General features: G+C 56.5%; 218 protein-coding genes, 2 tRNA genes and 1 pseudogene (2 of these 221 running past the window's edge). 111 read left to right on the forward strand and 110 right to left on the reverse strand.

Features of this window, described 5'->3' with window-relative positions; all coding sequences use genetic code 11:
- Positions 1-393, forward strand: partial view of an NADH-quinone oxidoreductase subunit L gene (locus ACZ5Q2_RS13250; protein WP_432210003.1) — the final stretch only. The gene continues 1,215 nt to the left of window position 1, outside the view; the window shows 393 of its 1,608 coding nt (coding positions 1,216-1,608); the start codon falls outside the window, past its left edge; its stop codon occupies positions 391-393.
- Positions 393-2,786 (forward strand): YbcC family protein, encoded by a 2,394-nt coding sequence (locus ACZ5Q2_RS13255; RefSeq protein ID WP_061333388.1) that lies wholly within the window; start codon positions 393-395, stop codon positions 2,784-2,786. Before ACZ5Q2_RS13250 ends, ACZ5Q2_RS13255 begins: the two co-directional genes overlap by 1 nt.
- Positions 2,787-2,789: 3 nt before the next feature.
- On the opposite strand, the gene ACZ5Q2_RS13260 is transcribed toward ACZ5Q2_RS13255, so the two are convergent.
- From ACZ5Q2_RS13260 to ACZ5Q2_RS13285, 6 genes are all read right to left on the reverse strand, one after another.
- Positions 2,790-3,911, reverse strand: a complete 1,122-nt coding sequence (locus ACZ5Q2_RS13260; protein ID WP_432210002.1) for a sulfate/molybdate ABC transporter ATP-binding protein — start codon at positions 3,909-3,911, stop codon at positions 2,790-2,792.
- A gap of 1 nt (position 3,912) precedes the next feature.
- On the reverse strand, positions 3,913-4,770 hold the full coding sequence (gene cysW / locus ACZ5Q2_RS13265; protein WP_061333386.1) for a sulfate ABC transporter permease subunit CysW: 858 nt from the start codon (positions 4,768-4,770) through the stop codon (positions 3,913-3,915).
- A complete protein-coding gene (cysT, locus tag ACZ5Q2_RS13270; protein WP_058091040.1) occupies positions 4,771-5,643 on the reverse strand; it encodes a sulfate/thiosulfate ABC transporter permease CysT in 873 nt (290 codons plus the stop codon).
- Positions 5,644-5,652: 9 nt separating this feature from the next.
- Complete coding sequence (gene cysP, locus ACZ5Q2_RS13275) at positions 5,653-6,657, reverse strand: thiosulfate ABC transporter substrate-binding protein CysP (RefSeq protein ID WP_230714714.1); 1,005 nt, start codon at positions 6,655-6,657, stop codon at positions 5,653-5,655.
- Positions 6,658-6,779: 122 nt separating this feature from the next.
- Positions 6,780-7,748, reverse strand: a complete 969-nt coding sequence (locus ACZ5Q2_RS13280; protein WP_152438209.1) for a beta-ketoacyl-ACP synthase III — start codon at positions 7,746-7,748, stop codon at positions 6,780-6,782.
- A 131-nt stretch (positions 7,749-7,879) separates the two neighbouring features.
- Complete coding sequence (locus ACZ5Q2_RS13285) at positions 7,880-8,935, reverse strand: NAD(P)-dependent alcohol dehydrogenase (RefSeq protein WP_432210001.1); 1,056 nt, start codon at positions 8,933-8,935, stop codon at positions 7,880-7,882.
- Between the two features lie 177 nt (positions 8,936-9,112).
- Here ACZ5Q2_RS13285 and ACZ5Q2_RS13290 point away from each other — a divergent pair, with 177 nt between their 5' ends.
- Positions 9,113-9,814, forward strand: a complete 702-nt coding sequence (locus ACZ5Q2_RS13290) for a hypothetical protein (RefSeq protein WP_432210000.1) — start codon at positions 9,113-9,115, stop codon at positions 9,812-9,814.
- Here the strand turns inward: ACZ5Q2_RS13290 and ACZ5Q2_RS13295 are convergent.
- Positions 9,811-10,092 (reverse strand): YebG family protein, encoded by a 282-nt coding sequence (locus tag ACZ5Q2_RS13295; RefSeq protein ID WP_061333413.1) that lies wholly within the window; start codon positions 10,090-10,092, stop codon positions 9,811-9,813. The genes ACZ5Q2_RS13290 and ACZ5Q2_RS13295 overlap by 4 nt on opposite strands.
- A 154-nt stretch (positions 10,093-10,246) precedes the next feature.
- Between ACZ5Q2_RS13295 and ACZ5Q2_RS13300 the strand changes: the two genes are divergently transcribed.
- Together ACZ5Q2_RS13300 and ACZ5Q2_RS13305 are read left to right on the forward strand one after the other, a co-directional pair.
- Positions 10,247-11,710, forward strand: coding sequence for a malate:quinone oxidoreductase (locus ACZ5Q2_RS13300; RefSeq protein WP_342630483.1), 1,464 nt, complete (start codon positions 10,247-10,249; stop codon positions 11,708-11,710).
- A gap of 21 nt (positions 11,711-11,731) precedes the next feature.
- The gene (locus ACZ5Q2_RS13305) at positions 11,732-12,193 is read left to right on the forward strand and encodes a methyltransferase family protein (protein WP_156471777.1); all 462 of its coding nucleotides are present in this window, start codon (positions 11,732-11,734) and stop codon (positions 12,191-12,193) included.
- 10 nt (positions 12,194-12,203) lie between these two features.
- Here the strand turns inward: ACZ5Q2_RS13305 and ACZ5Q2_RS13310 are convergent, their stop codons facing one another.
- Positions 12,204-13,118, reverse strand: coding sequence for a pirin family protein (locus tag ACZ5Q2_RS13310; RefSeq protein WP_342630482.1), 915 nt, complete (start codon positions 13,116-13,118; stop codon positions 12,204-12,206).
- A gap of 97 nt (positions 13,119-13,215) precedes the next feature.
- Here ACZ5Q2_RS13310 and ACZ5Q2_RS13315 point away from each other — a divergent pair, with 97 nt between their 5' ends.
- A complete protein-coding gene (locus ACZ5Q2_RS13315) occupies positions 13,216-14,931 on the forward strand; it encodes a protein adenylyltransferase SelO (protein ID WP_342630481.1) in 1,716 nt (571 codons plus the stop codon).
- Positions 14,932-15,020: 89 nt separating this feature from the next.
- Here ACZ5Q2_RS13315 and ACZ5Q2_RS13320 read toward each other — a convergent pair whose 3' ends face one another.
- Positions 15,021-15,368, reverse strand: a complete 348-nt coding sequence (locus tag ACZ5Q2_RS13320; protein ID WP_432209999.1) for a hypothetical protein — start codon at positions 15,366-15,368, stop codon at positions 15,021-15,023.
- A gap of 146 nt (positions 15,369-15,514) precedes the next feature.
- Here ACZ5Q2_RS13320 and ACZ5Q2_RS13325 point away from each other — a divergent pair, with 146 nt between their 5' ends.
- From ACZ5Q2_RS13325 to ACZ5Q2_RS13420, 20 genes are all read left to right on the forward strand, one after another.
- Positions 15,515-15,847 (forward strand): hypothetical protein, encoded by a 333-nt coding sequence (locus ACZ5Q2_RS13325; protein ID WP_432209998.1) that lies wholly within the window; start codon positions 15,515-15,517, stop codon positions 15,845-15,847.
- A gap of 3 nt (positions 15,848-15,850) precedes the next feature.
- Positions 15,851-16,195, forward strand: a complete 345-nt coding sequence (locus tag ACZ5Q2_RS13330; RefSeq protein WP_432209997.1) for a hypothetical protein — start codon at positions 15,851-15,853, stop codon at positions 16,193-16,195.
- Positions 16,196-16,279: 84 nt separating this feature from the next.
- Positions 16,280-18,187, forward strand: coding sequence for a replication endonuclease (locus ACZ5Q2_RS13335; RefSeq protein WP_432209996.1), 1,908 nt, complete (start codon positions 16,280-16,282; stop codon positions 18,185-18,187).
- Positions 18,184-18,387, forward strand: a complete 204-nt coding sequence (locus ACZ5Q2_RS13340; protein WP_432209995.1) for a hypothetical protein — start codon at positions 18,184-18,186, stop codon at positions 18,385-18,387. The genes ACZ5Q2_RS13335 and ACZ5Q2_RS13340 overlap by 4 nt, the downstream gene beginning before the upstream one ends.
- Positions 18,384-18,569 carry a hypothetical protein gene (locus ACZ5Q2_RS13345; protein WP_432209994.1) on the forward strand — a complete coding sequence of 62 codons (186 nt, stop codon included), beginning with the start codon at positions 18,384-18,386 and terminating at the stop codon, positions 18,567-18,569. Before ACZ5Q2_RS13340 ends, ACZ5Q2_RS13345 begins: the two co-directional genes overlap by 4 nt.
- Positions 18,562-18,846, forward strand: coding sequence for a hypothetical protein (locus ACZ5Q2_RS13350; protein WP_432209993.1), 285 nt, complete (start codon positions 18,562-18,564; stop codon positions 18,844-18,846). Before ACZ5Q2_RS13345 ends, ACZ5Q2_RS13350 begins: the two co-directional genes overlap by 8 nt.
- Positions 18,843-19,259: a hypothetical protein gene (locus ACZ5Q2_RS13355; RefSeq protein ID WP_432209992.1), complete on the forward strand. Its 417-nt coding sequence runs from the start codon at positions 18,843-18,845 to the stop codon at positions 19,257-19,259. The genes ACZ5Q2_RS13350 and ACZ5Q2_RS13355 overlap by 4 nt, the downstream gene beginning before the upstream one ends.
- A complete protein-coding gene (locus ACZ5Q2_RS13360; RefSeq protein WP_432209991.1) occupies positions 19,249-19,929 on the forward strand; it encodes a hypothetical protein in 681 nt (226 codons plus the stop codon). The genes ACZ5Q2_RS13355 and ACZ5Q2_RS13360 overlap by 11 nt, the downstream gene beginning before the upstream one ends.
- A 327-nt stretch (positions 19,930-20,256) precedes the next feature.
- Positions 20,257-21,090 carry a major capsid protein P2 gene (locus ACZ5Q2_RS13365; RefSeq protein ID WP_432209990.1) on the forward strand — a complete coding sequence of 278 codons (834 nt, stop codon included), beginning with the start codon at positions 20,257-20,259 and terminating at the stop codon, positions 21,088-21,090.
- Positions 21,091-21,102: 12 nt separating this feature from the next.
- The gene (locus ACZ5Q2_RS13370) at positions 21,103-21,393 is read left to right on the forward strand and encodes a hypothetical protein (protein ID WP_432209989.1); all 291 of its coding nucleotides are present in this window, start codon (positions 21,103-21,105) and stop codon (positions 21,391-21,393) included.
- A gap of 9 nt (positions 21,394-21,402) precedes the next feature.
- A complete protein-coding gene (locus ACZ5Q2_RS13375) occupies positions 21,403-21,621 on the forward strand; it encodes a hypothetical protein (protein WP_432209988.1) in 219 nt (72 codons plus the stop codon).
- Complete coding sequence (locus ACZ5Q2_RS13380; RefSeq protein ID WP_432209987.1) at positions 21,618-21,998, forward strand: hypothetical protein; 381 nt, start codon at positions 21,618-21,620, stop codon at positions 21,996-21,998. Before ACZ5Q2_RS13375 ends, ACZ5Q2_RS13380 begins: the two co-directional genes overlap by 4 nt.
- A complete protein-coding gene (locus ACZ5Q2_RS13385) occupies positions 21,988-22,485 on the forward strand; it encodes a hypothetical protein (protein ID WP_432209986.1) in 498 nt (165 codons plus the stop codon). The genes ACZ5Q2_RS13380 and ACZ5Q2_RS13385 overlap by 11 nt, the downstream gene beginning before the upstream one ends.
- A gap of 2 nt (positions 22,486-22,487) precedes the next feature.
- Entirely contained in the window at positions 22,488-23,957 is a 1,470-nt protein-coding gene (locus tag ACZ5Q2_RS13390) for a hypothetical protein (RefSeq protein ID WP_432209985.1), read from the forward strand.
- Positions 23,954-24,370, forward strand: coding sequence for a hypothetical protein (locus ACZ5Q2_RS13395; protein WP_432209984.1), 417 nt, complete (start codon positions 23,954-23,956; stop codon positions 24,368-24,370). Before ACZ5Q2_RS13390 ends, ACZ5Q2_RS13395 begins: the two co-directional genes overlap by 4 nt.
- Before the next feature lie 2 nt (positions 24,371-24,372).
- On the forward strand, positions 24,373-24,912 hold the full coding sequence (locus ACZ5Q2_RS13400; RefSeq protein ID WP_432209983.1) for a lytic transglycosylase domain-containing protein: 540 nt from the start codon (positions 24,373-24,375) through the stop codon (positions 24,910-24,912).
- On the forward strand, positions 24,909-25,142 hold the full coding sequence (locus ACZ5Q2_RS13405) for a hypothetical protein (RefSeq protein ID WP_432209982.1): 234 nt from the start codon (positions 24,909-24,911) through the stop codon (positions 25,140-25,142). The genes ACZ5Q2_RS13400 and ACZ5Q2_RS13405 overlap by 4 nt, the downstream gene beginning before the upstream one ends.
- On the forward strand, positions 25,139-25,345 hold the full coding sequence (locus ACZ5Q2_RS13410) for a hypothetical protein (protein WP_432209981.1): 207 nt from the start codon (positions 25,139-25,141) through the stop codon (positions 25,343-25,345). The genes ACZ5Q2_RS13405 and ACZ5Q2_RS13410 overlap by 4 nt, the downstream gene beginning before the upstream one ends.
- A 2-nt stretch (positions 25,346-25,347) precedes the next feature.
- Positions 25,348-25,548 carry a hypothetical protein gene (locus ACZ5Q2_RS13415; protein WP_432209980.1) on the forward strand — a complete coding sequence of 67 codons (201 nt, stop codon included), beginning with the start codon at positions 25,348-25,350 and terminating at the stop codon, positions 25,546-25,548.
- Complete coding sequence (locus tag ACZ5Q2_RS13420; RefSeq protein ID WP_432209979.1) at positions 25,545-25,694, forward strand: hypothetical protein; 150 nt, start codon at positions 25,545-25,547, stop codon at positions 25,692-25,694. The genes ACZ5Q2_RS13415 and ACZ5Q2_RS13420 overlap by 4 nt, the downstream gene beginning before the upstream one ends.
- A 1-nt stretch (position 25,695) precedes the next feature.
- Here ACZ5Q2_RS13420 and ACZ5Q2_RS13425 read toward each other — a convergent pair whose 3' ends face one another.
- Positions 25,696-26,187 carry a DUF3653 domain-containing protein gene (locus ACZ5Q2_RS13425; RefSeq protein WP_432209978.1) on the reverse strand — a complete coding sequence of 164 codons (492 nt, stop codon included), beginning with the start codon at positions 26,185-26,187 and terminating at the stop codon, positions 25,696-25,698.
- Between the two features lie 353 nt (positions 26,188-26,540).
- On the opposite strand from ACZ5Q2_RS13425, the gene ACZ5Q2_RS13430 reads away from it, so the two are divergent.
- The 10 genes from ACZ5Q2_RS13430 (at position 26,541) to ACZ5Q2_RS13475 (ending at position 40,827) form a co-directional block, all read left to right on the forward strand.
- The gene (locus tag ACZ5Q2_RS13430; protein WP_064227910.1) at positions 26,541-27,932 is read left to right on the forward strand and encodes a tyrosine-type recombinase/integrase; all 1,392 of its coding nucleotides are present in this window, start codon (positions 26,541-26,543) and stop codon (positions 27,930-27,932) included.
- A gap of 21 nt (positions 27,933-27,953) precedes the next feature.
- Positions 27,954-29,615 carry a site-specific integrase gene (locus ACZ5Q2_RS13435; protein WP_432209977.1) on the forward strand — a complete coding sequence of 554 codons (1,662 nt, stop codon included), beginning with the start codon at positions 27,954-27,956 and terminating at the stop codon, positions 29,613-29,615.
- The gene (locus ACZ5Q2_RS13440; RefSeq protein ID WP_064227908.1) at positions 29,612-32,047 is read left to right on the forward strand and encodes a hypothetical protein; all 2,436 of its coding nucleotides are present in this window, start codon (positions 29,612-29,614) and stop codon (positions 32,045-32,047) included. Before ACZ5Q2_RS13435 ends, ACZ5Q2_RS13440 begins: the two co-directional genes overlap by 4 nt.
- Complete coding sequence (locus ACZ5Q2_RS13445) at positions 32,031-32,489, forward strand: hypothetical protein (RefSeq protein WP_064227907.1); 459 nt, start codon at positions 32,031-32,033, stop codon at positions 32,487-32,489. The genes ACZ5Q2_RS13440 and ACZ5Q2_RS13445 overlap by 17 nt, the downstream gene beginning before the upstream one ends.
- A gap of 100 nt (positions 32,490-32,589) precedes the next feature.
- A complete protein-coding gene (locus tag ACZ5Q2_RS13450; protein ID WP_064227906.1) occupies positions 32,590-33,222 on the forward strand; it encodes a restriction endonuclease subunit S in 633 nt (210 codons plus the stop codon).
- Complete coding sequence (locus ACZ5Q2_RS13455; protein ID WP_064227905.1) at positions 33,215-34,732, forward strand: type I restriction-modification system subunit M; 1,518 nt, start codon at positions 33,215-33,217, stop codon at positions 34,730-34,732. The genes ACZ5Q2_RS13450 and ACZ5Q2_RS13455 overlap by 8 nt, the downstream gene beginning before the upstream one ends.
- The gene (locus ACZ5Q2_RS13460; protein ID WP_464597163.1) at positions 34,722-35,960 is read left to right on the forward strand and encodes a restriction endonuclease subunit S; all 1,239 of its coding nucleotides are present in this window, start codon (positions 34,722-34,724) and stop codon (positions 35,958-35,960) included. Before ACZ5Q2_RS13455 ends, ACZ5Q2_RS13460 begins: the two co-directional genes overlap by 11 nt.
- Complete coding sequence (locus ACZ5Q2_RS13465) at positions 35,957-37,987, forward strand: type I restriction endonuclease subunit R (RefSeq protein ID WP_432209975.1); 2,031 nt, start codon at positions 35,957-35,959, stop codon at positions 37,985-37,987. Before ACZ5Q2_RS13460 ends, ACZ5Q2_RS13465 begins: the two co-directional genes overlap by 4 nt.
- Positions 37,987-39,312: an IS1182 family transposase gene (locus ACZ5Q2_RS13470; protein WP_230716015.1), complete on the forward strand. Its 1,326-nt coding sequence runs from the start codon at positions 37,987-37,989 to the stop codon at positions 39,310-39,312. The genes ACZ5Q2_RS13465 and ACZ5Q2_RS13470 overlap by 1 nt, the downstream gene beginning before the upstream one ends.
- A 162-nt stretch (positions 39,313-39,474) precedes the next feature.
- Complete coding sequence (locus ACZ5Q2_RS13475) at positions 39,475-40,827, forward strand: type I restriction enzyme subunit R domain-containing protein (protein ID WP_432209974.1); 1,353 nt, start codon at positions 39,475-39,477, stop codon at positions 40,825-40,827.
- A gap of 274 nt (positions 40,828-41,101) precedes the next feature.
- On the opposite strand, the gene istB is transcribed toward ACZ5Q2_RS13475, so the two are convergent.
- Complete coding sequence (gene istB, locus ACZ5Q2_RS13480; protein WP_061332066.1) at positions 41,102-41,857, reverse strand: IS21-like element ISSpu5 family helper ATPase IstB; 756 nt, start codon at positions 41,855-41,857, stop codon at positions 41,102-41,104.
- Between the two features lie 12 nt (positions 41,858-41,869).
- Positions 41,870-43,411, reverse strand: coding sequence for an IS21 family transposase (istA, locus tag ACZ5Q2_RS13485; RefSeq protein ID WP_230716000.1), 1,542 nt, complete (start codon positions 43,409-43,411; stop codon positions 41,870-41,872).
- 64 nt (positions 43,412-43,475) lie between these two features.
- On the opposite strand from istA, the gene ACZ5Q2_RS13490 reads away from it, so the two are divergent.
- Positions 43,476-44,207, forward strand: coding sequence for a M48 family metallopeptidase (locus tag ACZ5Q2_RS13490; RefSeq protein WP_432209973.1), 732 nt, complete (start codon positions 43,476-43,478; stop codon positions 44,205-44,207).
- Positions 44,208-44,242: 35 nt separating this feature from the next.
- On the opposite strand, the gene ACZ5Q2_RS13495 is transcribed toward ACZ5Q2_RS13490, so the two are convergent.
- The 3 genes from ACZ5Q2_RS13495 to parS form a co-directional block, all read right to left on the reverse strand.
- Positions 44,243-44,524, reverse strand: a complete 282-nt coding sequence (locus ACZ5Q2_RS13495; protein ID WP_064230354.1) for a type II toxin-antitoxin system TacA family antitoxin — start codon at positions 44,522-44,524, stop codon at positions 44,243-44,245.
- A 470-nt stretch (positions 44,525-44,994) separates the two neighbouring features.
- Complete coding sequence (locus ACZ5Q2_RS13500) at positions 44,995-45,462, reverse strand: RES family NAD+ phosphorylase (protein WP_064230355.1); 468 nt, start codon at positions 45,460-45,462, stop codon at positions 44,995-44,997.
- Positions 45,459-45,962, reverse strand: coding sequence for a type II RES/Xre toxin-antitoxin system antitoxin (gene parS / locus ACZ5Q2_RS13505; RefSeq protein WP_064230356.1), 504 nt, complete (start codon positions 45,960-45,962; stop codon positions 45,459-45,461). Before parS ends, ACZ5Q2_RS13500 begins: the two co-directional genes overlap by 4 nt.
- Before the next feature lie 535 nt (positions 45,963-46,497).
- Between parS and ACZ5Q2_RS13510 the strand changes: the two genes are divergently transcribed.
- Positions 46,498-47,724, forward strand: a complete 1,227-nt coding sequence (locus ACZ5Q2_RS13510; protein ID WP_064230357.1) for an amidohydrolase family protein — start codon at positions 46,498-46,500, stop codon at positions 47,722-47,724.
- Positions 47,725-47,765: 41 nt separating this feature from the next.
- On the opposite strand, the gene ACZ5Q2_RS13515 is transcribed toward ACZ5Q2_RS13510, so the two are convergent.
- The 4 genes from ACZ5Q2_RS13515 to ACZ5Q2_RS13530 all read right to left on the reverse strand — a co-directional run bounded on the left by ACZ5Q2_RS13515 (position 47,766) and on the right by ACZ5Q2_RS13530 (position 51,980).
- Complete coding sequence (locus ACZ5Q2_RS13515; protein ID WP_064230358.1) at positions 47,766-48,179, reverse strand: DUF3830 family protein; 414 nt, start codon at positions 48,177-48,179, stop codon at positions 47,766-47,768.
- A 116-nt stretch (positions 48,180-48,295) separates the two neighbouring features.
- The gene (gene hydA / locus ACZ5Q2_RS13520) at positions 48,296-49,753 is read right to left on the reverse strand and encodes a dihydropyrimidinase (protein ID WP_064230359.1); all 1,458 of its coding nucleotides are present in this window, start codon (positions 49,751-49,753) and stop codon (positions 48,296-48,298) included.
- On the reverse strand, positions 49,753-50,409 hold the full coding sequence (locus ACZ5Q2_RS13525; RefSeq protein ID WP_367184211.1) for a maleate cis-trans isomerase family protein: 657 nt from the start codon (positions 50,407-50,409) through the stop codon (positions 49,753-49,755). Before ACZ5Q2_RS13525 ends, hydA begins: the two co-directional genes overlap by 1 nt.
- Positions 50,410-50,477: 68 nt before the next feature.
- On the reverse strand, positions 50,478-51,980 hold the full coding sequence (locus tag ACZ5Q2_RS13530; protein ID WP_064230361.1) for an amidase: 1,503 nt from the start codon (positions 51,978-51,980) through the stop codon (positions 50,478-50,480).
- Positions 51,981-52,202: 222 nt separating this feature from the next.
- Here ACZ5Q2_RS13530 and ACZ5Q2_RS13535 point away from each other — a divergent pair, with 222 nt between their 5' ends.
- Positions 52,203-52,880, forward strand: coding sequence for a GntR family transcriptional regulator (locus ACZ5Q2_RS13535; protein ID WP_296625682.1), 678 nt, complete (start codon positions 52,203-52,205; stop codon positions 52,878-52,880).
- Between the two features lie 20 nt (positions 52,881-52,900).
- On the opposite strand, the gene ACZ5Q2_RS13540 is transcribed toward ACZ5Q2_RS13535, so the two are convergent.
- Together ACZ5Q2_RS13540 and ACZ5Q2_RS13545 are read right to left on the reverse strand one after the other, a co-directional pair.
- Entirely contained in the window at positions 52,901-54,169 is a 1,269-nt protein-coding gene (locus ACZ5Q2_RS13540; RefSeq protein ID WP_064230362.1) for an allantoate amidohydrolase, read from the reverse strand.
- A gap of 25 nt (positions 54,170-54,194) precedes the next feature.
- A complete protein-coding gene (locus tag ACZ5Q2_RS13545; protein ID WP_064230363.1) occupies positions 54,195-54,953 on the reverse strand; it encodes an aspartate/glutamate racemase family protein in 759 nt (252 codons plus the stop codon).
- Between the two features lie 543 nt (positions 54,954-55,496).
- Here ACZ5Q2_RS13545 and ACZ5Q2_RS13550 point away from each other — a divergent pair.
- The 4 genes from ACZ5Q2_RS13550 (at position 55,497) to ACZ5Q2_RS13565 (ending at position 60,042) form a co-directional block, all read left to right on the forward strand.
- Positions 55,497-56,558: an ABC transporter substrate-binding protein gene (locus ACZ5Q2_RS13550; RefSeq protein ID WP_201257905.1), complete on the forward strand. Its 1,062-nt coding sequence runs from the start codon at positions 55,497-55,499 to the stop codon at positions 56,556-56,558.
- A gap of 125 nt (positions 56,559-56,683) precedes the next feature.
- Positions 56,684-57,493 carry an ABC transporter ATP-binding protein gene (locus ACZ5Q2_RS13555; protein WP_064230365.1) on the forward strand — a complete coding sequence of 270 codons (810 nt, stop codon included), beginning with the start codon at positions 56,684-56,686 and terminating at the stop codon, positions 57,491-57,493.
- Positions 57,494-57,519: 26 nt separating this feature from the next.
- A complete protein-coding gene (locus ACZ5Q2_RS13560) occupies positions 57,520-58,422 on the forward strand; it encodes an ABC transporter permease (RefSeq protein WP_064230366.1) in 903 nt (300 codons plus the stop codon).
- Positions 58,423-58,503: 81 nt separating this feature from the next.
- Positions 58,504-60,042, forward strand: a complete 1,539-nt coding sequence (locus tag ACZ5Q2_RS13565; protein WP_064230367.1) for an amidohydrolase family protein — start codon at positions 58,504-58,506, stop codon at positions 60,040-60,042.
- Positions 60,043-60,102: 60 nt separating this feature from the next.
- Here the strand turns inward: ACZ5Q2_RS13565 and ACZ5Q2_RS13570 are convergent, their stop codons facing one another.
- The 12 genes from ACZ5Q2_RS13570 to ACZ5Q2_RS13625 form a co-directional block, all read right to left on the reverse strand.
- Positions 60,103-61,620, reverse strand: coding sequence for an amidohydrolase family protein (locus tag ACZ5Q2_RS13570; RefSeq protein WP_064230368.1), 1,518 nt, complete (start codon positions 61,618-61,620; stop codon positions 60,103-60,105).
- 33 nt (positions 61,621-61,653) lie between these two features.
- Positions 61,654-62,460, reverse strand: coding sequence for an ABC transporter permease (locus tag ACZ5Q2_RS13575; protein WP_432209972.1), 807 nt, complete (start codon positions 62,458-62,460; stop codon positions 61,654-61,656).
- Positions 62,461-62,545: 85 nt separating this feature from the next.
- Positions 62,546-63,445 carry an ABC transporter permease gene (locus ACZ5Q2_RS13580; RefSeq protein WP_432209971.1) on the reverse strand — a complete coding sequence of 300 codons (900 nt, stop codon included), beginning with the start codon at positions 63,443-63,445 and terminating at the stop codon, positions 62,546-62,548.
- Between the two features lie 128 nt (positions 63,446-63,573).
- Positions 63,574-65,208, reverse strand: a complete 1,635-nt coding sequence (locus tag ACZ5Q2_RS13585; RefSeq protein WP_064230371.1) for an ABC transporter substrate-binding protein — start codon at positions 65,206-65,208, stop codon at positions 63,574-63,576.
- On the reverse strand, positions 65,190-66,233 hold the full coding sequence (locus tag ACZ5Q2_RS13590) for an ATP-binding cassette domain-containing protein (RefSeq protein ID WP_064230372.1): 1,044 nt from the start codon (positions 66,231-66,233) through the stop codon (positions 65,190-65,192). The genes ACZ5Q2_RS13585 and ACZ5Q2_RS13590 overlap by 19 nt, the downstream gene beginning before the upstream one ends.
- A complete protein-coding gene (locus ACZ5Q2_RS13595; RefSeq protein WP_064230373.1) occupies positions 66,230-67,261 on the reverse strand; it encodes an ABC transporter ATP-binding protein in 1,032 nt (343 codons plus the stop codon). The genes ACZ5Q2_RS13590 and ACZ5Q2_RS13595 overlap by 4 nt, the downstream gene beginning before the upstream one ends.
- A 255-nt stretch (positions 67,262-67,516) precedes the next feature.
- Entirely contained in the window at positions 67,517-68,905 is a 1,389-nt protein-coding gene (locus tag ACZ5Q2_RS13600) for an amidase (protein WP_082905210.1), read from the reverse strand.
- 6 nt (positions 68,906-68,911) lie between these two features.
- Entirely contained in the window at positions 68,912-69,646 is a 735-nt protein-coding gene (locus ACZ5Q2_RS13605) for an aspartate/glutamate racemase family protein (protein ID WP_201257907.1), read from the reverse strand.
- Positions 69,647-69,670: 24 nt separating this feature from the next.
- The gene (locus tag ACZ5Q2_RS13610) at positions 69,671-70,180 is read right to left on the reverse strand and encodes a nucleoside deaminase (RefSeq protein ID WP_082905211.1); all 510 of its coding nucleotides are present in this window, start codon (positions 70,178-70,180) and stop codon (positions 69,671-69,673) included.
- A 136-nt stretch (positions 70,181-70,316) separates the two neighbouring features.
- Positions 70,317-71,279 (reverse strand): allantoinase PuuE, encoded by a 963-nt coding sequence (puuE, locus tag ACZ5Q2_RS13615; protein WP_064230504.1) that lies wholly within the window; start codon positions 71,277-71,279, stop codon positions 70,317-70,319.
- Positions 71,280-72,097: 818 nt separating this feature from the next.
- Entirely contained in the window at positions 72,098-72,922 is an 825-nt protein-coding gene (locus ACZ5Q2_RS13620; RefSeq protein ID WP_342632485.1) for a MipA/OmpV family protein, read from the reverse strand.
- 151 nt (positions 72,923-73,073) lie between these two features.
- A complete protein-coding gene (locus tag ACZ5Q2_RS13625; protein ID WP_342632484.1) occupies positions 73,074-73,613 on the reverse strand; it encodes a porin family protein in 540 nt (179 codons plus the stop codon).
- Between the two features lie 258 nt (positions 73,614-73,871).
- Here ACZ5Q2_RS13625 and ACZ5Q2_RS13630 point away from each other — a divergent pair, with 258 nt between their 5' ends.
- A complete protein-coding gene (locus ACZ5Q2_RS13630) occupies positions 73,872-75,290 on the forward strand; it encodes a TrkH family potassium uptake protein (RefSeq protein ID WP_342632483.1) in 1,419 nt (472 codons plus the stop codon).
- A 6-nt stretch (positions 75,291-75,296) separates the two neighbouring features.
- Here ACZ5Q2_RS13630 and glgP (ACZ5Q2_RS13635) read toward each other — a convergent pair whose 3' ends face one another.
- The 6 genes from glgP (ACZ5Q2_RS13635) to glgC all read right to left on the reverse strand — a co-directional run bounded on the left by glgP (ACZ5Q2_RS13635) (position 75,297) and on the right by glgC (position 83,555).
- Positions 75,297-77,801, reverse strand: a complete 2,505-nt coding sequence (gene glgP, locus ACZ5Q2_RS13635) for an alpha-glucan family phosphorylase (RefSeq protein WP_342632482.1) — start codon at positions 77,799-77,801, stop codon at positions 75,297-75,299.
- A gap of 15 nt (positions 77,802-77,816) precedes the next feature.
- The gene (locus ACZ5Q2_RS13640) at positions 77,817-78,587 is read right to left on the reverse strand and encodes an SDR family NAD(P)-dependent oxidoreductase (RefSeq protein ID WP_342632481.1); all 771 of its coding nucleotides are present in this window, start codon (positions 78,585-78,587) and stop codon (positions 77,817-77,819) included.
- A 49-nt stretch (positions 78,588-78,636) separates the two neighbouring features.
- Complete coding sequence (locus tag ACZ5Q2_RS13645) at positions 78,637-78,978, reverse strand: PilZ domain-containing protein (RefSeq protein ID WP_061332924.1); 342 nt, start codon at positions 78,976-78,978, stop codon at positions 78,637-78,639.
- A gap of 122 nt (positions 78,979-79,100) precedes the next feature.
- Positions 79,101-80,576: a 4-alpha-glucanotransferase gene (gene malQ / locus ACZ5Q2_RS13650; RefSeq protein WP_432209970.1), complete on the reverse strand. Its 1,476-nt coding sequence runs from the start codon at positions 80,574-80,576 to the stop codon at positions 79,101-79,103.
- On the reverse strand, positions 80,573-82,300 hold the full coding sequence (locus ACZ5Q2_RS13655; protein WP_432209969.1) for a glycoside hydrolase: 1,728 nt from the start codon (positions 82,298-82,300) through the stop codon (positions 80,573-80,575). Before ACZ5Q2_RS13655 ends, malQ begins: the two co-directional genes overlap by 4 nt.
- Positions 82,290-83,555, reverse strand: a complete 1,266-nt coding sequence (gene glgC / locus ACZ5Q2_RS13660) for a glucose-1-phosphate adenylyltransferase (protein ID WP_432209968.1) — start codon at positions 83,553-83,555, stop codon at positions 82,290-82,292. Before glgC ends, ACZ5Q2_RS13655 begins: the two co-directional genes overlap by 11 nt.
- A 205-nt stretch (positions 83,556-83,760) precedes the next feature.
- On the opposite strand from glgC, the gene glgB reads away from it, so the two are divergent.
- Genes glgB through glgP (ACZ5Q2_RS13675) form a run of 3 tightly spaced genes read left to right on the forward strand, consistent with a single transcriptional unit; the run spans position 83,761 to position 89,699 of the window.
- Complete coding sequence (gene glgB, locus ACZ5Q2_RS13665; RefSeq protein WP_432209967.1) at positions 83,761-85,650, forward strand: 1,4-alpha-glucan branching protein GlgB; 1,890 nt, start codon at positions 83,761-83,763, stop codon at positions 85,648-85,650.
- Complete coding sequence (gene glgA / locus ACZ5Q2_RS13670) at positions 85,647-87,113, forward strand: glycogen synthase GlgA (protein WP_432209966.1); 1,467 nt, start codon at positions 85,647-85,649, stop codon at positions 87,111-87,113. The genes glgB and glgA overlap by 4 nt, the downstream gene beginning before the upstream one ends.
- A gap of 33 nt (positions 87,114-87,146) precedes the next feature.
- Positions 87,147-89,699 (forward strand): alpha-glucan family phosphorylase, encoded by a 2,553-nt coding sequence (gene glgP / locus ACZ5Q2_RS13675; protein ID WP_432209965.1) that lies wholly within the window; start codon positions 87,147-87,149, stop codon positions 89,697-89,699.
- A gap of 1 nt (position 89,700) precedes the next feature.
- Here glgP (ACZ5Q2_RS13675) and ACZ5Q2_RS13680 read toward each other — a convergent pair whose 3' ends face one another.
- The gene (locus tag ACZ5Q2_RS13680) at positions 89,701-90,906 is read right to left on the reverse strand and encodes a 1-acyl-sn-glycerol-3-phosphate acyltransferase (protein WP_061332918.1); all 1,206 of its coding nucleotides are present in this window, start codon (positions 90,904-90,906) and stop codon (positions 89,701-89,703) included.
- Positions 90,907-91,076: 170 nt separating this feature from the next.
- Here ACZ5Q2_RS13680 and recQ point away from each other — a divergent pair, with 170 nt between their 5' ends.
- Positions 91,077-92,948 carry a DNA helicase RecQ gene (gene recQ / locus ACZ5Q2_RS13685; RefSeq protein WP_432209964.1) on the forward strand — a complete coding sequence of 624 codons (1,872 nt, stop codon included), beginning with the start codon at positions 91,077-91,079 and terminating at the stop codon, positions 92,946-92,948.
- Here recQ and ACZ5Q2_RS13690 read toward each other — a convergent pair.
- The gene (locus ACZ5Q2_RS13690) at positions 92,939-93,493 is read right to left on the reverse strand and encodes a PaaI family thioesterase (protein WP_061332915.1); all 555 of its coding nucleotides are present in this window, start codon (positions 93,491-93,493) and stop codon (positions 92,939-92,941) included. The two genes, recQ and ACZ5Q2_RS13690, sit on opposite strands and share 10 nt — an antisense overlap.
- A 230-nt stretch (positions 93,494-93,723) precedes the next feature.
- On the opposite strand from ACZ5Q2_RS13690, the gene ACZ5Q2_RS13695 reads away from it, so the two are divergent.
- Positions 93,724-94,575, forward strand: coding sequence for a type 2 periplasmic-binding domain-containing protein (locus ACZ5Q2_RS13695; RefSeq protein WP_138437442.1), 852 nt, complete (start codon positions 93,724-93,726; stop codon positions 94,573-94,575).
- A gap of 38 nt (positions 94,576-94,613) precedes the next feature.
- Here the strand turns inward: ACZ5Q2_RS13695 and ACZ5Q2_RS13700 are convergent, their stop codons facing one another.
- Positions 94,614-96,440: a methyl-accepting chemotaxis protein gene (locus tag ACZ5Q2_RS13700; protein ID WP_230715320.1), complete on the reverse strand. Its 1,827-nt coding sequence runs from the start codon at positions 96,438-96,440 to the stop codon at positions 94,614-94,616.
- A 221-nt stretch (positions 96,441-96,661) separates the two neighbouring features.
- Between ACZ5Q2_RS13700 and ACZ5Q2_RS13705 the strand changes: the two genes are divergently transcribed.
- The 4 genes from ACZ5Q2_RS13705 (at position 96,662) to selD (ending at position 101,726) form a co-directional block, all read left to right on the forward strand.
- Positions 96,662-98,182, forward strand: coding sequence for a bifunctional GNAT family N-acetyltransferase/carbon-nitrogen hydrolase family protein (locus ACZ5Q2_RS13705; protein WP_061332912.1), 1,521 nt, complete (start codon positions 96,662-96,664; stop codon positions 98,180-98,182).
- A gap of 159 nt (positions 98,183-98,341) precedes the next feature.
- Positions 98,342-98,740, forward strand: a complete 399-nt coding sequence (locus tag ACZ5Q2_RS13710) for a hypothetical protein (RefSeq protein ID WP_061332911.1) — start codon at positions 98,342-98,344, stop codon at positions 98,738-98,740.
- 44 nt (positions 98,741-98,784) lie between these two features.
- The gene (locus tag ACZ5Q2_RS13715) at positions 98,785-99,450 is read left to right on the forward strand and encodes a helix-hairpin-helix domain-containing protein (protein WP_061332910.1); all 666 of its coding nucleotides are present in this window, start codon (positions 98,785-98,787) and stop codon (positions 99,448-99,450) included.
- Entirely contained in the window at positions 99,450-101,726 is a 2,277-nt protein-coding gene (selD, locus tag ACZ5Q2_RS13720; RefSeq protein WP_230715322.1) for a selenide, water dikinase SelD, read from the forward strand. The genes ACZ5Q2_RS13715 and selD overlap by 1 nt, the downstream gene beginning before the upstream one ends.
- Here selD and senB read toward each other — a convergent pair.
- Positions 101,710-102,690 (reverse strand): selenoneine biosynthesis selenosugar synthase SenB, encoded by a 981-nt coding sequence (gene senB / locus ACZ5Q2_RS13725; protein ID WP_061332908.1) that lies wholly within the window; start codon positions 102,688-102,690, stop codon positions 101,710-101,712. The two genes, selD and senB, sit on opposite strands and share 17 nt — an antisense overlap.
- Positions 102,691-102,845: 155 nt before the next feature.
- Here senB and ACZ5Q2_RS13730 point away from each other — a divergent pair, with 155 nt between their 5' ends.
- The 4 genes from ACZ5Q2_RS13730 (at position 102,846) to ACZ5Q2_RS13745 (ending at position 106,600) form a co-directional block, all read left to right on the forward strand.
- Positions 102,846-103,715: a putative selenate ABC transporter substrate-binding protein gene (locus ACZ5Q2_RS13730; protein WP_061332907.1), complete on the forward strand. Its 870-nt coding sequence runs from the start codon at positions 102,846-102,848 to the stop codon at positions 103,713-103,715.
- The gene (locus ACZ5Q2_RS13735) at positions 103,715-104,365 is read left to right on the forward strand and encodes an ATP-binding cassette domain-containing protein (RefSeq protein ID WP_061332906.1); all 651 of its coding nucleotides are present in this window, start codon (positions 103,715-103,717) and stop codon (positions 104,363-104,365) included. Before ACZ5Q2_RS13730 ends, ACZ5Q2_RS13735 begins: the two co-directional genes overlap by 1 nt.
- 19 nt (positions 104,366-104,384) lie before the next feature.
- Entirely contained in the window at positions 104,385-105,851 is a 1,467-nt protein-coding gene (locus ACZ5Q2_RS13740; protein ID WP_061332905.1) for a PhnE/PtxC family ABC transporter permease, read from the forward strand.
- A gap of 215 nt (positions 105,852-106,066) precedes the next feature.
- The gene (locus ACZ5Q2_RS13745) at positions 106,067-106,600 is read left to right on the forward strand and encodes a hypothetical protein (RefSeq protein WP_227510218.1); all 534 of its coding nucleotides are present in this window, start codon (positions 106,067-106,069) and stop codon (positions 106,598-106,600) included.
- Here ACZ5Q2_RS13745 and ACZ5Q2_RS13750 read toward each other — a convergent pair.
- Both ACZ5Q2_RS13750 and ACZ5Q2_RS13755 read right to left on the reverse strand, forming a co-directional pair.
- Entirely contained in the window at positions 106,593-106,889 is a 297-nt protein-coding gene (locus ACZ5Q2_RS13750; RefSeq protein ID WP_061332903.1) for a hypothetical protein, read from the reverse strand. The genes ACZ5Q2_RS13745 and ACZ5Q2_RS13750 overlap by 8 nt on opposite strands.
- Before the next feature lie 40 nt (positions 106,890-106,929).
- Positions 106,930-107,364 (reverse strand): hypothetical protein, encoded by a 435-nt coding sequence (locus tag ACZ5Q2_RS13755; RefSeq protein WP_227510217.1) that lies wholly within the window; start codon positions 107,362-107,364, stop codon positions 106,930-106,932.
- Between the two features lie 149 nt (positions 107,365-107,513).
- Here ACZ5Q2_RS13755 and ACZ5Q2_RS13760 point away from each other — a divergent pair, with 149 nt between their 5' ends.
- Genes ACZ5Q2_RS13760 through ACZ5Q2_RS13770 form a run of 3 tightly spaced genes read left to right on the forward strand, consistent with a single transcriptional unit; the run spans position 107,514 to position 109,711 of the window.
- Positions 107,514-108,434 carry an ABC transporter ATP-binding protein gene (locus ACZ5Q2_RS13760; RefSeq protein WP_061332901.1) on the forward strand — a complete coding sequence of 307 codons (921 nt, stop codon included), beginning with the start codon at positions 107,514-107,516 and terminating at the stop codon, positions 108,432-108,434.
- A gap of 24 nt (positions 108,435-108,458) precedes the next feature.
- Positions 108,459-109,220 (forward strand): ABC transporter permease, encoded by a 762-nt coding sequence (locus ACZ5Q2_RS13765; RefSeq protein ID WP_061332900.1) that lies wholly within the window; start codon positions 108,459-108,461, stop codon positions 109,218-109,220.
- Complete coding sequence (locus ACZ5Q2_RS13770) at positions 109,217-109,711, forward strand: DUF192 domain-containing protein (RefSeq protein ID WP_061332899.1); 495 nt, start codon at positions 109,217-109,219, stop codon at positions 109,709-109,711. The genes ACZ5Q2_RS13765 and ACZ5Q2_RS13770 overlap by 4 nt, the downstream gene beginning before the upstream one ends.
- An 11-nt stretch (positions 109,712-109,722) precedes the next feature.
- On the opposite strand, the gene ACZ5Q2_RS13775 is transcribed toward ACZ5Q2_RS13770, so the two are convergent.
- Positions 109,723-110,514, reverse strand: coding sequence for an enoyl-CoA hydratase (locus tag ACZ5Q2_RS13775; RefSeq protein ID WP_061332898.1), 792 nt, complete (start codon positions 110,512-110,514; stop codon positions 109,723-109,725).
- A 137-nt stretch (positions 110,515-110,651) separates the two neighbouring features.
- On the opposite strand from ACZ5Q2_RS13775, the gene ACZ5Q2_RS13780 reads away from it, so the two are divergent.
- Complete coding sequence (locus ACZ5Q2_RS13780) at positions 110,652-110,834, forward strand: hypothetical protein (protein ID WP_432209963.1); 183 nt, start codon at positions 110,652-110,654, stop codon at positions 110,832-110,834.
- Positions 110,835-110,839: 5 nt separating this feature from the next.
- Positions 110,840-110,953 (forward strand): annotated as a pseudogene (locus tag ACZ5Q2_RS13785) (PEP-CTERM sorting domain-containing protein); the annotation flags it as partial.
- A gap of 89 nt (positions 110,954-111,042) precedes the next feature.
- Here ACZ5Q2_RS13785 and ACZ5Q2_RS13790 read toward each other — a convergent pair.
- Together ACZ5Q2_RS13790 and ACZ5Q2_RS13795 are read right to left on the reverse strand one after the other, a co-directional pair.
- Positions 111,043-111,129: transfer RNA gene (locus ACZ5Q2_RS13790), tRNA-Leu, on the reverse strand.
- A gap of 107 nt (positions 111,130-111,236) precedes the next feature.
- Positions 111,237-111,860: a class I SAM-dependent methyltransferase gene (locus ACZ5Q2_RS13795; protein ID WP_432209962.1), complete on the reverse strand. Its 624-nt coding sequence runs from the start codon at positions 111,858-111,860 to the stop codon at positions 111,237-111,239.
- Between the two features lie 181 nt (positions 111,861-112,041).
- Between ACZ5Q2_RS13795 and ACZ5Q2_RS13800 the strand changes: the two genes are divergently transcribed.
- From ACZ5Q2_RS13800 to cydC, 4 genes are read left to right on the forward strand one after another with little or no spacing between them, the layout of a single operon-like run.
- A complete protein-coding gene (locus tag ACZ5Q2_RS13800; protein ID WP_061332894.1) occupies positions 112,042-113,481 on the forward strand; it encodes a cytochrome ubiquinol oxidase subunit I in 1,440 nt (479 codons plus the stop codon).
- Positions 113,482-113,483: 2 nt separating this feature from the next.
- Entirely contained in the window at positions 113,484-114,485 is a 1,002-nt protein-coding gene (gene cydB / locus ACZ5Q2_RS13805; protein ID WP_058089798.1) for a cytochrome d ubiquinol oxidase subunit II, read from the forward strand.
- Entirely contained in the window at positions 114,486-116,159 is a 1,674-nt protein-coding gene (gene cydD, locus ACZ5Q2_RS13810) for a thiol reductant ABC exporter subunit CydD (RefSeq protein ID WP_061332893.1), read from the forward strand.
- Positions 116,134-117,780, forward strand: a complete 1,647-nt coding sequence (gene cydC / locus ACZ5Q2_RS13815; protein WP_227510215.1) for a thiol reductant ABC exporter subunit CydC — start codon at positions 116,134-116,136, stop codon at positions 117,778-117,780. Before cydD ends, cydC begins: the two co-directional genes overlap by 26 nt.
- 3 nt (positions 117,781-117,783) lie before the next feature.
- On the opposite strand, the gene ACZ5Q2_RS13820 is transcribed toward cydC, so the two are convergent.
- Together ACZ5Q2_RS13820 and ACZ5Q2_RS13825 are read right to left on the reverse strand one after the other, a co-directional pair.
- Positions 117,784-119,025, reverse strand: a complete 1,242-nt coding sequence (locus tag ACZ5Q2_RS13820) for a saccharopine dehydrogenase family protein (protein WP_061332891.1) — start codon at positions 119,023-119,025, stop codon at positions 117,784-117,786.
- Positions 119,026-119,068: 43 nt separating this feature from the next.
- Positions 119,069-119,482: a hypothetical protein gene (locus ACZ5Q2_RS13825; RefSeq protein ID WP_061332890.1), complete on the reverse strand. Its 414-nt coding sequence runs from the start codon at positions 119,480-119,482 to the stop codon at positions 119,069-119,071.
- Between the two features lie 158 nt (positions 119,483-119,640).
- Here ACZ5Q2_RS13825 and ACZ5Q2_RS13830 point away from each other — a divergent pair, with 158 nt between their 5' ends.
- Both ACZ5Q2_RS13830 and ACZ5Q2_RS13835 read left to right on the forward strand, forming a co-directional pair.
- Positions 119,641-119,970 (forward strand): hypothetical protein, encoded by a 330-nt coding sequence (locus ACZ5Q2_RS13830; RefSeq protein WP_058089793.1) that lies wholly within the window; start codon positions 119,641-119,643, stop codon positions 119,968-119,970.
- A gap of 11 nt (positions 119,971-119,981) precedes the next feature.
- Entirely contained in the window at positions 119,982-120,437 is a 456-nt protein-coding gene (locus ACZ5Q2_RS13835) for a hypothetical protein (RefSeq protein ID WP_061332889.1), read from the forward strand.
- Between the two features lie 30 nt (positions 120,438-120,467).
- Here ACZ5Q2_RS13835 and ACZ5Q2_RS13840 read toward each other — a convergent pair whose 3' ends face one another.
- Complete coding sequence (locus ACZ5Q2_RS13840) at positions 120,468-121,409, reverse strand: electron transfer flavoprotein subunit alpha/FixB family protein (protein WP_061332888.1); 942 nt, start codon at positions 121,407-121,409, stop codon at positions 120,468-120,470.
- On the reverse strand, positions 121,410-122,159 hold the full coding sequence (locus ACZ5Q2_RS13845; protein WP_061332887.1) for an electron transfer flavoprotein subunit beta/FixA family protein: 750 nt from the start codon (positions 122,157-122,159) through the stop codon (positions 121,410-121,412).
- Positions 122,160-122,585: 426 nt separating this feature from the next.
- Here ACZ5Q2_RS13845 and ACZ5Q2_RS13850 point away from each other — a divergent pair, with 426 nt between their 5' ends.
- Positions 122,586-124,238: an electron transfer flavoprotein-ubiquinone oxidoreductase gene (locus ACZ5Q2_RS13850; protein WP_432209961.1), complete on the forward strand. Its 1,653-nt coding sequence runs from the start codon at positions 122,586-122,588 to the stop codon at positions 124,236-124,238.
- 123 nt (positions 124,239-124,361) lie between these two features.
- Here the strand turns inward: ACZ5Q2_RS13850 and ACZ5Q2_RS13855 are convergent, their stop codons facing one another.
- From ACZ5Q2_RS13855 to ACZ5Q2_RS13885, 7 genes are all read right to left on the reverse strand, one after another.
- Positions 124,362-124,823, reverse strand: a complete 462-nt coding sequence (locus ACZ5Q2_RS13855; protein ID WP_432209960.1) for an FKBP-type peptidyl-prolyl cis-trans isomerase — start codon at positions 124,821-124,823, stop codon at positions 124,362-124,364.
- Positions 124,824-125,024: 201 nt separating this feature from the next.
- Positions 125,025-125,591 carry a DUF1285 domain-containing protein gene (locus ACZ5Q2_RS13860; protein ID WP_432209959.1) on the reverse strand — a complete coding sequence of 189 codons (567 nt, stop codon included), beginning with the start codon at positions 125,589-125,591 and terminating at the stop codon, positions 125,025-125,027.
- A 17-nt stretch (positions 125,592-125,608) separates the two neighbouring features.
- Positions 125,609-126,505 carry a radical SAM protein gene (locus tag ACZ5Q2_RS13865; protein ID WP_432209958.1) on the reverse strand — a complete coding sequence of 299 codons (897 nt, stop codon included), beginning with the start codon at positions 126,503-126,505 and terminating at the stop codon, positions 125,609-125,611.
- A 42-nt stretch (positions 126,506-126,547) separates the two neighbouring features.
- Positions 126,548-126,997: a SixA phosphatase family protein gene (locus ACZ5Q2_RS13870; protein WP_431475060.1), complete on the reverse strand. Its 450-nt coding sequence runs from the start codon at positions 126,995-126,997 to the stop codon at positions 126,548-126,550.
- Between the two features lie 26 nt (positions 126,998-127,023).
- On the reverse strand, positions 127,024-128,085 hold the full coding sequence (locus ACZ5Q2_RS13875; RefSeq protein ID WP_319634753.1) for an NAD(P)H-dependent glycerol-3-phosphate dehydrogenase: 1,062 nt from the start codon (positions 128,083-128,085) through the stop codon (positions 127,024-127,026).
- 54 nt (positions 128,086-128,139) lie between these two features.
- Positions 128,140-128,631, reverse strand: coding sequence for an STAS domain-containing protein (locus ACZ5Q2_RS13880; RefSeq protein WP_058089783.1), 492 nt, complete (start codon positions 128,629-128,631; stop codon positions 128,140-128,142).
- 13 nt (positions 128,632-128,644) lie between these two features.
- Positions 128,645-129,853: a PP2C family protein-serine/threonine phosphatase gene (locus ACZ5Q2_RS13885; RefSeq protein WP_432209957.1), complete on the reverse strand. Its 1,209-nt coding sequence runs from the start codon at positions 129,851-129,853 to the stop codon at positions 128,645-128,647.
- Between the two features lie 114 nt (positions 129,854-129,967).
- Here ACZ5Q2_RS13885 and ACZ5Q2_RS13890 point away from each other — a divergent pair, with 114 nt between their 5' ends.
- Positions 129,968-131,452 carry an HD domain-containing protein gene (locus tag ACZ5Q2_RS13890; RefSeq protein ID WP_432209956.1) on the forward strand — a complete coding sequence of 495 codons (1,485 nt, stop codon included), beginning with the start codon at positions 129,968-129,970 and terminating at the stop codon, positions 131,450-131,452.
- A 9-nt stretch (positions 131,453-131,461) separates the two neighbouring features.
- On the opposite strand, the gene ACZ5Q2_RS13895 is transcribed toward ACZ5Q2_RS13890, so the two are convergent.
- A complete protein-coding gene (locus ACZ5Q2_RS13895) occupies positions 131,462-132,472 on the reverse strand; it encodes an NAD(P)/FAD-dependent oxidoreductase (protein ID WP_432209955.1) in 1,011 nt (336 codons plus the stop codon).
- Between the two features lie 8 nt (positions 132,473-132,480).
- On the opposite strand from ACZ5Q2_RS13895, the gene ACZ5Q2_RS13900 reads away from it, so the two are divergent.
- The 10 genes from ACZ5Q2_RS13900 to ACZ5Q2_RS13945 all read left to right on the forward strand — a co-directional run bounded on the left by ACZ5Q2_RS13900 (position 132,481) and on the right by ACZ5Q2_RS13945 (position 140,925).
- Positions 132,481-133,437 (forward strand): acyl-CoA desaturase, encoded by a 957-nt coding sequence (locus ACZ5Q2_RS13900; RefSeq protein ID WP_432209954.1) that lies wholly within the window; start codon positions 132,481-132,483, stop codon positions 133,435-133,437.
- On the forward strand, positions 133,434-133,901 hold the full coding sequence (locus ACZ5Q2_RS13905) for a nuclear transport factor 2 family protein (protein ID WP_432209953.1): 468 nt from the start codon (positions 133,434-133,436) through the stop codon (positions 133,899-133,901). Before ACZ5Q2_RS13900 ends, ACZ5Q2_RS13905 begins: the two co-directional genes overlap by 4 nt.
- A complete protein-coding gene (locus ACZ5Q2_RS13910; protein WP_432209952.1) occupies positions 133,898-134,680 on the forward strand; it encodes an SDR family NAD(P)-dependent oxidoreductase in 783 nt (260 codons plus the stop codon). Before ACZ5Q2_RS13905 ends, ACZ5Q2_RS13910 begins: the two co-directional genes overlap by 4 nt.
- A gap of 26 nt (positions 134,681-134,706) precedes the next feature.
- Complete coding sequence (locus tag ACZ5Q2_RS13915) at positions 134,707-135,972, forward strand: NAD(P)/FAD-dependent oxidoreductase (protein ID WP_432209951.1); 1,266 nt, start codon at positions 134,707-134,709, stop codon at positions 135,970-135,972.
- Between the two features lie 2 nt (positions 135,973-135,974).
- Complete coding sequence (locus tag ACZ5Q2_RS13920; RefSeq protein ID WP_061332875.1) at positions 135,975-136,874, forward strand: DUF1365 domain-containing protein; 900 nt, start codon at positions 135,975-135,977, stop codon at positions 136,872-136,874.
- Positions 136,862-138,130 (forward strand): SAM-dependent methyltransferase, encoded by a 1,269-nt coding sequence (locus tag ACZ5Q2_RS13925; protein WP_061332874.1) that lies wholly within the window; start codon positions 136,862-136,864, stop codon positions 138,128-138,130. The genes ACZ5Q2_RS13920 and ACZ5Q2_RS13925 overlap by 13 nt, the downstream gene beginning before the upstream one ends.
- Positions 138,127-138,651, forward strand: coding sequence for a DUF2878 domain-containing protein (locus ACZ5Q2_RS13930; RefSeq protein WP_061332873.1), 525 nt, complete (start codon positions 138,127-138,129; stop codon positions 138,649-138,651). Before ACZ5Q2_RS13925 ends, ACZ5Q2_RS13930 begins: the two co-directional genes overlap by 4 nt.
- Positions 138,648-139,385: a hypothetical protein gene (locus ACZ5Q2_RS13935; protein WP_061332872.1), complete on the forward strand. Its 738-nt coding sequence runs from the start codon at positions 138,648-138,650 to the stop codon at positions 139,383-139,385. Before ACZ5Q2_RS13930 ends, ACZ5Q2_RS13935 begins: the two co-directional genes overlap by 4 nt.
- A gap of 79 nt (positions 139,386-139,464) precedes the next feature.
- On the forward strand, positions 139,465-140,277 hold the full coding sequence (gene xthA, locus ACZ5Q2_RS13940) for an exodeoxyribonuclease III (RefSeq protein ID WP_061332871.1): 813 nt from the start codon (positions 139,465-139,467) through the stop codon (positions 140,275-140,277).
- Positions 140,278-140,295: 18 nt separating this feature from the next.
- Positions 140,296-140,925: a TetR/AcrR family transcriptional regulator gene (locus ACZ5Q2_RS13945; RefSeq protein WP_061332869.1), complete on the forward strand. Its 630-nt coding sequence runs from the start codon at positions 140,296-140,298 to the stop codon at positions 140,923-140,925.
- Positions 140,926-140,928: 3 nt separating this feature from the next.
- On the opposite strand, the gene ACZ5Q2_RS13950 is transcribed toward ACZ5Q2_RS13945, so the two are convergent.
- Positions 140,929-141,348 carry a phasin family protein gene (locus ACZ5Q2_RS13950; RefSeq protein ID WP_061332867.1) on the reverse strand — a complete coding sequence of 140 codons (420 nt, stop codon included), beginning with the start codon at positions 141,346-141,348 and terminating at the stop codon, positions 140,929-140,931.
- Between the two features lie 352 nt (positions 141,349-141,700).
- Between ACZ5Q2_RS13950 and ACZ5Q2_RS13955 the strand changes: the two genes are divergently transcribed.
- The 8 genes from ACZ5Q2_RS13955 to ACZ5Q2_RS13990 all read left to right on the forward strand — a co-directional run bounded on the left by ACZ5Q2_RS13955 (position 141,701) and on the right by ACZ5Q2_RS13990 (position 146,811).
- Positions 141,701-142,138, forward strand: coding sequence for a YeeE/YedE family protein (locus ACZ5Q2_RS13955; protein ID WP_061332865.1), 438 nt, complete (start codon positions 141,701-141,703; stop codon positions 142,136-142,138).
- Between the two features lie 4 nt (positions 142,139-142,142).
- Positions 142,143-142,580, forward strand: a complete 438-nt coding sequence (locus ACZ5Q2_RS13960) for a YeeE/YedE family protein (RefSeq protein ID WP_061332863.1) — start codon at positions 142,143-142,145, stop codon at positions 142,578-142,580.
- A gap of 90 nt (positions 142,581-142,670) precedes the next feature.
- Positions 142,671-143,099, forward strand: coding sequence for a protein tyrosine phosphatase family protein (locus tag ACZ5Q2_RS13965; RefSeq protein WP_061332861.1), 429 nt, complete (start codon positions 142,671-142,673; stop codon positions 143,097-143,099).
- Positions 143,100-143,122: 23 nt separating this feature from the next.
- Positions 143,123-144,235, forward strand: a complete 1,113-nt coding sequence (gene hemH / locus ACZ5Q2_RS13970) for a ferrochelatase (protein WP_061332859.1) — start codon at positions 143,123-143,125, stop codon at positions 144,233-144,235.
- Between the two features lie 15 nt (positions 144,236-144,250).
- Positions 144,251-144,991, forward strand: a complete 741-nt coding sequence (locus tag ACZ5Q2_RS13975) for a 5-oxoprolinase subunit PxpA (RefSeq protein ID WP_061332857.1) — start codon at positions 144,251-144,253, stop codon at positions 144,989-144,991.
- Positions 144,988-145,671 carry a 5-oxoprolinase subunit PxpB gene (gene pxpB, locus ACZ5Q2_RS13980; RefSeq protein WP_061332855.1) on the forward strand — a complete coding sequence of 228 codons (684 nt, stop codon included), beginning with the start codon at positions 144,988-144,990 and terminating at the stop codon, positions 145,669-145,671. Before ACZ5Q2_RS13975 ends, pxpB begins: the two co-directional genes overlap by 4 nt.
- A complete protein-coding gene (locus ACZ5Q2_RS13985; RefSeq protein ID WP_061332853.1) occupies positions 145,668-146,621 on the forward strand; it encodes a 5-oxoprolinase subunit C family protein in 954 nt (317 codons plus the stop codon). The genes pxpB and ACZ5Q2_RS13985 overlap by 4 nt, the downstream gene beginning before the upstream one ends.
- Entirely contained in the window at positions 146,608-146,811 is a 204-nt protein-coding gene (locus ACZ5Q2_RS13990; RefSeq protein WP_061332851.1) for a hypothetical protein, read from the forward strand. The genes ACZ5Q2_RS13985 and ACZ5Q2_RS13990 overlap by 14 nt, the downstream gene beginning before the upstream one ends.
- A 134-nt stretch (positions 146,812-146,945) precedes the next feature.
- Here ACZ5Q2_RS13990 and ACZ5Q2_RS13995 read toward each other — a convergent pair.
- Positions 146,946-147,036, reverse strand: a tRNA-Ser gene (locus ACZ5Q2_RS13995).
- Between the two features lie 259 nt (positions 147,037-147,295).
- Between ACZ5Q2_RS13995 and ACZ5Q2_RS14000 the strand changes: the two genes are divergently transcribed.
- The 5 genes from ACZ5Q2_RS14000 to ACZ5Q2_RS14020 all read left to right on the forward strand — a co-directional run bounded on the left by ACZ5Q2_RS14000 (position 147,296) and on the right by ACZ5Q2_RS14020 (position 149,487).
- A complete protein-coding gene (locus ACZ5Q2_RS14000) occupies positions 147,296-147,997 on the forward strand; it encodes a Bax inhibitor-1/YccA family protein (RefSeq protein WP_058089752.1) in 702 nt (233 codons plus the stop codon).
- A 101-nt stretch (positions 147,998-148,098) separates the two neighbouring features.
- The gene (gene tusD, locus ACZ5Q2_RS14005) at positions 148,099-148,509 is read left to right on the forward strand and encodes a sulfurtransferase complex subunit TusD (RefSeq protein ID WP_061332849.1); all 411 of its coding nucleotides are present in this window, start codon (positions 148,099-148,101) and stop codon (positions 148,507-148,509) included.
- 1 nt (position 148,510) lies between these two features.
- Complete coding sequence (locus tag ACZ5Q2_RS14010) at positions 148,511-148,861, forward strand: DsrE family protein (protein ID WP_061332847.1); 351 nt, start codon at positions 148,511-148,513, stop codon at positions 148,859-148,861.
- A 10-nt stretch (positions 148,862-148,871) separates the two neighbouring features.
- On the forward strand, positions 148,872-149,162 hold the full coding sequence (gene tusB / locus ACZ5Q2_RS14015; protein WP_061332845.1) for a sulfurtransferase complex subunit TusB: 291 nt from the start codon (positions 148,872-148,874) through the stop codon (positions 149,160-149,162).
- A gap of 4 nt (positions 149,163-149,166) precedes the next feature.
- Positions 149,167-149,487: a TusE/DsrC/DsvC family sulfur relay protein gene (locus ACZ5Q2_RS14020; RefSeq protein ID WP_061332843.1), complete on the forward strand. Its 321-nt coding sequence runs from the start codon at positions 149,167-149,169 to the stop codon at positions 149,485-149,487.
- Here the strand turns inward: ACZ5Q2_RS14020 and ACZ5Q2_RS14025 are convergent, their stop codons facing one another.
- From ACZ5Q2_RS14025 to nfuA, 3 genes are all read right to left on the reverse strand, one after another.
- Positions 149,488-149,856, reverse strand: a complete 369-nt coding sequence (locus ACZ5Q2_RS14025; RefSeq protein WP_061332841.1) for a hypothetical protein — start codon at positions 149,854-149,856, stop codon at positions 149,488-149,490.
- 15 nt (positions 149,857-149,871) lie between these two features.
- Positions 149,872-151,086 (reverse strand): DUF445 domain-containing protein, encoded by a 1,215-nt coding sequence (locus tag ACZ5Q2_RS14030; RefSeq protein WP_197463851.1) that lies wholly within the window; start codon positions 151,084-151,086, stop codon positions 149,872-149,874.
- A 207-nt stretch (positions 151,087-151,293) separates the two neighbouring features.
- Entirely contained in the window at positions 151,294-151,881 is a 588-nt protein-coding gene (nfuA, locus tag ACZ5Q2_RS14035; RefSeq protein ID WP_058089746.1) for a Fe-S biogenesis protein NfuA, read from the reverse strand.
- Positions 151,882-152,122: 241 nt separating this feature from the next.
- On the opposite strand from nfuA, the gene metH reads away from it, so the two are divergent.
- Positions 152,123-155,821, forward strand: a complete 3,699-nt coding sequence (gene metH, locus ACZ5Q2_RS14040) for a methionine synthase (protein ID WP_061332839.1) — start codon at positions 152,123-152,125, stop codon at positions 155,819-155,821.
- 14 nt (positions 155,822-155,835) lie between these two features.
- Positions 155,836-156,075 (forward strand): DUF2970 domain-containing protein, encoded by a 240-nt coding sequence (locus ACZ5Q2_RS14045; protein ID WP_354443495.1) that lies wholly within the window; start codon positions 155,836-155,838, stop codon positions 156,073-156,075.
- 165 nt (positions 156,076-156,240) lie between these two features.
- Here ACZ5Q2_RS14045 and ACZ5Q2_RS14050 read toward each other — a convergent pair whose 3' ends face one another.
- On the reverse strand, positions 156,241-157,446 hold the full coding sequence (locus ACZ5Q2_RS14050) for an ISL3 family transposase (RefSeq protein ID WP_011785425.1): 1,206 nt from the start codon (positions 157,444-157,446) through the stop codon (positions 156,241-156,243).
- A 311-nt stretch (positions 157,447-157,757) separates the two neighbouring features.
- Here ACZ5Q2_RS14050 and ACZ5Q2_RS14055 point away from each other — a divergent pair, with 311 nt between their 5' ends.
- A complete protein-coding gene (locus tag ACZ5Q2_RS14055) occupies positions 157,758-159,410 on the forward strand; it encodes a nitrite/sulfite reductase (RefSeq protein ID WP_061332837.1) in 1,653 nt (550 codons plus the stop codon).
- Entirely contained in the window at positions 159,403-159,909 is a 507-nt protein-coding gene (locus ACZ5Q2_RS14060; protein WP_061332835.1) for a DUF934 domain-containing protein, read from the forward strand. The genes ACZ5Q2_RS14055 and ACZ5Q2_RS14060 overlap by 8 nt, the downstream gene beginning before the upstream one ends.
- Before the next feature lie 50 nt (positions 159,910-159,959).
- Here ACZ5Q2_RS14060 and sohB read toward each other — a convergent pair whose 3' ends face one another.
- Positions 159,960-161,021 (reverse strand): protease SohB, encoded by a 1,062-nt coding sequence (gene sohB / locus ACZ5Q2_RS14065; RefSeq protein WP_061332833.1) that lies wholly within the window; start codon positions 161,019-161,021, stop codon positions 159,960-159,962.
- 229 nt (positions 161,022-161,250) lie between these two features.
- Here sohB and ACZ5Q2_RS14070 point away from each other — a divergent pair, with 229 nt between their 5' ends.
- Positions 161,251-161,565, forward strand: coding sequence for an SCP2 sterol-binding domain-containing protein (locus tag ACZ5Q2_RS14070; protein WP_061332831.1), 315 nt, complete (start codon positions 161,251-161,253; stop codon positions 161,563-161,565).
- A gap of 79 nt (positions 161,566-161,644) precedes the next feature.
- On the opposite strand, the gene ACZ5Q2_RS14075 is transcribed toward ACZ5Q2_RS14070, so the two are convergent.
- From ACZ5Q2_RS14075 to ACZ5Q2_RS14090, 4 genes are all read right to left on the reverse strand, one after another.
- Positions 161,645-163,351, reverse strand: coding sequence for a hypothetical protein (locus tag ACZ5Q2_RS14075; protein ID WP_061332828.1), 1,707 nt, complete (start codon positions 163,349-163,351; stop codon positions 161,645-161,647).
- A 210-nt stretch (positions 163,352-163,561) separates the two neighbouring features.
- Complete coding sequence (gene dnaQ, locus ACZ5Q2_RS14080; RefSeq protein ID WP_061332826.1) at positions 163,562-164,272, reverse strand: DNA polymerase III subunit epsilon; 711 nt, start codon at positions 164,270-164,272, stop codon at positions 163,562-163,564.
- 46 nt (positions 164,273-164,318) lie between these two features.
- The gene (gene rnhA / locus ACZ5Q2_RS14085) at positions 164,319-164,762 is read right to left on the reverse strand and encodes a ribonuclease HI (RefSeq protein WP_061332824.1); all 444 of its coding nucleotides are present in this window, start codon (positions 164,760-164,762) and stop codon (positions 164,319-164,321) included.
- Between the two features lie 16 nt (positions 164,763-164,778).
- Positions 164,779-165,582, reverse strand: a complete 804-nt coding sequence (locus ACZ5Q2_RS14090; RefSeq protein WP_061332822.1) for a class I SAM-dependent methyltransferase — start codon at positions 165,580-165,582, stop codon at positions 164,779-164,781.
- Between the two features lie 112 nt (positions 165,583-165,694).
- Between ACZ5Q2_RS14090 and gloB the strand changes: the two genes are divergently transcribed.
- The 7 genes from gloB to ACZ5Q2_RS14125 all read left to right on the forward strand — a co-directional run bounded on the left by gloB (position 165,695) and on the right by ACZ5Q2_RS14125 (position 174,854).
- On the forward strand, positions 165,695-166,489 hold the full coding sequence (gene gloB, locus ACZ5Q2_RS14095) for a hydroxyacylglutathione hydrolase (protein ID WP_061332820.1): 795 nt from the start codon (positions 165,695-165,697) through the stop codon (positions 166,487-166,489).
- Positions 166,490-166,652: 163 nt separating this feature from the next.
- Positions 166,653-168,395, forward strand: coding sequence for a LysM peptidoglycan-binding domain-containing protein (locus ACZ5Q2_RS14100; protein ID WP_061332818.1), 1,743 nt, complete (start codon positions 166,653-166,655; stop codon positions 168,393-168,395).
- Positions 168,396-168,407: 12 nt separating this feature from the next.
- Entirely contained in the window at positions 168,408-170,243 is a 1,836-nt protein-coding gene (locus tag ACZ5Q2_RS14105; RefSeq protein WP_230713922.1) for an extracellular solute-binding protein, read from the forward strand.
- A 46-nt stretch (positions 170,244-170,289) separates the two neighbouring features.
- Positions 170,290-171,375: a microcin C ABC transporter permease YejB gene (locus tag ACZ5Q2_RS14110; RefSeq protein WP_061331160.1), complete on the forward strand. Its 1,086-nt coding sequence runs from the start codon at positions 170,290-170,292 to the stop codon at positions 171,373-171,375.
- 2 nt (positions 171,376-171,377) lie between these two features.
- Positions 171,378-172,400: an ABC transporter permease gene (locus ACZ5Q2_RS14115; protein ID WP_061331159.1), complete on the forward strand. Its 1,023-nt coding sequence runs from the start codon at positions 171,378-171,380 to the stop codon at positions 172,398-172,400.
- Position 172,401: 1 nt separating this feature from the next.
- On the forward strand, positions 172,402-174,000 hold the full coding sequence (locus ACZ5Q2_RS14120; RefSeq protein ID WP_061331158.1) for an ABC transporter ATP-binding protein: 1,599 nt from the start codon (positions 172,402-172,404) through the stop codon (positions 173,998-174,000).
- 68 nt (positions 174,001-174,068) lie between these two features.
- Complete coding sequence (locus ACZ5Q2_RS14125; RefSeq protein ID WP_061331157.1) at positions 174,069-174,854, forward strand: enoyl-ACP reductase FabI; 786 nt, start codon at positions 174,069-174,071, stop codon at positions 174,852-174,854.
- Between the two features lie 52 nt (positions 174,855-174,906).
- Here ACZ5Q2_RS14125 and ACZ5Q2_RS14130 read toward each other — a convergent pair whose 3' ends face one another.
- Positions 174,907-175,311: a PilZ domain-containing protein gene (locus tag ACZ5Q2_RS14130; protein WP_061331156.1), complete on the reverse strand. Its 405-nt coding sequence runs from the start codon at positions 175,309-175,311 to the stop codon at positions 174,907-174,909.
- A 9-nt stretch (positions 175,312-175,320) separates the two neighbouring features.
- Entirely contained in the window at positions 175,321-177,057 is a 1,737-nt protein-coding gene (locus ACZ5Q2_RS14135; RefSeq protein WP_227510075.1) for a DUF1631 family protein, read from the reverse strand.
- Positions 177,058-177,324: 267 nt separating this feature from the next.
- On the opposite strand from ACZ5Q2_RS14135, the gene ACZ5Q2_RS14140 reads away from it, so the two are divergent.
- Positions 177,325-178,398: a 3-deoxy-7-phosphoheptulonate synthase gene (locus ACZ5Q2_RS14140; protein ID WP_061331154.1), complete on the forward strand. Its 1,074-nt coding sequence runs from the start codon at positions 177,325-177,327 to the stop codon at positions 178,396-178,398.
- A gap of 84 nt (positions 178,399-178,482) precedes the next feature.
- On the opposite strand, the gene cobA is transcribed toward ACZ5Q2_RS14140, so the two are convergent.
- The 20 genes from cobA to leuC form a co-directional block, all read right to left on the reverse strand.
- Positions 178,483-179,334, reverse strand: coding sequence for a uroporphyrinogen-III C-methyltransferase (gene cobA, locus ACZ5Q2_RS14145; RefSeq protein WP_061331153.1), 852 nt, complete (start codon positions 179,332-179,334; stop codon positions 178,483-178,485).
- The gene (gene serS / locus ACZ5Q2_RS14150; RefSeq protein WP_061331152.1) at positions 179,331-180,605 is read right to left on the reverse strand and encodes a serine--tRNA ligase; all 1,275 of its coding nucleotides are present in this window, start codon (positions 180,603-180,605) and stop codon (positions 179,331-179,333) included. The genes cobA and serS overlap by 4 nt, the downstream gene beginning before the upstream one ends.
- Before the next feature lie 120 nt (positions 180,606-180,725).
- Positions 180,726-182,060, reverse strand: coding sequence for a replication-associated recombination protein A (locus tag ACZ5Q2_RS14155; RefSeq protein ID WP_061331151.1), 1,335 nt, complete (start codon positions 182,058-182,060; stop codon positions 180,726-180,728).
- Positions 182,060-182,713, reverse strand: a complete 654-nt coding sequence (lolA, locus tag ACZ5Q2_RS14160) for an outer membrane lipoprotein periplasmic chaperone LolA (RefSeq protein ID WP_061331150.1) — start codon at positions 182,711-182,713, stop codon at positions 182,060-182,062. The genes ACZ5Q2_RS14155 and lolA overlap by 1 nt, the downstream gene beginning before the upstream one ends.
- Before the next feature lie 13 nt (positions 182,714-182,726).
- Positions 182,727-185,312 carry a DNA translocase FtsK gene (locus tag ACZ5Q2_RS14165; RefSeq protein WP_061331149.1) on the reverse strand — a complete coding sequence of 862 codons (2,586 nt, stop codon included), beginning with the start codon at positions 185,310-185,312 and terminating at the stop codon, positions 182,727-182,729.
- Between the two features lie 23 nt (positions 185,313-185,335).
- Positions 185,336-186,559, reverse strand: coding sequence for an O-succinylhomoserine sulfhydrylase (locus tag ACZ5Q2_RS14170; RefSeq protein ID WP_061331148.1), 1,224 nt, complete (start codon positions 186,557-186,559; stop codon positions 185,336-185,338).
- 29 nt (positions 186,560-186,588) lie between these two features.
- A complete protein-coding gene (gene purF, locus ACZ5Q2_RS14175; RefSeq protein ID WP_061331147.1) occupies positions 186,589-188,112 on the reverse strand; it encodes an amidophosphoribosyltransferase in 1,524 nt (507 codons plus the stop codon).
- Positions 188,113-188,146: 34 nt separating this feature from the next.
- On the reverse strand, positions 188,147-188,716 hold the full coding sequence (locus tag ACZ5Q2_RS14180; RefSeq protein WP_061331146.1) for a CvpA family protein: 570 nt from the start codon (positions 188,714-188,716) through the stop codon (positions 188,147-188,149).
- Between the two features lie 92 nt (positions 188,717-188,808).
- A complete protein-coding gene (locus ACZ5Q2_RS14185) occupies positions 188,809-189,489 on the reverse strand; it encodes an SPOR domain-containing protein (protein WP_061331145.1) in 681 nt (226 codons plus the stop codon).
- Between the two features lie 92 nt (positions 189,490-189,581).
- Positions 189,582-190,880, reverse strand: coding sequence for a bifunctional tetrahydrofolate synthase/dihydrofolate synthase (gene folC / locus ACZ5Q2_RS14190; RefSeq protein WP_061331144.1), 1,299 nt, complete (start codon positions 190,878-190,880; stop codon positions 189,582-189,584).
- Complete coding sequence (gene accD, locus ACZ5Q2_RS14195; RefSeq protein ID WP_432209950.1) at positions 190,861-191,790, reverse strand: acetyl-CoA carboxylase, carboxyltransferase subunit beta; 930 nt, start codon at positions 191,788-191,790, stop codon at positions 190,861-190,863. Before accD ends, folC begins: the two co-directional genes overlap by 20 nt.
- Before the next feature lie 38 nt (positions 191,791-191,828).
- Positions 191,829-192,641 carry a tryptophan synthase subunit alpha gene (trpA, locus tag ACZ5Q2_RS14200; protein ID WP_072677375.1) on the reverse strand — a complete coding sequence of 271 codons (813 nt, stop codon included), beginning with the start codon at positions 192,639-192,641 and terminating at the stop codon, positions 191,829-191,831.
- A 17-nt stretch (positions 192,642-192,658) separates the two neighbouring features.
- A complete protein-coding gene (gene trpB, locus ACZ5Q2_RS14205) occupies positions 192,659-193,867 on the reverse strand; it encodes a tryptophan synthase subunit beta (RefSeq protein WP_432210709.1) in 1,209 nt (402 codons plus the stop codon).
- Positions 193,860-194,489: a phosphoribosylanthranilate isomerase gene (locus ACZ5Q2_RS14210; protein ID WP_061331143.1), complete on the reverse strand. Its 630-nt coding sequence runs from the start codon at positions 194,487-194,489 to the stop codon at positions 193,860-193,862. Before ACZ5Q2_RS14210 ends, trpB begins: the two co-directional genes overlap by 8 nt.
- On the reverse strand, positions 194,486-195,394 hold the full coding sequence (gene truA / locus ACZ5Q2_RS14215) for a tRNA pseudouridine(38-40) synthase TruA (protein ID WP_061331142.1): 909 nt from the start codon (positions 195,392-195,394) through the stop codon (positions 194,486-194,488). Before truA ends, ACZ5Q2_RS14210 begins: the two co-directional genes overlap by 4 nt.
- Before the next feature lie 88 nt (positions 195,395-195,482).
- The gene (locus tag ACZ5Q2_RS14220; protein ID WP_230713924.1) at positions 195,483-198,548 is read right to left on the reverse strand and encodes a FimV/HubP family polar landmark protein; all 3,066 of its coding nucleotides are present in this window, start codon (positions 198,546-198,548) and stop codon (positions 195,483-195,485) included.
- Between the two features lie 313 nt (positions 198,549-198,861).
- Positions 198,862-199,977, reverse strand: coding sequence for an aspartate-semialdehyde dehydrogenase (gene asd, locus ACZ5Q2_RS14225; RefSeq protein WP_061331140.1), 1,116 nt, complete (start codon positions 199,975-199,977; stop codon positions 198,862-198,864).
- A 126-nt stretch (positions 199,978-200,103) separates the two neighbouring features.
- Complete coding sequence (gene leuB / locus ACZ5Q2_RS14230; protein WP_061331139.1) at positions 200,104-201,177, reverse strand: 3-isopropylmalate dehydrogenase; 1,074 nt, start codon at positions 201,175-201,177, stop codon at positions 200,104-200,106.
- 17 nt (positions 201,178-201,194) lie between these two features.
- Positions 201,195-201,842 carry a 3-isopropylmalate dehydratase small subunit gene (leuD, locus tag ACZ5Q2_RS14235; protein WP_061331138.1) on the reverse strand — a complete coding sequence of 216 codons (648 nt, stop codon included), beginning with the start codon at positions 201,840-201,842 and terminating at the stop codon, positions 201,195-201,197.
- A 17-nt stretch (positions 201,843-201,859) separates the two neighbouring features.
- A complete protein-coding gene (gene leuC, locus ACZ5Q2_RS14240; RefSeq protein ID WP_061331137.1) occupies positions 201,860-203,278 on the reverse strand; it encodes a 3-isopropylmalate dehydratase large subunit in 1,419 nt (472 codons plus the stop codon).
- A gap of 487 nt (positions 203,279-203,765) precedes the next feature.
- Between leuC and ACZ5Q2_RS14245 the strand changes: the two genes are divergently transcribed.
- Positions 203,766-204,641 (forward strand): LysR family transcriptional regulator, encoded by an 876-nt coding sequence (locus ACZ5Q2_RS14245; protein ID WP_061331135.1) that lies wholly within the window; start codon positions 203,766-203,768, stop codon positions 204,639-204,641.
- Here the strand turns inward: ACZ5Q2_RS14245 and ACZ5Q2_RS14250 are convergent, their stop codons facing one another.
- The 10 genes from ACZ5Q2_RS14250 to ACZ5Q2_RS14295 form a co-directional block, all read right to left on the reverse strand.
- Positions 204,642-205,742 (reverse strand): MFS transporter, encoded by a 1,101-nt coding sequence (locus ACZ5Q2_RS14250; protein WP_432209949.1) that lies wholly within the window; start codon positions 205,740-205,742, stop codon positions 204,642-204,644.
- A 75-nt stretch (positions 205,743-205,817) separates the two neighbouring features.
- Positions 205,818-206,912, reverse strand: a complete 1,095-nt coding sequence (gene aroC / locus ACZ5Q2_RS14255) for a chorismate synthase (RefSeq protein WP_061331133.1) — start codon at positions 206,910-206,912, stop codon at positions 205,818-205,820.
- 35 nt (positions 206,913-206,947) lie between these two features.
- Entirely contained in the window at positions 206,948-207,853 is a 906-nt protein-coding gene (gene prmB / locus ACZ5Q2_RS14260) for a 50S ribosomal protein L3 N(5)-glutamine methyltransferase (protein ID WP_432209948.1), read from the reverse strand.
- Positions 207,854-207,931: 78 nt separating this feature from the next.
- Positions 207,932-209,158 carry a patatin-like phospholipase family protein gene (locus ACZ5Q2_RS14265; RefSeq protein WP_061331131.1) on the reverse strand — a complete coding sequence of 409 codons (1,227 nt, stop codon included), beginning with the start codon at positions 209,156-209,158 and terminating at the stop codon, positions 207,932-207,934.
- Between the two features lie 4 nt (positions 209,159-209,162).
- The gene (locus ACZ5Q2_RS14270) at positions 209,163-210,074 is read right to left on the reverse strand and encodes a DUF4892 domain-containing protein (protein ID WP_082780498.1); all 912 of its coding nucleotides are present in this window, start codon (positions 210,072-210,074) and stop codon (positions 209,163-209,165) included.
- Complete coding sequence (locus ACZ5Q2_RS14275; RefSeq protein WP_061331130.1) at positions 210,067-210,987, reverse strand: alpha/beta fold hydrolase; 921 nt, start codon at positions 210,985-210,987, stop codon at positions 210,067-210,069. Before ACZ5Q2_RS14275 ends, ACZ5Q2_RS14270 begins: the two co-directional genes overlap by 8 nt.
- Before the next feature lie 12 nt (positions 210,988-210,999).
- Positions 211,000-211,350 (reverse strand): PilZ domain-containing protein, encoded by a 351-nt coding sequence (locus ACZ5Q2_RS14280; RefSeq protein ID WP_058089697.1) that lies wholly within the window; start codon positions 211,348-211,350, stop codon positions 211,000-211,002.
- Positions 211,351-211,456: 106 nt separating this feature from the next.
- Complete coding sequence (gene holB, locus ACZ5Q2_RS14285) at positions 211,457-212,488, reverse strand: DNA polymerase III subunit delta' (RefSeq protein ID WP_061331129.1); 1,032 nt, start codon at positions 212,486-212,488, stop codon at positions 211,457-211,459.
- Positions 212,481-214,571, reverse strand: coding sequence for a transglutaminase TgpA family protein (locus ACZ5Q2_RS14290; protein WP_061331128.1), 2,091 nt, complete (start codon positions 214,569-214,571; stop codon positions 212,481-212,483). The genes holB and ACZ5Q2_RS14290 overlap by 8 nt, the downstream gene beginning before the upstream one ends.
- Entirely contained in the window at positions 214,568-215,599 is a 1,032-nt protein-coding gene (locus ACZ5Q2_RS14295; protein WP_227510074.1) for a DUF58 domain-containing protein, read from the reverse strand. The genes ACZ5Q2_RS14290 and ACZ5Q2_RS14295 overlap by 4 nt, the downstream gene beginning before the upstream one ends.
- 231 nt (positions 215,600-215,830) lie before the next feature.
- Between ACZ5Q2_RS14295 and ACZ5Q2_RS14300 the strand changes: the two genes are divergently transcribed.
- Entirely contained in the window at positions 215,831-216,445 is a 615-nt protein-coding gene (locus ACZ5Q2_RS14300) for a hypothetical protein (RefSeq protein WP_061331127.1), read from the forward strand.
- Between the two features lie 140 nt (positions 216,446-216,585).
- Here the strand turns inward: ACZ5Q2_RS14300 and ACZ5Q2_RS14305 are convergent, their stop codons facing one another.
- Both ACZ5Q2_RS14305 and ACZ5Q2_RS14310 read right to left on the reverse strand, forming a co-directional pair.
- Positions 216,586-217,380, reverse strand: a complete 795-nt coding sequence (locus tag ACZ5Q2_RS14305) for a DUF6160 family protein (protein ID WP_061331126.1) — start codon at positions 217,378-217,380, stop codon at positions 216,586-216,588.
- Between the two features lie 170 nt (positions 217,381-217,550).
- Entirely contained in the window at positions 217,551-218,129 is a 579-nt protein-coding gene (locus tag ACZ5Q2_RS14310; protein WP_061331125.1) for a hypothetical protein, read from the reverse strand.
- Positions 218,130-218,302: 173 nt separating this feature from the next.
- Between ACZ5Q2_RS14310 and pabB the strand changes: the two genes are divergently transcribed.
- Entirely contained in the window at positions 218,303-219,664 is a 1,362-nt protein-coding gene (gene pabB / locus ACZ5Q2_RS14315) for an aminodeoxychorismate synthase component I (RefSeq protein WP_061331124.1), read from the forward strand.
- A 46-nt stretch (positions 219,665-219,710) separates the two neighbouring features.
- On the opposite strand, the gene thrH is transcribed toward pabB, so the two are convergent.
- On the reverse strand, positions 219,711-220,325 hold the full coding sequence (gene thrH, locus ACZ5Q2_RS14320) for a bifunctional phosphoserine phosphatase/homoserine phosphotransferase ThrH (protein ID WP_061331123.1): 615 nt from the start codon (positions 220,323-220,325) through the stop codon (positions 219,711-219,713).
- A 245-nt stretch (positions 220,326-220,570) separates the two neighbouring features.
- Here thrH and ACZ5Q2_RS14325 point away from each other — a divergent pair, with 245 nt between their 5' ends.
- The gene (locus tag ACZ5Q2_RS14325) at positions 220,571-221,296 is read left to right on the forward strand and encodes a phosphoadenylyl-sulfate reductase (protein ID WP_061331122.1); all 726 of its coding nucleotides are present in this window, start codon (positions 220,571-220,573) and stop codon (positions 221,294-221,296) included.
- A 69-nt stretch (positions 221,297-221,365) separates the two neighbouring features.
- Here the strand turns inward: ACZ5Q2_RS14325 and cysB are convergent, their stop codons facing one another.
- The gene (cysB, locus tag ACZ5Q2_RS14330) at positions 221,366-222,343 is read right to left on the reverse strand and encodes an HTH-type transcriptional regulator CysB (protein ID WP_230713942.1); all 978 of its coding nucleotides are present in this window, start codon (positions 222,341-222,343) and stop codon (positions 221,366-221,368) included.
- 214 nt (positions 222,344-222,557) lie between these two features.
- Between cysB and ACZ5Q2_RS14335 the strand changes: the two genes are divergently transcribed.
- The gene (locus ACZ5Q2_RS14335) at positions 222,558-225,281 is read left to right on the forward strand and encodes a winged helix-turn-helix domain-containing protein (protein ID WP_432209947.1); all 2,724 of its coding nucleotides are present in this window, start codon (positions 222,558-222,560) and stop codon (positions 225,279-225,281) included.
- Between the two features lie 247 nt (positions 225,282-225,528).
- On the opposite strand, the gene dinG is transcribed toward ACZ5Q2_RS14335, so the two are convergent.
- The 3 genes in view from dinG to ACZ5Q2_RS14350 are tightly spaced (at most 3 nt apart) and all read right to left on the reverse strand, a layout consistent with a single transcriptional unit that may run on beyond the window.
- The gene (dinG, locus tag ACZ5Q2_RS14340; protein ID WP_230713944.1) at positions 225,529-227,709 is read right to left on the reverse strand and encodes an ATP-dependent DNA helicase DinG; all 2,181 of its coding nucleotides are present in this window, start codon (positions 227,707-227,709) and stop codon (positions 225,529-225,531) included.
- On the reverse strand, positions 227,709-228,422 hold the full coding sequence (locus ACZ5Q2_RS14345) for a general secretion pathway protein GspB (protein WP_230713945.1): 714 nt from the start codon (positions 228,420-228,422) through the stop codon (positions 227,709-227,711). The genes dinG and ACZ5Q2_RS14345 overlap by 1 nt, the downstream gene beginning before the upstream one ends.
- 3 nt (positions 228,423-228,425) lie before the next feature.
- Positions 228,426-228,881, reverse strand: the 3' portion of a protein-coding gene (locus ACZ5Q2_RS14350; protein WP_432209946.1) for an ExeA family protein. The gene runs 1,242 nt beyond the window's last position; 456 of the gene's 1,698 nt are visible here — the last part of the coding sequence; its start codon lies off the right edge, out of view; it ends in the stop codon at positions 228,426-228,428.

A 228,881-nucleotide genomic window follows, 5' to 3' on the forward strand; every position in this document is an offset into this window, starting at 1 on the left:
GCAGTTGCCGCGTCGGTTCTCGGACTTCCATCGGGTAGCACGGCCCGTGCCCGGGTATTGGTTGTCGTCATGGCGATCAGTCTGGTACCGCTATATGGTCTTCTCCACCTGGTACTGGGGCCTTCGGTTGCGGGCGCAGATAATTTTGTGCTCTGGCCGGCGGCCAATGTGGTGGCCTGGGTAATGCTGGGGCTTCTGGCCGGGATGTCACTACTTGTGCTTTTCCGGCCGGATTGGGCTTGGTTGCAGCGGTTGAACCTGCCGCTCAGCCAGGGCCTGTATCTTGATCAACCGTTCGAACGGGTTACCCGACGGTGGGCCAGGCAATGGCTCCAGGGGGGCACGGAAAAGACGAAAAAAGCCCGTTACGTTCTGTCATCGGGAGAATCTTAATGAATTCCACCTTACGCGTGCCGGATGTTGATCAGAACCAGGCTGTTGATCAGGTCGCTATGGCCTGTGAACGGATTGCCCCTAGCTGGCCTCTGGATCGGTGGATAGCGGTGAATCCCTGGTGGGGCCACAGGCATCAAGGTATCGAGGAAGCCGCCATCGAACTGGTTTCCCGCAGGGGGCAGGGCATGTTAATGGCGCCGGAATTCTATCTGGAGGCCTGGCACGGGGGCCGTATCCGAGAGGGCGACCTGATAGCTGCAGCCAGGGCGCAGGGGGTAGACAGGCCGACGCAATTATTGCTTGAACAGTTGTCCCGGTTACGACCACGTGATGTGAAACCGGGGCTGGCGCTGTCACACGTTAAGCCATCGAGTGACGGTGATGTGCTATCACAGACTATGCAGTTTCTCGGGCTGCTCTGTGGTCGCTATTTTGATCATCGGCAGGGACAATGGCTGACGAATACCAAGGGTACCGACCTGTATCGCTACTGGTTATCCATGGCCGGACCCCGGGGCCTGGCTTCAAAAGCGCTGGCAGCGCAACTTCCGGATGATTGGCAGAGTGCTGCAGATTTTCTTGCTCAAGCTTTGCCCTATACTCCAGATCAGTTCACGGCGGCGGGACATTCATTGCTGCTGCATCTGCCGGGCTGGGCGTCATGGTGCCGCGGCGAAGATTGGCGAGCGTCCCTCGACGGCCAGCCATCCCACCTCTGCCACCAGTTAGCTACGGTATTACTGGCTTGCGAGTGGATGGCTGCGTCTGCGCTACCGGCCGATGAGCGGGCTAAATGGCAACAGGCGGTCTCTGGTGGGCAGCTGGCGAGGCACGCTCACGGTGATGATGCACTGATGTGGGTTTGGCATCGCGCCTATGAAATGGCATGGCAGCGCAAGTTCAGGGACTGCTTGCGGTGCCCGGAGGAACAACCCGAAGAATTGGCAAGCAGAATCCCTGAAGTCCAGGCGGCGTTCTGCATTGATGTCCGTTCAGAGGTGTTGAGGCGGCACCTGGAAAGCGCTTCGGCAAAAATAGACACTCTTGGTGTTGCCGGGTTTTTTGGGCTGCCCGTGATGCATCAAAAACTTGGCCCGTCAGACGATGAAGCCCGGTTGCCGGGTTTGCTGGCGCCGGCTTATCGTTATGTTGATACCCTTGGCAGTCTTTCGGCAGACCTGGAGCGCAACAAGCGGCTGGACGGGCGGGAACAGGTACGGGAAACGGTTCGACATGCGAAATACGGTAGCCTCTCAACCTTTACGTTGGTGGAAACCACCGGACTGGCGTGGGCATGGAAGTTGGTTCGGGACGGCTTACATAAGAACCGAAAAACCAGGGTGGCGACGCCCGAAGGCCGCCTGTTCCACCGCTATGGCGGAGATCCCTTATCGGATCCAGAGCGGGTTAACCTTGCCGAGGGGCTGCTGAGATCCATGTCGTTGACCGGCAATTTTGCACCATTGCTGGTGTTTGTTGGCCATGGAGCTCATACCGATAACAATCCGAATCAGGCCGGGCTTGCCTGCGGAGCCTGCGGCGGTAAAAACGGCGACGTTAATGCCAGCATTGCCGCACAGTTGCTTAATGACCGCAGTGTGCGCGTCGGGCTGGCGGAGCGGGGCATTGTCTTGCCGGAAAGCACTCTGGTTGTGGCTGCGGAGCACTGCACGGTGACGGATCAGGTACGCCTTCTGGGGGGAACGGCCATACCCGCCAGCCATCAAAGGATTGCCAGTGAACTATTGCAGTGCTTTGAAAGCGCTTCGGTGGCCACACGCCGTGAGCGGGCAGGAACGCTCGGATTGAATGGTCACTCCGATGAGGGCCTCCTGAAAGAACTCAACAAGCGCACCCAAAACTGGGCGGAGGTCAGGCCTGAATGGGGGCTGGCAAACAATGCCGCCATGATTATTGCGCCCCGGCACCGCAGCCGTTCAATCAATCTTGCCGGCCGATGTTTCCTTCACGAATACAGGCCAGAGCTGGATGATACAGGTTCAGTGTTGTCTGCGCTGATGTCGGCCCCGATGGTGGTGGCAAACTGGATCAACCTGCAGTATTTCGGATCGGTTACCCAGCCGTCGCTCTACGGCGCGGGCAACAAACTGCTGCATTCGGTCGTGGGAGGCAATATTGGGGTAGTCGAGGGCAACGGCACCGATCTTCGCATCGGATTACCCTGGCAATCCGTTCACGATGGTGAACGTTTGCGCCATGAACCTATACGGTTGACCGTGGTGATCGACGCGCCAGCAGAGCGAATTGAGCAAGTACTGCAGGCTCAGGACGACGTCAGAGCCCTGGTTGAAAACCGGTGGCTCTGGCTATGGCGGATGGATGACAGCGGCCTGGAGCAGTATTCCGAAGGCCGCTGGGTGGCGGCCTGAGGATTACATATTACTGGCGTTAGCCGCTGTGGTATAAGCCCAGTCGACGGATCGTGGCGGGGCACTATCGGCAACGAACAGGTGGCCGATGTCTGGCACCGCGTACCACAGTTCACCCCGGCTTGGGTTGTGGCGGGCGAATTCGTTGTGGCTCATGCCAACTTCCCAGATCTCGTCACTGTTCCAGCCCACCGGCACAAGCTCTATCCGCACTTCCGAGCCAATCAGACTGATGGCTTCGATACGCAGCGGTAAACGGGCGTGAATCGCTGGCGCCCGGGCAAGGTGGACCTCATGGGGGCGCAAGTACAGCTGGGCTTCCTGGTCAGACTTCTGCCCGGGCAGAGACACCCAGGCATCCCCCTGAACCAGCTTATGATTTTTCACGACGCCGGAGATCACATTGACATGGCCCAGGAAGTCGAACACAAACCGGCTTTCGGGCCGTGCATACAGATCGGTAGGTTCGTTGACCTGTTCCACCTGTCCCTGGCTCATGACCACCACCTGATCGGACAGCTCCAGGGCTTCTTCCTGGTCGTGGGTGACAAAGATGCTGGTGAAATGAAACTCGTCATGCAGCGCCCGTAACCAGCGACGCAGGTCTTTGCGCACTTTCGCATCAAGCGCGCCAAAGGGCTCGTCCAGCAGCAGTATACGGGGCTGAGTGGCCAGGGCCCTGGCCAGGGCGACCCGTTGCTTCTGGCCACCGGACAATTGCGCCGGATATCGGTCGGCCAGTTGCGGCAACTGGATCATCTCCAGCAGTTTGGCCACCCGCTGACGTATTTCGGATTTTGTCGGCCGCTGTTTGCGGGGCAGGGACTCCAGGCCGAATGCAATATTCTCTGCCACGGTAAGGTGACGGAACAGGGCGTAGTGCTGAAACACGAAGCCAATATTACGATCCCGAACGTGTAGGTTGCTGACGTCATCGCCGCCAAACAGGATTCGGCCGGAGTCCGAAGATTCAAGCCCGGCAATAATCCGCAGCAGCGTGGTTTTGCCCGAGCCGGACGGCCCCAGAAGCGCGGTCAGTTTACCTTCAGGAATCTCCAGCGAAACGTCTTTCAGCGCCTGGAAACGGCCGAAGGTTTTGGAAATCTGGTCGATAGTGATGCTCATATCAGACACCTCCTTTCTCGGGCGTCAGGATCGTTGGGCGGGATTGGCGCCACTCTACAAAGGCTTTAACGACTAACGTCAGGATGGCAATGGTTGCCAGCAGGGCGGCACTGGCGAAGGCGCCTACCACGTTATAATCTTGATAAAGCAGTTCAACATGAAGCGGCAAGGTATTGGTTTCACCCCGAATATTGCCTGAAACAACAGACACAGCACCGAATTCACCCACGGCGCGGGCATTGGTCAGTACTACGCCGTAGATCAGCGCCCACTTGATGTTAGGCAGGGTAATCTTCCGGAAAATACGCCAGCCAGAAGCGCCCAGAACCACGCCGGCTTCTTCTTCCTCACTGCCTTGCTGTTGCATCAGCGGGATGAGCTCGCGGGCAACGAACGGGCAGGTGACAAATACGGTGACCATGACAATGCCCGGCCAGGCAAACATCAACTGGACATCGTGGGTGGCCAGCCAGCCGCCGAGCCAACCGTTCCGGCCGTAAAGCAACAGATACAGCAAGCCGGCGATTACCGGTGAAACGGCAAAGGGAATATCGATCAGGGTCACCAGCAGTTTCCGGCCTGGAAACCGGAACCGGGTAACGGCCCAGGCGAGGGCAGTACCGAAGATGAGATTGAGTGGCACCGTCAGTGCTGCAACCAGCAGGGTCAGGCCGATGGCGTGCAGGGTGAACTGGTCCAGCACGTTACCGGTAAAGGTGCTCCAGCCGGCACTCAGGGCCTGGAAGAAAATGACCACCACCGGAATCACCAGTAGAACAAGCGACACCAGAACCGCAGTACCAATGAGCAGGCGGCGCACCCAGGGTTGATCGCCGACGCGATGATGTTCAGCTGCCATCTATCGGCCCTCCAGGCGGCGCAGGTATCGGCCCTGCCAGAGGTTGATGGCAAATAGCAGTACCAGTGAAGCCAACAGAACAACCGAGGCAATGGCACTGGCCGCAGCATAGTCGTACTCCTGCAACCGGATAAATACCATCAGGCTGGTGACTTCGCTGACGTAGGGGGTATTGCCGGCAATGAATATGATGGCGCCAAATTCACCCAGGCTGCGGGTGAAGGAAAGCGCAATGCCGGTGACCAGTGCAGGCCACAACGACGGAAAGATGACCTTGCGGAACACCCGGCCGTCGGAGGCACCGAGGCTGACCGCGGCTTCCTCATCCGCCGGTGACAATTCCTCCAGCACAGGCTGGACAGTGCGCACCACAAAGGGAATGCTGGTGAAAGCCATGGCAACAACGATACCCAACGGGGTGAACGCCACTTCAATGCCCAGTTTGGCCAGCCATTGGCCGTACCAGCCGTTTTGGGCAAACAGGGTAGCCAGGGTGATGCCGGCAACCGCGGTGGGTAATGCGAACGGAAGGTCTACAAAGGCATCCAGGATACGCTTGCCAGGGAAGTCATAACGTACCAGAACCCAGGCCAATAGAAGGCCAAAGACACCGTTAAACAGCGATGCGGCCAGGGCAGTCCATAACGTCACCTTGTAGGATTCAACCACCCGGGGATCGGTGATCGTGAACCAGAACTGATCCCAGGTCATGCCGGATGTTTCCACCACCAGGCCAGATAACGGGAGCAATAAAACCAGGCTGACGAAAAACAGCGAAATGCCGAGGCTCAAACCGAACCCCGGCAATACCCGTTTGCTACGACCTGAAAAGCGCCGCGCTGGGGCGGCGCTCACTTGAGCGGGAGCAGACATCTCAGCCTCTTACCGACGCCGTTGTAACTGGTCGAGTTTGCCACCGCTGCTGAAATGCTTGCTCATGGCGTTTTCCCAGCCGCCAGCAATCTCATCGATGGATTTCAACTTCAGCTCACGGAAACGGTCTGCGTTTTCCTCGATAACCTTTTGGTTATGGACCCGGTAGTTGAACCCGGCCAGCAAGCGCTGGGAATCTTCAGAATACAGATGGCTCAGGTACTCTTTTGCCAGTTTTTCAGTCCCGTTCTGGCGGGTGTAATCATCAATCCAGGTCACAGGAAACTCGGCAAGGAAACTGACCTTGGGGGTGACTACTTCATATTCGCCGTTCTCGAAACGATCGGCGATGTTCAGGACCTCGGATTCGAAGGTCAGCAGCGCATCGCCAATGCCGCGTTCAACAAAGGTGGTGGTGGCGCCACGGCCGCCGCTGTCGAAGACTCTAACCTGGCCAAGCATACTGGCCAGGAACTGGTCAATCTTTGCTTCGTCGTCACCGAAGGCATCCTGGGCGTATCCCAGTGCGGCCAGATAGGTGTAACGGCCATTGCCGGAGGTTTTCGGATTAGGCATGACCAGGGCAACATCTTCGCGAACCAGGTCATCCCAGTTCTGGATATTCTTCGGGTTGTCCTTGCGCACCAGGAACGCCATGGTGGAGTAGTAGGGGGAGCTGTTGTTTGGCAAACGCTCTGCCCAGTTTTCCGGGATCAGTTGACCGCGTTCGTGCAGGATGTCGATATCGGTAACCTGGTTAAAGGTGGCTACGTCTGCCTTGAGGCCCTGGATAATGGCTTGTGCCTGGCGTGAGGAGCCAGCGTGGGACTGGCGAATGTTGACCGTTTCACCGGTTTTTTCCTGCCAGTGTTTCTGGAACTCCACGTTGTAGGCCGCGAACAGTTCCCGGGCGATATCGTAGGAGGTGTTGAGAAGCTCTCTGTCAGCGGCCAGTGCAGGCTGGGCGGAAAGCAGGGCGGCGCCCAGTGCAAATCCTTTAAACAGTTGTTTCATCAGACGCTCCTCAGAACCGGAAATAGTGAATCTGAGAAGCAATCTAACAAAGTTTTTTAAGAACCAAAAATACTAAAAGAAAATAATAATAGCGCTTTCGGGAATGAGAGCACCGTGCCTGATCAGTATTTCAGCAATGCGGAGCCCCAGGTGAACCCTCCGCCGAAGGCCTCCAGCAGAACGGTTTCACCCCGTTTGATACGTCCATCCCGAACGGCCTCATCCAGCGCCAGGGGAATGGACGCTGCGGAGGTGTTGCCATGGCGATTAACAGTCACCACAACCTGGTCCATGGACATATCCAGTTTGCGGGCCGTGGCGGCAATAATACGCAGGTTTGCCTGATGTGGTACCAGCCAGTCGATGTCGGATTTTCGCATCTGATTGGCCTGCAGGGTTTCATCGACAATCTGCCCAAGGGTGTTTACGGCAACCTTGAACACCTCGTTACCTTTCATTTCTACAAACGCATTGCCTGCCTTGATGGCATCGAAGTGGTTAGATACGCCGCAAGGAACGTGTAGCAGATCCTCGTAGCGGCCATCGGCGTGGAGGTGAGTGGACAAAATTCCGGTTTCTTCGTTGGCCTCAAGAATTACCGCACCGGCACCATCACCGAACAGGATGCAGGTGCCCCGGTCTTCCCAATTGATGATTCTGGAGAACACCTCAGCGCCAATGACCAGTGCCTTCTTGCTGGTGCCGGTTTTTATGAATTTCTCAGCGGTTGCCAGGGCATAGACAAAACCGCTGCATACCGCCTGGATATCAAAGGCCGGGCAACCCTGAATACCCAGCCTGGCCTGGAGAATACAGGCACAGCTCGGAAAAACCTTATCCGGGGTGGTGGTGGCAAAAACAATAAGGTCAATATCCGTTACCTCAATGCCGGCGGCTTCGATGGCCCGCAGTGCGGCTTGCTCTGCCAGATCCACAGTGGACTGGCCGGGCAGGGCGATGTGACGTTGTTCAATGCCGGTGCGTTCGCGAATCCATTGATCAGAGGTGTCCACCTTCTGCTCCAGGTCGCGATTGGTAACGATGTTGTCCGGCAGGTAGGAGCCGGTTCCGGCAATGCGAGCAAAAGTCATGCGCTGTGTCCAGGGTCGATTACGATAACAATAGACCCATGCTAACCCTTTGCAACCGGAATGGTTATTAGCGGATTGTCAAAGACCACCCGGGCGACACAATGCCACCCCGGGGTGTTAACGGATGGTAATCAGCCTTGCTTGAGCGTGTCCATATCGATCACGAAGCGGTACTTCACATCGCTCTTTTTCAGTCGCTCGTAGGCGTCATTGATGTTGCGGATGTCCAGCATTTCAACGTCACAGGTAATGTTGTGGTCCGCGCAGAAATCCAGCATTTCCTGGGTCTCCGGCATACCGCCGATCAGCGAACCGGCAACCACCCGCCGCTTGGTTACCAACAGTCCCGCCTGGAGTGCGGGCTCCACAGGCGTCAGCAGCCCTACCAGAATATGGGTGCCATCGTATTTCAGACATTTCAGGTAAGGGTTGAGATCGTGGGCCACGGGAATGGTGTCGAGCAGGAAGTCGAAGGAATCCGCAGCGGCCTTCATCTGGGCCTTATCTGTGGAAATGATGACGTGATCAGCACCCTGCTTCTTCGCCTCCGCCACTTTGCTTTCTGAACGGGTGAAGATGGTGACTTCCGCCCCCATGGCCTTGGCCAGCTTCACACCCATGTGGCCCAGGCCACCCATACCAAGAACGCCCACTTTATGGCCCTTGCCAACTTTGAAGTGCTTAAGCGGGGAGTAAGTGGTGATACCGGCACACAGGAGCGGTGCAGCGCTGGCCGGGTCCAGGTTTTCCGGCACGCGTACCACGAAACGATCGCTTACCACGATGTTCTCGGAATAACCGCCATGGGTGACGGTGCCATCGTGGCGATCCAGGCTTCCATACGTCATGGTGGAGCCTTCTATACAGTATTGTTCCAGCCCGGAATCGCAGGCGGAACATGTACGACAGCTATCAACCATACAGCCTACGCCCACCAGATCACCGGGTTGGTAACGGGTAACATCCCGGCCCACGGCAGTGACACGGCCAATGATCTCGTGACCAGGAACAACGGGATACTGAGAGCCGCCCCAGTCGTTCTCGACGGTATGCAGGTCACTGTGGCAAACGCCGCAGTAATCAATCTCAATGGCGACGTCGTCTGGTCTAAGCTCGCGCCGGTCAAAGGAGTAGGGCGCCAGGCCGGACGTTGGGCTTGTGGCAGCGTATGCGCGGGTATTTGCCATTAGAAACTCCTTGCTGAATGGTATTCCGGGTTACGGGTGTTGTTACGTTACCATCGATTTTCAGACCAGTGTACGAACAAATATTTCAATAAAAGAGCCATTTTCCCACCGGGCTCACGTTTACCCGGCGGTTAAATCATTAACGTACACGATTTACTTTATGGTGAGAGGGGCTTCATGTCAGTGCGGTTGCAGGGTGCCAGTCAGTCGATCATTGTTATGGGCGTTGTCGCTCTCTGGTTTCTCTCATTTACACCGGCTCATGGCATGGCCTCGGCACAACAGGCCCGCGTTCATCAGCTGGAAGCCGGGTTCCGTGACGCCGCCCAGCACGACAAGGTATGGACCAACACCTGGGCTGGCATTTACGGCGGCGCAGCCGTGGCTTATGGCGCGGTTTCCCGAAATGCATCAGATGCGGATGACCGGTTTGATGCCCGGGTGTCTGCCGTCAAATCGGTATTGGCGCTGGGCAATCTCTACCTGAACCCCCAACCCCATCGCCCTGCGTTAAAAAAGTATAGAGCGGCTGCGGCGTCAGCCTCTGATGACGCCGAGCACTTGAAACTGGCAGAAGCGCTGAGGGAAGAGCTGGCCCGACAGGAGCATGGCCGGCAAGGCCTGAATGCCAGAATGCTGCCGTTTGCGGTGAATCTGGCAGCAGGTCTAACCATTGGCGTGATTGATGACCGCCCGGAAGACGGTGCCATTAACTTTGCCGTAGGCATGTTGGTTAACGAAGTTGCTATACGCACCCAGCCTGACTCCATGGCGGGGTACGGCAAACCAGTGACAGTAAACATTGGTCCGCAGCCGTTGGAAGTCGCCTACCAGTGGATTGTCACACCGGCCAGTGTTGGCCTGGGCATTCGTTTCTAGTCAGCCGGAGTCTCGGCTTCAGCCAGGATCTCCGGCTTCTTCAGTGCCTTCTGGAACAGATCCTTGTTCTCGGCAATCAGCAAGGCGCATTGCTCCGCCAGTTGCTCAGGCATGTCAGGGATCTTCTTCTCAAACCAGAGCTGGATGTTCTCCGAGAGCTCCAGCATTTTATCGCGGGCATCAGCTTCGGCTTTGGAAGTGAAAAGCATCGAGTCGGGATTCTTGAGTGCCATTTCGAGTCCGTCGCGGTCTGAGTAGAACAAAGATTGAACAGCCATTAAGAAGATTCCTCGCTGTTTATGGATGACTGTATAAATATACAGCCCCATAGTAGCCTATTCTTATCTCGTTATCGAGCCTTCTGGAATTATGTTAGGTTCTGGGAAGATATTTCAGTTAAAGACACTCAAACGGACACTGGCGGCTATCTCTATGAAAGTAACCATCATCGGCGCAGGCATTATGGGGACGACGTTTGCCATCCTGGTAAAGGAACTGGCCCCGGAACTGGATGTAACTATTTTGGAGCGCCTGGAGCGGGCGGGTGCCGGTAACTCCTGGGCATTCAATAATGCCGGCACCGGTCACGAAGCCAACTGTGAGCTTAACTACACGCCGGTGGACGAAGAGGTAATTTCCGTTGAGAAGGCCCTGAAAATTCACGCCCAGTTTAACGTTGCCAAACAGTTCTGGGCCTACCTGGTCGATAAAGGCGCTATTAAAGAACCGACCAGCTTCATCAACCAGACCAAGCATTGCACCATCGTATCTGAATCCTCCATCGAGGAGTTGAAACTGCGATTCAAAGAAATGTCGGCCCATCATTTCTTCGAGCATATGCGGTACTCCGAAGACTTCGATGAAATTAAAAGCTGGATTCCCTTCACCATGGAAGGCCGCGCACGCGATGAGAAAATGGCCGCTACCGTTATCGAAACCGGCACAGACGTCAACTTTGGCGCCTTGACTGAGCTAATGGCTGAGTACGCTGTGAATCACCTGGGTGTAAAGATCGAATATGGCGTGCATGTTAAGCGAGTGCATCGCAGCCCGGCAGGGAGCTGGCTGGTGGAAACCCAAACCCGGGGCGCGCCACTACAATACCGCGCTGACGTTCTGTTTGTCGGTGCCGGTGGCGGAGCCTTCCCGATTCTGAAGAAAAGCCACCTGCCGTTCGCCCGCCGGTTTACAGGGTTTCCCGTAGGCGGGCGATTTCTGCAAGCCAGGATCACCCCGGAACAGGCGGATCAATACCGGGCCAAAACCTATGGCAAAGCTGAGGTCGGGGCCCCGCCGATGTCGGTTCCGCATCTGGATTTACGGGTGGCCGACGGCCAGCACTACCTTTTGTTCGGCCCGTTTGCCTCGTTTAAACCCGTCCTGGAGAAAGGCAGGGGCTTTGTCGATTACCTCCGGGCCATGCGGCTGCATGACATTCCAGGGCTGCTGAATGTCGCCCTTGAGCACTTCCCGCTAGTGAAATATCTGATCTCCGAAACCTTCAAAGGCGACAAAAGCATGCTGGAGGCCCTCGACAAGTTTGCCCCAGGCCTGAGCAGGAAGTTTGACTGGAAACCGATAGAGGCCGGGCAGCGGGTTCAGATCATCAAGGACGGCGACCTTCAGATGGGTACAGAGATTATCGTGTCTTCCGATAAAACCTACGGCACCATTCTGGGGGCATCCCCAGGCGCTTCAGTATCACCGGAGGCGATGCTTCGGGCGCTTGAGCAGTTAATGCCAGGTATCGTTGACAACGAAGACGCCAAAACGAAACTGAAAGCCATGTTTCCGGAGGATAATCTGGACACGCTGATCAACAACCCGGAACGATATCGGGAAGTGCGGGATGCTGCCAACAAATCCCTTGGCATCACATCAAAACTGTCCGGTTAAAAAGTTGGAAAGGAACGACAAGTGAAAGCGCTCGAGCTAAAGGTTCCACCGGTTATCCTGACGCTACTCTTCGGGGCTGCCATGTGGGCAGTTTCCCGGGTGCTGCCTTCCGGGTACTTCGCGTTTCCAGGAAAGGTTCTGCTGTTTGCCGTTGTTTTGATTGCCGGTATTGTCATCGCACTAATGGGCGTTCTCGCTTTCAGGCGCGCCGGTACCACGGTAGACCCACGTACGCCCCACAAGACGAACAGCCTGGTGGTCAATGGCGTGTATCGCCATACCAGAAACCCCATGTATGTGGGGTTCCTGATGATTCTGGCAGCCTGGTGGTTATATCTCGGCAGCGTATTCGCTGCGTTATTGCTTCCGCTCTATGTACTGTATATGAACCGTTTCCAGATCAAGCCTGAAGAGCGTCATATGCGGGACCTGTTCGGAGACCAGTTCAATCAGTACGCGGAGAGGGTTCGGCGCTGGTTGTAAGAGCCTCCTGTTAGCCCGGAAGAGGGATATACTCATCCTCATCGCCAGGAACGGAGGGAAATCGGCTGTTTTCCCAATCACGTTTAGCCTCTTCAATTCTTTCCTTGCGACTGGAAACGAAGTTCCATTCGATAAACCGTTTACCAAGGGGCTCGCCACCAATCACTGCGAGCCGCGTTTCTTCCAAGGCTTCAACGGTGACGCCTTGCTGCTCTGACAGAACGGCCATGGAGAACTCGGGAATCTCCGTTCCGCCTGCCAGGAGCCGACCCTTCGCCACATAGAGACCGCGTTCCTGGGCGTCCGGCAAGGTAAGCTTTTGGCCAGGCTTCAGCCAGGCCTCTATATACAGGGTGTCGGCAAACACCTTCACCGGTGAGGTCTCACCGTAGGCAGTCCCCATCATCACACGAACTGGCACATCACCTACCGACACGGAGGGCACGGTGCTCTCCGGGTAGTGGTAAAAGGCGGGATCGGTTTCTTCTTCCGCCTCAGGCAACGCCAGCCACAGCTGCAAGCCATGGAGTGTGTGATCAGTTGCGGTAATCTCCGGGCGTTCCCGTTCCGAATGCACAATACCATGCCCGGCCACCATCAGATTGATATCGCCCGGGCGGATGGGTTGCAGGCTCCCGAGGGAATCGCGATGCAGTATTTCGCCTTCAAACAGGTAAGTGACCGTAGCGATACCAATATGCGGGTGAGGGCGTACATTGATACCATCCCCCGCAGGAAAATGCGCAGGGCCCATGTGATCAAAGAAAATCCAGGGCCCGATCATCTTTTGCCCCACCACCGGAAGTACCCGCCGCACTGAAAAGCCGCCGAGGTCTCGTTCACGAGGTTGCAGGAGTTGAACCAGAGCGCCGCATTCTTTGGTGATTGGGCAGTCGAATTCGGTTTCTGACGAGGGATTGCTCATGCGGTCTCCAGAGCAGACGAAGAGGCAGGTTGATTGCTCGTAGATTGGTTGCAGGTTAGGGTGTTGTCAAATGAAGATCCCCACACGAGAGTCCACTATGCTGAAACGACCTCCCGGCAACCCGGCCCCCGTGATCACGTCCCTAAACGATCTCGCAGCAATGGCGGACTATTCGCTCATGAACACCCTCAACTGCGATCCTGAGGGAAGAGCAAACGGTGCAGACCATGCGCCCCGGCAGGTGTTTTCAGGACACTATGTTCCGGTCAGCCCCACGCCCATTGAACATCCCGAATACGTGGCGCATGGCAAAAGTCTTTTTCGCGAACTGGGCATCGCCGACACTCTGGCGCAGTCAGAAGACTTTGTGCGGATGTTTTCCGGCGACTTAACGCAGGTTCCAGAGCCGATGCGCAACGTCGGTTGGGCGTGTGGCTACGCACTTTCTATCTATGGCACCGAGTTCTACCAGCAATGCCCGTTCCAGACTGGCAACGGATACGGCGACGGACGCGCCATTTCCGTGCTTGAGGCCGTCATCAACGGCCAGCGCTGGGAAATGCAGCTCAAAGGGGGAGGGCGCACACCCTACTGCCGTGGCGCAGACGGCCGGGCCGTTCTTCGCTCCAGCGTTCGTGAGTTCCTGGCTCAGGAACACATGCACGCGCTGGGTGTGCCCTCATCACGGTCTTTGAGTCTGTACGTGTCCAAAACCGAGAAAGTTCGGCGCCCTTGGTATTCAGAGGGCTCGGGCTCGATTGACCCGGACGTGCTTGTATCCGAGCCCGTTGCGATCTCCACCCGCGTTGCACCGTCGTTTATCCGGGTAGGGCAACTCGAACTCTTCGGGCGCCGGGCCCGTAAGAACGAACACCCTAAGGCCATGGAAGAACTCGAAAAGATCGTCTTGCACCTGATCGATCGTGAGTACGATGGCCTTATCGACCAGACATTATCCACCGCCGAAAAAGTCGTGTTGCTTGCCCGTGAGTTCCGCAGCCGCCTGACGTCGCTGGTGGCGAACTGGATTCGCGTTGGCTACTGCCAGGGCAACTTCAACAGCGACAACTGTGCAGCCGGCGGATTCACCCTCGACTATGGTCCGTTTGGATTCATCGATCTATTCAACCCGCAATACCAGCCTTGGACCGGCGGCGGGCAGCACTTTTCGTTCCTCAACCAACCAGCGGCGGCAGAGCGCAGTTTTCATTCGTTCTGCACGGCGTTGCGGCCGTTATTAGAGGCGCATCCGGATTGCTTGCAGCAACTCGACAAAATCCAAAGCGATTTTCCGCTGGTCATGCAGGCAGAAATAGAAAAGATGTGGGCCGCCAAACTTGGGCTGGATGCGTTCGACGAGGGCTTGTTCCGGGAGCTTGCAACCTTGATGGTGCACACGCCCGTCGATTACACCATGTTCTTCCGTGAGCTTTCAGCAGTGCCTGACGATGTCGAATCACTTCAGAAAAGCTTCTACAGAAATCTGGCGGGTGCTACGAACCCGGAGGGTCTGGAACAACGCTGGTCAACATGGCTCGCAAACTGGAAATCGCTCACTGGGTCTGTTGACCGTGAGGTGCTTTCCCGCCAGATGAAACTCGTCAACCCGAAGTACAGTTTGCGGGAGTGGTTCGTTGTGCCTGCCTATCAGCAAGCGGCAGAGGGAAATTACGAGTTGCTGCGAGATTTGCAGGAAGTGATGACACGGCCATACGCAGAGCAGTCGACGGATGTTGAGGACAAATACTACCGTCTGAAGCCGTCGGAGCTATTCGCGGTTGGTGGATGGTCACACTATAGCTGCTCGTCGTGATGGGGCCCGGTATCGCCATTTAGATGGTTGTCGATAGTGTGCAAATGAACCAGAACCACCACATCAAACTGCGCATAATGTATAGGTCGTTAAAGGGTTGTGTAACCCGAAACCATCGGGGCCAAAAAAAAGAAAAGGGCAGGCAAAACAAGGACTAAGGCCGTTCCGGTACGTTTCAAAACCTCTTCGTAATAGTTTCTCGTTGCGCGACTCTTTGCCTTCTCCAAGTGTAGTTCTGTGATCACTTCCACGGCATCAAGCCCGCACAGGTCAGCCAGGCGCGCCGCCGCTTCATCACCTAAACCGACTTTGCCATTACTCCAACGGCTTACACATGCCTTTGAAACCTGCAATAGCTGGGCAATCCGGTAATCAGAGCAGCCGTTGTACTTGGCCCGGAGAATATCCAGGTATTTCTTAGTGGCCGAAGTTTCCATTTGTCCTCCAGATTCGCGTTACGCGACTAATAACGAAATGTAGACCCTTTGCAACAGATCGGAAAGGTTAACTAGTATGTGACCCAGGGTTACCGGATGGTTAACCGGAGACCCGTTAACGAAAAATCACCGAAGGGGAAACCGTTATGGAAATTCAAGAAATGTCATTCTGGGAACTGGCGCTTGAAGCAATCGACGCAGAGCAGCGAATTATGGAAGCGGAAGCCGAGCTTGCCGAGATGCAGGAAAAGGCAAAGCCGGTAGCCGAAGCGCTGAATGAATTGATTGCCAAGGGTATCGAGTGCGGAGAGATCGAGCCGGGCCGCTACCAGTGGGGTAACGATTTCCTGTACCTGCACGAGAATGGCACGTTTTCAGTTCAGTCCATGCCAAGGGGCCGGACCGTATCAGAGTTGCCCGGTTATAAGGCATGGTCTGACAAGATTGACCGCAAGAAAAAACAAGACGTTGAGGGCTGAACCATGGAAATGCACCCAGTCCAAACCATCACCGAAATGGCCCTATTGCGGGCCGATTTTTACCGCAGCAAAACCGCCGCCGAACTCCGCCAGGATATGCGCGAATGGGTACGCCAAGGGGTAGACCCGAAAGAAATCACGTTTTGGGAAACCCGGTCAGGCCGCTTCCGGCTGATCGTTTGCGACGTTGCCGGGATTGGCCGCGCCAATGCGGGCCGCGCCTGGGCACACATGACCGAAGACACCCGCCAATCAATCCGCGTTGCCCTCCGGGAACTCAAAACCGTAATAGCCGATGGCATGAACTGGCGGCGGCTGGAAGTACAGACCCGGCGGGGAGTGGCGTGAAGAAACGGCACCGCGAAAACATGGCCCTGTTCGGGGCCATTTTTTTGTTCATCTATGTTTCAGGATTGTCAGGGGAAATAGAGCATGGGGCAGGCGCTACAGTGGCACGGGCTGAACTCGCAGGAATGGGCACAAATTGCGCCGATAGACCGGCACGAAGTGGCCCGGCTATGCCGCAAGCATGGCGAAATGGGAAAGCCACTGGCACAGGATTACATGCGGGCCGCTCGTCGTGAAACGTTCTCCAGCGCCGGGGCCGCGCTGGATCGTTTGCGCCTGCTCTCCGGGGAACTGGAATTGGGCAAAACCGGCTTAACCGTCACCGTGCACGATGGCGAGTTGAAACGATGGTGCGAACGTCACGCCGATGAAATCGCCGGCAGTTGCGACGACTGGACGCGCCGGGCCGGGGTGGTGGAAGCATGGCGGTATGCACAAAAGCGGGTAGAAGAGTGCGGGCTCACGTTCCCGGATGGCGACATGCCAAAAAACCCGACCAAGCAGGATTACGCCACCGTATTGGCCCGCGTGTTTGATGCCAAATGGTGGCGGCTCCAGGTGCGCAAGTTGCAGGCCCGGAAAATTGAGGCCGTGGCCCGTGAGATCCAGTTGGTACACAAAAACGCCGGCATTTACGCCAGCCATGCCACCGTGAACCGCCGCAGGGCCCAGAAGGCCCGCAACCGGGAAGCGTTAACGAACATGGAAGCCGTTAACGATGCCGGCGAGGCAATCAACCTGCTGGAACTGGCAAAAAGCAGCGTAGCCAACCCCGTTAACAGGCGGGCGGAACTCATGGTACGCATTAAGGGATTTGAGCAGTGCGCCGAAGCCGCCGGGCATGTGGGGCTTTTCCTGACCCTGACCGCGCCGAGCAAATATCACCGCATGACCTACATCAAAAAGCTGGGCACCGCCTACCCGAACAAGAAATACCAGGGCTATACACCGCGCCAGGCACAGGGCTATTTCTGCGAGGTGTGGTCACAAATCCGGGCCAAGTTATGGCGCGAGGGTATCCGGCCGTATGGCTTTCGAGTGGCGGAACCGCATCACGACGGCACGCCACACTGGCACCTGTTGCTGTTCGTTGATCCGAAAAAGGCCGGGCAGCTTGAAGCCATCGTTAGGGACTACGGGCTGAAGGAAGACGGGGAAGAGTTCGGGGCCAAACAGCGCCGCGTAACCACCGTTCGCATTGATCCAGACAAGGGCAGCGCCGCCGGCTACATAGCCAAGTACATCTCAAAGAATATAGACGGTCACGCCATGGATGAAGACCTATACGGCAACCCGGCGGAAGACTCCGCCGCACGAATCGACGCATGGGCCGCCGCCTGGGGGATTCGCCAGTTTCAACAAATCGGGGGCGCGTCCGTCACGGTATGGCGCGAACTCCGCCGCCTGCAATTCGATCTTGAAGCCGCACACACCCACGGCATGGACAACCTGGCCGACGAAGACCGGGCCAAGGTGCTGCAAGCGTGGTTTGCGGCAGACTCCGCCGATTGGGCTGCATACACCATGTTACAGGGCGGTATGACCGTTCGCCGGGATGAACAGCTAATCCGCACACAGTACGAGGATGATGGGCTAGGCCAGTATTACCAGCCGGTCAAGCGCCTGACCGGCATCATTGCCGGGGCCGTGCAATCCATCGTAACCCGCGTAACCCGTTGGACGATCCAGCGGGCCGGCACCGCCGCCAAACTGGCGGGCCACTTCGAAGACGGAACAGAACTAACCCGCTCCGAAAAACGGGCGGAATCGCTGCAAGCATGGCAAGAGCAGTTTGGGCCCCGTACTGGTTGTACCTGGGGGCACGAAGGGGAGCCGGAGCGGCCCGCGCCGTTCTCCGGTTTGCCGTTGAAGGCGGCATTTGCCGCCGCTTGGACTCGTGGCAATAACTGTACGGGGGCGAAGCCGCCGGGCGGTTATTGGCCTGCAACGCGCCCGCCAGGGGGCGGCGCATCAATGGGGGTAACTGGATGACGCGGGCGAAGATCACAAAAACGCCGGATTGGGTGAAGGCCAGGAACGGCGGGAATCACCAGTGGTGTCTTTTCGTGCCGAATGCGAACCGGGGCGACCATCACCCGGCCTATTTGGTGGCGCAAGTGTCGAACGATCTGGAAGGGCTGAAAGCCTGGGCGGAATTTTGCGGATATTTGGATGTAGAGGTTGAAAAATGAAAGAGCTATTTGAAGACGTGGTAAGGGAAATTAAGGCGCTGAAAAAGGCGCCCATGTTACTGAAGGCCCAGATTGCCGAAAAAACGGTGATCAAAGCCGCTCAGACCATGGAAAGCATGATTGAAGAAATCGACACCTTGAAAGCCAGGGTGAAGGAACTGGAAGGGGGCGACCGTGGCTAATCCAACCATTGGCAGCATCAGATGCCCGCTGGGTGACGGTTGCACCGGGGAGGTGCGCCAATACGCCCGGGGCAAACGAAAATATTACTGGGTATGTGATCACGGCATGATCACGCCAAACCTACCGGCGGGGCAGGCATTCATCGAAAAGCACATGAAAGCCATTGAGGGCCAGCCAGAGAACACGCCAGCGCCGGAACAACCAGCGCCGGAAACCAAGCCGAAGGCCAAAAAGAAAAGCCTTCTGTCCGCATTGTGGGAGGACGACGACGAATGAACGAGGAAAACCAGAACCAGGGCGAAACCGGGGCCGCGATTGACTCCGAGGAAATCGCCAAGATATCGGCAGAGCTGGAAGCGGAACAGGCCGAAGAACAGGCCGGCGAACTCATGGAACAGCGCGAAGGCCCGGGCACGGCTGAAATGCTGTTCCCGCTGGTGTCGTTTGGCTGTGACCTTGCGTGCCCAAACTACCAGATTCAAAAACCCGAAAAGCAGGCTTTGGCCGAAAGCTATGGCGAACTGGTGGATAAATACTTCCCGGAGGGAATCGGGGCGTGGGGCGTGGAGCTGAACGCGCTGTTGGTCACCGCCGCCATTTTCGGGCCACGGGTAGCCAAAGGCATCCCGGCACGGGAACCGAAGGAAAAGCAACCGGAACAGGGGGAGACGGTAGCCGATGAGGATTGATACCACGCTGAAAGCGGCAATTCAGGTGGTGTGCGGTTCGTCGGGCTCAGGTAAAAGCGTAACGATAAAAAAGCGGTTGCAGAAAGAAAAGCGCTTAATCATCTGGGATGTCGACGACGAGTACACCGGGGAAATGGGCATACCGGGCTGTCAACGATTTACGTGTTTGCGGCAACTGGCTGACCGGCTTAGAACGGCAAAGGCGGGAAAATTTGCCTATGTCGGCAAGCCTTCCGATTTCAACAATTGGTGCCGGCTCGTTTTCGCCTGGGGATACTGTGCGGCGGTTGCCGAGGAAACCGCCGGGGTAACGTCACCAGCGAAGGCGCCGGAGGGGTGGCACACTCTGGTAAGCCGTGGCCGGAAAAGGGGGATAAAACCGTTGGTAGGGGTAACCCAGCGCCCGGCGGAATCCGATAAAACAATCATGGGTAACTGTTCATCCATTCAGTGCGGTCTGTTAACCAGGGCGAAAGACAGAAAATACATGGCGGATGAATTAGATATCCCCGTGGAATACATAACGCGATTGGGGGAAGAAGAATACATAAGGCTAGAAGTCAGAAAAAAAGCCTATTTCCACGGGAAAATCACCACGCCCCCGGAGGGAACCCCGAACCCGTTAACGAAAGTCAGAATCAAAGAAACGCCGTTAACGATTGAGCGATAAAAAAACGGTGGTGCAACCTGTTTTTGCCGTATAGGTTTCAGGTTGCACAACCATTAACCACGGGGGAGCCATGACGGCGAAACACTTGATCTTTGGGGTGGTCGTTTCCGCGCTTGGCGTAGTCGTGGGCGAGTATCTGAAACGGGAGATTTTCCAGAATGAAGCCTAACAAAACTGTACTGAAAGCCGTGGGTTATTCCCTGCTGGCGATGATGATCGTTCACCGCGTGGCCGCAGCCGCTCCGGTCAAAAAGATCATTTACGGCAACTGATTGGCAATTTGACCAATCAGTGACCTGAAACGAACAACGCAAAAAGGGCAGAACCATGGCGAAAACGCCTTACAGAATCCCGATGCGCATCACCTCCGGTAACGGTGTGGCCGCTGGCAATACCACTACCTACGATATGCCCATCGGTTACAAGTATCTGAATTTCGATCTGGTGATTGGCGGCACGATTGACCGTAATAAGCTGGTTATCCGCCACCGGGTAAACGGTGAGGTTATCCAGGAATACACCGCCGCAGACCGGGACGCAATGAACCAACACGACATGATCCCGGCGGAATCCGGCGTGCTGTTCATCCCGCTGAACACCGAAAACATGAAAACCCGCGACGGCGAGGAAATGACCGGTATCAACACCGGTTCCCGCGACCAGAACGGGCGCTACATCAGCAAGTACACCGTTGAAATCGACGTTCCCGCAGACGCCACCAATCCGGCGCTCGATCTGTTCGCGGACGTGGATGAAGCCGCGCCGGGTGGCCCTGGCCTGATTCCGCGCCTGTTGAAGTTCCCCTATGACCTGAATGCCGGTGAGCGTCAGATTCGCGACCTCCCGAAAGGCGGGGTGAAGTTCGCACGGGTGCGCCGCATGTTCGTGAAGGCGGCCACGGCCAACATCGGACTTCTGAAAGTGGAACTCGATCAGAAGAAACACTTTGAGCGCACCGACGCGGTAAACCGAGCCGCTCAGGCCCGCGCCCGCCGTAACCCGCAAACCGGCTGGTATGTGATCGACCGCACCGAAAAGGGCTACGCGGGCGACCCGTTCCCCCTGACCGGCGTGAGTGATTTCGCGCTGATCATGGAAGTCGGCACCACCCAAGCGAACTGCCCGATTTACGTCGATTACGTGGGCGGCCTGGGCAACTAATAGGGGGAATCCATGGAAGAGCTCGACCTTTCATGGGCTGACCTTGGGGGCACCCTTTCCGGCGCCATGAATACGGTAGTGAATGGCTGGGCCGAAGGCACCGCCAACAAGCTACGCGGTTCAGACGGCGGAAAGGCTCAGCCAACCACGGCAGACCAGTACGATAGAACCGTTGTCACGCCAACGGACGGCAGCGCCCAGCGCGTGGCCAATGAAATCAGCGGCACCCTTGGGGATGCGAAATGGTGGGTAATCGGTGCGTTCGCCCTCGGGGTGGCCGCGTTCGTTTACTCCCGAAGCTAAGGGGGCGCGATGATTCCAGGTATCGGGGGTGTATCAACCGGCGGCGGCGGGCTGCAATACTCCGGCGGGACGCAGGCCAGCGAGGCAGGCGGCGACCAGTACGGCGGCGGTGGGCACATTTTCAACTTCGGGCCACCACCGCAAACGGGGCTTTCCGGCATCAACGTCAATCAGATTGCCCTGTATGGCGTGGCCGCGCTGGTGTTGTGGGTGGCGCTCAAACGATGACCTTTGAGCAAGTGCCATGGTCAGACACCGCCGGGCAAGCCTTGCGCAACGCCGCCGGGAGCCCGGCGGTTTTGTGTCAGGCCGAAGCCGAGGTAAGGGCGGGCCGGGCGCAACTGTGGCAACACCGAACGCCAGGGCATAAACGGCCATACACCTATGTGGTCACACGGGTAGAGCGGGACGAAAGCGGGGGCCGGGAGTTGGTGGTGTGGCTGGGTGAGGGCACCCACACGCGCACCGTGATCAAGTGGGCAACCGCCCTGGCCAAAGCCAACGGCATGACCGCCAGGGCGCACATTACAGATAACCGGCTTTGCCGAATCTTTCAGCGGCTGGGCTGGCACGAAACAGAGCGGGTAGTTTGTTATGGGCGGTAGCTCCAAAAGCAAAAGCAGCAATACCAGCGAAGAGTACATCTTCAATAACGCCGATTACGCCGGGGGCGGGGGCGAATCCGCCGCACTGGCCGGAAACATCAACCTCGCCCGCTCTGAGTTGAGCCTGGGCGACGTGACCTTGACCGACGCCGGGGCCATCGCCGCCGGGGCTGATATCGCCAAAGCCGGCATTGCAAAAACGGGTGAAAGCTACAAGGCGCTATTGGAAACCTCGGAAAATCTCGTGGGCGACGGCTATGACGCGCTGCTAGGGACACAGGAATTTGCCAAGGATTCACTGGCCCGCGCCGTGAACTTTGCATCCAGTGCGAACCAGGGCATTAGCGAACAGCTCGACCGGGTTTTGAGCTACGCGAACAGCTCGACCCGCTCAGATACCTCGCAAGCCTTCGAAAACATCACAAAGTGGGGCCTGATCGCCTCCGGCACCGTCGCGGCGGTGTGGCTGCTGAATCGTAAGGGGTAAGCATGGCAGGCGATACCAAAGCATTTACCATTCCCGCCGGTGGAACCTATCCCATCAACGGCAACGGGGAAACCTACATTTTCTGCCAGTTCGCGGATCGGCCAATCAAGGTAAAGATTGCCGGTAAAACCGTGACCATGAGGGCCGGCGGGTATCAGGAATTTGAACCGCTGACCGGGCCGAATGCCCGTGTGGAGTTCGAAAACACCGACCCGGACAACCCGGCGGCGGTGATCTTCATCCTGGGAACTGGAACCTATGATGAAAAAATCATTCGCGGTGAAGTAAGCATAACGCCGGTTTTAAAAAATGCCGATGGCACCACCAAAACAGATACCCGGTACACACTGGAAGTGGACCTAGTGCCAACGAAATTAACTACCGTAACCTATCAGGCCGATGATGTGATCGATTCGGTCGACTTGCGGCCGCTGGTCGAGGCTGATGGCGAGTTTTTCCAGGGGGTTTACGATGGCCATGTTTTCAAGGTGGGCGAAAACATCGCGGTGGCTGTGACCAACAACGCGGCCAACGATGGCGAGGTGTTGATTTTTGGCAAGAACATGAACCTGATTACAACGGTGAATCTGGCGCTGGATTATCAGCGAACTGACAGCGCTTGGCATCCGAAATTAGGCTATTTGACGGTCCGAGATGATGCCAACACCGAAATAAAAAAGGCCAATTCTGACCAGAGCTTCACCACCATTTTCACGGCGGATTACACCATTACGTCGTTTTGTTGGGTGGAGAAAACCAACAACTTTTTGCTGTATTACGAAAGACAGGGACTGGTTGAAGAATACAACGATGGCTTTGGTCTGGTGCGTTCGTTTTCGGTTGTGCCGGTAACCGGGGAAAACAGTTGTATCCGGTATAACAAGGATCGGGATTCAATCTGGTTTAAATATGGGAACGTCAGCAGCTTGCAAGAATTGGACTATGACAGCCTGGCCGAAATCACCAACCGAGAGTTTCCGGACCTGCCCAACATCAAAAGTTTCTGCCCGGTGAACAATTTGCTGTTTGCCGCCACGGAATCACTCGCTCCGAACGGATACCAGGCCAGGACGCTGTATAAGCAAGCCCTAGTCGATTTTTCAACCAAGCCCGTGTTCAAGGCCGTTCGCGCCGGATGCGGGGTGGTAGACGGTCTTTATGTGAGTCAGGGAACAGCGCAAGTGTTTGCGGCCTTGGAAGTCACTGAGCTGCAAACCGGCATCAAAGTATCCGGAGAACTGGTTAGGGCGGCATTAGAGTGGTATTTCAGGCGAAAGATGGGAAATCAATACTTGGATCACGTCTACGCGGTGGACTTTTCCAGGGATGAAAACGGGCTGAACTTCAAGCCGGTATCCACCGGAAACGAAACCTTTAAGCGGGCCAACGTGGCCGACGATTTCGCCACCCTATTACCGGGGCGGGTCGTAATCACCATTGATAACGAATTGCCTGTGGAGGGCGCTCTGTGAGTATTTTAGCCGGGAAAACGCAACTGAATTTTGAACCAAAAATGCCGGTCGCATTGGACACGGTGGCGACAACAAGCACGCCGGACGCCATGGCAACGGAAATCGGGCCGCTCGTGGCTCTGAACTACAGGCCGGCGCGTTTCCAGTTTCTGGGCCGGCTGGATGCGCAAGCCACCCAAGGGGAGGCCGTCGTAAAGCTGACCGCCGGATCGACAATTGTCTATTCGCAAACCATTGCGCTGAACGGCGTTACTCAGTTTTCAAACGATGTCGGCGTGGACCTGTCAGGTGTGAACGGTGAAACCGTTCTCAAAACTGAAGTAGAGGTAACCAGTGCAGCCAATGCAGGCAGAACACTGCAGCTAGATAGCCGGGTAGAGATTTCGGTTCCCGGTATCTCTACGGGATGCTAACCATGGGCGCCCTCATCGGCATAGCCGCCGGGGCGCTACTGCTGGCAGTCGTTTTCAGGGGTAACGCCATGACCAATACAACGGACGGACGCGGCACCAATACACCAGGGCGCAACCCGCGTCCCGGCTGGCAACCGCCGGAGCGGGCCGCGCCGTATCTCGACATAATCCGGGAAACGGAAGAGGCCGAAGGGCTCCCGTTCAACCTGCTGGCCCGCGTGCTGTATCAGGAATCCCGGTACAGGCCGGACATCATCGACGGTCGCACCGTGTCCAGTGCCGGAGCGCAAGGCATTGCGCAGATTGTCCCGCGCTGGCATCCGAACGTAGACCCGTTGGACCCGGTGGCGGCGATTCGCTACGCCGGTGGCTATCTGAGGGATCTGTATTCCATGTTTGGCAATTGGGAACAGGCGTTAGCCGCGTACAACTGGGGGCCAGGGAATCTTTCGAAAGTGAAGAATGACCCGAACTGGCTAGCCAGGGCGCCACTGGAAACCCGCAACTACGTAACGCAGATCGGGGGCGATGTTCTCGCATGAGTTTCACCAACAAACAGCTAATTGGCATCGGTATCGTGGGGTTTCTGACCCTGTGGTATCTGAAAAATAAAACCGTCGAAACGGTGAAAGATGTCGGCAACGCCGTGAACCCGGTAAACCCGGATAACGTCATCAACAGATGGTTTAACGAGGCGTACCAGGGCGTGACCGGCTCCAAAGGCACATTGGGCACAGACCTGGCCGACTACTTCCACGGAGTAGACGGATGAGAAAAGCTATTCCGCTCGGCCTGCTGGGCTTCATCGTCGGCGCTGTGGCCGGGCTGGCGTGGGGCCGCAAGGCCAAAAGCAACATAGGCGAGGCCGTGAGCACGGACATTTCCGGCGGGGTGGTCACCGTGCAATTTGACGCCAAACAAGCGGCCAAATCCGGGCTGGCCGATGAACTGCAAGACTGGGTGAACAGGTGGTAAGCGTGGGTGAAGTAGAAACGCTGGGATTAATTGCCGCCGGGGGTGGCTTGGGTGGCTTCGGGGGCGCGTGGGCGGCCATCAAAGTGCACATTCATTACATCAATCAGCATCAGGAACGGCAAGATCAGGACATTGCCAGAGTAGAGGCAAAGGCCGATCTGGCGCACGATCGTATAGACCGACTGCAAGGGGCGAAAGTATGAAGTGGCTGAAAAACCTGTGGGGCTCAAGCGCCCGCAAATACATTATCATTGGCCTGCTGGCCGCAACCGGTGTCGGCGCTCCGGTGGCGGTCTCCGTGGGCACCGCAGTAGACCAGGGCATCACCGAACTGGAAACCGCCGAATAACTCAGGGAATGTCTGAACGATTCGCCCGGCTCAGGTCGGGTTTTTTTGTGCCCGGAAACCGCACCACATTGCCCGGCAGTCTGTTGGCCTGTAAATACTGCACCGCTTCACGGAGTTGCCGGTTTTCCACCGTCAGGCGCGCCACATCCCGCTGTAATTCGCCGTTCAGTTGCTTCAGGTAGGTCAGGCCCAGCAATTCACCCGCGCAAAACGTCCAGCCATTGGGGGCCGTGAGGCGCCCGGTTTCATCCACATGCCAGCCTTGCCATGCCTCATGGGGTATCAGGCCCAGGGCTCGGGAGTACAGAACCGCACGGGTGCGGGCGTCGATCTGCTGCGTCCCGGCAATCCATTTGTAGACCGTTTTCACCGACACCCCGGCCAGTTCCGCCGCCAGTTTGGGCGGCAGATACCGGACGTGACGGCCGTATTCGACCCGCAGGCATCGCTGGCCGGGCCGGTAGGTGTAACTTTTCTTAGACGGAGTTTTCATAACAGGGAACCACAAAAGTTTCCCGCCGTTATTAAAAGTGGTCATTATTTCGTCCATTTCCTTTTGAAGTCTAAAGAAACCCGGAGACTACCGGGCGGACGAATAAACAATCACTTACAGGCGGGCGGGTGTGTCAAAGTTGGTAAAATCCGCCCCGTTCTTGATGTTGGACACTGCGCGTAATGTATATTATGTTAAAGGGACTGTGGTGTAGCTTTTTGTTCATGAGATTTTGAGTAGTTACGGCCAAATCCACTAACTGTGCGCTCTCCTGCAAATATCACCAAAAATTCTCCTTTTTTCTTACACGCGGTCTTATAGTCGGTTCATACCCACCCATGGACAGTGTGGAAATGAGTGTCAAGGAACGGTTCCAGCTCAAGAAATTTTCCTATCATGGTCAACTTTCGGTCGTCGTAATTGATTCCGGTTCAGACCTGCCCGCGTTATTGCCTCTTCTGTACTTACACAGCTGGGGGCTTTCGAAAGCGATCAATACCGTTAAACAGCACCTGGTCTCTGTTTGCCAGTGGTACAACTATTGGCACGAGAAACATCAAAAGTCGTTCGATGAGGCTATTTTCGATAATAACCTGACTAGAATTCGAGAGCTCGTTCCGCTCCTGGCTCTGGACTCAGCTTTGATTGATTATTCCGGCTTCGCCACTTACGTCGATTCAGGAAGAAACCAAGTAGATGCCAACTGGAACGAAGATCTCCCGCCCGAGCCTGCCATCGCTGATGCTACTCGCGATGTGCGGCTTGGCTGCGTGACACAGTTTTTGCTGTTTCTTGCAAGACGGTATGTTTCCTCTCGATATACACAGCTTAATTCGAGAGAACAAAGGACAACCCTCGACAGCTACCGTTTTCGGCTACACGCCACCCGCCGCGAGGCATGCGGTCGACTTAACACCCGAAGCGGGAAACCGTTTTCTAAACAGGCTCAGGGCCAGCTAGTAGCGAGAGAGCGCAGTTTAACTACTGAAGAAGTCCTCGCGATTACTTCCTGCTCGCGCCCGTCGACTTCAAGAACTTTAAATGCATTGAATCCCTGGCAAAAACACGTGGATAGGTCTCAGGTCGCTGCAGTGCAAATCCGCAATCACCTGATGATCAGACTTTTACTTCACTACGGACTTCGACTCGGCGAGTTGTTGTTGCTTCGCGTAAAGAGCCTCGTTCCATACTCTTCTGGCACTGGACATGCTGTAGCAATCACCAATTATGAGGGTTCTGCCGATCCAAGAACCGTCGCGCCAAAGCTCAAAAACGCTTGGTCAGAGCGGCTTATACAACTAGCACCGGAGGACGTGAAACTTTGGGAGCTTTACGTTGACCATCTCAGAGGTGGACCCACCCACCCGTTTTTATTGGTCAACACTAGGAAAAGTCGCAACCCTCTATCATTACGCACCGCGCAGGACGTAGTTGACGCTCTGTATTGTTCAGTAAAGCAACACTTCCCTCACCTGTGCTGCGCTGAGCTGGGAGGAACCTTGGTTACGCTCCACCCTCACATGTTTCGGTTCACGTGGGCAACGGATACCTTTGAGGCCTTGGTCGAACGGGACGGATGCGATTTTGAGTTGGCCAAGGATCGACTTCGCCAGCTAGGCGGATGGAGCGAACAAAGCCCGATGCCACAAAAGTACGCTGCGAGGTATATCGCTAAGAGCGCAAATTTGGCAAATGTCCGACGCGTCAGGGCGCAACGCAAGATATACAAACCGGAACAATTCTAAAAAGCGGGAGGCCGCGTGCCGATGAATTCAAATGGATCAACACTCAAGGACGAGAGCTTTTCCGATGCGCGCTCCTCACTGTGTGCGCGATTGGGTACCGGAACATCAGATAGTTTGTTTACGGATGAACTTATGAAAGCGCTGCGGGAGCGGCCAACGCGACGATTCATTAACCTTTACACGTCTGATCCAAATGACACTCAACAGATTGATGCAGGTACGTTGGATTGGACGATCATTTCATCAGGAAAGAAATATCATCTTAACTTCAGTGAATTAGGAAAGAACTCTGCGGCGCTGTCATATTCGATCAACCGGGAATATTCAGCAAAGCCTCTTCGAGATGAAGAGTTAGGTCGACTGGGTCAATTTTTACACTGGGCCACGTCGCATTTGCTTTCCTCTTATTCGGCCGGCTACACATACGAGCTGTTCTACACGCATAAAACGTTTTTCTCAGGGCTTGAATCATTCACCGCAAAAAGCTGTATTGAACGACTCTTCAACTTTGAAAATAGACCAGGCTATTTCCCTTGGAAAAGAATAATTGGCCTCTGCTGTGAGTTTTCGTTGCCGGGTTTCAGTGTCGATGACTTGATTGATCTTGAGTCAATGGCGCCTCCTTTCACCAGGGACCTTTGGCAGTCCTATTACGACCTTGAGATCAAACTAAAACCTGCTGTCCTGCGCTTCCTTGAGATGGGGATTGGCAGGGATATTGGAAAGATTCAGTCGCTTACAACCGAGGACCTTCGGGGCTTTTCCATAACAATCCTCTGCCTTGAGAGCGGCATGCGCCCTGCTCAGCTATTCAAATTGAAAGAAGAAGACTTCAAGAACCGGCACAATCGCTATTTCTCCATCAGCATACCGCCTGCCAAACAGGCCAAGCGGGTCGACAAGGCTCCATTTGAACTGGATTTGAGCCCGGAAGCCGGCACCATCATCCAGGCTTTGATAGATCGATGTCGGCCGGATCTGGCAAACGGCCAGCTGCTGCGGTTCCCCGATGGATCCCTTGCGATGGCCAAAAGCTTTGACAAGGCTCTGAATTCTCGATTAAGAGCCTGGGCCGCCCGCAATTTCGTCGGCCCAATGCCAGAAACCGCCGAGCTCAAGGATTTCCTACGCCACCTCCCTCACCTGACTGCCTATGATTTCCGGCACCATGTTGGCCATAGCCTGGCGATGTCTGGTGCATCGGCCGATCAGATTGCCCGAGTACTTGGCCACAGCAGCACCGTGGCGGCCGGTCACTATATCGCCGCAACGCCGGAATTGGCGGTGATCAAACAAAAAGCTCTTGGTGAAAACGCGGCCTACCAGGAAATGATGGGGATGATCCTCACCGGTGAAATCGGCGAGGAATCAGATTGGCGCGGCCGGAAAGTCGCGGGCATGGTCGATAACCGTTTGTTTACAGGCATTGGTGGATGCAGTTCCAGCTCCTGCGATTTTGAGCCGGTCCGGAGTTGTTATGGCTGCAGCGACTTCAATCCCTTCCTGGATGGAGACCACGCCGGCGTCAGGGACGCGTTAAAGGCCGAGGCTGCGAGTCAGCTTGCGATTTCAGACGCCGCCGGCCAAACCCACCGAAATCCTGCCGTTCTGCAGCTCGAGGGCGTGATTGCCGAGGTTCAGGTAGTGATTAACCACTGCAAGAATCGGAAGGGCTGCCAGTGAAGCAGGTTATCGAGAATCTTCAGCGCTTCATCCAGGCCCGTCGGGACTATTATGAGGCCGAGATCGAGCCTGTAACTCAGCAACCCTGGAGTGCGACGACCTGGGGTAATCAAAGCACCGGTTGGCTATCCATTCGAGCGGGAAAAAGCTCAATGGCTCACACCGAAATTTCCCGCATGAAGGGATTTGAGAGCCAGGTGATCGCCGACTGGGATTATGTCGATTTCATCAAGGCAGTTGTGGTGCACCAGTATGAGAAAGCCCCGGCCAATAGAAAGCCTTCACCCCAGAGCCTACTGCTCACCCACCTGACTCTGAAACGCATTTATGCTGGCCTCAGAGCGACTCGCCAGCAGACCAATCCAATCTACATCGACACATCGGTCTTCCAGTACATCGACGAAACGCTCGTCTCTGTGGGCTACAAGAACGTCTTCGATGCCATGACGAACGCGAATACCGTCCAGCGGCTGCTGATCCTGGAAGGCCTGACGTTGACGGCGCCACAGTACGAGCACAAACACACAGCGGATAACAAAAAGAACCGAGGTACAGTCGCACGGAAAGCGGTAGAGGAAGGTGTGGTTGATGACCGGTCCAGAGATGACGACGAACAAAGGCTGATCACGTTCGCCGCTCTAAAAGGCTTTGCCGCGATCACGACCAGCCCTCGCCACTATTGGGAAGAGCTGGGTTGCCGGGTGGTAGACCTCCTATTCTGCACCGGTCTGCGAGGCGATGAAGTGCTTTTCCTCCCACGAGATTGCTGGGTTACCCGCCCTTTGCAGAGCAAAGAGACCGGGATGCCAATAATTGCAGTAGACGGCTCACCAATGGAGCAGTACGGAATCCGCTATTACGCCGAGAAGCATGCCGAAAACCGCATTCACTGGTTCGAAAGCAATGCCGCGCCAATTGCCAGGCGGGCTTATCTTCGAATTCTCGAACTGACGAACCCGTTTCATCAGCACGCTCGGTGGATCGTTGAATCTGGCGGAAAGCACATCCTGAACTGGAATGAATCCACCGTTACCGAGTCGGACCTGATCAACCACATCATCGAAAGTAACGTTCGATACACCGAGACGAAAGATGAGCGCCCTCTCTACCAGCGCCTCCAAAATGGCGTTCGCAGTTGGGTTAAAGCCAGAAAGCTCTCGCCTATTGGATTTCAGACCAAACCCGGGGTTGCCAGGGGTAAGGTTCAAGAGCCCATATACAGTTTTGCCGATGTCGAGGAAGTGGTGCGATCGTATCTGCCGGATCCGGCAAACCCGATTAATTACGAATTCCTGGTCGGCCAACGCCGCGTCACAATGCGGATAGACGAACTGCTTATAGTCGGCCCCAGCAGTCCTCTCGGCCTGGCCCGGGGTGCTCGAGTGTTGCCCGCCGTGCAGCCGATGAAACTCGTCGACCTGAACGCCTTTATCGGCGGCAACGCAGCCAATAAAAGTGTTTTCGATGTTCGGGAGTACACAGAGGAAAACGGTGGCCGTATCGAGTGGAAGTCCCACCATCCGCGCCACAACCTGAACACGTTTTTAGCGTTAGCCGGTGTGTCAGAGCATCTGCAGGCCATGATCATGGGCAGGATGGACATCACTCAGAACCGCTATTATCAACACCTCACGGAAAACGAGCGCCAGTCTGCCCAAAATCGGTTGATCGAATACCGAAAAACTCCCCTGCCAAGCACCAACCAACATGGCGATGCCGCGCCTGAGGGTACCGCAAGTTCTGTCTCTGCCCTGGCTGAACTCGGCGACACACTGCTCACCGAACTGGTACAGGACCTCGGCATTGCTAAGGCCGCCCCGCAGCATCTCGAGCGCCCCCTACGCCAGGCGTTTCACGCCTTCGACACCGAAGAGCAAACACTGAACTTTGTTTCCACGGCCCTGGATGCGGGCGTTCTGGTCGGCGAGTTACAAAACGACTACAACCTTACTAAAACCCAGGAAGGTCCCGAGCATGCACAAACCTTCATTGAAACCCACGGCCGGGATTTTCACCTGGTGGTGAACGGCGCCTGCACCCGCAACCTGGCACTCCATGGATGCCCCAAGAAGCTCAAATGCCTCCAGGGCGGCGGTTGTGGCAATCTCCTGGCAACCGGCCGACCGGGCGAACTGGAGGGGCTGGAGCGCAACTACACGAACATGGCAGCGCATCTGGAGCAGCTTGAACGGCACCGAGCAAACGACCCCGCTTATGAAGAGGCACTTCAGGAAAGCCGTGAGATGACGAGCCAAATGAAAATTACCGTCGAGCGTGCCCGAGAAGCCCGCGACAAGAACCTCGTCTTGCAGGTGTTCCCCTCGGGATTACTCCACAACGTATCTCGCCCGGAAACCCTGGCAGACCGCTTTGCGGCTGCCCTGCCCGACTCGAATCAGCCTCAGGAGGAAAGCCATGGCGCTGCAAGGTGAAAAGCTGACCAAGGCCATCGAGCACGAATTGATGCTGATGTTGGCGTCCGGCTACGAAGAGGCGCCAATCACACCGGCGGCCCTCCACAAAAGACTTGTTTCTAAGACCATTATCAAAGGCAAACTCAGCTCATTGAGCAGCCGCCGGCCCCTAATTGATCGTTACGCCAACCTGCAGATGGAGCGTGCCGGCATAAAAAGCGCACGTGACAAAAACAGCGCAAAGCACGGACGAACCCGGGCCGGCTATAAACAACGTTACGTGGAAAGTCAGCTTGAAATAAGAGCTTTGAAGGGGAAGTTGGATGGGAACATCTCGACGATCATTGACCTGGTACGGCACATTGAGTCGACCTCCCCTGTTCCCGTAGAGAAGCTTTTGGCGCCGCACCTGCTTGAAGCCTATGTCGCGCGTAAAGGAGTTAGCTCAAAAGAAGATTAAATTCCGAACTGGGAGCAGGATCGGACAACGAAATGCATCTTGCCAAATGATGCAACAGTAACTACGCTGCCTATATTAAATGCATCATTGAGCATACTGCATGGAACGCGCACGAAAAGGGTCGCTCCTGTTACGAGATTTGGCCTCCATCCAGCCCGGGTACCCGTTTCGCGGCAAACTTCCCTTGCAGGAGCGCGGAAACACCTTCGTCGTGCAGTATCGGCACCTTGTTTTGGGCCAGCCGCTGACAGACAAGCTGGGTGTAACCTTGGATCGGGTTACCCTGCCCGGACGAAAGCGACCGGATTACCTCTGGCCGGGCGACATCATTTTTATGGCAAAAGGCACCCGGAACGACGCTGCCCTGGTCGCCGAGCTCCCCCATAACACCGTCTGCACCCCAAATTTCTATCATATCCGGCTCAAGCCTGATGCCTACAACCTGATGCCGGAATTTCTAGCGTGGCAGCTAAACCACGTGGATGCCCAGCGATACTTTGCCGCGTGTTCCCAGGGCTCCGTGGCGCCGAGCATCACCAAATCTCAGTTGGGCAGCCTACCCATCGTGGTGCCACCTATCGAGCGGCAGAAGCGGATGGTGAAACTGGCCGATGCCGCCACCCGTGAAGTGCAGCTCTACCAACAGTTAATCGAAAACCGGCAACGCATGGTTGATGCTGTCGGCCAACAAATACTTCGTCCTGATACGACCACAGAGACCCGATATGAGTAACGATGCCATCAAGCAGGATCAGATCAACAAAGCGGTATGGAATGCCTGCGATACCTTCCGGGGCACCGTAGACCCAAGCATCTACAAGGACTACGTGTTAACGATGCTGTTCGTGAAATACCTATCCGACGTCTGGCAGGACCATTACGACAGCTACAAAAAGGAATATGGCGACTCCCCCGAACTCATTCAGGAATTGATGAAAAACGAGCGTTTCGTCCTGCCTGGAGACGCTGGCTTCTACGCGCTCTATGAAAAGCGCCACGAGCCAGGCAACGGAGAGCGAATCGATAAGGCCCTACATGCCATTGAAGACGCCAACATCGTTAAGCTGGCTGACGTATTCCAGGACATCAGCTTCAACTCCAACAAACTGGGCGACGAAAAACACAAACAGGATATCCTCAGGCACCTGCTGGAAGACTTCGCCCGGCCAGAGCTCAACCTACGCCCCAGCCGAATCGGGAAGCTGGATGTCATAGGCAACGCCTACGAATACCTGATCAAGAACTTTGCAGCCACCTCCGGCAAAAAGGCCGGTGAGTTCTATACCCCGCCGGAAGTCTCAGAGCTGATGGCGGAGATCGTCGAACCGAAGGAAGGCGACGAGATTTGCGACCCGGCCTGCGGTTCCGCCTCCCTTTTGCTCAAATGCGCCAACCAGATCCGCAAGGGCAACGACGGCTCCAAGAACTTCGCCTTGTTCGGTCAGGAGGCCATCGGCAGCACCTGGGCCCTGGCCAAGATGAATATGTTTTTGCATGGCATCGACAACCACAAACTTGAATGGGGCGACACAATCAGAAACCCCAAGCTGCTCGATGAGAATGGCGGCCTGAAACACTTCGACATCGTGGTGGCCAATCCTCCGTTCTCACTGGAGAAGTGGGGCTTCGAGGGCGCGGACAGCGATCCCTACGCCCGATTCCGACGCGGCGTACCGCCAAAGTCCAAGGGCGACTACGCCTTCATCCTGCACATGATCGAGACCCTGAAGCCGAAGACCGGCCGCATGGCCGTGGTCGTACCCCACGGCGTCCTGTTTCGGGGTTCAGCGGAAGGCAAAATCCGTCAGAAGCTGATCGAGGAGAACCTGCTGGATGCCGTGATTGGCCTGCCCGAGAAGCTGTTCTACGGCACTGGTATCCCGGCGGCCGTTCTGGTGTTCCGCAAGGATAAAACCGACAACAACGTGCTGTTCATTGACGCGAGCCGCGAGTTCAAGGCTGGCAAGAACCAGAACCAGTTGTCCGATGAGAACATCGCCAAGGTGGTCGACACCTACAAGCAGCGCGACACCCGGGACAAGTATTCCTACGCGGCCACCCACGAGGAAATCCAAGAAAACGATTTCAACCTCAACATTCCCCGCTACGTGGACACATTTGAGGAAGAGGAAGAGATCGACCTCATGGCCGTGCAAGCGGAGCGGAAAGAGATCGAGGCTGAGATCGCCAGACTGAACGAGCAGATGGACGGGTATTTGCAGGAGCTGGGTTATGGTGTGTGAATCAATGCCCGGCAGTCCTTTCTCAGATGTCGTTCCTCGCGACTGGGCAATTACAGAAGCCGATTCGGTAAGCCTTAAAGTATCTAAAGGGACCACACCTCCCAAAACGGAAGTATCAGAGAATGGCGGAATCCCATTCTTGAGGGTTAATAACTTGTCTTTTTATGGCAGTCTTCAAAAAGACTCTGATTTCATCTACGTATCAAAAGCAGCTCACGAAAAGTTTCTGGCTAGGTCGAAGGCGTATCCCGGCGATATTTTGATGAACATCGTTGGTCCCCCGCTTGGGAAAACTGCGTTGTTGGATGAGTCATGGCCAGAATACAACATGAATCAGGCGATCGTTTTTTATCGGTTAGATACGCAACATGTCGTGCCTGAATACTTTTTAGCCTTCTTAAACAGCCATAACGCTCAGAATTGGTTGCAGTCCAGGTCAAAGAAAACCTCGGGGCAGCAGAATTTAACGATTGAACTGTGCAAAAAACTGCCACTGCCCTTGCCTTCTATCCCAGAACAAAAAAAGATCGCCCAGATCCTCTCCACCTGGGATCAGGCCATCACCGCCACCGAGCGCCTGCTTGAGAACAGCCAGCAGCGGAAGAAAGGGTTGATGCAGCAGTTGCTGACCGGGCAGAAGCGGTTGCCGGGGTTTGAGGGGGAGTGGGAAGAGTTCCTGATTGCAGAATTAGAGGATAAGGGATGGTTGAAACTTGGACGAGGCAAGGTCATATCAAAAAAGGACATTGAGAATAAGCCGGGGCAATATCCAATCTATTCATCGTCAGTTAAGAATGATGGATTGATGGGGGCCTATGGTGAATTCATGTTTGATGAGGAGCTAATTTCTTGGTCTGTTGACGGTGGGGGGAACTTTTTCTACCGACCGAAACATAAGTTTTCAGTGACAAATGTTTCTGGTTATATGCGACTCGACATTGATCGCCTATCGTACAAGTTCCTGGCAGAGCAGTTGGCATATCTCCATGAGCGTCAGGCGTTTAACTATCAGACTAAGGCACATCCCAGCGTCATTCGGAAGCTGTACAGAGTAAAAATTCCGAGTCTCCGTGAGCAACAAAAAATTGCCCAAGTGCTCGCTGTTACTGATGCTGAAGTCGCCGCTAATCAAGTGCGACTAGAATGCTTAAAAGAAGAAAAGAAAGCCCTGATGCATCAGCTCCTGACCGGCAAGCGTCGGGTGCAGGTGGAAACGGAGGCCGCATGAACACCACCCCTCAAGGGAATGAGCAGCATTCCAGCCACATTCCGGCCCTGGCCACTTTGATCAACCTGGGCTGGGCATTTTTGCCGGCGACGGAGTGCATGGCGCTGCGAGGCAGCCAGCGGGAAGTGGTGATGAAGCCGGTGCTGGAGCGGGTGTTGCGCCAGCGCAAGTTCGAGTTCAAGGGGCAGTGGTACCCGTTGTCCGAGCAAGCCGTGGATCAGGTGATTCGGGAGATTACGACACCCTCCATGGCCCAGGGCCTTCTAGACGCCAACCAGTCCGTATACGACATGCTGACCCTCGGCGTCACCGTGACCGAGTTTATCGGTGGCAAGAAGGCCCAGCCCACGATCCATCTGATCGACTGGGAGAACCCGGACAACAACGAGTTCCATGTCACCGAAGAGATGGAGGTGCGGTCCACCCAAGGCACCCACACCCGCCGGCCGGATGTGGTGGCATTCGTCAATGGTATTCCTCTGGCGGTGATCGAGGCCAAGAAAGCGGCCTCCGGCAACCCCAACAAGAACATGGTTGAGGAAGGCATCAGCCAGCACCTGCGCAACCAGAAGAACGACGAAGTGCCGTACCTCTACGCCTTCGCCCAGCTGCTGTTTGCGATCAGTCGCAACGACGGGCGGTACGGCACTACGCACACCCCGCTGAAGTTCTGGTCAATGTGGACGGACGAGGAGTTCGATGATCGGTACGTACAGAACATCAAGAACCGTACGCTATCCGTTTCCGACAAGGACGCTCTGTTCAAGGATAAAGCTCCGAAAATCCGAGCCTACTTCGAGCAGCTCTGGTCACAGTCCGTCATGCCTACGGAACAAGATCGGCTTCTGGTAGGCCTGCTCGATCGGTACCGGTTTCTTGAGTTTCTACGGTTTTTCATCTTGTTTGATCGTAAGGTCGGGAAGATAGTGGCCCGATACCCGCAGGCCTTCGGGATAAAAGCACTTCTGGAGCGCATTTCGGCCTTCAAACCCTCGGGCGAACGCAAAGGTGGCGTGCTCTGGCACACCACCGGCTCCGGTAAGTCGTTCACCATGGTCTACCTGTGTCGGGCCCTTCTGCTCAGCGACGCCCTGAAGAACTGCCGGATTATCGTAGTCACCGACCGCGTGGATCTGGAAAAACAGCTCTCCAAGACGTTCCTGACCGGCGGAGCTTTTGGTACTGAAATCTCGGGCAAGAAAAGCGGCGATTCTCTCGCGAAAACACGCTCAGGCAAGGATCTGGCCAAGCGAATCGGCCAGGGAAACGAGCGGATCATCTTCACCATCATCAACAAGTTTGCCTCGGCGGCGAAGCAGCCAGAGTGCTACAACCCGTCTGAAAACATCATTGTGATTGTCGACGAGGGCCACCGTAGCCAGGGCGGCGAGAACCATCAACGGATGCGCCAGGCCCTGCCCAAAGCCTCGTTCATCGCGTTCACAGGTACGCCACTGCTTAAAGACGAGAAAAGTGAGACCGCGGAACGATTCGGCGCCATTATTCACGCCTACACTATGAAGCGCGCAGTCGATGACGGCACCATCACTCCCCTGCTCTATGAGGAGCGAAAGCCGCTGCTGGATGTGAACCAGAAGGCAGTTGATACCTGGTTCGAGAAAGTCACTGCAGCGCTTTCAGACAACCAGAAATCAGACCTGAAGCGCAAATACACCCAGCAGGGCCAGATCTATACCGCCCAGGATCGCATCAAGCTCAACGCCTTCGATATCAGCGTGCACTTCAGCGAGAACTTTAAGAAAGCGCAGCTTGAGTTGAAAGGTCAGCTCGCGACAGACAGCAAACTGAGCGCCATCCGGTACAAACAACATCTCGACAGTCTGGGCCTGGTCACAAGCGCTATCGTGATCTCACCGCCGGATACCCGGGAAGGCCACACCGACGTGGACGAGACCAATCTGCCCCTGGTGCAGGATTGGTGGAAGAAGAACGTGCTAGGAGTCTGCGCGGCAGAAGCTCGTTTCTGGCATAATAAACCGAAAATTTTTCGGCAACAGGACGTCTGATGGGAACCACTTTCCGCCCGTACTCGCCCGACCAGGAATTGCTCCTTCCCCCAAGCCTGAACGAGTGGCTGCCTGATGGCCACCTGGCCTATTTTGTCAGTGATGTTGTCGAGGAGCTGGATTTGAGTGCGTTTTACGCCCGCTACGAAGGCAACGGTCGGCGTAACTCGCCGTTCGATCCGCGGATGATGCTGAAGGTTCTTATTTACGCCTACGCCACCGGCGTATTCTCCTCACGCAAGATTGCCCGGAAGTTGGAGGAAGACGTCGCCTTTCGGGTTCTGGCTGCGGGTAATTTTCCCAAGCACCGCACGATCTGTGATTTCCGCAAACACCATCTGGTCGCCTTCAAGGCCATCTTCATTCAAGTCGTACGGATTGCCCGGGAGGCGGAGCTGATCACGCTGGGAACACTGGCGATTGATGGCACAAAGATTCGGGCTAATGCCAGTAAGCACAAGGCCATGAGCTATGGCCGCATGGGCGAGGAAGAAGATCGTTTATCGAAAGAGATCGATGGGCTATGTCGTCAGGCCCGTCGAACGGATGAGTCGGAAGATCGGCAGTTCGGCCCGGATCAGCGGGGTGATGAGCTACCTGAGGAGTTGCAGTACCGACAGGCGCGACTGGACAAGATCCGCGCTGCCAAGGAGAAATTGGAAGCGGATCAGAAAGCGCGGGATACAGCCAAAGGCCGGCACCCGGACGATGATCGCCGCCCACCCCGCGGTGGCCGGAACTTCAAGCGAGATTACGGGGTGCCGGACGACAAAGATCAAAGCAACTTTACCGACCCGCAAAGCCGGATTATGAAAACGGCGGATGGGTTCCAGCAATGCTACAACGGCCAGTTGGCCGTGGATGGTGAATTCCAACTGATTGTCGCTAATCATCTGGGCAGCAATGCCAGTGATCAGGGTCGCCTGATACCGCTACTGGATGACGTGAAAGACATCCTGAAAACCTATCCGCAACAATGCCTGGCCGATGCCGGTTACCGTAAAGAAGACGACTTACAGTCCCTGGAGGACAAAAGGATCGACGGTTATGTCTCGCTGCGTCGGGAAGGGAAAAAGAGCGCAGAGATAGACGCGAGCGGTTATCCCGCCACGTCACGGATGGCCGAGAAGCTGGCCACCGCGACGGGGCGATCGGTTTACGCCCGGCGCAAGTATCTGGTTGAGGCGGTTAATGGCTGGATCAAGCATATTCTGGGCTTCCGGCAGTTCAGCCTGAGGGGGCTTAATGCCGTGCAAGGCGAATGGGATCTGGTCTGCCTGTCGCTTAACCTCAGGCGGATGAGTTCGCTGATGAGGCTGACATAGGCGATCTGAGGCGGCGTGCTGGGCCGTGCTGAGTGGTCGGGCTACGGTTGTGAACTTGCCTATAACCGTCTTGATTGCCTAGACAGAAAATCGTGACTCTATCCGGTTGGATACTGCGCCTATACTCTCGGGCACAACCGTGATTCGGCGCGGCGGAGGCACTTGCTCAAAACACTTCTGCCGCGCAGACTCCTAGGAGATCCTCAGGACTACGAGAAGGCGGTTATTGAGGATTTTGGTACTGATGGGCCGCCTGACATCCTGATCGTCGTGGACAAGCTTCTGACCGGGTTTGATGAGCCAAGGAACACGGTTCTCTACATCGACAAGCAGCTTAAAGGGCACAATCTTATCCAGGCCATCGCCAGGGTGAACCGTCTGCACCCTCAGAAGCCATTCGGCTACTTGATCGACTACCGTGGCATTCTCAAAGAGCTGGATACCGCCATCCGCGACTATCAGAACTTCGAGGACCAGACCCAGGGTGGCTTTGCCATCGAGGATATCGAAGGCCTATACGCCAATGTCGATACCGAATACAAGAAACTTCCTGCGTTGCACGAAAAGCTGTGGAGCTTTTTCACCTACATCGACAACAAGCTAGATCAGGAGCAATATCGGCAAGTCTTCATGCCCAAATATGAATCCGACGCCGAGGGTATGGAGGTTGATGTTCGTCAGGCGCTGCGGGAAGACTTCTACGAAGCGGTGACTGATTTCGGCATGTGTTTGAAGACTGCCCTATCAACCCAGAGCTTTTTTGACGACCGGGCCTTCACAGAGGCGGATATTCGGCGCTACAAGCAGGATCTGAGATGGTTCTCTGAGTTGCGGAAGACGATTCGGCTGGATGCACAGGAGGCCGTCGATTACTCGGCCTATGAAGGGCAGATACGCGATCTAATCGACCGCTATGTGACCGGTATCGACGTCAAAAAAGGCGACGAGCCGGTGGTTATCGAGTCCATTGGTGAGACCAATCCCGATTACTGGTCCGATGACAAAGCCCGGAACGAAACCGACAAGATCAAAACGCGCACTAAAAAGACCATTGAGGAGCGCCTGGGCGACGACCCTTACGCCCAGAAAGTTTTCTCTGCCCTGCTGAAGGAGGCCATCGAGAAAGCGGAGGCCATGTTCGACTACAAAGCCCAGTTCCGCATGTTCAGCGACCTGGAGAAGATGGTGGAAGAGCGCGATGTCCCTGATCTTCCCGTCAGCGGCTTTGATGGAAACAAGCACGCCCAAGCCTACTACGGTGCCTTCAAGCTGGTATTGGGGAAGGAGTTCGATGCTCTGGAGACGGAAAAAGGTGACCAGTTGATTGAGGAGGCGTTCGAGATCGACAAGGTCGTGAATCGTGCTGTAGCCGAAAACTCCCTGAACCCGGTCGGTATCGAACAAGACGTTCGCAAAAACCTCCTGCCCCGCCTGTTTTGCCTGGTGGGCCTCGACAAGGCCAAAGCAGTGCTCGATGAAGTGGTGCAGATTCTACGTAATGCAGTGGCCAAGTGACGACGACTGTCGAGCCAGTCCAACACGAGCAGCCAACGGAGCACCGGGCCCGCTATGGCGACCGGGAGTTTCGCTACCACCTCTGCCACGTGCCAGGTCATCAGCGTCGATCCATACGGGTGCACGTTCATCCGAATGGGACAGTTCAGGTGGATGCCCCGGAGGACGCTTGCGTAAACCGCTGAAGGTTGCCACCCATTCCATGTGAAGCCTGCCACCCGGACCGGAGCAAGGCTGCCACCCATCGGAGCGTAGCGACGCGGGGTTTCTCTTCTTACTCCGAAGTCTCGGTGGCCGTCAACTTTGCCTGTTGTTTTCGCATGGATTCGCCCCGCAGGTTGATCTTGTAGGCGTTGTGTACGAGCCGATCCAGAATGGCGTCTGCCAGAGTGGCGTCACCGATTACGCCATGCCATTCCTCGATGGGTAATTGGCTAGTGGCAATGGTGGAGCGCCTGCCATGCCGGTCTTCCAGCACCTCCAGCAAGTCTCGCCGATTCTCGGCGCTCAGTTTCATCAGCCCCCAGTCATCCAGGATCAGCACGTCGACCTTGGCCAGATTCGTCAGGAGTTTTGAGTATTGGCCATCGCCTTTGGCAATGGTCAGCTCCCGTAGCAGTCGGGTCAGGCGGACGTACTGGGCGGTGTAACCCTCCCGGCAGGCCTTATGTGCCAGAGCACAGGCCAGCCAGGTTTTCCCGACCCCGGTGGGACCGGTGATGAGCACATTCAGGTGTTCCTTCACCCATTGGCAACCGGCCAGCGACTGGACCAGTCCTTTATCTAGGCCGCGTGAATAGCGGTAATCCAGGTCTTCGAGGATGGCATTGTGCCGCAGCTTAGCCCGGCGCAACCGGCTGGTCATGCGCCGGTTATCTCGCTCGGTCATTTCCCGGTCGACCAGCAGCCCGAGGCGTTCCTCGAAGCTCAGATCGGTGATGTCGGGGGTGGCCGACTGATCCGCCAGGGCGGCGGCCATGCCGGTCAGTTTGAGGGCGTGGAGCTTGTCCAGTGTGGGATGTTTCAGCATGTCAGAGATCCTTCAGTGGTAGTAGGCGGGGCCACGGATGTTGTCGTGGGTATCGGGCAAGGCCAGTTCCTGTTGCTCTTCCAGAGGCTGCTGATCCAGACGGTGTTTGAGGATGGATTCAATGCTCTTGTAGCGGCAGCTTCCCAGCATCAGGGCTCGCTGGCAGGCGGCCTCCAGCCGCGACTCGCCGTAGCTCTGCCCCAACCGGAGAATGCCCAGACAGGAGCGGTACGCCTGCTGAGGGTGTTTGCGGGCACCCAGAGCGGTGCGGATAAGCTTCTCCGTCGCCGGTCCGGTCTTGGCCGCCCAGGCGATGAGCCGTTCCGGCGACCACTCGCCAGCCTGGCGATGGGATTCGGGCATGTGCGCGGCGATGGTGGTGTGCCGTCCCTTCTGGTCTGAGCGCCGGTGGCTGGCGATCCGGTTGCCCCGGTAAAAGCATTCGATGGTGTTGTTGGTGATGCGAACCTCCACCTCTTTCTTGATCAGGGTGTAGGGCACTGAGTAATAGTGACCGTCGATGGCTACGTGGTAGTCGATATGCACCCGAGCCTTCTTCCACTCTGCGTAGACATACGGTTCTGCCGGCAACGGCTGTAGAACCGGTTTATCCAGCTGTTCGAAGTGGTCGCGCCGGCAGCCGGGCAACTTGCGGAAGGGGCGGCTGTTGAGCCGCTCCAGCAGTTCACGGATGGTGGCGTTGAGTTGCCCCAGGGAGAAGTGCTGGCGATGGCGCAACGCCGCCAGGATCCAGCGCTCGACGATCAATACACCGCCTTCTACCTTAGCCTTATCACGGGGCTTGCGAACTCTTGTCGGGACAACGGCCACGCCATAATGGGTGGCCATGTCCTGATAGGTTGGGTTGAGATCCGGCTCGTAGCGATGGGCCTTGCTGACGCCGGAGCGGAGGTTGTCCGGAACCACCAGTTCCGGCACTCCGCCCAGGAACTCGAAGGTCCGGATGTGGGAGCCGACCCAGTCCGGCAATGTCTGGCTCCAGGTGGCTTCGGCGTAGGTGTAATTGGATGCACCCATCACCGCGACAAAGACTTGTGCCTCGTGGATCTCTCCGGTGGTGCGGTCAATGACGGGCACGGTCTGGCCGGCATAGTCCACGAATAGCTTCTCACCGGCCCGATGGTCCTGGCGCATCACCAGGTCCAGCTTGCCCCGCCAGGCCCGGTAGTGCTCGCAGAACCAGCTGTACTGATAACCGTCCGGGTTGGCTTGCCGGTACTCCTGCCAGAGCAGGAACAGGGTGACGTTCTTGCCCGTGAGTTCGTCACGGATGTGTTGCCAGTCGGGTATACCTCTGGCCTGTGCTGGCAGGTCCGGTGGCGGCGGGAACAGCAACCGCTCCAGGTGGGCCTCATCCAGATCCGCTGGCAACGGCCAGCTCAGACCGGCCTCAACCGTGCGGCGCAGGTAGTCGCTTACGGTGGGGCGGCTAACGCCACAGGACGCCGCAATCTGGCGGTTGCTCAGCCCTCGCTCCCACTTGAGGCGAAGGACTTCTTTGATTTTACGCATGGATAACCTCTTCGCTGGCATCTGGCCCATCTCCGGATGAAAAGGGTCAGAGTACCGTTAAGTTATCCCGCGCCGGACGATTTTGATGGAGCTTCAGGCAGTCTGCTGGGGTGGCAGCTTTGCCGTGGAATTAGTGGCAGCTTTCGCGTGGAATGGGTGGCAGACTTCGTCTGGAATCAGTGGCAACCTTGGTCTGGAATACGCAGACGCTCCCCTTTCCGAAATCAAAGCTGCCGTTCAGCGTCGGGCCCGCTGGGTTATGAAGCACCTGGATGACATCAGGCAGCGCCATCGCGACGTGATGCCGCGGCAGTGGGTCAGTGGAGAAAGCGTGCTGTATCTAGGGCGCCGTTACGTGCTCAAAACTATCCAGGACCCTGAGCAACGCAAAGTAACCTGCAAACTCATCGGTGGACAGTTGCGAGTGCGAGGCAAGGATCTCATCCCAGAACGTACACAGGCGGCCGTCCAGCAATGGTATCGGGATCGGGCTTCAGATGTCTTTCAGCGTAGGCTAGATCTGATGGTAGACACCCTACCCTGGCTTAAAACGCCGCCTGAGTGGCGCATGGTAGCAATGCAGACACAATGGGGAAGCTGTGCGGCCAGCGGCGCCGTTCTGCTGAACCCTCATCTGGTCAAAGCGCCGACCCGGGCGATTGATTACGTTTTGCTCCACGAGCTGTGCCACCTTGTAGAGCACAATCACAGCCCCCGGTTTTACAATCTCCTGGACCGGTTTATGCCGGATTGGCGTTCGGTTAAGGAGCGGTTGGATGGGCAGGCTGAAGTGATCCTCAGAGGATCAGTAACCTAAGTCATTTTCTGCCGTTACGTCACGGTCTTGGCGGCTCACGTCGATTTAGCTTTTTCGGCTCTCCGGCGCTCAATCGCTTTCGTTAAGGCGCTGTTCGGGGGCCCCGGCTGTTCACAATCGGCGATGAAAGCGTGGAAAGATTCACTGTCCAGGGTGATGGTTTCGGCAGACTCCAGAATTCGCGAGGCTTTCTCCACCGCGGCTTGCAGGGCAAATTCAGACAACGATTCAAACCCTGCCGATGTCGAGGCGCGTCGAAGGAGTTGCTCGTTTTCGGGGGACAATTTTAATGACAGTTCGGTGTCTCTCGGTGGCATGAATCATCCTCCGGGCGAAATATCCTCATAGCTAAACACACCGCACGTGGCAGCGGTACCTATCTTTCGCAATCCTGTTAAAAAGCAACCAAATAGCGGTCGAGCAACATCGTCTCAACGATGAACGTAAACCTGCAGATGTCGGGCGTAGTCACTCTCTCAGTGCCCACGCAATCGCCACCTTCATCGGTCGGCCCCGGTTTAAGAAATACCAACGGCAACCAGATGACGGCCATAACTCTGAGATAAGCCGCCCGTCAGCGGCGCCCGATGGAGCCCAAAAAACCAACTTGAGCAACTAACTAACAAATTAACTAACTAAGTTTGATCGCCGAGTACGCCTGCCAGGCCCCCGCGCCAAAAAGACCGTATGGTTTGGTGCTTTTTATGGCACCTTTGAATATTTGGACTACTTCTGAAGATTTCATAATTGTTTACAGCGAATTTTTGGACGATGCGCGAACAACGCTTCAGGAATCAGTGCGCAGGCGATTATCAAATCGGAATGTTATTTCAACGGCCGCTTCGATAACTGCTTCTGCATCAGGGTGTTCCGGATTTAAAAGGAGGTTATATTCTTGTGGGACAACACACGAACGGACCGCCAATGCGAGCGCTTCGCCGTCGATAAGGAAATCAGTTCCGATCTCTTGAGTGCCTGCCGACACTCTTGTTCCGTTCCAGTCTTTTGGGTAAGCGTCATCGGCCAGGACCATAAGTTGGCTGTCTGGGACTTCGACTTGAAACAGTAGATAGTCCTGGAGGCTGTCTTCTTCACCCAGGTTGACCAGAATTTCTAGTTGGGCAAGGGCAATGCTCTCCGATAGATATACCGCTGAGTGATTGGGCAGATTCCAGCGCCCCCCATATTGGCGCGCACCAAACCCGGAAAACGCGGTGTCCTTGTGCTTTCGTTTTGTGATCCGGTACGCCTTCATGCGTACACGCCGTGCTCAAGCTGGCCGATAAGGTCCCGTACCATGCGAATACCAGCCTCGGTATCCAGCAGATCTATTGGGCTCTGGTGCTCCAGGGCTCGCGCCGGACGCTTCAGCCAACGTTGTGCCTTCTCCCTGTCACCTTCAAACAGTTCCACGGCATCACGCATCACCAGGTGCAAAGTAGCTACCCGATCCAGTTCTGCTTTGTTCACGGTGCCGTCTTCACGCCGGCGCACCAGGGTGCGCGGAGAAATGCCCAGCAGCGTGCACAAAACAGTGTCGTCGATGTCGTACAAGGCCTTCAGGGCATCCAGTTCCCGGGCCTTTCCTCCTCGACGGATCTTCTTCACGCCCTGGACACCGGAAAATAGGTACTTTCCAGTGACGGCTGACCGAGTTTTCTCCGCACCACGCCCCGCGTAGACGCCTCGAACGTTCGCCTTACCAGGCCCAAAATGCCCTTTAGGGCTCTGCTTTTTCTCTGTGATTGCTGACATAAAACCTCCTGCCATTTGGCAAGATTAGTTTACCACAATGGCGTACGAATTCCTTGCAGTCGTATCTAACTCTTTGTGACGCCACGGCGACGAACAAAGCCGGTCCCTTTTTATCGTTGTTTCTGCGTTTCGAGTTTTCGCAACTCTGCACCTTGCTTCAAGAGAGAACAAGGCGATGACGACTTTGCCGGTCTTTGAAGCCTTCGGATACTGGACAACCCACTCTGAGAGGGGGGGCGTCAGTGTGTGGGTCAAAATAAATGGCCATTGACACCCTCAGGGGGAGCATTAATGGTGTCCTGAGCTCGAACTGAAGAGTAGGCGATTCGAAGCCCATTCGAACAACGCTAGCCGGGAACACGACAGAACGGACAGGTCGCAAAGCGAACGTTCAGATCAAAGGCCGAAGGGCTCGCTTTGAGGGTCCAAATTTCGACTAGTTGGTAAAGAAATTGCTAGGTATAAAAGCATAGAGAAGGTAACTCCCCCTTAACGACCCAGAGCTTGAAGCCGCACACTCAGGAGAAAGCGCCGCATGACATCAATTCTATTCAAGAACCTGAGACTGCCGGATCAACCGGCAGTCATTACTGAATTGAGAGTGGAGCATGGAAAATTTGTTGAATCCTTCACGGACGAAGCAGCTCTGCAGAGTGAAGTCGACCTCGGCGGCCATCTTGTTCTGCCGGGGCTGATCGAGACTCATATTCACCTCGATAAAGCCTGCATCATGAACCGATGTGAACTCAAAGAGGGCACACTCGCTGAAGCGATAGCCAAGACCAGCGCAGCGAAGGCTGACTTTACCGAGGCGGACGTCTATCGTCGTGGCGCAGCTCTGTTGGAAAAAGCCATCACTCAGGGCACGACTCATATGCGCACGCATGTAGAGCTTGACCCTGGCATAGGTCTGACTGGGTTTCGGGCAATCCAGCGGCTTCAGCAGGACTATGCCTGGGCTCTGGGACTTGAGATCTGCGTATTCCCGCAGGAAGGTTTGCTCAACAATCCTGGCACCGAGGCGCTTCTGTGCGAGGCCCTTGAGACAGGCGCCACCGTCCTGGGAGGCTGCCCTTACATGGACAATGACCCTGCAGCACAAATCCGGCGACTATTCGAACTGGCGGAACGATACGACTGCGACCTGGATCTGCACCTCGATTTTGATCTGAATCCAGACGGCATGACGATCCCGGAAGTCATCCGCTGTACCAAAGAGTTTGGATGGCAAAACCGGGTGACGATTGGCCATGTCACCAAACTGTCTGCCCTGCCGCCGGAAGTGTTTGAAGAAATCGCCGGAGCGCTTGCGGAGGCCGGCGTTCAGGTCACAGCATTACCCTCCACCGACCTGTTTCTGAACGGGCGGGACACCACCCATAACGTGCCCAGAGGAGTGGCCCCACTGCCGCGCCTTCACGACTGTGGGGTAACCTGTTCATTGTCGACGAATAACGTTGGCAATCCTTTTACACCGTTTGGCGATGCGTCGCTCATTCGCCAGGCTAATCTGTTGGCTAACGTCTGCCATCAGGGCACACCCACTGAACTGGCACGATGCCTTGCGTGGATTTCGGAAGAATCTGCCCGACTGCTACGCCTGGAGAACTACGGTCTGGCTCCGGGATGTCATGCGGATTTCATCGTACTGGATGCGGACACACCGTCAGCGGTGATTGCCGAGTTGGGAAAGCCGCTGATGGCGTTCAAAAAGGGCCGACAGAGCTTTGAGCGCGTGCCCGCATCGTTGTTGAGTCCCTGACTTCCCCAACATCAAGAGTTCTCAGTCAGGGATGATCGCGATCAATCGAGAGTCTCGAAGACGATATCCTGCGCCCCCTCCCACAGCACCTTGTTGCCAAGGGTGCGCAACTGTTCCTTGCCCTCGATGATCGTCAGGAAATGGTTACCAGCCAGAGGTCCCATCTTGCTGGCAAAGCTACAACTACCATAGGCCATGATAATCTCAGTCTCGCTGTACCCGCCTGGATAGAACAGGATGTCTCCTACCGACGGGTAGCAGGTGTGATTTTCGAATCCTACGCCAAGCTTGAATTCACCCAGAGGAATCCAGCACCCCTCGCCACTCCACCTTACGTGGATCAGTTTCTGTCTGTAGGGAAGCAGTCGGAGGAAGGCGGCGACGGTTTCAGGTGCGTCAGGATTCGTCTCAGCAATAAAGTGAAACTGGCCAGCGGTAATGGCGATCTGAGTCATGGTGATAAAGTCTCCGTTTACTTGTTGTGGCACACGACCCCAGCAATTCACCCTGAAAACCGGTGGACAGCGCCCTGTCAATCAGGACGACTTTGCTGCGGGGCCTATAAAAAAGCTTAAAGGACGTCTAGCCAGGGAGTGGGTCGGCCGAAACTGGGTTTTGGTTTGGCTGGTTTCGGTCGGTCGCAACGCTGGAACGCACCGAATCCCTTGCCGCCGATGAATTCACCATCACGATAGACAGTCACGCCACGGCACATGGTCAGCGCTGGCCATGCATGAATTCGCCGACCTTCGTAGGGCGTGTAGTCAACGTTATGGTGCAGGCGGTCGTTGCTGATCGTCGTATCCAGATTTGTATCCCAGATCACAATATCGGCATCTGCACCGATACAGATTGTGCCTTTGCGCGGGTTAAGCCCGTAGATTCTGGCGGGTTCAGTTGCGGTCACCGACACGAACTTGTTGATATCGATGCGCCCCGTTAAAACGCCTTCTGAGAATAGCAACGCCAGGCGCGTTTCGATGCCGGGGATGCCGTTGGGGACATGGGTGAAGTTGCCATGCTTACCGCCAACTTTCTTGCCCTCTGGGTCATCGTACCTGAACGGGGCATGATCGGATGAGAATACCTGAAACGTTCCGTTGGCCACTCCGTCCCAAATCGCCTGTTGGCTTGCAGCATCGCGGGGCGGCGGGCTACAAATGCACTTGGCACCCTCGAATCCTGGCTGGTCAAGGTCGGCTGCTGTCAAGAACAGGTATTGTGGACAGGTTTCGCCGTACACACTCAGGCCGCGACTTTGCGCATCGCGGATCTGGGCAGTGGCCTCTTCGCTGGACACATGGACGATCAGCACCGGTGTGTCGAGAAACTCGCCGAGCGAGATGGCCCTGTGCGTGGCTTCACGCTCGACCACGATAGGTCGGGATAAGCCATGAAAAGACGGTGCAGTGTGGCCTTTTTCCAGCATGCGTTCGGTGAGCCAGGCAATGCAATCGGTGTTTTCAGCATGGATCATGGTCATACCACCTTCACGCCGAGCGACCGAGAGCACGTCAAGAATTTCGCGATCATTCAGCTTCAAATCGTCGTACGTCATGTACACCTTCAATGAGGTGTAGCCGCGCTCAATCATCAGCGGCAGCTCGCGTTCAACCACATCGGTGGTCGGGTCGGCCACAATCAGATGAAATGCATAATCAATACAGGCTTCGCCGTCGGAAACCGCGTGGTAATCAGCCACTGACTGCTCGAGCGTCGCACCCTTCTTTTGCAGCGCGAATGGCATGACAGTCGTCGTACCGCCACAAGCGGCTGATCGCGTGCCGGTGAAGAAGTCATCGGCGAAAACCGAGCCGTCATCAGTCGGTTGCGCCAGATGGCAGTGGGCATCAACGCCGCCAGGTAAGACCCAGCGGCCAGCGGCATCAATTTCTTCTTTGCCAGCCGGCAACTGCTGCGCCAACGCGGTAATACGGCCATCCCGGATGCCAATGTCCGCGTCGAAAATGTCAGTGGCCGTGGCAATGTGTGCATTACGGATAACCAGATCAAATTCAGTGTTTTCCATCAGAAATTCTCCTTGAAGATCGAGCCCCAGCCGCTGAGGCGCGAAGTGTCCACACCTGCAAGCTGCAGCGACTTCCAAACAACGGTGGACACGGTGTCGTAAATTGGAATACCCAGCTCTTCCTCCAGCTCGGCGGCCAGAGGGGCTCCACACAAATTTGTGCAAAAAATTGTGATGGCCTGCGGTTTGGAGGCTGCAACCTCACGAACCATCTTGCGGATGTCGTCGGGGGGAATGTGTGCGAAAGTGAAATTTTCTTGTATATCGAGGTGACGTTCGGCGACGCAGTCGAAACCGGCTTGACGGTAATTAGCCGTAATGCGTGCTTGTACGTCATAGCGATAAGGCGTCACCAGGCCAAACCGTGTGATGCCTCTGCGCCTGAAGATCTCGTTGAGTGCCAGCACGGATGTACAGGCTTTAATGCCTGTGTTGGCTTCGATGGCTTCGCACAGTCGTTCATCTGCATCGAATCCAAGCCAGCCGGCGGAGGTACCATTCCAGGCAATGGAGTGAGGCCTACAGTCAGCCAGCAGGCTTGCCGCTTTCAGGATCGCCGACGGGTCAAACTGGGCGAGCGCACCATCGGAGATTGCAATTTCAGTGACGGGGAATCGCGCAAAATGTGCGGTGCATTCAGACAGCTCCTGGAGCATGGCTGACGTCACTGGCTCTAAAACCGTGTTGGAAGACGGGGTCAGCATTCCGAGGCGTATGTTTGGGTTCATCGATCCTGCTCAAGTAGATTGGAGTGCATTAAAGGGGCTTTGAAGGCATGGCTCAGTATCTGTTCGATCTTGGCACCGAGCTGTAACACTCTTAGGTCAGCGTAACGCGGACCAGCGATCTGCAAAGCCACTGGCAAACCTTGTGCGCCGAACCCGCAAGGAATCGACACAGCAGGCACATCACAAAGATTGAACAGTGGCGTGAAAACCGCGTGGGTTCGCGGACCCGCTTTCCGGCCGCCAATGGTGCTGGGTGCAAGGGCGTTGCAAGACCAAGGTTCGACCGGAACCGTGGGACACAGAAGTAAATCGTAGCGCTCGAAAAAAGCGGTCATCTGCTCGCGAGCGCGATGGCGGCGGAAGGTCATGTCGGTCAGCTCCGCCGCTGTTATCTCACACCCGTTCTCAATCTGGCTTGCGATGACAGGGTCAAACTGACTGGGATCTGTATGCCACTGTGTACCAAACAGTTGCGCCAGTTCTGCGTGCTGGCGAACCGCGTATGGGTAATGAATGACGTCGTCGCTCCAATGCGGGCTGGCATCTTCAATCGTCAATCCAGCTTGGCGCAGCTGGTCGATCGCCCGATGCATTTCTTCGGCCACATCCTGATCGACCGCCAGGTCGCAACCCAGGTCTGGAGACCAGGCTATGCGCAGGCCCTGGTTCAGAGTAGAAGTCACGGCGCCGACAAAAGCAGACGGTGCGGTCATCTCTCTTGGCAGGGGGTGCGACAGCGGATCCCGCACATCGTAGCCGGCAAGTACATCCATCATGAGCGCACAATCGCGCATATTCCTGCTAAGGGTACCGATCGACCCCATGTCCCGGCACGGCTCATCAAAGCCCCAGGGATTGGGAATCAGACCAGAGGTGCATTTGAATCCGACCAATCCGGTATGGGCTGCGGGCCGCCGCACTGAGCCTCCGGCGTCTGTACCCAGTGCAATAGGGCTGAAGCCGGCAGCAACCGATGCCGCCGCGCCGCCGGAGGAACCACCCGGGGTTCGGTCTAGCAGCCACGGATTGCGCGTGATTCCATGGAGCGGATTGGTGGTAATACCTTTGCAAGCGAACTCAGAGCAATTGGTGATACCAATACATATAGCGCCAGCTGCTTTCAGTCGAGCCGTACTCCATGAATCTCTTGGGGCGATAAAATCAGCGAAGAGTTTTGATCCGTAGGTGGCCGGGCGCGACTTAACCCACAGATTGTCCTTGACCGTAAACGGAACCCCGAGGAGAGGCCGGTCACTGCCGGCCGCCGCTAGACGATCTGCTTGTTTGGCCTGGGCAATCGCACCATCGGAATCAATGTCCACCATTGCGCCAAGCTGAGAATCGATAGTGGACATTCTCTTTAACAGATACTCGACCAGTTCGACTGCACGAAGCGCTCCGGAGCGAACCCTGCGAGATATTTCGTGCGCGGAGAGTGTGTGCCATTCCTGCGAAGACACGTCCAAGGCCTGCCCTTTTCCATGACCGGAAAGATCCATTCAGACCGTCTCCCCGTTTAATGGTGAGAACAGTGCCTGCTGAAAAGGCGACAATAAGATTTGCGCGATCTGCCTCGTTTTTGTATAAGATGCGCGACAAAACTGTAGATGATTTTTAATTGCACTCAGAGTGAGAGAAGCTTGAGCAAGCCAAGGAAAACAAAGGCCGTCGCAACTGGAAGCGCTTCGAAACAAAGTCAGGTGGCTCCGGCATCCCAGACATTGGGATCCAAACGATTGCTGACCAGTGAGCAGTGCTATCAGAGAATTCGACAGGCGATTCTGGAGCATCGCCTGACGCCGGGTACCCGGCTTGTGGAGGAGCGACTGGTTGCTCTGTCTGGCATCAGCCGAACCAAGATTCGGCCGGTGCTCGCGCGATTGGCCCACGAAAAATTGGTCGAGCTGATACCGAACAGAGGCGCATTCATCGCCAGCCCGTCGGTAGAAGAGGCCCGCGAGGTGTTTTTCACACGTCACCTTATTGAGCCAGCGGTCGTGACCATGTTGTGCGAAAACGCCAACAGCCGTGACATCAGCAAACTCAAGCGCCATGTCGCCAGAGAAGCACAGGCACGCCGTGAAAACGACCGCGTGGCCATCATCCGTTTGTCCGGAGAGTTTCACGTTCTTTTGGCGGAACTGGCTGGAAATACCATACTGGTTCGCATGATGCACGATTTGACAGCGCAAACCTGTCTCGTGATTACACTGTATGATCGCCCGAACACTCCGGCCTGCCAGCATCATCATCACGGCGATATCATCGAGGCAATCGAGGCCAGGGATGCAGAACTGGCAAAGCAGCGCCTGATCGCTCACCTGAGAGAAGTGGAGAGCACGCTGCGCCTGGAAATTGACGACGAACAGGAAGTCGATCTGTCGGACATTTTCGCATGAACACCGTTTGCCAGCCCCGCTCATACGGGCTCCGTCGCTGAAAAGTTCTCGACAAAGTCTGCAAACACCTGAGAGGCAAGAGCGGCATCTTCAGCCGACATGGTCTCGCCAGGATTGTGGCTGATACCGCCGTTGCCGCAACGCACGAACAGCATTGCCATTGGCGCAATGTCAGCGATAATCATTCCGTCATGACCTGCGCCTGAAGGGAGTCTTCGCGGAGTACAGCCATGTCGCTCCATGGACTCCTCCAAGCTCTGTTGCAACCAGCTGGCGCATGCGACACTGGCAGCTTCGTAGGTTTTCTCGAGGCTCTTGCGGATCCCGCGGCGGGTGCAGATACTGTCAATTTCAGCCTGAATGTCGTCGACTGCCGACCTGCGAATCGAGTCCTCACCAGCCCTGATATCGATCGACATCACCGCATGACCCGGAATGACGTTCCCGGCACCGTTGGGCACATTGAACTGCCCTACGGTACCTACCAATCCTGGCGACTCATTGCAGCGTTTTTCAATGTAAAGCGCGATCTCGGCACCGGCCATCACCGTATCATTCCGGGAGGCCATCGGAACCGTCCCGGCATGTCCGGCCACGCCTTGCAGCTCCAGCATGAAACGGCTTGAACCAGAAATTGCAGTGACAACACCAAGCCCTCGGTTTTCTTCCAACAAAACCGGGCCCTGCTCAATGTGAACCTCGAGGTAAGCGGCAATATCGCCCTTTGACATCGCTGCGGCGTCGAGCTGTGTCGGGTCCAGGCCCGCACTGATCATCGCTTCGCGCATTGTGACGCCCTGATCATCCACATTTTCCAGTACGCTCTTGTCAAAGCTGCCCGCAATGGCCCGGCTGCCGAGAAGCGGCGCCTTGAAACGAACGCCTTCCTCTTCGCAAAACGCGACGACTTCGATCGGAAACGGGAAGCGCTTGCCCTGACGATTCCATTCAGCGACGCAGGCGATGGGTAACAGAATGCCCAAGGGGCCATCGTACTTCCCGCCATCGCGAACAGTATCGAAGTGCGAGCCCGTCATAAGGATGGCACTGCCCGGGTCGGTGCCCTCATAGCGCCCAATCACATTACCGACAGCGTCTTCCCGTACCGCCATGCCTGCTTCGCTCATCCATGACGCAATCTGACTCGCGGCACCCCGGTGGGCCGCCGTCATATAGGTGCGCGTCATTTCGCCTTCCTGCTCGGTGTGCGAAGCCAGCGTTTCGATACGGGTCATTATTTCATGGCCCAGCACGCTGTAATTGCGAGTATCCCTATCAGTTTTCGTCATAGTTGCCTTCTTTATGGTGGCGCCATCAGGATTGCTGACCAGCTGGATGTGAAAACAGATCGGCCAGGACCGGATCAATATGATCCAGTCTCGCGGGTGCCGGGGTGGCGTAACTGCCGGCCTGGGGCTTGGGAAAATTCAGTCTCACCAACGACTCCAACATCCCCACACCACATGCAATCCCGTCAATCACAGGGACAGGGATGTCAGGTTGAATCTGTCTATGCAGTCCAACCAACGCTGCGCCGGCCAGTACCAGCGAGTCGCAGCGCTCCTCACTCACCAATGCCTGCGAAGCGTTTCGAATCAGCTCCAGAGAACTGTCAGGATCTGCATAGAGGGCAGCAGCAGAGGAGCCGACCACGCGCATACCAGCCAGGCGCGGCTCAAACCCACAGCCAACGATGCGTTCGCGGTAAAAAGCGGCGTTCCGCGCACCCGGCAACACGACACCAAAGCGTGACCCAACCATCGTTGCGACATGACATGCCGCCTCTGTCATGCCAACAACCGGCACCGACAATAGTTCTCTTAGCGCGGCCACAGCGGTGTCGTATGAAATGCCCACCAACACTGCGTCATAGGGCTCTTTGACGGCCGCGATTGCCTCCAGCATTGCGTGGGCCGCGACTACTTCTGCCGAGCGACTGGCAATAACCTCAGCGCCACGTGTGCACTTTGCAGCGAAAACGACGGTGTCTGGCGCCGCGTTACGCTGGGCTTCAGCAAGCAGCGCCTGGGTAATGCTCTCGCTGGTATTACCGTTTATGAGAAGAACACGCATAAAAAAGTATCCGCCAGTGTTGGCCAAGTTTTTATGAGCAACAGACAGCAATTTAGGTGCCAGCATTATTTTGTATACAATTTTAATCTCGAAATGCGTCGAACCGACGGACTTTGCTCAGAGATTAGAGGCATCGGGGTAGGACGTTACGGCCCAGAGAATTGAAAAGCGCTCCATAAGTGCACGCTCCGCCTAAAACTTGCCTCCATACGGTGCAGAATTCTCGTCTTTTATTTTCTGAAGATGATTCATAATTGCGTACAATCCAATTATCTATTGAGCGCAATTATACAGTTCAAAGGCCTTCAACACTGGAATCCGCTTTGCCAATGCTAACCGGACAGACGTCTGCAGAACGCTTTTGGCAGTCGCTGGCACAGAGCTTGCTGATCTGGAAACCATCGGTCGCACTTGAGTACTCCGATTGCGGAAGAACCCATTCTGTGTTCGTGAGAGATGTTGACCGTCCCCCTTAAAGCCCAGCGCTTTTTTCATTGTTTTAAACGGTTGGAGTTCTCTATGTGTGAAAGGAATGGAAATTACATGCAGGACGTCGAAGAATTAATTTCGAAGTCGCGTCGTAACTTTTTAAAAGGAAGCGCTGCAGCGGGCGCTGCGGCACTGTTGCCAATGGGGCTTGCCTCTGCGCTCAACCCGACGGCGGCCTGGGCTTCAGACGCCACAGTTGTCAAAGCAACCCATGGCACCGGGTTTTGTAACCTTGGGCTGTTCCTGGTTAAGGAACGCAATCTGGCCAAAGGCGACGGGGTAGAACTCGATTTCGTCGTGACACCTTCTAACGCGGACATTGTGACGCTGTTTGGTGCAGGCCTGGTCGACATGTCAATGATTCCTTACTCGCAGTTCATCACCCTGTATGACGCAGGCGCACCGGTGAAGATCGTCGCTGGAGGCGGCGTTGAGGGATGCATGATCATCGTCAAGGAAGGCATCAAGAGTGCGGATGATCTGAGAGGCAAGACACTGGGAACCTTCCAGGCCGACACTCTGGAAGTACTTCCGTACGATTACCTCAAGCAGAACGGCATGAACTTCAAGGATGTTGAGGTTCGTCATTTTAATACCTCCCCTGAAATGGCTCAGGCGTTTATAAGCGGCGCGATTGATTCGATGTGCCACATTGAGCCCTATGCGTCCCAGTCACTCGCCTCGCGCGAAGGCGCTACCGTGCTGTCAGACGGCATTGATCTTTACGGTGAAGGCTACTCGGATTGCGTCCTGGCGGTACGGAAGCCACTGCTGGAGAAAAATCCAGACGCGATCAAAGCCACCATCAAGGCCATGCTCCTGGCACAAAGTCAGGCGGAGTCCGACCCTGAGGCTGCACTACAAGACACTGTCGGCAAGTACTACAAAACGTCGATGGAAGCTTCGCGCAAAGCCAGTAACAAGCAACCAGTCAAGATTGACCAGCGAAACCAGACGAGTTTCATTCTGGATCGCAGCCAGTCCCTGAAGGAGCTGGGCTACATCAAGAAGTTGCCTGGCAGAGATGCGATCGACTGGAGTCTGCTTGAGCAGGTCATCGCTGAGAACCAGGAGCTCTATAACAGCTTGAAACTGAAGTCAGCTGGTATTGCCTGATCGCCAGGCGACTGGGTCGGCCAGGCGTAATGCGGCGCCAGCGGTAACCGTTGGTGCTGTGTTATGCAGACCGTCTTTTGGGTAATAACGCGCGAATCAAACAGACATAGATCAGGGATATTTTTATGGCCGTACCCGCCGTTTCTTGCAAGAAGGTTTCGAAGGTCTGGAAGCCCGACGGGCCCGCGCCTGTTGTGGCGATAGATGAATTGTCCTTTGAGGTTGCCCGCGGTGAATTTGTTGTTTTGCTGGGGCCTTCAGGCTGCGGAAAAAGCACATTGCTCTACATGATTGCGGGCCTTGAATCGACGACTTCGGGAACGATTGAATGCGACAAATTGCCAGTGGAAGGCCCGAGTTCCGATCGAGGAATGATTTTTCAGGAAGCATCACTCTTTCCGTGGCTGACCCTTGCTGACAATGTGACTTTCGGTCTCGGCCTGCGTGGCGAGGGACCTGACACCCGGCGAAAAATCGCCAGTAAAATCATGAAGAAAGTCGGCCTCGGCGATGTGCTCGATAAGCGTCCTGATGAACTCTCTGGCGGTATGCGGCAGCGAGTTGCGGTGGCCCGTGCGCTTGCTATGCAGCCGAAGGTTCTAATGATGGATGAGCCATTTGCCGCCCTGGACGTTCAGACAAGAGCCAAGATGCAGAACTTCCTGCTTCAGATCTGGCGTGATAGCTCGGCCTCCATCCTTCTCGTGACCCACTCGATTGATGAGGCCATCTCATTGGCCGATCGCATCATCGTATTCACGTCACGCCCCGGCCGTGTCAAGAAAGACATCAGGGTTGATATTGAAAGACCTCGCAGTACGCGCGATCCCGCTTTTCACGCCTTGCAGGATGAGCTATCCGAACTGTTGGCGGATGAGGTTGATCGCTCCTTTGCTGACCAGCAGCGAAGTGTCATTGGCAGCCACTCTTCGTGAGTCGGCCAAAAAACAACGAGGCTACTGTGAAAAGCACGAACGAACTTACCGCCAACGTCTCCGACGTAACACCCAAACCCAAAAAAGTGGCGACGGGTCTGTCCGGCAAAACGAAGTATCGATTGGAAACCGCATTCTGGTGGATTCTGTCGATTAGCATTTTTGTGGGTATCTGGGAATTATGCTGGTACGTCGGCTGGGCAGACCCTTTGCTGATGCCGCCGCCGCATATTTTCTTGTCAGATCTACCAGAAACATTCAAGTTTTTTGATCGTGGCAACATCATTGGCAGTGATCAGACCGGTGCCAGTTTACTCGGTGTCTTATCGGTGCTTCTCTGGACGACGATGCGGGTCGTCGCTGGGCTCGGAATCGGCTTCTTGCTCGGCGTGGCTACCGGGCTGCTCAGTCGCTATAACCGATTATTCGGTAATTTGTCTCTGCCATTAGTCACCTTGTTGGCGCCAATCTCTCCGGTTGCCTGGCTGCCCGTTGCCATCTTCCTGTTCGGAATCGGCAACACGCCTGCGATTTTTATGGTTTTCGTTGCCGTGTATTTCATTATCACACTGGCAACGTTGAACCAGATTGATAACGTGCCGGTCAGCTATATTCACGTCGCCCGGATCATGGGTGCCACCAGACGACAAATCTATACCCGTGTCATCCTGCCATCCATCCTGCCCGGCCTGTTTATGACTCTACGCCTGAACCTGTTCGCCGCATGGATGGTGGTGCTCATCGCCGAGGCTGTCGGTGTCGGCAGCGGACTTGGGCAGATCGTGATGTTGGCGCGCAATACGTTCAACTCATCTCTGGTCTTCTTCAGCATGACTCTGATTGGCCTGCTTGGATTCATGTTGGACCAGTTGCTGCGCATCGTGCAGAAGCGACTGCTGTGGTGGCTGGATCAGGAAGGGCAGAAGTAAGCATGAGGGCCGTCTATGCGAAACAAACACGGCCACAAACTTTTATAGATTTGCATCTCCATCGTTCAGGAACAAAGACCCATGACAGAATCAATCTTCAAGGCAAAATGGATCGTCCGCGGTGCCATTGATCGTGAAAACGCCGACATACTGAAAAACGGCGCGCTCTTCCAGCGTGACGGTGTCATCGTCGACATTGGTCCGCTCGCAGACATCGAAGCAAAATACCCGAATGTCGATGTCATTGGATCGGACGACCAGATCATTCTGCCGGGTTTCGTTAACGCTCATCATCACGTCGGAATGACACCTCTGCAACTTGGCTCACCCGATCACCCTCTTGAATTATGGTTTGCCAGCCGAATGTCAGCCCGCGATCTCGATCGTTATCTGGATACTTTATATTCGTCTTTTGAAATGATCGCATCTGGCATTACCACGGTTCAGCATATTCATGGCTGGATGCAGGGCCCGCTGGAGAGGATTAACAATAACGCGTCGCAAGTACTTCAGGCGTATCGCGACGTTGGTATGCGCGCCTCCTATTGTTACGCCGTGCGTGAGCAGAATCGCCTCGTCTACGAAGCCGACGAAGCGTTTGTTGCTCGGCTTCCCTCTGACTTGCAAGCGCCGATTGCTGCACACCTGAAAAGCCAGGCGATCCCTTTTGAAGACAATCTGTCTCTGTACGACAACCTTGTTGCGGAAAACGAGGGCCAGTCACGGACCCGGATTCAGCTGGCGCCGGCTAACCTGCACTGGTGTACTGACCATGGTTTGACTGAGCTTGAAAAACGTTCTCTTAGAGACAACGCGCCGATGCATATGCACCTTCTGGAAACGGCTTATCAAAAAGAATACGCACGTCGTCGTACGGGTACCACTGCGGTCAAGCACCTGGAGAAACTTGGCATTCTCAGTTCACGCCTGACGCTGGGGCATGGCGTCTGGCTCACAGAGGAAGATATAGAGATTGCAGCAAGCCACGGTACCTGCATTTGCCACAACTGCAGTTCCAACTTCCGTTTGCGTAGTGGCGTCGCACCGCTCAACGTTTTCGAGAAGCACGGTATGACGGTCGGTATCGGACTGGATGAGGCCGGGATCAACGATGACCGCGACATGCTCCAGGAAATGCGCCTGGTTCTACGCGCGCACCGTGTTCCAGGGATGGACGACGTCGTGCCGACTGGACCGCAGGTATTGCGCATGGCATCCGAACACGGTGCGATGACAACCCCCTTCGGTAAAGACATTGGCCGCCTGGATGTGGGTCGTATGGCGGACCTGGTTATGATCAATCATCGCAAGGCCTTGTGGCCATATCAGGACGATCAGATCCCCATCCTCGATTCGATTATGCAACGCGCCAAGACAGAGTCGGTCGACAAGACCGTGGTTGGCGGCGAGGTCATTTATGAAAATGGTCGATTCACCCGTGTTGATCGCGATCAGGTTCTCAACGAAATCGCTGAGCGTCTGTCGAAACCCCGCACGGCGGACGAGGAAAAACGAATCCACTTGGCCAAAGCCGTTTTCCCCCATGTGAAGAAGTTCTATGACGGTTATCTGGATGGCCAAAAGCGCGAGCCTTTTTACTCGCCCTCTTCCAGCATCTGAACAGCAATGCCGACTTCATTGGCCCATGAGGTCGGCACATTCACTAAAGACGTGGAGCGGTCACGGCGTCATCGGCCCCGCCCAGCGGTTCATTCCAACGTCTTTCTGGCTGGTCTTAAGGTACATTTCACGATAATAGGGCGCGAGACGATCCGCCGATTCGGTCATCAGGTCCAACTGGGCAGATAGCCGATCCGTGTACCCGCGCACCTTCTTTCGAAGAGCGGCCTCGTCCACCGTCAGAACTTCGCCGTCTTCGACCACTATGCGACCGTCGACGATCGTCATTTTCAAAGACCCGCCATTTTCGCAGAAGACAAGCGCACGCTTGAGATTGTGCAAGGGCGTGAACGGAAGAGTATCCAGATCAACCAGCAGCATATCAGCCCGGTAACCTTCCTTGAGCATGCCTACGCGATTCTGAAGCCCCATGGTACGAGCGCCTCCCCGGGTCAGCATGTCGAGGATCTCATTTTCATGAGGCCAGTTCTGGTATTCGGCATCAGCGATTTTATGGACCAGCCCTGCGGTTTTGCCGACCGTCCAGAGGTTGCAGCCGTCATCAACGGGGACTTCATCGATGCCCAGACCAATATTGATCCCGGCGTTCTTCAATCGACGGAATGGCATGACGCCGCTACCAATTTTCAGATTCGAAATAGGATTATGGATCACCGAACACCCGGACTCCGCCATGGCTTTGATATCTGCGTCGTCAACCCAGACGGAATGAATCACCACTGCCCTGTCCGTTAGCACGCCCTGATCCTTCACGTACTGAATAAAGGACTTTCCATGCATTTCCTCACCCAGAACACGCTGTAATTTGGTTTCGAGAATATGCATCTTGTACGGAATATTATGTTTTTCGCTCAGGTCGTTGAGCGCACGGAGACAATCGGGCGTCACACGCTGAGGCGCGGAACAGGACACAGAACACCGGATGCGGCCGTTCGCCGTGTCATGCCAATGCTCGATAAAGCGCTCGTAGTAACCGATAAGCTCGTCAGTTGTGAGCAGCGGCACCTCTTCCATCTCCGTGCGGATATCGTCCGGCAGGAGATCGTATAGGAAGGGGTACTTTTCATATTCCCGGACATTCACCTGACAAAGCGTCACCGACGCACGAATACCGGCATCGGTGTAGGCATTCATCACTGCGTTTACTTCTTCATCCGTCGGCACGGGGACAAAGAAACAATCATCGTGGTTTGTGGTGACGCCCTGCTTCAGAAGCTCGACGGCACCCAGCATGGTACGTGTATAGGCGAACTCACGATCCACCGTTTGACGCTGAAGCGGCGGCACCTCATAAAGCATGTAAAGCTCCAGAGGCGCATCCACAAGGGCCCCCTTGAGAAAATTCACGGGTGAGTGGAAATGCGCATTAATCAGTCCCGGCATGACCAGCTTGCCTTCACCGTCAACAACTCTGGCGCTACCGGTTTCAATGCCCGCCGCAACATCCGGCCCCATCTTCTTGATCACACCATCAGCAATCAGAACGTCGGCACGCTCATACTCGGTGTCGTGTTCGTCCATCGTGAGGACTCGGGCATTACGGATAATGATATCCATGGTTTCTGTTTACCTTTTCCGGCTTTGATACGGTTATTTCCGGCTGGCCAGTGCCAGCCGGGTTTTAGGATCGAGGGCATCCCTGAGGGTGTCACCCAGAAGATTGAAGGCGATCACCACCGTCATGATCAGTATTCCTGGTAAAAGCGAGATGTGGGCCGCGTTGAAAAGATATTGCCGGCCGTCGCTGGTGATAATGCCCCATTCGGCGGTTGGCGCCTGAACACCCAGCCCCAGGAAGCTCAGCCCAGCCGCGGTGATGATGATGTTGCCAACGATCGTTGTGCTGTAAACAATTGACGCGGCAACCACATTGGGGAGCATTTCCACGAAAAGTATCTTGGGCGTGGGTGTCGCCGCCGCGATCGCCGCTTCGATATAACTGCTATTTCTTTCCTGCTGTGCCGCTACGTAGACAACACGGGTGTTGTAAGGCAGCAGTACAATCGTCAGTGCAATGATCATATTGACCATGCCTGGCCCCATAAACGCCGCCAGCATGATGGCCAATAGAACCATCGGAAAGGCAAAAAGCACATCCATGACCCGCATGATGATCGAACCCAGCCGGTCGTTCCAGGCAGCCACCAGGCCCAGGGGTATTGCAAATAGCGCACTGAGCACCACCGGCGTGATACCGGCAAATAACGTGGTTCGGCCGCCCCAGATAAGGCGGGAGAGCATATCCCGCCCCTGGTGGTCGAGGCCAAGAATATGGTCTGGCGTACCCAGCCCCTGCAACCGAAGTCTTGGAAAGCTGACGGTGGGGTCAAACGGTGCGAGCCAGGGTGCGAATATCGCCGCCACTATCACAAAGGCGAGAATCAGTGCACCGCTCATCGCGTACCGATCCGCAAGAATGCCTCGCCAGATGAAAAAGAAGCTCGAGCGTGGCTTTACTGCCCGACGGGGCGTCGCAATGGTTTCAGCGTTCGGATGCATCAAGAGCCCTCACAATAAAGTCCGCAAGAAAGTTGCTGATAACGAAGGTCAGAGCAATAACCAGTGAGCAACCCTGGATCATCGGAACGTCTCTTTGCAGAATCGCGTTATAGAGCTGCAGGCCGATACCGGGCCAGTTGAAAATAATCTCGCTGAATATGGCACTACCAAACAGATAACCGACCTGAAGGCCGCTGATATTAACGAAGGAAGGCAAGGCATTGCGCACCATGTGGACATAGTTCAGGCGCCTGCGCCGAATCCCTCTGGACCTCAGAGCCATCATGTAAGTTTTATTGGTGACATCGATCATCGCTGATCGTGAAACCCGGGTGACAATCGCAATCGACGACGCCGCCGTTGCGATGGCGGGCAAGGTCGCATGATGCACAAGTTCCCAGAACCCGCCGGGATCGTAGAAATTTTGCATCCCGGACGTTGGAAACAGAGGAAATTTCACACTGAACAGGTAAAGCAGCAGAATGCCCAGCCAGAAAGTAGGCGCAGAAGCCAGCAGAAGCGTACCGAAGATGGTCAGCCGGTCACCGATACTGCGAAAATGGGTAGCAGAGAACACCGCCAACAAAAAGCTCACAGTGATTACAAGAAATAGGCTGAACCCCATCAAAATAAACGAGTTGACGATCTTTTCCCCCAGTAATGAGGCAACCTCAACGCGCTGGGATATCGAGTACCCGAGATCAAACTGCAACAGATCCCACAGCCAGATACCGTACTGGACCAGCAATGGACGATTAAGCCCGAGTTCTTCCCGCAATGCCTGGACGGCTGTGTCCGACGCCTGCTGACCTAAAACGGTACGGGCAACATCACCTGGGACCAGGTAAACCGAAATAAAGACCACAAAGCTGACCCCCAGCATCACGGGAATCATTTGCAGTAAGCGCATGACAACAAACCGGGGCATGACAGAAACTCCAGCTATGCCAGGTTGCAGGCCCTGATCATCGAGCCTGGCAACCTGGCGATCTCTTACGTCAGATGAGGGCCTTAGTTTTTGACCAGGCCGGTGTAGTCATGCCAATGCTGGGGTGCGAGTACGAACCCTGAAACATTCGGCCTCATCGCATAGATGGCAATCGGGGTGTAGTAAGGAATGAACGCCATATCGTCAGCAATCGTTTGCTGCAGAGTGGCCAGATGGCCAAGCATCTCGCTTTCAGTTTTTGAAGACCTGGCATCCGCGAGCAACTTGTCAATCTCCGGGTTTTCGTAATAGCCGGCGTTAAAACCGTTTGGCGGGATTGCCGCGGTTGCAATCACCTGGTCTAGCCAGAAGAAACTGGTCTCGCCCCAGGACACTGACATGAAGCCGGTTCCCTCGCGAATGCCCCCACCAAGCATGTCCCAGTAGGTGCCGTTATCGAATGACTCGATAGATGCGTCAATGCCGATTTTGGCCAGGTCGCGCTGGATCCACTCGGCATCACCGACCGTGTTTACATCGCCACCCCCGCCCATGGTCCAGTCCAGGCGAGTCTCAAAACCGTCGGGGTAACCTGCCTCTGCCAACAGTGTCTTGGCAGCTTCAGGATCGTATTCACAGTCCTTGAAATCAGGGTCGTAACCCGGGCCGCCGTAATTCAGGATACCCGTGGCAGGTCGTGCGTAGCCGTTACGGTGAAACTCGGCCATGCCTTCACGATCCAGCGCCATACAGACAGCACGTCGGACTCTGACATCCTGCAAAGGCTCTTCTTTGAAGTTGACCCACATCATGTAAATCGTGGAGATCGGGCTGCTGACAATGTCCAGCCCGGCGGCTTTAAGCTGTTCGATCGAGTCGGGAGAGGGAGACGAGATCATGTCCACTTCGCCACTGCGCAACGCCAGTTCTCTGGTCGCTACTTCGGAAATAGGCCGGAACATCAACCGCTCAATGGTTGGGGTACGGCTTTCGTCCCAGTAATCCGGGTTGCGTTTTAAAACAGTCAACTCGCCAATAGAGCGACTGGCAAACTGATAAGGGCCGGTGCCAACAGGATTGGTCTCGACGCTATCGTTGCCGTTCTCACGAATAGAGGTCGGGCTGATGAATCGGGGGGTACCCGAACCACCCATGGCCAGGCGCCGGAGAAACTCAATGTTCGGAGTTTCGAGCTTGATCTCGAACGTGTAATCGTCAACGACCCGATAGCTTTCAAGGTCCTGCCACATCCAGCGCATCAGTCCGCTGGCAATCGACTGGTAGTACTCAAATTCAGGGTCCAGCATTCGATCCAAGTTGAATTTCACCGCGTCGGCATTGAAGTCCGTACCGTCGTGAAACTTCACGCCTTTGCGCAGGTTGAAGGTATAGGTGAGTCCGTCGTCCGAGATATCCCAGGATTCCGCCAAAGCCGGAACCAGAGGCGGTTGTTCAACATCATCCCGAGTCAGATCCTCGGCCACGAAGCCCTCGAACACATGCATGATCACGCGAAACGTGTTCCATGTGGTCGAGGCATGAGGATCCATTCTGGATAAGTTGGCTTCGATCGCGATCGCCACGGTATCCTGGGGAGTCGCCTGAGCATTTGCCTTTTCTGGCATGACCGCCAAACCGCCTGCGGAAATGGCAATCGCCAGAGCGCTTGCCGGCCCGATCGCCGCTTGCTTCAATCTACTCATGACTTGCTTTTGCATGGTATTGCTCCTTCGTACTTTGCGTTTAAGTCAGACGGGCGGAAGCCTGTCTCCTCAGCGTACAAATGACAGGCCACACTCCGGCTCCCATCAATCGACTTCAGTAAAGGCGTCTTGTCCCGGCAATGGGGCAGGCGGTGCGCGCAGGTGCCTTGATAAACACAGCCACCTCCGTCGCTGCGCTCCTCTTCGACGTCCTCTATGGCGGCGGCAGCATCCAGCCAGCGCTCATCGCCGTCCATTGTTAAAATCGTGTCCAGAAAATTCCGTGTGAAAGGGTGGGCCGGTAATTTATGGATATCGTTACTCAACCCGGACTCCAGAATTTGTCCCCGATACATGACCAGCGTGCGGTCGCACATGTAGCGAACAATTCCCAGGTCGTGAGAGACGAAGAGATAAGCGATATCCAGCTTGCCCTGGATCTCCCTGAGCAGATTAAGAATCTGTGCCTGAACCGAAACATCCAGAGCTGAAACCGGCTCATCGAGAATCAGCAGGCGTGGTTCAGGGGCCAGCGCGCGGGCAATCGCAATCCGCTGACACTGGCCTCCGCTGAATTCGTGGGGGTACCGCGACGTTGCCGAGGGATCCAGGCCAACGAGTTCCATCAGGCTCTCGGCTTTGGCAAGCGCTGCCCGCTTGGGCATCCCGAAGTTAAGCAAGGGTCTGGCGATACTTTCTCCCACGGTGCGGCGGGGATTGAGCGAGTGCAGCGGGTCCTGGAACACCACCTGAATGTCGCGCCTGAAAAGGCGCATTCGATCCCTGGAAACCTCAGTCAGTAGTTCTCCGTCAAACCAGACTTCACCCTGATCGGGCTCAATCAACCTTGCGATGATCCTCGCCAATGTCGACTTGCCTGAACCAGAGCCACCCACCAGCCCAACGGTTTCCCCGGGGAACAGGTCAAAACTCACACCATCCACTGCCTTGGTGCTGGCGACGACTCTTCTTCGGATCAGTCCACTGGTTGTGGTGTAACTGCGGTGTATATCCCGAACCGAGAGCAAAGGACGAGTCATGCGTCCCCCTTCTCTGGACCCACCAGATGGCAACGGACGGCTCTGGTTTCGGAAAGGGTTTCGAGTTCAGGCAGCTCATTCCGACACCGATCCACAACATGGTCACAGCGATCCGCGAAGCGACAGCCCTTCGGCGGGTCAACCAGGTTCGGCGGAGTTCCCGGGATCTGATAGAGCGACTCATCGTCTCTGACATTATCAGGAACTGACCGAATGAGAGCCTGTGTATACGGGTGCTGGGGGCTCGCCAGAACCTCCTCGACGTCACCCTCTTCCTGCACATGCCCGGCATACATCACAACGACGCGATGGGCGATGGCTCTAACAACGCCGAAATCGTGGGTAATCAGGAGAATGGGTAAACGATGTTCCTGGTTCAATTGGCGTAGAAGAAACAGAACTTTTGCCTGAATACCCACATCAAGCGCGGTCGTCGGCTCGTCGGCAATCAACAACGAGGGGTGGCAGGCGAAGGTTATGGCCAGAGAGACACGCTGGCACATGCCACCGCTCAACTGATGCGGGTAAGACGCCGCAATCCGCTGCCAATCGTTAAACCCGACCTGGCGCAATCCCTGCTCGATGTATCGCAGGCGCTCCGCTTTCTTCATCTCCGGACGGTGCAAGGACAGCGTTTCGAGAAAGGCCTCCTCAATCGTGAATGAAGGATCAAGGCTGCCACGGGGGTTCTGGAACAGCATCGCAGCCGATGTGCCGCGAATTGACTCGAGGTCATGCTCCGACATCGCCAGAATATCCTGGCCGTTGAGCGACACTGAACCCGAGACGAAGCGACCGGGCGGTGTACTGATGAGCTTGAGAGCCGCCAACGCCGTCACACTCTTACCCGAGCCTGACTCTCCGACCAGAGCGACGATCTCACCGTCGCGAACAGACAGGCTCACGTTGTCGACGGCGCGCAGGGGCCCTGCAGGCGTATCAAACCAGATTCTGAGTTCCGAGATATCGAGCCCACCAGCGCGGGGACTGACATTCTGAGAAATTTGTGGGGCAAGCTCGTTAGACATATCGCGACCACAACGTCGGTTGATGTGGAAGGCACGCCAACCTTGATTAGCCGTTGAGGCTTTTCATGCGCTATGTGTCAGGTAATTCATTGTTCGGGCCAACATCGCCATCTTAATTAGTTTTCAAACACTTAAGATAAATCCGCCCGCCATTGACCAAATCTACCCGAACGGAGTTCGCCTCAAACAAGAGCACAGGCGCTCCAAAAACGAGCGGTAAAAGCAGACACGGGCAGCGGTGTAAAAAGCAGCGAATCAGCCAGGCAGAGGCAGGAAGGTGTAGTCGTTCAACCGTTCGAGGTGTTTTGCAATCGTCAGTACCCGCTGATCGGCAAACCTGGGCGCGATGATTTGTAGCCCAACCGGTAAGCCCTTATTGTCGGTACCACAGGGGACGGAGCAGGCAGGCGCGAACACCTGATTAATCATCCATGAGAAGGCGGCGTGATCCCGGGCATTGGCCTTTTTCCCATCGATGATCGAAGGCCAGGCCTCTGAAAGAGGCCAGGCGGTTACCGGCGCGGTCGGGCACAGGAGAACGTCGATCGACTCAAAACACGCGATAAAATGAACATGAAGCTCTTTTCTGAAACGCAGGGCGTTGGCCACATCAACGCCGGTAAGCTCCAAACCCTCTCGAATCTGATCCGCCACGTCAGGGTCAAACTGCGCTTTATTTTGCTGGTATTGAGCGCCGTACATGGCCGCCAGTGCCGACTTCTCCAGTGCGCCAATGCGCGACTCACTGGTCGATTTCGGCCAACGGGGAGTCATCGTAAGAACGGACAGCCCATCGTCACGCAGGCGGTCGACCGCTGCCGACACTGACCGGGCCACATCCGGTTCTATCAGGGCAGCTAACCCAAGATCCGGGCTGAAGCCTAAGCGCAAGGGCCGCGACGATCCGCTGTTTACGCTGCCGGCACTACCGGGATCCATACGCCCGCCTTCGCCAATAATGCCCATCACAAGATCTATGTCGCCCACCGTCCGGGCAAAAACGCCAATAGTGCTGTTGCCGAAATCCGGCCCCTCGAAACCGGGCCCCTCCGGAACCGTGCCACAAGAAGGCATGAAGCCAAGTATGCCGGTATGGGATGCCGGGCGACGGATCGACCCCCCAGCATCGGTACCAAGTGAAAGAGGACACAGCCTGGCAGCGACCGCAGACGCAGATCCGCCGGAAGACCCCCCCGGAGTACGCTCCAGATCCCAGGGATTCCTGGTGGGCCCGTACAGTTCGTTGGTCGTGACGCCACGGCATGCAAACTCTGGCGAATTCGCCATCCCCAGTATGATTGCGCCCGCTGTTCTCAGGCGTGCTACAGCCGCGGAATCTTCCGGTGCAATAAACCCTTCAAAAAGCCGTGAGCCCTGGGTGATCGGCCAACCCTTAACCCATAGATTGTCTTTGATCGCGATGGGCACGCCAGCCAGCGGGAGCGCTTCCCCTTGGTTAATTCGTTTCTGGATCGCCTGCGACTGACGATGGATGTCGTCTCGGCTCCAGTAAATAAGGGCATTGATATCCGGGTTGCGCAATTCCAGATTCTGAAGGAAAGCATCCGCCACTGAACGCACAGTAACGGCCCCTCTCTGCACCCGGCCGGCCAAATCAGCTGCACTGAGATCAGTCAGATTCACGTTTTTCTAGTCCGCCGCTGTACCAAATGAGGATAGGGTGCCGTGATAGGCCTTGCTGACCGGAGCTGCGTATCCGCCGAGTTTTGCAGTGGCAATCCCAAGGTCAATCAGTGTACCGACCAGCCCGGCAGCGCCGGTTATTCCGTCAACAACCGGCATGCCGAACTTTTCACTCAGCCTGCGTGTCATCGAGACCATGCCCGCACAGCCGAGCACGACGGCTTCGGCTCCGAGTGCTTTGGCCCGTACCATTTGCTCTTCGATGCGCTTTTCTGCTTCACCATCATCCGATTCGAGTGCCAACACGGGAATATCGGTCGCGAGAACCCCCGCGCAGCGACGGCTTAACCCATAACGTTCAAGATTGTGTTGAATGATGGGTACAGAACGGCTAAGGGTGGTGATGACGGCGAAACGGTGGGACACCAGCGAAGCGATATGAAACGCGGCCTCTCCCATACCGACCACCGGCGCATTGACCAGGCATCGAGCGGCGTCCAGCCCCGTGTCGTCGAAACACGCAATGATGTATCCGTCGGCATCCGGGTTTGCCATCAGCGTTTCCATTAAGCCGACACTTGCAACGGCACCATCGTAATGCCCCTCAATGCTCTCTGGCCCACTCGCAACAGTGATAGCCTCTATGTGTAGCCGGTCGCCCACCACCAGCTTCGCCGCATCGGCACAGGCATCCGTCATGCTTCGGGTTGTATTCGGATTAATCAGGCAGATTCGTTTCAACGCATTGCCTCCTCAGACGATTGTTTAAGGGGCGAGACCCAGTTTTTTCTGCATGTCGTCAGACCATTCGAAATAGACCTCGGCACATGCTGTTGCGCTGTGCTGGCTATAGGGAATCGATCGTTGATCCACAGGTACACTCGCCTCTACCCTCAGAGCTTCTACACCGATATCTGCATAAGGCGTGTCCGCAAGGCATTGGTAGGCCTCAAGCGCATCGTTATGAGTCGCTCCGTAAAAAACATGACGAACGCCGGCCAAGCGAATCGCGACCGTGCACATGGGGCAGGGCTCTCCGATCGCATACAGGTCACAATCATTCAGAGCGGTGGTCGCCAATCGGCGACAGGCATCCCGGATTGCCTCTATTTCGCCATGCGCGGTGGGATCGTGATGGACCAGTTCGTGATTCAGCCCTTCCCCTACAATTTCCCCGTTCTTGACCAGGATGGCGCCAAACGGCTGGGTGCCCGGCTGATCAATAGCCTTGCGGCTAAGGCCGATCACATAATCCATAAACCTTGATTCGTACATAAAGCTCAACCCCGCACTCGCGTTCGTTGACTAATGAATCCGCCCCACTCCATATGCCGGTTCACATACTTACCGAGCAGGCGCCTGAATTGCCCCGTTTCTACACACCATGCCTCTGGGATTCGAAACGCAGAGTTCATCGTGATGGCATCTGTGGCTTGAACGGGTGATGCTCTTTCCAGTGATGGGCGATATCAATCCGCCGTGTGATCCATACCCGGTCGTGCTTTTCTATATAATCCAGGAATCGCTGCAACGCTCGGAAACGTCCAGGGCGCCCAACAAGCCGGCAATGCAAGCCAATCGACATCATTGCGGGCTTATCTTTACCCTCGGCATACAAGACGTCGAACGCATCCTTCAGGTACTCAAAAAAGTGACTACCGGTATTGAACCCCTGGGCAGTCGCAAAGCGCATATCGTTCGTATCCAGTGTGTAGGGAATGACCAGATGGCCTTTCGACCGAGCCTCTGCGGTTTTCGTCTCAACCCAGAACGGCAGGTCGTCCCCGTAATAATCGCTGTCGTACTCGAAACCGCCTTCCTCTACGACAAACTGTCGGGTCTGCGGGCTGTCCCTGCCGGTGTACCATCCGCTGGGATGACAACCGGTGAGTTCAGTATGGATCTTTACCGCTTCAAGAAGGTGGGCGCGCTCTTCGGCTTCACTCACCGCTTGGTAAGAGAGCCAGCGCAAACCGTGGCAGGCGATTTCATGCCCCTGTTCCCGGAAGGCAGCCACCACGTCAGGATTACGCTGAAGGGCCATGGCTACTCCGAAAACAGTCAGGGGCAAGTCCCGGCGCTCGAATTCTTTGAGAATGCGCCAGACCCCCACCCGCGATCCGTATTCGTAGAGCGACTCCATGCTCATGTGTCGGTCTGGAAAAGACTCAGCGCCGATGATGTCTGACAAAAACGTTTCCGAGCCGTCGTCCCCATGAAGCACCGACCGTTCAGCACCTTCTTCGTAGTTCAACACAAATTGCACGGCGATGCGGGCTTTGCCGGGCCATCTTGCCTCTGGAATTGACGGGCCATAACCCTTCAGATCTCTGGGGTAAATCACAAGGAAGTGCGCCTTTTGCAAACGGATCATGAAATTGCGAATTGGCGACTCGCAATCATCTAACCCGGACTCCAAGCAAAAACCTAGCCAAACCTCCTGAATGCCCTTTTTTTCAGGGAAGAGCTGGCACCTTCTGCATTCTTCGGAACCTAAAAACCAAAAATCAGCGCACCGAAATCGAGCATATGAATGCAAAACGAATAGATTACAGAGCAACCCAAAGGTTAATGGTCTGTTCATCGCAGTTCGCGCTCGACTTGGCACGATCAGCGATCAGAAGCTCACCTTGCCGGGTAAGAACAGAGTCCCCGGCATGCCACGTGCCGCCCCCCCTTGCCGACCGTCAGTAACGAATGTACTCACCGTGGACGGGTCAATTACGTATTTGGCAGGAGCCATCACAATCGGAAAACGTCAACCATGCTAAGGTGTTAAAGCTGGGCCATCTAAGGAATGTCGCCCATGAATGTGGATCTCCAGAGGCAGCTCAACCGGCTCGCTCAAAAACAGGTTCAGGCGCAGACGTCCTGAGGAAATTGTTTGCGTTTGTTACGATTTTTCGGACTGATTAGGCTCGGTAGGAACGTTCGCTTCTGTTTAAAACCGGACAGCAGCAAACGTAAGAACATAGCACGAGCAGGTTCACGAAAACCCCAGGAAATGCTTCAAATGAAGCCATTGATCAACCAAGAATGGAGTTATCGACTCTAATGTACTGTTTATCTGGGATTTTTTGGGGCAGCAACAAATCCATGAACAAGAACACCGCGCATAAGTTAAATACGGTATGAACCCCCATCACGCTTTTATCGGAGACACACAATCGTTTACGTCCCCCTCAGCCAAAACTAGAAAACATAAATGAAGCCAACACCAATCTCCGCCTCGTAGTTGTTGCGCGTGATCGGGCTGTCTGAAACCTCACTCCCAAAAGCTTCGTAAAGAGCCTCACCGAAGATCTGCCAGTTCTTGTGTAAGTAATTACGGTAGCTAACATTGAACCCTGTTGATCTGTACCCGCTATCAACATCGGTTGCCGGAAGGCCTGAATCTATGGACTGTTGTGTGGTCACACCAAAGTCACGGTTGGCAAGCTTGCCATCGTGGAACGTAACCACTGCACCCACTTCCCAGCCAGTGCCGTTGGGCTTGCAGGCCAGGCAGGTTCCTGCCCCGAAAATTCCCAGTGTGCCGACCTCACCTGTTAAGACACGGCCATCCAGAAAGTACCGCCAGTCTTCCGTAAGCGCATGGCGCACTTCCAACAGCACTGTGACTCCGGAACGTGAATCACCTAAACCGTCCAGTCTGCCATCGTCTGAGTCACTTTCTTCACGGCCTTCCTCGTAGCCGATGGATGATTGAAACAACCAGGTATCCTTTACCAATGTCCGCCAGCCAATTGCTTCACCTGCCCAGAAAAACAGGTGATCGCCGGTCCGGTACTGAACACCACCCGCTGGGTCGACCTCAAATTCAAATTCGTCGGACCCCTCGTAGGCAGTCTCATACTCAACGCCCAACCCAAGCCCAAATCCCCAACCATCGCCATTTGTAAAATCGTCGATGGAAGGAAGTGGAGCGAGCGCGGTTCTCGCCTCCGTTGCATTTACTGATCCAAAACAGGAAAGAGCGCCAACAAATGTGACGATTTGCAGGGGGGATTTTTTCATCGTTTCTCACCTATCAAGGAGATGGTGATATTACGACTTAAACATTATTCTGGATTACTGGTTCTGGTCCAACTTACCACTCTATCAAAGCCACGAAACCCGCTCGCGCTTTTAGCGCCAGCGGGTTTCGTTTCAGGTCTTTGTTCTGGAATCAGAAGTTCATCTGAACACCAAGACCAATACCATCAACCGTTACGTTGCTATCATCGTAGTAACGCATGTACTCCAGGTTTCCTGACAGATTCTGTGCAAACTTGAAATTCACACCCGCACCGTAGGAAAAGTCAGAGTCGTCATCGCTCTGGGGACCAATTTCGGCCTCGATTCTGGTGAAACCAACCACGGCATACGGAGTTACCGGGCTTTGGTTTGCCATGTTAATGGTGGCGTATCCGCCAAAGAAGTTATCAAGTTTGGCTTTCTGACCGAACACGCGGTCATCATCCACCCCAAAACCGGCGCGGGCCTCTATGCCCAGAAATTCGTTGGCCATAACGCCCACTTTACCAGACAGGGTGCCAACATCAGCGCTGGCGAAGCCGTCAAAATCCACATCCATAAAGGTGTAGTTCAAGCCAGCGTACAAACTGCCCACGCCAGACTTATACATATCCTGCGCAGATGCAGCCCCTGTCATAGCAATGCCTGCAGACGCAACCGATGCGAGTAAAAGGTTCTTTTTTACGTTCATAGCCGGTTCTCCTTGTTCCTTTTGGGGAGCTGAGTAGCGCTCCTTTTTACAACTTGCACCACAGAGACGCTGTTTGCCATAGCCCGGTTCCGAATTTACGTGGCTTTTACAGGGATTTAATTTGGCGTTAATGGCCCGTGCGTCCGCCTGTTTCCTTGCGGAAGCCCGGTACCGCGGGTATCCTGACGCCGTCTCTTTGTCAGCTGGCGCGGGCGCACCTTGAGAAACCTTTACCCTGTCATTTTTATTATCAGTGTCATGTTTATACTGCTTAGTGTTTTCATGACCTTACCGGTTGTACTTCTCGCTCTTGCGGGGGAAGACGTACCAAACGCGGTGGCCTTCGCCGAGTCGGCCGGTATCGTATTCGCGCTTGGTGCTGTAGGCGTGTTGTCGATGTATCGGCAACCCAGGGATCTCAAGCCCCGCTACATGTTTGTGCTTACCGTTTCCAGCTGGTTTATCATCGCCCTGCTCTCCTCAATTCCCTTTTACCTCAGCGATAACGGGATTTCCGCAGCGGACGCTTTTTTTGAAGGTACTTCCGGCATAACCACAACGGGTGCTACAGCTCTGAGTGGGCTTGATGATATGGATCGGGATCTGCTGCTTTGGCGGTCCATCCTGCAGTGGATTGGTGGTATCGGGATTATCGGTATGTTCGTTGCGGTACTTCCGTTTCTCCGTGTTGGTGGTATGCGACTGTTCGCAACAGAATCTTCCGAATGGACAGACAAAGCCTTGCCTCGAATGAAAACACTCAGTCGTGGCCTTCTGTTTGTTTACGTGATGTTTTCAGTGATAGCGGTGGTTACTTACTGGCTCTCAGGCATGAGCCTGTTTGATGCCTTTAACCACGGGCTGACCAGCATTTCCACCGGTGGTTTCTCCACCTCTGATCTGTCGATGGGCAAGTTCAGCGATCTTATCCTGATGGAAGCCACGTTGTTCATGATCATCGGCAGTTTGCCGTTTTTTCTGTTCGTGCGGGAATTGCACGGGCAACACGGTGTGCTGTTTAGAGACCAGCAGGTCCGACTGTTCCTGACCATTCTTTTCACGGTGCCCGCGCTGCTGACGCTCTACCGCTGGTGGGTTTCGCCGATTCCGTTTGATCCCTTACACAATTACGTAGCGACGTTGTTCAACGTTACGTCTGTGGTGACCACTACCGGCTATGCCTCAGAAGACTACGCCGCCTGGGGGCCGCTGGCCTTTGTGGTGTTCTTCTTTCTGATGTTTGTAGGCGGCTGTTCCGGCTCAACCTCTGGCGGCATGAAGATTTTCCGTTTCCAACTGTCGTTGATCATTCTTCGGGAGCAACTGATGCGGCTGCTTCACCCGAGGGCGGTCTTTACCAGAAACTACAACGGGCGGGCGGTCAGCGATGAGATTATTTCATCTATGATCGCCTACACCTTCATCTTCCTGCTGTGCCTGTTGATTATTACGGTGCTGCTGGCGTCACTTCAGCTCGATTTCGTGACAGCCCTGTCTGGCGCCCTCACCTCTTTGACGAACGTCGGCCCAGGGCTGGGCGACATCATTGGTCCCTCGGGTAACTTCGCTCCCCTGCCGGATGCCGCCAAGTGGATCCTGTCGGTGGGTATGCTGATGGGCCGATTGGAAATTCTCAGTGTGGTGATCGTACTTTCACCCGGGTTCTGGCGCGGCTAACATCGATTAGCGATACCAGAGCACGTGCTGATCTTCCAGCGGGATATGAAGCAGCGGGTGGTTTGGGCGAATCCGTGGGGTGTAATGATCGTCCGGCCGGTCTGGTACCGATACCGAAAACAGGTAGCTGTCTTCCGCACCGGGCAGGCTTCGTTCAAGCGTCATGGGCTGAACAATGCGCCCACCGTATTCCGAAGCCTCAGCTACCAGCTCTATCTCTACCTTTTCTGGGCTTAGTCCGTCCAGGTACACATCCAGGGTAAACACCCGCGTACCGTCTTCCTGCTGGCTGGTGAGTCTTCCAAACCGCAATCTTGGCCAATGCTGGGCAATTTGTTGCTGCCATTGAAGCAATTGTCTGGCAGTTTCAGGGTTCCTCTGATTGCCCTTGGCAATCATCGGCAGGTAGAAAGCATCAACGTATTCCCGAACCATGCGATTGGCGGAATAACTGGCCGTTAACTGGTCCATGCTGGCTCGCACCCGTTGTAACCATCTCGCCGGCAGGCCCTCGCTGTTGAGCTGGTAGAACTCGGGAACCACTTGCTCCTCCAGCAATGCGAAGAGTTCGTCTGCGTCGGCTTCATCGTGCTGGTCGGAATGGCTGAGTTCTTCAAACGTGGCGCCAGGCCGAATGGCCCAGCCCACGTTCTCGTTCCAGGCTTCTGCCCACCAACCATCGTATTGGGACAGGTTCAGGCCACCGTTCACCAGCACCTTCATACCACTGGTTCCACAGGCTTCCCAGGGGTGTCTCGGGCAATTGAGCCACACATCCACGCCCTGAATAAGCTGGTTGGCCACAGCAAGGTCATAGTCCTCAATGAACACTACCCGGCCCTCTGCCTCGGGGCGCCTGGAAAAATCCTTCCAGCGCTTGATAAGTTCTTTTCCGGCTTGATCATGAGGATGGGCTTTTCCTGCCAGAACAATCTGAAGCGGCCTGTCCCGGCAGCAAAGTAATGCCAGCAGTCTTTCCGGGTCTTTGAGCAGGAGATCCGGCCGTTTGTAACTGGTAAAACGTCGGGCGAACCCGAGCGTGAGGGTTTCCGGGTCTAGCAACAGGCCGCACGCGGCCTCGACACTGGAACCGACCTTGTGTTCGCAGTGTTGGCTTCGCAGGCGTTTGCGGAGATAGCTGATCAGCCGTTTGCGCTGGCTCCTGCGCATTTGCCATAGCTCGTCGTCAGTGATGGACTGCAGCGGGCAGGATTGGGTTAGCGGCCGGCGCCACCGCTCCGGGCCGCAAGCCCTGGTCCACAAAGCATCGGATTCCGGTGAGTCCCAGCTGGGAGTGTGCACGCCGTTGGTCACGAATTCGGCCGGGATGTCGTCAGCAGGCCAACGTCCGAACCAGGACTGAAAAATTGCCTGGGTAACCTTGCGGTGGATCTGGCTTACACCGTTAAATCGGCCGCACATGCCAAGCGCTAAGCCGGCCATGTTCAGGTCTCGGCTGCCACCGTTGGCGATTTGAAAGAGGTTTTGCAGTGAATGGTTGTTTTCGGAAAGCCAGGGCGACAGGTAGAGTTCTGCCAGTCCCGGCGCGAATCGATCAAAACCGGCAGCCACCGAAGTATGGGTAGTGAACAGATTGGTGGCACGGGTTGCCAGTCTCGCCGTTGGAAAATCCGATTGGTTTGCCCGCTGCCAGTAATGGGCCCGTTCAATCAATGCCAGCGCGCTGTGCCCCTCGTTGATATGGCATACCCTAGGCTTGCGCTGCAACAGTTCCAGCAATCGCCAACCGCCAATACCGAGCACCATTTCCTGCTGAAGGCGTTTTTCGGGGTCGCCACTATAGAGTTCACTGGTAATGCCCCGGTCACCGGGTTCGTTGCGGGGGTCGTTTGCATCCAGCAGCAGTAATTCGCATCGGCCAACCTGGCCTTTCCACGCCCTTAAACGAACATCCCGTCCCGGGAACGGAACCGTCACCCTTGCCCACTCTCCGCTTGGGTCTCTCACAGGTGCCACCGGCAGCATGGTTGGGTCGTTGTAGGGGTAAAACTCCAGTTGTTCGCCGTCAGCACTCAGGGCCTGGCGAAAATAACCCTGCTGGAACAGCAGGCCGACCGCGATCACCGGCACGCCGAGATCACTGGCGGCTTTGAGGTAATCTCCCGCCAATACGCCAAGGCCGCCGCTGTACAACGGTAACGACTCAGACACACCGTATTCCATACAGAACCACGCAACGCCTTCTCCCAGTTGGCCGTCGCAGGTGTCGGAATACCAGGTATCCGCCGTGTTGAGTGCCTGGTGGTAATTTATCTGGGTCTGGTATACCTCCAGGAAATCCGGATTTTCCGCCAGTGCCAGCAAACGCTCTGAAGACACGCTATTGAGTACCAACCACGCGTTTTGCGTGGACTCCCAGACATCGTCATCCAGCAATCGCCATAGTTGATCACTGCCATGGTGCCAGCTCCAGCGCAAATCCAGCGCCAGCGGAATAAGCCCCGAAAGCTGCGCTGGCAGGGCCCGCATGGTGTATGCAGCGAGCGTCATGATCGTGGCTCGGTGTTAGTGCGCCGTGTAGCCGCCGTCGATAACCAGTTCGCTACCAGTGATGAACTTTGACTCCTCAGACGCCAGGTAAACGATGCCCCAGGCAATGTCGTCCGGCTCACCCATGTGCCCCAGGGGATGCAAGGCGGCAGTCGCCTGCCTTGCTTCTTCCGGGTCCATGCCAGTGGTTTTCAGGTGATTCTCAACCATGGGCGTCCAGATGAATCCGGGGTGGATTGAATTGGCACGAATCCGGTCTGGTGCGTATATCATCGCATCGGTCTTGGTCATCAATCTTACAGCGCCTTTTGACGCGTGGTAAGGCGGCACGTCTGGCGCGCTTACAAGGCCGTAAATGGATGAAAGATTGATCAGGCTGCCGCTACCCGCTTTTTTCATGTGCGGTATCGCGTGCTTCGTGCAGAAGAAAACACCTTTTACATTAACCGCCTGGACCCTGTCCCATTCCTCCTCCGTCAGTTCATGGGTCGGTTTGTTGGTGCCGGATATCCCGGCATTGTTAACCAATACGTCGAGCTTGCCGAATTTTTCTGCAACGCTATCGATAGCCTCTTTTACCTGGGCCTCGTCTGCCACATCACAATGCCAATAGGCCACTTTGTAACCCTTGGCGGCCAGTTCCGTGGCGAGCGCTTTACCGGCCTGGTCAAGAACATCCAGTATGCCAACCGCTGCGCCTTCTTCCACCATACGTTGAACGGCGGCCTTGCCTATTCCAACGGCTCCGCCAGTCACTGCTGCAACCTTGCCTGCCAATCGTGCCATATTATCCATTCCTTCTTGCGGCTATTCTGTTGGTGCGGTCTGTGCCGCCCTAAACCCTGAATCCAGTGAGCAAAGATTGGCTTTGAAGCCACTGGACCAACTCTGCAATCACGTCCACCTCGTTATCCGTTCCATCAAACCCCAAACCAAGCCCGCCGGAAGAGCGGCGAATAACGTGCGCGTTCAGCACCCGGTGGCAATCCTGTCCCTGATCCGGAAGCTTGAAGGCCAGCTGAATGGGCTGGTTCAACCGGATGTCGGCGTAATCAGTCGCCACAAACAATCCTCGCCGGGAGGCGTCCTGGATTTGCCCGGTGGCTACGGGCATTCCCCTTTTGTAAACCAGTATAGGTAATTCACCTTCAATGCGCTGGCTAAGCCGATGCTCCATGATATCCCCCTGCATTTACTCAACGTAAACTACCCTTCGATAAACACACCCGCTCCTTGTATTTAAAACTGGTCAAGGTTTAACCATCTTGACGCTGGTCAATTAATAACCAATCGTCAGTTTTAACGTCCGTAGAGGTTGACCATAGACCGCAGGGAATCAGACCGCGCCAGCGATTCATAGTTCTCTGGCAACTGCCAGATCCAGTTATTGGAGGTTGTGCCGGGTGTGTTGAAGCGGGCACTGGAGTCCAGACCAAGAAGGTCCTGCATGGGAATCATCACCAGCCCCGAGACAGACCCCAGCGCCGCCTGGATAATCTGCCTTGGAATGCTGTCGTCGGTGAGCCGAAGGTACTGGTTTACGTGATCCCGGGTACGTTCATCCAGGCTCTGGTACCAGCCCAGGGTGGTGTCATTGTCGTGGGTACCGGTGTACACCAGGTCATGCTCTTTATGGTTATGAAGTAAGTGAGGGTTGGTTGCGCTGCCATCAAAACCAAACTGCATGACCGTCATGCCGGGCAAGTTAAACCGCTGCCGAAGTGCCTCGACATCGGCCCCGATGATGCCCAGATTCTCCGCAACCAGCGGCAGTTCCGGGAGTTGCTCAAAACACGCTGACAGGAAGGCATCGGCGGGGCCCGCCACCCAGTGTCCGTTCACCGGGCGGGCATCTGCCGCAGGAATTTCCCAGAACGCCTGCAGGCCCCGAAAGTGATCAATCCTGAGCAGGTCGAATTTTTCCTGCTGGCTGGCCAGCCGATCTATCCACCAGCGATAACCATCGGCGGCCATAGCTTGCCAGTCATAGAGTGGATTACCCCAGTGCTGACCATCAGGAGAAAAATAGTCCGGAGGCACTCCGGCGACGACCAGCGGCTGGCCCTGCGCATCCAGCTTGAACATGTCCGGGTGGGCCCAGACATCGGCGCTGTCGTGGGCGACAAAAATGGGGATATCCCCGAACATCAGCACGCCCCGCTCCCGGGCATATTGACGCATTGCCTGCCATTGCAGATGAAAAACAAACTGTTCGAAACAGACCTGTTCAATGGCGTTACCATGCCGGGCCCGGAATGCTTCAAGAGCCAGAGGTTCCCTGCGCCGCAGCGACATTGGCCATTCATACCAGGGAATGCCGCCATGGGCATCCCGGATGGCGATGAACAAGGCAAAGTCATCCAGCCACGCCTTGTGGTCGGACAGGAACTGTCGCCAGGTATCCTGGTTGGTGGTTACGGGTGTTTGGCCGGTGGCCGCTAAAAAACGCCCCGCTGCGATTTCAAGGGCGCGGGCTCTGGTCTCCCGCGCTAGCTCATCGGTACTGAGCAAGTCCAGATAAACAAGCTCCGACAGGTCAATAAACTCAGGGTTGCCGGCGTGGGCGGATAACGACTGGTAAGGGGATAAATCGGAATGGGTAGGTCCTGTTGGCAGGGTTTGCCAAACCGTTATGCCTGCGTCTGCCAAATAGTCGACAAATCGCCGGGCCTGTTGCCCAAGCTTGCCGTCATTTCCTGGCAAGGCAGTTGGATGTAGCAACACACCTGCACGACGACGGGAAAATACCGGTGCGGGAGTCAGTGCTTCACTCATTCCAGCCCCCCGGCCTCATGCCCCGGGCGCATGGCCCCGCCCCGCGCAGGCTCTCCCCCACCCTGGCTGATGGGCTGGAACAGGCGGGCAGGCGCCGGGTAGCCAATGTTGTCGTAGAGGTTGGCCAAATGCCGGCGATAAAGATGTTCAAAATCCCGAACCACCGGAGCCGGGTTGTAGTCACCAAACCACCAGAACCAATCCGACCCCTCACAAAGCCCAAGTTGGTAGCTGGCCTTTTCTTTCTGCTCGGCGGTCAGGCTGCCGTTGTCCATAACACGGTCATAGTGTTGTTTGGCCTCGCAAAGAAGGTCCCACGCTCGGTTCTTGTCCGGGTCACCAATCCAGGTTGAGAAAGTGCCGTAAATCCAGCTTCCGGCCACAAGGTGCGGCAGTTTCACGGGATCGCACACCGGCTCGCTCAGCAGGTTCCGATAGGTAGTCAGCCGCAGGGTTTTATGGTTTTTCAGTACCCGATATAGCTCATCCAGAAAGTAGTAGCCGTTCTCCGGGTAGTACTCCCAGGCGTTCTCACCGTCGAGAATCACAGAAATAACCGGGCAATCCCCTGCCTTGCTGTTACTGGCAATATTCTCCATGTGGTGGACCAGGTCGCCAACGGCGTCTTCCGCGTGCCAATCCGCGTAATTGAAGCCAATCAGGTCCGACAAACCGTCATCGCGGAAAAACACGGTTACCGGTTGTTCTCCGAACAGGAAAGGACGGTGAATAGGAGGCTCCTTGTTCAGCGCCTCTTGTTCTTTCGCCAGGCGAAAGCTGTTGTGACCAACGGAATCGCCGCTCGCGGTCCACTGAAAGCCGTGTTCACCAAGCAAAGCCAGGGTATCCTGGCTCAAGCCACCTTCAGATGCCCAGCAGCCTGCGGCCTGCTCACCAAAGAACCGCTGAAATACCTGCTGCCCCATACGAATGTGCCAGTCTGCCCGGTCCTTGCCGCCGGGATAGGTTGAATGCTCGGGCATACGAATATCCGGCATGGCCTCCCTGGCGGAACCGAAATCCAGTAACAGCGGTACGATAGGGTGAGCCCAGGGGCTCATGGCTAACTCTGCCTGGCCAGTTTGCGAAAGGTGGCGGTACCTGGGTCCAAGCCCTGCCATCAGCTCTTCGATGACGTCCAATAACGCTCTCCGGTCTTCCATGGTGAACTGATGGCTCTTCTCCTGCAGGGTCTGGATCACCGGGTGAGTACGGCGCACGGTTTCTCCCATCCACCCCAGGTGGTACCAAACCAGCAGGTCCACCAGTAATTGCGGTGAGATGTAACGCTGGATATCCGGGCGGGTGCGATAGAAGCGGGCCAGTTCCGACAGCCGTTTATAGGGCGCAAACCGCTTGATGATCCGGTTTTCATTTGCTCTCAGGCATTTTTCCATCAGTTCCAGAAAACCAGGAGAGCCGGGCTCGGGCAAGGAGTCAGCCACCAGTGCTGCCAGCACCGGGTCGCTCACTGCCGTACCGCTGTGTCGCCAGCGCTCAATTTGAACCAGGTATTCTTCTATCTGTTCCAGCAGCACCGGAGCAAAATTCACCACGGCCCTGGCCTCTGGATGGGCCTCCAGGTGCGCTGCCATATCAACATAATCCTTGATGCAATGCAGATAGACCCAGGGGAACAGAAATTCGCCGGTGTGCTGGTCCTGGTACACGGGCTGGTGCATATGCCAGCAAAGCACAACGGGGGTGCGATGGTCAGAGTCCATGGGGGTAATCCTGCCCGAGCATCTCGGGTGTGATCAAAACAACGCCTTTGGGCGAAACATGGAAACGGTTTTCGTCTGCTTTTTTGTCAAACCCAATGCGGGTGCCATCCGGGATTCTGCATCCTCGATCGATGACAGCTTTGCGAATGTGGCAATGGCGGCCGATATCTACATCCGGAAAGATGACAGCGTCCTCAACCGTGGTGAACGAATGAACACGCACCTGTGAAAACAGCAATGAGTGGCGAATTCGGGCCCCGGACACTATGCAGCCTCCGGCCACCATGGAATCAACGGCGGTTCCCCGGCGGTCCTCATCGTCAAATATGAACTTGGCCGGCGGTAACTGCTCCTGATAGGTCCAGATCGGCCAGTGGGCATCGTACAGGTTGAGTTCGGGGCTCACGTCTATCAGCTCAAGGTTCGCTTGCCAGAGTGAATCGATAGTCCCTACGTCACGCCAATAGGCCGGCTTTTTATTGACAGGATCCCGGAACGGAAAGGCATACACATTAAGACGCCGGATGACCGACGGGATGATGTCTTTGCCGAAATCATGTGAAGATTCATTGTTAAGTTGATGATCCCGAAGCAATTCATCAAAGAGAATCCGGGTACTGAATACGTAGATGCCCATGGACGCGAGGGCTTTATCCGGTTGCCCAGGCATAGCCTTCGGCACCGCAGGCTTTTCCTCAAACTCGGTAATCCGTAGTTCATCGTCCACCGACATCACACCGAAGGCGGTGGCGTCTTCAATCGGTACTTCAATACAGCCAACGGTAATGTCTGCCTCATTCTCCACATGAGCGGCCAGCATGGTGCCATAGTCCATTTTGTAAACATGGTCGCCGGCCAGGATCAGCACGTACTCGGGTTCATGGCTGCGAATAATGTCGAGATTCTGCAATACCGCATCCGCAGTGCCCTCATACCAGGAGGTTTCAATGCGCTGTTGGGCGGGAAGCAATTCCACAAACTCATCAAGCTCACCGCGCATGAAGCCCCAGCCCCGCTGTATATGGCGAATCAGGGAATGAGATTTGTACTGAGTAATCACTCCGACCTGGGCGATACCGGAGTTGATGCAATTGGATAACGGGAAGTCAATAATCCTGAACTTGCCGCCGAAGGGCACGGCGGGCTTGGCGCGCCACTTGGTGAGATCATGGAGTCGGGAACCGCGCCCCCCGGCAAGAACCAGAGCGAGAGTTTGCCGTGTAAGACGGCTGACGAAGCGCTTCGCAGTATGCATGACACCTTCCCTGAAAACCTTGGTGGCCTTCCTTCCCTGTTTGTGCAGATGAAGGGAGAGTCGACATCAATTTGACACTGATACTAATATTAGAACACTAGCAGAAGATTATGACGTAATATTGTCTTGGGTCATTTTTTGTACAGGCCCAACGGCGTTCAATAACGGTCATTGTCCTGCCATCCTGATCGGGAATCGAAGGTCTATGGAAAGCCCTGCCTTGAGCGAGTTCGATCTCCACCTGTTTGCCGAAGGTCGCCATTGGCACATTTACAATGTGCTGGGTGCCCACCCTCTCAGGGTCAGCGGGAAAGAAGGCGTGCGTTTTGCCGTCTGGGCACCCAACGCCCGCTCAGTCAGTGTGATTGGAGATTTCAACGGCTGGAATTCGGCCCAGCACGTGATGCGGGCGAACGAGAGCTCGGGAGTCTGGTCGCTGTTTATACCGGGTGTCCAGCCCGGGGCCATATACAAGTTTGCGATCAGCACGGCTCGCGGTGAGATCATCAAAACTGACCCTTATGGTCAGGCTTTTGAGCATCGGCCCTCCAATGCCGCCGTGGTCACCGAGCGAGGCCGATACCCCTGGGGCGATGGTGACTGGCTGGACAAACGAAGCCGTTTTGATTGGCAGCATCGCCCAATCTGTATCTACGAAGTACACCCCGGCTCCTGGCAACACCATGGCTCTGGCCGTTGGCTGACCTATCGCGAGCTGGCCGACCAGCTCGTCCCCTACGTTCTGGAAACCGGTTTCACCCATATCGAGTTGCTACCGATTACCGAGCACCCACTGGATGAGTCGTGGGGTTACCAGACCACAGGCTACTATGCGCCCACCAGCCGCTACGGAAGCCCGGATGATCTGCGTTACCTTATCGACCAATGTCATCAGAACAACATCGGGGTGATACTGGACTGGGTGCCGGGGCATTTTCCCGATGATGATTACGCCCTCGCCCGCTTCGATGGCACCGCACTTTACGAACATGAAGACCCACGCCGTGGTAGGCACCAGGATTGGGGTACCCTGATCTACAATTATGGCCGCCATGAGGTCCGTAATTTCCTGATTGGGAGCGCGCTGTTCTGGCTCGACGCCTTTCATCTGGATGGATTACGGGTGGATGCCGTGGCCTCCATGCTGTACCTGAACTATTCCCGCGACGAAGGTGAATGGCTGCCGAATGACTACGGTGGACATGAGAATCTTGAAGCCATCGAGTTCCTGAAAGACCTCAACCGGGTATGCCAGAGCCGCTTTCCGGGCATCCTGATGATGGCGGAAGAATCCACCTCCTGGCCCCGGGTAACCCGGCCGCCGGAAATTGGCGGGCTTGGTTTCAACCTGAAGTGGAACATGGGCTGGATGCACGACACCCTGCGTTACTTCCAGCAAGATCCGGTGTACCGGCAGTATCACCATGAAAAACTCACGTTCGGCCTTCTTTATGCGTTCTCCGAGAATTTCCTGCTGCCGTTGTCCCATGATGAGGTGGTACACGGTAAGTCCAGCCTGATCCAGAAAATGCCGGGTGATGAATGGCAACAACGGGCCTCATTACGCCTTTTATTCAGTTACATGTACACCTATCCCGGCGCCAAGTTACTGTTTATGGGCGGTGAGTTTGGCCAGCGCCGTGAGTGGAGCGAAAAGCGGGAGCTGGACTGGCACCTGCTTGAACACGACGCGCATCGGGGCATACAAACGCTGGTCAGGGATCTGAACGGTTTGTATCGCCGTGAGCCCGCCCTCCACGGCCGGAACTTCACCGGTGCGGGGTTTGAGTGGATTGATTGCCACGACTCGCCGCAATCGGTGATCAGTTATGTGCGCAAAGGTGGGCAGCAGCAGGAAGTTCTTGTTGTTATCGTCAACTTTACGCCCATCCCGCGCCAACATTATCGAATCGGGGTGCCCAGTGGCGGGGCCTGGCAGGAAATCTTCAATTCCGACTCCACTTATTATGGCGGCAGCAACCTGGGCAACCCTCTCCCATTAATCGCCGATGACCAGCCTTGGATGGCAAGGCCATGCTCTCTGGAGGTAACCCTGCCTCCCCTGGCGCTGATCATTCTGAGGGCCGCACCATGACCCGCATCCTGTTTGCCACAAGCGAGGTCTACCCGCTGGTGAAAACCGGAGGCCTGGCGGATGTTTCCGCAAGCCTGCCCGAGGCCTTGTGCAAGCTTGGTTATGATTGCCAGATACTGTTACCCGGCTATCCTGCTGCCCTGAAAGCGGCCCGAGGGGCAGGTTCGCGCCGCAAAACCCGTTTCCGCTATGGCCAGTATGACGTTGCCTTGTGGCAGACACGTTTACCCGGAACGGCCGTCAGTCTCTGGCTGGTGGACTGCCCGGCGCTGTTTGATCGCCCCGGCGACAGCCCCTACCAGAACGATGATGGTGAAGACTGGTGGGATAATGCTCACCGTTTTCATCTGTTTGGCCGAATCGGTGCCATGATGGCACTGGGGCAGCTTGGGTTGTCCTGGCAACCCGACATTGTGCATTGCAACGATTGGCAGGCAGGGCTGATCCCGGTGTTCCTGGAGAGTGCCCAACACCCGCCCAAGAGCGTGTTTACCATTCATAACCTGGCTTATCAGGGGCTTTTCAGCCACGAAACCTTTCGGGCCCTAAGCCTGCCGGACTTTCTCTGGCGCATGGAGCTGCTTGAATTCCACGGCCAGCTGTCCTTTATCAAAGGCGGCCTGGTGTTCAGTGACGCCATCACCACGGTTAGCCCCGGCTACGCCGAGGAAATCCAGACACCTTGGTTTGGCTACGGACTGGATGGCCTGCTGCGCCATCGTTCCCGCCACCTGCACGGCATTCTCAATGGCATTGACACCCGCGCCTGGGACCCGGAACAGGACCGATGGTTAGACTTCCATTACGGCCCCGGCCACCTGAAAAACAAGGAACAGTGCAAGGCGCGCCTGGCACAGGAGCTCAAGCTTGAGGCCAGTGGTGCTCCTCTGTTTGGTTTTGTGGGTCGCCTGGTGGAACAAAAAGGCCTTGACTGGCTATTGGCCGTCACGGTGCCCCTGCTGGAGCGCGGCTGCCAGTTTGCCATCCTGGGGTCGGGCCAAAGCCACTACCAGGTGCGGCTGCAGGAACTGGCACGGGCATGGCCCGGGCAGCTGTCATTGACCCTGGGCTACAACGAGGGCCTGGCGCACCGCATTACCGCCGGTGCAGACCTGTTTCTCATGCCATCGCGCTTCGAGCCCTGCGGGCTGAACCAGATGTATAGCCTTCGCTATGGCACCGTGCCGGTCGTCCACGGCGTCGGTGGCCTGAACGACACCGTATTCGACCCGTCAGAAGTCACTGCCGACCAAGCCAATGGTTTCGTGTTCCGGGAACCCACACCCGATGCGCTATTCCAGGCGGTCGAGCGTGCCCTGCAAACCCTTGGCACCAGGAAGACATGGCGGCGACTGCAGGAAAACGGAATGAGCGCAGATTATTCCTGGAAACAGCGCGCCAGGGATTACGCAACGCTTTATCAGAACCTGTTGACCGGCAATGGCCGGATACACGATGACTGAGACAGTGCCAGTGGCCGCAAGGAGGTCATGATCATGCACAAGGCAACGGAGTTCCGGCTGGAAGCCCGCCCCCATATTCCGGAGGCTATTGAAGGGCTTGAGGTTCTGGCTAACGATTTGTTCTATAGCTGGGATCATGGGGTACGAAGCCTCTTCGCCCGCATCGATCTTCGATTGTGGCAAAAGGTTGAGCACAACCCGAAACTGTTCCTGCGCCGGGTGTCCCAGACCCGGCTGAATGAGGCATCAGAAGATCGCGCCTTCATGGCGGAATACCGCCGCGTACTGTCCAGTTACGATGCCTACCTTGTATCCGAGCCCGGGGCCGGTGTTCTGGAGGCACTCGACCCAAAGACCAGCCTGGTGGCCTATTTCTGTGCAGAGTTTGGCTTCCATGAAAGCTTTCCGATCTACTCCGGCGGCCTTGGCATTCTGGCGGGCGATCACTGCAAGGCCGCCAGCGATCTGGGTCTGCCGTTCGTGGCCGTTGGCTTGCTGTATCAGCAGGGTTACTTCATCCAGACCATTGATGCCCAGGGTCAGCAAATCGCGCGCTATCAGAGCCATTCCAGTGATGAATTGCCCATTACCCCGGTGGAACGAGACGGAAAGCAGCTGACGGTGTCCGTGCCCTTCCCTGGCCGCGATGTCCACGCGAAAGTCTGGATGGCACGGGTCGGGCATATTCGCCTGTACCTGCTGGATTCCAACACGCCGGACAACAACGCAGACGACCAGGCGCTGACGCTGCAGCTTTACGGTGGCGACTTCAGCATACGCGTAAGTCAGGAGATGCTGCTCGGGATCGGTGGTGTGCGGGTGTTATCTGAACTCGGGATCAAGCCGACAGCCTGGCATATTAACGAAGGCCACGCCGCGTTCCAGATTCTTGAACGGTGCCGCATGGCCATGGCGGAAGGTCTGCCATTCAGTGCGGCGTTGGAAGCCGTTGCAGGTTCAACCCTGTTCACCACCCACACACCCGTACCCGCTGGCCACGACATTTTCCCGCGGGATCTGGTCGCCCATCATCTTGGGGCCTATGTAGAGGATTCAGGGCTGGACTTTGCCGAAGTGTTTGCGCTGGGCTCAAAAAATGGCGACGACAGCTTCAACATGACCAGTCTGGGGTTGCGTGGCTCCCGCTTTCATAATGGCGTCAGCCGAATTCACGGTGGGGTGGCTTCGCACATGGAGGGAGATATCTGGCCCCAGGTGCCAGCCAGGGACAACCCGATCCAGTACATCACCAATGGCGTGCATGTACCAACATTCCTGGCACCGGAGTGGGCGAGTCTGTTCGACATGCACGCCCCAACCTGGAAGAGCGAGTTGCTGAACCCGGACTTCTGGCACTTCATCGACAAGATTCCGGACTATCACTACTGGAGCGTTCACAAGGCGCTTAAACAACAGATGGCCGAATACACCGTGCGTCGGCTCAAGCGCCAGCACAAACGAAACGGCACCGGGCATTCGGTAACCGAGCGCATGGCCCGGCAGCTGGCCTCGCCTGAAAAAGACGCCCTGGTTATCGGCTTTGCCAGGCGCTTCGCCACCTACAAACGGGCCACCCTGATCTTCTCCGACCTGGCCAGGCTGGAACGACTGCTGACCAATCCAGATCACCCCGTGGTGCTGGTGTTCGCGGGCAAGGCCCATCCCCAGGACCAACCCGGCCAGCAACTGATCAAGGTCATCCATGGATTATCCATGCAGCCCTCCCTGATGGGCCACATCATCCTGCTCGAAAACTATGACCAAGCCATGGCCCGACGACTGCTCAGCGGCGTGGATGTCTGGTTGAACACGCCCGAGTACCCGAAAGAGGCCAGCGGTACGTCCGGAGAAAAAGCAGCGCTTAATGGTGCCCTCAACCTCAGTGTTCTGGACGGCTGGTGGGGAGAGGGTTATGACAAAACCAACGGCTGGGCGATTACCCCAAGGGATACCGGGCTGGACCCGGAGTTTCGCAATCGGGAAGAGGCCAGGGACCTGCTCGATCTGCTGGAACAGGACATCATCCCGCTCTACTACAACCGTGCGTCACAGGGCTACTCCAAGGGTTGGGTAACCCGCTCAAAAGCCTCCATGAAGACCATTACGCCGAGATTCAACGCCCAGCGCATGGTAATGGACTACGTTCGCAACTATTACCAGCCCGCCACAGCGCAAGGTAAACGCCTGACTGCCGATGGCTTTAACCTGGCCACCGAGCTGGCAGAGTGGAAGGCACGAGTCAGGGCCGCCTGGGATGGTGTGTCGATTCACGTTCGGGGTTGCGTGGACGACCAGTGTGCCTGGGATGAATCCGTGGAACTGAGCATTGGCGTTAGCCTGAATGGCCTGGCTCCCAGCGATGTTCGGGTTGAATGTCTGGTGACGCCGGAATGTGCGGGTACTCACGCAGAACCCGGGCCAGATCGGTTTTTTCTGGAACCGGATGGCGAAAAAGATGGACAGACCCTGTTCAAAACCCAGGTGCAACCGCCCTACCCTGGGCTGCAAACGCTCCGAGTGCGAATGTACCCATACCATGACGCACTCACCCATCCACTGGAGATGGGCGCCATGCTCTGGGCCTGACTTACTCAGCCGGCGACAGAACCGCCTCGCCGATGTTGTTTGCGGCGAGGGCGTTCACCACCGGGTTGGCGTACACGTCGAGCAGATACGGGCGAATGGCCGCATCGCAGGCCTCCAGCCGCCGCTCCATTTCTGCCTTGGCGGCTTCCAGGTCTGCCGGTGACCAGGTTTCCGCCGTCACAACACTCTCGCTCACGCTGCCCGGTGTCTCGTGAGCTTCCGGGTGAACACCCCGCATCTGGTAAGCCACCAGGTTGGAGGCATGCAAGTGATAATTGGCATGCATTTCATGATCAATCCGCGACGCCAGGGCCTTCGGGTTATCTTCCGCATCGGCGATCGGCGCGCCGAAATGCACATGAACGTGCCCCTTGTATCCGGTCAGGCCTCTCATGATCTGATTTGTATCTTCGCCTTCTGCTTTCTGGTAATTGCCCGTTCTGGCCCTTACCTCCAGTTCCCGGGCTTTGTCCGCATCGCAGGGGTCGTATTCATAGGCGATGGAAACCGGCACGATGTGCAGCCGGTTCATGGCCTCGTCAAACTCCAGCCCGGATTTCTTTCGGCTCATGTAGAACATCTTGATGATGGCTGGGTCTGTCACATCAATGCCGTCTTTGGCGCGGCCTTCGCGCTGGGCAATCCAGATGCTGTGGTTGGTATCAATGCTGTGATTGATGAAGCCGGAGAGGGTCAGGTAGGCATCCCGCATTTCCCGGGGGCTGGTCATGTTGCGGCGCACCACGAAACTCTTGTTCAGCCGCATCATCTCCGCGAATACCCGGTTTGCCAGCAGGTTGTCCCCGATGGCAATACGGGTGGTGTGAAAGCCGTTCTGGAACAGCAGATAGTTCACCACCATCGGGTCAAACACAATATCCCGATGGTTGGAGATAAACAGGTGCGCAGAGTTCTTGCTCAGATTTTCCAGGCCGCTATGAGTCACCCTGGACGTGGTACTTTCAACCAGGTCGCCAACGTAGCCGGACAAGCCGGCCTGCAAGTCATCCACCCGATGGTAGTGGCCGAAATTCCGAACCAGCCAGCGCTTCACAAACATTCTCAGCAGGGCCGGCGCCCACTTGGCCGCAACCGGTGATTTGAACCGGCCAACCATGTCCAGGAAATCCGGGTCGTTAACCAGGCGTTGAATCGCGGGGGCGGTTTCTTCATCCGAATAAGGTCGGATCGCGTCAAATTCCTGCATGCATGCCCTGTTGTTTTTCGAAATGGTTAATCACAGTCTCTGAAGGGGCGCTATTGTATCCTTTCTCTTGTCGCTTTGCCTCCATCCCAAAAGGTGTATTGACCACTCCAGCGGCAGTATCTGGTATCATTTCGCCCCGAACTTCACCCGCCCAAAGGCTGACAACCACCATGTATCCGGACCAGGACTTCGAGCAACTGACCCGCGAACCGCCTTCCTCCGCTAACCGCAGCCCGGAGCAGGTACTGCATGAGGTTTTTGGGTATGAGAGTTTCCGTCTACTACAGGGAGAGATTGTTCAGGAAGTTGTAAATGGTGGCGATGCCCTGGTTCTGATGCCCACCGGCGGTGGTAAATCGCTCTGTTACCAGGTGCCCGCGCTGGTCCGCCCCGGCACGGCCATTGTTATTTCGCCCCTGATCGCGCTGATGCAGGATCAGGTGGCTGCGTTGCGGGAACTCGGTGTGAGAGCGGCATTCCTCAACTCCACCATGGATTATGAGCAGGCCCGTGCCACCGAATACGCCCTGATGACCGGCGAACTGGACTTGCTCTACTGCGCACCGGAACGGCTGATACAGCCTCGTACCATAGAGTTACTTCATAACGCATCGTTGTCGCTATTTGCCATTGACGAAGCCCACTGTGTATCCCAGTGGGGCCATGACTTCCGTTCCGACTACCTTCAGTTAAGCATGCTCGCCCAGGAGTTCCCGGGTGTCCCACGGATAGCCCTGACGGCAACGGCGGATGAGCGAACCCGTAAAGAGATTGCCGAGCGTTTGTCTCTGACCAATGCCCGGCACTTTGTCAGCGGTTTTGATCGCCCAAATATTCAGTATCGTATCACTCCAAAAACAAATGCAAACAAGCAGTTGTTGGATTTTATTAAAGCAGAACATGAAGGTGATTGCGGGATTGTCTATTGCCTGTCCCGCAACAAAGTCGACGCCACCGCCAAGATGCTGGCGGACAAAGGCTACACTGCCCTGCCTTACCACGCTGGGCTGGATGCCACAGCCCGGGCCCGCCATCAGGAACGGTTCCTGCGCGAAGACGGCGTTATCATCGTGGCGACCATTGCTTTCGGGATGGGCATTGATAAACCAGACGTTCGGTTTGTCGCCCACCTGGATTTACCCAAAAGCCTCGAGGCCTATTACCAGGAAACCGGCCGGGCTGGCCGGGACGGCAAGCCGTCCACCGCCTGGATGGTTTACGGCCTGCAGGATGTCATTAAGTTGAGACAGATGCTTGAGGCATCGCAGGGCAACGACCAGTTTAAACGGGTAGAACGCCAGAAGCTCGATGCCATGCTTGGCCTCTGCGAAGTGACCCGCTGCCGCCGCCAGGTACTGTTGCGTTATTTTGGTGATGAACTGGAGCAGCCCTGTGGTAATTGCGATACCTGCCTCACCCCCCCTGAGACCTGGGATGGCACGGTGGCCGTGCAAAAGGCGCTGTCCTGTGTGTATCGTACCGGGCAGCGCTTTGGCGTTAACTACCTGATTGACGTGCTGCGCGGCTCTGAGAACGAACGTATTCTTCAATCTGGACACCAGGCCATTTCCACCTATGGTATTGGTACCGAGTTATCCGCAAACGAGTGGAAATCGGTGTTCCGCCAGCTGGTTGCCAACGGCTACCTGCGGGCAGATCCGGAGGGCTATGGCGCCTTACAGCTCACGGAGCAGTGCCGCCCGCTGCTGAAGGGTGAACAGGCTACCGAGTTACGCAAAGACCCGGTGGCCAAAAAATCCTCGTCGTCCAGATCTGCCGGCAAACGCTCGGGCCCGGCAATAAGGGAGCAGATTACCGACCAGGCCGGCTGGGATGCGTTACGGGCGTGCCGGAAGGAACTGGCAGATAAACAGGGCGTGCCGCCTTACGTGATTTTCCACGACACCACCCTGTTCGATATGCTGGAACGTCGCCCGGAAACCCTGGAGCAACTGGCAGAGGTCAGCGGCGTAGGGGCCGCCAAGCTGGAGAAATATGGCGAGGTCTTCCTGCAAACCCTGCGGGAAATTGCTCAGTCCTGAGGCTTGAAACCCTTCTTGCGCACCCGGTAATGGGCCAGCGAGGTGGCCACGTGGTTACCCTCTTTGTCTTTCAGCTTGCCTTCCAGGGTGAACTTCGCCCGGCCGGTGGCATCGGCGTCCGCCAGAATGGCGGCAACCGCTTCCGGCGCCAGTGAAAACTCTACCGTGACATCCGAATTGGCCGGCTGCAGGAACTCGAGGGTCATCTCCTTGAGGATCGGCGTATAGGCAGGCCCCAAGTCAAACAGCGACAGTACGCCACCGGGAATTTCCGCCACCAGGAAATAGGCACCGGCGTACAGGCTGCCAAAATGATTCTTGTTGCCCTTGAGCTTTATTTTCGCCCGAACATAACCGGGGCGCATCTCTTCGACACTGAAGCCGTTTCGCGGTGCAAAGGGAATGGCGAGTCCAATCAAGCGGTTAACAGTGGCATAGCTGCCGGTTTTCTTAAGCCATGCAACAGGCTGCAGAAGCGTGGCTTTCGGGTCGCTCGCGGTTACCCACTGGCCAGCGGTGCCGATAAGTGTATCAATGAGTGCCATATTCAGGGCTCCAGAGAATGGTTTTTCGGGATCATTACAGCCGAACGCGCGTGCTTCAAGAATCTTTTACAGTATTTTTGAAAGTTATCCGGTTTCAGTAACAGATTCTGTTCTACAGTTAGGGGGCGCGCCACTTAAGGAACAAGGCATTGGTTGCACGAAATCGTTTCATTCATCGTTATCTACCGGGGTTTCTTCTGGTCCTGTGTTTGTCTTTGCCCGCTCCAGCCATGTCGGTCGAACCGGATGACAAGCGCACCTTTATTCTTTGGTACCGGAATTACGATAACCCGGCCATCCGGTCACTGGTGGAACTGGCACTGGCCAAAACGTCGGAATACGGCGACTTCACGGTCGTGCGCAGTGAGGAACTGAGCCAGGGCCGGGTACTGCGAGAGTTGGCCAACAATAATAACCGGCTGGTGGATATTGCCAATGTTGCGACCACCGCTGAACGGGAGGAATTTCTCAATCCTATTCCCTTGCCGGTAGACGGCGGCTTGCTGGGCTTTCGGGTGTGCCTGGTGTTACCAAAGCATCTGCCCCAGTTCGAGGGCATCCAGAACATAGATGACCTGACTTCAAGAAAAATCCGGATTGGCCAGGGCTCTCACTGGCCAGACACGCCGATTCTCGAGGCCAACGGCCTGCAGGTAGTTACGCACACCCGCTATGAAATCCTGTTTGGTATGCTGCGCAATGAACGTTTTGAATGCTTTGCCCGTGGCGTTGGTGAAGTATTGTTTGACCTTGAACACAATCGGGCAGACGATCTGGTCATCGAACCCAACATTCTGTTCGCCTACCACATGCCATCCTATCTTTTTGTCGCTCCAAATGATCAGGAGGCCGCCCATCGGTTACAGCTGGGAATAGAACGCGCCATCAAAGATGGCAGTTTTGCAGTTTACCTGAAGCGATGGTTCGGTCGCGCAGTGACAGAGCTTGGGCTTGAGCAGCGCAAAGTGATAACCCTGGAGAACCCGTACCTCAGCGAGGAATCCATGTATGTGGGGCGGCACACTTTGGAAAACCTGCGTCGCCGGCTCGATTATCTGAGCCAGATTGCCTCACCTGATTGAAAGGTTATGACCCGCTGGCCGTCCATGGCCAGCCTCCGCTATACGCGGAAGCGGGTCACTTTTTCATTCAATGTTCTGCCAATGGTTTCAATGTGCCCGCTGTACACATCGTTTTCACTGGCGGCTTTGGCTGCTTCCTGGCCCTGGTCCGCAATCCGGGTGATGGAGGCATTCAGCTCTTCGGTAACCGAGGTTTGCTCCTCAGACGCTGTGGCAATCTGAGACGTCATCTGGCTGATGGCGGTGATGGCCTCGGCAATCCGGTTCAGGGATTCCATGGCGTCCTGGGCTTTTTCCATACTGACGTTAGACACCGCCGTTGACGCCTTCATCACTTCCACCGCATCGCCGGCGCCTTTCTGCAGACGCTCGATCATGTTATTGATTTCCTCAGTGGAAGACTGGGTCCTCTGGGCCAGGTTGCGTACTTCGTCTGCCACCACCGCAAAGCCACGTCCTGCTTCCCCTGCCCTTGCGGCCTCGATTGCGGCGTTCAGTGCCAGCAGGTTGGTCTGTTCTGCTATGCCCTGAATAACCTCCAGCACCGTGGTGATGGACGACACATCCTTACCCAGCGTGTCGATGACTTCAGCAGCTGCATTAACCTCATTGGAAAGCTTTTGCACCGCATCCCTCGACGCAGTCACCGTCAGCAACGACTCGCGACTCTCCTGATCGGCATTCTCAGCCGCTTCCGCTGTTTGCTGTGCGTTCTGGGCAATCTCCCCGGCAGCAGCAGACATTTCGTTGATGGCCGTAGCAATCATGTCAATCTCGCTCTGCTGGCTCTCAACGCTCGAACGGCTGGTACTGGAGGTGTTGCGCAAGGCGGTCACATTCTCATCCAGGTCATCACTACCCTCTTTGACTTCCCGGACAACCTGCTGAATGTTCTCCACAAATCGGTTAAAACTTTGCGCCAGTGCGCCAAATTCGTCCGAAGCGGAATCGTCCAGTCGGCGGGTAAGATCTGCATCACCCGAAGCAATACTGGACATCGCACTGTTCAGGCGGCGCACCGGCACCATCAGCAATCGTATTCCGAAATACAGCGCCACCAGGGCAACTATCAAACCCACAGCGGCAATGACAAGGCCGCCCACCCGGGCCTCAACAATCGGAGCGTTGATCAGGTCCTCGTTAACAAACGTCACCAGGTACCACTCCACAGCCCGGGCATCGGCTATCGGATGAAAACTGACACTCCAGCGGGCGCCGTCCATCTCAAATGTATGCTGGCTGCCATCAAGAGCGGGCCGCTGACCGATAATGTCCGAAATGTTGTTTCTGACCACCTCTGAGTCCGGGTAGAAGAGCACAGTGCCCTTCTCGTTTACCAAGGCGGCGAACCCGGTATCGGCCAGGGTGATCGTAGACAACATTCGGTCAATCGTGCCAAGCCCGATATCCATGCCGGCTGCTCCTTTATATAAACCGGACTTGATCGGGGCCATGGCGGAGATAATGGTCGCGCCAGTGCTGGCATCCTGATAGGGCTCAGTGAATGATGAACGCCCTAACCGCTGGGCTCCCTGGAACCAGGGGCGGGTGCGGGGGTCGTAGTCAGGTGGCAGTGTCGCTTCCACCTCTGGGCTCCGCATTAGCATCCGGCCGTCCTCGGTGCCGGCATAGACATCCATAATATTGCCGCCGCGCGTCATCGCTTCCATCAGGGTACGGGCCATATTGTCGGTGCGGATGCCCTCAAGGGCGCTGGCCGTCGCCTCAGCCATGTCCAGGCGAGTGTTGAGCCAATCGGAAATACTGGACGTACTCTGCTCTACCGCGTCGGCCATAAGCGCGTCAACATAACGATCCGTCGTTGATCTGAGCCTGATATCCGTTGCCACTGTCAACGCAGCCATCAGCATTATGATGAGAGCACCTACGGCAACGAGCAGTTTCTGAGAAAATGAGAATTGCAAGGGGAATCCCTCCGATAAGACTGAGGTTGTTTCGATCAGCTTCTCATCAATTATAGATGTGAATTAATTGACTAACGGCAATTTGAGCGAAGTCTTTAGAACTCTTTGTTAGAATGGACTTACAGGCAACCAAGGCTGCCAAACCAAAGGAGATACACCAGATGGCCCATGAAGAGCTCCACCTGAATCTGCGAAACCTGACGCTTGAAGACTACAGCCAGCTCCAGGAGCTGATGGACGAGGTTTACGACGATATCGGTGGCGCATGGCCAAAGGAAACCATCAAGGCGTTGGTTGAGCAGTTCCCGGACGGTCAGATCTGTATTGAAGACAACGGGCACCTGGTGGCCGTTGCGTTGACCGTATGCGTTAAGTACGAGCGCTTCAGCAACCCCCACGCCTACGACGACCTGATCCTCCGTAACGAGAAAATCTGGCACAACGCCAATGGCGATTCGCTCTATGGCCTGGATGTATTTATTCATCCCGAGTACCGGGGCTACCGCCTGGGCCGGCGGCTCTATGAAGCCCGCAAGGAACTTTGCCGTTCCATGAACCTGCGGGCTATTCTCGCAGGCGGGCGTATCCCCAATTACTTCAAGTATTCCGAACAGTACACGCCGGAAGAGTACATCCATCGCGTCGACCGCAAAGAGATCTACGATCCGATTCTCACCTTTCAGCTGTCCAACGATTTTCAGGTAACCCGTTTGATGCACAAGTATCTTCCGGAAGATGAAAAGTCGCTGGGTTATGCCACCCTGCTGGAATGGCGGAACATCCTGTATACCCCGCCCTCCTCGGTGCTGAACGTAAAGAAAACCCAGGTTCGCCTGGGTGCCGTGCAATGGCAGATGCGGGAATTCACCTCAGTGGAGGAAGTGCTGAAGCAGGTTGAGTATTTCGTGGATGCGTTGTCTGATTACAAAAGTGACTTTGCCCTGTTCCCGGAATTCTTCAACGCACCCCTGATGGGCCTGACCGACCAGATGGACCAGACCCGCGCCATTCGTTTTCTTGCCGGATTTACCGAGCAGTTCCGCAATGAAATGTCGGAAATGGCGGTCAGTTACAACATCAACATTATCACCGGCTCCATGCCCCTGATCGAGAACGACCGGGTTTATAACGTGTCGTACCTGTGCCATCGGGATGGCCGCGTGGACGAGCAACGCAAGATCCACATCACGCCCCATGAACGCCGCGACTGGGTTATTGAAGGCGGCGACAAGTTCCAGGTATTCGATACAGATGCCGGCCGGGTTGCCATTATGATCTGCTACGACATTGAGTTCCCGGAGCTCGGGCGCGTAGCTGCCAGCCAGGATGTGGACATCATCTGTGTACCCTTCTGGACCGACACCAAAAACGGCTACTTGCGGGTTCGCCATTGTGCCCAGGCCCGCGCCATCGAAAACGAGTGTTATGTGGTGATCACCGGCAGTGTCGGCAACCTGCCCAAGGTAGAGAACCTGGACGTCCAATACGCGCAATCCTCCGTATTCTCACCGTCTGACTTCGCATTCCCCCACGATGCCGTGATGGCGGAGACCACCCCGAACACCGAAATGATCATGTTCTCGGATATGGACCTGGAGAAACTCAAATTGGTACGTAACGAAGGCTCAGTCACCAATCTGAAAGATCGCCGTGTTGATCTGTACGAATTGAAAACCAGATAACGACCGCATCTGGCCCCCTTTGCGGGGGGCGGATGTTGAACTATTCCATGAAAGGGTTACGGTAGACAGCTGATGGCATTGCCAAAATTAAATAGCCCGTCTATTGTTTAATTTATGCTCAAATAATCTGGCTGATCTCAGAGGCAGAGAAAGCATTTCATGAACGAAGAACTACCGGATCTTGTTGCCCGTTTCCGCGTACGCCACGGCCTGTTTCGCAAAGAAACCGTGGAAGCTCGCCTTTATGAGCTAGACAGCTACGGCTGCGTGATGAAAACCGACAAGCTGTTCAAGCCCGGCGACACCATCACACTCGACCTCATTATGGATATGCCATTTGAAGAGATCCGCGCCGAGGGTGTTACCGGACTGGTTACCGAAAAGAGAAAGCACTGTAGCAACTTCTTCTACTCTATTGATTTTTTTCAACTTGAATCCGGAGATAACTCCCCTCTTTCGGACAAGCTACGCCGTATTCGTGAAGTGCTTCTGAAGAAGCAAAGCCTCAAATCCAGACGAAGCTCGAATACGACCAACGGAATGAGGCAATTGGCCTGATACACCGTTCCATCGTTCTATCCCCCTCTGTAAGGAGACGCCCTATGGCAAAGAAAGCCAAACCCAGTGTTGATAAGATTGTCAAAAAAGTGAACAAAGAGTTCGAGAAAACCACGGCTCAGATTGAAACACTCATCAATGATGCCCTGAAGCAGTTCGACCACCTGCAGCATCAGGTTCAGGATCCGGTTCGTAAACTGCTCAAGGAAATGGACGAGCTCCGTGAGCGCGAAGTGAAGCGCTTCAATGAAGAGTTCGAACGCCGGATGAACGAATTCCACGAACTGCAGAGCTCATTGCTGGACAAGCTGGGTATTGCAGCCAAGGAATCTGGCAAAGACGTCAAGAAAGCCGCAGACACCACCGCCAAGAAGGCTACGACTGCCGCTAAAAAGGCGACGAGTGCGAAGCCCGCGGCCAAGAAGCCTGCCGTTAAAAAACCGGCTGCCAGCAAGGCCAAGCCTGCCGCCGCCAAAAAGCCTGCAGCAAAAAAACCGGTAGCAGCCAAAACCGCCAAGCCGGCGGACAAGTCTGATCTGACCCGCATCAAGGGTATTGGCCCGGCAACGGCGAAGAAGATGAAAGATGCCGGCATTACATCCATCGACCAGATCGCCAACCCGAGCGATGCCGATAAACAGAAACTGGAAGCCTTCAAGAGCATCAAAGGGTTCAGTGAGCTGTCTGCTGAAGCCAAGAAAGTCATCTGATGCAAACACCCGATCAACCTGTATTACGGGACATTGTCCTGGTAGGTGGCGGGCACAGCCACGTCGGGGTCCTCAAGCGATTCGCCATGAATCCGGTCCCCGGCGTTCGGCTCACGCTCATATGCCGTGATACCCACACCCCCTATTCCGGTATGCTTCCCGGTTACGTGGCGGGGCATTACAGCTATGACGATGTGCATATTGATCTGAGCCGGCTGGCAGAGTATGCCGGTGCCCGGTTCTACCGTGCGGAAGTGTCTGGCATTGATCGTGCGGCAAAACGCGTCATCTGCAAAGGCCGCCCGAACGTTCCCTACGATATCCTGTCGATCAACATTGGTTCCTCTCCCCGGGTTGCTGAGGTCAGCGGTGCTGCGGAACATGCGGTACCGGTCAAGCCCATTACCGGGTTCAACAACCGATGGCTATCGCTGCTGTCACGCATCGAGAACCACGATGGCCCCATGACCATCGCCGTTGTGGGTGCCGGTGCCGGCGGGGTCGAACTCACCCTGGCCATGCAGTTCCGCTTACGCAATGAACTTGCAAACCGGGGCAAAGACCCGGACCAACTGCACTTTCATCTGTTCGACGCCGCAAACGAGATTCTGCCCACCCATAATGCCAAGGTCCGTGCGGTGTTCCGGGACAAACTGGTTCGCCGTGGCGTAAAACTGCATCTGGGCGATGCTGTTTCCCGTGTAGACGCAGGGCTACTGGCCACCGAGTCCGGCCAGACCCTGCAAACCGACGAAGTGCTTTGGGTTACCCGTGCCGGCGGCCCGGCATGGCTGGAATCCACCGGCCTGGAACTGGATGACGGCCTGTTTATCCGGGCTCGGGACACCCTGCAGACAGCGAATGACGACCACATTTTTGTTGCCGGCGACATCGCCAACGTGGTGAACCACCCCCGTGAAAAAGCCGGGGTGTTTGCGGTGCGCCAGGGGCGGCCATTGGCGGATAACCTCAAACGCATGGCTCTGGGAAAACCACCCAGACCGTTCAATCCCCAGAAAACCTGGCTGGCGTTGATCAGCACCGGTGACCAGTTCGCCGTCGCCTCCAAAGGCAATTACGGGTTTTCGGGCGCCTGGGTTTGGCGCTGGAAAGACTGGATTGACCGTCGGTTCATGAAGAAATTCACTGACCTGCCGGCCATGGAAGACAGCGCAAGACTGCCAGACACCTCGGCCGCCCAGAATCCCGAAGAAGCCTCCCAGGCCATATCGGCCGTTGCCATGCGTTGCGGCGGTTGTGGCGCCAAGGTTGGCAGCACGGTACTGTCCAGGGCACTGGGTGAGCTGCGCCCGATTGAGCGCGACGACATTCTCATCGGCCTGCACGCACCGGATGATGCTGCAGTGTTGAAAGTGCCACCGGGTAAGGCGGTGGTCCATACCGTGGACTTTTTCCGGGCGTTCATTGATGACCCTTACATTTTCGGAAAGGTAGCCGCCAATCACAGCCTGGGTGATGTATTTGCCATGGGCGCAGAAGCCCAGAGCGCTACGGCGGTGGCGACTGTCCCGTACGGGATCGAATCAAAGGTGGAAGATACCGTGTTCCAGATGATGTCTGGCGCGGTGGAGGTGCTTAACGAGGCGGGTTGTGCACTGGTCGGCGGCCATACCGGCGAAGGCAAGGAGCTTGCGCTCGGGTTTGCGGTGAATGGCCTGATCGATCCGGACAAGGTCATGAGCAAGGGCGGCCTTCGAGCTGGTGATGTATTGCTGCTGACCAAACCTATTGGTACTGGCACCCTGTTCGCCGCCCATGCCCGTTTGGCTGCCAAGGGGCGCTGGATTGATGCCGCGCTGGCCTCCATGGTCCAGTCCAATAAAGCTGCTGCGGAGTGCTTGCTGCGCCACGGGGCACGGGCCTGCACCGATGTCACCGGTTTTGGCCTGCTGGGGCACCTGGTGGAAATGACCAGGCCTTCCGGTGTCGATGCCGAGCTGGACCTGACCGCCATCCCCATTCTGCCTGGTGCGGAAGAAACCGTGGCAGCAGGGATTTTAAGCTCGCTGCAGCCGGCGAACGTAAGGCTGCGCCGGGGTATTCGGGACCAGGGAGACTGGGTTAACCACCCCCGCTATCCCCTGATCTTTGATCCGCAAACCGCTGGAGGACTTCTGGCCAGCGTGCCCGCAGCGGTGGCGGAAGCTTGTGTCAAGGAGCTCAAGGGCCTGGGCTATCCCCACACCGCGATTATCGGCCGGGTACTTGCCCAGGATGAAAACGGCCCGATAGAACCCATCACCCTGCGGGATTAACCGCAGCGAGCGCCAGCGCCACGGCCTGTTCCAGGCTCTGGCGTTCGCGCTCCGGAGTGAAGGTTTCTGCCAGCTCCTTAACGCAGTCAGTCAGTTGTGCCAGAAATTCCGGTTCGGTTTCGGCCTTGCGCATCAACCGGGCCAGGGCAGCATCATCCTTGACCGGATAATACCCGGGGTAGTGCTCACCCAGCAGGCCACGGTTACCTGGAATATCCGAAGCCAGAATCGGCAACCCTGCCCTGCAGGCTTCAGACACCACGTTGGCGCCACCCTCCATCACAGAACTGATCACCATCAGGCTGCTCACGGCCATCAGATTTTCCAGCTGCGCTTTGTCCAGTTGTCCCAACCAGTGGAAACGGGGGTTATCCTTGCTTTCGCTCAATGCCCGTTCCCGCCACTCATCGTTGTGAGGCTTTCCGGCACAGGACACAATGATGGCCGACTCCTCCGGTAATAGCCGGCTGGCCCAAGCGGCACGCAGGGAATCCTTCTCATCCCTCAGGTGCCCGATCACGCAGATATTGAACTGACCTGGCTCTGGCCGGGATCCACCGCGAACCGCAGGCTTGGCTGCGGACTGCCGCAAGGTAAGCAGCTTGTGTCGGAAGGTTTCAGGAATGTCCTGGGCAACAAGATCATGCAGGCCAATCAATACCGATGCCGCTGCCATAGAGGCATGGGTTGGTTCCGGGTATTGGTACTGGTGATGATAGATGTCGGTGCCGGTCAGGGCGACGATCAGTGGCTTTTCAGGCCATTCGGTGTGGAACCGTTGGATCGCGTCGGCACTTCGCCAGGCATGAAGGGCTATCAGCAGGTCTGTTGGCTCTCCATCATAACCTGTAACCACCGTTACCTGATGGCCAGCCTGCTCCAGCAACTGCTGCCATCGCACGGCGGTTGCGCGGTTCCCCGCTTTTGAGTCCGGCCCCGCCGGGGTAAGAATGCTAATATTCATAGGCCTGCCAGGAAGATTTTGCACAATTCTGTCGCTCTGAATGCTCCAGGTAAAGAGTTCTACCGTATATCGGTTCAGACTTGACCGTAATCACGTTATCCTCTGCAGGTCGCAATCCACAGCAACATCATCACCCTCTTTTAGAAGGAAAGATTATGATCACCAAGCAAATACGGAAATGGCTTGTTTCCGGTTTCCTGATCCTGCTTGCCTCCGGCACTGTGTCGGCACAAACGTTTGTCTTTACCGCGATTCCCGATGAAGACGAAACCAAACTCGTGGAGCGCTTCCGCGGCATTGCAGATTACCTGTCGGAGCAACTTGAGGTAGATGTACGCTATATTCCGGTTAAGTCATACGCCGCCGCCATTTCTGCATTCCGCAATAACCAGGTACAACTGGCCTGGTTTGGCGGGTTGTCGGGTGTTCAGGCCCGTGCATTGGTTCCCGGCTCAGAAGCACTCGCCCAGGGCGTTGAAGACCAGGCGTTTTACAACTACTTCATCGCCCACAAGAGCACCGGTCTTGAGCGCGGTGACGAATTGCCCGAGGGCGTTCGCGGCAAAACGTTCACGTTTGGCTCCAAGGGTTCGACTTCCGGCCGCCTGATTCCCGAGTACCACATCCGCCAGCGTTTCGGCGAAGCGCCGGAATCAGTGTTCAGCCGCGTCGGTTACAGCGGCAACCACACCCGAACATTGAGGTTGGTCGAGTCCGGCACCTATGAAGTCGGCGCACTCAACTACAAGGTTTGGGAAAAGGAACTGGAAGACGGCAATATCAATACAGACGACGTCCGGATTATCTGGAAGACCCCGGGCTTCCCCAACTACCAGTGGACCATCCGTGGCGACGTTGACGCCCGTTTCGGTGAAGGATTCACGGACAGGGTTCGCCAGGCCCTGCTTGATCTGGACGACCCCGCTCTGCTGGAGAGCTTCCCCCGTGAAGGCTTTATTCCCGCCTCCAACGATGATTATGAGCCCATTCGCAGCGTTGCCAAAGACATTGGAATCATCGATTGATGTCAGGCTTTTCATTTGATCAGCTAAAGGCAAGTTTTGGAGACAAGCGGGTGATAGGCCCGCTGTCTCTGAAGGTAAACGATGGTGAGCATGTGGCCCTGGTGGGCAAGAGCGGTGCCGGCAAGTCCACGCTGATCAAACTGCTGTATGAACGTTTGACCCGCGACGCCTCGCTGGTCCCCCAGGGGCTTGGGCTGGTCAACGCCCTGCCGGTGTTTCACAACGTGTTTATGGGCCAGCTGGACCAACACCCGTTGTGGTACAACACCCTTACCCTGCTCCGGCCGTTCCGCAAGGACCGCGCCGTCATCAGCGACCTTCTGAATCAACTGGGCATTGCCGAAAAGCAATGGTCACCCACGGCCTCGCTGTCTGGTGGCCAGCGCCAGCGGGTTGCCATTGCCCGGGCTCTGTACAGGCATGCTCCGATATTGCTCGCCGACGAACCCATCTCTGCCCTGGACGGCCCTATGGCGCATCTGGTTATGAATGCGTTGACAGAGCGCTTCCATACCAGCGTGATCGCACTCCACGATGTGGATATGGCCCTTGCCTACTGTAACCGGATCGTGGGTATTCAGGATGGACAGGTGGCACTGGACCAACCGGCCAGCAAACTGAACGCGTCTGATATCATGACGCTTTACTGACAGGCAGCGCCGGCACCCCATGTTCTCTTACCCCACCGTTCGCGCCAGTTTTCTGTTTCTTGCCATCGCCGTGGCAGGCCTGCTGGTGGCCGATATTGCCATCACCACCGCCAACCCCTGGCGGGATCTGGGGCAATTCTTTCTGGGAGTGGTTACCCCCAATTTCTTCAGTACCGAAGGTCTGTTAACCGCTCTGCTGCGCACGGTTGCCTTTGGTTTTGTGGGCGTCACCCTTGGCAGTTTCTTCGGCTTCCTGCTGGCGCTGTTGTATCGTTTCATGCCGGTACGGATTTTCTGTGCGTTCATCCGTGCAATCCATGAACTGTTCTGGGCGCTGATCTTCCTTCAGTTCTTTGGCTTTCACCCACTGACCGGTGTATTGGCGATTGCCATCCCCTACGCCGGCATCTTTGCCAAGGTGTATTCAGAAATCCTGGATGAGTCTGACCCGGAACCGGCGCAACTTCTGCCTAAAGGCACCCACGCCATTGCCGCCTTCCTGTACGCCCGGATACCGGACTGCTGGGTACAACTGCGCACCTACACCGCCTACCGCCTTGAATGCGGTTTGCGGTCCTCCGCTATCCTCGGTTTTGTTGGCCTGCCTACACTCGGTTTCTATCTGGAGTCGTCGTTCTCCCAGGGAATGTATTCCGACGCCGGAGCGATGCTTATTCTGTTTTACGTGCTAATTGCCACCATGCCGCTCTGGGTACGGCCCAAGGCACTGCCTGTCTACATACTGGCCGCACCGTTCTTTCTGGGAGAGGGCTTTCCGATTGTCTGGGGTAACGTTGAGCGTTTCTTTACCGAAGACATCGTGCCGGCGCCGTTACGCAATGGTGAAGGCCTGGCGGCGTTCTCCAGCTGGCTTGGCGATGTGATGGTCAGCGAGGCCCTGCCTGGGATATGGAACACGGTAGTGCTCACCCAGATCGCGTTGGTGGCCACGGGGATATTGTCGCTACTGGCATTCCCGCTGATCTCGAAACACTTTGGCGGGCCGGTACGCCGCACCTCCGGCCACGTGTTTCTGGTGATTGCCCGTTCCACCCCGGAATACATCCTGGCGTACATTCTGCTGCAACTGTGGGGCCCATCCATGTTGCCGGCGGTGGTGGCGCTGGCACTGCATAACGGCGGCATCATCGGGCATCTGATTGGCCGCCAGACCAACACCATCCACCTGCGCCCGGACGCCCCACAGGGTTTCACCCGCTACAGCTGGGAACTGGTGCCCCGGGTTTATCGATCGTTCCTGGCGTTTCTGTTCTACCGGTGGGAAATCATCATGCGGGAAACCGCGATTCTGGGCATTCTGGGCATCTACACCCTGGGATTCTATGTGGATTCCGCCATCCAGAACATTCAGTTTGACCGCGCCATGATCCTGATACTGATCACGGCCTTGCTGAACATTGGCGTCGATATCCTCGGCCGTTACATACGTCGCAAACTGGCACTGCAAACCATGCCCACCTGCTAAGGCGCTGGGATGCCGTTCACAATTTCAGAGTAAGCCACGAGCTTTTATCCGTTCTGCTGGCCAGTTGGCTCGCCATTCAGTTACACACTGTTACAATTATCAGCATCAGCAGTTAACCGAATGTTTGAAAGGCAGGCACACCCATGATGGTCAATGGACTGGTCGTTATTACCCAAGTTGGGCTCGTGATTTTGATGGCTTTGCTGGGATTGCGAATGTTCTCGCTCATTCGACAGGAATCCACGGTTCAGGGTGGCGTTATTGCCAATGGCGGCGGCATTGACGGTGCGCGATTTACTCAATCGCCCGCCCCGGAACACCCTGCCCGGCCGAAGTCAGAATCAACATCGGTGGTGTCTTCCGACAAAACGGAACTGTTTACCAAGTTGCATATCCTAGCCGCCCTGCAGGAGCGTGACTGCCGGGTCAAAGGACTTGCGCTAACAGAGGCTCCAGAGGTGGTGCACGCCTACACGGCCGCCTGGCTGTACGGTGCCGCCTGCGCCCTTAGCCCACGTGCCAATCGCCATAACGACGCCCTTGCAGGGCTGGTTGCCAGAATCGTGCATCGGAAAACCGGGATCCGCCAGCCGGCGGCCATCCAGGCCATCGCCACCCTTACCTCGAGCAGCGAACGACTGGCCTGTTATCGTGCAGGGTTGGAAGGCGCGGAATTCTGGGCGGAGCATCAGTTCGTGCCACCGGCATTCAGCCTCTATGAAGTCGTAACCGGCAACGCCTTTATTTGACCGTTGCCAATTCCCATTCAGTGCCGAGGGCAACGACCTGCCGGCCGGTATCATCTTCTTCGGGAGTGCCGCTGACACTGGGCTTGGTGAAGGTGCCATCGTCAGTGTAGGTCATCGACTGCACGTCTACTGAGCGCACAAGCCAGGTTTTACCGTCAGCGGTTACCCGGGCTCGATGAGACAGGCCAAAAACAAACCGGCAGTAATCCAGTTTGAGCTGCAACAGATCCTGCTCGGCTTTCGTAATCTTTCGCAGCAGAACCTTCTGAACACTTTCCCCGTAATCCATCACTTTTCCCTGAAAACCACTGTAATTTTGCAGGATTTAACTATTTTTGCGCTTTGAACACCAGTGTCCAGGGCACATTTTCCAATCTTTCCTGACCATCCTGAAGCTCGATTCGCCAGATCATGTCGGCACCGGTAGTGCAGAACGGTGCGGTAAACCTCGCCTCGTACTCGAGCGGAGCTTCCCGAACCAGCGGCACCGGATACTCCCCCATGTACATCGATTGGCCTTTAAGGACAGCCAGAAAACGGTCGGGCGCCTTCGAAACGGAAACTTGAAGAACGTATTCCATGCCCTGGGCGCCCTCTTCTACCTCCTGCAACCTAACTCGCCATTCGCCATCCTGGGTGGTCCAGCTACAGGCACCTACCAGAAGATCGCACTCGGGATGGTCAGCGGTATCACCCGTGGTATCGAGCAGGCGCGAACCGAACAGCGTAAGAACAATTGCTCCCACCACTAAACCTACGATCACGATGGCTCGTACCATTCTCCGCCCCCAGCTGTTCCAAAGTGGGCATTATGGGGATAAATCCCGACATAGCAAAGGTTTCTAAACTGCTGCCAGCATGAGAAAATGTCGGGCTTTCTGGTCTGAGTCACTCACAAAAACAGGACACGCCCGTGCAACCGGACATTTCCGTAAAGCACCTGAACAAGATCTACGGGGACGGTTTTCAAGCCCTGAAAGACGTCAATCTGGAAATCTACCCCGGTGAGATTTTTGCCTTGCTTGGCCCCAATGGTGCCGGCAAAACCACCCTGATCTCCATCATCTGCGGCATCGTCAACAAAGGCGACGGCGAAGTAAAAGCCGCCGGCCACGATATCGTAAAAGACTACCGCAAAGCCCGGGAGGCCATCGGCCTGGTTCCCCAGGAGCTGAATACCGATTCCTTTGAGACGGTCTGGCATGCGGTGTCCTTCAGCCGTGGGCTGTTTGGCAAACCACCCAAGCCGGCCCACATCGAAAAGGTATTGAAAGACCTTTCACTGTGGGACAAACGCAACAACCGCATCATGTCCCTCTCCGGCGGCATGAAACGACGGGTAATGATTGCCAAGGCGCTGTCTCACGAACCTCGTATCCTGTTCCTGGACGAGCCCACAGCCGGGGTGGATGTGGAACTGCGCCGGGACATGTGGGAAATGGTGCGCAAACTTCGTGAGACCGGCACCACCATCATTCTCACCACCCATTACATCGAAGAAGCCGAAGAAATGGCGGACCGCATCGGGGTGATACGCCAGGGTGAGATCATCCTGGTGGAAGACAAAGATCGCCTGATGTCCAAGCTCGGAAAGAAAGAGCTGCGCCTGCATCTGCAGAACAAGCTCGAAAAAATTCCCGGCGAGCTTACCCTGGAACCGGTAGAACTGTCAGACGACGGCTACCAGTTGATCTATACCTTCGACGCCCAGCAACAACAGGCCGGCGTTGCCCGCCTGCTCCGCACCCTTGGGGATCTGGGTATTGAATACCGGGATCTGCAAACCCGGGAAAGCTCGCTGGAAGAAATATTTGTTGGCCTGGTGCACGAATAGCCGCTGGTACGAATGGAGAGCGTAATGAATCTGTACGGTGTAAAAGCAATCTACAAGTTCGAGATGGCGCGCATGAAACGCACCGTCATGCAAAGTGTGCTGTCGCCGGTGATCTCCACCTGCCTGTATTTTGTGGTGTTCGGCTCGGCCATCGGTTCTCGCATGGGCGAGATCGGCGGTATCGACTACGGCGCCTACATCATCCCCGGGCTGGTGATGCTGTCGCTGCTGATGCAAAGCATCTCCAACGCCTCCTTCGGTATCTACATGCCCAAGTTCTCCGGCACTATCTACGAGGTGCTGTCTGCGCCAGTCTCCTATTTCGAGATTGTGCTCGGCTACGTGGGCGCCGCCGCCACCAAGGCTGTCATCCTCGGCCTTATCATCCTGGCCACCGCCCGGCTGTTCGTGGATTACTCGGTTCTGCATCCATTCTGGATGCTCTCGTTCCTGGTACTGACGTCCATTACCTTCAGCCTGTTCGGTTTCATCATCGGCATCTGGGCGGATGGTTTTGAAAAACTGCAGATTGTGCCCATGATGATTGTTACGCCTCTGGTGTTCCTGGGCGGCACCTTCTACTCCATCGACATGCTGCCCGACATCTGGCAAACCATCAGCCTGTTCAACCCGGTGGTGTACCTGATCAGCGGTTTCCGCTGGGCCTTCTATGGCGTGGCAGATGTGCATGTGGCGATCAGCGTGGGCATGACCCTGGTCTTCCTCGCGCTATGCATGATTGCCGTGTGGTGGATCTTCAAAACCGGTTACCGGTTGCGCACATGAACACGTGGCGGATTGCCGCTGTCGTCACGCTGGTGGCGGCAGGCTGGGCGCCGGCAGGGTTGGCCGACGCACCAGAAACACTACCCACGCTTGAGGCCTGCTTTCTCTCAGACAGCCAACACCATACAGTGGTGCTTGAGGTGGCCAGTAAGGACAAGCAACGGCAACGGGGACTGATGAACAGAACCACACTGCCAGAGGATGCCGGCATGTTGTTCACTTACCAGGCTGAACGCTCAGCCAACCATGGGTTCTGGATGTACCAGACCCTGATTCCCCTGGACATCGCGTATCTTGATCAACAGGGCGTTATCGTGAGCATCCGAACCATGACTCCCTGCCCCCCATCCGAAGGCCGGAACTGCCCCACTTATCCCTCAGGGGAACCGTTCTGGAATGCAGTGGAAATGAACGAGGGGTACTTCGCCGCCCGGAACATAACCCCGGGTGACCAACTGCTCTGGCCAGCAGCAGAGGCGTGCCAGCCATAGGCAGGATAGGGTTATCGGTGCTTCCAGTCCGGAACGCGCTTTTCCAGAAAGGCCGAGATCCCTTCCCGGGCATCATCCGTGCAGGCGTTCGCCGCCATCACCTCAGCGGTGTATTCATAGGCGTCTGATAACGGCATTTCCAGTTGGCGATAGAACGCAGATTTGCCAATTTTCAGGGTATGCCCGGACTTACTGGCAATCGTTGCCGCCATTCGGTACACCGTCTCATCCAGAACGTCGGCAGCGACCACCCGGTTGACCAGCCCGATGGCTTCCGCCCTGGGCGCATCAATCATCTCCCCGGTCAGCAGCATTTCCATGGCGTGCTTGCGGGAAACGTTTCGGGTCAACGCCACCATTGGCGTGGAACAGAACAAGCCAATATTCACGCCGGGAGTGGCAAACCGGGCCCCCTGCTCCGCCACGGCCAGGTCACAGCTGGCAACCAACTGGCAACCGGCCGCCGTGGCTACCCCGGCCACCCTGGCGATCACCGGCTGCGGCAGGTTCACGACCTGCTGCATCACCTTGCTACATTGCTGAAACAGTGCCAGCTGAAATTCATGGCTGTCGACCTGCGAACGCATCTCCCGCAGATCGTGCCCCGCACAGAATACGTGCCCCTCGGCAGCCAGCACCACCACACGGGTTTCGGAATCGTGTTCTATGGCTGTAAAAACATCTGACAATGCCTCCAGCATGGCCATCGATAGACTGTTTCGCCGCTCCGGATGGCTCAGCGTTACGGTGGTGATGCCATTCTCCGTGCGCTGTCGCACCAGATTACCGGTTGCTTGTGTCATAGCCTGCTCCTCCCACAAAACACGTGCAGGCAGTATCACCAAACCCGGCTTCTGTGTCGAACCGACCTTTGGACGATGGTTGTAAATAGCGCCGGAGCCCTCAGGGTAATAGGAGGTGAACGTAAAAAGGAGCATCTATGTCTCGCAATGCGCTGATCAAGATACTTCTGCTGGCACTGATCTTTGGCGGTGCGATCATGGTATTGATAAAAGATGACCCCAGGGTACCCACCGGCGATATCAACCAGATACGCCCGGTAATGCCGGTCCAGGAATCGCTGCACCAGGAGCCCGAGGAAAGAGCTGAGCAGGACCGGTGATGAAGAAAGGCTTGATCACCTCTCGCCCGGTATCGGTACCAGAGCCTTCTACCCTGGCCTTGCTTGGCCTGGGCCTGCTGGGACTGGGTGTACGCCGCAAGATGCGCCAGGCTGCCTGATCGCAGAGCACATCTCGCAGTGAAAACCGCTTCTTGATTCAAGGGGCGGTTTTTTTGTGTCCGGATTTAAGCAAAGGGAAGACATATAGTGGTGCCCGGAGCCGGAATCGAACCGGCACGGCCTTGCGGCCGAGAGATTTTAAGTCTCTTGTGTCTACCAATTTCACCATCCGGGCATCGGAGGGGAGATTCTTGAAGGGCGGAATTGTATAAGGCACGATGGCGTAACGCAATTCTGTTCCACTACCTCAGCCCTGATCGCTCACTTTCCCGCCAACTTGAATCAATCCGGCTTGGTGGCGCGCCCTTTGTAGATGAACCCGGCTATTTTCGGCGCATTGGGCATGTACAGGTTTTCAAGTTCCTGAATCTCAAAGCCGGCCTGGCGAATAAGATCTGCGATCTGACGATTCAGGTGGCAGCCACCCGCAAGCATTTTCCACCCCGGGGTTATGCGATGCTGCCATTTTCGGATGGTTTCATGGGCTGCCTCCCCGTGCTCCAGGAACAGCAGGTCGCCGCCAGGCTTGAGTACTCGTTTCATCTGCAACAACGCCGCTCGCCAGTCCGGGATAGTGCAGAGTGTGAAGGTCAGCAAAACCGTATCCACGGAGTTATCTTCCAGCGGTATCTTCTCACCGGGCAGGTCCAACCACTCCACCGCGATGGGCGAGCGATTAAGGTTTGGTAATGCTTTGCGCCTCATCCCTTCCGATGGCTCCAGGCCATAGACCATTTCAACCTGGCTCTGGTCATAAAACTCCAGGTTAATACCGGAGCCCATACCAACCTCCAGCACTCTGCCGCGGGCCCTCGGAACGATCTGGCTACGCAGTTTCATCACCTGCCCCATGGAACATGCCTTGTCGATAATGTGAGGTAACACTCTGTCCTCGTAAAAGCTCATGCGGCTCACCATAATTGTTTTTGATCAAGGGGTGCGACAAACTGCCCTACCCATTCTTGCTACAATTTGAGTAGCATAGTAATGAACTGCCGGTAATAACAATAGACAAGATGAGCCAAGGCAGCGGCTGAACGGGCGCGCTGGCCCGTTTTTTGACTATGTTTGAGTTACCGGAGGTACTATGGAACTCGATCCTCTCATCCTATCGCGAATCCAGTTCGCGTTTGTCGTGTCATTTCACGCCATCTTCCCGGTGTTTTCCATCGGTCTGGCGTCGTTCATCGCTGTCCTTGAGGGCTTGGCGTTCAAAACCGGCAATCCGCTGTGGGAAAAACTGTCCGCCTTCTGGACCAAGGTGTTTGCCGTGGTATTCGGGATGGGGGTGGTATCAGGCATCGTGATGTCGTTTCAGTTCGGTACCAATTGGAGCAACTTCTCCCAGGCCTCAGCCAACTTCCTCGGGCCCATGCTCAGCTATGAGGTGATCACGGCGTTCTTCCTGGAGGCCGCATTTCTGGGTGTGCTGCTGTTCGGTCGTCACAAGGTGCCGGCTGGTGTTCACCTGTTTGCAGCCATTATGGTGGCGGTTGGTACCTTCATCTCGTCGTTCTGGATACTGTCTGCCAATAGCTGGATGCACACACCCTCAGGTGTGGAATTGAGAGATGGCGTATTCCATGTCACGTCCTGGTCTCAAGCCATATTCAATCCCTCGTTCCCCTATCGGTTCGCCCACATGGTTATGGCGTCGTTCCTGACGGGAGGCTTTGTGGTAGCTGGCGTCAGCGCCTGGTACCTGCTTCGTGGGCGAGAGGTGGAAGCAAACCGCAAGGCCTTGTCTATGTGTCTGTGGATGTTGTTGTTCCTGGCCCCGACCCAGGCGGTGATTGGTGATCTTCATGGTTTGAATACCATGGAGCATCAACCGGTCAAAGTCGCAGCCATGGAAGGTAATTGGGAAACCTCTCGAAACGTGCCGCTGCTGCTGTTTGCTATTCCCGACCAGGAAAACCAGACCAACCGGTTCGAGATTGGTATTCCTAACCTGGCGAGCTTTATCCTGACCCACGAATGGGATGGTGAGGTGCCTGGCCTGAACGAGGTTGCGGTAGAAGAGCAGCCGCCAGTGGGTATCGTGTTCTGGTCTTTTCGGGTGATGGTTGGCCTGGGACTGTTGATGATTGCCTTTGCCCTCGCTGGTCTGTTGCTCAGACGCAATGGCGCCTATTACCGGAAGCGCTGGTTCCTTCAGGGTTTGCGGTTCATGAGTATCACCCCGTTTATTGCGGTGATTGCAGGATGGTTTGTGACTGAGATAGGCCGTTCGCCCTGGTTGGTGTATGGCATGATGAACCAGGCCGAGGCACTGACACCGTCGCTTACCGGGGGCATGGCTCTGTTCACCCTGATTGGCTATGTTGTTGTGTATGGACTTGTCTTTAGCGCAGGCGTCTACTATCTGCTACGTGTGCTCTATGTGGGCCTCGAAGACGAGGATGAAGGCGAGCACGAATCTGACCGCCCTGCTCGGCCTTTGTCTGCCGCCCATGTACCGTTTGAAATTGAACATGGCCAAGGTGATGTTAGCCACGCCAAGCCTGCCAACGAGGGAGGTCACTGATCATGGAACTGTTCAATCTGTCTTTGATCTGGGCATTCATTATTGGCTTCGGCGTGATCATGTATGTGTTGATGGATGGTTTCGATCTGGGTGTGGGCATCCTGTTCCCCTTCGCCCCAACGGAGACCGACCGAGACACCATGATGAATACTGTGGCTCCGGTATGGGATGGCAACGAAACCTGGCTGGTGCTTGGTGGCGCCGGCTTGTTAGCAGCCTTCCCGCTGGTATATTCCATCATCCTGCCTGCGCTCTATATTGGCGTATTTCTGATGCTTGCCGGATTGATTTTCCGGGGTGTAGCCTTCGAGTTTCGGTTTAAGGCCCGGACCTCCCGCTATCTCTGGAACTGGGCCTTTGCCGGCGGCTCCACCATCGCTGCTTTTGCTCAGGGTGCTGTGGTTGGCGCCTATATCCAGGGCTTTGAAACTACCAACGGTGCCTACTCTGGTGGCGCTCTTGACTGGCTGACACCCTTTACGGTGTTGACCGGTCTTGGCCTGCTTGCCGGTTATGCCTTGCTGGGCTCCACCTGGTTGATCATGAAGACGGAAGGCCGGTTGCAGGAGTGGGCATACCGTATTACTACACCTCTGCTGATCGCGGTGCTGGTGATCTTCGCCATCATCAGCGTATGGACTCCGTTCGTGGACGACATGGTGCGTGAGCGCTGGTTTGATCACATCACGGTGATCTGGGTTCTGCCGGCACTGACTCTGCTGTGTGCGTTCCAGATCTGGCGCTCGGTTCGCAACCGCTTCGAAGGCATGCCCTTTGTGGCGACCATGGGGCTGTTCATCACCACTTACCTGGGCCTGATTGTCAGCCGCTGGCCCTATGTGGTTCCCCCGGAGTACACCCTGTGGGATGCCGCCTCTGCCTATGAATCGCAGTTGTTCCTGCTGCTCGGGCTGCTCTTTGTCATCCCCATCGTGCTGACCTACACCGCCTGGACCTACTGGGTATTCCGGGGCAAGGTCCGTGCTGGTGAGGGGTACCACTGAGTGGCGGAACCGGTCCAGGCTGAGATTCGCCAATGGCTTGCCGGGCTCGCCCGGAAAAACCAGCGGTGGATTCGCGCCACGGTCGTGGCCGGGGTGCTGGTCGGGCTGGCAACCATCGTTCAGATGGCTCTGCTGGCTTGGCTGGTGCATCAAATCGTCATTGACGGCCAGACTGCGTCTACTCTCGCACCCTGGTTCGTCGCCCTGGTGGCCACACTGCTGGTTCGCACGTTGGGCCAGGGTTTCCAGACACAATTTGCGGCGCGCTGCAGCGAACAGGTGCGGCGCGATGCCCGACGGCAAATTCACCGCCACTGGCGGGATACCGGCCCGGTAGCGCTTGCCGACAGCTCAGCCGGCACTCTGGCCCGGGAATGGCTTGACCATGTGGAAGCATTGCATGGTTATTTCGCCCGCTTCCTACCGCAAATGTCGTTGTCGGTGATTGTGCCACTGGCCATTCTGGTTATAGTGTTCTGGCTGGACTGGCTTGCGGGCATTTTTCTCCTGCTGTCCGCGCCGCTGATCCCGATTTTCATGGCACTGGTGGGAATGGGTGCTGAGAAGGTCAACCAGCAGCATTTCGAGACCATCAGCCGGTTGTCCGGCCAGTTTCTGGACAAAGTTCGAGGCCTCACAACCCTGCAATTGTTTCGTCAGACGGAGGATGCTTCCCGCACCCTGCACCAGCGGTCTGACCAATACCGCAAGATCACCATGAAAACCCTCAAGGTGGCCTTTCTGTCTTCCGCTGTACTGGAGTTTTTTGCCTCCGTCGCCATTGCCGTTATTGCCATCTACATTGGTTTTGGTTTGCTGGGCTACATCACTTATGGGCCCAGCGCAGACCTCACACTCTTTTCCGGTTTGTTGATTCTGTTGCTGGCGCCGGAATTCTTCCAGCCGCTGCGCACGCTGTCGCAACACTACCACGACCGGGCCGCCGCTCTTGGTGCCGGCGCTGAAATCCTTGCTCGACTGGCAACCCCCGTTGGCGGGGAGCCTGCATCCAATACGTCCGCATCATTGCCGGATCATGGTCTTAGCCTGGACAACGTCACCCTCAGCTACCAGGGCAGCAAGCCGGTATTCACTAATCTTGACCTGACCATTGAACGCGGAAAAGCGGTTGCGCTGACCGGGCCCTCCGGAGGCGGCAAATCCTCTTTGTTGCACTTGATGGCGGGGTTTATCCAGCCGGATAGCGGGGCCATCAGTGTGTTCGGCCAGGCGGCCGGCCAGTCCCCGTTTGGCTGGCTTGGCCAACGCGGGTTCTGGATACAGGGATCCTGGGCAGACAACCTCCGCCTGACCAGTCCGGAGGCATCCGACATTGCCATTGAGAACGCGCTGCGCCTGGTGGGTCTGGGCAGTGTGCTTGAAAGCCGGGACCAGGGTATTCACAGTTTGATCGGGGAAGATGGCCAGGGGTTGTCCGGCGGCCAGGCTCGCAGGCTGAGCCTGGCACGTATTTTCCTGGCGGATTATGACCTGATCCTGCTGGATGAACCCACCGCCGGGCTGGACGCGACCAGCGAGATTCTGGTTCTGGAAGCGCTTCACAAACTGGCGGAAGCGGGCAAGACGCTGGTTTTCTCAACGCATCACCAAGCCCTGCTGGCCCTCGCGGACCAGGTGCTGATTGTCAATGACGGCGAGGTTCGCCATGCATGAGCTCAAGCCCTGGCTGGACCTGATTCTTCAGCGGCGGGGCCGCCTGGTGGTTGGTGCCCTGTTGTTGCTGGCTACCCTGCTCTCCGGTATCGGGTTATTGGCCTTGTCGGGCTGGTTCCTGACCGAGACCGCACTGGTGGGCCTGCTGCTGGCCGCTGGCACACAAGCCTACATCAACCTGTACGTTCCGGGCGGCGGCATCCGTTTTTTCGCGGTGTCCCGCACGGTCTCCCGCTATCTTGAGCGGGTGTACAACCACAACACGGTACTGCAGTTGCTAACCGATATTCGTGTTGCCCTGTTTAACCGAATGGCCGAAGCCGGACACCGTGACCGGGGCCAGAAATCTGGCGCCCAATGGCTATCCAGGCTTACCGCAGACGTGGATGCTCTGGATACCCTGTACCTTCGGGTGATCGCGCCCACGGCCCTGGCCGGGGTTGTCAGCGTGTTGCTGGTGCTCTCAGCATGGCTGCTGTTCTCGGGCTCATTGGCGCTGATACTGCTAATACTGTTGGCGGTGGCTATCTTGCTTTCGAGTTGGCGAGTGTTCGCCGGTACACAACACTTATCGGGCCAGCTAAGTGACCAGCAGGAGAAACTCCGTGGCGATGTTATTGAGCACCTGGAAGGCTTTGCCGAGCTCACTGCAGCCCGGCGCACGGGCAAACACTCCGGCCGGTTGATGAGGCAAGCGCTGTCGATGTCCAGAACCCAGGCGCGGGTGGATAGCCGTGCCGGATGGCATCAGGCAGCCACGCAGTTAATCGTGAATCTGGCGGTTGTGGTGACACTGTGGGTTGGTATTACCCTGTTTAACCAGGGATCGGTAACCGGCCCCGTACTGGTTCTGCTGCCCATCGCCCTGATGGGACTGCTGGAAGTCTATGCCATGCTGCCCGATGCCTTTGCCAAACTCGGCGCCACCCTGTCTGCAGCCCGGCGCCTGAACCAGGAGGTGCAGCCCGCTCCGGGAACCGATTATTCTTCAGCGTTTGACAGGCAGCCGGCAGAAGCCACCGCCAATGCACTGGAAGCACGGGATCTCTCGGTTGGCCACCCAGGGCTGCCACCGGTTCTGACCCATTTCAGCCTCAAGGTTGGCCCAAGAGAACGACTCGGCATTGTTGGCGCCTCCGGCTCCGGTAAATCTACACTGGCGGATACCTTCGCCGGCGTGATTCCGCCCCGGCAAGGGAAGCTCGCCTCCCTGCCCTGCGCCTATCTCACACAAGCGACGGTGGTGTTCGAAGACACGGTTAAAGCCAATCTGTTATTGGGCAACCCCAATGCTACCGATGGGGATCTATGGCGTGTTCTGGAACTGGTAGAGCTGGCAGACAGGTTTGCCCGTGAAGCCGAAGGTTTATCCACCTGGCTGGGGAGTGCCGGTAACCGGCTGTCTGGTGGTGAGGCAAGGCGTCTGGTGCTGGCGAGGGTGTTGCTGAGCACGGCACCCCTGGTGATTCTGGATGAACCTTTTACTGGAGTGGATACAGACACCAGGGGGCGGATAGCGCCCCAGATCAATCGATGGCTGGAAGATCGAGCGGTTATCTGCCTGGGGCATGGACCGGAGGCGCTATTGCCCTCCTCCGGCCATACCCTGCATCTGAATTGACCCTCAGCGGGTTTCTAACACGTCGAAAGTCAGGCCAGCTTTGCTGGTCAGGCGCTCCAGCAGTTTGCCATCCAGCATGGAAGCCGGCGTCCAGAAACCGCCCTGGTCATCGTCTGACAAATCAAACGCCAGGCACAGGCCTGCCTCGCCCAGCATTTTGGCCGTGGAACCGTAACCCGGATCCCGATCGCCGGTGACTTTGGTGATGATGGTCTTGCCGTCTGTGGTACGCCCCACAAAACGCAGGTCATAGAAGCCGTTTTCCTGGTCTTCAGGGCTTGGGCCCTCACCGGGCTTGGGTACCAGCTTCTCAACCACCCAACGGGTTGGCTTGATGGCGGAAGCGGTAAAGAATGCGCCAAGTGCGGCGGTGATGCCGTAAGCGGTCAGGCGGCCTTTGGCGCCCTTTCCGGTCATCATGGCTTCGTCGTAGGTGAACTCCTGACCGTAACGGGCCTTCTGAAGCGCGTTTGAACGGTGCACCACGCGGGTGTTGATGGCACCCATCACGAACGGCGCCAGCCACACGTCAAAGTCTTTGTCGTACTCTGCGGTTTTCAGGCTGGGCTGACGCACCTTCGAACGGTGGCCCTCCGGGCAGATCGAGAAGGGATTGGCCAGCTCCTTGCGCAGTTTCGGATCGGCGCCAGCTTCTTTGGCCACGTTAATCATGGATGCCACGGTGCCACCGGACAAGCCGCCCTTGGCGACCTTCACCCGCATGCGCACATCCTGGCAGGTTTTGCCGAAGGCTTTCTCAGCCTGCTGCTGCAGGAACCAGACGCCCATATCAGACGGGATTGAGTCGAAACCGCAGCAATGGACAATGCGAGCACCGGTTTTCCTGGCCTGGGCTTCATAGCCCTCGACCATCCGGCGAATCCACTGCACCTCACCGGTCAGGTCGCAATAATCGGTGCCAGTGTCCACGCAGGCCTTGACCAGCGGTTCACCATACAATGCGTATGGGCCAACGGTGGAGATCACCACGCGGGTCTGTCGGCACATGCCCGCCAGTGCGGCATCGTCGGCCGCGTCTGCCACCAGAACCGGCAAGTCCGCAGCCTGAGCACCCAGTTCGGCTTTGAGGGTATTCAGCTTGCCCTCTGAACGGCCAGCGATCGCCCACTTCACCTTGCCGGCCGCGCCATAGTTCTCTACCAGGTATCGGGTCAGAATCTGGCCCACAAAGCTGGTGGCACCAAATACCACCAGATCATAGTCTGCCTGCTTGGAATTCGTCATTACATGTCCTTTTTGGTTTGCGTGTACGAATATCTCTGATCGGTCAGGGTTGGCGAGACGCTTTTGCTGCCATCAGCACCATAAATACGGCCACTCCCAGCCCCCAGAAGCCGTTAAGAATGAGACCACCTACCCAAGTCTGGGCTGATACTGCCAAACCCTTCATCGGAAAGACAACCAGCATCGCTACGGCGGTTGGGCCGACGGCACCCAGTATCACATGGCCGAGCCAGTACAACGCTCCTTTCAGGCGGCCGGCGATGGCCCATATCGCGACACCCCATAAGCCGCCGAAAAATGCCAGGGAGATCACCGATGGTACCCCCAATGGCGGCACGGGAGTAAGGTTAAATGGCGCTGCGGGTACGGCACCCGCCAGGTAAAACACGGCAAATAGCCCCTGATGGAAAATCAGTGTTGCCAGAAAGCCCGCAACAAACGCCTTTATCCAGACCATATTGGATTCCTTTCGAGTTTCATTGAATTGATGGTAACAGGTTTAAAACCGGCACGACTTTCCCGGATACACCATGACAGGCGTCCGGCCGGCCAATCGTTTGTCATACAGCTTGTTGCACACTGTGGCGCATAATGACACAAGTGTGGAGGCATCCCTTGATCATCTTTCTGACCATCACAAGCCTGATATTGCTGGCCATCAGCGGTTTACTGCTTTGGCAACTGCTTGAACAGCGCAAAATGATCAACAACATGCTCGAAAACGAGGATATCAGTGATATCCATCGCGAACCGGAACTGGTGCTTACGTTGCGGGTGCTGGATCCGATTGCCCTGGCAAAGCGCGAATCCCGAACCGGCCGGGCGCTGGCAGACAAACTGCCGGTTATGACCCGGAAAATGGTCTATCAGGAAGTCATGAAAGAACTGGAAAGCGAACTGTTTGAGCGGGATATCGACGTCGAAATGCACATTGAGTATCGCTGAGGAGCACGGCTATGGTCTCTCAGGTTCTGATCATCATTTGCCTCGCCGGCACGGCAACGCTTCTTTTTTCGGGGTTCCGTCTGTCGAACCAAACCCGAAAACGGTTACTGATTCTCAATGCCCATCGAATTGCGGCCCGTAGCGCCATCCAGAAGAGCAGGATGGACCTGGCGGAAGTGCGCAACCGGGCCCGACTTCTCGAAGATACCGTCTCAGGCGGCGCTTCTGCGGTTGAGAAGGTGCATAAGGCGATAGCCAACACCACCTTCGGTCTGATCGACATGTTCTCCAAGGATGAGGAGTTCAAAGACAGTACCCGTAAGGCCCGGCAAACCCATCACCAGAAAAGTGAACAGGTTTATCAGGCGGTGAGAACCACCAATCATGCCCTGCACATCCTGGCAGACACGCTGATTATCAGCAAAGCGGAAAAACGCATTGCTTCAAAACCAAAAAAGGCGCCCTGAGGCGCCTTTTTTGATCGAACTATCAGAAAGTTACAGGACTTTCTTCAGCTCTTCTTCCAACTGCGGTACGGCTTCAAACAGATCCGCAACCAGGCCGTAATCAGCAACCTGGAAGATCGGCGCTTCTTCATCCTTGTTGATCGCAACGATCACCTTGGAATCAGACATACCGGCCAGGTGCTGGATGGCACCGGAGATGCCGACCGCGATGTACAGCTGCGGCGCAACGATCTTGCCGGTTTGGCCAACCTGCATGTCATTGGGTACGAAACCTGCGTCAACCGCGGCGCGGGATGCACCAACGGCAGCGCCCATCAGGTCAGCAACCTGCTCCAGCATCTTGAAGTTGTCGCCGTTCTGCATGCCGCGGCCACCGGAGATAACGATACCGGCAGAAGCCAGATCCGGACGGTCAGACTGGGCTTTCTCTTCACCAACGAAGGAAGACAGGCCGGCGTCTTTTACAACGTCCAGCTGCTCAACGGAAGCGGAACCACCTTCGGCAGCTACCGGGTCGAAACCGGTCGGGCGTACCGTGATAACCTTGATGGCGTCGCTCGCCTTAACAGTGGCGATGGCGTTACCCGCGTAGATCGGACGAACAAACGTGTCCTCGGATTCAACGCGCACGATGTCAGATACCTGGGCAACGTCCAGCAGCGCTGCAACGCGCGGCATGAAGTCTTTACCGGTAGTACCGGCAGCCGCCAGGATGTGGCTGTAGCCTTTACCTACTTCAGCAACCAGCTCGCCCAGGTTTTCGGCCAGGAAATGACCGTAGGCAGCATTGTCGGCAACCAGTACCTTGTTCACGCCTTCTGCCTTGGCAGCGGCTTCAGCGACGGCGCCTACGTTCTCACCGGCAACCAGCACGTCGATGTCACCACCGATGGCCTTGGCAGCCGCTACAACATTCAGGGTAGCCTGCTTGAGGCTGCTGTTGTCGTGTTCAGCAATTACCAGGATGCTCATTTAGATCACCTTCGCTTCGTTCTTCAGTTTGTCCACCAGCTCAGCTACGTCAGCCACCTTGATACCAGCCTGGCGTGCAGCCGGGGCTTCGACCTTCAGGGTGGACAGGCGCGGGGCGATTTCAACACCCAGATCGGCGGGGCTCACGGCGTCCAGCGGCTTCTTCTTGGCCTTCATGATGTTCGGCAGAGAAGCGTAACGCGGCTCGTTCAGGCGCAGGTCAGTGGTAACAACCGCAGGCAGGTTCAGAGCAACAGTCATCAGACCGCCGTCTACTTCACGGGTTACGTTAACCTTTTCACCATCAACAACCACTTCGGAAGCGAAAGTGCCCTGGCCCATGCCAGTCAGAGCAGCCAGCATCTGGCCAGTCTGGTTGTTGTCGGAATCGATGGACTGCTTGCCAAGAATAACCAGCTTCGGCTCTTCTTTCTCAACGACAGCCTTCAGCAGCTTGGCCGCTTCGAGGGACTGAACTTCTTCGTCAGTCTCGATGTGGATACCACGGTCAGCACCCAGAGCCAGAGCAGTACGAATTTGCTCCTGAGCAGCTTTCGGTCCAATGGATACAACAACGATTTCACTGGCAACACCCTTCTCTTTCAGACGAACCGCTTCTTCAACAGCGATTTCGCAGAACGGGTTCATTGCCATCTTGACGTTGGCGAGGTCAACACCGGTATTGTCCGGCTTGACGCGCACCTTCACGTTGTAGTCGATAACTCGTTTTACAGCGACCAGAACCTTCATAGATTCCTCGTTCTTCTACGATGGGTTTAATGACTCGCAATCCTTAACGGGGAGCCTGCTGGATAGTGCGCAGTAATACTGCAGGCTACTGTCTACAGGGTCAATAGCCCCATTCGACGCATCAGGACTGCCTTCACAGCCAATAGACCGGGTTGACCCGGCCTGGCAATGAGACGATACTAAAAATCGACTCAAAACACACGACATTTCGGTGTATACGTACAATGCCAAAGGTAAACGCAAATTTCAAACAAACGTTTGTTTGATTCCTGAAATGCGTTATCCTTTCGGGACAAAGGGCCCGTGTTTAGGGCTCGGGGCTGTCGTCTATAGGCATTTTTACCGGTATGATGTCGCCCCTGAATGAATTGAGTTAGGCCTGCGGGCAAACAACACCCACTAAAAAAGCTGTTTGAGGAGACCAACGTGGAACGCGAATCGATGGAATTTGATGTTCTGATCGTCGGCGGCGGCCCTGCTGGCCTGTCTGCAGCCTGCCGCGTGATGCAACTGGCGCAGGAAGCTGGCGAAGAACTGACTGTTTGTGTGGTTGAGAAAGGTTCCGAAATCGGCGCGCACATCCTCGCCGGTACGGTATTTGAGCCCACAGCCCTGAACGAACTGTTTCCGGACTGGAAAGAAAAAGGCGCGCCGCTGAACACGCCGGTTACCCGGGATGACATTTTCCTGCTCAAGAACCAGGAAAAAGCCACCAAGATTCCTAACGCCTTTGTGCCCAAGAACATGCACAACCACGGCAACTACATCATCAGCCTTGGTAACCTGTGCCGTTGGCTGGCTGAACAGGCTGAACAGCTGGGCGTAGAGGTTTACCCGGGGTTTGCCGCCTCTGAGACCATTATTGAAGATGGTCAGGTAAAAGGTATTATCACCGGTGATATGGGCGTTGCCCGTGACGGTTCCAAGAAAGACGGCTATATGCCGGGTATGGAACTGCGCGCCAAGTACACCCTGTTTACTGAAGGCTGTCGTGGTCATCTGGGCAAGCAGCTGATCAAGGATTACAAGCTGGACGAAGGCAAGGACCCTCAGCACTACGGTATCGGCATCAAAGAGTTGTGGGACATCGACCCGGCCAAACACGAGCCAGGCCTGGTGGTTCACACCACCGGCTGGCCGCTGAATGAATCCGGCTCTACCGGCGGCTCTTTCCTGTATCACCTGGAAAACGGCCAGGTTTATGTCGGCCTGATCACCGATCTGTCTTACAGCAACCCGCACCTGAGCCCGTTCGAGGAGTTCCAGCGTCTCAAGTACCATCCGGAGATCAAGAAATACCTGGAAGGCGGCAAGCGTGTTGCCTACGGCGCCCGCGCGATTGCCAAAGGCGGCTACAACGCCCTGCCGAAGATGAGCTTCCCGGGCGGTCTGTTGCTGGGTTGTGATGCCGGCACCCTGAACAGTTCCAAGATCAAAGGCTCCCACACCGCCATGAAATCTGGCCTGCTGGGCGCGGAAGCTGTATTCGAAGCTCTCAAGGAAGGCAAAACCGGTGAGGAAATCACCAGCTTCCAGAAGCGTTTCGAAGACAGCTGGCTGTACAAGGAGCTCTACGCCGAGCGTAACTTCGGCCCGGCCATGCACAAATTCGGCAACATTGTCGGCGGTGCCATTGCCTTCTTCGAGCAGAACATTCTGCGCGGCAGCCTGCCGATCACCTTCCACGACACGACTCCGGACTACGCCACCCTGAAGCCGGCGTCTGAGTGCAAGAAGATCGACTATCCGAAGCCGGATAACAAGCTGACGTTTGACCGCCTGTCCTCGGTGTTCATCTCCAACACCAACCATGAGGAAGATCAGCCGGTTCACCTGAAGCTGACCGATCCGGACATTCCGCTGAAAGAGAACCTGCCGAAGTACGACGAGCCAGCGCAGCGTTACTGCCCGGCCGGCGTATACGAAGTGGTCGAGAAAGACGACGGCAGTGGCAAGAAGTTCCAGATCAATGCCCAGAACTGTGTTCACTGCAAGACCTGTGATATCAAGGATCCTGCCCAGAACATTACCTGGGTAACGCCGGAAGGCGGCGGTGGTCCGAACTACCCGAACATGTGACGGGTGTACTAGCCAGAAAATACCGGAGCTTGCCTCCGGTATTTTTTGCCACGAAACCCACGAAAAACATAAAAAAACGGCCCCCGCAGGAGCCGTTTTTTTTGATCAACCTTTCGGAAGAGATCAGTGCACGTGGCCGTGCTCTTGCTCTTCGTCGGTTGCTTCGCGAGCTTCAACCACTTCTACATCGAAGTGCAGAGTCTGGCCAGCCAGCGGGTGGTTGGCGTCGATGGTGACGGTCTCGTCACTGACCTCAACAACGCGAACAATTTGGGGGCCACCCGGAGTCTGGGCCTGGAACTGCATGCCCGGCTCGATGGTGTCGACGCCTTCGAAGGCAGAACGCGGAACCGGCTGGATCAGCTCTTCGTTAACTTCACCATAGCCTTCGGCCGGGGCAACGGATACTTTCAGCTGATCGCCTGCGTTCTTTTCGTTCAGTGCGCTTTCCAGTCCACCGATAATGTTTTGTGCACCTTCCAGGTAAGACAGCGGCTCACGGCCTTCTACACGGGAGGAATCGAGTTGCTCTCCCTGGTCGTTAGTGAGCGTGTAATGGATGGTGACAACACGAGGTTGGGCCATGTGATCTCCTTGCGTGTCGCAATGACTGTGTATTTAGATTGTAGGCAATCGAAAGTGTTCGTGAACAGCCATACTGCACAGAGGGACTAACGACCACCGGGCCTCGTTAGAGAGCCAGGCTCGGTAACAAGTATGAAAACACAGTTTAACAAGTGACAGACTGCGTTTTCTACCCTATTTATAGAGGCGAACTTGCGCTTTTCAACCGCCCTGCCCGATTTTCCAGAATTTTCCGTGACTAAGCACACCGTACTGGGTTTCCCCATTGTCGTGCTGTTCTTCGACCAGGTCAGCCAGCTCGTAGAATGCCGCCGTCACCAATCGGGCCTCAATACCGTGGCGGACGTAAACCACTGGGCGGGGCTCATCGCTGTTCGGGTACTGGCTAACCGCCAGTGGATGCTCTGGCCCTATTTCAAGAACTTCACCCATGTTGGTGGTTAGTGAGAGCACTTGCCCGGCGCCCTCTCCTTTGCGTGCCAGGGAGTGTGCCAACAAGGGGGCATCTTCTACCTGTATGCGCCATTTCTCGACAGGTGTGACCAGGTAATGGTGCCCGTCGTCTTCCCGGCGCAAAATGGTTGAGAACAATTTAACCGTGGCTTCCCGCGCGATTGGCGCTCCCTGGTAAAGCCACTGGCCGTCGCGGGTTATCACCAGGTCCATGTCGCCGGACAACTCCGGATGCCACTGGTGCAGTGGCAGAAGGCCCTTTGCACTACTGTGTTGCTGTACCGATCGTTCGATATCATCAGGCTTCATGTTCATTGGCGGAAACTCCCAGGTTACAGGCCGCGCATCCATTCGGCACGCAGCGGCGCGGCGCCAGGGTCACGAATAGCAAGGTCAACCTCGCCGAGAAGTCGCTGCTTATCGCGCCCAAGGGTGCCCTTGAGGACCAGGTAATTGGATGCGTGATCACTACGGAATATGGTGCTCTCGAGTTCCAGGTGCTCGAGAAACACCCGAATCTCTTCGAACAGTCCCTGCTGGCTCAGGGGAACGAAGTCGTCGCCGAAACCGGTGCGAAAGCGCTCCTCACCCTGGGGAAAGCTCACCACCAGCGTGGACAGGTAGTCGGGCTGAGTCTCGTTGCAAAGAGTGGCCGTGTTGATGGCATGCTGCCGGGAGAGCACCTCGCCCCCAAGACCGTTGAGCACCATCACAGAGCTGGTCAGCCCCGCCTGCTTTATTTTCTCCAGAGCCGACCGGGTAGACTCCCAGGTTTCGCCCTTGTTGATCCGGCGAAGCACTTCGTCATCACCCGATTCCATACCGACGTACAGAATGCCCAAACCGGCTTCCCGCAACTCGACAAGTTCTTCCACGGATTTTTTTGCCAGGTTGCGGGGCAAACAGTAACTCGACACCCTGCGCAGACCAGGGAAAGCCTGCTTCAGGTCGGCCAGAATTTCCAGTAAGCGCCGGGTTGGCAGAACCATGGCGTCGCCATCTGCGAGAAACACCCTTGGTACGGATTCGAAGGCCTCAGCGGCCCGGGCAATATCACGGCGAATATCGTCGGGTTTGCGCGCGCGGAATTTTTTCTGGGGCTGGGTGTACATTGTGCAGAAGGTGCACTGGTTCCAGGAGCACCCGTTGGTGACCGGCAGTATCAGCGATTTGGCTTCACTCGGTGGCCGGAACACCGGCTCAACGTATTCGATGGGAAAGCTGTACATGGCGTCTCAGCAACAATTCAGGGAAGTTGGGTATGGGTAAGATCAGGGCAAAAACTGGGCTTTCAAGTCTGCGCAGCCGGGTCCCACCACTGGCATGTCGAGCAACACCGCCTGCGCAGTCATGAACGGTATGCCTTTGCGGTGGCCATCCACCAACAGGGTGGACAGACAGCCAACGAACGGCATGTGAGACACCAGCATCAGCGGCGAGGCCTTGTTCTCCAGCAGCAGATCGAGGCACTTTCCGGGGTCGTCATCCGGGGTGATGACCGGACATTCTTCAACCGGGCAATTGAGCACTTCAGACACAATCGCCGCGGTCTGGCGAGCGCGCGTAAACGGACTGGCCCAGATTCGCTCCGGCCGCCAGGGAGATTTGGCGATCTGTGCAGCCACAGATGCGACTCCGGCCCGGCCGGCTTCCGTCAGCTCCCGTTCCTGGTCCAGGGTGTGCCAGCCGGCCTCACCATGGCGCATGATGATCAGATGCAAGGTAATCCTCCCTGCCCGGCGCGGGCTTACTGGCTGATGGTTCGGGGCAGAATAAACTCAACGTCGGAATTCTGGACAGCCATCATCAGGCTGTTGATTACCGCGTTGATGGACGCGCCTTCGTACAGGATTTCATAGAGCCCCCTCACCAGAGGCATATAAATACCAATGGCCTCTGATTTCTCCCGGACCAGCTTCAGGGTATAGATACCCTCAGCTACCTGCCCCAGCTCCTGTGCGGCTTCGTCAAGCTTCTTGCCTTTACCGACCGCATACCCCACCCGGAAGTTCCGGCTTTTGTTGGAGGTACAAGTGGCAATGAGATCACCAACGCCAGCCAATCCCATGAAGGTCATCGGGTTGGCGCCCAGGCTGACCGCAAAACGGCTCATTTCCGCCAGGCCACGTGTAATCAGCATCGCCTTTGCGTTCTCACCCATTTCCAGGGCGTTGGCCAGGCCGGCTACGATCGCGTAAATATTCTTCAGTGCTCCGGCCAGCTCCACCCCGTACACGTCGACGTTTGCGTAAACCCGGAAGTACTCGCAACCAAGCAGCTCCTGAATGGCCCGGCGCACATCCGGATCTTTGGCGGCAATCACGGTGGCCGTCAGCTCCCGGTTAACAATCTCGCCTGCCAGGTTGGGGCCACTGAGTACGCCGGTGCGGCAACGGGGAATTTCTTCCTGAAGAATCTCGCTCATCAGCTTGAAGCCGTGTTCTTCGATGCCCTTGGTCAGGCTGACAACAATCTGGCCGTCCCGGAACACCTGGCTGTTTTCCCGGATAACGGCACGAAATGCCTTGGACGGAATGGCAACCAGCACCACCTCCGCTTTGCGAACGGCATCTGCGAGATCAGTCGTGGGCTGGATATCGCCCTCCAGGGTGATACCTGGCATATAGCGTTTATTAATACGGTTCTTACGAATATCGTCGGCCTGCTCTTCATCACGCATCCAGAAGTGGACGGTGTGGCCATTCTCGCCAAGTACCTTGGCCATGGCAGTGCCGAAACTGCCGCCACCCAGAACGGCGACGTCACGAGGGCCCGCTCCAGCGGTGCGGTAGGTTGCGTTTTCAGACATATCAGTTCCGTTTTGTTGCTTCGGGGGCACCGCAGGGAACGCGTAACCGAACGTTCAGCCCGGTTCTTCGCACTCCAGTGCGCGCACCAGGTTCTTGAATTCTTCCCTGTTTTTGCTGTTCATACCCATCAACACTTTGTGGGCGTCGAGCACTTTATCTCTGACCTGCTGTTCACTGGCCTTCAGTACGGGGATTTCTTCGAGCTCTTCAATTCTGGAGGCAGGCTCCCGGACAATGATGAAAATCTTGTCGAAGCCCATAGAGGCGATAATGCGGGTAATATCGGGGTTGGTCGAGATCAGAGTTGGTAAAAACTGGCTTTGCTTCTGCGCCGCAAGGGCTATTTTGGCCAGCAGGCCCAGGGTGGTGCTGTCGATGATTTCCGTTTCGGTGAGATCGACCACAACCGTTTTGAACTGGGGATCACGGGTGATGGACTCAACCAGATTGTCCAGCGTCGAACACAGGTTCAGCCGGATTTCCCCAATAAACTTCAGGACGTAGATTCCCTGCTTCTCAGCTTGCAGGATTTTATAACCAGCCATTTTCACACTGCCACTAAGTCGACGACGTGTTGTCTGAACCATCTATGGTATCAGTTACCGATACTATCGCGATATCATCCGGCAGCTCCGAGATCTTACCAAGCCCCAGAGCGTCGCTCAGCGATGCGATAGTGTGACTACCTCCTGATACGAGTTCAAGTAGTGTCTTCTCCTTTTCATCCAGGGATTTGGCAGGAATCACTTCCAGAATCCCGTCTGAAAACAGCAACAGCCGGAACGGCTTGTCCAGCTTGACCTCGTAAACCTCCCACTCTGGTGCCTCAAACAACCCTACCGGGAGCCCACTGCCTTCCAGAAAACGGGTTTCGCCGCCCTCGAACGACAAAATCGGCATCGGGAAGTGTGCACCAACCGCATAACTTAATGTACGGGTGGAAATCGAGATAATGCCAACAAATACGGTTACGTGCTTACCGAGACCGGTATCCAGAAGCTCCGAATTGATCCGTTCCAGAAACCGTTCCGGGTACAGGATATCGTCGCTGGATTGGCGGCGCATATTGCGCTGCAGGCGATTGGTCAGGTTCTTGAGCAGCACCGTGACAAACGCCGAGCTGGCGCCATGCCCCGATACATCGGCAATATAGACCAGCACTTTGTCTTCGGTGATGCGGAAGTAGTCCAGGAAATCGCCGCTCAGGTAGAGCGAAGGCTTGATCAGGTGGTCCACCTGTAAACCGGACAGCCGCAGCTCGTGGTCCGGTAACATTTTGAGCTGGACCTTGCGCCCGGCGTTCTGGTCAGCCCTCAATTCCGCGATACCGGTGCGCAGTTCGCGGTTGGCTTCTTCAAGCTCCTGCCGGTACAACTGGTTCAGGCGATTCACCCTTACCCGGTCAAACAGTTTGCCGATAACGTCGTCCAGGGCGCCCTTGTCGTCGTTACAGGGTTTCAGAACAACATCCGCTGCACCTGCCCTGAGGGCCTGGACAATCTCAGCACTGGATTCACTGCAGGTACAGGCAACGATGGGGGTAAAGCTGTCGGCTTCATCCAGCCGCTTTGACAGCTCCCGGATGGCCTCGGGGGGCAAATCTGCAAAGATGACATCGGGAGTGTTATCTTCGAAAAGGCTTCGGGCGGCGCTGACATCGGGAAATCCAGTCACGTAGAAGCCTCTCGCTTCAAGGTAGCGGGACAAATCCGATCTAGCCTGTTCGTTGGCGTCAATAATCAGAATGCGCTCGGTGCGCGAGGTCATGTTGATTGCCTTAAACTACCAGCGATAAAAGAGAAATTGGCTTCATAACGCCTATTCTGGCATGCCCCTGTGATATAACAAGGGCCGTGTCATTAAATTGGGAGATTTGTAACCATGCGACGTGCCGTCAACGACCTGCTCGGAGCTTACGACAAGCTCATCATGGACCCCGTGCACGGCGGCATTCCCTTGTATCGGCATGAAATCCAGGTGATTGACCATCCCCTGTTCCAGCGCCTGAGAAACATCTGCCAGAACGACATCCTGAGCCTGGTATTCCCCGGCGCGACCCACTCCCGTTTCCTGCACAGCATTGGCGTAATGCATGTGGGCACCCGTATGTTTCGTTCGATGATTGATGCCTACCTGCGGGAAAGGCAACTCAGCGAACGCACAGATCTGAGCCTGAGCCAGCTGGACGCCATCGATTACCTGGCCAAAACCATTCGCCTTGGCTGCCTGCTACACGACAGCGGCCACTCCAGTTTTTCGCACCAGTTCACCCAGGCCCGCCGCATCCGTGAACTCATGTCGCGACCCCAGCGTTTCCGGGACCTGTGGCGAGAGGTCGATTTCACCCGTTATCACCCGGAGGAGCCAGGAGAACTGGAACATGAACATTATTCCGTCCGGGTTGCCCATGACGTGCTTTCATCGGTAGATCTGGAGAACGCCGGGCTGAACGCCGTTGATGTGATTGGCATCATGGAGACCACTGACGTAACCCCAAGCGACACCTTCTGCCGCCACGCCCGCACCTTCTGGGAATTCATTGCCGGAGAAGATGCGGTCGCAGGCACCATCGGTGAACAGGACGTGCCGGCCCTGGTCATGGGGTTGCTGTCGTCCATTGTGTCCGGTGAGATCGATGCTGACCGGGCAGATTACATGCTGAGGGATGGTTTCCACAGTTCCGTTACCATCGGCGGGTTCAACCTGGACCACCTGCTAAGCAACCTGAGGTTTGGCTGGGATGTGTCCGAACCCTGGATGGGCCTGGCGATTACCCAGAAAGGCCTGGGTGCCCTGGAAGATTTCGTTTACAGCCGGTATCAGATGTACCGGAAAGTCTACGCCCACAAAACAGCCCTGGGTTTCGACTGGCTGCTGCGGGAAGCCATCAACGAAGTACTGGAAGACGCGGAAAGCTTCGACTGGATCGACACCTGCCTGAGCGATATGAGGTACTTTGCCGAGCTGACCGATAACTTCTTCTGGGAAGCTTTCCGGAAAGTGGCCCGCAAGCATCCGAAAAGTTATTCATTCTGCATAGTAAACCGGGTGAAGCTGCACCACCTGGATACCCGGGAAAATCTCGACAAACAGCAGATTGCCGACCACAGCCACTGGCTGGCTGGCGAGTTGGCCATAGACCCGGGCAACGTGGTGACCTGCTCCATGCGCGCCCGTTTCTCGAATATCCAGGACAACTTCAACGGCATAAAGGTATTGGTGAAGAATCCGATCTCCCGGGAGCGCTCATTGCGCAAGATTACCGAGGTCAGCGCGTTTTTCTCGAAGTTTGGTGACGGCACCATCACCCATTTCTACAGCCGGCCGGAAGTCACCAGGATGGCGCCTCCCGACCTGCTTGAATAGACTGGTGCGCTACTGAATCGCGGCAACCAAGCGGGTGGCGCTTTCCCACGCGCCTTCCACCCGGCCGCCAGCCAGCCAGTCGCCCGCCAGCCCAACCCCATTCTCGGCATCGTACCGATAACCGGGCTGACTACTCCAGGCCGACCGGGCATAAAGCCAGCGGTGGGCCACCGTCTCATCGGGCCGGGCATCGGCACCGGTTAACGCCGCGAATTCGCCCACCAAAGCGTTGCTGACATAGCCCGGCTCTGCATCCACATGGGCCTTGGTCCACTCCGGGGTGGCATGCAGCACCCACCATTGGCCGGAATCATCCCGGCCCGGCTTGGAGGAGTTGTTAGCAACCCAGTAGAGCACCTCAGAGTGCGGGCGCATGGCGTCTGCGTCTACCTCCGGTGGCTCCGAATAGTGAGCCGCGACTGCCCAACACGGGAGAATCTGATCAACCGGCTTTTCCAGCTCTTCCGCCAGCCCGTCAAGCTGGCTCGCCCGTAACAGTTCCCGGGCCTGGGCCGGGGGCGCGGTGATGATCACCTGGTCGAAAACACCGTGGTTCAGTCCTTCTGTACAAACCAGTTGCCACTGGTTACCGGAACGCTCCAATCGTTCAATTCTCACCTGGGCAGTGACATCAACGTGAGCAGACAATGCGCGGGTGATGGCGGTCATTCTCGGTACGCCAACATAACGCTTCTCTTCCGGAAACGGCTGCCAGTTCAGGGTGTCGTCCTGAAAACGAAATCTGGCCGGCCATTCGAGGAACGCATCGCTTCCCGCCCAGCGCTGCAAGAACGAAAGAAACTCACGGTTGCGGGCGGTAAAATATTGAGCACCAACATCGGCAGAGCCACTACCCACTCTCTTGGAGGCCATACGACCACCGGGCCCGCGACTTTTCTCAAACACCGTGACACTATGGCCCAGTTGGCCAAGTAAAATTGCAGCCGTGAGGCCTGCCAGACCTGAACCGATAACCGCTACGCTGCGTATTGATGTGGTGTCTGATGTCACTTTAAGCATGGTTGTATATGGCCCGATTGAATTACTGGTTAACAAACATTCTGAGATGGTTCGATTCCGAAGCCGGTTCAGACCACCTGGACTCCAGTTCCAGATCCTTTAACTGGGTGAGGGTGCTGCCTTTTATCGCATTGCATCTTGCTTGCCTGCTCGCATTTTTCACTGGTGCCAGCACGTTTGCCGTCGTGTTCGCCGCAGCCTTTTTCGTCATCCGGATGTTTGCCGTCACTGGCTTTTATCATCGCTACTTTTCCCACAAGACATTCAAGACCAGTCGCACTGCCCAGTTCGTGTTCGCGGTACTGGGCGCCAGTTCGGCCCAGCGAGGCCCACTGTGGTGGGCCGCTCACCATCGGCACCATCACCAGCACTCCGATAATGCGGAAGACCTGCACTCACCCCACCACGGCGGATTCTGGTGGTCTCACGCCGGCTGGTTTACCTGTGATGCCGGTTTCAGTATGGATGAACGCCGGGTACGAGACTGGTTAAAATTTCCGGAACTCAAGTTTATCAACCGTTTTGATTCATTGATCCCGGTGGCGGCAGCCGTGCTGATCTACCTCGGTGGTGAAGCCCTGGCAGTATGGGCGCCGGGGCTGGGCACCAATGGTTTGCAACTGCTGGTTTGGGGATTTTTCATCTCAACGGTGTGCTTGTTCCACGCTACGGTATCCATCAACTCCCTGTCACACGTGTGGGGAAAACGTAGGTTCGAAACCGACGACGACAGCCGGAATAATTTCTGGCTCGCGCTCATTACGCTGGGCGAAGGCTGGCACAACAACCATCACCGCTGGCCGCAGTCTGTCCGTCAGGGGTTTCGGTGGTATGAGATAGATATTACCTGGTACGGGCTCTGGGCGTTGTCCAAGCTCGGGATAGTGTGGGATTTGAACCCAATTCCGGCACATATCCATAAAGAAACACGTGAATTGGACGAACAGAGGAGGAAGCGCAAATGACAACTGCTTCTGCCATTGAGGTCGGCTCACCGAACCCCGCCCTGCCAGCTGTGCTCGACCAGTTCTGCGCCCTGTTCAATCAGCTGGACAAGGGCAATCTGCACAAACTACAGCAGGTTTATGGTGAAGACATCGAGTTTCAGGATCCATTCGGAACGGTGAACGGCCTGGATGAACTGACGAATTACTTTGCCGACGCCTACGGCAACGTTATCCGTTGTCAGTTCCGCTTCAACAGTCCAGTGATCCAGGACTCCTGGTGCACGATTCCCTGGATAATGGAGTTGCAGCACAAGCGCATCAAAGGGGGAAAAACCGTAGAGGTTGAGGGTATCAGCCACCTCCGTATTCTGGACGGTCGGGTACGGTACCACCGGGATTACTTCGATGCCGGCCAATTACTCTATGAAAATCTTCCGGTAGTGGGCGGCGTGATCCGCTGGGTCAAGGAGCAGGCAGGGTGAGCAAACGCCTGGAAACCGCCAGCAACATCTGGCTCACCGGCGCATCGTCTGGTATTGGCGAGGCACTGGCGAAACAACTTACCACCCACGGGCACAGGCTGATTGTCACCGGGCGCCGGAAAGAGGCACTGGATGCCCTGGTGAATCAGCATCCCGAACAGTTGCTGGCCGCCCCCGCCGACACCACCCGTAAGAGTGACCTTGAGGCTTTAAAGGATTCTCTGGGCTACTTTGGTGATCTGGATATGGCGATACTGAATGCCGGTATCTGCGAATACCTGGAAATCGCCGAGTACGACAGCCACGTTATTGAGGCCAACATGATGACCAATGTGGTTGGCACCGCCCGCAGCCTGGATATCGCGCTCCCAGCGCTCAGGGCCACACGGGCCAAAGGTAAACCGGCAACACTGGTGATCGTCAGCTCGTCGGCCTGGTGGTTTCCCTTTGGCCGGGCAGAGGGTTACGGCGCTTCAAAGGCTGCCCTGACCTACTTTGCTCACGCCCTGAGGGCCGACTTGGCGGCGGAAGGCGTCGACGTGGTGGTGGTTTCACCTGGCTTTGTAAAAACACCTCTGACGGACCGTAACGACTTCCCCATGCCCTTCATCATCAGCTCGGAAGATGCAGCCCACCGCATCGTTAAAGGGCTTGAAAAGGGTAAAACGGAAATCGCCTTTCCCCGGCGTTTTACCTGGCTGCTCAAAGCGCTGGGCGCCTTACCTCAAGGCCTTGTGGATCGCATGGCCGCATCCATGGCCCGTAACAACCACTCTTGAACACTTTGGTAACAGGAAAAGATTGCATGAACCCGAATCGTCAGCGTATTGCTGTGATTGGTGCCGGGGTATCCGGCTTGACGGCGGGCTGGCTGCTTAGCGAAAAACACGACGTTCAACTGTTCGAGGCTGGCGATTATGCGGGTGGCCACACCAACACCGAGCAAGTTGAGGCTGGCGGGCGCGTTTGGCCGGTGAACACCGGTTTTATCGTGTTCAATGACTGGACCTACCCGAATTTTATCAAACTGATGGACCGCCTGGACGTAAAGTCGGAAGTCAGTAACATGAGTTTCAGCGTGGACTGCCATGTGTCTGGCCTGCAGTACAACGGGACCAGCCTCAATACGCTGTTTGCCCAGCGCAAGAACCTTCTTAACCTGAACTTTCTGAAGATGATCCGGGAAATCCTCCGGTTCAACAAGGAAACTCGCGCCGATCTCGCTGCCGGCCAGATCCCAGAAGGTGAAACCCTGGGCGAATACCTTAACCGCAATCGCTACAGCCGTTATTTCCGTAACAACTACATCGTTCCGATGGGTGCTGCTATCTGGTCTGCCCCGGAAATCGTATTGGAGCAGTTCCCGATCCGGTTTTTCCTGCAGTTTTTTAACAATCACGGCATGCTTTCGGTGGACGACCGCCCAACCTGGCGGGTGATTTCCGGTGGTTCCGCCACCTACGTGGACAAGATGATGGCGCGGCTGGGCGACCGCACTCACCTGAACAGTCCGGTAACGGCGATTACTCGGGACGAAGAAGGCGTCACCATTGTCGTGAACGGCCAACAGCACCGGTTCGATCAGGTTGTGCTGGCCTGCCATAGCAACCAGGCGCTGGCGATGCTGAATGATCCGACCGATCAGGAACGGGACATCCTTGGTGCCATCGGCTACCAGAAGAATGATGTAGTGTTGCACACCGATGCCAGCGTTTTGCCATCCACCCGGCTGGCCTGGGCAGCCTGGAACTACATGATTCCCGAACACAGCACCCAGCCGGTGTCGGTGACCTACAACATGAATACCTTGCAGAACTTCGATGATGCGCCTGAAACCTTCTGCGTTACGCTCAACCGCAGCCATGACATCGACCCCGCCAAGGTCATCAAGCGATTTGAATACGACCATCCGGTGTTTACCCTCGAAGCCGTGGCCGCCCAGGAGCGCTATGACCAGATCGGCAACCGTAACCGGACCCACTACTGTGGCGCCTACTGGTTCAACGGCTTCCATGAAGACGGTGTACGCAGCGCATTGCGCGTTACCCGCGCGTTCGGGGTGGAGCTCTGATCATGGCCAGCCAGTGGCTAGAAGGCACTATAAGACATCGGCGTAAGATTCCGGTTTTGCACGAGTTTAAGTACAAGATCGGTATGCTGGCGTTAGACCTGGATGACTGGGAGACCATCACCTCTTCGAGCCCGTTCTTTTCCCTGGAACGGTTTAACTGGATGTCTCTGTACCGGCGGGATTACCTGAACCCGGAAGTGCCCAGTCTGCGCCAGGCAGTGTTCAACCAGGTGAAAAGCGCCACTGGCTGGGCACCGGACGGCCCAATAGAGCTGATCACTCATCCGCGCTACCTGGGATACGTCTTCAATCCAGTCAGCTTTTATCTTTGCTACAACCACGGCGAAAGCCCTCAAAACGGCGACGTTCCCCGAGTGATTCTGGCGCAGATTACCAACACACCCTGGAAGCAACGCCATATTTACTGCCTTGAGTGCCATCAGCCCGGATCTACCCTGACCGGGGCGTGGCATACCGAACGCTTTGCCTTCAGCAAGCGCTTTCACGTGTCCCCGTTCAACCGCATGGATCAGCAGTACCAGTGGCTGTTCAGTTTCAAAGGCCCCGAGCTACGTATTCACATGAACGTGCAACAGGGACAGGAAAAACATTTTGATGCCACCCTGGTAGTCCAACGCAGCCCGTTTGAACGTAAAACACTGCACAGAAGCCTGAGGCGTTTTCCCCTGGAAACCCTCAAAGGCACGGCCGGCATTTACTGGAATGCCCTGAAGCTGAAGCTCAAGGGCGCGCCTTTCTACACCCACCCGGACAAGCTGGACAAAACGGACAGCCAATATCGAAAGGGCGTGGAAGATAAAGGCGCAGAGATCACTTTAACACCGGCACCCAGGCACTCAGATTCAGATATAGCGGGAAGGGTAAGCTCATGGAGAACCTGAACACATCCGTAGACAGCCAGCGCACCAGCCAAACGCCGCTGGTAAGCCGGATTGCAAAACAGCTTGTCTGCCAGCAGCTGTCACAACTGGCCCACGGCAAATTGGTGGTCAAGGAATACGGTGCTGAGGATCTCGTCTACGGTGACGGGGACCCGCAGTATCCGGCAGCGGAACTGGTAATCCATGATCACACCACCTGGCGTGATCTGGTGACTGGTGGCAGCGTTGGGGCTGCCGAGTCCTTCGTTGCAGGGGACTGGAGCTCTCCGGACCTGACCGCCCTCCTGCGTTTTTTCAGCCGAAACCTGGACACCATGAATGCCTTTGAAGACAAGTTCAGCTGGGTAAGCAAGCCGACCCTGAAAGCGCTGCATTGGCTGAACCGCAACACCCCTGCCGGTTCGCGTAAGAACATCAGTGCCCACTACGATCTGGGTAACGATTTGTTCCAGCTCTTTCTTGACCCAACCATGATGTATTCATCGGCCATTTACCCGAGCGCGGACTCAACACTCGAAGAAGCCGCGGTCTACAAGCTGGATACCATCTGCAAGAAGCTGGACCTGCAGCCAGAGGACCGTGTGATCGAAATAGGCACCGGCTGGGGCGGGTTTGCCATTCACGCCGCCAAGCATTATGGCTGCCACGTAACCACTACCACCATCTCCCGGGAGCAGCTTGAGCTGGCCAAAGAGCGGGTGAAAGCCGAAGGCCTGGAAGACCGTATCACCCTGCTGTTTGATGACTACCGTGACCTGACCGGGCAATTCGACAAGCTGGTGTCGATCGAAATGATTGAGGCCGTTGGACCGCAGTTCCTGGACAGCTACCTGGCCCAGATCAGCACGTTGCTCAAGCCGGACGGCCTTGCCCTGGTGCAGGCTATTAATATGCCGGAGCAGCGTTACGACCGGGCCCTGAAGAACGTCGACTTCATTCAACGGTACATTTTCCCGGGCAGCTTCATACCCTCATTCGGAGCCATTATCACGTCCATGCGCCGCGGATCCAACCTGGTGCTGACCCACTCCGAAGACTTCGGCTTCCATTACGCCCGCACCCTGCGTGACTGGTGTGACCGGTTCATGGCAAACCGGAACACCCTGCTTGAACGTGGCTACGACGAGGCCTTCCAGCGTCTATGGCACTTCTACTTTGCCTACTGTGAGGCGGGCTTCAGCGAACGGGCCATTGGCGTGGCCCACTTGGTGCTGGCCAAACCCGCCAACAAGCGCGCCAACATACTCAGTTTATGATCGCCTCAGACACCGCCCGTAATATCCTGAACTTCGCCCTGTTCCAGACAGGCTGGCTGGTGTGCGTTCTGTTTCCCGGCCTGGCTGCCGCCGGGCTGGTGTTGATATTTCTGGCCATCCACTTTGCGTTGGTGAGCCAGAAGCGCTTTACCGAGCTCCAGTTCATCGGCTTCGGGGTGGTGCTTGGCAGCCTGATGGATACACTCTGGTTCCGAACCGGTGTACTGGGCATCAATGGTTCCGATGAAGTGCTGGTTGCGCCCCCCTGGCTGGTCGCTATCTGGGCCATATTCATGACCACCCTGTGCCACTCACTGGGCTGGATAGCGCAACGCAAATGGCTACCTTATGTGTTTGCGCCGATCGGAGGGCCGTTCGCCTATTGGTCCGCCAGCAAACTGGGTATCGTCACCCTGCCCGACCTCACGATCTCTCTGGCCGCCATGGCCGTGGGGTGGTTCCTGTTATTCCCGTTGCTGCTTTTCGTTCGGAAGACCCTGTACTCGGAGTTGCAGCCATGATTCGTTCAGCCATTACCTTCAGCGCCCTGACCATTCTGGCACTGCCCGTAAACGCCAACCAGTTCGTGTTCACCGGCACAGCCAAGAGTAACGGTGGCACGTTGCTTTACCAGGAAGTCCATCGGGTTGAGGGCCATTGTGCGGAAGGCATCTTCGAACCCCAAACTCACTCAGTGAACTACCGAAAGGAACCTGGCGAGGACCCCTTCGCAACCAAACAGATGAACTATGAAGACTCCTCGCTCCGCCCGAGCGTGGATTTTCAGCAACCGGACTTCAACGAGAGCCTGAAAATCACCTACCCGGAGGCGAACCGCCTGGATATTGAATGGCAGACTCCCGCCGGCGACGTTGAGAGGTACGAGGTAGATTTTGATAATCGGTTAGTGGTGGATGCCGGTTTTGATCATCTGGTCCGCGCCAACTGGGGCCAGGTTACCCGGGGAGAGTCGGTGGAGTTTCGCTTCCTGGGCCCGACACGGGGCGAGCATTATGGGTTTGTACTGGAACCCACCCGCAATAACCAATTGAACTCCGATGTTGTCCTTCGTATTCGCCCCACCAGCCTGGTTCTCCGGTTTCTGGTTGACCCTATCGTGCTGGGGTACAACAAAGAGGGCGCACTGACCGAGTACCTGGGCCTTACCAACATCCGTGAAAACGCAGATGCCAATTTCACCGCGCACATCCGCTACGAGGTGGAACAATACCCGGATTGTGAACTGACGCCCTGAACCCGGCCCGGCCGCCAAACAGATAACCGGCCACGGTGTGGTAAACTCTCGGGCAAAACGTACCGGAGACTCCACCCCCATGATGTTTGTGTCGTTTAACGTCAACAGTATCCGCACCCGTCTGCACCAGCTTGAAGCTGTGATCGAGCAACTGAACCCGGATATCATCGGGCTTCAGGAAACCAAGGTCACTGACCAGGAATTCCCGGTAGATGACATCCGCAAACTCGGCTACCACGTGCACTTTCACGGCCAGAAAACCCATTATGGCGTCGCCCTGCTCTCCCGGGCCGAGCCTGAGTCGGTCCAGAAGGGATACAGCACCGATGACGACGATGCCCAGCGCCGTCTTATAACCGGTCGCTTTACCGTGAACGGAGAGCCGCTGACCGTGATCAACGGCTACTTCCCCCAGGGTGAGAGCCGGGATCATCCGGTGAAATTTCCCGCAAAACAGAAGTTTTACCGGGATCTGATGGCCTACCTGGACGACTTGAAAAGCCAACCTGGCCATGTGATTGTCATGGGCGACATGAACATCTCGCCCACAGACAAAGACATCGGCATTGGCGCGGATAACGCCAAGCGCTGGCTGCGCACCGGGAAATGCAGTTTTCTGCCAGAGGAACGGGAATGGCTTGCCCAGGTTGAAAGCCGGGGCTATACCGACGTCTTCCGGTACCTTCACCCGAACGAGGCCGATACCTTCAGCTGGTTTGACTACCGAAGCAAAGGTTTTGAACGGGACCCTAAACGGGGCCTGCGAATTGACCTGATTATGGCCAGCGACAGCCTGCTGCCCAAAGCCACAGAGGCCGGCGTATCCTATGATATCCGAGGTATGGAACGGCCATCAGACCACTGCCCGGTATGGGCGCGGTTTGACCTCTGAGGAATCGATTCAGCGATTATGAAAAAAATCAAAACCAGGGACAGGATTCTCGGCACCAGCCTGGCGCTGTTCAACAGCCTGGGCGAGCCGAATGTCACCACCCTGCTGATCTCCGATGAGCTGGACATCAGCCCGGGCAATCTCTATTACCACTTCAAAAGTAAGAGCGACATTGTCGACGAGCTGTTCCAGAGCTTTGAAGCAGAAATGGTGGACTTACTCGCGGTGCCGGACGACGCCGATATTTCACTGGACCAGTTCAGCTTTTTCCTGCATTTGCTGTTTGAGGCTGTCGCCCGATATCGTTTTCTGTATCAGGATCTGGTGAACGTGCTGTCTCGCTACAGCCAGCTGCAAGTGCGGTTTAAACGGATTCTGGCGAAGAAAAAAAATGCGTTTCGGGTTTTGTGTGAGAGCTTTCAAAGCCAAGGGGTCATGACCATCAGTGAAGACGAGCTGCTCTCACTGTGCGAACAGCTCACCCTGACGGCCTGTTATTGGAGCAGCTTTGACACGCTGTCCCATCTGGATGACCGGGAATCGGTAGATCCGGGCAAGGGAGTGTATCAAATGCTGCACCTGATCCTTCCGTACCTGGCGGAACAGGAGCAACAGGAGATTCAGCTGACCAGCCGCAGCTACCTTTGAGGGTTATTCTTCTTCATCCGAGGCTGGTGAATCACCCCGCAATCTGGCCAATTCGCTTTCCAGCGCTTCAATCCTGCGCTCCATCGCTTCAATTTCCTCGCGCCGGTGAATACCAAGGCGACGCAAAGCACCGGATACGCGCTGGTCGAACATGTGCTCAAGCTTGTCCCAGGTTCCGGTCGCCTTTTCCTTAACCTCACCAACGCGACCCTCTACGGTCTTGATCTGCTTTTCCACCACGCCCCGGGTCCTGGTTTCCAGCTGCTCACCCTCCTGCACCAGGCGCTCAAAAAACTTACCCGCATCTTCCTCGGCCTTGGTGTATGCACCCAGACCCGCAAGCCAGATCTGGCGGGCGGAATCCTTGATTTTGTCCGCCAGCTGCGGATCATTTTCCGGGTTTTTATCGTCGTGGTCTGACATGAATACCTCTTGGCAACAAAGCGGGAACGGTCTGGCCCCATTGTATTACAGCCAAACGGGGATTTCAGTGGTCATTCACACCTCCCTGAAACCCGCATAACGAAGGGGCGCAGTATAAACACCCAAGGCATATGAAAAAATGTTTTCAAACGAAAGCCGCTCTCACTTGAACTGCTCACATTATGGTCAATACTTCCCGTTACCGGCATCCCAGTTGATGTCGGTTTGTCTGGAAGTCTTTCATGGATACTACTCGCACGCCTCTGCCCGGCATTCCTTGCCGGGCTTTTTTTTTGGTATTATCGCCCATACTTATAAGCTTATTCCTCAAAGCGAAACCTGGAGCACGTAAATGATTGAGATTGCCTGGAGCCAGTTTACCCCTGGCACTGCACTAACTGGCGGTATTCTGATTGGGCTGGCCGCCGCCAGCTTCCTGCTTCTGAACGGCCGCATTGCCGGCATCAGCGGCATACTCGGCGGTTTGCTTACCCCCACCAGAAGCGACATTCTGTGGCGAATTGCCTTTCTTGCCGGGCTGATTGGGGCACCAGCGATTTGGACACTGGCAGGCCAGTTACCACCTATCGAAATCAACGCCGGTTACCCTGCCCTGATTGCCGCCGGCCTGCTGGTGGGCATTGGAACACGCTATGGGTCTGGCTGTACCAGCGGTCATGGGGTTTGCGGTTTGTCCCGGCTGTCTGTTCGTTCCCTGGTGGCCACCCTCAGCTTTATGGGCATGGGGTTCGTGACCGTTTATGTTATCCGTCACCTGATTGGAGCCTGAAGCTATGAAATATCATATTGCTTCCCTGTTTGCCGGCCTGATTTTTGGCCTTGGTTTGATTGTTTCCGGTATGGCCAACCCGGAAAAAGTCCTCGGATTTCTGGATATCGCCGGTGCCTGGGACCCATCCCTGGCCTTTGTCATGGGCGGTGCGGTTATTGTTGGGCTGGTAGCCTTCACCATCGCCCGCAGACGCACATTGTCATTCCTGGGCTTCAACATAAAGCTCCCCACCAACACCCAGATCGATAAACGGCTGATCGTCGGTAGTATGATGTTTGGGGTCGGCTGGGGTATTGCGGGATTCTGCCCGGGGCCGGCTTTGGTTGCCTTTGGTGCGGGCGAAATCAAAGCTGTGGTCTTTGTTGCATCGATGGTCACAGGTATGATTCTGTTTGAAATTGCTGAGCGTATGCGGGCATCATCCGGTCATAATGCCTAACCCCTGAGCAACACGACCCGATCACAGCATTGTGCCGGGCCCCAAGGGGCCCGTCTTTAAATCCCCGGCCATCAACCATTGGAGCCCTAAGTGGATATCAGAAAGATTGATGAAACCCTATCGGTAGCCCCCCAGATTTCGGTTCAGGATGTTGCCGAAATTGCCCGACTCGGCTTCCGGACCCTGGTTGCAAATCGCCCGGACCGTGAAGAGCCCGGCCAACCCGCCATGGCGGACATCGAAGCGGCAGCGCGGGAACATGGTCTGGAGTGGGTATTCCTCCCGGTGGAGTCTGGCAATATCACCGACGAGGACGTTGACCAGTTTGCGCCGATGATCCGGAATGCCGATAAACCCGTACTGGCCTTCTGTCGCTCTGGAACCCGCTGCACCGTGCTGTGGGCCCTGAGCGCCGCACGGGAAACCCAGCCGGAGGAGATTCTGTCCAAAGCTCATCGCGCGGGATATGACATCACGGGCCTTATACCGCGATTGGCACAGCAGGCTGGCAAGCATTAACCCACCACCATCGGATAGCATCAATGCCATATAAAGGGACGGATCAGTTCAGCCATAACGAGCCCGAACGCCTGGGGGTACTTGTGACCAACCTTGGCACACCAGACGCCCCCACCACACCAGCACTGAGAAAGTATCTTGCCGAGTTCCTGTGGGACCCAAGGGTGGTGGAAGTACCACGCCCCATCTGGTGGTTGATCCTCCATGGCATCATCCTGAGAATCCGGCCAAGAAAAAGCGCCCAGGCCTATGCCAGTGTCTGGCAACCGGAGGGCTCTCCCCTGCTGATACACACCGCCAAACAGGCGGAAGGCATTCGGGAAGCGCTGAAGAAAAAGTATGGCAGCAACGTGGTGGTGGGTTTTGCCATGCGCTACGGCAACCCGTCAATTTCCCGGGTATTGGAAGACATGCAGCAACAAGGTGTTCGCAAGCTGCTTGTCCTGCCGCTGTACCCCCAGTATTCGGCATCCACCACTGCGTCTACCTTTGATGCCATCGCCGCCGACTTTACCCGCCGCCGCTGGCTGCCGGATTTCCGGTTTGTGTCTCACTATCACGACTACCCGCCCTACATTGAGGCCATGGCACGCCATATTGAGGCGCACTGGGCCAATCATGGCCGGCACGAAAAACTCATCCTGTCGTACCATGGCGTCCCCCTCAAATACCTGCTCAAGGGCGATCCTTATCACTGTGAATGCCATAAAACCTCACGCTTGCTGGCCGAACGGCTTGGCCTTGGCCAGGACGACTACTTGACGACCTTCCAATCGCGCTTTGGGCGGGAAGAATGGCTGCAACCCTACACCGACGAAACCCTTAAATCCCTACCGGAAAAAGGTGTAAAATCTGTAGATGTCTTCTGCCCGGGGTTCTCTTCGGACTGCCTCGAAACCATCGAGGAAATCAACGAAGAAAACCGGGAATACTTCATGGAGTCCGGGGGTGAAGCCTTTGGCTACATCCCTTGCCTGAACGCCACACCCGGCCATATCGACGCATTGGTGCAACTGGTGGAAGACAACCTGAAAGGGTGGGCCGTGCCTGACAACAGCCCGGACAATCTGGCTGCCAGGCAGAAATGCGCAGAAGCCCGGAAACAGGCGACGTTTCCCGGCCGTGCGGATATCTGAGACGACCGGTACGCTATGAAACTGAATTGCGATCTCGGCGAGAGTTACGGCGCCTGGCAGATGGGCCAGGACGATCTGGTCATGCCCCTGATCGACATGGCTAATGTGGCCTGCGGGTTCCACGCCGCAGATCCCATGGTCATCCGCAACACGCTGGCGCTGGCATCGCGTTACCACGTGGAGATTGGCGCTCACCCTTCGTACCACGACCTCAGCGGATTTGGCCGGCGGTCTATCCACCACACCCCGGAAGAAATCGAAGCCCTTCTGCTTTATCAGTTGGGCGCCCTGGAGGGCATGTGTCGTAAAGAAGGTTTAAGCCTGAGTTACGTGAAACCCCACGGCGCCTTGAACAACGACATGATGCGGGACCCAACCCTGTTGCACGCGGTCATGGTTGCCACCCGAACCTTCCGGCAGGATCTGCCCCTGATGATTCCGGTCACCCGGAAATACCGGGAGCATCAGCAAATGGCCGCCGATGTCGGCGTTCCCCTGCTGCTGGAAGCCTTTGCCGACCGAGCCTACGACGACGAAGGCCAACTGGTGTCCAGACGCCAGGCTGGGGCGGTGCACGAAGACCCTGAAATCATTGTGCGCCAGGCCCGGTACTTTGCCGAAAAAGGTGGCGTATTCAGTGCCACCGGTAACTGGCTTGAACTTCCTGCAGACAGCCTGTGCGTTCATGGCGACAACGACGCCGCGCTTGAGGCGATCAAGGCCATCCGCAAGGCTCTTGGCAAACCCGGGCAATGATTGAAGCGGTTTCGGAAGATACCATCCTGATCACCCTGGCCGAGGCCATCGACGAGAGCCTACCTGCCCGCATCGCCGGACTTGCCGACAACATTCGCAGTGCCTGTCTCCCCTGGTTAGTCGATATAGTTCCCTCATACACCACGCTGATGGTGGTCTACGATCCATTGAAGATCGACTTTCGGCAGGCTGTGTCTAAGCTAAGGCCACTGGTTACCCTCGAAAACACCTGTAAGCGCGCGCCGGATGTGAAGGGCCGACTGGTTGAGCTGCCGGTTTACTACAGCACCGAGACCGGGCCTGACCTGCAATGGCTGGCCTCAGAGTGCGGCCTGGAGTGCGAGGACATCATCCGCAAACACAGCGCCGTTGAGTACCGGGTCCATGCCCTTGGGTTTGCTCCCGGATTTGCCTTTATGGGGCAAGTGGACCCCACCATCGCCGCGCCCCGAAAGACCAGCCCCCGAAAACGGGTGCCCGCTGGCAGTGTTGGCATAGCCAACCGGCAGACCGCCGTATACCCGCAGGCGTCCCCTGGCGGCTGGCAATTGATTGGCCGGTGCCCGACACCCTTGTTCGACCAAACCAGCCTGTCACTGCTCAGGGTCGGCGACCGGGTGAGATTCAAAGCCATAAGCCGGGAGGCGTTTCTGGCCGCGGGCGGGGAGCTGACCCCATGAGCTTTCTGGAAGTCGTCCGCCCCGGCGTACAAAGCACCATTCAAGACAGTGGTCGTCGGGGTTGTCGCCACCATGGCCTGGCGGCGGGCGGTGCGCTTGACCTGATCAGCTATACCTGGGCCAACAAGCTGCTGGACAACCCTCGCAATGCGGCCTGTCTGGAGATAGTGCTGGGTGGATTTCGCGCCATTGCCCATGGTGCGCTTCAGGTAGCCCTCACCGGCGCCAGAACACGCGTAACGGTGAACGGGCAAACGGTTGAGTCGTGGCAAACCCTGAACCTCAACGATGGTGACGAACTAACGATTGACCACTCAACGCACCATCGGCTTGTCTACCTGGCCGTGGTGGGTGGGTTGGATGCGCCGGAACAATTCGGGAGCCATTCGGTGGTTGTTCGGGAAAAGCTCGAGGGCCAGGGCCCGGTGCAGGCAGGAGACCGATTGATGCCGTTGCAGCCAAAACGGCAAGTGCCAGAGCGGAAAGTACCAGATCACCAGCGTCCCGACCTTGATGCAGAAACGGTTATCCGGCTGATTCCGGGCTATCAATACCCTCAGTTTCAGCGAGCGGATATCATCCGGCTAACAACCAGCCGCTATACAGTTGGCGACCAATCCGACCGCATGGGCTTTCGACTCCAGGGAACGCCCCTGAGCTCCCCGCCCCCCGGAATTATTTCCGAAGGCATCGCCCTTGGAGCCGTCCAGATTCCCGGTGATGGTCAACCTATCGTCTTGCTGAACGATTGCCAGACCATTGGTGGCTACCCTAAGCCCGGCGTCGTTCCCACCGTGGATTGCGGCCTTCTGGCCCAACAACTGCCTGGTGCCAGCGTCCGGTTTGAATTGTGTGACCTGGCTACGGCGCAGAATCAGCGTCGCCTTTTTGAGCTTCATTACCAGAACACTCGCTGGTGTCAGACCGGCCAGGAACTTGAGTGGCTCTGATACCACCGGCATGGTCCAGGTCGGGAACATCCTGGCAAAAGGTGCATTCCGCGGTATCCACTGCAGCACCGCCCGTTTCAACGTAACGCACCCGGTGGCTAGCGCTCCCACGATTGGCAGAGACGGCAAAGCGCCGGTTCTTTCGATCCTGCTCGGTTTCCGGAATCTGGCTCTGATCCTGATCCATTAAAGCACCTGCTCACAACGGGCATTCGATTTCACACCAGTGTACTGGATTCGCAAAGAAGTTTAATACGCAGGAAGTTACGTAGTCTGTCGAAGGTATCGATTGGGGAGTATAGAGACCGGTGTCAGGAAGAAAAATGGCGGTGGGCCAGGGATTCGAACCCCGGGACGGCTATTAACCGTCGGCGGTTTTCAAGACCGCTGCATTCAGCCACTCTGCCAGCCCACCGTCTTACCGAAAAAACGCCAGAAGGCGTATTTCCGTTGCTGCCGTTGCGACAGCGGGTGGAATGATACCGGATTTGCCATTACTGTCAACGCCTTGAAGAAAAAACGTTGGAAATTCCACTGGTTCTGGTCACGGTGCGAGCAAGATTACACCAGTTTAATGGAATCCATTGGGGCATTTTCTGTCGTAAATGATTGAAAGTTGCGGATTCGACATTATCATGGGACTCAGTATCCAGTTGCAATAAACGGAGATGACAATGGAAGACAGACGTTTCGGCGTTCAGAACAACCAGGCTGCCTACCCGCAGTCCGGTCAAGCCACCGGCGTAACAGCGGGCATTGATGAAGATGCGCTGAAGGTACTGCGCAACACCTACATGCTGCTGGGCATGACCCTGGCCTTCTCGGCCCTGACTGCGTTCCTGAACATGAACGGCACGCACCCGGGCTTCCTGATCACCATCGTTGGCTATATTGGCCTGCTGTTCGCGACCTATAAGCTCAAGAACAGCCCCTGGGGCATCGTAACCACCTTCGCCCTGACCGGCTTCATGGGGTACACCTTGGGCCCGATCATCGGCGCGTTCGTTGCCGCGGGTGCCTCTCAGATTGTCGCCCAGGCACTGACCCTGACAGCCGTAGCCTTTGTTGGTCTGTCAGCCACCGCGCTGATCACCAAGAAAGACTTCAGCTTTATGTCCAGCTTCCTGACGGCCGGTGCGTTCGTGCTGATCGGTGCCATGCTGCTGGCCTTCTTCATGCAGAGCTCTGCCCTGCATCTGGCGGTATCCGCTGGCTTCACCATTTTCGCCTCCATCATGATCCTGTTTGAAACCAGCCGGATCATCAAAGGCGGCGAGCGTAACTACGTGATCGCAACCGTTGGCCTGTACGTGGCCATCTACAACCTGTTTGTCAGCCTGCTGCACCTGCTGGCGGCATTCAGCGGCGACGATTAATTCGCCAGAGCAACGCGTTGAACAGGAACCCCGGCCTTTGCCGGGGTTCTTGCTTTCGGTAAACTGAAATCCGATCCATTCCTGACCGGCAACCTATCGTTATGTCCCCTGGCCTTTCTTACACCCTGGTTATTACCGGCGCTCCCTGGTCTAGCCAGGCACCACAAACAGCACTGGCATTCGCACAGGAGCTGATTGCAGCCGGCCACCACATCGACCGGATGTTTCTTTATGGCGAGGGCGTACACCTAGCTTCAGCCCTGAGTACGCCCCCCTCCGATGAACCCGACTGGCCAGGCCAGTGGGCAGATTTCCTTGCTGACAACCAGACGCCTGGGGTCGCCTGCATTGCCTCGGCCTTGCGCCGGGGAATCGTCGACCAGGGCGAACAGGCAAGGTATGAACTCAGCGCCAACAACCTTCGTCAGCCTTACCAGATAGCGGGCTTGGGGGAATGGGTGGAAGGCAACCTGAAGTCTGACCGTGTGATCTACTTTCATGGGAGCCACTAAGATGACCACCTTGATTGTGATTGATCAGGCTCCGTATGGCTCCTGGTCCGGTCGCGAAGCGCTGGATATGGTGTTTTCCCTGGCAGCCTTCGATCAACCAGCGGCATTGCTCTTTATCGGCGCTGGTGTTAACTGGCTGCGCAAATCCCAGGATGCCGGAGGCATCGGCCAGAAAACGGTTGAAAAGAACCTTGCTGCGGCACCGGTGTTCGGAGTCGAACAGATTCTCGCGGAACAATCCGCCTGCGAGCGTTTTCGGCTTGGTGAGGAAGACAGGCTGAATGGCGTGGAACTGATTCCATCGGTCAGAGACGCCCTTGATCGCTTTGAACGCATCGTTTTTGCAGGCTAAGGATGACGGAATGACACAGGAACAAACGATTCAGGCGACACTTCATATCCTGAACAAATCACCCAGTCACCCAAGGTTCGCAACCTGTCTGGCAGCCCTTCACGAAGGAGACACGCTGGCACTGGCGGAAAATGCGGTACTGGCGGTAACAGACAGCACTGCTGGCCTCCCCCGAAATTGTGTTGCCCTTGGCGCAGACCTTGAGGCCAGAGGCCTGGCAGGCAACCCCAAGGTACAAATCATCAGCTATGGCGATCTGGTGCGCCTGACCGCCGAACATTCACGTACGGTGAGCTGGTAATACAATGACGACTTTGCCGTTACGCAACAACGAGGGTTTTCTGGAAGACGCTGGCAGCTGGACCCCTGAGGTAGCACAAGAGATTGCCGCCGAGGACAGCATACAGCTAAATGAAAATCACTGGGAGATCATAGATTTCCTGAGGGAATTCTACAAACAACATGAAATGTCTCCGCCGTCAAACCGGTTATTTGTGAAGGCGGTGAAAGAAGCGTTCGGGGACGACAAGGGCAACAGTATCTACCTGATGCAGTTGTTCCCAGGCACACCCGCCAAAACCGCCTGCCGAATTGCCGGGCTACCCAGGCCAACCAACTGCCTTTGATCAGCGATCGCCCTGCCCTGGTGGCCGGCTACCACTGCTGGATTGGGATTTCTGCATTTCGGCAGTCGAGCCCAGAAAGCTGCTGAGCCCGTTCTCGAACAGATTGGAGCCAAACTTCAGGAATTGCTTGGTCGACTCCTTGGTCGCGCCTTCCCATGCATTTTGCGGGAGCTGCCGGACGGCATCGGCGACGCCTTTATTGACGCCCTTGGCCACCTTGGGCTCGATCTGGTCAGCGGCTTCCACCAACTCCCGCATGCGTTCAGCCAGCCAGGGCCGAACTACGAGGTACCAGAACGCAAACAGAACAGCCGCCACCGTACCAGCGGTCAACAGCACCTGAACAATCATCAAAACCCACACAGACATTACCTGTCTCCCTTGTTAGCCACCCAGTGGCGGCATCGGCAGCTGGTTCATCGCGATAAACTGAATCAGGCCGGCCACTGCGCCGAACAACCCCCCAACAAACATCAGCTGGAGCTCTTCTTCTCTGAACGCCGGCCGCAATATGTCCTGGAACTCCTCCGGACGGAGCGATTTCATCTGGCCCGCCAGCACACCGGCCACAATGGGTGCCCGCTCCTTGTTAAAATCGGGATCGTTGAACACATCCCGGGTGGCGATCACCGCCTTCTGGTTCATCACCCGCTTGAGATCAGTGTAGCCGGTCATACCGACCGTCACCTGCGCCGCCAGCTTCATAACCATGGAGTTATCGAGCATTGGCCGCAGATGCTTCTGGATGATAGCTCGGGTTCTTGCTCCGTGCTGGCCATTGATCATGGCGTCCGCCACCTTCTCAACGGTGATCAGCTCCTCGGCCACCAGACGTGCCCAGGTATCACTGATCTGCTCCTGACGGCGCAGAAACAACCCCTGAATCCGCCAAAACAGAACCCGGCGAGGGCGAAGCGGTGCAAAAATCAGATTAATGGCGATCCAGTTGGTGATAAAGCCAATGGCAAAACCACCGACCGGCAGCAGCCATGGCTCCGGATAGGCCAGCCACAGCGGCGCCAGGATGGCACCCAGCAAACCGCCAATGATGGCACCACGGTTAATGACCGATTGCAATTCAACGGAACCGGCTTCCCGGAAAATGCGATTCATCAGGTCAGGATGATTCTGCAGTTCGCGGCTGAGCAGTGCTTTCAGATCCACCAGCTCATTCAGGTCGTCACCGAAATCCTCAACCAGCTCTTCAATCCTGTCCGGCAGCTGCTGCCTGGCCCATTGGTAGATCCTGGCGCGAACAAACAGCGGCAGGTTATCCCACAACACCGGCTGCACTTCGTACATGACTTCGTCGATGTATTCATCCATCCGTGGTGAAACCTGTGCCACCACCTGTTGAACAATGCGCTGGGGCTCCAGCTTTTGATAGACGGTATTCAGATCACCAAACTGCTGCAGCGTCCGGTCGATACAGATGTGCGCCATCTTCTCGGCTTTACGGGGGATAACACCCTGCCAACCAATAACGCCAATGCCGATGAAACGCACCGGGTGAAATGACATCTGTATCGCAAGCCAGTTGGTAAACCAGCCGACGACAGCAGCCATCACAGGTACGGATAAGAGAGCAAGGTCGAGCAAGTGTTACCCCGGTTTCAAGTCTGGCGGCAATGGCGCCGCTGATATCACTGTTTTTTATGGCACGGTACAGCAACCGTGCACGGTTCTGTTAATCAACAGGATAATGGAGTATTGCAGATATCAGGACATTGGCCGTGTAGCCACGAAAGACAGGCATCTGCGGCAGCCGCCGCGGTGAACGACGGCCTGGCAGAGGTAATGCAGAAATTACTGATAGTAGGCGTTTTCAGTGTTCGAGTGGTCGGTCACATCACGAACCGCAGTGATCTCCGGAACCCGCTCCTTGAGGGTTTTCTCAACACCTTGCTTGAGGGTCAGGCTGACGGCGGAACAGCCCTGGCAACCGCCACCGAAACGCAGCACTGCCACCGACTCCTCAACGATCTCCACCAGCGATACATCACCGCCGTGGGCCGCCAGATTGGGGTTGATCTCAGACGCCAGCACGTAGTTCACCCGCTCAGGAAGGGGGGCGTCATCAGACACCTGGGGCACTTTGGCGTTCGGCGCCTTGATGGTCAACTGGCCGCCCATCTGGTCTTTGGAGTAGTCCACGTAGGCATCTTCCAGAAACGGTACCGAGTTATGGTCCAGGAACAGGGTGAATTTCTGCAGATCAACCTGCTCGTCTGTAGGGACGACTTCGTTTGGCGGGCAATAGGCCAGACAGGTCTCGGCATTGCGGGTACCCGGCTGGGTGACGAAAATACGAACGCCCATGCCCTCGACATCCTGCTTTTCAATCAGTTGCGCAAGATAATCCCTTGCGGAATCAGTGACAGTTACCAAAGCCATGCTTCCTACCTGTTTTCAAATGTAGTCTCTATTTTAGGAGAGTTCGCAGGAACTTAAAAGACCAAGTAAAATAGTCGGGCTTTAACAGGATAATGAATTGCACGTATAACCTCCCGCCAGGAACTTTGTGGTCAGTGCTTGATAATGATCATCTGTATTAAGACGTATACGTACAATTTTGCTATGATCCCGCGCCGTCCGAACAAACACGACGTTATTAATGACCCCGGAAGAATTCCCTATGACCGATCGTACTACCCGCCTGGACCAGCTTCATAAGGCCCTCAAGGAACGCATCATCATCCTCGATGGTGGCATGGGCACCATGATCCAGAACCAGAAGCTGGACGAAGCCGCATTCCGGGGCGACCGATTCAAGGATTTCGACCGGGACGTTCAGGGCAACAACGATCTCCTCAACCTGACCCAGCCGGCCCTGCTCCGCAATATCCACGCAGACTACCTGGATGCCGGCGCAGACATCATCGAAACCAACACTTTCAATTCCACCCGCCTTTCCCAGGCGGACTACGGCATGGAAGATCTGGCCCGTGAATTGAACGTGGAAGCGGCCAGGATCGCTCGGGAAATCGCTGATGAGTTCACCGCCCGCAATCCGGACAAACCACGGTTTGTTGCCGGCGCCGTGGGCCCTACCTCGCGCACCGCCTCCATCTCACCAGACGTCAATAACCCGGGCTACCGGAATGTGGATTTCCAGACCCTGGTGGATAATTACTATGAAGCGGTCTCCGGGCTGGTGGAAGGCGGCTCCGATCTGATCCTGATTGAAACCATTTTCGACACCCTGAACGCCAAGGCCGCCATTTACGCGACCCAGCAGTTCTTTGAGGACAACGGTTTTGAACTGCCGATCATGATCTCCGGCACCATTACCGACGCGTCCGGTCGAACACTGTCGGGCCAGACCACCGAGGCCTTCTACAACTCCATCGCCCATGCGAAACCCATCTCAGTGGGTCTTAACTGCGCCCTGGGTGCGGACGCGTTGCGCCCTTATGTGGAAGAGCTGGCCAACAAGGCAGAAACCTATGTGTCAGCCCACCCCAACGCCGGGCTGCCCAACGAATTTGGCGAATACGACCAGACCCCCGAAGAAATGGCCGACATCATTGAGGGCTTCGCCAAGGACGGGTTCATGAACATCATCGGGGGTTGTTGCGGTTCACGGCCGGATCACATTGAAGCCATTGCCAAGGCGGTATCCAAGTATCCGCCCCGGAAGATTCCCGACCGCCCCAAGGCACTGCGCCTGTCAGGCCTCGAACCCTTTACCGGTGACGAAAACACGCTGTTCATTAACGTGGGCGAACGCACCAATGTGACCGGCTCCAAGCGATTTTTGAGACTGATCAAGGAAGAACAGTACGAGGAAGCGCTGAGCGTGGCCCGGGACCAGGTGGAAAACGGCGCCCAGATCATCGATATCAACATGGACGAGGGCATGCTGGATTCAAGGGAGGTTATGGAGACCTTCCTGAAACTGGTGGCATCCGAACCTGACATTTCCCGCGTGCCGATCATGATCGATTCTTCCAAGTGGGAAGTGATCGAGGCCGGTCTTCGATGCATTCAGGGCAAGGCGGTGGTGAACTCCATCAGCCTCAAAGAAGGCGAGGAAGAGTTCATCAAGCGGGCAAAAGACTGCATGCGCTACGGTGCGGCCGTAGTGGTCATGGCCTTTGACGAAGACGGCCAGGCCGACACCTTCGAGCGTAAAACCGAGATCTGCAAACGCTCTTACGACGTGCTGACCAGTATCGGCTTTAACCCGGCCGACATTATTTTTGATCCGAACATCTTCGCCATCGCCACCGGCATCGAAGAGCACAACAACTATGCGGTGGACTTCATCAATGCCACCCGCTGGATCAGGGAAAACCTGCCCCACGCGTCCATCTCCGGTGGCGTGAGTAACGTCTCGTTTTCTTTCCGCGGTAACGATGCGGTGCGCGAGGCCATTCACTCCGTTTTCCTGTATCACGCGGTCAAGGCCGGCATGAACATGGGCATAGTGAACCCGGGCCAGTTGGTGATCTATGACGAGATCGAGCCAGACCTGAAAGAATTGGTGGAAGACGTCGTCCTGAACCGCCGCGATGACTCAACAGATCGCTTGCTTGAGGCGGCCGAAAAGTTCAAAGGCAAAGGCGGCCAGACCAAAGAAGAAGACCTTGCCTGGCGTGAATGGCCCGTCGAGAAGCGTCTTGAGCATGCCCTGGTGAAAGGCATCACCAGTTACATTATTGACGACACCGAAGCCTGCCGGCAGAACGCCAGCCACCCCATCGAAGTGATCGAAGGCCCGCTGATGGCGGGTATGAATGTGGTCGGCGACCTGTTCGGTGATGGCAAGATGTTCCTGCCCCAGGTGGTCAAGAGCGCCCGGGTAATGAAGCAGGCCGTCGCCCACTTGATCCCGTTCATCGAGGCTGAGAAAACAGAAGACCAGCAGGCCAAGGGCAAGATTCTGATGGCCACCGTGAAGGGCGACGTACACGACATTGGCAAGAACATCGTGGGCGTGGTCTTGCAGTGCAATAACTACGAAGTCATCGACCTAGGCGTGATGGTGCCCTGCGAGAAGATTCTGGACGTTGCGAAAAAAGAGAATGTCGACATTATTGGTCTGAGCGGCCTGATCACACCCTCGCTGGATGAAATGGTCCATGTTGCCCGGGAAATGCAGAGGCTGGATTTCAATATCCCGCTGATGATTGGCGGTGCCACCACCTCCAAAGCCCACACTGCGGTGAAGATCGAGCCCCAGTACAAGAACGACATTGCCCTGTACGTATCCGATGCGTCCCGGTGCGTAAACGTGGCCTCTCAGCTTCTGAGCAAGACCGCAAAGCCCACGCTCGTGGAAGCCGCCCGTACCGAGTACGACGAGATCCGTGAGCGCCGCAAGAACCGTGGCGACCGTACAAAGCTGGTGTCAATGTCAGAAGCACGGGCACGGGCACCGGAACTCGATTTCGAGACTTACCAGCCACCGAAACCAGCCTTCACCGGGGTGCGGGCGTTCAACGATTACGACCTGAACGAACTGGTGGACTACATCGATTGGACGCCGTTTTTCATTTCCTGGGACATTGCCGGCAAATACCCGGCAATCTTCGACGATCCGAAGCGGGGCGAAGCTGCACGCACCCTGTTCGACGACGCCCAGAAACTGCTCAAGAAGATGATCGAAGATAAACGCATCACCGCCAGAGGCGTGATTGGCTTCTGGCCGGCCAACCGTCGCGGAGACGACATTGTCGTTTACACAGACGAGTCCCGCACCGAGGAGCTGACCACCCTGCACCACCTTCGCCAGCAAGACGAAAAAGCGCCCGGCAAACCCATGATGGCCCTGTCTGATTTTGTGGCCCCTGAAGACTCCCACGTGGGTGACTATGTCGGCGGCTTTGCCGTAACCACCGGTATTGGGGTGGACGAACTGACCAAAGAGTTCAAGGATGCCCACGACGATTACAGCGCCATTATGGTCCAGGCTCTGGCAGACCGGCTTGCAGAAGCCTTTGCCGAGCGTATGCACGAACGGGTTCGCAAAGAATTCTGGGGCTATGCAACCGATGAACAGCTGGCCAACGATGACCTGATCAAGGAACGGTACCAGGGCATCCGCCCGGCCCCCGGCTATCCTGCCTGCCCTGACCATACAGAGAAAGCCACCCTGTTCAAACTGCTGGATGCAACAGCCAACACCAGCCTCCAGCTGACCGAACACTTTGCCATGTACCCAACGGCAGCGGTCTCTGGCTGGTACTTTGCCCACCCGGAATCCAAATACTTTGCCGTCGGCAAAATTGGCGTGGACCAGGTTGAAGACTATGCTGAACGAAAAGGGCTGTCCAAAGCAGAAGCTGAGCGCTGGCTGATGCCCAGCCTGGCCTACGATCCGGCCGAATAAATCAGGGTGACTCAATGAACGATATGGCTGACAATAACAATAACAGCAGCAAGAAAAAGCCCGGTTCGCCGGGCGTTCTGAAAATCATGCAAAGTATCCTCGCCGGCGCTTTGGGGGTGCAGTCTGAAAAGCGCCGACAAGAGGATTTTGCCAGCCAAAGCCCGGTGCCCTACATCATTGCCGGGCTGCTGTTTGGCGCTGCGTTTGTGGGCGGGCTAATACTGGTGGTAAAGGTGGTGCTGGCAGGCCAGTAGCGCTACTGGCCGGCAACCCACACTACCGCAAAGGCAACAGCCAGCAACACCAGTAACACTGCTGCAACGGCATCGGCCTGGCTATCTGAATCCGCTGTCTTTTTCATAGCTTACTCCTCGGTTATCCAGTCTTGTTGTTGTTTCAGTACCCGGCTTTTATTAGGTTCATCGCGCTTTACCGGGAAATGCTGCTTTTATCTTCAGAAAGAAGTAGTCGTTATCCCGGTAGCCGTAGGCCACCCGCTTGATCACCTTGATCTTGTTGTTCATTCCCTCCAACACACTGGTGTTCAACCGGTAGACCGCGCTGGCGATAATGCCGTCGACGTAGCCCTTGAGGCGCCTGGCAAACTGCTGCACGGGGGCCAGCCCACTACTCATAGCCAGATTTAGCCAGTCTTGCCAGCGTTGTCTGGCATCGGCCTCTGAGGGAGCGTACCAGAGCTCTTTGAGCTGGTCTTTCAGGACGTAGACAGTCATCAGGGGCTGGTTGGCTTGCAGCAGTTCTTCGAGCTTCAGAGCCTGCTCGTCCTTGAGGTTGCCTCGGTTTCTGAGCAACAGCCAGCGACTTCGTTTCACTACTTTGCGAGCCGGCTTGTCGTGTCGAAGCTGATTGGCCTGATCGACCCGGACACGGTCAATCACTTCCCGTCCGAACTTTGCTACAACGTGGAACAGGTCATAGACCACCCGTGCTTGTGGGCAGTGGTGCTGAACTTCCAGGTCCATGGCGGTATTCATATCCATCGCCACGGCTTCGATCTGGCCACAGGTTTCCGGCCCCAGCCATTCAAAGAAGGGGCGTACCGCTGCTCGACTGCGGCCTTCTCCAACCCAGAGGACTTGTTGAGTATCCGCATCAATCGCCACGGTGGCGTAGCGGTGTCCCTTGAACAAGGCGAACTCATCCATGATCAGTCGACGAATCCGGCGTTTATCTGGCTCAGTCACTTCTCGTTTGAGGCGCCGATGGTCGATGGCCTTGACCGTATGCCAATGCAACCCTAGCAGCGTTGCCACATGTTGGATCGGCATCAGTCGTACCAGGGATTCAATCCAACTGACCATGCCTGCCGTCAGACGCTGTCGCCCTGGTAACCAGCGAATCTGTTCAAGCTTGGGGCCACAGGTCGTACAACGAACTCGGCGAACTGGCACGTCCAGCCAGACGCGGTATTGGAACAGGTCGCGTTCTCGGACTCGTCGGGTGCTGATGTCATGGATGGCAAGCGTGTGCTGATTACAACCACTGCAGCATGGCAAGTAATCGTCGGCAGGTTGCAGTCGGATGAGCAGAGATTGAGCGTCAATCTGGGCATACGATTCTATCGTGAATCCTTCCCAGAACAGGGCAAGAGGATTAGCATTCATAGGGACGGCGGTGAGTCGGTCAGGTTTGTTGTTTTGGCGAACTCAAAACTAACCGGTTTGACCGCCGTCTCCTACTTTTTCACGCTAACCCGCGATGAACCTTTTATTAAAGCAGGAAATTGATATTCGTCCAGTCCTGCCCGCCGCTGCTGATTTTCCTGCTTATCACCTGAATCGATAATGATATTTTGAAATAATCATTTTAAGAATAAAAACCCAGTGATATCCTCCGCTTCAGGAATAAGGCCCAATGTCATTTTGGCGCCATTCAACAACCGCATTTCAGAAGTTACCAGGCAGGACGTTACCCTATGTACGTTTATGATGAGCACGACCGGCAAATTGCCGCGGAACGTGTCGCACAGTTTCGGGACCAAACCGAGCGGGCCCTCGCGGGCGAGCTGGCGGAAGAAGAGTTTCTTCCACTTCGTCTGCAGAACGGTCTCTACGTTCAGCGTCTTGCACCCATGCTGCGTATCTGTGTGCCCTATGGCATGCTCCGTTCAGACCAGATCCGCCGCCTGGCCCGCATCACCCGTGATTACGACAAGGGTTATGCGCATTTTACAACCCGTACCAACATCCAGCTGAACTGGCCAAACCTGGAAGACGTTCCGGATATCCTGGCCGAACTGGCCGAAGTCGAAATGCATGCCAACCAGACCAGCGGTAACTGCATCCGTAACACCACCACAGACCAGTTCTCCGGTGTTCAGGCCGATGAAATCGCCGACCCTCGCCCTTACTGCGAGATTATCCGGCAGTGGTCTACCTTCCACCCGGAATTCGCTTTCCTTCCTCGCAAATTCAAGGTGGCGGTTAATGCTTCCGAAAAGACGGACCGGGCGGCCATTCAGGTGCACGATATCGGCCTGCAACTGGTCCGGAATGATCAGGGCGATCTGGGCTTCCGCGTACACGTGGGTGGGGGCCTGGGCCGCACGCCCATGGTGGGGCCAGTCATCCGGGAATTCCTGCCGGAACTCGACCTTCTGACTTACCTGGAGGCGGTCCTGCGGGTCTATAACCGTTACGGCCGGCGCGACAACAAGTTCAAGGCACGCATCAAGATTCTTGTGAAGGCACTGACCCCGGAAGGTTTCGCCGAGAAAGTCGAAGCTGAATGGGCACACATCAAAGACTCCCCGACTCGGCTGACCCCGGAAGCGATCCGAAAATTCCAGGGCTATTTCACCGAGCCTGACTACGAGACACTGGAGAACGCCACTGCCCTGCTGAGTGAGCAACGATTTGAGAACCGCGAATTCGACAAGTGGCTGACTCACAACGTCAGCGAGCACAAGAAGCCCGGCTATGCCAGTGTCACCCTGACCCTGAAAAAAACCGGGACCCCGCCGGGTGACGTGACCGATTATCAGCTTGAGCAGATTGCCGACCTGGCGGACCAGTTCAGCTTTGGTGAGGCCCGCGCGACACACGAGCAGAATGTGGTTCTGGCCGATGTTCGCCAGGACCAGCTGTTCGAGCTCTGGCAGCGCCTCGTTCCCTTGGGCTTTGCCACTGCCAACCTGAACACCCTGACCGACGTCATCTGCTGCCCGGGCGGCGATTTCTGCGCCCTGGCCAACGCCAAATCGATTCCCGTTGCTGAGGCTATCCAGCGTCGCTTTGATGATCTGGATTACCTGTACGACCTCGGCCCCATCGACCTCAACATCTCCGGCTGCATGAATGCCTGTGGCCACCACCACGTTGGTAACATTGGCGTGCTGGGCGTTGACAAGAAAGGCGAAGAGTTCTACCAGATCAGTCTCGGTGGCGACTCCCATCATGACGCCGCCATTGGCAAGATTCTGGGGCCCTCGTTTGCAAGGGACCAGATGCCCGAAGTGATTGCCAAGATCATTGATGTATATGTCGACAAACGGAGCGAGGAAGAAACCTTCCTGGATACCTATCGCCGTGTTGGTATTGAACCATTCAAGGAGCGGGTCTATGCCTGATGTAATCGCTGCTGACGGCAGCATCCGTAACGACAGCTGGGTGGTCGTAGAGCGCCCTGCCGAGGGTGAATCCCTCAATGTAGCCGCAGGCCAGCCTGCGCTGATTCCCGCGGATCTGTGGCTTGCAGGCTACGAGCACTACGTAGGCCGGGATGATATCGGAGTCTGGTTCGACAGCCATGACGAGCCCGAAATGCTCGGGGAAAAGGTTAAGGAATTACCGTTGATTGCGGTGAACTTTCCACGCTTTGTGGATGGCCGGGGTTACAGTATCGCCCGCCTGCTGCGGGAAAGGTTTGGCTACCAGGGAGAGCTGAGAGCTATTGGAGATGTACTGCTGGACCAGTTGCAGTTCATGAAACGGTGCGGCTTCGATTCCTACGTGCTGCGGGCCGACAAGGACATCAGCAAGGCAGCTCGCTGCCTGAACTTCTTCAGCCAGGCCTACCAGGCCGCCACCGATACCGACCAGCCCCTGTTCCGTCGCAGGGCTTCCTGAGCGATCACGGGTGGGCGCAGAGCGTTAAACTCTCTGCGCCCGACCCTGACTTACTGAATTTTCTGATTACGGAAAGCACTGAGCACCCGCCAAACGGTATGCTCAAGCGCCGCACTGGTGGCCAGGCCAAGCCGTTCCGGCAGGGTTCTCTTACTCTGGAATGACACCGAGACCACCTCACCCCGATCGCAGGCCTCGATCAGGTATTCGTCCGACGTCTTGATATCGTCAATGAGCTTGACCTCAAGGGCACGCTTGCCAAACCAGATGTCGCCATTGGCCACCGCCTGGATATCCAGCGCAGGGCGCCGCTCGCTGACGTATTCCTTGAACAGACCGTGGGTATCTTCAAGGTCCGCGAGAAATTTCTGCCGGCCCTTTTCGGTGTTCTCTCCAAACACGGTCAGTGTGCGCTTGTGCTCACCGGCGGTCAGCACTTCAAAATCCACATCGTTCTTCTGCAGGAAACGATGGAAGTTCGGCAGCTGGGCAACCACACCAATCGAACCGAGAACTGCAAAGGGCGACGCAATGATCTTGTCGGCAACGCAAGCCATCATGTAACCACCGCTGGCCGCCACCTTGTCTACGCAGGCCGTCAGGGGAACCCCTTTACTGCGAATCCGGTCAAGCTGTGCGGCTGCCAGACCATAGGCGTGCACGAGGCCGCCACCGCTTTCCAGGCGAACCACCACCTCGTCTGTCTCCGGGTTGGCGACACTGAGCACCGCAGAGACCGACCGCCTGAGCGTGTCGGTATCGCTGGCTTTGATGTCGCCATCGAAGTCGATGACATAGATGCGTGGTTTGGAGGCCTTTTCTTCCTCAGCGGTTTTATCCTGTTTGGCCGATTTTTTCTCGGCTTTCTCTTCTTTTTTCTTTTGTTTCTGCCAGGCCTTGTGTTCGGCGTCTGACATCAACCGGGACTGGATGGATTCTTTCAGTTTCCGGTACTGGTCGTTCAGTTTGCGAATTTTGAGCTCGCCCTCTCCTTCATGATCACTCCGGTCCCGCTGGGTGGCGGAGAAAATCACCGAGGCCAGAATGATGGCGGCCACCACGAAGGTCACCACTTTAGCGAGGAAAAGTCCGTATTCGGTCAGAAATTCCAAAATGCAGTCTCCAGACGTCGTTGCAAAGCCATGAGTGTACCCCCTCACAGGGGGCGTGATAAGTCCAAAAGAAAATTAAAACAAGCGTTCGATCAAGCTTGACACAACCGTGTTCTAACCATAAAGTCGGATGGCGAGGTCGGCGCTACCCGGGCTATCAAACAGGCTTCTGAGGCCAGGGATTCCAAGCCGTCACCATGACAAGACAACCACTCAAAAGGGTAAAACAATGTCTGTAGCTCAGGTATTTGAAAAACTCGAACAGAATTTCAACGCAGACGCGGCACAAGGCCTGGATCTGGTGTTCCAGTTCGACATCGAAGATGACAAAACCTACCACCTGGTGATCAACGACGGCACTTGCAAGCTGCACGAAGGCGCGAACGACGATCCTTCCGTTACCCTGATCATGAACTCCGACACCCTGCAGGGTATCGTTTCCGGCGAAACCGACGGCATGCAGGCATTCATGGCTGGTCAGCTGCGCGCCGAAGGCGACATGATGCTGGCAACCAAGCTGGGTGAACTGTTCAAGATGGGCTAAGCCCCGCTTAACAGGCCATAAAAAAACCTGCGCAAGTCGCAGGTTTTTTTTGGTCGCTTCAACGACACCGAAGCCGTTATTACAGCCCGACGTCGCCCAACGACGATTCCGCCAGTTTCAGCAGGTCGCTGTTGCTCTCTTCGCGGCGGCCAATGCTTTCAATGTAGTACTCCAGCGACGTAAGCGCGTCCGCCAGCGCTTCAAGCACCTGAGGTGCCGGCGCTTCCCTCGCATCCAGTAGCTGCTCCTGAATGGATGCCGCTACCCGCGCAATGACACTGGCAGCCTGGGGGTCGTTCACCATCTGCAAACCACCCCAGATACTGCGCAGGGTGCCCGGCAGGTTGGCCAGGTGCAACTTGTCGTAGTCGGATTCGATAAACGCGGTAATAGCACGCTTGGCCAGGGTCAGGGCGCTGCGCGCCTCGTCTGCAACCACCCAGATGGCTTCCTGCAGGTAGACGGACTCGTCCCGCTTGCGTTCACTGCCTGCCAACGCATCGGTCTCCGAGGTAATACCTCGAATGACGATCTGCATGACGGCATCCTCCACCCCCAGCACCGAATCGGCCAGGCGATAGAGTTCGTCCTCTGCCGGCAGGCGCTTCTCCTCCTCCCACTGACGGAGTTTTGTCGCTTCCTCACGGGCAATACCGGCCAGGCGATTGAGATCGAGCATCACCAGGGTGTTCGCCAGGCGCTCGAGGGCGTCAGCGATGGACGCCAGCTCGGCCAGGTCTGGCTCGATACCCCGTTCGATGATGTCCAGCTTATCCTTCAGTTGATTGAGCTCTTCCTGCAGCGCTTCCGACAAGGATTTCAGTACATCCGAACCCGGGCCGTACAGCCGGCGCGAGTGGGCTTCAAGGATAGCATCGGGAAACTCAGAGGGCGCCAGCCGGTAGGCGGAAAGAACGCTCGCCACCTCGGGATTAGCGGACCCGCTGCGGTACAAAAGGTAGACAAGGTCTTTGATGACCGAGTCAGGGGCATCTTTGGTGGTGGCCACTTTGCCAACGTACACCACTTCGCGGGCATACTTCTCTATTCGCATAAGCAGACGTTTGCGGGCTTTATTGAAGCCCATGGCCCGGTCCAGCATGGTGTCTGCAACCACAGACAGCAAGCACCACATCTGGCCCATTGGCGCGCCCTGGCAAAGTCTGGCAAAGCCACGGGAAGCCCTGGCCACCAGCTTTTTGCTGACCACCTCATTACGCTCACGAAGAATGCCAAGCAGAGCGACCTGTAGGGTCAGGCGCATACGCCTGGCGAGAATTTCGTATTCGGCATCGCCGCCTTCAAGCGGCTGAAGCGAAAGCCCGGAGCAGAAATCCGGACGCTCTTTCACATCCACATCAAAGAAACAGGATTCGGGATAGGGTTTCTCGCGCCGCGCCTCGCGTAGATCATTGATCACCGGCAGCAGCAATTCCGGATGGTCTTCCCGTTGCTGGTGGTAATATTCAACGTAGCGACGCAAGATAAACAGGGCGCTGTTGAGGGTCGTCAGCAGAATGTTCTTGTCGTCATTGGCGCCTACGGGCACGTCGTTGGCCAGGTTCACTGCCTCCTGACACAGCAGCGTTCCACCACGCAATTCCACCAGAATGAAGATGCCCCGCAACTGATTGAGATAATCAACACAGTTCTGCAGGTCTTCCCCACTCTCACGATTTTCCTGAAAGCGCTCAAGGCTGGATTCTGCCTGTTTGATGGTCTGTTCGATTTCGCTTTTGACCAAATCAAACGACTGCGATTTCGTCGCCAGAGACGATTGAACCATAAACGCTTCCTGTTACTTTGCGGAGACTACCGCATCCTGTTCGTGAACTAATGCCGGGGGACATGGGGCCGGCGTTTGTTATGGGCCATGCACCCTGCCGGCCAACATTCAGCTCGCAGAAAACTGGCGAACTTATCATTACTTATAACATAAAACTCAAGTACCTCAAGAAAGGCGGAATGTAACAAATGGTACACCCTGACGTGGTTCTCATTCCGATTGCTGTAATTTGCTCCAGACGGTGTGGCCGGCCTGCTTCTCCATCATCGCCAGAAATTCTTCATGGGCCGAGGCCTCGGCGTCATCAGCGCGGATCACAGCCAAAGCCGGTCGGCTGCCAGTCAGGCGGCGGATGCCACCGGCAGTTCCATCATCACCAGCCCCGGCATCCAGGGATAACGCTGTTTGCCCGCCGGTCATCAACAAATAAACGTCAGCCAGAATCTCCGCATCCAGCAACGCGCCGTGCAGTTCCCGGTTACTGTTATCTACTCCGTAGCGTTTGCACAGGGCATCCAGGTTGTTCTTCTGACCCGGATGCTTGGCCCGGGCGATGGCCAGCGAGTCGACGATGCCGCAGTGGTCAGCGGTTTTCCGGACCGGCTTGAGGCGCGCGAACTCGGCGTCCATGAAGCCGACGTCAAAAGCCGCGTTATGTATAACCAGCTCCGCACCCTTGATAAACTCGAAAAATTCGTCGGCAATTTCGGCGAACCTGGGTTTGTCGGTCAGAAACTCATTGGTGATGCCGTGAACGGTGATAGCTTCGGCCTCAACCTCCCGTTCTGGATTGATGTAGACGTGGTAATTGCGGCCCGTCAGCTCACGCTCAATGACTTCAACGCAGCCAATCTCGATAATGCGGTGGCCGTCGTTCGGGTCGATACCCGTGGTTTCGGTATCCAGTACGATCTGTCTCATGTCTCTGTGCTCTCTGTTTCCGTCGTCGCCCACACCACAGGCCGCGTCAGGCGCTGGTCAGTTCGTCAACGCCACGGTTGGCCAGTTCATCCGCAAGCTCGTTGTCGGGGTTACCGGAATGGCCCTTGACCCAGTGCCAGTTCACCTTATGTCGTGCCGTTTCGGTGTCCAACTCTTGCCATAAGTCGGCGTTCTTGACTGGCTTCTTCGCCGAATTCTTCCAGCCGTTTCGCTTCCAGCCCGCCATCCATTCCGTGATGCCCTTGCGGACATACTGGGAGTCTGTATACAGCTCAACCTCACATGCACGGTTCAGGGCCCTCAAACCGCGAATAGCGGCCATAAGCTCCATACGGTTGTTCGTGGTCTGGCGCTCACCACCATGCAGGGTCTTGCAGGCATCTCCGTATCGCAAAACCACACCCCACCCACCGGGACCAGGATTGCCTTTACAGGCACCATCGGTGTACATCACCACCTTGCCAGCCATTTACTCTCCCAATTATTCATTGATTCTCTGTCGCGCCAGCGCTCTGGCTTGAACACCCCCGCGAGGCACCCACCGTGCCGGGCATCGAGATCACTTTGCTCTTGCGCCAGGGCGCCCGCCTGCGGATGGGGGCGTACACACGCTTGCGGGCAAGGATACAGTAATACGCGCCGACCGGCAGGAAATGACCGTTCTCATTCAGGGTACGGTGATTCCTGGTGGTGTAGCCTTCCTTTCTCTGAACCGGCAGGGTGCAAAAATGGGTGCAGGAAGTCTCAAGCTCAAAGCCGAGCAGCTGGAGCCAATCCTCCATCCGTGAACGCATCAGGAAGCGCCCTCCCCAGGGCCCTTGATGATGTCTTGAAAGCAGACGCCTGACACCCCAAAGGCTCAGTGGATTGAATCCAATCAGCGCAATACGCCCCTCGCCCCTCAACACCCGGGCCGATTCCCGTAATACCTCGTGGGGATCCGGGGAGAAATCCGCTGTGTGGTGCAGTATCACCAGATCCATGGAGTCCCCTGGAAACGGCAGTTCGTCAGCATCACACACTGCTACACCATCCGGCATCTGCGGGTGCCAGCCAGGCGTGGTGATGATTTTCTGGACGAAGTCGGCGCCGCTGGCAAGCGGCAGCCTGTGGCTTAGCCCCACCTGCAGTTGCCGGGCCCCGGCCAGGCCTTCGAATGCATGATCAAGTACCCGGCGCTGGCTGGCCAGCAACGATCTGCCAAGCGGAGTCTGGAACCAGCGCTCGAAACTCTCATGCCTTTGTGAGTAGTCCACCGCCCCTGAGGCGCCCAATCTGAATCTCTGCATTAACCGGATTCCCCTGCACCGCCTTTTGTTCCCGGCTCACGAACGACCCTTGGGATAGAAACGGCGTTGGACTATCATAACAGCCACATCCAAAGAGCACATGGGGTCATGCATGTTCGATATCCAGGCCATTCCTGCGTTTTCCGACAACTATATCTGGTGCCTCTGCGACCGGTCATCCGGCAAAGCGCTGGTGGTAGACCCTGGGCAGGCCCAGCCGGTGGAAGACTACCTGGAAAGTCAGCAGCTGGTTCTGGATACCATACTGGTCACCCACCACCACCCCGACCACACCGGCGGCATCGCCAGCCTGGCAAAGACCTTTCCGGATGTTCGCATAACGGGCCCGGAGGATTCCCCCTTCAAGGGCACCACCAACCCGATCCATCCCGGTGACGAAGTGGTCTGGCAAGGCCTGACCTTCGAGGTCATGGCGGTACCGGGCCACACTCTCGACCATGTTGCCTACTACTCGGAAACTGAGATTAATGATCGCCCTGTGCTGTTCTGCGGCGACACGCTCTTCGTTTGCGGCTGCGGGAGGCTGTTCGAGGGCAAACCCGAGCAGATGCGACAGTCTCTCGAGTCGTTGCGCGCCCTGCCCGATCAGACCGGGGTTTACTGTGCACACGAATACACCCTGGCCAATCTCAGGTTTGCCCGCAGCTGGTTGCCAGACGACAAAGCCCTCGAGCAGTTTGAGCAGGACTGTCAGGCCAGGAGGAACCGTGGTGAGCCGACCGTACCCTCCAGTATTGGCGCAGAAAAAACCCTGAACCCGTTTATGCGCTGGGACCAGCCGGAAGTGATCGAAAGTGCCCGGCAATATGCTGCAAGGCAGGGTTTGCCATGCGATTCAGCGGATGCGGTGTTCGCGGCCATTCGACACGGCAAGGACCATTTCTGAGCTGTTAATGGTTGAGTTCTTAACATTTCTTCTCACAGCCGTAACATCAGCCGTATTGACCCCCGGAAAAGGGCTCCCATAGAATCCAAGCCTGTTTGTTACCGTAACTCATTAATGTGCCGGGTTTCTGTCCATACCCGGCCAATACCCGGAAGCTGTGTTTATGTCGGTGAAACGATTGTCTTACGTGCTGATTGCCAGCACCCTCCTCTCAGGCTGCAGCACCAGTCAGGTTCTTGAAAACTGGCACACACCGTCAGCCTGGTTTGGTGAAGACAACCACACCGCAGACAGCAACCCCCTGGATTCTGACGAAGTCGTGGTTGCGCAGGGCGACGAGGGTCTAAAGAAATCGGTTGCGTCCGGAAACGGTGACCAGGCCAGCGATGCACCGCTGGACGACGCCATCGCCCCCGAACTGCGCAAGCAAGCCAGGGAAGCACGGGAGAAGCTGGATAACCCCCGTAGCAGCCAGGACGTTGCCACTTCGGAGTCCGATTTATGGGACCGGCTTCGGGCCGGATTCCAGATGGACCACTCCGTTGACAACGCCCGGGTTCAGGCACAGCTGGACTGGTATGCCCGCCACCCCCGCTACATTGACCGGGTGGTTGAACGTGGCTCCCGATACCTCTACCACATCCTGGAAGAAACCGAAAAGCGGGGTCTACCCAACGAACTTGCACTGCTACCCATTGTTGAAAGTGCCTTTGACCCCTTCGCCTATTCACACGGGCGGGCTGCGGGCTTGTGGCAGTTCATCCCGTCAACCGGCAAGTATTTCGGATTGACTCAAAGCTGGTGGCACGATGACCGCCGGGACGTGATTGCGGCAACCGATGCAGCCCTTACCTACCTTGACCGCCTGGCCAACCGGTTTGATGGCGACTACACCCTGGCCCTGGCTGCCTACAACGCAGGTGGCGGCACAGTATCCAGCTCCATTCGCCGTAACCGCAACGCCGGTAAGTCCACAGACTACTGGTCGCTCAGCCTGCCCACCGAGACCCGACACTACGTACCCAAACTGATCGCGCTGGCAAAGATCTTTGACGACCCTCAAGCCTATGGCATTGAACTGCCGGCCCTGAAGAACGAGCCATTTTTCGAGGTCGTCGACACCGGCTCTCAGCTCGACCTCGCCCAGGCGGCTGAGCTTGCCGGTATCGAAATCAACGAAATCTATCTGCTGAACCCCTCCTACAATCGCTGGGCCACCAACCCGGATGGGCCTCATCGGTTGCTGGTTCCGGTTGAGAAAGCCGACGGTTTCCGGACCGCACTTGCCAGGTTCCCAAACGAACAGCGGGTGTCCTGGCAAAACTACCGGGTGCAGAAAGGCGATAGCCTGAACACCATTGCCCGGAAGTTTTCGACAACACCGTCCGTCATCCAGCAGGTTAACAAGCTGAACAGCGATCTCATCCGCATCGGCCAGCAGCTACTGATCCCCTCGGCCACCAAGGGTTCGGAAACCTACGCCTTGAGTCAGAACCAGAGGCTTCAACGCACACAGGAGCGGCAACGGGATGGCAACAAGGTTAATTACACGGTCCGCCGTGGCGATACCTTCTGGGACATCGCCCGGGAACATCGGGTTTCGGTACGGGAAGTGGCGGCCTGGAACGGTATGGCGCCGGGCGACCCGCTGATCCCAGGCAAACAACTGGTGATCTGGTCTAAAACCGCACAACCCACCAAGAATGTTGCCAGTAGCCAGCGGGACAGCGCCATGGTTCGCAAGGTGGGATATCGCGTGCGCCAGGGTGACTCGCTGTCTGCCATTGCAAGCCGCTTCTCGGTGAATGTGCGGGATATCGCATCATGGAACGATCTTAATACCAACCGTTATCTGCAACCCGGCCAAAGTCTGGTACTCTACGTGGACATAAGAAACAGCCCATAACGTGCGAGAGCCATGACAAAAACACGGAAAGCACCTCATCTGACCCTGCCTGGACTGATCACATCCCTGGCCTTGATGGCCACTCCGTTTTTTTCCTTTGCTGACGATCACCATGAAAACGGGCTAGCGCCCGTGCATGGGATCGCCATGCACGGTGAGTTGAAGTACCCGGAAGGCTTCAGCCACTTCGATTACGTCAATCCTGAAGCCCCAAAGGGCGGCACCCTGAAGCTGTCCGTGGTATCCAACGGCTTCGATAGCTTCAACCCGTTTGTGATTCGGGGCGTGGCAGCCGCCGGCGTCAGCACCTACGTCTATGACACACTGATGGAATCATCCTCGGATGAGCCGTTCTCCGAGTATGGCTTAATTGCCGAGAGCGTGGAGTTTCCCGAGGACCGCCGATATGTGATCTTTAATTTGCGGGAAGAAGCCAGGTTTCAGGATGGCACCCCGATCACCGCCAAAGACGTCGAATTCTCGCACCGTATCCTGACCACCGAAGGACACCCCTTCTACCGCAACTACTATGCGGACGTGAGCAAGGTCACCGTTGAAGATAGCCATCGTATCCGATTCGATTTCGGTGACACCGAAAACCGTGAGCTGCCTCTGATCCTGGGGCAGATGCCCATCCTCCCAGCCCATTACTGGGAAGAGCGGGAGTTTGGTCGAAACGGTCTGGACGTTCCGGTGGGCAGTGGGCCCTACCGCATTGGTTCGTTCGATGCTGGGCGCTCTGTTACCTATGAGTTGGTTGAAGACTACTGGGCAAAAGACCTGCCTGTACGTGTGGGACGTTTCAATTTCCAGCGCATCCAGTACGAATACTACAACGATGACACGGTAGCGCTGGAAGCCTTCAAAGCAGGCAACTTCGACTTCCGCCAGGAAACCTCCGCAAAGAACTGGGCAACCGCCTACACCGGCCGGCGTTTCGAAGATGGCCGAATCGTTCGCGAGGCCATCCCTCATCAACGCCCAAGCGGTATGCAGGGTTTTGTCTTCAACACCCGAAAGCCGGTATTCAGTAACCCGAAGGTCCGCCAGGCCCTGGCTTACGGCTTTGACTTCCAGTGGGCTAACCGCAACTTGTTCTTTGACCAGTACACCCGAACCAACAGCTATTTCGAAAACAGTGAACTGGCCTCATCCGGTCTACCTCAAGGCCCTGAACTGGACATCCTTGAACGCTTCCGCGATCAGCTGAACCCGGAGGTCTTTACCCGCGAATACACTCCGCCTGACACCAGCGACAGCCGGTCCATGCGCGACAATCTGCGGGCAGCCATGGAACTGCTGAACGAGGCCGGCTACAGCATCCGTGGCGGCAAAATGGTGCATGAGGAAAGCGGCAAGCAACTGAGCTTTGAAGTGCTGCTGTTCCAGAAGAGTTTTGAACGTGTGGTACTGCCCTTTACCCGCAACCTGGAACGCCTGGGCATAGACGTCACCGTGCGCCTTGTTGACAGCAACCAGTACATTCAACGGGTGCGCAGCTTTGACTTCGACATGATCACCCAGGTGCTTCCGCAATCCGACTCCCCCGGCAACGAGCAGAGGGAATACTGGCACTCCAGCACCGCGGACGTATCCGGCTCCCGAAACTTCATGGGTGTTAACGACCCCGTGGTAGATCAGTTAGTCGACATGGTGATCCAGGCACCGGATCGGGAACAATTGGTGCACCGTGTGCGCGCCCTCGACCGGGTACTGCTGCACAGTCACTATGTGATTCCGCACTGGTACCTGACCAAAGACCGGGTAGCCTACTGGAACCATTTACAGCGACCTGAGGTCACACCGAAAAATGGTATCGACCTGAACAACTGGTGGATCAACCGCTGATCCACCGACTGTCACCAACGCTGTAATGAAAGGATTCCTCCCCTAAATGGGCATCTACATTCTCCGGCGGCTTGCTCTGATCATCCCCACACTGGTGGGGATTATGCTCCTCAATTTCATCATTGTTCAGGCCGCACCGGGCGGCCCGGTTGACCAGCTTATTGCCCAGATGGAAGGCCACGGCAGCAGTGCCCTGGCACGGGCGGGCGGTGGTGATACCGGTGGCGAAGTCGTCACCAGCTCCGGCGACAGCCGGGGTTCCCGGGGCCTGCCACCGGAATTGCTGAAAGAAATCGAGGTGATGTACGGTTTCGACAAGCCCGCCCATGAACGCTTCCTGAAGATGCTCAAGGATTACGCCACGTTCAATTTCGGCGAATCCTTTTTCCGGGACCGTACCGTCGTTGAGCTGATCATCGACAAGATGCCGGTTTCCATTTCCCTGGGGCTCTGGTCAACCCTGATCATTTACCTGATTTCCATCCCCCTGGGCATTCGCAAAGCGGTGTCAGATGGCTCCCGATTCGATGTCTGGACAAGCTCTGCCATCGTGGTGGGCTATGCCATTCCCGGCTTCCTGTTTGCTATTCTGTTGATCGTGTTGTTTGCCGGCGGCAGCTATTTCGACTGGTTCCCCCTCCGGGGCCTGACCTCTCCGAATTTCGATGAGCTCAACTGGTACCAGAAGATCGCTGATTACTTCTGGCACCTTGCCTTGCCGGTGACCGCCAATGTGATTGGCGGCTTTGCCACCCTTACCTTGCTCACCAAGAACTCGTTCCTGGATGAAATCGGTAAACAATACGTGGTGACGGCCCGTGCCAAGGGACTGGCAGAAAAACAGGTACTCTATGGCCATGTGTTCCGCAACGCCATGCTTATAGTGATCGCCAGCATGCCGGGTGTTCTGGTGTCCCTGTTCTTTACCGGGTCTTTGCTGATCGAAGTGATTTTCTCCCTGGACGGCCTTGGCCTGCTAGGCTTCGAGGCGGCTCTTAACCGGGATTACCCGGTGATTTTCGGCACTCTCTACATCTTCACGCTGATGGGTTTGATTCTGAAGCTGATCAGCGACATCACCTATGTGCTGGTAGATCCGCGCATCGATTTTGAAAGCCGGGAGGGCGCATAACCATGCCCCGACTGACTCCCATCCAACAGCGCCGACTGCGGAATTTCAGGAATAATCGCCGTGGTTTCTGGTCACTGTGGCTTTTCCTGGCCCTGTTCGGTCTTTCCCTGGTGGCAGAACTGATCGCCAACGACAAGCCACTGGTGGTCTCCTATCAGGGCGATGTCTATTTCCCGGTGGTACAGATGGTGCCGGAGGAAACCTTTGGCGGCTTTCTGCCCACGGAAACCGACTACCGGGATCGCTTCATCCGGGACGAAATAGAGGCCAACGGCTGGATACTCTGGCCGCCGATCAAGTTCAGCTACGACACCATCAACTATGAACTGAGCGTACCCTCGCCCGCGCCACCCAGCGCCGAACACTGGCTGGGGACCGACGACCAGGGCCGGGACGTGGCTGCCCGGGTCATCTACGGCTTCCGGATTTCCGTGGTTTTTGGCCTGACCCTGACCATCGCCAGCTGCATTGTCGGCGTGATCGTCGGTGCCATTCAGGGCTTTTACGGCGGCAAGGTGGACCTGTTCGGCCAGCGTTTTATCGAGATCTGGTCCGGCCTGCCAATGCTGTACTTGCTGATTATCCTCTCCGCCATTGTCCAGCCCAACTTCTGGTGGTTGCTGGGCATTATGTTGCTGTTCAGCTGGATGGGGCTGGTGGATGTGGTTCGTGCCGAATTCCTGCGGGCGAGAAACTTCGAATACGTAAAAGCGGCCCGGGCGCTCGGGTTGGGTAACCGGCACATCATGTTCCGGCACATTCTGCCGAACGCCATGGTGGCCACCCTCACCTTTTTGCCGTTTATCCTGACCGGGGCCATTACCGGGCTTACCTCGCTGGATTTCCTGGGCTTTGGCCTGCCATCCGGTTCACCATCCCTGGGGGAGCTGATTGCCCAGGGCAAGGCCAACCTCCATGCCCCCTGGCTGGGCATTTCTGCCTTTGTGTCCCTGTCGGTGATGCTGACGCTCCTGGTATTTGTAGGCGAAGCCGTACGAGATGCCTTTGACCCGAGAAAGAACTGATATGAGTGAGCTCCTGACCATCTCGGATCTGTCCATCCACTTTGATAACGGCCCGTTGGTCGTAGACAGCCTGTCGCTGCGGGTTCGCCTTGGGGAAACCCTGGCGCTGGTGGGCGAAAGCGGCTCTGGCAAATCGGTGTCGGCCCTGTCTGTTCTCAGGTTACTGGATGCCCGGCACGCCCGTTATCCATCTGGCAAGATTCTGTATCGTGGCGAAGACTTGCTGGGCGCAAACGATAGCAGGTTGAGGCAAATCCGCGGCCGGGAGATCAGCATGATCTTCCAGGAGCCCATGACCTCGCTCAACCCCTTACACACGGTTGAAAAGCAGATCACCGAAACTCTGGAGCTACACAAGGGCATGCGTGGCCCCCAGGCCCGAAAGCGTTGTATTGAACTGCTCGACCTGGTGGGCATTCCCGAGCCAGAGCGGCGCCTGAACAGCTACCCACACCAGCTGTCCGGTGGCCAGAAACAGAGGATCATGATCGCCATGGCCCTGGCCAACGAACCGGATCTGCTAATCGCTGACGAACCCACCACGGCTCTGGATGTGACCGTACAGAAACAAGTACTGGAGTTGCTGGAATCGCTGAAACAGAAACTCGGCATGGCCATTCTGATGATCACCCACGACCTGAGCATTGTCCGCCGCTATGCGGATAGAGTGGTGGTTATGGAACAGGGTCAATGCGTTGAGGAAGCCGCCACCGAGCAACTGTTCACCGCGCCTGCGCACCCCTATACCCGGAAGCTCATTGATGCGGAACCACCAGAAAACCCTCTCCCACCGACGGATGGTGGTAGAACACTGATGGAAGTCACGGGGCTGAATGTTCAGTTCCCCATTCGCAAGAACCTGCTGGGCAAGGTCAAGGAGAGTTTCCACGCGGTTCAGAACGTGAGTTTTGCCCTGCAACCAGGCGAGACACTGGGTATTGTCGGTGAAAGCGGCAGTGGCAAAACCACCATCGGACATGCGCTACTGAAGTTAACCGCCAGCACCGGGAGTATCCGGTTGGCGGGAACCGAACTTGGGCCTCTGTCCCAGAAGCAGTTCCGACCCTGGCGCAAGCGGGTCCAGATTGTCTTTCAGGATCCTTTCGGTAGTCTGAGCCCCCGGATGTCGGTGGCTGAAATTGTCCGTGAAGGGCTAGAGATACACGACACCAACGATGCCGAGCAACACGACGCCAGAGTGATTCAGGCACTGAAGGATGTGGGGCTGGACCCAGACGCCAGGCACCGTTACCCCCACGAATTTTCCGGCGGGCAGCGACAACGCATTGCCATCGCCCGGGCACTGGTGTTGCAGCCGGAACTGATCATTCTCGATGAGCCTACCTCCGCCCTGGACCGGACCGTCCAGAAGCAAGTGATTGAGCTTTTACGGGAAATTCAGGCCAGATATAAGCTAAGCTACATCTTTATCAGTCATGATCTGGCTGTCGTTCGGGCACTCAGCCACAAATTGCTGGTGCTGAAGAACGGCCAGATAGTGGAGTACGGGGCCGCTGAGGCTATTTTCCGGGCACCGAAACAGGACTACACCCGGGAACTGCTGACCGCGGCTTTCTTTTATCAGCCTACGACCAATTGACCGTTACCCCAGCCGACGCATGTCGGGGATAATGCGCTGAAACCAAGGAACACAGGGAGCAGATACCCATGGGAATCCTCAGTGGCAAGAAAGCACTGATTGTTGGTGTAGCCAGCAAACATTCCATCGCCTACGGCATCGCCGAGGCATTCGCCCGTGAAGGCGCTGAACTGGCCTTCACTTACCAGAACGAAAAGCTTCAGTCCCGGGTTGAGAAATTCGCGGATCAGTGGGGCAGTCAGCTGACGTTCCCCTGCGATGTGGCCAGTGACGAGCAGATTGACGCTGTGTTCACCGAGCTCAACAAACACTGGGATAACATCGACATCATTATTCACGCTGTTGGTTACGCGCCAGCGCATGAACTCGACGGTAACTATGTGGATGTGACCACCCGTGACGGTTTCCGTATCGCCCACGACATCAGCTCCTATAGCTTTGTCGCACTGGCCAAGGGCGCTCGCAAGATGATGCATGAGGGCAGCAGCCTGCTGACCTTGAGCTATCTCGGTGCGGAAAGGGTTCTGCAGAACTACAACGTCATGGGGCTTGCCAAGGCCTCACTGGAAGCCAACGTGCGCTACATGGCCGCCAGCCTTGGCCGGGAAGGTATCCGGGTAAACGGTATTTCCGCAGGCCCTATCAAGACTCTGGCTGCTTCCGGCATCAAGAGTTTCCGCCGAATGCTGGCCGAGAACGCCAAGCAGGCTCCCCTTCGCCGCAACGTCACCACTGAAGAAGTCGGTAACGCCGCAGCGTTCATGTCGTCCGATCTTGCCTCTGGTATTACTGGTGAGATTCTCTACGTGGATGGCGGCTTTAACATCACCGGGATGAGCGAACTGGAATCCTGATTGTCATCCTGTGAAGTCATCAAATAAGCCGGCTCCATGCCGGCTTATTTGTTCAACTCTCAGCAAGGGCTGTGGCAACCGCATCCATCCATTCCAGATAATCCGTCTCATCCGATTCCAGAATCTGGACACCCATCAGGTATTCCTGGCCCGTTTCACGGCACCACACAACCTCCACCATTAACCGAAACCGCTGCGTTTTGTGCCCAAGACTGATCTCCGCCATCAGCAACGAGTTCAGCACCAACGGCTCCGACGAGACAAGGCTCAGGCCCCTCGCCGAAATATCGCGAATCTGGCATTCAAGAGGAACGGCATCCTGTACCTCAACATCCGGTTCAGGTGACTCAAGCCACAGCCATGCCCGAGCCCTGGCGGTTAAACGATATTCCTCGCGATTGTCCTGCCCACCGGGTAACCCCTGGGAGCTTCCGAACTCGTAGTTATCATCAACCATAAGCCATCCTCAGTTACGGCCAACACGGATCCGGCCAACAACCCGGCTCAGGGTGTCGTCGAACTCTGCTGCACTCCCCAATATCCGGATGCGGCCTGATACAACCCCGGATACCAGCTCATCGTGTAGAAACTCACGGCGATTAAGCCCCAGACGGTCCACGAACACGAACTTCCGGGATGCAGAAATCTTGACCGCCAGTTTCAGCCTGGTCGGTTCCTCATCATCCTTCTGGGCGGCCAGTACAATCCAGCCTCCCAAACCAATACTATCCACCTGTTTGGCCGCCGCCAGCTCACGTTCTTTCTGGAGACGTTCGTGCTCCGCTTTCTCATCTTCCTGGCGCTGCCGTTCCACTTCGGCCCTCTGTTGCTCCAGGGCTGCCTGTTTTGCCTCTTCTTCGGCCTTTCTTGCGCGCTCGGCGGCTTCCTTCTCCTTTCGCAGTGCCTCTGCCCGAGCCCTCGCTTCCCGAGCCGCCTCTTCACGTTGCTTCTGTTGTTTCTCGCACACTTTGAACAACAGGTTCACGGTTTCCGAGAGCACCTCACCAAACGGTGTCGGAGCCGGTAAGGGCCGCAGGGTGTCGGCTTCAAGATCTGCCAGGAACAGCGCCCAGTCCTGCAGGCCGAGCTTGACGCCGGCGCCGTTGGTCCAGAGCACTTCCCCACTATCTTCGAGCAGCGCGAACAAATAACGCCTTTGCTCAGCGGCGCCCTCACCTTCGACAAACCAGCGGCCGATAAAGCCCTCGGCCTGTTGCGGGTCTACCGAAGCCAGCGATAGCCAACGGCTGTCCCAGGTCAGACTGGTGCCGCTACCCAGGGCAGGCTTGAGTTCCGGCACCTCGCCGCGGATACGCGCTACGATAACCGTCTGAATATCCGCCAAAGCGTTCTCCGGTAACCCCTGGCCGAGGGCCCGGGTCCACACATCCTGTATCCGGCCTCCTATCTGCTCGCCTACATGGTAAAGCCGGTTCCGGTCTCTGTCCGACAGTGCAGGATCACCAAGCCATACCAACCACTCGAGCAGTTTGTTGGCGTGTCGATACAGCTCACTGTCTGTGCCCTCGGACCAGACGCTCTGTTTGAGAACCTTGTACCAGTCCTCGATGATGAATCGACTGATGACCACCGGTAACTCACGCCCTGTCAGTGCCCTGCCGATCAGCGCGCGGGAAACCTGGTCGGCAAGACGCTGCCGCGAAGCACCACGCTCGGTCTCAAGAAGACGTTCACGCAACCGGCTGACCTGGTGCTCACCTTTCTCCCGGTCATCAAGCCATTGTTGACAATAGCTCTCCACCAGTTCGGGCTGGCCACTTTCAAAGCTGCCGGACACCGCGATAACCAGGCTGTCCAATTGGTCCAGCAACACCCTGGATGATCGCCCCCCGGTATCACTCCACCCCCGCCACTCCTGCAGGTTGTCCAACCAGTCAAGAACAACGTCGCTGAACACATTGGTTCCGCGGGTATCGAGCTGCCACGCCAGCCAGAACCGTAATCTGGCAATACGACTGACCAGGGCACGATGCAAACCACTGGTTTTCAGGAACACGTCCATTATCCGGTCAGACAGATAGGCTGCATTGACCTGGCGCACGGTCCATTCGATCTGCACCGACCGCAGAACGTCCGTTACCCGCTCGTCCCGTTGTTCCGTCCAACAGGAAAACAACAGCGGGCGCCAATCGGCATTGGACTCAGGTGACGATTTTCCGGCCGGATAGGGTAAATCCGGCACCCGGATACCCGAAAGAACCTGCGTAATCCTCTCTGAAACCACCTTTCGGGGGGAAGAGTCTGCTTGTGGTTTCCTGGCTGGCGGCGACATCCGTTACCTGTTGACTGGAAGCGTTGAAAAGGGTCTTCAAATAACGCAGTATAACCAACTCGCCGGGGTTTACAGCAACTGCAGACCGGCACCATTCGCGTTAATTATTAAACACCGGGCCCATAATGACAGCGTTACCCGGTGATGTAACGATCTGATTCGGGGAAGCACAACAAGATGTCGGGCAAGAAACTGGAAAACCTGAACGTGGCCAGCCAGGAACCACTGATCACTCCTGAAGCGCTGAAGAACGAAATGCCGCTGTCAGATGAAGCTGCCGAAACCGTAGCCTCTGGCCGCCAGGCCATTTACGACATCATGGATGGCAAAGACCACCGCCTGTTTATCGTGGTTGGCCCCTGCTCTATCCACGATGTGGAGGCAGCCCGCGATTACGCTGCCCGGCTGAAAAAACTCGCCGACGAAGTCAGCGATACCCTGCTGCTGGTGATGCGGGTATATTTCGAGAAACCGCGCACCACCGTTGGCTGGAAAGGCCTGATCAACGACCCACACCTGAACGATACCTTCGATATTGAACAGGGCCTGCACATTGGCCGTCGCTTGCTGCTGGATATCAACGAGATGGGTCTGCCAACCGCCACCGAGGCCCTTGACCCGATCTCCCCCCAGTACCTGCAAGACACCATTGCCTGGTCCGCCATTGGCGCCCGCACCACCGAGTCTCAAACCCACCGGGAAATGAGCAGCGGCCTGTCCATGGCCATTGGCTTCAAGAATGGCACTGATGGCAGCCTGGACGTAGCCGTTAACGCCATGAAATCGGTTTCTCACCCCCACAGCTTCCTGGGCATCGACCAGCAAGGCAAGGTGGCCATCATCCGCACCAAGGGCAACAACTATGGCCACGTGGTGTTGCGCGGCGGCGGTGGCAAACCGAACTATGATTCCGTGAGTGTTGCACTGTGCGAGCAGGCGCTGGACAAAGCCAATCTGCGCAAGTCGATCATGGTGGATTGCAGCCACGCCAATTCCAGCAAAGATCCGGCCATTCAGCCTCTGGTCATGCAGGATGTGACCCATCAGATCCTGGAGGGCAACCAGTCTATCCAGAGCCTGATGGTGGAAAGCCACATCAACTGGGGTAACCAGTCCATTCCGGAAAACCTGGCAGACCTGAAATACGGCGTGTCGGTAACCGATGCCTGTATTGACTGGGAAACCACCGAGAAAGCCATTCGGGATATGCGCGAAAAGCTCAAAGACGTGCTGCCCAAGCGTAACGCCTGAGCGCGCTGACAGGATTCACGGGGTAGCCGATCAGCTTCGGCGCCCCGTGCTACGAATACACTGGCTCGCTTTACTTCTCCTCCCTCAGGCGCCCTCTACAGCTCCCCGCCATTCCAGGCGACTTCTGAGCCCGACCACGTGACCGATAATCACCAGAGTGGGCGCCTGAACACCACTGTTCTCCACCTTGCCAACAATATCACTGAGCGTGCCCACCACCACTTTCTGGTCGGCGGTTGTGCCCTTGGACACCAGCGCCACCGGCATATCTGGTGTCATGCCATGGCCAATCAATTGCCGGCAGATAATCGGCAATCCCACCAAACCCATGTAGAACACCAGTGTCTGATTATTCTGCACGAAGTCTGACCAGGGCAAATCGCAGGTATCGTTTTTCAAATGCCCGGTAATAAAGCGCACCGACTGGGCGTGGTCCCGGTGAGTCAGCGGAATGCCCGCATAGGCCGCACAGCCGGACGCTGCGGTTATGCCGGGAACCACCTGAAAGCGAACACCGGCAGCCGCCAGCGTTTCAATCTCTTCGCCGCCGCGGCCGAAGATGAACGGGTCACCACCCTTGAGGCGCACCACTTTTTGGCCCTCCCGGGCCAGCTCCACCAAGCGCTGGTTGATCTGATCCTGCGGCAACGTGTGATTTGAGCGCTGCTTGCCGACATGAACCACCTCAACGTTATCGGGGATCAGGGAGAGTATTTCCGGGGAAACCAGCCGATCGTAGAGAATAACGTCGGCGGACTGGATCAGGCGCCAGGCCTTGAGGGTCAGAAGTTCAGGATCACCTGGGCCGGCGCCCACCAGGGCGACCTCGCCCGCAGAATTATTCGGGTTTTCGGTTACCGGGTTGGGCCTGTACCGAACTGGTGCAGGCCCTGCCTTGACGCCCCTTCCTGGTGCATCCGTGAATGGTTCGCTCATTGGATCAGATCAATGCCTTTCATATAGGGTTTGAGAACGTCCGGAACCAGAATACTGCCGTCCTCCTGCTGGTAGTTCTCCATCACCGCGATCATCGCACGGCCAACGGCCAGACCCGATCCGTTCAGGGTATGAACAGGCTCGGGCTTTCCGGTTTCCGGGTTGCGCCAACGTGCTTGCATACGCCGTGCCTGAAAATCACGGGTGTTGGAGCAGGATGAAATTTCCCGGTATTTACCCTGCCCAGGCAGCCACACTTCCAGATCGTAGGTCTTCGCTGCGGAGAAGCCCATGTCGCCGCCACACAGGGTAACCACACGATACGGCAGTTCCAGCAACTGCAGCACCTTCTCGGCATGCCCAGTGAGCTGTTCAAGCGCCTCGGTGGAGTCCTCGGGGCGCACAACATGCACCAGTTCAACCTTGTCGAACTGATGCTGCCGGATCATGCCACGCACATCCCGGCCGTAGGAACCCGCTTCGCTGCGGAAACAGGGGGTATGGCAAACCATCCGCAGCGGCATTTCACTGACCTCGAGAATACTGTCGGCCACCAGGTTGGTCGCCGGCACTTCGGCGGTCGGGATCAGGTACAGCGGGTTGTCACCGGCGGTACGGAACAGATCCTCTTCAAACTTGGGTAGCTGGCCGGTACCGAACAGCGCGTTGGCATTGACCAGGTACGGCACATAGGCTTCGGTATAGCCATGCTCTTCTGTGTGCAGGTCGAGCATGAACTGAGCCAGTGCCCGATGCAGCTTCGCCAGTTGGCCGCGCATGACGGCAAAGCGGGAATGCGCCAGTTGGGTGGCCTTCTCGAAGTCCAGACCCTTGAGCTGTTCGCCCAGAGCAACGTGGTCCCTGGGTTCGAAATCAAAGTTACGCGGCGTGCCCCATACACGGGTCTCTACGTTGTCGTCTTCGTTGGCGCCCGGTGGAACGTCTTCATCCGGCAGATTGGGAATGCCGGCAAAAAACGCGTTCAGGGATTCCTGTACTGAGCGCAACTCCTCCTCAGCTTCGGCCTTCTGCTGCTTGAGATTGTCCACCTCTTCCAGTAGCGGTTTGATGTCTTCACCCGCCGCTTTGGCCTTACCAATGGATTTCGACCGTTTGTTCTGCTCGCTCTGCAGCGTTTCCGCACGAACCTGAATGGCTCGACGGCGTTCCTCAAGGCGTTCGAAGGTGGCAACGTCAAACTCGAAGTTTTTGATAGCCAGCCGACGGGCAATTTCTTCAGTCTGTGAACGGACACGTTTCGGATCGAGCATGATCTTCCTGAATTTTCCGGTTAACGAATAGTATGGATATCACGGCATTATACCTGCCGTGGTTCTGCTGACCACCATCCCCGGGCCGAGGGCCAGGTAATTTGCGGCATGAGGGTTACATCAATAACGCTTTTTGCCGCTTCGGGCATCGAGATCATCCAGGCGCTGGCGCTTTTCAGCCAGTTTGATCTCCAGTCCACGCATGACCGGCTGATAGTAACGGCGCTGGTGAATCACTTCAGGCAGGTAAGACTCTCCGGCAGCGTAAGCGTCCGGTTCGTCATGGGCGTAGCGATATTCATCACCGTGGCCCAGGCTTTTCATCAGCTTGGTAGGAGCATTACGCAGGTGCACCGGCACTTCGTAATCAGGATCCTTTCGGATGTCCGCCATGCACTGGTTGAACGCCTTGTACACGGCATTACTCTTTGGCGCCAGCGCCAGGTAGGTGACGGCCTGGGCCAGCGCCAGCTCCCCTTCCGGCGACCCCAACCGCTCCTGGGCATCCCAGGCCTGCATGGTAATTTGCAGGGCACGGGGGTCTGCGTTACCGATGTCTTCGCTGGCGATCCGCACCAGGCGCCGCGCCACATACAGGGGGTCACAGCCGCCATCCAGCATACGGCAAAGCCAGTACAGGGAACCATCGGGACTGGAGCCACGCACGGATTTGTGCAACGCGGAGATCTGGTCATAGAACACATCGCCGCCTTTGTCGAAACGGCGCAGACTGGTTTGCAGCACCTGTTCCAGAGTCTGGGCAGTTATGACGTTCTGTCCGGTACTATCAGGCTCGGCCAGATCGGCGGCCACCTCCAGAATGTTCAGGGCGCGCCGTGCATCGCCTCCAGAAGCTTCAGCCATGTTATCCAGCACCTCCGCTGGAACCTGCAGGCTGCCACCGAAACCCGCCGGCGAAACCAACGCTCGATTCAGAAGCTCAAGGATGTCCGGCTTGTCCAGATTTTTGAGCACATACACGCGAGTCCGCGACAGGAGCGCGCTGTTCAGTTCGAAAGAGGGGTTTTCCGTGGTGGCACCCACAAAAATGAAGGTGCCATCTTCAATATGTGGGAGAAATGCATCCTGCTGGCTTTTGTTGAACCGGTGCACCTCGTCAACGAACAGCAGCGTGTCCCTGCCCTGGGACTGCTTGCGGTTGCGGGCCCGCTCGACCACATCCCGGATATCCTTGACGCCGCTGAGCACGGCAGAGAGCGTTTCATAGGACAAGTCACCCACGTTGGCCAACAGCCGGGCAAAGGTGGTTTTGCCCACTCCGGGTGGCCCCCAGAGAATCATCGAATGCAGTTGGCCCTGTTCTACGGCGCGCCTGAGCGGTTTTCCGGGGCCGACCAGATGAGCCTGGCCAACGTATTCGTCCAGGTTGGTCGGCCGCATTCTGGCCGCAAGGGGCTGGAATCCGGCCTCGGGCTCAAACAGGTTGTCCTGCATCAGGCACCGTCCCGAATAATATCCACCTCCTCGGGGTATTCCAGGCGGAAGGCACTGTTGTCCAGTTCCTGATTCAGGGTTATCCGGTCAAAGCTGAGAATACTCAGTTGAGACAGCGAATCTTCCATTCTCATTTCCTGGAGCTCACCGTTGTAGAAGCTCAAGCGCAAGGATGTAAACAGGGAATCGGCGCCCCTGGGAACCAGTGTGAACTCGCGGGTATTGTCACCCATCCGGCGCTCACTCACATCGTAGGTTTCCTCAAGATTATCCACTTCGCCACTCAGAAGCAGCGCCGGTGTTGTCTGCACCCGGTCATCGAGGGTGTGAATAGTGACCTGTTCCAGATCCGGGTCGTAAACCTCCACCGTGTCGCCGTCACTGACAATAAACTGGGACAAAGGCGCACCGGTCTCCCAGTAGAACAGACCCGGGCGCTTGGCCTTGAGGGAACCGCGGGTTTCCTGAACCCGGTTGCCATTTTCATTGACCACAATCTGGATGAAATCGGCCTGGTAGGTTTGGTAACTGCGCAACATGGAAGCCAGCTCTTCAGCGGCATCGCGAGAGCTGTTACCCTGTTCCGCAGAGGCCGTTGCCACAACGGCCATCATGCACAGCGCCGCTATCGTCGTGTAGACAGATCTGATCATAAGTATGCTGCTCCTAGTCTCTTGGGGGCGGCGGCGCCAGAACTTCCCTGGCACCATTGTGACCCGCCGGACTGACCACTCCCGAGGCTTCCATGGCGTCCACCAGGTTCGCGGCACGGTTGTAGCCGATCTTGAATTTACGTTGTACGGAGGAGATCGACACCCGTCGGTTCTCGGTCACATAAGCGACCGCTTCGTCGAACAGCGCGTCTCCTTCGTCACCACCGCCTGCACCGCCTTCGCTGAGGGTTGGCACGCCCGGCAGGTGCTCACCTTCGGCGCCGTTAAGCACATCATCCACGTATTCCGGTTCACCCCGGGCTTTCCAGGCACTGACCACCCGGTGTACTTCGTCATCGTCAACGAAGGCTCCGTGTACCCGAACCGGCAGGCCGGAACCCGGCGGCAGGTATAACATATCGCCGTGGCCCAGCAGCTGTTCGGCGCCGCCCTGATCAAGCACGGTACGGGAGTCGATCTTGGACGACACCTGGAACGACATCCGGGTCGGGATATTGGCCTTGATCAGGCCTGTGATCACATCCACGGATGGCCGCTGGGTAGCAAGAATCAGATGGATACCGGCGGCACGGGCCTTCTGGGCAATGCGGGCGATCAGCTCTTCCACCTTTTTGCCGACAATCATCATCATGTCAGCAAATTCGTCGATTACGACAACGATGAACGGCAGGGTTTCCAGTTCTGGCCGCTCCTGTTCGTCGTTGGCCAGGTATTCATCCGGTTTCCAGAGAGGGTCCAGTAACGGCTCGCCCTCGGCGCGGGCGTCTTTCACCTTTTTGTTGTAACCGGCGATGTTGCGCACGCCCAGGCTGGCCATCAAACGGTAGCGCCGTTCCATCTCCGCCACACACCAGCGCAGTGCATTGGCGGCTTCTTTCATGTCCGTCACAACCGGTGCCAGCAGGTGCGGGATGCCATCGTAGATGCTCAGTTCCAGCATCTTCGGGTCCACCATGATAAAGCGCACTTCATCGGGGCTGGCCTTGAGCAGCATACTCAGCAGCATGGCGTTAACCCCGACCGATTTACCCGAACCGGTCGTACCGGCCACCAGCAGGTGCGGCATCTTGGCCAGGTTGGCCACCATCGGATTACCACCAATATCATTACCCAGCGCCAGGGTCAGCGGCGATGACGACTCGGTAAATACCCGGGCCCCAAGCACTTCGCTCAGACGAACGATTTCCCGCTCCTCATTGGGAATCTCGAGGCCCACCACGGACTTTCCGGGTATGACTTCCACCACCCGCACACTCAACACTGCCAATGAACGGGCCAGATCCTTGGCCAGGTTGGAAATCTTGCTGACTTTCACCCCGGCGGCGGGCTTGATCTCGAATCGGGTGATAACCGGGCCAGGATTGACTTCGACCACCTCAACCGTGACACCGAAATCCGCCAGTTTCTCTTCGAGCAGGCGCGACATGTGCTCCAGAGATTCTTCCGAGTAGCCCTTTTCTTTGTGTTCCTCTGGCGGGTCCAGCAAGGAAATCGGCGGAATCAGGCTCTCAATGTCTTCCAGCAAAGAGCCCTGCTTGCTGTTGGTTTTCTTGTCGGCCGGCTCCTGATCATCCTTCTTGAATGGGGCAATTTTCAGCGCCCGGTTCGCGGGCTTGGGCTGCTGAGGCGCGGCCGCCTTGCGAGGCGTTTCATCCCGATCCCCTGAGCTGAAACTTTCCAGTCTTGCGGGTTCAGGTTCAATTTCAAGAAGCCCGTCAATAGCCGGTTCCTTGCGAGCTTTGCTTCTGTCTTTTTGCGTTCCTTTCTCGGCCATTTTTGCTTTACGGCGGAACAAACGGCGCCACCAGGCGTCTTTCTTCGGTGGCTTTTCTGTTACCGGATCGGTCCTTGCCACCCGATCTTTGACGACCGGAGGCTCTGGATCAGGGCGGGCACTGGATGGCGCACCGGGGCTTTTCACATTGCGCTCGCTACTTTTAAACAGCGACTGAAGCCAGCGCCCGGTTTTCAGAGTGAATCCACCAACATGGTCCATCAGGCGGAACCAGGACAGGCCGACGGTCACGGTCAGGGCGAACAGGAAGATCGCGATCAGCAACAGCGTGGTGGCCGGCAGATTGAAGAAGCGCACCATGGCTTCTGAAACCGCGGTGCCCAGTACACCACCGGAGGAGGCACCAAGACCAAATACCGAATAAAGGGAAAGCAGGCTGGTGGCCGACAACAGAATCAGCAGAAACCCGCCAAAGCGAACCATGAACAGTGGCCAATGGAGGTCGAGTGACTCGTGCCTGCGACGGATCAGCATGACGGCATAACCGGCAATCATCACCGGGAAAAGCCAGGAAACCTGCCCGAAGAAGTCTACCAGCAGGCTTGCGAGCCAGGCGCCGGAGCGCCCGGCGGCGTTATCCACGCGGGTATCGTGGCCGATACTCGCCCACCCGGGGTCAGACGCACTGAAGGTAAACAGCGCCATCGCCAGATAGATGCACAGCACAATCATGCCGATAACCGCACCCTCTCTGGCCCCTTGGGCCATCAGGCGGCGAAAGCGCTGTTGTTTTTCTGTCAGTTCCGTCGATGCTGCTTGTTTCGCTTTAGCGGATTCCGCCATGAATGCTCAAACCGTCAGTGAGTTTAGTCTTTCAGCGCCTGAAAACCCCGTGTCAGATCGGCTTTCAGGTCATCAATGGCTTCAATGCCAACAGACAACCGGATCAGATTCTCGGTGATGCCCGCCTTGTCTTTATCCTCGGGAGATAACCGGCCATGGGTTGTCGTCGCCGGGTGGGTGATGGTGGTTTTCACATCACCCAGATTCGCTGTGATTGAAATCATTCGGGTGGCATCAATAAAGCGCCAGGCTTCTTCTCTGCCCCCTTTAACCAGAAACGACACAATTCCGCCAAACCCGTCCTGTTGCTTCTTCGCCAGCTGATGCTGGGGATGGCTTTCAAGACCGGCGTAGAACACCTTATCCACGCTCGGCTGGCTTTCCAGCCAATTCGCCAACTCTAACGCATTGTTGCAGTGGGCTCGCATACGGATCGGTAAGGTTTCCAGCCCTTTCTGGAACACCCAGGCATTGAACGGGCTCATGGTGGGCCCGGCAGATCGCAGGAACCCGTAGATCTCATCCAGATACCTGGCAGGCCCCACCACTACCCCGCCAACACAACGGCCCTGGCCATCCAGATACTTTGTGGCTGAATGAATCACCAGATCCGCACCTTGCTCAAGGGGTCGCTGCAATACCGGCGTACAGAAACAGTTATCCACCACAAACAGGGCATCGTTGGCCCTCGCCAACGCAGACAACGCGTCCATATCAGCGATTTCACAAAGCGGGTTGGATGGCGTTTCAATAAACAGCATCCGGGTTTCTGGCCGGACTGCTGCCTCCCAGCCGTCTGCATCGGTCAGGCTAACGAACGTGGTTTCAACCCCGAAACGCGCCATATACTTCTGGAACAAGACGTTGGTGGTACCAAACACGCCACGGGAACAGATAACGTGATCTCCGGACTGCAGCAACGCCATACAGGTACTCAGGATGGCCGCCATGCCCGAGGCAGTGGCAACGGCCTTTTCTCCACCTTCCATGGCAGCGATGCGAGCCTCAAAACCCTGAACCGTTGGATTGGTAAAACGGGAATAGATGTTGCCGGGCTCCTCACCACCAAAACGGGCTGCCGCCTGGGCGGCACTGCCATAGACGAAACTGGAGGTCGGAAAGATGGCGTCGCTGTGCTCCAGCTGACCGGTGCGGACCTGCCCTGCCCTCACGGCCAGGGTATCCACTGACATACCGTCCAGATCCGATTCAGGAATCCAGAGATGTTCTTCACGGCCGATTGTCATAGTGTTCTCCTGGCACGGGCGTTAGGGGTTCAGTCTTCGTCATTATGGAGGTCGATAATGGCATTATCACCATCGATGATCTGCCCACCGGGACGCTTCTCGTCTTTACGCAGGTCCTCGAGCCGGCGCAGGTAGGCTTCGTCTACGTCACCGGTTACGTAATCACCGGTAAACACCGAGCACTCCCAACCATCGATATCGTCGTTGACATCGTTGACGCAGGTAATCAGGTCTTCCAGGTCCTGGTATACCAGCCAGTCAGCACCGATCTGCTCCCGAACCTCCTCCACCGAACGGTCGTGGGCAATCAGCTCACTGGCCGAGGGCATATCAATGCCGTACACGTTGGGATAACGCACAGGCGGCGCTGCCGAGGCGAAGTAGACGTTCCGGGCACCGGCGTCCCGGGCCATCTGAACGATTTCCTTACAGGTGGTTCCCCGGACGATGGAATCATCCACCAGCATGACATTCTTGCCGCGAAACTCCAGGTCTATGGGATTGAGCTTCTGGCGCACCGACTTCTTCCGCATTTTCTGGCCGGGCATGATAAACGTCCGCCCGATATAGCGGTTCTTGATAAAGCCTTCGCGGTATTTGACACCCAACTGATAGGCCATCTGCATGGCCGAAGTCCGGCTGGTGTCCGGAATCGGGATCACCACATCAATGTCATGGTCCGGCCGCTCCCTGAGCACCTTGTCTGCCAGGGTTTCGCCCATGCGCAGTCGTGCCTTGTAAACCGACACGCGGTCCATGATGGAGTCAGGGCGCGCAAAATAGACGTGCTCGAAGATGCATGGATACAGCTTCGGGGATTCCGCACATTGCTCGGTGTAGAGGGTACCATCGGTTTCGATATAAACCGCTTCACCCGGTGCAATATCCCGAACGATCTCGAAACCGGCGGCGTTCAGAGCCACGCTCTCCGAGGCGATCATGTATTCTTTCTGGCCATCTTCGCTTTCCCGCACACCGTAACAGGCCGGGCGAATGCCATTGGGGTCCCGGAAACCGACAATGCCGTAGCCGGTAATCATGGCGATCACGGCATAGGCACCCCGGCAACGCTTGTGCACGGCGCGGACGGCGGAAAAAATCTCATCTTTGGTCGGGTTCAGTTTCCCAAGCTTCTGCAGCTCATGGGCAAATACGTTGAGCAACACTTCGGAATCGGAATTGGTGTTGATGTGGCGCAGATCGGTGCGGAACAAATCGCTGCTCAGGTCATCGGCATTGGTCAGGTTGCCGTTGTGCGCCAGAGTAATGCCGTAGGGGCTGTTCACGTAAAACGGCTGGGCCTCGGCAGAGCTTGAACTGCCAGCGGTGGGGTAACGGACGTGACCGATCCCCACATTGCCTACCAGTCTGCGCATATGCCGGGTATGGAATACGTCCCGGACCAGGCCATTGTCCTTGCGCAGAAAGAACCGGTTATCCTGAAAAGTCACAATACCCGCCGCATCCTGGCCACGGTGCTGGAGAACAGTCAGTGCATCGTAAAGAAGCTGGTTGACGTTTGAAGTACTGACAATACCGACAATGCCGCACATGGCTGGGGAACTCTCCGAGTGTTAAATCTGAATGTTAACGGGATGCAGGCGTGGGTTCCACGCCTTCCTGCTCTGTTGAGGATTCGGTGCTGTACCCGGCCCCTGCTTCGGGGCCCAGGAACCGGGCAAATTCATCACCCAGGGTTCGGCGGGACCAGTCTTCGACCACCGCCAGACGGTCGATCATCACGGACGTTCTCCACCAGGTATCTTCGGCAAGCGGTGTGTAGCGGGTAAACGCGATACCGGCAATGACCACCACCACACCCCGCAGCAACCCGAACCCCATGCCGAGAACGCGGTCGGTGGCTGACAATCCGGTCGCCCGCACCAGATGACCAATCATATTATTGATAATAGCGCCCACAATCAGGGTGCCGAAAAACAGAATTGCAAAGGCCGCAATCAAACGCACCAGTGGTGTTTCCACGGTGGATTCAAGCAATGACTGCATCTGAGGATGGAACGTGCGGGCAATGATGAATGCCGCAACCCAGGTCACCAGCGACAGGGCTTCGCGAACAAAGCCCCGCTTCAGACTGATCAGCGTGGAAACAGCAATCAGAGCAATGATGACCCAGTCAATCCAGATCAGCGCGTCCATGAAAAACCCGATGGAGAAAAGAAAGCGCGAATTCTAACAGGAAACCGGGCGTCACCAAACCGCCTGAGGCTCATAAATTGCAAGTCACCGGGTCACTTTCCGCCGGAGGTAACCAGGCTGTTCAGTGAGAAGGCATCATCCAGGGCTTTCTTGGCGGCCTCGGCCTCGGACTTGTTGACAAACGGCCCGCTGAACACCCGGGTCAACGTGGTGTCGCCGCGCTCCACTTGCTGCAGGTGAGCGCCGTACCCCATGTCGCGAACATTGTCGCGCAGCCGGCGGGCATTGTCGGCATTACCAAAGCTGCCAAGCTGGACAACCCAGGCACCTTCAAGTGACCGGGTGAACTCAGCGGATTCCTCCGCCGAGCCGGCAGAAGTGGCCGGCTCAGAGGATTGCGAAACCTGTGGCTGAGGTTCTGAACTGGCTGCACGGCTATCCGTCGTGCGGGTAACCGGCTCTGCTACCTCGGCCGCGGGCTCGCGGGCGCTGGACGATTCTGGCGCAGACTCCTCAACGCCTTCAATCAGTCGATAACCGGGAGCTGATTCCGTAGCGGGAGGGTCCTGAGGCGCTGAATTCATGCCGTAGTCGCTGCCGCCAAGGGCCGGCTCCGGGGGAACGTCCACTTCAGGGAACGGCGGCTCCTCGGGGATGGTGACAGGCCGGGACTGGCGCTCGGAATGGGGCTCGTCAAATATCATCGGCACAAAAATCACAGCCAGGGAGACCAGAACCAGCGCACCAATGATTCTTTGTTTCAATCCGTTCACGAGAAAGGGCTCCCTTAACCTAACAGTTTGGTACTGATACTAACCGCCGAGTGCCGTTAACACAAAGCTCCGGCGCCTGCCATGGACAAAGTTTAAGAGACTTCGCCGGCAAGTCGGGCCCGGGCCTCCGCAACAGTGTAGAACGAACCGAATACCACAATGGTGTCGTTCTCGCCGGCCTCCGCCAGTGCCGAAGAGATGGCATCAGCCACAGACTCAGACGCCGTGCAACCGGCAATTCCGCAAGCCCGCGCCCGCTCCACCAGAGTCTGCACCTTCAGCCCGCGCGGCACATCGAGACCGGCGAACCACCAGTGTTCGACAACTGGCGCCATGGCCCGCATTACCCCCTCCACGTCTTTATCCGCCAGAGCGGCATAAACACCGAACACCTTGCCCTGCCCTGACCGCTGCAACTCAAGCCGCTGAGCCAACCAGCGTGCGGCATGGGGATTGTGACCAACATCCACGATCACATCCGGCCTTGTTCTCAACCGCTCAAAACGCCCCGGCACCGTTACAGACCTGGCTGTATCCGCTAACAGGCTGACAGTCATGGTTGGCGCCAACACCCGCGCCAACACCACCGCTGCCGCAACACTTTCGACAGGTAGCGGGCCGGCCGGCAGGGTTATACTGAGCCCCTCAATCGTCAGCTCAACGGAATCGCCAACCGGCCTGAGCCGGTAATCACGCCCGGTCACCTTAAGATTGACCTTCTGCGCGGCGGCCTGCTGAAGAACAGAGGCGGGAGGCTCCGGATCTGCACAGACCGCAGTAATCCCGGGCCGCAGAATACCGGCCTTTTCGAAGCCGATCACTTCCCGGTTATCGCCCAGAAAGCCGATATGGTCGATATCAATAGAGGTGATCACCGCGAAGTCAGCGTCCAGCACATTAACGGCATCCAGACGTCCACCAAGGCCGACCTCCAGAATCCAGTCTTCGACACCCGCGTCGGCGAGCGCCACGAAGGCTGCCAGGGTTCCGAATTCAAAGTAGGTCAGGGAAACCTTACCCCGTGCCGCCTCCACTTGTTCGAAGGCGGATATCAACGCCGCATCGCTGATATCCTGACCGTTAATCCGCACCCGCTCGTTATAACGCTGAAGGTGGGGCGAAGTATAAGCTCCGGTGGTTCGCCCCGCGGCCCGCAAAAGCGACTCCAGGGCCGCCACGGTCGTGCCTTTGCCGTTGGTGCCCGCTACAGTGATGATTCGCGCTGCTGGCTTTCGCGGAAACAGGCGGCGCAAAACCACCAGAACCCGATCCAGGCCAAGGTCAATTTCGGTGGGATGAATGGCTTCCAGATACTGAAGCCACTTTTCAACAGACGCACCGGCCCCGGGAGGGACCGTTACGGGCCTTGCGTCAGTGCTGGGAGTGTTCATCTGTGTCAGGTTTTTCCGTGATCTCGAACTCGATGGGATCTTCTGTCCCTGGCTTTTCCTGGCCGGTGAACTTGGCAAGAACGTGGGCTACCCGCTCGCGCATCTGGTGCCGGTGCAGAATCATATCGATAGCACCGTGTTCCAGCAGGAATTCACTGCGCTGGAAACCTTCCGGCAGTTTCTCGCGGACGGTCTGCTCGATCACCCGGGGGCCCGCAAAACCGATCAGCGCATAAGGCTCGGCTATATTGAGGTCGCCCAGCATCGCGAGGCTGGCAGACACACCGCCGAACACCGGATCGGTCATGATCGAAATGTAGGGAATGCCTTCCTGCTTGAGCTTCTCCAGCACTGCAGCGGTCTTTGCCATCTGCATCAACGACAGAATGGCCTCCTGCATACGGGCGCCACCGCTGGCAGAAAAGCAGACCAGGGGAATACGGTGCTCAAGGGAAACATTGGCCGCCTGTACGAATTTCTCACCAACCACCTGGCCCATGGAACCGCCCAGGAAGTTGAACTCGAAAGCACAAGCCACCAGGGGAACGCCCATCGTTGAACCCTTCATAGCGACCAGGGCGTCTTTTTCGCCGGTTGCTTTCTGGGCTGCGGAAAGCCGGTCCTTGTAGCGCTTGCTGTCCTTGAACTTGAGCCGATCAGTAGGCTCCAGTTCTGCGGCTATTTCTTCGCGGCCGTCCTTGTCGAGGAAGATATCCAGCCGGCGCCGGGCAGACACACGCAGGTGGTGGTTACACTTCGGGCAGACGTCCAGGTTTTTCTCGAGTTCAGGCTTGTATAAAAACGCCCCGCACTTGGGGCACTTCTTCCACAGCCCTTCCGGCACCCCGGTACGTTGCCGCGATTCCGAGCGAATCTTGCTCGGCATGATCTTATCCAGCCAGTTACTCATGCTTTCATCCTGTCCTTTGATGCCTGGAAGCCGGCCCCTCAGGATGCCAGACTATCCAGGGCTTCACGCATCGGGTGCAACAGATCCGTCAGCGCCTTGGCCAGGGCTTCGGGATCTGTCTGGTGTCGGGCTATTGTATCGACCAGCACGCTTCCGACAATTACACCATCGGATACTTTGCCAACGGCAGCCGCTGTCTCAGCATCCCGGATTCCGAATCCGACACCGACCGGCAGCGCCGTCAGTTCGTGCACATGGGCCACTTTTTTCGCCACTTCATCAACATTGATGGTTGCCGACCCAGTCACGCCCTTGATTGAAACATAGTACACATAACCGGATGAGTGCTCGCTGATTGCCTTGATGCGCTCATCCGTGGTGGTGGGCGCCAGCAGGAAGATTGGGTCCATGTTACGGGCGGAAAACAATGGAGCGACGTCTTCGGCCTCTTCCGGCGGCAGGTCAACGGTGAGGATACCGTCCACACCCGCATCGGCCGCAGCATCCGCAAACGCCTCGTAACCCATGGCTTCCATCGGGTTCAGATACCCCATCAGTACCACCGGTGTGGTGGTGTTGGTCTTCCGGAATTCCTTGACCATTCCGATGACCTGGCGCAGGGACGTGCCGTGCACCAGGGCTCGCTCACAGGCAAGCTGGATAACAGGCCCGTCCGCCATGGGATCGGAAAACGGCACGCCCAACTCAATGATGTCTGAGCCAGCATCCACCAGGGTGTGCATCAGGCTGACCGTCTGCCCCGGCTCTGGGTCACCGGCGGTGATGTACGGGATCAGCGCCTTTCGACCCTGTTCTTTCAATGATTTCAGTACGCCTTCAATTCGGCTCATGCCTGCTCCTGATACCTTCAGATCTCAATGCCATCCAACTGGGCAATGGTGTGAATATCCTTGTCGCCACGGCCGGAGACATTGATCACGATCATCTTGTCCTTGCCCATGGTTGCTGCCAGCTTAAGCCCGTAGGCAACCGCATGGGCGGTTTCCAGCGCCGGCATAATACCTTCAACACGGGTCAGCTTACGGAATCCATCCAGCGCTTCGTCATCGGTGACCGAGACATAATTGGCGCGACCGATGTCTTTCAACCAGGAGTGCTCTGGGCCTACTCCCGGATAATCCAGGCCAGCGCTGACCGAATGGGTTGCTGCGATCTGGCCGTTTTCGTCTTCCATCAGGTACGTTCGGTTTCCGTGAAGAACCCCCGGGCGCCCGGCACACAAAGGTGCGGCATGCTGACCGGTTTCGATACCCAGGCCGCCTGCTTCAACACCATAAAGCTCAACGTTTTCATCAGACAGGAACGGATAGAACATGCCGATGGCATTAGAGCCGCCACCAACACAGGCTACCAGCGCATCCGGCAGTTTACCCGCCTGCTCAAGGGCCTGGCGACGGGTTTCCCGACCAATCACCGACTGGAAATCGCGAACCAGCAGTGGATAAGGATGCGGGCCGGCCACGGTACCGATGATATAGAAGGTTTCATCAACATTGGCCACCCAGTCACGCATGGCGTCGTTCATGGCATCTTTCAGGGTTTTGGTGCCGCTCTGGACCGCATGCACGGTGGCCCCGAGGAGCTTCATCCGGTAGACGTTGAGGGACTGGCGTTTGACGTCTTCCGCCCCCATGAACACATGGCACTCAAGCCCAAGCCGCGCGCAGACCGTCGCGGTTGCCACACCATGCTGTCCGGCCCCGGTTTCAGCAATAATTCGTTTCTTGCCCAGGAAACTGGCCAGAAGCGCCTGGCCAATGGTGTTGTTCACCTTATGAGCACCGGTATGGTTGAGGTCTTCACGCTTCAGCCAGATCTGGGCACCACCGGTTTCCCTGGTCAGTCGCTCGGCAAAATACAATGGACTGGGACGCCCCACATAGTCCGCCAGGTCTTTATCGAAAGTGGCCTGGAATTCGGCATCATCTTTCAGCCGGAGATACTCTTTCTCCAGCGTCATCAACGAGTCCATCAGGGTTTCAGAAACAAACCGGCCACCGAAGGCACCGAAGTGACCTTTCGCATCCGGAAGCGCCTTCAACATCTCTTCAGTCAGTTTTACAGACACGGTGAACCTCTTTCATAAAATCGGATAGTTTGGTGGCGTCTTTCTTGCCCTTGCTCTGCTCCACCCCTCCGCTTACGTCGACAGCCCAGGGCCTGACTTCTTCAATGGCGCGGGCTACGTTAGCAGAAGACAACCCACCGGCCAATATCAGGGGTAACGGCCGGTGTTCAGGAATCAATGCCCAGTTGAAGGACTGCCCAGTTCCCCCATAGCGATTCGGATCCCAGGCATCAACCAGAAGGCCGGAGGCCTTGCGATAGTCATCAAAGGCGTTCTCTATCTGACCCTCTTCGCGAACCCTGACCGCTTTGATCCAGCGGCGTCCGAAGCTGTCACAGACGTCCGGGGATTCATCGCCGTGGAACTGCAACAGATCCAGCGGAACCTGATCCAGCACACTCTCGACAAACCGGACATCCGGATTCACAAACAAACCGGTCAGCGTGACGAAGGCAGGTATTCGATTCGCCAGCGCCCTGGCATGCTCAACCGTGACCGAGCGTGGGCTCGGCTCATAGAACACCAGACCGATCGCATCTGCGCCGCACCTTACCGCGACGTCAATATCTTCGGGCCGGGTCAAGCCGCAAACTTTTACACGGGTGGTCATGTTTCTGACACCGGTTGTTTGGGGTGAATGTGCGTTGGCTCAATAGGACCGTTCTCACCGTCGGTGAACCAGGGACTTACGAAACCGGGGCCGCACAGAGCCCGCGGTATTGCGTACTGATCCGGGTAGCCAACATCCACAAGATAGAGTCCGTCCGGTGGTGCGGTCACACCCGCCAACTTGCGATCTTTGCTGGCCAACACCTCACCAATCCATGGTTCAGGCTGCTTGCCCGCCCCTACGGCCATCAAGGCGCCGGCAATGTTGCGCACCATATGGTGTAGAAAAGCGTTGGCCTGAACATCTATTACGACATAGTCGCCCTTTCGGGTTACCGAAATCCGCTCAAGATAACGAACCGGCGTTCTGGACTGACAACCGGCTGCCCGGAACGAACTGAAGTCGTGTTCACCGACAAGCACCTGAGCCGCCCTGTGCATACTGGCAACGTCAAGCGGCCGAAAGGTCCAGCTCACCTGCCCCCGCTGAATCCCGGGCCTGACAGGACGATTCAGAATAACATACCGGTAGCGACGATAAACCGCCGAGAAACGTGCATGAAAATCTGCCACCCCGTTACCCGCCCAGTGCACGGAAATATCATCCGGCAAGGCGGTATTCATGCCCATGACCCAGGAGCGGAGATTCCTCACCGAGGGAGTATCGAAATGGGCCACCTGAAAGCTGGCATGAACGCGGGCATCCGTACGCCCTGCGCACACCAGGTCAACCGGGTGATCAGCAACCCTGGACACGGCCCTGGCCAGCTCGCTCTCCACTGACCGGACACCACTTTTCTGGAGTTGCCAGCCATGAAACCCGCGACCGTCGTATTCAAACGCAATGGCTACCCGACCGTTACCGATCGCATTATCTGTGGTCAAAGGCTGAGAATTGAGAAACAAGGATTGGTCCGTCGAAAAGGGTTCACTGAAAAACAAAGCGCCGGCCTTATGGCCGGCGCTGTTGCCGATATCACGAGATTATAACGGATCAGGAAAGATTTTTAAGGAGCTCCTGAGCTTCCGCCTTTTGCTCGTCGTTTCCTTCCAGAGCGACCTCTTCAAGGATATCACGGGCTCCGTCGCTGTCCCCCATCTCGATGTAGGCCCGGGCCAGATCAAGTTTGGTGGCTGCTTCGTCAGTCCCGGCAAGGAAATCGAAATCATCGTCCTCGCCCAATGACTCCTCATCGATATCAAGCGCGGAACTTTGCTCCGGCTTTCCGTCCAGCGATTCGGACGCCAGCGGAACCAGATCGTCATCCATGGCATCAGCCTCCTGCTCAGTAGCCCCGGGCTCACCCTCCTGAGCCTGTTCACTTGGCGGTTCTGAGTCAGCCGGTTCTTCGCTGCTGAAGGCGTCTTCCAGACCAAGCTCTTCATCCAGGGATGCGGCTTCCTGTTCCGGACCTGCGGGCTGCTCATCAGACTCAGAGAACTCTTCCATCAGGGCGAGATCTTCGTCAGACACGTCAAGCTCCAAGTCGTCCAGCGTAGACTCGTCCAGGTCTAACCCTTCCGGCTCGCCTTCTTCCTCAGCAACCTTGTCCAGCTCGGCGTCAAGCTCGTCCAGGAAGGACTCATCCAGGGCATCCACGTCGCCCGACAATTCATCCTCATCGGCTTCCGCACCGCCAACCTGTTCTGCTTTATCAGACTCATCTTCCAGTCCGAAATCCAGGGACTCCTCTTCCGCTGCCTCAACCGCCGGCTCTTCGGTGGCTTCGTCTTCAAGTGCGGACTCGAAATCGAAACTCAGATCCTCTTCGTCGGCTTTGGCCTCGCCCGAGTCTTCAAGATCCATTTCGAGAGAAGAGAAATCCTGCTCTTCGGAGGTGTCGACGGCGGATTCGTCTTTTTCAGATACCTCAAGACCGGAAAGGTCGTATTCAATCAGATCGTCGGGAGAATCACCCTCCTTCTCGACGTCCGATTCCAGCTCTCCGAACTCGTTCTCCTGCTCAGGCTCGGGACGGGCCTCAAACTCGTCTGCTTTCAGGTCATCGGACAGCTGCCAATCATCATCAGACGGTAACTCGTCTTCCTGACCAAGCTCTTCCTCTGTCGCCACCGAAGTACTGAAGGAATCAGACCGCAGTTGCGACTCAAGGTCGTCGATGCTTGGCATAGACTCGGCTTCTTCAAGGCGCTCGCGGAGAACCGTTGCCTGCTCAATAGCAGCTTCGTCTTCCAGGGCCTCAATTTCACCGTACTGTTTCTCGAACGAATCACGATCCTGACTGTCCGCGTATACCCCAAGCAGCTTCAACCGGAGATCAGTGCGGCTCGGCTCCCGGGAAATGGCGGTTTCAAGTACCTGTGCTGCCTGATCATGACGACCATAGGCAATGTAGGTGTCGGCTTCGGCCAGGGCATCAGCGCCTTCTTGCTGATCGCCAGCTTCGTCTTCCAGGCTCAGATCAAACGAATCGCTTTCGCTACCGTCCTCGCTGTTGAGTTGATCGTAGAATGCCTTTTCACGATTGGCGTTCCGGCGTGCAACCAGCAGAAGCAACAGCAACAGCAAAACCAGACCGCCACCCAGGGCAATCTGGTACATCGGATTGTTTGAAATGGCGTCAATCACATTGCCGGGGAAACCCTTCTCCGCGGCGGGAGGGGCAACAGGAGTTGGCTGACGAGGCTGTTCGCTCGGCTGCTCTGCTGCCGGAGCGGCGGCCACGTCTGTCTCTTCCGCTTCCTGCTCTGCCGCTTCATCGACGGGTTGCGCTGATTCGGTAGTCGCGACTTCCTCACCGGCGCCATCAACGCCACTGTCGTCTGTCAGCTCATCCATTGCGGCCTGCTCGCCACCCTCAGCTGCGGGCATCTCTTCGAGCGCTTCCGAATCGTCCTCGGCGACCTCGTCAGCGCCGTCAACTGCCGACAGTTCTTCGGCCTCGTCGTCCGGGAGCTGATCTGCTGCTGCCTCTTCAGCCGTCATACCCTGCAAATCTGCAAGTTGGCTGTTCTTGAGCTCCAACAGACGCTGCAGGGTGGACACCTGATCCTGAAGATCCGCCAGGCGGCTGTTCAATTCTTCGTTTTCGCGGCGCGTGGCTTCCAGTTCTTCCATTGCTACCGCTGAGCCTACGTCGCTGCCGCCCGGCAAATCGCCGTCACCGCCAGCAGAGCCACCCTCGGTTACGTCTCGGGATTCACCATCAGCTACCAACAGGCGCAACTCATCGCCGGCAGTACCAGCCTGGGTAGGCGCCGGGGCAGATTCAGCCTCTGCGGTACGGGTGGCATCAACCGTGCGGGACTGGAACGCCTCATTCTGCTGCGCGACCACCCGGTTGGCTTCCGCCTGACTACGGCTTCGAATCTGTTCCAAAGTCGGAACTCGCAGGACTTCACCGCGCTTCAAACGGTTGATATTGTCACCGATGAAGGCATTCGGGTTCTGGTCCTGAAGGGCCAGCATAACCTGCTGCATGGACACAGAGCTGTCCGGGCGGACACGCTGGGCGATGGTCCAGAGTGTGTCTGATGGACCGGTCGGGCCGAACGTGTCAGCCTGATAACCCCGGGCAAGTGAACTCTCGGCCTGGGCCTGGCGACGCACAGACTCCTGGCTACGGGGCGCTGCCTGCCTTGGACTTGCTGGCGCTGCCGAAGGAGCACTCACCTGCTCCTGAACACCGGAATCTTCGGCATACACTGGTGGATCTACCAGCACCGAATATTCCCGCATCAGTCGGCCATTAGGCCAGGTCAGCTCCAACAGAAAATTCAGGTAAGGTTCCCGGAGTGGCTCCCGGGAAGAGACGTTAACAACGAGACTGCCGTCAGAAGCGGTAACCACCTCAAACCTCAGCCTGCTCAGAAACTGGTGGCGATCAATGCCAATCCGCTGATAAGCGGCTTCCGGTGCAACATTTACAAATACATCACCGGGATCCACGCCACGACTTTCACGGAGTGATATTTCCGCATCCAGGGGCTCATTCAGCCAGGACTGCAGTTCAATTTCCCCCAGCCCCAACGCCTGAGCGACACCGGAACCGAGCCCTCCCGCCAGCGCCATGGCAACCGCAAGCTTGCGTACCTTCATGCTTTTTCCTTTCCAGTCTCCGTTATTCTTTACTGCTGTATCTCAACAGAATCGGACGAGGTTGGATGACTTCCGTCTTTTTAGTTCTCGTTGTTATATCGCAATTATACCGTTCAGTTTGGCAAGTATTGTTGATAAAGCCTCTTTTATCAATCAATCAGCCGCAATCCTTGCACCGTTTTTTTACCAATCGGGCGGAACTCCTTAACAGCCCTGAAAATAACAGGGGCGGACGCTGAAATCAGCCTCCGCCCCACTCCGGCATACGAAAAACCGGACACAGTTGGCATTAATTACCACTGTGTAACACTATTTAACGTTCCTGCAGAATCCGCAACATGCGGCGCAGAGGCTCAGCGGCCCCCCACAGCAACTGGTCACCCACGGTAAACGCAGAAATGTATTCCGGCCCCATGGACAACTTGCGAATCCGCCCAATGGGGATACTCAGGGTGCCGGTCACTTTCGCCGGTGTGAGCTCCTGCATGGTGGCATCACGATCATTCGGGATGACTTTCACCCAGTCGTTGGCCTTGGCAAGGATACCCTCGATTTCCGCAACCGACAGGTCTTTCTTGAGCTTGATCGTCAACGCCTGGCTGTGAGAGCGCATGGCGCCAATACGAACACAGATGCCGTCGATAGGAATCGGATTGTCGCTGCGGCCAAGAATCTTGTTGGTCTCAACGCCCGCCTTCCACTCTTCCTTGCTCATGCCGTTATCGAGCTGCTTGTCGATAAACGGAATCAGGCTGCCCGCCAGGGGCACACCGAAGTGCTCGGTGGGAAAATCACCGGAACGCATGGTGTCAGTCACCTTGCGGTCGATTTCCAGGATGGCGGAGGAAGGATCGGCCAGCTCAGACTTGACGCTCTCATTCAACGCGCCCATCTGGCTCAACAGTTCCCGCATGTTCTGGGCACCGGAACCGGAAGCCGCCTGATAGGTCATCGGAGAGACCCACTCAATCAAATCCTGCTCCAGCAGACCACCCAGGGCCAGCATCATCAGGCTCACGGTGCAGTTACCGCCAATGTAATCTTTTACGCCCTTATCCAGGGCGGCATCGATTACGTTGCGGTTGACCGGGTCCAGCACGATGACGGAGTGATCCACCATCCGCAGGGACGATGCCGCGTCAATCCAGTAGCCATCCCAGCCTGCATCACGCAGTTTCTGATAAACGGCTGAGGTGTAATCCCCGCCCTGACAGGTCAGGATAACGTCCATGCCTTTCAGGATGTCGATATCAAAGGCATCCTGGAGTGGCGGAACGCCTTCTTTGCCTACGTCCGGGGCCGGCTTGCCCGCCTGGGAAGTGGTAAAAAACACCGGATCGATGTCGGCAAAATCGTTTTCTTCACGCATGCGCTGCATGAGGACTGAGCCCACCATGCCACGCCAACCTACAAGTCCAACTCGCTTCATGTGCGACCTTTGAACCTCACATTATGCCCGCCCGCTACCGTTATCGCTGGCAGGGACAGGATGGATGATCCCGCAGTGGCAGCATCGCGCCACTGTCGGGTCTCGGTTTAGCGAATCAGGGCTGACTCAAAGCGCATTGAGAACAGCTTCACCCATTTCCCGGGTTGAAACCTTCTTACCACCGTCTGACATGATGTCTGCGGTGCGCAGCCCCTGATCCAGTACCTTGCTGACCGCCGCTTCAATCGCTTCTGCGGCTTTTTCCTCATTCAGGCTATAACGCAGCATCATGGCTGCACTGATGATGGTGGCCAACGGGTTGGCAATGCCCTGCCCGGCAATATCCGGCGCCGAACCGTGGCAAGGCTCGTACATGCCCTGCTTTTCAGAGTTCAGCGACGCCGACGGCAACATGCCGATGGAGCCGGTGAGCATAGCCGCTTCGTCAGAAAGAATATCACCAAACATGTTACCAGTCACAATCACATCGAATTGCTTGGGTGCGCGCACCAGCTGCATGGCGGCGTTATCCACGTACATGTGGGACAACTCGACATCCGGGTATTCCCGCTTCAGATCTTCCATGACTTCGCGCCACAGCACGGTTACTTCCAGTACGTTGGCCTTGTCTACTGAGCACAGCTTTTTGCCACGCTGTTGGGCTGCCTCAAAGGCGACGCGGCCGATGCGGCGAATCTCGGACTCAGTGTATTGATAGGTGTTGTAGCCCTGGCGTTCACCATTCTCCAGCTCGCGTACACCGCGGGGCTGTCCAAAATAGATACCGCCGGTCAGCTCGCGCACGATCAGGATATCCAGGCCAGAAACCACTTCCGGCTTCAGGGAAGAAGCGGAGGCCAATTGCTGATACAGGATGGCAGGGCGCAGGTTGGCGAACAGCTGAAGGTTGGACCGCAAACCCAGCAAGCCCTTCTCCGGGCGCTTGGCCATCGGCAGGCTATCCCACTGAGGACCGCCGACGGCACCCAGCAGAATGGCGTCGGCATTGCGCGCCTTCTCCAGGGTTTCGTCCGGCAGCGGTGAGTCCGTGGCATCGATCGCCGCACCACCCACAAGAGCCTTGTCGAAGGTCAGGCCAAGATTGAACTGATCATTGACCTTGTTCAGAACCTTTTCCGCTTCAGCAACAATCTCCGGACCAATGCCGTCACCCGGCAGAAGCAACACATTACGGGACATATCAAAATCCTTGTTTATCAGTTTCCAGCGTTAAACAACCAGGGGGCAGTCTGGCGGCGAGCATCTTCGTAGGCGCGAATGGCATCGGCATCTTCAAGGGTCACACCGATATCATCAAGGCCATTGAGCAGACAGTGACGACGGAAATTATCGACATCAAAACTGTAAGACTCACCAGAGGGGGTCGTTACTGTCTGAGCTTCCAGGTCCACCGTTAACTCATAACCGTCATTAGCCTCTGTTTCACGGAACAACTTATCAACAATTTCTTCATCAAGAACAATGGGTAACAAGCCGTTCTTAAAGCAGTTATTATAGAAAATATCAGCAAAGCTCGGGGCAATAATCACCCGAAAACCAAAGTCATCCAACGCCCAGGGCGCGTGCTCACGGCTGGAGCCACACCCAAAGTTCCGGCGGGCCAGCAGCACACTGGCGTTCTTGTAGCGGTCCTGGTTGAGCACAAATTCCGGGTTCAGCGGGCGGCCAGAGCAATCCTGGTCCGGCTTTCCTTCGTCCAGGTAACGCAGCTCATCAAACAGGTTCGGGCCAAAGCCCGTGCGCTTGATCGACTTCAGAAACTGCTTGGGAATGATCATGTCCGTATCCACATTGGACCGGTCCATGGGGGCAACAATACCCTGGTGTTGCGTAAATGCGCGCATGGTCTCTCTCCTGTGGATCAGTTCAACAACTCACGAACATCAACAAAATGGCCAGACACGGCTGCCGCCGCCGCCATCGCCGGGCTCACCAGATGGGTACGCCCACCAAAGCCCTGACGGCCCTCGAAGTTCCGATTGGACGTGGACGCACAATGCTCGCCCTGCCCCAGCTTGTCGGCGTTCATGGCCAGACACATGGAACAACCGGGATCACGCCATTCCAGGCCCGCCTCGATGAAGATCTTGTCCAGACCTTCCTGTTCTGCCTGGGCTTTCACCAGACCAGAACCCGGCACAACCATCGCCTGTTTCAGGCTGGCGGCCACCTTGCGGCCTTTCACCACGGCCGCAGCTTCGCGTAAGTCTTCAATGCGGCTGTTGGTGCAGGAACCGATAAACACCCGGTCCAGCTGGATGTCGGTAATCTTCTGGTTCGGCTGCAGCCCCATGTATTTAAGCGCGCGAACAATGCCTTCACGCTTGATCGGGTCTTCTTCCTTCGCCGGGTCCGGCACATTGCCATCAACACCGGTCACCATCTCCGGAGACGTACCCCAGCTTACTTGCGGCTTGATGGCGGCACCGTCCAGCTCAACCACCTTGTCGAATACCGCATCGTCATCGCTGTGCAAGGTGCGCCAGTACTCAACCGCCTTGTCCCACGTTTCGCCTTTTGGCGAGAACGGACGGCCTTTCACGTAGTCAATGGTGATGTCGTCCACCGCCACCATGCCCACGCGGGCACCGCCTTCGATGGCCATGTTGCAGATGGTCATCCGGCCTTCCATGCTCAGGCCACGAATCGCCTCACCACCGAACTCGATGGCGTAACCGGTACCGCCAGCGGTGCCGATCTTGCCGATGATGGCCAGAACCACATCCTTACCGGTCACACCCGCGCCAAGCTTGCCGTTCACCTTCACCAGCATGTTCTTCATTTTCTTCTGAACCAGGCACTGGGTCGCCAACACGTGCTCAACTTCGGACGTACCGATACCATGAGCCAGGCAACCAAAGGCGCCGTGGGTAGAGGTGTGGGAGTCACCACAGACAATGCTCATACCCGGCAAGGTTGCCCCCTGCTCCGGCCCGATCACGTGCACGATGCCCTGGCGCTGGTCTTTGATCTTGAATTCCAGAATCCCGAACTCGTCGCAGTTCTTGTCCAGAGTCTCCACCTGGGTACGGGAAACCGGGTCAACAATGCCGTCGATGCCTTTGTCACGATCGGTAGTCGGCACGTTATGATCCGGCGTGGCGATGTTGGCATCAATCCGCCACGGCTTGCGGTTGGCCAGGCGCAGACCTTCAAACGCCTGCGGCGATGTCACTTCGTGCAGCAACTGCCGGTCGATGTAGATCAACGCAGAGCCATCGTCCCGCTGTTTGACCAAATGGTCGTCCCACAACTTGTCGTATAAAGTCTTGCCCGCCATGGTTGCTCTCTCACTCTCTGGGGGTTTCTGTTTATGCTCTCAGTTCGCCTATCTTACTCTTTCGCCCCGAATAACCTCAATTCATGTTTTTCATTCTTTGCATTCCTTTAGGTTATGGGCTTAATATTCCGGTTGTTTAGTGCAAGACGCAACTGGGTAGGTCAGGCTTTTCAAAACCCGCCTACAAGCACGTCCATGTGGGCTCGTTTCGGGCCGTCCATGGCCCTCAACGGTTTTGAAAAGCCTTCCCGCCCAGTCGCGCCCCGGACAATAATCGGGGCTTCTTTAGAACCAATGAATCGATCGGCTGTAACCCAAAGCTGGAGTTCCGGCTTGCGGGGCACCTTTCCAAAAATCTCGTAGGCCATGGATGGCCGGAGCGAAGCGCACAGGGATGTGCTCGTAGCGTTTTTTGAAAAGGTGCCCCGCAAGCCGGGACCTGCCACAGAACCAAAGGCCTATCCCAACCAGAGGCGGGACAACAAAAATGGACGCAAACTCCCTGAAAGCCTTCCTGACCATAGTCGACCAGGGCTCCTTCTCAGAAGCCGCCGAAACACTCCACCTGACACAACCGGCCATCAGCAAACGCCTCGCCGCCCTCGAAACCCAGCTTGGCACCAAACTCATCGACCGAAGCAACCGGGAAATCCGCGTCACCGAAGCCGGCGCCAGACTCCTGCCCCACGCCCGCAAGATCCTCGACGAAATACACAACGCCCGCCTCGCCCTCAGCCCAAACGCCGACACCATCGAAGGCGAGCTCCAGCTCATTGCCAGCCACCACATCGGCCTGCACCACCTGCCAAACTGGCTCAGGCGCTACCGCCGCGGATACCCACAAGTAACGCTGGACCTTCAGTTCATGGAATCCGACGCCGCCTACCACCAGATGAAGAAGCGTAACGCCGAGATTGCGTTCGTCACCCTCAGCGACAGCATGAACCCGGAATTCCGCATTCTGGTGCAATGGCCAGACCCGATGGCCTTTGTCATTGGCGCGGAGCATCCGCTGGCACAACTGAAACACCCACGGCTGGCAGACCTTGCCCAACACCCGGCCCTGCTGCCGGACACCAGTACTGCGACCTACCGGGTGGTCAGCCGATTGTTTCTGGAAGCGAACCAGCCACTGAAACCCTTGATGCCCACAAACTACCTGGAAACCATCAAAATGATGACCAGTGTCGGCCTGGGCTGGAGTGTGCTGCCGGTGAGCATGCTGGACAACAGTCTTCGGGTACTTGACGTTGGACACCCGGTTTCCCGGGTACTTGGCGCGGTGGCCCTGAGTGGCCGGCAATTGAGCAACGGTGCCCGGGCACTGCTTGAGATTGTCGAGGCTGAAGAGATCGGCTGCTAATCAATGACCAGAGTGGTCGTCCGGCACGGGCATTGGCTGTAAACCGCGCCAGGTCACGACAATAGCGATGGCCATGGCGAACGCACCGCCCCAGAATGCCGCGGAGGTACTGATTCCTTCCACCAGGAAACCGGACATCCAGGCGCCGAGGGCACCGCCGGCACCAAAGGTCAGGCCGCTGTACAAGGCCTGCCCCTGGCCATGGTGGTGCTTGCCAAAGAACCCCTGAATGTATTGCACAGAAATCGCATGCAACGCACCGTAGGACGCTGCGTGAAGCAGCTGGGCGAAGATAAGTATGGGCACGACCATGGTCAGTTCGGCAATGAGTATCCAGCGAATCATGGTCAGGAACAGAGCCCCGATAACAATCTGGCGCACACTGAACCGATGCGACAACCGGTGCATCACCAGAAACAGTCCTATTTCCGCCAGCACACCCAGTGACCAGAGCAAGCCAATCGACAGCTTGCCGTATCCATGTTGTTCCAGATGAATGCTGAAGAAGGTGTAGTAGGCACCGTGGGATACCTGCAGCAGGAAGTTCATCAGGAAGAAGGCAATAACAGCAGGATGAGTGACGATGGCTTTCAGGCTGCCTTTCGGAGCCGGCGGTTTACGCTCGCCCCGCTCCGCAGGCACCAGAAACGCCGATACGGCGATGCCTGCAAAGACGGGCAACAGCAGCCAGGGCAGATAACTGATCGGAACCCACTCCAGAATGGCACCCACGACAGCCACGGCACCGATAAAACCCACCGAGCCCCAGAGCCGAACCTTGCCGTACTTGTCTTTCCTCGTGCCAAGTGCCCGCAGGGTAATCACTTCGTAAAGTGGCAGGATCGCGTTCCAGAAGAAGGTAAAAGCCAGCATCACCAGAAGCAGGCCATAGAACCCGGGTTCCATGAACACACCGGCGAAGAACAGCGACCCGGTAATGGCGCCAAACCGGACCAATCGCACCCGCTGGCCGGAACGATCCCCCAGCCAGCCCCAGACGCTTGGCGCGACAATCTTGGTGAGCTGAATGGTCGCCATCAGAGTGGCGATTTGCAGATAGGAAAAGCCCTGGCCCTCCAGGTAGAGGGACCAATAAGGCAAAAGCCCTCCAAGGAGGGCGAAGAACCAGAAGTAGAGGTTAGACAGCCGCCAGTAGATGGTGACGCCTCCGTTTGATCAAAGCTGACCGATGACGGGTGTGCTCACTTCCACATCGCCATTCTGCCCCCGGTGGCGCAGGTAATGGTCCATCAACACGATGGCCATCATGGCCTCGGCGATAGGCGTGGCGCGAATGCCCACACAGGGATCGTGGCGACCGGTAGTAATCACCTCAACCGGATTACCATGCACATCAATACTCCGGCCCGGCAAACGCAAGCTGGATGTGGGCTTTAACGCGATGCTGGCAATAATTGGCTGGCCGGAGGAAATCCCGCCGAGCACGCCGCCGGCGTGATTGGACAAAAACCCTTCCGGCGTCATTTCATCCCGGTGTTCAGTGCCTTTCTGATCAATGCAGCCAAACCCGGCGCCGATTTCCACTCCCTTTACCGCGTTGATGCTCATCAGTGCGTGGGCCAAGTCTGCGTCCAACCGATCAAAAATCGGCTCACCCAGTCCCGGCGGCACACCATCAGCGACGACGTTAATGCGGGCACCGATGGAATCCCCTTCTTTGCGCAGGGCATCCATATAGGCTTCCATTTCTGGCACCTTGTCGGCGTCCGGACAGAAGAAGGGGTTCTGGTGCACCTGATCCCAATCGTGCTTTTCCGCCTTGATTGGCCCAAGCTGAGACAGGTAGCCACGAATGCGAATGCCCAGACGCTGCTCAAGAAACTTTCGGGCGACCGCGCCGGCGGCAACACGCATGGCCGTTTCGCGGGCCGATGACCGGCCACCACCCCGATAATCCCGTACACCATACTTATGTGTGTAGGTGTAGTCGGCGTGCGCCGGACGAAACTGTTCGGAAATCTTGGAGTAATCCTTGGAGCGCTGGTCGGTGTTCTCGATGATCAGGCCAATCGGCGTCCCGGTGGTTTTACCCTCGAACACACCAGAGAGAATGCGCACTTCATCCGCCTCACGCCGCTGCGTGGTGTGGCGGGAAGTCCCAGGCTTGCGGCGGTCCAGATCCTTCTGCATATCGGCTTCTGATAGTTCAAGGCCCGGAGGGCAGCCATCGATAATGCACCCCAGAGCAGCCCCATGGCTCTCACCGAATGTGGTTACGGTGAACAGTTTACCAAATGTATTTCCCGACATAATTCAGCACTTTATAAAGGTTTTATAAAATATTTTTAACTGTTTCTGACCTGCCATTCGCGCAGGTCAGCAGCCGTTACCAGAAACACGCCATCGCCGCCGCTATCAAATTCCAGCCAGGTAAGCGGCAGGTCCGGATAGGCATCATCCATGGCACCCCAGGAGTTACCTACCTCCATGATTAACAAACCATTCTCGGTAAGATGCTCCGCAGCCCCGGCGATAATACGGTGGGCAATATCAAGACCATCGTCGCCTGCAGCCAGACCCAACTCCGGTTCGTGACGGTACTCTTCAGGCATGTCTGCCATGTCTTCAGCATCCACGTAGGGCGGATTACTGAGGATCACGTCGTAACGGCCTTCGATGTTCTCAAACACGTCCGAACGGATGGTCTGAACCCGACCTTCCAGGCCATGCAACTCGATATTTGAGTCCGCCACTTCGAGGGCGGCCTCGGAAATATCAGACAGATCAACCTCGGCTTCATCAAAGACGGTGGCCGCGCCGATACCGATACAACCGCTGCCCGTGCACAAATCCAGTATCCGTTGAACGGGCTGGCTCCCCAACCAGGGCTGCAGGCCATTCTCCAGCAGCTCGCCAATCGGCGACCGGGGAACCAGCACCCTCTCATCAATGTTGAACGGCATACCCATAAACCAGCCTTCGCCCAGAAGGTAGGCGATTGGTACGCGCTCATTAATGCGGCGCTCGATGCGCTCAACAATCAGTTCGCGCTCTGTGCGCACCAGGCGCGCATCCAGGAACACATTGTTGTTTTCCAATGGCAGGTGGACACTGCGTAAAACCAGCTGCACGGCTTCATCCCACACGTTGTCGGTACCATGCCCGAAATACAACGGCGATGCCGCAAACCGTGACGCGGCGTAGCGCAGAAAGTCCCGGATGGTGTGTAGATCGTCAACTGGACTGGTCACAAAAACGTCTTCCTGGTCAGGCTAATGTAGCGCGGCATTATACGCCTATTAAGCACAGGCCTGCAGCCCACACACAGATTAAAGGGCCAACGGGCCGGAACTGCTGCGGCTTTGCTCAAACCGGTCCAGGGCGGCGGCCATACGCTCCCGGCCCAACTGAATCAGCTCCGGGGCCTTGTGATAATCGTAACTTCGGCTGGCGTTCTTGGGGATATTAACCAGGAGATCAGGCGGATACCCGGCAATCTTGTATTGAACCAGAGCACTCTGCATGGTTTCGATGGTGAGGTTCATCACATCAAATTTGCCAATGCCCAGCTTGTCCCAGTCAATGGTCTCGTGGTCATCTCGCTTCTGGTGATGAGCGGCCTTCTCCGGCTCCTCATGCCGGGCTTTCAAATCCTTCTCTTTATGCTTTTTCGCCATCTCCCGGGTGATTTTTTCTTCGGGAGATTCCCCGGTATCGAGTTTCCTGGAAGTCAGGGATTTAATGGCATCCCAGTCAAACCACCGTGAGGCTTTGTCACGGATGGCATCGACCCATTCATCCATATCACTGCCGGAGTCTTCATCGGCAAATGCCGCATCGGGAATTCGCCTTGGCTGTTCATCCTCGCCACTCAGGTTGACGGCCATGATCAAATCGGCGTGGGCAGAGATCGTCGGAATAATCGGCAGGGGATTCAGCAATGCACCGTCTACCAGCACCCTGCCATCCAGCACCAGAGGCGTCACAACACTCGGGATGGCAATGGATGCCCGGATGGCGCGATCCAGCGGCCCTTCCTGAAACCAGATTTCCTTGTGGGCAAGGAGATCGGTGGCAACCGCAGTAAACGCAATGGGCAAGTCTTCGATCCGGGTATCGCCCAGAATGTCACGGACCACCGAGAAGACCTTCTCTCCCCGAATAGCGCCGACCGAGGTGAAGGTAACGTCAAGCAGTTTAAGGACATCGAACTGGCCCAGCCCGGTCACCCAGTCCTTGTATTCCTTCATCTTGCCAGCCGCGTACATACCGCCGATCAGGGCGCCCATGGAACAGCCCGAGATCGCGATAATGTTGTAACCCCGCTCCTGCAGTACCTCAATGGCGCCAATATGGGCGTAACCCCGGGCACCGCCACTACCGAGGGTCAAGGCGACCGTTTTGCCGTTTCCGGTTTGCGAGGGCTTGCGTACAGTATTGGCCGGAGCTTCGGCCGGCGATACGTCAGAACTTGCCAATACTTTGTTGACGCCATCCTCTGCAGGCACTTGCTCACTGCCGACCTGTTGGTTGTCTGGCTTGTTGTCCCCGGACATTCCCTTACCTCTTGATTACCAGGATTTCGATGCGGTCACCCGTGCGGTTAGGGTCCGCTACCTGAACCCCCGGCCCGATAGCCAGGGTGCGGACCTGCTCCCGGGAAACTCCGGATTTCGCCAGCACGTCGGCCAGGGCGCCCGCAGCCCTTTCCGCCCTTGCGATCGAATCATTCAGGGTTTCATCATTTTCCAGCGAAGAAAACGCGGCAAGCACCACCTCGGCGCCCTCCTCTGCCGCCCACTCTCCCAGCCGCCGGCGATCCGTAGTCGACAGGTCAAACCGATGGGTAACACCGCCCTGCCAGGGCACAATAATGGGGCCCAGCAGTCGTGCAGCAGACGCCTGAAAGCCGGGAATGTCCGCCCCGGCTGCTACCCGGAGGTGTTCAACCCACACATATTCACGCTGATTGCCACGGGTAACGGTGTACACCAGGGTCAACCATCGGTTGCCATCAACATCTGCCACGGCACCGACGAAGTAGTCCTGGTCCTGATCCCGGCCGAGGAGTCTGGGTTGCTCAAAAATCTGGTTTGCCCAGACGTTGCTTCGGCCGCAGGCCACTCCGGAACATTCAAAAAGGATCTGGCCGCCTCGCGCCTGAAGCTCTCGCCGGTAGTGTTCCTGTGCGGCCCTACGGCTAGCATCCCGGTTGATTTCGAATAACTGACCCTTGCCGTTCACCGGCAGCCTGGCCATGACATCCGAGCGGATCTCTCCGCGTATTTCGCGAACCGGGCTCATAAGCACGAGGTGTCCGGACGACCGAATGTCCAGCGCCGACTGAAGGCTCGACTGGGCGAACTTATCCAATGGCTCGCCAAGCTCCGATGCTGACGCCACTGAACCGCAAGCCAGCAAAGCAGCCGCCAACAGGCTTCGGAGTTTCATTACAACAGCACGATTATTCATTGAATAGAAACCTTTTTATAGCATGTGCAACCGGCTTGGTGTCACCATCCAGGTGACAATGGTGCCCCCCGGGAACGTCCACTGTCGTCAGATCGGGTATCAGCTCTGCACGTTTGTCCAATCCGCCACGGCTGGCCAACAACCCTTCAGACGCTCTTACGAACAGGGTTGGCGTCCGGATGGCGGCCAGTGAGGCATGAACCTGCTCTTCGGTCATCATTAAAGGCGTGGGGTGTCTTAGCCGTGCATCAGTGCGCCAGACAAAGCCATCTCCTTCAGCCCGCATGTTTCTGGGCACCAGCAATGCTGCGGCCTCCGCGCTCAACGGGCTGAGCCCGCCCTCACGGATCCTCGCCGCCGTCGCCACATCGGGATAGACCGCCGGAGGTGCCGATCCGTTCCGTCTTTTCTGCAAGGCCCGGCGCAACTGGGGGATGGTTTCCTTGGCGGGGCGGCTCAGGGCACCCAGACTGTCAATCATCACCAGCCGCCTCACCCTCTCAGGGAAAGCTGCCGCATACAGGGCACAAACGATACCACCCAGCGAATGGCCCACCAGATCAAGGGGGTACCGTTCGCTTTCCGGAAAATGATGGTCAATCAATTCACTGAGGTCTGCCACATAGTCCATCAGCCAGTAACCATAGCCCGGTGGTCGATGCCCCGAATGGCCATGACCGGCCATGTCGATTGCGTGAACACTGGCATCGGTGGCCAGCGCTGGTGCCAACCGGGCGAATGTCATGGCGTTATCAAGCCAGCCGTGCACCATAAGTATGGGGGAGCGAACTTCGTGCGAGGGGTCAGTATGCCAGGTCAGGCCGGCAAGGGTCAGGTTATCGAGCGGCCAGTGTGCCTCCCGGCAGCCGGCCGGAATGTCGTGCCCACTGCCGGGTAACACAGTGTCAGTCATGCAAGGCGAGTCCTACATGGTGTGCGTTGGGCGATCAGAGCTCAGCGAGCCTGCGAGGTAAGACTCGATCTTGGTCCTTGCGGATTCATCGTCACCGTTAAACTGGACGCCGATACCTGCCGCACGGTTACCTTGCGCTCCTTTAGGGGTAATCCACACCACTTTACCCGCCACGGGTATCTTTTCCGGCTCGTCCATCAGGTTGAGCAGCAAAAACACCTCGTCTCCGAGCTGATATTGCTTCTGGGTAGGAATGAATAGACCACCTTGCCGAATGTAGGGCATATAGGCGGCGTACAGAACCGCTTTGTCCTTGATGGTCAGGGTGAGAATGCCGCTGCGTGCGCCAAATCCTGGGCCCATATCACATACCTTCTACGCTGGAAGTTCTTGTGTCGTTAAACATTGCCACAATGCTTCAGGAATTTCCTGACATTTCACAATCATAGCAGCTGAAATTGAAGAAAGCTCAGCTTGCTTTCCGCTTCCTTGGCATCAGTTCCCGCCAGGCAATCAGAAGCTGGCTGGCCTCCAGTTCCGGGCTGGCATTGTATACCGCGGCACTGCGACTTTCCTTAACCAGGTCCAGGAGCTGATGAGCCCGCCACGGCGGATTGTTGTTTGCCAGATAACCAAGCATGTCCGCCGCTTCCGGGTCAGATACTGCGCCCCCCACACTGGCCCGCGCCAGATCCGCGGCCCAGCTTTCAAATAACCAGAGCGAATCGTCAAGGCCAAGGGCCTTGAAGGATTTAGCCGCCTCGCCAACCGGAATTTGCCCTTTCATAAACTGCCGGAATGCTTCAAAGGCCTTGTCCCGAAGGGGCAGAAAATCTCCCAGGGCATAGTCCAGCGCCAACCGTGGTGCATTGCCCGCCAGCATCAGGCTTTTGGCCAAGGTCTCCGCACCCGGCCGGCCTGCTTCGTCCAGCTCAGCCACGCGGGCAGCCAGCCATTGCCCACCCTGCTCTGCTGTCGGCAAGGGTATGGTCAGCGCCTGACAACGGGAGCGAATGGTCGGCAGGACCGGCCGGCCGCTCTCCTGCAACAGCAGCAAAGTCACATCCGGCAACGGCTCTTCCAGGGTTTTCAGCAGCGCATTGGCGGCATTGATGTTTAATTGATCTGCCCGGTCAACAATCGCGACCTTGTGGTGGCCAACCTGGGGCGAAGCAACGGCAAACGTGGAGAGTGACCGTATCTGGTCAACCTTCACCATGCGCGATTTTTCCGGGGCATAAACCCGTAAATCCGGGTGGCTGCCTGCAGCCAACAGATCACATTGCTTGCAACGGCCACACGCCACCGCCGCGCCGTATTCTGACTTGGCCGGTGCTTCACACAACAGCAATTCGGCCACTGCCTGGGCCCAGGCGCGCTTTCCTACGCCACGCTCACCCACTACCAGCAATGCGTGGGGCAAGCGGTCCTGTGCCAGTCGGCTTTGCACTGCCGACCAGGCGCGGGCCAGCCAGGGCATTTCCTGTGCGATGTCAGTCATGTTTCGGCATCCGGGATCCGGTTTCCTGATTGCGTTTGAGTTGACGCTTCATGGTTTTCAGCAGCCGCCTCAGCCGCCGTGTATCGTCATCAGCCTGACGGGTTGAGGCAGAGCTATAGTAATGGCTGTTCACTGTCCGGGCAAAGATCCGGGCAGACTCCGCCACCGATGGCCGGGCCTCGGCCATGCGTTCCGCCAGCACAACCGGGGTTTCGCCACTGCGCACAGGTACACCGGCCTGTTCACACAGCCGGTGCCATGATCCGACGACGCGCCTGAAGCCATCCTGACGTGCTCCCCGGGTCATTGAAAGCGCCGACACCAACCCGGCCACAAGAAGGGCAAAGCCAACCAGCCCGGCGGTAATGTAGCCAAGCTCCTTCATGCCAATGCCGCCTGGCAGCCGGGACATCAGGTTCATCTGGCTCTGGCCCTGATAGCCCACCACCCAACGCTGCCAGTGGTAGTTTATTCGGTCGAGCTGCAGTGACGCCCACTGCAAAACCGCCAGATCGCCATAACGCTGGGGAGAGGTCAGGTTGTTCTCCAGGAAGGAGCCCTCTTCGGCCATCGCCTCCCGCAATCCGAACTCAATACGATCAGGAGCAATTGCAGCAGTTGGATCAACCCGAACCCAGCCCCGGCCTTCCAGCCATACCTCAACCCAGGCATGGGCATCGTACTGCCGCACAATGAGATAATCGCCCCCGGCGCCGGCATCTCCGCCCTGGTAACCCACCACCACGCGCGATGGAATACCAGCAGCCCGGAAAACAAAGGTGGCAGCGCCCGCGTAATGGGCACAGAACCCGCGCTGCTCCTCAAACAACAGGGTATCCACACCATCGTTGGGCATCGGCGGTGGCCGCAGTGTGTAATAGTATTCTTCGTTACGGAACCGCTGCATGAGCTCGTTAACCACCTGGGCCGGGGAATACTGGCCCGCCAACTCACTGGCCAACGCCCTTGCCCGCGGGTTCCCTTCACCAGGCAATTGCAGGTAGCGCTCCCGCGCTGCCTGGGAAAGCTCGCTGTCTGGCCGGGTTTGCCCGGCAGCAATCGCCAACCGGTAGCGCACAGGGCTGTCTGCTGGGCGACGGAAACGGAACAGGTCTTCCCCTGCGTCAAACACGTTGTCCGACACCGCAATGGAATTTTCCAGTGAGAAGGCCCATCGTTGGTCCGTCGGCTCCATCAGTACATCGTACTGGTTGCTCGCCAGCGCACCAATACCACCATCCACCGCCACCCTGCCCGGGCGTTGAAATGGCTCCCGGTCGCGTTGCCGCCAGGTCTCACCGTCAAGATAATCGAGAATCAGCCCTCGCCAATAGCGATCGCGATACTCGGGAATCGGACCACCAAAACTCACACGGAACGCTCGCTCACTGCTCTGGGCCAGATTGGAGATGTCGCCGGGGCGCATGGTATCGGAGATACCGCTGCGAGCCTCGCCGGAAACCAGCGGGACACTCCACAGCGGCGCCATACGCGGAAAGAACACGAATAACAGGACGACTACCGGCAGGGTTTTCACCATCAAAAGTCCCAGCCGCTTCCAGCCCGCCTTCAATGAACCGGGCAAATCCGGGGCATTGAGAATCTGCAGCCCCACCAGCAGGCAGGCAATGGCCGCGAACGTCAGCAGGGCCCACAGGATGTCCTGCTGAAACAGGAAGTTTACAGCCGCCAGGTACACCAGAATAAAAAACAGTACATAGAAGTCCCGGGCGGAGCGGGTTTCCAGCCATTTGAGCCCAACCGCCAACACGAAGAACGACGCAGCAGTATCGACGGTAAAGCGGCCCTGAACAGTGCCTACGTAGACTCCGATCAACACCAGCATAATGCCCGTCCGCAACCAGCGCCCCGGCAATCGCACCCGACCACTCTGGGCCAGCCAGCGCCAACCTGCCAGCACCACGCAGGCGGCAATCAGCCACCAGGGTAACCGGTTCCACTGTGGCAACAGTAACAGTGCAAAACTGCCAATCAGCCAGAGAAGCGCTGTGCCAGGAATGGCATCTATCGGTACTTCGGAACGACGGTTTCTACCAAGGAGCACATCGACCAGGCGGCTCATATACTGCCTCCCGCCGCAGCCCCGTCTACGGCTTTACGGGTACCAAACGGTAATGCATCCTGCTCTCTCGGTGGCTTTTCGCCCCAGACCGCCAGCGCCCGCAGGCATCGGTCTGCATGGATTGGGCCGGTGTCGGGTTCGATGACTTCCCCCGGCAGGTTCAAACCAAACTTCGCGCCTTTCTGTAGCCGGTCAGCCACCAGCCAGGCCAGGTAACTGAGCCTGAGCTCAGTATCCGCGCCCGGGAAAGCGTTGAAATCCAGCCAGTGGGGGCTTCCTTGCTCCCCTTCCCAATCGGCAACCACCATCTGCCCGGAGCGGGCAAACCGTTTCCACATGACCCTCTGGCTAAGATCCCCTTCACGCCAGGGCCGAAGGTCGGCATTATCCTGACCGGCCACAGGCGCGGAAGAGCGGGCCTCACTGCCGTCATTCACCTGGCTGATTACCTCCGGAGCAACCAGTGGCCTGGGATAGGCAATGCCGGCCGAACTCGGGCGCAACCAGGACCAGGCCTTGAGCAACCCGAATGGAAAACGGGTTTCAATCCGAACCTTGTCTGGCCGAAGGTACCCACGATGGGCTGAGGGAATGGGCAAAATAACGTCCCGGGCCTGGCCAGCCGGCACATGGACACCTTCCAGCTTTGAATCCTCAACCGACAGCGCAATGGCAAGCCCGCTATCCTTGCCAGCGGTGACCCGGAATCGAAACGGTACATCATCCCCGGCCTCGCCCTCGCCGGGCTGAATAAGGGCGAGCGTCAGCCCCGAGAGATTGCGATGGGTCTGATGCATGGCACCGACGAACAGGGCCCCGAGAATGAAGGTCAGGAGGTAAATAAGGCTGTTCTGGTAATTGATACCGGTGATCAGCATGATCAGCAGCAGAACACCAAAAACCACCCCAGCACCGGTTGGCAGGATGAAGATGTTTTTCTGGCTGAACGTCTGGCTGTCTCCGCGGGGAACCCTGCGGTTAATCCAGTGCTGCCATCGTTGCCGGAGTTTTCGCGTTATCATGCCCATCAGGCCGCATTCTTCCTCAAAAGTTCACCCGTTACCGGCACGCATCAAACCATATTATCCGGCCGCCCATAAAGCTTTACTGCCAAACTGCGGATTCTGATCACAGACCAGGCACTTTCCGGTTGAAAAACTGTCTGACAAACCGAATACTCCGATAAGGAAGCGTATTGACTGAATAGAGTAGTCTCAGCCGCGCCCCTCAACTGATCCGGTAACGCAAGAGGCTATGCCATGACACGCCCAACACTGCTTGCAACGGCCATCACCGTCACTCTCTCCGCTCCGGCCATGGCCGGCGTTCAGACGATGACATCGGATGAGATGGTGGAAACCTATGTTCAGGATTCCGCCGTCATTGTCGTTCCAAGGGACCAGCAAAAGACCGAGGCGGACCGCCAGCGCATCATCAGGGCGCTGACCATCTCGCCCGGGGAACCGGTACTGAGTGAAGCCGAAGAGGAAGCCTACCGCGAAGCGCTCCAGCGCTATATGGGAGATGGCAAGTCCGACGCTCTGAGCAGCGCCGAGGAGGAATTCCTGCGCAGGGCTCTCCTGCTGCCAACCGAGGAACTGGCCCGGGCACAACCCCCGGCCAATTTTGCCGATACCCTTCCACAACTCATTTTCGGCCAGCAACCACAGATACCCGACGAACCTTTTACCCAGACGTTTCTTAACGACCAACTGGGAATCGGATTCGACGGGCAGAACCTGAACTTCACTATCGGTAATCCGCCGGGCATTGATCGCATTGATATTCCCCACGGGATCAATGAGGGGCCAATCCAACTAACCCCAAGACCCGGTGGCGGATTCGACCTGTCCATTCAGGTGCCCGACCGCTGATTCAGAGCTCTCATCTTAAAAAAAAGTAAAACGGCGACCTTCTTCGGGTCGCCGTTTTGTTTGGGCCAGATTTTTTCTGACTAAATAAAAACGCCCCGCAATGCGGGGCGCTCATCACCTACTCAGGTGTTCAGGTCAGATTAATCGTGACCATAAACAGCCAGCGTGGTGTCAGAGATGGTCAGGTTCTGCATGGCGATGGAGCCGATAGAAGTACCACCAATCTCGATTGCACCAATGGAAACATCCATACTGATGTCGGCGATGTCGATTCGCAGAACATCTGTCATGGTGGAAGCACCAAGGCCATCACCTTTGTAGACATGAACGTCTGCATAGGCAAAGGCTGTCGCGGCACTCGGAGCAGCGATATAGCCAGCGCCATAGATAGCCATGTCGCGAATGCCTACACCCAAGAACTCAACGTCGAAGTCCATATCAACAACGTTGAACAGAACATCCAGTTGCAGCTCGTCAGTTGCGGTATCAACGCGGATATCCAGCTGTCCCAGATTACCCCAACCGCTCAGGTTCGACACCAGAGTCGTGCTCTCGCTACCGTCAGCGGCAACCAACTCCATGGAGCCAGCGGTCATACCCCAGTCAATCGGCGCACCAGAGATTGAGCCAACGTGAATCACGGCGTCACCATCGGCCTCAACATCGATATCAATATAGAGGTCGTCCAGCAGGTTGGTGCCCGGACCGCCAGCGACACCAGAACCACCCAGAACGATGTCGTTAACGTTGAACGAACCTTCGTCAGTGTAGGTGAAGGTGCCAATGCTAACCTGCGTTTCCAGCTCGATGGTCACACCAGCCTGACCAGTAACGTTACCCATTGCGGTATCGTCAAGAGCTTTCAGGTCAGCATGAGCCGCGAACGGCATAGCAGCAACAGCAGTTGCCAGAGCAATTTTCTTCAGGCCTTTCATTATTATCTCCTTGTGAAACTCATTTTATTCTTGTGTGAGTTTTTAAAGTGAAGTCCTTTACTCCACGAGCCCATTTAAGATTGTTTTACAGTCCTAGTCCGTGACCCCATTCACAGTCTTTTACGTTGCGATTACATTTGGAAACAAGTATCGATGAGTTCACATATTGCTCAGGACTGGCCGTCTTTTCCATCGTAGAACCATTCAAAAGGCTTCTCCTGGGAGACAGGTTCTGCCCAGGAAATCGATCCATTCCGGATCTTATAGCCAATCACCTTGTTGGAGGAAACGCCCAAACGATGCTCGTGCTCGATAACCAATACTTCGGTATCACTGTTCTCACTAATTCGCCCGGTGTAGAGAATAGCGGCGGCATTAATCTGCCCCCTTCTCGCAATCGATTTTATGGCTGCGCGATACATTTTTAGTTGTGCGGCCGCCGGCATGCCGTCAGCCTGACCATCAATGTTGATTCGCTTAACAGTCTCCCCGTCTTTCATAAGCATCCACGCAGCAGGCATCGTCGCACCAGATCCGAGAATAGATTCGTTGTACTCTTTGGTTGCAGTATCCGATAAGTGAATCAATTGCTGCTGGGCGCCAACTATAAACATCCCGATTTCCTCCTCAGTGACTTTTCCATCAGACAGAGGGCCGCTTTGCGGCAGTCCCTGCCCCCAAGAGCCGCCTGAAATGAATATCGAAACACCGAGGGCTGCAGCAATTGCCTGTTTTCTGAAGCGGGACATAGGACAACTTCCGTTCTTGTTTTATGGATTTTCAGTTCATGGGCGTCAAAACCCGGTAAAATACGCTCCGGGCTGATCGGCTCCGTATAACCATTAGATCAGCGCCTGTCCTGATCGGACAACGGCCGTTTTGTGCATCGTGTATCATTCTTCCAATTTTTAACGGAGGTATCTTGGCCTTTCCTCTCTGCCAGCCTGTTACCCGGCAACAGTACAACCAACTGTGCACCCATGCCTCGCAGCAACCGGACTTCGTTTTTCTGGGCAGCCAGGCGTCATCGGGAGGTCGTGGTGGGGCCAGGGGCTTCAGTTGTCTTGCCGTGGAGCAGGTCGTCATCGAGAGCAATCCGGGTAGCCGAATCGATACGCCAGCGTTGGCCGCCAAGCTGGAGGCACTGGCAGACTCCTATCGGCAGCCCGGGATTACCAATGCCGAGGTGCCCTGCCCGCTAGCGGGCGGTTGGGTTGGCAGTATTGCCTACGAGTTCGGCTACGCCCGGGAGCCAAGGCTGAACAGATTGGCGAAAGAACACCGTTACCCGCTGTTTTTCTCCGGGCTGTACCTGTGGATGGCCAGTGAAGACCTGGAGAGTGGCGAATGTTATCTGTGGGTCCATCCCGCACTGCCTACCGCCGCGGCCAAACAAATAATCAGCTGGCTTGAGAGCTCCCCCAACGCTGATCATGCCCCCTGGCTGATGGCCAGCCATTTCACCCCAACGCAATCCCCCGAGCGTTTTCGGCAGCGGGTAGATCAGGTAAGACATTACATTCAGTCTGGCGACTGCTATCAGGCGAATCTGTCCCAGTCCTTTGAGGGGCGTTACCAGGGCAGCCCCTGGGCGGCCTTCAACGCGCTCAGCCATGCCAACCCGACGCCTTACGCGGCTTTTCTGCGCTTCCGGGGTAACGCCGTAGTGTCAGTATCACCGGAACGATTCCTGGCCATTCGCGACGGTGTGATTGAAACCAGCCCCATCAAGGGCACTCGTGCCCGGGGCCAGAACCCTGAACAGGATGAAGCTTTGGCGCAGGAGCTACTGGCCTCGGAGAAAGACCGGGCCGAGAACCTGATGATTGTGGATCTGCTTCGTAACGACCTCAGCGTTCACGCCCTGCCCGGCTCGGTCAGTGTGGATGAGTTGTTTGCGCTTCAGTCATACCGCAACGTGCATCACCTGGTTAGCCACATTCGAGCCAAATTGAAACCTGGCATCAGCCCGTTACAGGCATTGTTTGATGCGTTCCCCGGTGGCTCCATTACCGGCGCCCCGAAAATCCGGGCCATGGAAATCATTGCCGAATTGGAGCCCCACTGGCGGGGTCCCTACTGTGGCTCGGTGTTCTATTACGCACTTGATGGCAATCTGGACAGCAGTATTGCGATTCGCACCCTGCTGTGCGAGCCGGACGGGACAGTTAGTTGCTGGGGAGGGGGTGGAATCGTGGCCGACTCTGAACCAGAGGCTGAATATCAGGAAACCCTGGCAAAAGTTCGGCCGCTGATGCGGTTTCTGGAGCAACTGAAACTCTGACCTACACTGCCAGGCTTGCGGCAGCGCAAGTCAGAGCCCCAAAGGATCAGGCCGGGTGAACAGCGCTGGCCTTCAGGAATTCCTGCCGCAGATCATCGAAATTGTGCACAGCGGGGAAGTGCGGGAACTCGTCAATAACATTCTGCGGAGCATGGAACAGAATGCCGGCCTCTGCCTGGCCCAGCATGGTGGTGTCATTGTAGGAATCACCGGCCGCAATCACCCGGTAATTCAGCAACTGAAAAGCACGAACTGACTGGCGCTTGGGATCACGCTGACGCAGCAGATAGTTGGTGATCTGCCCATTCTCCGCCACTTCGAGTTTATGGCACAGCAGAGCCGGATAGCCCAGTTTTTTCATCAGGGGCATGGCGAACTCATAGAAGGTATCCGACAGGATCACCACCTGGAACCGCTCACGCAGCCAATCCAGAAATTCACGGGCGCCAGGCAGTGGGTCCAGGGTGCTGATCACTTCCTGGATCTCCGGCAGCCCGTAACCGTGCTCGTCCAGGATGCGCAGGCGCTGCTTCATCAGCACATCGTAATCAGGAATATCCCGAGTGGTTGCCTTGAGCTCCTCAATGCCGGTTTTTTCTGCAAATGCGATCCAGATTTCCGGGATCAGTACGCCCTCAAGGTCAAGACATGCGAGTTCCACAACGGTCTCCTGAAAAAGTCATAATTGGCCGGGCCAACAAGGCCCGGGTTGTCTGGGGCGTATGATATGAAAATCCTGGCCGGAATGCATCGTGAATCCCATGGATCACCTTATCAGCGAGGCATAAAGATATAGATGCTCATTCCTTCAAGCTATGAGGCATTTGGTGGTAGCCTTTATTTCAGGTTAGATCACACCTTTATTCACTCCGTTGATCGCACAGTGGAAAAGCCCCCTGGAGCAACATGACTGATATTGAAAATCTCCGCGCTGAACTCGACGGCCAAAGCCCCCGGGCTATCCTCAAGGCGGCGCTGGCACGCTATGACAACATCGCCATTTCATTCAGCGGCGCCGAAGATGTAGTGCTGATCGAAATGGCCCACAAGTTAACCGACAACCTGCAAGTGTTTACCCTGGACACAGGCCGGCTGCACCCGGAAACCTACGAGTTCATCGAGCGCGTGCGAAAGCATTACGGAATCGAGATTGAAGTGCTGTTCCCGGATGCCGGTGAAGTTCAGGACATGGTGAACCGCAAAGGATTATTCAGCTTCTACGAAGATGGCCATTCCGAATGTTGCGGCATTCGCAAGGTCAACCCTCTGCGCAAGAAACTGGCAACCGTTGATGCCTGGATTACCGGGCAACGCAGGGATCAGAGCCCCGGTACCCGCAACGACGTACCGGTAGTTCAGGTTGATTCAGCTTTCTCCAGCGACAACAAGACTCTGGTGAAATTCAACCCGCTCGCGAACTGGAGCTCGAAAGAGGTCTGGGATTACATCCGGATGTCTGAGGCTCCCTACAACACACTGCACGAAAAAGGCTTCGTCAGCATCGGCTGCCAGCCCTGCACCAGGCCGGTGCTGCCGGGCCAGCACGAGCGGGAAGGCCGCTGGTGGTGGGAAGAGGCCACCCATAAGGAATGTGGCTTGCATGCGGGCAACCTGATCGGCAAATCAGGCTAAACCCATTTCGCACCGGCAAAAAAGCCCGCACGTCATCACGGACGGCGGGCTTTTTTGTCATTCAGAACCTCAATAAACCGGCAGCTCAATATCCTTGAACAATTCCTGGATTTCTGTGCGACTGCCCTGATGCGCAACCACGTTATCGATCATGTCCTTGGTCAGGTGCGGCGCAAACCTGTGCATGAAATCGTACATGTAACCACGCAGGAAAGTCCCTTTCCGGAACCCGATGCGGGTGACGGAAGGCCGGAACAATTTGCTGGCATCCAGCGATACCAGATCGGTATCCACTTTTGGATCAAACGCCATGCTGGCAATAATCCCCACCCCAAGGCCCAATCTTACGTAGGTTTTGATCACGTCGGCGTCCGCAGCGGTAAACACCACTTTTGGTGTCAGGCCACGGGACTGGAAGGCCTCATCCAACTTGGACCGGCCGGTAAAACCAAAGACGTAGGTCACCAGGGAATACTCCGCCAGCTCTTCCAGACTCAGCTCCTGCCCTTTTGCCAATGGATGATCCTTGGGCACAATCACGCAGCGATTCCATTTGTAGCAAGGCATCATGATCAGATCATTGAACAGGTCCATACCCTCGGTGGCGATGGCAAAATCCACGGCGCCATTGGCCGCCATCTCGGAAATCTGCATCGGCGTGCCCTGATGCATGTGCAGAGAAACATCCGGATATTCTGCAATGAAACCTCTGATCACCGGTGGCAAGGCGTAACGGGCCTGGGTGTGGGTGGTGGCAATACTCAGGTCACCCTTGCGCTGATTACTGAACTCCTGGGCAATCTTTTTGATGCCCTCCACCCGGCGCAGTATTTCACCGGCCTCCCGGATGATAATCTCGCCACCGGGGGTGATGCGAGTCAGGTGCTTACCACTGCGGGCAAACACCTCCAGGCCCAACTCATCTTCCAGTAACCGAATCTGCTTCGAGATACCCGGCTGGGAAGTGAAAAGGCTCTGGGCGGTGGCGGAGACATTCAGATCGTGGTGCGCCACTTCCCAGATATAACGCAGCTGCTGTAATTTCATTGAGTCTGTCGCTCCCTGGATGAGTCTTTTACCCGATAATACGCATAAGAATTTATTTTTTCATTCTTTTTGGATATACAATTTAATCTGTATTCAGTGTAGACCAATTACCGGGATTCGCTGCCCCACCAACGCTTTGCGTCACCGCAGCACTTGACTTGTGTGCGACAAAGCACACAATCCGGTTACTACCATGCCCTGACCCCGGGAAACCATGCTACTGACCACCAAATTTCTCAGGCCAACACCCGACTCCAGAGCTGTGCGCAGGCACCGGCTGGACGCTCTGTTGGAACCGGAGCAAGGTAAAAGGCTGAACCTGATCGTGGCGCCGGCCGGCTTTGGCAAGACCACCCTGGCCAGCCAGTGGTGCGCCCGCAACAGTACCAGCACCGCCTGGCTGTCACTGGATGAGCATGACGACCAGCCGGGGCAGTTCTGGCAGTATGTGATTGGCGCGTTCAAGCATGCCGGTCTCATGGGGCTTGAAGACTGCGAGAAGCAGATATCCCGGCAGCAGGGTGACGACCTGACCGCCGCCATTACCGGGCTGGTCAATGCCCTGGCCGAAGACCGCAATCCCTGGCATCTGGTTCTCGACGATTACCATGTGATCAGTAACGACGGCATCCACCGTCAGTTGGCCTGGTGCATGGACTACCTTCCCCCGGGCATCCTGGTAACCATCGCCTCCCGCACTGAACCCCCACTGCCATTGGCGCGATGGCGGGTCAGGCGCCAGGTTCAGGATATTCATCCGGGACTGATGGCGTTTTCGGAAGACGAATGCAGAGCCTTCTTCCAGGACACCATGGCAATGAACCTGTCTGAACAGGAGATCCGCACCATTTGCCGGCGTACCGAGGGCTGGGTTGCCGCCATGCAGCTCTCCGCACTGGCAGGTAAGACCGAAGCCCTGGAGTCCGGCCACTCTGGCCATGAGCGTATCGGCACACCAGATGGTGCGCTGATCAGTGATTATGTTCTGACCGAAGTTCTGCACCAACTCCCGGACGAACTCACCGGATTCCTGCTGGACACCGCTTACTGCCCTCGTCTGTCCAGCTCACTGTGCAATGCCGTTCGCCAGCGGGATGACAGCCAGGACATCCTCACTCGCCTGCTTTCCCTGAACCTGTTCCTGATTCCCCTCGACAAACACAACCAGTGGTTCCGCTACCATGACCTGTTCCGGGAAGCTCTGCTCCAACGGATAGAATCCATTGATCCGCAACGGGCGGCGGTGCTCCAGTCCCGCACCATTGACTGGTTGCTCAGCCACGGACAGGTACAGGAAGGCATCGCCCAGATCGTCAGCCAGAACGACACCGACCGCCTGGCCCGGGTGCTTGCCGAGCATGGTAACAACCTGATTCACGGTGGCTACCACCTGCCGGTACTGGCCTGGCTGGATACCATACCGGCAAGGCAACTGGCTGAAAGCCCGCAACTGCAGATGCTCAGAATCTGGGGGTTGTTCTTTGCCAACCGCGTTGAGGGCCTGGCGCCCCTGCTGACTGAAGTTGAAGATCTGCTCGACCGGCGGGTAGCCGATTCCCATCCTGATGCCGAGGGCGCGCTGGCTATCCACAGTGAAATATCCCTGGTACGTTCTTACCTGGCCCGAAGCAGGAATGACGAAAAGAATGCCTCAGACCTCACCCGTCAGGTACTCAAGGACATCGATCAGATCCAGATACCGTTGAAATCCGTCACCTATTACGGCCTCGGCCTCGACTACTTTGGCAAGGGTGAACTCAACGATGCCGAGGAAGCCCTGGAATCAGCCGTTCACTATGGACAGATAGAGCGCAAGGCCAGCACCGCGCTGTCCTCTGGCGGCCTGTTGACGTGGATTCAGTACAACCGTGGTGACACCGAGCTGGCCCTGAAAACCACCACCCGCGTACGCAACTGGGTGGATGAGCATTTCGCAGACCCAAGCCAGCCACGGCTTATTTCCTGCTGGCAGAACAGTGCGTTGACCGAAATCTACCGTGAACGCAATGAGCCGGAGTTGGCCGCCAGTTACCTGTCTCCGCTGCTCGAGCATGTGGAGAAAGGTACGGAGCCCGGACAGCATGTGGTCATCCAGTACGTACGCGGCCACCTTGCGTTCAGCCAAGGCCAACTCGAAGAAGCCATTGAACTGCTGGACGATGCCGTCGCCGTTGGCAGCAAGCGCCGTGACCACATCCTGTTTGAGCCACCTGCCGCTTCGGCCCTTCTGGCTCGTTGTTACCTTGCGCTGGGCCTCGCTGATAAAGCCATGACCACCCTGAAGGCGGCCCTGGAAACGCCAGCCACCAACCCCCTGAACCGGGAACAGAACCAGATCGCGCTGGCCCGGGTGCAGGTAGCCCTCAACGATTACCAGAAAGCGCAGGAAACCCTGTCGGCACTGGTTCCGGTGGCGGAACGCAACGCCCATAACCGGCACCTGGTGGAGATCCTGTTGGTGTATGCCGATGCCCTTGCGCAGGAAGATCGCGATGAGGAAGCCGCCGTCATGCTGGAGCGGGCGCTGGATCGAGCCGAAAACGCGGGTTTTTTGAAGCTGTTTGCGGAAGAAAGCCCCAGTCTTCGGGCCATGCTGCTGGACTGCCCCCGACTACGAACGCCCGGGCGCTGGAACCGTGAACTGCTGACCATGCTGAAAGACCAGCTATCCGGAAACGCCGACATTGCCCTATCCAAGCCCCAATCGGACCAGCCCTCTGAAACAACTGACGGGCTGGCCGAACCCCTGAGCCAGAGAGAACAGGAAGTACTGCTCCTGATTAATCAGGGGCTGGCCAACAAGGACATCGCCACAAGGATGGCGGTGGCGCCCGCCACCGTCAAAGCCCATATCCGGAACCTGTACGGCAAACTCGGCGTTAGCCGGCGCACCGAAGCCCTGGCCCGGGCACGGGAACTGAAAGTGCTTCAGGACTAAAAGTGTGACCACCTTCACACTTTTTCAGAATTAAGCCTCGTCACTACGCCCTTTGGACGATCCGTTTACGCCCCGTTAAGCCCTATTATTCAACCATGGTGAGGTTAACGCCTTGCCGGGAATTCTGAACTTCAGGCCTTCAGACTTCTTGTTCCGCGTTGTTTCGACGCCCGGGTTCGTTTGAACCCCTTTCGATAAGAGCCATCCCCTTTCGGGCTGGCTCTTTTTTTTATGGGCAGTATCCGGACTAATGCTCGATGATTCGGCGGAACGGTGGCAGTGCGTCCAGCAGCAACTGTCCGTATCGGCGTGCCACTATACGCCGGTCCAGAATGGTTACCCTCCCGGTATCCTGCTCGGTGCGCAACAGCCGCCCCACCGCCTGAACCAGCTTGACGGAGGCATCCGGCACGGTGATTTCCATAAACGGGTTGCCACCGCGCTGGGTTACCCACTCCGCCAAACTCGCCTCGATCGGGTCATCCGGCACAGAGAACGGCAGGCGGGTGATCACCACGTGGTGCAGATACTTTCCAGGCAGATCGATTCCCTCAGCAAAGCTGGCCACTCCGAACAGCACACTGGGTCGCCCTTCATCAACACGACTGCAGTGCGTCCGTAACACCTCGTTCTTGGCCATGTCATCCTGGGTGAGAATCAACTCGGGATAGTCCGGCGCCAAGGCATCCCTCACCTGTTGCATTTGCCGGCGGGATGTAAACAGAACCAGGGTGGCCTTCTCACCGGCCCAGAGATCTGGTAGCCGCTTGATCAGCGCCTCGGCAAAGCCATCATCGGTTGGCATGGCAGCCATAGCCGGCACTTCCACCGTGGCCATCTCGCCATAACGGAAGGAACTGGGCACCACCAGATAACGGCTGGCCTCTGGCAATCCCGCCCGGGAACGCAAACGGTCGAAACGGCCCAGGGCCGTCAGTGTGGCACTGGTCAGAACGGCGCCATAGACCCGCGACCACAGGCGGGAATACAACAGGTTGTCCGCCAGCACCGGTGAGCTGAACAGGGTAATATCTTCCGCGTGGTCCCAACGTTGGCGCACGGCCCAGCGGGCAGGCGGCGGCCCTTTACGAACGACCGGTGCAGCTTCTGCCGACTCATCGTTCTGTGGAATGACCGGCCCGGATTCACACCAGGCCGCCCACAGGCGCAGCTGCTCCTCAGCCCGGCTATGGAAGGCGCCAATCACCGGATACCAGGAATCGGCGGTTTCCCGGTCCAGCTCCGGATCTTTTCGCTCATCGAAGGCACTTTGCAGTTCATCCACCAGGGTACCCAGGTGCCGAACCAGTCCGGCGGTGACAATCCGGGTCTCCGCAGCCAACTCTGCAACCGCCTCTGGCAGCTCGCCATCCGGGTAACGCCACTGGGCGCTGCGCCGTTCGTCATTAAATTCCCAGCCGGTGTTCTGTTCAATCTCTTCGTAAACCCTGCCAAGGGCAATATCCAGATCACGGCCAGAAGTGCTGATTTTCTCAACCGCCTTGGCCGCCTGGGAGCCGCCAGGTAACCAGGGCTGCATCTTCACCAGGGCCTGGGATAACTGTTTCAGCCATTGCCGTGTGGAGTTCAACGGCACCGACGCGGCAAAATGGTTCAGCGCTTTGTCCGGCAGGTGATGCGCCTCGTCAAAGATGAACAGCGCGTTCTCCGGCTCCGGCAAAATGGCACCGCCGCCAAGGGCAAGGTCGGCCAACACCAGGTCGTGGTTGGCCACCACCACATCGGCGTCGTCCAGGTCTTTGCGGGCATCGAAAAACGCACAACTGTCGAAGTAGGCACAATGGCGATTGGTACACTGGCGGTGGTCGGTGGTCACCTGGCGCCAGATCTCATCGGGAATCTGCTCCGGCCAATGGTCCCGGTCGCCGTCCCATTCACGGGAACCGTAGGTGGCAAGCATCTTCTCAAAGGTGATTCGGCTTGCAGCCTCGTCATCCATGGGCTGATCAAGAAGGAACAGGGGCATGGTGTCGCTGTCACCATGGCCCTCGTCGTGTAACCGGGATTCCAGTCGAGACATGCACAGATAACGGCCCCGCCCCTTGGCAAGGGTCCAGCTGAAATCCAGTTTGCTGTGTTTACGGAGATCGGGAAGGTCCTTCAGAACAATCTGATCCTGCAGCGCCACGGTTGCCGTGGAGATCACCAGCGTTTTACCCAAGGCCTTGGCTACGGGTATTGCTGAGATCAGGTACGCCAGGGTTTTGCCGGTACCGGTGCCGGCTTCCACCACACAGGCTGCCGGTGGCGAGGTACGCTGGCCATCGTTGTCGGTGATTTCACCCATATAGCGGGCAATCTCCGCGATCATCAGCCGTTGGCCGTAACGGGCGCGAACGTCCTTACCGGCCAACACATCACGATAAGCCTGCTGAATCTGTTGTTTGACGTCGTCAGTCAGCGCCATTATCGCGGGCTCACCCAGTCTCGTACCGTGCCCACCCGAAAACGTTGGCCAGATTTGCTGAGAATCACGCCATCCTCGGTGATACGCTCAACCACCAGGCTGGCAAAGGTGTCGCCAGGGCGAAGATACTGATTGTTGATCATTACCCGGCTGGCCATGGGGTCGGATGAATAGATATGGCTATTGAAGGTCAAATCAGGAACGCTCTTTTGAAACGACAGCGGTAGTTCTACCAGGTGCGGCACTCTGCCCTGAGAGTCTGCCGGCGTCAACACCCATTCCCGAACAGACTGGTCCGGAACAATCACCAGGGGAGTTTCATTGCCGGATTCAGCCAGGGGCTCGTCTGCCACCTCAAATGCCGCAACCACTTCCTGGCTTGGCTCAGACTGTGGCGTAGCCTCAACCAGCACTGGCTCCCGGCCCGGTTGCCCCTGTGCGGACACCAAGACATCCGGATCGCCAACCAATGGCGCCTGTCGGGCCGCTGTTGGCGCGTCGTCAACCGGGCGCGGATCTGACGACTGCGCTGGCCAGAACAGGTAAGCCATCACAGCAGCATTGAGCAACAGCGCCAGAACCACCCAGACAACGGGTGATAACGGCTTCTTTTTGGGCCGATAGACCATTTGTACCTGCTGCCCCAGGTCTGGTGCCTTGCCCTGTCGCCGCTCGGCTTCGGATTTTCTCAACGCATCAAGAATATATGACATAGCCTACCCGCTATTGCCCACACGGGCCGCTACCAGCCGGGGTACATTCGTGCCCAGGTCATTATTGATCTGGATAATGGTCATCGGCCCGGCAATCCCATCCACCGTCAGTCCTTTGACCTCCTGATACCAGCGCACCTGTTCTTCGGTGGTCAGCCGCTTTACCCGGGCGCTCTCTGCCTGGTTCGGCGATATCCGATCTGCCAGCTCCATCATCCGCGCGCCCATCCATAGCTGTGCCCCGGAAGTTCCGGCAAAAAAACCGTCACCCGACATATATTCGGGCATTCGCCACAGCACCCGGAAATCACCGTACCAATACTGCTCTAACTGGCGAAACGGAATCTCCCGGGTTTCCCCCGCCAACTCGATACTGGCAGTATCACCCTCCAGAGATCGCAGCACCACATAGCCGGTGTCGCCTCGATCATTGCGAAGGTGCAGAATCGCCGGGCGATC

This window comes from Marinobacter alkaliphilus, from assembly GCF_055394375.1.

Excerpts from the sequence above, each read along its gene's own strand:
- senB (WP_061332908.1), bottom strand. The coding sequence starts at position 102,690 with ATGAATATTAGCATTCTTACCCCGGCGGGGCCGGACTCAAAAGCGGGG.
- ACZ5Q2_RS13745 (WP_227510218.1), top strand. The coding sequence starts at position 106,067 with ATGTTCTCGCTCATTCGACAGGAATCCACGGTTCAGGGTGGCGTTATT.
- ACZ5Q2_RS13825 (WP_061332890.1), bottom strand. The coding sequence starts at position 119,482 with ATGGTCTGGATAAAGGCGTTTGTTGCGGGCTTTCTGGCAACACTGATT.
- ACZ5Q2_RS13405 (WP_432209982.1), top strand. The coding sequence starts at position 24,909 with ATGAGTTTCACCAACAAACAGCTAATTGGCATCGGTATCGTGGGGTTT.
- ACZ5Q2_RS13895 (WP_432209955.1), bottom strand. The coding sequence starts at position 132,472 with ATGCTTAAAGTGACATCAGACACCACATCAATACGCAGCGTAGCGGTT.
- holB (WP_061331129.1), bottom strand. The coding sequence starts at position 212,488 with ATGACTGACATCGCACAGGAAATGCCCTGGCTGGCCCGCGCCTGGTCG.
- metH (WP_061332839.1), top strand. The coding sequence starts at position 152,123 with ATGACCGATCGTACTACCCGCCTGGACCAGCTTCATAAGGCCCTCAAG.
- ACZ5Q2_RS14125 (WP_061331157.1), top strand. The coding sequence starts at position 174,069 with ATGGGAATCCTCAGTGGCAAGAAAGCACTGATTGTTGGTGTAGCCAGC.
- ACZ5Q2_RS13325 (WP_432209998.1), top strand. The coding sequence starts at position 15,515 with ATGGAAATTCAAGAAATGTCATTCTGGGAACTGGCGCTTGAAGCAATC.
- ACZ5Q2_RS13640 (WP_342632481.1), bottom strand. The coding sequence starts at position 78,587 with ATGGCACGATTGGCAGGCAAGGTTGCAGCAGTGACTGGCGGAGCCGTT.
- ACZ5Q2_RS14020 (WP_061332843.1), top strand. The coding sequence starts at position 149,167 with ATGACGACTTTGCCGTTACGCAACAACGAGGGTTTTCTGGAAGACGCT.
- istB (WP_061332066.1), bottom strand. The coding sequence starts at position 41,857 with ATGCTGAAACATCCCACACTGGACAAGCTCCACGCCCTCAAACTGACC.
- glgP (WP_432209965.1), top strand. The coding sequence starts at position 87,147 with ATGCACAAGGCAACGGAGTTCCGGCTGGAAGCCCGCCCCCATATTCCG.
- parS (WP_064230356.1), bottom strand. The coding sequence starts at position 45,962 with ATGTCAGCAATCACAGAGAAAAAGCAGAGCCCTAAAGGGCATTTTGGG.
- ACZ5Q2_RS13340 (WP_432209995.1), top strand. The coding sequence starts at position 18,184 with ATGACGCGGGCGAAGATCACAAAAACGCCGGATTGGGTGAAGGCCAGG.
- ACZ5Q2_RS13955 (WP_061332865.1), top strand. The coding sequence starts at position 141,701 with ATGATTGAGATTGCCTGGAGCCAGTTTACCCCTGGCACTGCACTAACT.
- cysW (WP_061333386.1), bottom strand. The coding sequence starts at position 4,770 with ATGGCAGCTGAACATCATCGCGTCGGCGATCAACCCTGGGTGCGCCGC.
- ACZ5Q2_RS13460 (WP_464597163.1), top strand. The coding sequence starts at position 34,722 with ATGGTGTGTGAATCAATGCCCGGCAGTCCTTTCTCAGATGTCGTTCCT.
- tusD (WP_061332849.1), top strand. The coding sequence starts at position 148,099 with ATGTCCCCTGGCCTTTCTTACACCCTGGTTATTACCGGCGCTCCCTGG.
- ACZ5Q2_RS13705 (WP_061332912.1), top strand. The coding sequence starts at position 96,662 with ATGGCCCATGAAGAGCTCCACCTGAATCTGCGAAACCTGACGCTTGAA.
- ACZ5Q2_RS13255 (WP_061333388.1), top strand. The coding sequence starts at position 393 with ATGAATTCCACCTTACGCGTGCCGGATGTTGATCAGAACCAGGCTGTT.
- ACZ5Q2_RS13285 (WP_432210001.1), bottom strand. The coding sequence starts at position 8,935 with ATGGCAAATACCCGCGCATACGCTGCCACAAGCCCAACGTCCGGCCTG.
- ACZ5Q2_RS14090 (WP_061332822.1), bottom strand. The coding sequence starts at position 165,582 with ATGCAGAGATTCAGATTGGGCGCCTCAGGGGCGGTGGACTACTCACAA.
- glgB (WP_432209967.1), top strand. The coding sequence starts at position 83,761 with ATGGAAAGCCCTGCCTTGAGCGAGTTCGATCTCCACCTGTTTGCCGAA.
- ACZ5Q2_RS13430 (WP_064227910.1), top strand. The coding sequence starts at position 26,541 with ATGAGTGTCAAGGAACGGTTCCAGCTCAAGAAATTTTCCTATCATGGT.
- ACZ5Q2_RS13860 (WP_432209959.1), bottom strand. The coding sequence starts at position 125,591 with ATGAACATGAAGCCTGATGATATCGAACGATCGGTACAGCAACACAGT.
- ACZ5Q2_RS13960 (WP_061332863.1), top strand. The coding sequence starts at position 142,143 with ATGAAATATCATATTGCTTCCCTGTTTGCCGGCCTGATTTTTGGCCTT.
- ACZ5Q2_RS13820 (WP_061332891.1), bottom strand. The coding sequence starts at position 119,025 with ATGACGAATTCCAAGCAGGCAGACTATGATCTGGTGGTATTTGGTGCC.
- ACZ5Q2_RS13740 (WP_061332905.1), top strand. The coding sequence starts at position 104,385 with ATGTTCTCTTACCCCACCGTTCGCGCCAGTTTTCTGTTTCTTGCCATC.
- ACZ5Q2_RS13450 (WP_064227906.1), top strand. The coding sequence starts at position 32,590 with ATGGAACGCGCACGAAAAGGGTCGCTCCTGTTACGAGATTTGGCCTCC.
- ACZ5Q2_RS13875 (WP_319634753.1), bottom strand. The coding sequence starts at position 128,085 with ATGTCTGAAAACGCAACCTACCGCACCGCTGGAGCGGGCCCTCGTGAC.
- ACZ5Q2_RS14265 (WP_061331131.1), bottom strand. The coding sequence starts at position 209,158 with ATGTCCGGGGACAACAAGCCAGACAACCAACAGGTCGGCAGTGAGCAA.
- ACZ5Q2_RS13680 (WP_061332918.1), bottom strand. The coding sequence starts at position 90,906 with ATGCAGGAATTTGACGCGATCCGACCTTATTCGGATGAAGAAACCGCC.
- ACZ5Q2_RS14100 (WP_061332818.1), top strand. The coding sequence starts at position 166,653 with ATGTCGGTGAAACGATTGTCTTACGTGCTGATTGCCAGCACCCTCCTC.
- ACZ5Q2_RS13455 (WP_064227905.1), top strand. The coding sequence starts at position 33,215 with ATGAGTAACGATGCCATCAAGCAGGATCAGATCAACAAAGCGGTATGG.
- pxpB (WP_061332855.1), top strand. The coding sequence starts at position 144,988 with ATGATTGAAGCGGTTTCGGAAGATACCATCCTGATCACCCTGGCCGAG.
- ACZ5Q2_RS13425 (WP_432209978.1), bottom strand. The coding sequence starts at position 26,187 with ATGAAAACTCCGTCTAAGAAAAGTTACACCTACCGGCCCGGCCAGCGA.
- ACZ5Q2_RS13930 (WP_061332873.1), top strand. The coding sequence starts at position 138,127 with ATGATCGCCTCAGACACCGCCCGTAATATCCTGAACTTCGCCCTGTTC.
- ACZ5Q2_RS14300 (WP_061331127.1), top strand. The coding sequence starts at position 215,831 with ATGACACGCCCAACACTGCTTGCAACGGCCATCACCGTCACTCTCTCC.
- ACZ5Q2_RS14155 (WP_061331151.1), bottom strand. The coding sequence starts at position 182,060 with ATGCAGGACAACCTGTTTGAGCCCGAGGCCGGATTCCAGCCCCTTGCG.
- ACZ5Q2_RS13410 (WP_432209981.1), top strand. The coding sequence starts at position 25,139 with ATGAGAAAAGCTATTCCGCTCGGCCTGCTGGGCTTCATCGTCGGCGCT.
- ACZ5Q2_RS13375 (WP_432209988.1), top strand. The coding sequence starts at position 21,403 with ATGATTCCAGGTATCGGGGGTGTATCAACCGGCGGCGGCGGGCTGCAA.
- cydB (WP_058089798.1), top strand. The coding sequence starts at position 113,484 with ATGGAACTGTTCAATCTGTCTTTGATCTGGGCATTCATTATTGGCTTC.
- gloB (WP_061332820.1), top strand. The coding sequence starts at position 165,695 with ATGTTCGATATCCAGGCCATTCCTGCGTTTTCCGACAACTATATCTGG.
- ACZ5Q2_RS13370 (WP_432209989.1), top strand. The coding sequence starts at position 21,103 with ATGGAAGAGCTCGACCTTTCATGGGCTGACCTTGGGGGCACCCTTTCC.
- folC (WP_061331144.1), bottom strand. The coding sequence starts at position 190,880 with ATGAACACTCCCAGCACTGACGCAAGGCCCGTAACGGTCCCTCCCGGG.
- cysB (WP_230713942.1), bottom strand. The coding sequence starts at position 222,343 with ATGAAATTACAGCAGCTGCGTTATATCTGGGAAGTGGCGCACCACGAT.
- ACZ5Q2_RS13620 (WP_342632485.1), bottom strand. The coding sequence starts at position 72,922 with ATGAAAAAATCCCCCCTGCAAATCGTCACATTTGTTGGCGCTCTTTCC.
- ACZ5Q2_RS13290 (WP_432210000.1), top strand. The coding sequence starts at position 9,113 with ATGTCAGTGCGGTTGCAGGGTGCCAGTCAGTCGATCATTGTTATGGGC.
- ACZ5Q2_RS13585 (WP_064230371.1), bottom strand. The coding sequence starts at position 65,208 with ATGCAAAAGCAAGTCATGAGTAGATTGAAGCAAGCGGCGATCGGGCCG.
- ACZ5Q2_RS13690 (WP_061332915.1), bottom strand. The coding sequence starts at position 93,493 with ATGGCACTCATTGATACACTTATCGGCACCGCTGGCCAGTGGGTAACC.
- nfuA (WP_058089746.1), bottom strand. The coding sequence starts at position 151,881 with ATGGCTTTGGTAACTGTCACTGATTCCGCAAGGGATTATCTTGCGCAA.
- ACZ5Q2_RS13295 (WP_061333413.1), bottom strand. The coding sequence starts at position 10,092 with ATGGCTGTTCAATCTTTGTTCTACTCAGACCGCGACGGACTCGAAATG.
- ACZ5Q2_RS14140 (WP_061331154.1), top strand. The coding sequence starts at position 177,325 with ATGTCGGGCAAGAAACTGGAAAACCTGAACGTGGCCAGCCAGGAACCA.
- ACZ5Q2_RS13840 (WP_061332888.1), bottom strand. The coding sequence starts at position 121,409 with ATGAGCATCCTGGTAATTGCTGAACACGACAACAGCAGCCTCAAGCAG.
- ACZ5Q2_RS13380 (WP_432209987.1), top strand. The coding sequence starts at position 21,618 with ATGACCTTTGAGCAAGTGCCATGGTCAGACACCGCCGGGCAAGCCTTG.
- ACZ5Q2_RS13545 (WP_064230363.1), bottom strand. The coding sequence starts at position 54,953 with ATGCGTGTTCTTCTCATAAACGGTAATACCAGCGAGAGCATTACCCAG.
- ACZ5Q2_RS14275 (WP_061331130.1), bottom strand. The coding sequence starts at position 210,987 with ATGACTGACACTGTGTTACCCGGCAGTGGGCACGACATTCCGGCCGGC.
- ACZ5Q2_RS14045 (WP_354443495.1), top strand. The coding sequence starts at position 155,836 with ATGAACGATATGGCTGACAATAACAATAACAGCAGCAAGAAAAAGCCC.
- ACZ5Q2_RS13730 (WP_061332907.1), top strand. The coding sequence starts at position 102,846 with ATGATCACCAAGCAAATACGGAAATGGCTTGTTTCCGGTTTCCTGATC.
- ACZ5Q2_RS13445 (WP_064227907.1), top strand. The coding sequence starts at position 32,031 with ATGGCGCTGCAAGGTGAAAAGCTGACCAAGGCCATCGAGCACGAATTG.
- ACZ5Q2_RS13885 (WP_432209957.1), bottom strand. The coding sequence starts at position 129,853 with ATGACCTCGCGCACCGAGCGCATTCTGATTATTGACGCCAACGAACAG.
- ACZ5Q2_RS14070 (WP_061332831.1), top strand. The coding sequence starts at position 161,251 with ATGTCTGTAGCTCAGGTATTTGAAAAACTCGAACAGAATTTCAACGCA.
- ACZ5Q2_RS13365 (WP_432209990.1), top strand. The coding sequence starts at position 20,257 with ATGGCGAAAACGCCTTACAGAATCCCGATGCGCATCACCTCCGGTAAC.
- ACZ5Q2_RS14105 (WP_230713922.1), top strand. The coding sequence starts at position 168,408 with ATGACAAAAACACGGAAAGCACCTCATCTGACCCTGCCTGGACTGATC.
- ACZ5Q2_RS13900 (WP_432209954.1), top strand. The coding sequence starts at position 132,481 with ATGGCCCGATTGAATTACTGGTTAACAAACATTCTGAGATGGTTCGAT.
- ACZ5Q2_RS13575 (WP_432209972.1), bottom strand. The coding sequence starts at position 62,460 with ATGAGCGGTGCACTGATTCTCGCCTTTGTGATAGTGGCGGCGATATTC.
- ACZ5Q2_RS13315 (WP_342630481.1), top strand. The coding sequence starts at position 13,216 with ATGCTGAAACGACCTCCCGGCAACCCGGCCCCCGTGATCACGTCCCTA.
- ACZ5Q2_RS13495 (WP_064230354.1), bottom strand. The coding sequence starts at position 44,524 with ATGCCACCGAGAGACACCGAACTGTCATTAAAATTGTCCCCCGAAAAC.
- ACZ5Q2_RS13855 (WP_432209960.1), bottom strand. The coding sequence starts at position 124,823 with ATGGCCCAACCTCGTGTTGTCACCATCCATTACACGCTCACTAACGAC.
- ACZ5Q2_RS13780 (WP_432209963.1), top strand. The coding sequence starts at position 110,652 with ATGTCTCGCAATGCGCTGATCAAGATACTTCTGCTGGCACTGATCTTT.
- ACZ5Q2_RS13435 (WP_432209977.1), top strand. The coding sequence starts at position 27,954 with ATGAATTCAAATGGATCAACACTCAAGGACGAGAGCTTTTCCGATGCG.
- ACZ5Q2_RS13500 (WP_064230355.1), bottom strand. The coding sequence starts at position 45,462 with ATGAAGGCGTACCGGATCACAAAACGAAAGCACAAGGACACCGCGTTT.
- ACZ5Q2_RS13710 (WP_061332911.1), top strand. The coding sequence starts at position 98,342 with ATGAACGAAGAACTACCGGATCTTGTTGCCCGTTTCCGCGTACGCCAC.
- ACZ5Q2_RS13975 (WP_061332857.1), top strand. The coding sequence starts at position 144,251 with ATGAAACTGAATTGCGATCTCGGCGAGAGTTACGGCGCCTGGCAGATG.
- ACZ5Q2_RS13570 (WP_064230368.1), bottom strand. The coding sequence starts at position 61,620 with ATGGATATCATTATCCGTAATGCCCGAGTCCTCACGATGGACGAACAC.
- ACZ5Q2_RS13945 (WP_061332869.1), top strand. The coding sequence starts at position 140,296 with ATGAAAAAAATCAAAACCAGGGACAGGATTCTCGGCACCAGCCTGGCG.
- ACZ5Q2_RS13260 (WP_432210002.1), bottom strand. The coding sequence starts at position 3,911 with ATGAGCATCACTATCGACCAGATTTCCAAAACCTTCGGCCGTTTCCAG.
- ACZ5Q2_RS13320 (WP_432209999.1), bottom strand. The coding sequence starts at position 15,368 with ATGGAAACTTCGGCCACTAAGAAATACCTGGATATTCTCCGGGCCAAG.
- selD (WP_230715322.1), top strand. The coding sequence starts at position 99,450 with ATGCAAACACCCGATCAACCTGTATTACGGGACATTGTCCTGGTAGGT.
- ACZ5Q2_RS13655 (WP_432209969.1), bottom strand. The coding sequence starts at position 82,300 with ATGGACTCTGACCATCGCACCCCCGTTGTGCTTTGCTGGCATATGCAC.
- glgC (WP_432209968.1), bottom strand. The coding sequence starts at position 83,555 with ATGCATACTGCGAAGCGCTTCGTCAGCCGTCTTACACGGCAAACTCTC.
- ACZ5Q2_RS13335 (WP_432209996.1), top strand. The coding sequence starts at position 16,280 with ATGGGGCAGGCGCTACAGTGGCACGGGCTGAACTCGCAGGAATGGGCA.
- ACZ5Q2_RS14325 (WP_061331122.1), top strand. The coding sequence starts at position 220,571 with ATGACTGATATTGAAAATCTCCGCGCTGAACTCGACGGCCAAAGCCCC.
- ACZ5Q2_RS14000 (WP_058089752.1), top strand. The coding sequence starts at position 147,296 with ATGGAAGACAGACGTTTCGGCGTTCAGAACAACCAGGCTGCCTACCCG.
- dinG (WP_230713944.1), bottom strand. The coding sequence starts at position 227,709 with ATGGCGCTGACTGACGACGTCAAACAACAGATTCAGCAGGCTTATCGT.
- rnhA (WP_061332824.1), bottom strand. The coding sequence starts at position 164,762 with ATGGCTGGCAAGGTGGTGATGTACACCGATGGTGCCTGTAAAGGCAAT.
- glgA (WP_432209966.1), top strand. The coding sequence starts at position 85,647 with ATGACCCGCATCCTGTTTGCCACAAGCGAGGTCTACCCGCTGGTGAAA.
- ACZ5Q2_RS14245 (WP_061331135.1), top strand. The coding sequence starts at position 203,766 with ATGGACGCAAACTCCCTGAAAGCCTTCCTGACCATAGTCGACCAGGGC.
- ACZ5Q2_RS13920 (WP_061332875.1), top strand. The coding sequence starts at position 135,975 with ATGGCCAGCCAGTGGCTAGAAGGCACTATAAGACATCGGCGTAAGATT.
- cobA (WP_061331153.1), bottom strand. The coding sequence starts at position 179,334 with ATGAGCGAACCATTCACGGATGCACCAGGAAGGGGCGTCAAGGCAGGG.
- ACZ5Q2_RS13530 (WP_064230361.1), bottom strand. The coding sequence starts at position 51,980 with ATGGATCTTTCCGGTCATGGAAAAGGGCAGGCCTTGGACGTGTCTTCG.
- ACZ5Q2_RS14115 (WP_061331159.1), top strand. The coding sequence starts at position 171,378 with ATGCCCCGACTGACTCCCATCCAACAGCGCCGACTGCGGAATTTCAGG.
- ACZ5Q2_RS13355 (WP_432209992.1), top strand. The coding sequence starts at position 18,843 with ATGAACGAGGAAAACCAGAACCAGGGCGAAACCGGGGCCGCGATTGAC.
- ACZ5Q2_RS13310 (WP_342630482.1), bottom strand. The coding sequence starts at position 13,118 with ATGAGCAATCCCTCGTCAGAAACCGAATTCGACTGCCCAATCACCAAA.
- leuC (WP_061331137.1), bottom strand. The coding sequence starts at position 203,278 with ATGGCGGGCAAGACTTTATACGACAAGTTGTGGGACGACCATTTGGTC.
- ACZ5Q2_RS13915 (WP_432209951.1), top strand. The coding sequence starts at position 134,707 with ATGAACCCGAATCGTCAGCGTATTGCTGTGATTGGTGCCGGGGTATCC.
- ACZ5Q2_RS14110 (WP_061331160.1), top strand. The coding sequence starts at position 170,290 with ATGGGCATCTACATTCTCCGGCGGCTTGCTCTGATCATCCCCACACTG.
- ACZ5Q2_RS14055 (WP_061332837.1), top strand. The coding sequence starts at position 157,758 with ATGTACGTTTATGATGAGCACGACCGGCAAATTGCCGCGGAACGTGTC.
- hemH (WP_061332859.1), top strand. The coding sequence starts at position 143,123 with ATGCCATATAAAGGGACGGATCAGTTCAGCCATAACGAGCCCGAACGC.
- ACZ5Q2_RS14210 (WP_061331143.1), bottom strand. The coding sequence starts at position 194,489 with ATGACCACCCGTGTAAAAGTTTGCGGCTTGACCCGGCCCGAAGATATT.
- asd (WP_061331140.1), bottom strand. The coding sequence starts at position 199,977 with ATGAAGCGAGTTGGACTTGTAGGTTGGCGTGGCATGGTGGGCTCAGTC.
- ACZ5Q2_RS13465 (WP_432209975.1), top strand. The coding sequence starts at position 35,957 with ATGAACACCACCCCTCAAGGGAATGAGCAGCATTCCAGCCACATTCCG.
- ACZ5Q2_RS13700 (WP_230715320.1), bottom strand. The coding sequence starts at position 96,440 with ATGGCTGCGTTGACAGTGGCAACGGATATCAGGCTCAGATCAACGACG.
- purF (WP_061331147.1), bottom strand. The coding sequence starts at position 188,112 with ATGTGCGGCATTGTCGGTATTGTCAGTACTTCAAACGTCAACCAGCTT.
- ACZ5Q2_RS14060 (WP_061332835.1), top strand. The coding sequence starts at position 159,403 with ATGCCTGATGTAATCGCTGCTGACGGCAGCATCCGTAACGACAGCTGG.
- ACZ5Q2_RS13515 (WP_064230358.1), bottom strand. The coding sequence starts at position 48,179 with ATGACTCAGATCGCCATTACCGCTGGCCAGTTTCACTTTATTGCTGAG.
- ACZ5Q2_RS13775 (WP_061332898.1), bottom strand. The coding sequence starts at position 110,514 with ATGACACAAGCAACCGGTAATCTGGTGCGACAGCGCACGGAGAATGGC.
- accD (WP_432209950.1), bottom strand. The coding sequence starts at position 191,790 with ATGAGTAACTGGCTGGATAAGATCATGCCGAGCAAGATTCGCTCGGAA.
- ACZ5Q2_RS14310 (WP_061331125.1), bottom strand. The coding sequence starts at position 218,129 with ATGTCCCGCTTCAGAAAACAGGCAATTGCTGCAGCCCTCGGTGTTTCG.
- ACZ5Q2_RS13390 (WP_432209985.1), top strand. The coding sequence starts at position 22,488 with ATGGCAGGCGATACCAAAGCATTTACCATTCCCGCCGGTGGAACCTAT.
- ACZ5Q2_RS13525 (WP_367184211.1), bottom strand. The coding sequence starts at position 50,409 with ATGCTCCAGGAGCTGTCTGAATGCACCGCACATTTTGCGCGATTCCCC.
- ACZ5Q2_RS13385 (WP_432209986.1), top strand. The coding sequence starts at position 21,988 with ATGGGCGGTAGCTCCAAAAGCAAAAGCAGCAATACCAGCGAAGAGTAC.
- leuB (WP_061331139.1), bottom strand. The coding sequence starts at position 201,177 with ATGTCCCGTAATGTGTTGCTTCTGCCGGGTGACGGCATTGGTCCGGAG.
- ACZ5Q2_RS13300 (WP_342630483.1), top strand. The coding sequence starts at position 10,247 with ATGAAAGTAACCATCATCGGCGCAGGCATTATGGGGACGACGTTTGCC.
- ACZ5Q2_RS14010 (WP_061332847.1), top strand. The coding sequence starts at position 148,511 with ATGACCACCTTGATTGTGATTGATCAGGCTCCGTATGGCTCCTGGTCC.
- dnaQ (WP_061332826.1), bottom strand. The coding sequence starts at position 164,272 with ATGAGACAGATCGTACTGGATACCGAAACCACGGGTATCGACCCGAAC.
- ACZ5Q2_RS13800 (WP_061332894.1), top strand. The coding sequence starts at position 112,042 with ATGGAACTCGATCCTCTCATCCTATCGCGAATCCAGTTCGCGTTTGTC.
- serS (WP_061331152.1), bottom strand. The coding sequence starts at position 180,605 with ATGCTCGATCCGAAACGTGTCCGTTCACAGACTGAAGAAATTGCCCGT.
- ACZ5Q2_RS13935 (WP_061332872.1), top strand. The coding sequence starts at position 138,648 with ATGATTCGTTCAGCCATTACCTTCAGCGCCCTGACCATTCTGGCACTG.
- cysT (WP_058091040.1), bottom strand. The coding sequence starts at position 5,643 with ATGTCTGCTCCCGCTCAAGTGAGCGCCGCCCCAGCGCGGCGCTTTTCA.
- cydC (WP_227510215.1), top strand. The coding sequence starts at position 116,134 with ATGACGGCGAGGTTCGCCATGCATGAGCTCAAGCCCTGGCTGGACCTG.
- ACZ5Q2_RS13925 (WP_061332874.1), top strand. The coding sequence starts at position 136,862 with ATGGAGAACCTGAACACATCCGTAGACAGCCAGCGCACCAGCCAAACG.
- ACZ5Q2_RS13770 (WP_061332899.1), top strand. The coding sequence starts at position 109,217 with ATGAACACGTGGCGGATTGCCGCTGTCGTCACGCTGGTGGCGGCAGGC.
- ACZ5Q2_RS13735 (WP_061332906.1), top strand. The coding sequence starts at position 103,715 with ATGTCAGGCTTTTCATTTGATCAGCTAAAGGCAAGTTTTGGAGACAAG.
- ACZ5Q2_RS13280 (WP_152438209.1), bottom strand. The coding sequence starts at position 7,748 with ATGACTTTTGCTCGCATTGCCGGAACCGGCTCCTACCTGCCGGACAAC.
- ACZ5Q2_RS14305 (WP_061331126.1), bottom strand. The coding sequence starts at position 217,380 with ATGAAAGGCCTGAAGAAAATTGCTCTGGCAACTGCTGTTGCTGCTATG.
- cysP (WP_230714714.1), bottom strand. The coding sequence starts at position 6,657 with ATGAAACAACTGTTTAAAGGATTTGCACTGGGCGCCGCCCTGCTTTCC.
- ACZ5Q2_RS13880 (WP_058089783.1), bottom strand. The coding sequence starts at position 128,631 with ATGGCTGGTTATAAAATCCTGCAAGCTGAGAAGCAGGGAATCTACGTC.
- ACZ5Q2_RS14130 (WP_061331156.1), bottom strand. The coding sequence starts at position 175,311 with ATGGTTGATGATAACTACGAGTTCGGAAGCTCCCAGGGGTTACCCGGT.
- ACZ5Q2_RS14075 (WP_061332828.1), bottom strand. The coding sequence starts at position 163,351 with ATGGTTCAATCGTCTCTGGCGACGAAATCGCAGTCGTTTGATTTGGTC.
- ACZ5Q2_RS13795 (WP_432209962.1), bottom strand. The coding sequence starts at position 111,860 with ATGAGCTTTTACGAGGACAGAGTGTTACCTCACATTATCGACAAGGCA.
- ACZ5Q2_RS13595 (WP_064230373.1), bottom strand. The coding sequence starts at position 67,261 with ATGTCTAACGAGCTTGCCCCACAAATTTCTCAGAATGTCAGTCCCCGC.
- istA (WP_230716000.1), bottom strand. The coding sequence starts at position 43,411 with ATGCCAGCGAAGAGGTTATCCATGCGTAAAATCAAAGAAGTCCTTCGC.
- ACZ5Q2_RS13750 (WP_061332903.1), bottom strand. The coding sequence starts at position 106,889 with ATGGATTACGGGGAAAGTGTTCAGAAGGTTCTGCTGCGAAAGATTACG.
- puuE (WP_064230504.1), bottom strand. The coding sequence starts at position 71,279 with ATGATCCGTTTGCAAAAGGCGCACTTCCTTGTGATTTACCCCAGAGAT.
- ACZ5Q2_RS13490 (WP_432209973.1), top strand. The coding sequence starts at position 43,476 with ATGGAGCTTCAGGCAGTCTGCTGGGGTGGCAGCTTTGCCGTGGAATTA.
- ACZ5Q2_RS13610 (WP_082905211.1), bottom strand. The coding sequence starts at position 70,180 with ATGTACGAATCAAGGTTTATGGATTATGTGATCGGCCTTAGCCGCAAG.
- ACZ5Q2_RS14120 (WP_061331158.1), top strand. The coding sequence starts at position 172,402 with ATGAGTGAGCTCCTGACCATCTCGGATCTGTCCATCCACTTTGATAAC.
- malQ (WP_432209970.1), bottom strand. The coding sequence starts at position 80,576 with ATGAGTGAAGCACTGACTCCCGCACCGGTATTTTCCCGTCGTCGTGCA.
- ACZ5Q2_RS13470 (WP_230716015.1), top strand. The coding sequence starts at position 37,987 with ATGGGAACCACTTTCCGCCCGTACTCGCCCGACCAGGAATTGCTCCTT.
- ACZ5Q2_RS14270 (WP_082780498.1), bottom strand. The coding sequence starts at position 210,074 with ATGAATAATCGTGCTGTTGTAATGAAACTCCGAAGCCTGTTGGCGGCT.
- ACZ5Q2_RS13590 (WP_064230372.1), bottom strand. The coding sequence starts at position 66,233 with ATGACTCGTCCTTTGCTCTCGGTTCGGGATATACACCGCAGTTACACC.
- ACZ5Q2_RS13765 (WP_061332900.1), top strand. The coding sequence starts at position 108,459 with ATGAATCTGTACGGTGTAAAAGCAATCTACAAGTTCGAGATGGCGCGC.
- ACZ5Q2_RS13645 (WP_061332924.1), bottom strand. The coding sequence starts at position 78,978 with ATGGAGCATCGGCTTAGCCAGCGCATTGAAGGTGAATTACCTATACTG.
- ACZ5Q2_RS14335 (WP_432209947.1), top strand. The coding sequence starts at position 222,558 with ATGCTACTGACCACCAAATTTCTCAGGCCAACACCCGACTCCAGAGCT.
- ACZ5Q2_RS13890 (WP_432209956.1), top strand. The coding sequence starts at position 129,968 with ATGCGACGTGCCGTCAACGACCTGCTCGGAGCTTACGACAAGCTCATC.
- ACZ5Q2_RS13510 (WP_064230357.1), top strand. The coding sequence starts at position 46,498 with ATGACATCAATTCTATTCAAGAACCTGAGACTGCCGGATCAACCGGCA.
- ACZ5Q2_RS13345 (WP_432209994.1), top strand. The coding sequence starts at position 18,384 with ATGAAAGAGCTATTTGAAGACGTGGTAAGGGAAATTAAGGCGCTGAAA.
- leuD (WP_061331138.1), bottom strand. The coding sequence starts at position 201,842 with ATGCGCGCATTTACGCAACACCAGGGTATTGTTGCCCCCATGGACCGG.
- lolA (WP_061331150.1), bottom strand. The coding sequence starts at position 182,713 with ATGATCAGATCTGTCTACACGACGATAGCGGCGCTGTGCATGATGGCC.
- ACZ5Q2_RS13845 (WP_061332887.1), bottom strand. The coding sequence starts at position 122,159 with ATGAAGGTTCTGGTCGCTGTAAAACGAGTTATCGACTACAACGTGAAG.
- ACZ5Q2_RS13625 (WP_342632484.1), bottom strand. The coding sequence starts at position 73,613 with ATGAACGTAAAAAAGAACCTTTTACTCGCATCGGTTGCGTCTGCAGGC.
- ACZ5Q2_RS13330 (WP_432209997.1), top strand. The coding sequence starts at position 15,851 with ATGGAAATGCACCCAGTCCAAACCATCACCGAAATGGCCCTATTGCGG.
- ACZ5Q2_RS14220 (WP_230713924.1), bottom strand. The coding sequence starts at position 198,548 with ATGAAGGTACGCAAGCTTGCGGTTGCCATGGCGCTGGCGGGAGGGCTC.
- ACZ5Q2_RS13360 (WP_432209991.1), top strand. The coding sequence starts at position 19,249 with ATGAGGATTGATACCACGCTGAAAGCGGCAATTCAGGTGGTGTGCGGT.
- glgP (WP_342632482.1), bottom strand. The coding sequence starts at position 77,801 with ATGACGCTCGCTGCATACACCATGCGGGCCCTGCCAGCGCAGCTTTCG.
- ACZ5Q2_RS13555 (WP_064230365.1), top strand. The coding sequence starts at position 56,684 with ATGGCCGTACCCGCCGTTTCTTGCAAGAAGGTTTCGAAGGTCTGGAAG.
- ACZ5Q2_RS13540 (WP_064230362.1), bottom strand. The coding sequence starts at position 54,169 with ATGACGAAAACTGATAGGGATACTCGCAATTACAGCGTGCTGGGCCAT.
- ACZ5Q2_RS14180 (WP_061331146.1), bottom strand. The coding sequence starts at position 188,716 with ATGGACGCGCTGATCTGGATTGACTGGGTCATCATTGCTCTGATTGCT.
- aroC (WP_061331133.1), bottom strand. The coding sequence starts at position 206,912 with ATGTCGGGAAATACATTTGGTAAACTGTTCACCGTAACCACATTCGGT.
- ACZ5Q2_RS13400 (WP_432209983.1), top strand. The coding sequence starts at position 24,373 with ATGGGCGCCCTCATCGGCATAGCCGCCGGGGCGCTACTGCTGGCAGTC.
- xthA (WP_061332871.1), top strand. The coding sequence starts at position 139,465 with ATGATGTTTGTGTCGTTTAACGTCAACAGTATCCGCACCCGTCTGCAC.
- ACZ5Q2_RS13580 (WP_432209971.1), bottom strand. The coding sequence starts at position 63,445 with ATGCTGGGGGTCAGCTTTGTGGTCTTTATTTCGGTTTACCTGGTCCCA.
- ACZ5Q2_RS13695 (WP_138437442.1), top strand. The coding sequence starts at position 93,724 with ATGTCGGTCGAACCGGATGACAAGCGCACCTTTATTCTTTGGTACCGG.
- ACZ5Q2_RS13865 (WP_432209958.1), bottom strand. The coding sequence starts at position 126,505 with ATGTACAGCTTTCCCATCGAATACGTTGAGCCGGTGTTCCGGCCACCG.
- trpA (WP_072677375.1), bottom strand. The coding sequence starts at position 192,641 with ATGAGCCGAATTGAAGGCGTACTGAAATCATTGAAAGAACAGGGTCGA.
- ACZ5Q2_RS14170 (WP_061331148.1), bottom strand. The coding sequence starts at position 186,559 with ATGACAATCGGCCGTGAAGAACATCTCTGGATTCCTGAATCGGATCTG.
- ACZ5Q2_RS14345 (WP_230713945.1), bottom strand. The coding sequence starts at position 228,422 with ATGTCATATATTCTTGATGCGTTGAGAAAATCCGAAGCCGAGCGGCGA.
- ACZ5Q2_RS13985 (WP_061332853.1), top strand. The coding sequence starts at position 145,668 with ATGAGCTTTCTGGAAGTCGTCCGCCCCGGCGTACAAAGCACCATTCAA.
- ACZ5Q2_RS13565 (WP_064230367.1), top strand. The coding sequence starts at position 58,504 with ATGACAGAATCAATCTTCAAGGCAAAATGGATCGTCCGCGGTGCCATT.
- ACZ5Q2_RS14050 (WP_011785425.1), bottom strand. The coding sequence starts at position 157,446 with ATGAATGCTAATCCTCTTGCCCTGTTCTGGGAAGGATTCACGATAGAA.
- ACZ5Q2_RS13905 (WP_432209953.1), top strand. The coding sequence starts at position 133,434 with ATGACAACTGCTTCTGCCATTGAGGTCGGCTCACCGAACCCCGCCCTG.
- ACZ5Q2_RS13950 (WP_061332867.1), bottom strand. The coding sequence starts at position 141,348 with ATGTCAGACCACGACGATAAAAACCCGGAAAATGATCCGCAGCTGGCG.
- recQ (WP_432209964.1), top strand. The coding sequence starts at position 91,077 with ATGTATCCGGACCAGGACTTCGAGCAACTGACCCGCGAACCGCCTTCC.
- ACZ5Q2_RS13715 (WP_061332910.1), top strand. The coding sequence starts at position 98,785 with ATGGCAAAGAAAGCCAAACCCAGTGTTGATAAGATTGTCAAAAAAGTG.
- tusB (WP_061332845.1), top strand. The coding sequence starts at position 148,872 with ATGACACAGGAACAAACGATTCAGGCGACACTTCATATCCTGAACAAA.
- hydA (WP_064230359.1), bottom strand. The coding sequence starts at position 49,753 with ATGGAAAACACTGAATTTGATCTGGTTATCCGTAATGCACACATTGCC.
- ACZ5Q2_RS13630 (WP_342632483.1), top strand. The coding sequence starts at position 73,872 with ATGTTTATACTGCTTAGTGTTTTCATGACCTTACCGGTTGTACTTCTC.
- ACZ5Q2_RS13835 (WP_061332889.1), top strand. The coding sequence starts at position 119,982 with ATGGTCTCTCAGGTTCTGATCATCATTTGCCTCGCCGGCACGGCAACG.
- ACZ5Q2_RS13420 (WP_432209979.1), top strand. The coding sequence starts at position 25,545 with ATGAAGTGGCTGAAAAACCTGTGGGGCTCAAGCGCCCGCAAATACATT.
- ACZ5Q2_RS13550 (WP_201257905.1), top strand. The coding sequence starts at position 55,497 with ATGCAGGACGTCGAAGAATTAATTTCGAAGTCGCGTCGTAACTTTTTA.
- ACZ5Q2_RS14280 (WP_058089697.1), bottom strand. The coding sequence starts at position 211,350 with ATGGGCCCAGGATTTGGCGCACGCAGCGGCATTCTCACCCTGACCATC.
- ACZ5Q2_RS14025 (WP_061332841.1), bottom strand. The coding sequence starts at position 149,856 with ATGTCTGTGTGGGTTTTGATGATTGTTCAGGTGCTGTTGACCGCTGGT.
- ACZ5Q2_RS14290 (WP_061331128.1), bottom strand. The coding sequence starts at position 214,571 with ATGAGCCGCCTGGTCGATGTGCTCCTTGGTAGAAACCGTCGTTCCGAA.
- ACZ5Q2_RS14295 (WP_227510074.1), bottom strand. The coding sequence starts at position 215,599 with ATGGGCATGATAACGCGAAAACTCCGGCAACGATGGCAGCACTGGATT.
- ACZ5Q2_RS14165 (WP_061331149.1), bottom strand. The coding sequence starts at position 185,312 with ATGGCGGAATCCGCTAAAGCGAAACAAGCAGCATCGACGGAACTGACA.